The sequence below is a fragment of the Paracoccus tibetensis genome, assembly GCF_900102505.1.
Classification (GTDB): domain Bacteria; phylum Pseudomonadota; class Alphaproteobacteria; order Rhodobacterales; family Rhodobacteraceae; genus Paracoccus; species Paracoccus tibetensis.
Map to the genome: position 1 here is coordinate 1 of NZ_FMVT01000003.1, position 223,517 is coordinate 223,517.

The window sequence follows — 223,517 nt, forward strand, 5'->3', positions numbered from 1 at the left end:
GATCATCCGTTCATCGTTCCACTCGCGTGAACCGACAAACAGTGAAGCTGACACCCTCATCATCGCTTGCGCTAGAGGGCCGACATGCAAGCTTCAAGGTCGAAAACCGACCAAACCGCCCGCATATCTCTTCAGATATCCATCAATGTCAAAAAGCAGAGGAAACAAAATCGCGGATCAAGCGCCAATCTCTCGACGCCCAGCCCGGTCATCCATTCCCAAAATCTCTTCCGGTCCAGACCCGCGCCTCGCAGCGCTCCCCTTCCCGGCCCCTCCAGCGTTCCCGCCTTCGGTGAAGCGGTATTTACGGAGACACGCACCCACCCGCAAGTCCAAAACGACAGAAAAATGACGGCGATCAGGACTTTTTCAACAAGCCATTGATCAGGCTTGCTTCTTGCTACCCCGAAACAGCGTCTGCAGGTTCAGGCGACGGCGGACCACCAGCCTCAGGCCCAGCAGCGACAGAATCGCGACCAGCCAGAACAGGGGGGCAGGCTCGTTCACCTTGACCGCCCAGAGCCAGTGCAGGGCCGCGAGGGGCGCGGCGACATAGACCGCCTTGTGCAGGTTGCGCCACGCCTTCCCGCCAAGCGACCGGATCGACCAGTCGTTCGAGCTGAGCGCCAGCGGCAGAAGCAGCACGAAGGACAGCATCCCGAAGAGAAGGTAGGGGCGCTTCACGATGTCCCGCGCCATCTGTCCCCAGAGAAGGCCCATATCCATGACCACCCAGGCCAACACATGCGGCACCGCATAGGCAAAGCACAGAACGCCCAGCGCCCGACGGAAACGCATCAGCGAGATTCCGGTCAGCCGCAGCAGCGGCGTTACCCCGATGCTTGCGACGAGGAAGTAGAGCGCGGTGCGGCCGAGGCGATGCTCGATCTCTCGGATCGGCTCGACACCGAGGCCGCCGGTCAGCGTGTCCCACAAGAGCAGCGCGAAGGGGATGGCGCCGGCCAGCCAGACCAGCGGCACCGGGATGCGGCGCAGCGCTTCGTTCAGACTGCGGATCAATAGTTCACCCTCAGGTCCATCCCGGCGTAGAGCGAGGCGACCTGATCGCCGTAGCCGTTGAACATCTGCGTCTGCTCGCGCCCGGCAAACAGGCCCGCGCCGATGCGCCGCTCGGTCGCCTGGCTCCAGCGGGGGTGATCGACCTCGGGGTTCACATTGGCGAAGAAGCCGTATTCGCTCGACTGCATCTGCTTCCAGGTGTTCACCGGCTGATCCGAGACCAGGTTGATGCGCACGATCGACTTGATCGACTTGAAGCCATATTTCCACGGCACCACCAGCCGGATCGGCGCGCCGTTCTGGTTGGGCATCGGATCGCCGTAGAGGCCGGTCGCCAGGATCGTCAGCGGGTGCATCGCCTCATCCAGCCGCAGCCCCTCGCGATAGGGCCAGTCCAGGATGGCGCGGCGCTGGCCCGGCATCTCCTCGGGGCGCAGCAAGGTTTCGAACTCGACATATTTGGCCGAGGGCTGAACGCCGACCTTCTGCAGCACGCCGGCCAGCGGAACGCCGATCCAGGGGATGACCATGGACCAGGCCTCGACGCAGCGGAGGCGGTAGATGCGCTCTTCCAAGGCGTTGTCGGGCGCAAGGTCGTCGACGCCGTAGCTGCCGGGGCGGTCCACGAGACCGCCGATCTCGACGGCCCAGGGGTCGGTGGTCAGTGCTCCGGCGTAGCGGGCGGGATCCTCCTTGCCGGTGCCGAACTCGTAGAAGTTGTTGTAGTTGGTGATTTCCTCGAGCGTGTTCGGCGTCTCGTCCGTCGAGAGGGGCGAGGGCTGCGCGCTGCGCGCGGCGGCCGGCAGCAGGACGGCGGCCGCGCCGGCCGCCATGAAGCTGCGGCGGTTCAGCCAGTTTGCTTTCGGGGTGACGTCGGACCAGTTGAGTTTCATCGCGCGCTCCGCATGGGCCGGGCTGGCCGGCTTCATCATGCCACGAGTAACGCGCGGCCACGCAATTTGCGTGCATCACGAAGGGGTGACGCGTCAGGCCGCCGCGATTTCCTCGAGGAAGGCATCCGCGAAGCGGTCCATCCGCGCCTCGTCCAGATGGCGCGAAAGCGCGTCGCGGCTGGCGGGGCGCGCCTCGGCAATGCGGCGCAGCTGCGCGGTCGAGCAGGAGAGCGGCTTTTCCGTTCCGTCCTCGCCCCGCGCCAGCCGCAGCTGCGCCTCGGCCAGCCGGTCCAACAGCGCGCCCTCGGGGCGACCGGCCAAGGCGCGGCGCGCCGGGTGCATCGGGGCCGGGGCGCCGGCAATCACCTCGAGGAAAGCGGCGCCGAAGCTCTCCAGCTTCTTGGCGCCGACACCGCTGACACGCGCCATCGCGTCCAGGTCCTGCGGCCGCTTCTCGGCCATTTCGATCAGCGTGCGGTCGGGGAAGATGACATAGGCCGGCACCCGCGCCGCCTCGGCCAGTGCGCGGCGCTTGGCCTTCAGGGCGGACAGCAGCGGCTCGTCCTCCTCGGCCACTTGGGCGCGCAGGACGTTGGCGGGCTTGGCAGCCTTGGTCGTGTCCTCGCGCAGAGTGACGCTTTCCTCGCCGCGCAGGACGGGATGGGCGGCGTCGGTCAGGTGCAGCGCGCCGTGACGCTCAGGGTCGGGGCGGCAGAGGTCGAGCCCCATCATCTGCCGGAAGATCGCCTGCCACTGGCCGCGCCCATGCTCGCGCCCGACGCCGAAGGTCGGCAGCTGGTCATGGCCGCGCTCGCGCACCTTGTCGGTGGTGGTGCCGGTCAGGATGTCGATCAGATGGCCGCTGCCGAACCATTCGCCCGTCCGCACGATGGCCGACAAGGCCTTGCGGACCGCCATGGTGCCGTCGAACAGCTTCGGCGGCGCCTGGCAGAGGTCGCAATTTCCGCAATCCGCGGCCAGCTCCTCGCCGAAATACGAGAGCAGCCGCTTGCGGCGGCAGCCGGTCGCCTCAGCCAGGCCCAGAAGCGCATTCAGCCGGGCATGATCGCCGGCCTTGCGCGCCGCGTCGCCCAGCCCCTCGTCGATCTGGGTGCGGCGCAGGCGGATGTCGTCGGGGCCGTAGAGCGTCAGCGTGTCCGCCGGATCACCGTCGCGGCCGGCGCGGCCGATTTCCTGATAGTACCCCTCGATCGACTTCGGCAGGTCCGCGTGCAGCACCCAGCGGATGTCGGGCTTGTCGATGCCCATGCCGAAGGCGACCGTCGCCACCACGATCAGCCCGTCCTCGCGCTGGAACCGCGCCTCGGCCTCGCGCCGGGCATCGGGCTCGAGGCCGGCGTGGTAGGCGATGGCCGGATGGCCCGCCTCGCGCAAGGCCTGCGCCAAGGTCTCGGTGCGCGCGCGGGCGCCGCAATAGATGATGCCCGACTGGCCGCGCCGTGCGGCGACATAGGTCAGCACCTGCGCGCGCGGGCTGTTCTTGGGCTGGAAGGCGAGGCGGATGTTCGGCCGGTCGAAGCCGCGCAGGAAGGTGACCGGCTCGGCGCCGTCGAAGAGGCGCGTGACGATCTCGGCCCGCGTCTCGACATCGGCGGTCGCGGTAAAGGCGGCAAGCGGCACATCCAGCGTCCGGCGCAGATCGCCGATCCGCAGGTAGTCGGGCCGGAAGTCATGGCCCCACTGGCTGACGCAATGCGCCTCATCGACCGCAATGGCGGTGACGCCGGCGCGGCGCAAGAGGTTCACCGTCCCGCCCGAGGCCAGCCGCTCGGGCGCCATGTAGAGCAGCTTCAGCCTTCGCTCCGAGATGGCGCGGAAGACCTCGTCCGTCTCGTCCTCGGTATTGCCGCTGGTCAGGGCGCCGGCCTCGACCCCGGCCTCGCGCAGGGCGCGGACCTGGTCGCGCATGAGCGCGATCAGCGGCGAGATGACGACCGTCACCCCGTCCCGCATCAGCGCGGGCAGCTGGTAGCACAGCGACTTGCCCCCGCCCGTCGGCATGATCGCCAGCACGTTCCGGCCGTCCGCGACGGCCTCCACGATCTCCTGCTGGCCGGGGCGGAAGCCGTCGAAGCCCCAGACCTGGCGCAGAAGATCGCCCGCTGGCAGATCGCGCGCCATCAATAGCCGTAGAAGAAGCCTGCGTTGTTCGCCAGCGCGGACCTCAGGATGATGATGATGATGAAGACGACCAGCGGCGCCAGGTCCAGCCCGCCGGTGTTCGGCAGAATGCGGCGGACAGGGGCGTAGATCGGCTCGAGCAGGCGGTTCAGGCCGTCCCAGATCTGCGCGACCAGCGGCTGGCGCAGGTTCAGGACCTGGAAGTTGATCAGCCACGACATGATGATGTGGACGATCATGATGAACCACACCACCTGAAGGATCAGTTGCAGTGCCTGATAGAGCGTAACCATCCGTCCCTCGTCCTGTTCGCGGTCCGCCCTTGTATGGCGACGCCCACCGTCCCGCGCAAGGTGATGCGGCCACCTGCCGCCGCGTCCCGGTTGACGCTGCCGTGAGTGCCGGTCACGCAAGGCGCAACGAAAGGACCGCCATGTATCCGCTGATGCGTTTTGCCAAGGAGATGTTGAAATTCCGTAAAGCGCCGCGCCTGGCGCCGACCGGAACCCATGTCTCGACCCATATCTGCTGGCCTTGGGACCTCGATCCCTGGATCGAGCTGAACAACGGTCGCACGCTGACGCTGTTCGATCTGGGCCGCATCCCGCTGGCGCAGCGCACGGGGCTGATCCCGGTGCTGCGCGCCAACAGGTGGGGCATCACCGTCGCGGGCAGCTCGACCCGCTACCGCCGCCGCATCCGCGCCTTCGACCGATTCACGATGATCTCGCGCATGGTCGGGTGGGACCACCGCTTCGTCTACATGGACCAGTCGATGTGGACCCGCGCGGGCTGCTGCAACCAGGTGCTGATCCGCTCGGCCATCACCTCGGCGCAGGGGATCGTGCCGCCGGCCGAGGTGATGGCGGCGCTTGGCCACGACCCGGTCAGCCCGCCCCTGCCCGACTGGATCGCTGCCTGGGTTCAGGCCGACGCCCTGCGCCCCTGGCCGCCCCGGCTGCCCGAGGACGGGAAAGACAGCTTGCCAGCCTGACCCCTGCGCGGCCTTATGCGCGCAAGAGCCATGAGGCCAAGGCAGGGGGGACGGCATGAACCGCAAGCGGATCTGGGGGTGGTGGTTCTTCGATTGGGCGAGCCAGCCCTATCACACGCTGCTCCTGACCTTCATCTTCTCGATCTACTTTGCCGAGGTCGCCAAGCGCCACTACATCGCCCTCGGGGAAAGCAGCACGCTGGCCGGCGCCCATGCGCAGGCGCTGTGGGGCTACGGGCTCTCGGCCGCCGGGATCATCATCGCCGTCTTCGCCCCGATCCTCGGCGCCATCGCCGACAGCTCGGGGCGGCGGATGCCCTGGGTGTGGTTCTTCTCGGGGCTCTACGTTATCGGCGCTGCGGGCCTTTGGTGGCTGATGCCGACGCAGCCGGCCCTGCTGCAAGCGGTGGTCCTGTTCGGCATCGGCCTGATCGGGGTCGAGTTCGCGACCATCTTCACCAACGCCCAACTTCCCGGCCTCGCGCCGCGGGACGAGATCGGCCGCGTCTCAGGCTCGGGCTACGCCTTCGGCTATCTGGGCGGCGTCGTCGCGCTGGCCCTCATGCTGGCGCTGTTCGCCGAGACGCCGAGCGGCCGGACCCTCATCGGCATCCCGCCGCTCTTCGGCCTCGATCCGGCCCTGCGCGAGGGGACCCGCTTCGTCGGTCCCTTCACCGCGATCTGGTATGTCGTCTTCATGATCCCCTTCTTCCTCTGGGTGAAGGAAACCGGCCCCCGCCGTCCCATCCGCATCCGGCCCGCGCTGTCCGAGCTTTGGGCGCTGATCCGCAGCCTCCGCCATCGCCGCAGCCTTGCGGCATGGCTGCTGTCCTCGATGTTCTCGCGCGACGCGCTGAACGCGCTCTACGGCTTCGGCGGGGTCTATGCCGGCACGGTGCTGGGCTGGCCGGTCTTCCTGGCCGGGGTCTTCGGCGTCGTCAGCGCGATCAGCGCGGCGATCATCAGCTGGCTCGGCGGGCGCGCCGACCGCGCCTTCGGCCCGCGCAGCGTCATCATCGCCTGCATCCTTGCGCTGACCGCCGTCTGCACGCTGCTGGTCGGCATGGACCGCAACTCCGTCTTCGGCATGCCCGCCCCGGCCGAGCCGCTCTTCGCCGGCCTGCGCCTGCCCGACCTCATCTTCTTCGCCTGCGGCGCCGTCATCGGCGGGGCGGGCGGCGCGCTTCAGGCCGCCAGCCGCACCATGATGGTCCGCCACACGACCAAGGCCCGCGCGACCGAAGGATTTGGCCTCTACGCCCTCTCCGGCAAGGTCACGGCCTTCCTCGCGCCGTTCCTGATCGCGGTGACGACCGATCTCAGCGGCAATCAGCGGGTCGGCTTCGTTCCGCTGATCGTGATCTTTCTGCTCGCGCTCGTTCTGCTACGGTGGGTCAATGCCGAAGGAGAAAGCGAGGGCCCGACGTGATCAAGAGAACCCTGACCGCCGCCGCGGTGATGCTGGGGCTGGCGCTGCCGGCCGCTGCGGACCCGCTGGCCAAGGACGTCTTCGGCAGCTTCCGCTCGCCCTCGCAGGGGCCGGCGGTGTCGATCGGCTACTACTCGCAGGGCTGCGCGCAGGGCATGGTGCAGATGCCGGAAAGCGGGCCGTCCTGGCAGTCGATGCGCCTGTCGCGCGACCGGCACTGGGGCCATCCGGTGATGATCGACTTCCTGCAGGGCCTTTCGCGTGCGGCGCAGCAGGCGGGCTGGCAGGGGCTCTATATCGGTGACATCAGCCAGCCGCGGGGCGGGCCGATGACCTCGGGCCATGCCAGCCACCAGATCGGGCTGGATGCCGACATCTGGATGCTGCCGCCCTCGTCGCTGAACCTCTCGCGCCAGCAGCGCGAGAACCTGTCCTCGGTCTCGGTCGTGGCGCGGAACGGGCTCGGCCTGTCCTCGGCCTGGAACCAGGGCCATTTCCTCATCATGCGCGCCGCCGCCCGCGATCCGCGGGTCGAGCGCATCCTGGTCGATCCCGTCGCCAAGGTCGCGATGTGCCAGATGGAGACGGGCGACCGGTCCTGGCTGCGCAAGGTCCGGCCGATCAACGCCCACGACTTCCACTTCCACGTGCGCCTCTCCTGCCCCGCCGGCTCGATCTGCCGCACGCAGGACCCGCCGCCTGCGGGCGATGGCTGTGCCGAGGCGCAGCAGTGGATCAACAACCGCGCCAATCCTTCGCGTGCGCCGGCAACGCCCGCCGATCCGGATTACCGTCACCCCCGAACATACCGGATGAGCGAGCTTCCCCAGCAATGCAACATCGTCGCCTCTTCGCCCTGACGGCGACCTGCCTGACCCTCTCCTGCGCGGCCCCCGCCGCGCCGGAGGCCGGGACACCCACCGCGACCCATGCCGGCACCCATATCTGGCAGCACGAGGATCCGCATTTCGGCGGCTTCTCGGCCATCGAGGTGACGGAGGGCGGCGCGCGCTTCCTCGCGCTGACCGACCGCGCCCATCTCTTCTGGGGCAGCATCCGGCGCGGCGAGCGCGGCCAGATCCGCGAGATGCAGATCGAGGGCAGCACGCCCCTGCGCGGCACGGACGGCGCGCCGCTGGATCAGGAGAAGCTGACCGACAGCGAGGGGATGGCGCTGGACGCCGAGGGCAACATCTGGGTCAGCTTCGAGCGCGATCACCGCGTCGCCCGCCATGCCGGGCCCGAGGCTCCGGCCAGCGAGGTGCTGCGCCCGCCGCGGCTGCCCGGCATGGGCGGGAATTCCGGCTACGAGGCGCTGGCGATCGATCCCGAGGGTCGGATCGTGATAGTGCCCGAACGCTCTGCCGGCGCCGGCCTCCCCTTCGCCGCGCAGGTCTACGAAGAAGGCGCCTGGCGCCGGCTGGCGCTGATCCCGCGCGACGGCCGCTGGCTGCCGGTGGGCGCAGATTTCGGTCCCGACGGCCGCTTCTACCTGCTCGAGCGCGACTTTCTCGGCCCCTTCGGCTTCGCCTCGCGGGTGCGCAGCATGGTCCTGACCGAGGACGGGCCCGAGGACGTGGCCGTCGTAGTGCGCAGCCTGCCCCTGCAATACGACAATCTCGAGGGGATCTCGGTCTGGGCCGACGGGCCGCAGATCCGCATGACGATGATCTCGGACGACAATTTCCTCTTCGTGCAGCGGACCGAGCTGGTGGAATACGTGCTCTCCGCCGACGGCCGCCACGCGCGCCGCGACTGAGCCGGCGCCCGGCGGCCTGCCGCCGCGAGGCGCGGGCCCCCTCGATGGGGGCCCGCGCCTCGAGCTGCTTTCGGCGGTTATGCCGTGGACCGCCCGCGCTCCGATCCGCGCGCATGCAAGGACCCAAGCGTTGACAGGGCGGCGTGCAGGGCGTAACCGCCCCGCTGTCCCGCGCCAAGCCGGGGCCGAGTTCTCCGCCACCTTGTAAAACGGAACCAACCCCTGATGACCCGCTTCCTGCCCGGCATCCTTGCCATGGCCGCCATCGTCGTGGCCTCCAACATCCTCGTGCAATTCCCGATCGGCAACTGGCTGACCTGGGGCGCGATCAGCTATCCCTTCGCCTTCCTCGTCACCGATGTCATGAACAAGGTCTACGGCCCCGCCGCGGCGCGCCGGGTGGTGCTGGCGGGCTTCCTCATCGGCGTGCTCTGCTCGGTCATCGCCGCCGGGCTCGACGCCACCACGCTGCGCATCGCCATCGGCTCGGGCACCGCCTTCCTCATCGCGCAGCTGCTCGACGTGTCGATCTTCGACGCCCTGCGCGACGGGCGCTGGTGGCGCGCCCCCCTGGCCTCCAGCGTCATCTGCTCGGCCATCGACACCGCACTCTTCTTCGGCATCGCCTTCTCGGCGGCCCTGCCCGCGGACATGAACACCGGCTGGTCCAACGAGGCCGTTCCGCTGCTTGGTCAGGGACCGGTCACCGCGCTGTGGGTTTCGCTGGCAGTTGCCGACTGGCTGTTCAAACTCTGTCTCGCCGTACTTGCCCTTGTACCCTTTCGTATAATCGTCCGCAATTTGTTGCGGGTGCGGAACGAAAGCTGATTGACAGAGCTTGGTTCTGTGGCAGGCTGAGCTTGCAACGGCAACGTTTTGAAAGGAGGTGGTCCAGTGTCTAGAGTGATATTGGAGAGAGGTGTCGGAACAGTCAGGGGGGCCGTGACCTAAGGGCAACCCCAAGGGTCGTAAACCCTGATTGGGACCGGGCGGATATCTTCCATCCCTAACCGGACCATCTCCGTGGAACTCGCGGGCCGTCTGTTTCAGGCGGCCCGTTTCTGTTTCCGGCCCCGCGGCCCTGCCCGCGCCGGCGCAGGAAGGGCGGCCCCCAGGGGCCGCCCTTCGCCGTTCGTCACGCCGCCCGGGTGCGGGCCCGGTTCGCGCCCATGCCGCCGATGACGACCAGCGCCCAGACCAGCGCCGCGGCCCACCACAGACCACCATTGATCAGCCCCATCCCGACCAGCCCGGCCTGCACCACGTAGTAGACCATGGTGATGAGCGTCTTGCGGATCAGGTCCCCTTCGCGGTCCGTCAGCCCGACGGTCGCCGAGGCGGCCACGACGTTGTGCACGCAGATCATGTTGCCGGCGGCCCCGCCGACCGCCTGCAGGACGACGACGGTGGTGATCCCGGCCAGGTTCAGCCCGATCCCCTCGGCGGTCGAGAACTGGAACAGCGCGAACATCATGTTCGACACCGTGTTCGAGCCGGCGATGAAGGCGCCGAGCGCGCCCACGATCGGCGCGAACAGCGGCCATGCGGCACCCGTCGCCGCGGCCATGCCCTCGGCCAGGGTGATGGGCATCGATGCCATGCCCTCCGAGCCCGAGTTGATGAAGACCTGCACCATCGGCACCGCCAGCAGCAGCGCGGGCGCCGCCGCCAGCATCGTCCGCCCCGAGATGCCCCAGGCCCGACCATAGGCTGCCACCGGCATCCGGAACAGCGCGACCGAGATCAGCGAGGCGATGATCATCACCGTCCCCGGCGAATAGAGGAACTGCGCCGAGGCGTTGATCCCCGACCCGAAGATGTCGGTCAGCGCCAGCGTCGCGTCCGGTCCAGTCAGCCAGGCCTTCAGCGGCGCGATGGTGCGCGTCAGCACCAGCAGGACCGCGACGATGACATAGGGCATCCAGGCCGCGACCAGCCCGATGCGTCGCGTGTCGGGGCCAAGCTCGGCCTCGGCCTCGTCCGGCTCGACGCTGCCCTGCCAGCCCGCGCCCCAGTTTGCCCGCGCAGGAAAGTCGAAGCGGTCCTGCGGCAGGAACAGCCCGGCCCGCGCCGCCGGCACCACGATCATCAGCCCGATCAGCCCGCCCAGCAGCGACGGGAACTCGGGCCCCAGGAAGCGCGCGACCAGGAAGTAGGGAACGGTGAAGGCAAGGCCCGCGAAGATCGCGAACTTCCAGGCACGGAAACCCTCGGCGAAGCTGCGGGACTGGCCGAAGAAGCGCGTCAGCATCCCGACCATCAGCAGCGGGACGAGGACGCCGACGATGGCATGGACCAGCGCCACCTGCGCGGCGACCACCGGCACGTAGTCGGCGACGGTCATCGGCGCGATGGCGGCCTCGACCTCGGGGCTGTTCGACAGGCCGTTCTGGATGCCGACCAGCATCGGCGTACCGACCGCGCCGAACGAGACCGGCGTCGACTGGATGATCAATGCCACCATTACCGCGGCCATGGCCGGAAACCCGATCGCGACCAGCAGGGGCGCGGCCACGGCGGCAGGCGTGCCGAATCCCGAGGCGCCCTCGATCAGCGAGCCGAACATCCAGGCGATGATGATGGCCTGGATGCGCCGGTCGGGCGAGATGTCGGTGAAGCCGCGCCGGATCGTGCGGATCGCGCCCGATTCCTGCACCGTGAACAGCAGTAGGATGGCGCCGAAGACGATGTAGAGCAGCGTGATGGCCGTCACCAGGCCGTTCACCGTCGCCCCCGCGACCCGCGCGGGCGCCGCCCCCCACAGCACCAGCGCCAGAAGCACCGTCACGACATATGCCGCGAGCATCGCGACCTTGGCAGAGCGCCGCATCACCACCAGCAGCAGGAAAACCACCAGGACGGGCAGCGCCGCCGCAAGCAAAAGGACCGGACCGGGCATCATTTCTCCTCCTCAGGATCAGTTCGTGCCGCATCCGGCAACGGACGATCCCGCGAATCAAGGGAAATCGGTCAGGGATACGAACCCTTTGCGCGAAGGCAGGCGAAAACGTCGCGTCCGGTGTGCTGCACCCGCCCCCCGCTTAGGCCTTGGCTCAGATGCGCTCGATGGCGATGGCGATGCCCTGGCCGCCGCCGATGCACATGGTGACAAGGCCGCGCCGCCCGCCGGTCCGCTCCAGCTCGTGGATCGCCTTGACCATCAGGATCGCGCCGGTCGCGCCGACCGGGTGGCCGAGTGCGATGGCGCCGCCGTTCGGGTTCACCCGTGCCGGATCGAGGCCAAGCCCCTTGTTCACCGCCAAGGCCTGCGCCGCGAAGGCCTCGTTCGATTCGACCACGTCGAAATCGCCGGCCTTCAGCCCCGTCCGCGCCATCACCTGCTCGACCGCCGGGATGGGTCCGATCCCCATCACCTCGGGCCGCACGCCGGCGACGGCATAACCGAGGATCCGCGCGCGCGGCGAAAGCCCCGCCGCCTCGGCCGCCTCGGCCCGCGCCAGCACCAGCGCCGCCGCCCCGTCGTTGATGCCGCTGGCATTGCCGGCAGTGACGCTGCCGCCCTTCTGGAAGACCGCCTTCAGGCCGGCCAGCTTCTCGAGCGTCGATTCCTTGGGATGCTCGTCCGTGTCGAAGGCGGCGGGGCCCTTCCGGGTCTTCACCTCGATCGGGACGATCTGCTCGCGGAAATGGCCGGCCGCGATGGCCGCCGCCGCACGGCGCTGCGATTCCATCGCAAACTCGTCCTGCGCCTCGCGGCTGATGTCATGCTCGGCCGCGACGTTCTCGGCCGTGACCCCCATGTGGCCGGTGCCCATCGGGCAGGTCAGCGCGCCGGTCATCATGTCCATCATGACCTGATCGCCCATCTTCGCCCCGAAGCGGGCCGAGCTGACCGCATAGGGCGAGCGGCTCATGCTTTCCGCGCCGCCGGCCAGCGCGAACTCGGCATCGCCCAGCATCAGCGCCTGCGCCGCCGAGACAATGGCCTGCGCCCCCGACCCGCAGAGCCGGTTCACGTTCATCGCCGGGACCGTGTGCGGAATTCCCGCCTCCAGCATCGCCACGCGGCTGAGATACATGTCGCGCGGCTCGGTGTTGATCACATGGCCGAAGACGACCTGCCCGATCTTCTCGGGCGCGATGCCGGCGCGTGCCATCGCCTCGCGGGTGACGGTGGTGGCCAGCTGCGTCGGCGGGATCGCGGCCAGGCTGCCGCCGAAGGTGCCGATGGCGGTGCGAACGCCGGACAGGATGACGATGTCGGTTGCAGTCATGTGACCCTCCTCTGATCGCAGGCAGCATAATCCCGTGCTGCAATGCCGCAAGATCTGTGCGCGCTACCATCCGGCCCTTTCACCGCAGGCGGCCAAGCGGTATGCTCTGCCGGAATAACGGCAGGACACCCGCATGAGCCAGACCGAAGGCGGCCCGAGGCTGCGCATCAAGCTGCGGCTCGAATATGATTCGCCCCTGATCCTCGGCCCCGGCAAGGCCGAGCTGCTCAGCCGCATCGACCGCCTCGGCTCAATCTCGGCCGCCGCGCGCGAAATGGGGATGAGCTACAAGCGCGCCTGGACCTTGGTCGAGGAGATGAACATCGCCTTCGCCGAGCCGGTCATCGACAGCGCCCGCGGCGGGGCGGGCGGCGGCGGCGCGCGGGTGACCGAGACAGGGCGGCAGGTCCTGCACCACTACCGCACGCTGGAAAAGCTGCTGCGCGAGGCCGGGGCCGAGGACCTGCAGGCGCTGAACGCGCTGCTGCGTCCCGAGGGCAGCGGCAGCTGACAGCGGCCCTCGGCCGGACGGACCTGCGGCATTGTGATTTCATCTCACGCCGAATTGCCCTAATACTGCGGAAAAAGACGAACGAGCAGCACGAGGGCAGAGATGAACAGGCTATTGAAGCTCGCCATTGTCGGGCTCGTCGCCTCTTGCGGCGGCGGCAACTTCAGCGCACCGCGCCAGCTGGACAATGCCTGCGCCATCGCCGGAGAGCGGCCGGCCTACCTGCGCGCCATGCGCGCGACCGAGCGCAAATGGGGCGTGCCGGTCCATGTGCAGATGGCGACGATGTACCAGGAATCGAAGTTCATCGGCGACGCCCGCACGCCGCACCAATATGCGCTCGGCGTCATCCCCGTCGGCCGCCAGTCCAGCGCCTTCGGCTATTCGCAGGCGCTCGACGGCACCTGGGAGGAATATCAGCGCGCCAGCGGCAACCGCCGCGCCCGCCGCGACAACATCCGCGATGCCACGGATTTCATGGGCTGGTACATGGATGGCAGCCAGCGGCAGCTGGGCCTGTCCAAGCGCGACGCGGCCTCGCAATACCTCGCCTATCACGAGGGGCGCGGCGGCTTCTCGCGCGGCAGCCACAACTCGAAGCCCTGGCTGATGCGGGTGGCCGGCCAGGTCGGCCAGCGCTCCGAGATGTACCGCCAGCAGCTCGCCTCCTGCCGCAGGGCCTGAGGCGGCTTGCGCCTCCCGCGCCTTTCGCGCCAGATGCGCGCGACGCGCAGGAGGCATGCATGGACCATCCCCTTCCCGAAGTGGCCCGAAACCAGCCGGCATTCGCCGGCCATCTGGGGATGCGCGTCGTGGCGGCCCGCCCGGACCGGGTGGAGTTCGAACTGCCGGTGACGCCGGAGCTGGCCAACCGCAACGGTGTGCTGCATGGCGGCGCGATCATGGCGCTGGCGGACAATGCCGGCGGGACGGCGACCTTCCTGAACCTGCCCGAAGGGCGCAGCACCACCACAATCGAGAGCAAGACTAACTTCCTGCGCCCCATCCGGATCGGGGACACGGCGCGCGCCGTCGCCGTGCCGCTGCACCTGGGGCGGACGACGCAGATCTGGCAGACGACGGTGACGCGCGGCGACGGCAAGACGGTCGCGATCGTCACACAGACGCAGATGGTGCTCGACTGGACCGAGCCCGGCTCAGGCCGCGGCTGAGACCGCCGGCGTCGGCGCGGCAGGCTCGGGCCGCGCGGCCTTCAGAAGCATCTCCAGCCGGGCGCGCAGGTCCGGCGTGATCGGCGCGATGTGATGTGCCATGAAGAACCTCAACGATTAACAATTGCCTCCTGCCTTGCTGATGCCGCGGATTCGCCCCCGCGTCACGCGCCGGCACCCGCAGCGGCGCTAGAGTCCGGCCAGGCGGCACGCGGCTGCCCGCCCGGCGCGCAGCCCGGTCGAAAAACAGCCAGTCAACAGATAGCCGCCGGTCGGAGCCTCCCAGTCCAGCATCTCGCCGCAGGCGAAGACGCCGGGCAGGGCGCGCAGCTCCAGATCGGCGGTCAGCGCAGCATCCGTGATCCCCCCGGCGGACGAGATCGCCCGGTAGAGCCCCATCGGCCCCTCATGGCGCAGCGGCAGCGCCTTCGCCAGCCGCGCCAGCGCCTCGGGGTCCTCGGGCAGCGGGCGCCCCCATTCCATCAGCAGCGCGACCTTGACGGGATCGCCCAGCACCCGGCGCAACCAGTTGCCCACCGACAGCTTCCCCCGCGGCCGCGCGAAGCGCGCCGCCAGGACCCCGGCCTCCAGATCCGGCGCCAGATCGACCGACGCCGCCGCCCCGTCCCGGATCGCGGCCGCCAGCTCGTAGATCCCGCCGCCCTCGATCCCCGCGGCCGAGATGACCCACTCGCCGCGCCGCGCCGCGCCACCCACCAAGAGCGCCGCGCCCTTCACCGGCGCCCCGAAATGCCGCGCCATCTGCCCGGACCAGGACACGCGGAACCCCATGTTCGCCGGCCGGAAAGGCGCCAGCTCGACCCCCGCCGCGCGCAGCATCGGCACCCATCCCGCATCCGAGCCGAGCCGCGGCCAACTCGCCCCGCCCAGCGCCAGCACCGCCACCTTCGGCCTGAGCACCTGCCCGCCCTCGAACCGGAACCCGCCCTCCAGCCCGCACCAGCGCCAGCGCGTGCGCAGCTCGACCCCGCCCGCGCCCAGCCGCGCCAGCCAGGCCCGCAGCAGCGGCGAGGCCTTCATCCCGACCGGAAACACCCGCCCCGTCGAGCCGGTGAACAGCGCCACCCCCAGCCCCTCGGCCCAGGCCTTCACCTCCGACGGCCCCATATCTTCTGTGCTGAAATATCCCGGGGTTGGCCGACGAGTCCGCCACCGGTCCAAGGACCGTTGGCCAACGGGCAGAGCCCCGGTTCCTGCCGTGAACCTCGCGCGGAACTCGGGCAGGGGCTCGTCCTTCGTCAGGTTCAGCCCCGACTTCCCCGCCATCAGGAACTTGCGCGCCGGCGACGGCATCGCCTCGGCCAGCACGACCCGCCGCCCCGGCGCCATCAGCGCCTCGGCCGCCATCAGCCCCGCCGGCCCCGCGCCGATCACCAGCGCGTCGACCGTCTCGGCGCTCACCGCCGCCTCATGGCGAGGCGCAGCAGGGCGCGCTCCACAAGCGGCATCTGCGGCGCCTTGGTCGAGGAGCGCAGCGTCAGGTCCGTCTCCAGAAGGTCCGAGACCGCCTCCTCCAGCGGTCCCGCGCCCCAACCCTGCGCCTGCCGCGCCATGCGGTCGCGACGCGGGCCGAAGACCGGCGGGCGCGCCCGCGCCAGCGCCACCGCAGGCCCGGCCGGATCGACCGCCGCCAGGTAGAGCGTGCGGAAATGGCGCAGCGCGCCGATGCAGATGGTCACCGGCGACAGGCCCTGCGCGTCGATCCGGCGCATCAGCACGCCGAAGGCCGCCTGGTCGCGCTCGGCCACCGCGTGCAGCAGCTCGTCGAGATCCGCCTCGATCGTGGCGGGCGCCAGCAGCGCGATCTCCTCCGGCGTCAGCGGGTCGGGGTCTGCGTGCTTGTAGAGCCCGATCTTCTCGATGGTCTGGCGCAGATCGCCCGGATCCAGCGCGCGGGCCAGCACCATCAGCTCGCGCATCGCATCGCGCGGCACCTCGCGCAGCCCGGCCTCCGTCAGCCAGCGCGCGATCTCCTCCTCGCCGGGCGGGTCGTCGTAGACCGGGGCGCAGACCGCCTGCCCATGCGCCTCGAAGAGCTTGCGCAGCGCCGAGGATTTCGCCAGCGCCCCCGCCGCCACCACGATCACCGCATCGCCGGCCCGCCAGCCCTCCAGCGCCGCGCGCACCGCGTCCGCCGCGGTGTCGGGTGCATCGTCGACCAGCACCACGCGCGGGCCGGGGAAGAACCCCACCTCGCGCACCGCGTCGATCAGCTGCGCCGGGTCCTTCTTCAGCCCGCCGCCGGACATGCGCGTCAGGCGCATCTCCTCGTCGGCCTTCTCGCCGACCAGCGCCTTGATCGCCTCGGCGCGCTTCATGGCAACGCGCATCGCGTCCTGCCCGTAGATCAGCAGCCCCGGCCGCGAGGGGTCGGGCCGCGCCAGGTAGCGCGCGATCTCGTTCCCCTTCAGCAGCACCCGCTCAACCCGGCAGGCTGGCCGAAGCCGCCAGCAGCCGCGTCACCACCTGGTCGGCCAGCATCACCGCCAGCCGCTCGCGCGCGTCGCCTTCGGCCGCCAGCGTCGCGATGGTCGTCCCGGTGGTCGAGTAAGAGGTGAAGCTGCTCACACGCCCCTGCGTCACCAGCGCGCCGCCCGGCCCGCGCAGCGCGAAATCGGCAGTGCCGTTCAGCGAGTAGCGCGTCGTCACCCCGTCCGTGGTGATCGCCTGGCTGACGACGCCGGCGCTGATGCGGTAGTCGAGCACGTAGTCCGCCGCCTCGTCCGGCCCCAGCCGCTCGGCGATGCGCCGGTTGAAGGCGAAGTCGATGGGCGTGTCCGGATCGCGCGGCCTGATCCGGCCGAAGAGGCGCCCCGCCCCGCCGCCCGGTCCGTAGACCGGGCTGAGCCCGCAGCCCGCCACGGCCAGAAGCCCCAGCAGCACCGCGCGACGGGACAGGGCCTCAGGCGACCACATTGACGATCCGCCCCGGCACCACGATCAGCTTCTTGGGCGCGGCCCCGTTCAGGAAGCGCTGCACGGCCTCGTCGGCCAGGACCAGCGCCTCGACCTGGTCCTTGGGCATGTCCTTCGGCACCGAGATCTCGCCGCGGCGCTTGCCGTTCACCTGGATCGGCAGCACGACATTGTCGTCCTGAAGCAGCGCCGGATCGGCTTCGGGCCAGGGCGCGTCCACGACCATCCCCTGCCCGCCCGAGATCGCCCAGACCTCCTCGGCCAGATGCGGCACCATCGGCGCCATCAGCTGCGCCATGATCCGCAGCACCGCCCGCCGCGCCTCGCAACCCGCCGGCGAGCGGCCGACGGCGTTCGCCAGCTCGTAGAGCTTGGCGACGGCCTTGTTGAAGGCGAAGCCCTCGATGGCGCGCGTCACGTCCGCGGTGGCGCGATGCGCCGCGCGGGTCAGGTCGGGATCGTCCGCGCCCTCGGCCGGCGCCTCCTCGGCCAGGCGGAACACGCGGGCCAGGAACTTCGCGGCGGCCTCGGCCCCGGCGGCGGTCCATTCCACGTCCCGCTCGGGCGGGCTGTCGGACAGCATGAACCAGCGCGCGGTATCGGCGCCGAAGCTCTCGACGATGTTGACCGGGTCGACGACGTTCTTCTTGGACTTCGACATCTTGGCCGAGGGGACCACCTCGACCTCGGTGCCGTCGGCCAGCTTGCCGTCTGTCACGTCCTCGGGCAGGTGGTAGACCGGCCGCCCCCGCGCGTCGCGGGTCATGTAGATCTCGTGCGTGACCATGCCTTGCGTGAAGAGCGCGTCGAACGGCTCCTTCGCGGCCTCGGGCAGGTGGCCGGTCTTCACCATCGCGCGGGCGAAGAAGCGGGAATAGAGAAGGTGCAGGATCGCGTGCTCGATCCCGCCGATATACTGGTCCACGTTCATCCAGTAGTCGGCATCCGCCCGTTCGGTCGGCGTCGCCGCATGAGGCGAGGTGAAGCGGGCGTAATACCAGCTGCTGTCCACGAAGGTGTCCATCGTGTCCGTCTCGCGGCGGGCCGCGCCGCCGCATTTGGGACAGGTCGCCTGCCGCCAGGTCGGGTGGCGGTCCAGAGGGTTGCCGGGCACATCGAAACTCACGTCCTGCGGCAGCAGCACGGGCAGGTTGCTCTTCGCCTCCGGCACAGTGCCGCAGCTGTCGCAATGGACGACCGGGATCGGGCAGCCCCAGTAGCGCTGGCGCGAGATGCCCCAGTCCCGCAGGCGGAACTTGGTGACGCCCTCGCCATAGCCCTGCGTTTCGGCATGGGCGATGGCGGCGTCCACGGCGGCCTCGCCGGTCTGGTCGGCCGGGCCCGCAAAGCCGCGGACATAGGTGACGGTCTCGGTCTTTGCCGGAACGAAGGGCGCCTTTGCCACCAACGCGTCGGCCTGCGCCAGGTCCATGCCCTGCTGCCCGAAGGTCGCGCGGATCGGCAGGCCGTATTTCGTGGCGAACTCGTGGTCGCGCTCGTCATGGGCGGGCGAGCCGAAGATGGCGCCGGTGCCGTAGTCCATCAGCACGAAATTGGCGATCCAGATCGGCAGGCGCCAATCCGGGTCCAGCGGATGGCGCACCGTCAGCCCGGTGTCGAAGCCCAGCTTCGGCGCCGTCTCAATGGCCTCTTCGGTGGTGCCGATGCGGCGGCACTCGTCGCGGAAGGCCTCGATCTCGGGGCGGCTGGCTGCCAGCTCCTTGACCAGAGGGTGGTCCGGCGACAGCGCGACAAAGGAGGCGCCGCGCAGCGTATCGGGGCGGGTCGTGTAGACTTCGATGGCGTCATGGCCGGCTGGGGCATCGACGGTCTGGAAGCGGAACTGAAGGCCCCGCGACCTGCCGATCCAGTTGGCCTGCATCAGCCGCACCTTCTCGGGCCAGCCCTTCAGCCCGTCCAGCGCCTCCAGCAGCTCGTCCGAGTAGTCGCTGATCTTGAAGAACCACTGCGTCAGCTCGCGCCGCTCGACCGTCGCGCCCGAGCGCCAGCCCTTGCCGTCGATCACCTGCTCGTTCGCCAGCACGGTCATGTCGACCGGGTCCCAGTTCACCTGCGCCGACTTGCGCGTGATCAGCCCCGCCTCCAGCATGTCGAGGAACAGCGCCTGCTGCTGGGCAACATAAGCGTCGTCGCAGGTCGCGAACTCGCGGCTCCAGTCGATCGACAGGCCGAGCGGCTTCAGCTGCTCGCGCATCGTGGCGATGTTGGCATAGGTCCAGTCGCGCGGATGGCCGCCCTGCTCCATCGCGGCATTCTCGGCCGGCATGCCGAAGGCGTCCCAGCCCATCGGGTGCAGCACGCTGAACCCCTGCGCGCGCTTGAACCGCGCCACCACGTCGCCCATCGTGTAGTTGCGCACGTGCCCCATGTGGATGCGCCCCGAGGGATAGGGGAACATCTCCAGCACGTAGTATTTCGGCCGTTCGTCGCGGGTGGCGGTGAAGCTGCCGGCCTCGGCCCAGGCCTTCTGCCATCGGGCTTCGCTGGTGGCGGGATCATAGGGCATGGGGAACCTCGGGCCTCGTCGTTGCCCGCAGGGTTTACATGCCCACCTCTGGCGGGTCTAGAGCCGCCCGTCGCGCAGGCGCAGCTGCCGGGCGCGGGTCAGGATCGCATCCTCGACGGCGCGGACGGTGCCCGGCTCGACCGCGCCGCCGCCGGGGCCCTGCAGCGACAGGCGCAGGCTGCGCGCGTCCAGCGCCGGGTCGGTGATCTGGATCGTGGCGCGGTAGGAGCGCCCGCCGCCCGGAGGCGTGCCGTAGCCGGTCTGGATCACCCCGGTGAAGGGATCGACCGCCTGCACCGGCAGGAAGTTCAGCACCTCGAGGCTGGCGTTCCACAGGTAGCGGTTCACGCCCACGGTGTTGTTGGGGTTCTCGCGGCTGATGAACAGGTCCTGGATGCGCGTCGTGCGCTGGCCCTGCCACGAGCCGCGGTCGATCGGCACGCCGTCCCTGCCGACCGCCTGGCCCTGCCCGGAGGCGCCGCCCCCGCCTCCGCCGCAGGCCGCGAGCCCGGCGCAAAGCGTCGTGACGATCATCAGGCGCGCGGCGCTCGCAGGTGTCATGCCATCCCCCGGGGTCTTGTCTCTGCGCCAGCTTTAGCCCGGATCGCTGCGCGGAAACAAGCAGCTTGCCGGGCATGCCCTTGCCCGGACGCCCCCCTCGCGTTAGCGCCGTCATCCGGTGCCGGGAACGCGAGAAGGCGCGAGCACCAGCGACCGCAGGACGCACTGTGGCCCTTGTGCATCACAAAAAGGCGCAAAGAAATCAGGCCCGGTTCGATTCCGTTGCATCACAAGATCGAAAGGGCGAAACAATTTGGCATACCCAGGGCGGGTCCCCGGCTTGGGCATCAGAGAGACAAGAGGGAACTGATCATGAAAAAGGCTCTTATCGCCTCCACCGCCCTGGTCCTTTCGGCCGGCGTGGCTGCTGCCGACGTGACCGTCTCGGGCTACGGCCGGACCGGCATCATCTATTACGAAGACAACGCGGGCCTGCCGGGCAACGACACGCAAGTGATCTCGCGCCTGCGGATGAACCTCGACGCCACCACCTCGACCGATGCGGGCGTGGACTTCGGCGGCCGTGTGCGCCTGCAGTGGGACCAGAACAACGCCACCCGTGGCGAGCAGGCGACCCTGAACGCCGGCAAGCTGTTCGTGACCGCCAGCGGCCTGACCGTTGAAGTCGGCAACGTCGACACCGCCTTCGACGGCGCCGGCCTGCTCTACGCGGAAGAACTGGGTTCGTACGATCGTTCGGTCGGCGTCCGCCGCGGCTCGTTCTTCTCGTACAACACCGGCCCGAACCCGAGCGCGACCTACCAAGGTCTGGCCGTTCGCTACTCGATCGAAGGTCTGACGGCGCGCCTGTCCTACGTCGATCCCGACCAGACCGGCCTGGTTGCCGACGACGAAGAGCTGAGCCTCTCGGTCGACTACACCTGGAACGACGCGCTTGAGCTGTCGGGTGCCTATGTCACCAACGGCGCCGGCATCGACGGCAACGACGCCTTCTTCCTCGGCGCCCGCTACGCCGTGGCCGAGAACGCCCGCGTCGGCCTGAACTACCTGGACTCGGACCTGGACGCCGCTGGCCGCACCGTGTGGCTCTATGGCGACTACACGCTGGCTGATGGCGCGACCAACTTCGAAGCCTACATCGCCAACAACAACTCGGACTTGAACGAGACCGACAACGCGTTCGGTATCGGCGTGAACTACGATCTCGGCGGTGCGCGTCTCGGCGCCTCGATCCACCGCGACAACGCCGAGCGCGTGACGGCCGACGCCGGCGTTCGCTTCAACTTCTGATCCTTCCGGATCACGCATGATCGGAAAGAGCGGGCCTTGCGCCCGCTCTTTTCTTTTTGTCTTGTCGCCGCATGGCACTGGACGACATCACCCGCCGCATCCGTGCGGCAGAAGACGCCGCGGGGCGGACGCCCGGCTCGGTCACGCTGATCGCCGTCAGCAAGGTGCAGCCGCCCGCGCGGGTGGAGGCGGTGCTGGAGGCCGGGCAGCGCGTCTTCGGCGAGAACTACGTGCAGGAGGCGCAGGGAAAGTGGCCCGGTTGGCGGGCGCGGTTCGCGGGCGTCGAGCTGCACATGATCGGGCCGCTGCAGACGAACAAGGCCAAGGCCGCCGTCAGCCTCTTCGACGCGATCCACACGCTGGACCGCAGCAGCCTTGCCCGCAAGCTCGCGCAGCAGATGGACGAGCAGAACCGCCGCCCGCAGGTCTTCGTGCAGGTGAACACCGGGGACGAGCCGCAGAAGGCCGGCATCCTGGCCGACGAGCTGCCGGGCTTCCTGCGCCAATGTGCCGAGCTGGGCCTCGCGCCCGAGGGGCTGATGTGCATCCCGCCCGAGGCCGAGGACCCTGCCCCGCATTTCCGCCTGCTGCGGCGGCTGGCCGAGGATCACGGCCTTGCGGGCCTGTCGATGGGGATGAGCGCGAATTTCGAGACAGCCATCGCCGAAGGGGCGACGCATGTGCGGGTGGGCTCCGCGATCTTCGGGGCGCGGTCCTACGACTAGGCCGGGTTCGGGTATTTGGGCAACGAAGAAGCCCGCACGATGAGCCTCGTGCCCGGCGCGGCGCGGGACGCGAGCCAGAGGAGGTCGCGGCGGGCGAAGGCGATGCAGCCCTCGGTGCCGAAGCGGGGGCGACGCCACTGGTGCAGGAAGATGGCCGAGCCGGCGCCCGGCACGCCTGCCGCGTTCCAGTCGGTCACCAGGATCAGGTCGTAGAGCGGGTCGGCGCGGCGCAGCTTCTCGTGGCTGGCGGCGAGGGGCGCGCGGGCGTGGCGGTTGTAGGCCGGATCATCCGGCGCGTCGCACCACAGGTCGGCCGGGCCGATGGGACGCGCCCAGGGCGCCAGCCGGGGCAGGCGGTCGGGGCGGTACCAGAGGCCGGTGATGCGGTGAAGGCCGGCGGGCGTGGCGCCGTCGCCCTCGCGCTTGCGGGCCGTCACGCCGGTCTTGCCGATGGCGCAGGGGATCAGGCGGCCGGCGAAGCGCAGGCCCTGCGGGGTCAGGACCATGTCCGAGGCGGTCACAGGATGTGCCCCGATTTCTGCGCCTTCACGTCCAGATAGCCCTCGTTGAAGGGGTTGCGCGGGACGATCAGCGGGACCCGCTCAGTCACCGTTACCCCCTGCGCCTCCATCATCGCGACCTTGCGCGGGTTGTTCGTCATCAGCCGTACCGCGCCGAAGCCGAGCCGCTTCAGGAGCGCCGCGCCGAGGCGGAAGTCGCGCTCGTCATCCTCGAAGCCGAGGCGGTGGTTCGCCTCGACAGTGTCGAAGCCCTGGTCCTGCAGGTCGTAGGCGCGCATCTTGTTCGCGAGCCCGATGCCGCGCCCCTCCTGGTTGAGGTAAAGGAGAACGCCCGCCCCCGCCTGCCCCATCGCGGTCAGCGCCGATTGCAATTGCGGGCCGCAGTCGCATTTCAGGCTGCCCAGCACGTCGCCCGTGAAGCAGGCCGAGTGGAGCCGCGCGAGGACCGGCGTGTTTCGGGGCGGGTCGCCGATCTCGATGGCGTAATGCTCGGTGCCGCCGTCATCGGGGCGGAAGATGTGCAGGCGCGAGCGCTCGGCCGCCAGCAACGGCACGCGGGCGGCGGCGACGGGGGCCAGCACGGCCTCCTGCGCCAGCTGCGCCAGCAGCGGGCCGGGCGAAAGGCGCGTCAAGCCGGCGACGGGATCGGCCGCCACCATCAGCACCGCCGGCAGGAGCTGCGCCGACTTTGCCAGCGCCAGCGCCGCGCAATGGGCGGTCACGTCGCCGTCCCGGTCGGTGAACAAGGGCCCCTTCATCGGCACGCGCAGATCGTCCGCCGGGTCCGCCAGCGCCCGCAGCCAGCCGAGGTCCGCGTCGTCTGGTACCTTCACCCGCGCCAGCCCCTCGTCATAGGCGCGCGCCTTCAGCGTCTCGGCCCGGCGCGCGGTCAGGGCCAGGACCGGGCGGCCGAGGCGGCGCAGGTCGTCCAGCCGGCCCGGCGTCAGCGTCTCGACGGCGGCGGCCAAGTGGTCGCCGATCACCACCGGCAGGCCCATGCGCAGGTCGGCGCGGGCGCGGGCAATGGTCTCGGCAAGGGTCGGAACGAGGCTCATCGGGCCGGCTTTCCTGTAACAATCTGAAACAGAAGCGCGCCTGGCGACAACTCGGTGTGAGAATCGCGGCAAGGCTCTGGACGCGCGGCCGTTCCGACCCCTCATTTGCGCCAGCAAGCGATAGGAGGCAACATGCCCGGACTGAAAAAGATCCTGCTCGTCGACGACGAGGACGACCTGCGCGAGGCCCTGGCCGAGCAGCTGGTGGCCACCGACGATTTCGACGTCAGCGAGGCCGGCAGCGGCGCCGAGGCGGTGGAAGCCGTCAAGCACGCCATCTTCGACCTGGTGGTTCTGGACGTGGGCCTTCCGGACACGGACGGGCGCGAGCTGTGCAAGAAGCTGCGCAAGCTGAACGTGAAATGCCCGATCGTGATGCTGACCGGCCATGACACGGATGCGGACACGATCCTCGGCCTCGACGCGGGCGCGAACGACTATGTCACGAAGCCCTTCAAGTTCCCGGTCCTGCTGGCGCGCCTGCGCGCGCAGCTTCGCACGCATGAGCAGTCCGAGGACGCGATCTTCCAGCTTGGGCCCTACACGTTCAAGCCGTCGATGAAGCTGCTGGTGGACGTCAAGGACCGGAAGATCCGCCTGACCGAGAAGGAGACGAACATCCTGAAGTTCCTCTACCGGGCGCAGGATGGCGTGGTGCCGAGGGACGTGCTGCTGCACGAGGTCTGGGGCTACAATGCCGGGGTCACCACCCACACGCTGGAGACGCACATCTACCGCCTGCGCCAGAAGATCGAGCCCGATCCCTCGAACGCGCGGCTGTTGGTGACGGAATCGGGCGGCTATCGTCTGGTCGCCTGAAGCCGTCGCGGAACCCGGGCGGGGGCGGGGCGTTATGGAACCGAAGCCCAGTGGTCGGTGGATGCGGCCACACTCCCCTCCCCTCTCTCTGATGCCCCGGCGTTCCCGCGCCGGGGCTTTTTTCTGCGTGCCGCCGCCTCAGCCGCGCGTGTGGGGCGCGGTCCAGTCGGTGTCGGGGCCGATCGGGACGATGCGGTGCGGGTTCACCATGTCATGGCTGTAGTAGTAGTGCCGCGTGATGTGGTCGAAATGCACCGTGTCGGCGACGCCTGGCCACTGGTACAGCTCGCGCGCCCAGTCCCACAGGTTCGGGTAGTCGACGATCCGGCGGCGGTTGCACTTGAAGTGGGTGTGATAGACCGCGTCGAAGCGCAGGATGGTGGTGAAGAGGCGCCAGTCGGCCTCGGTCAGCCATTGGCCCGTCAGGTAGCGGTTCTCGGCCAGGATGCCCTCGATCCAGTCCAGGCTCTCGAACAGCGGCACCACGGCCTTGTCATAGGCCTCCTGCGTGGTGGCGAAGCCCGCCTTGTAGACGCCGTTGTTCACGGTGTCGTAGACGCGGGCGTTCACGGCGTCGATCTGCTCCAAGAGGTCGGGCGGGCAGAAGTCGTCGTCGTTCCCCGTCACCGCGTTGAAGGCGCTGTTGAACATGCGGATGATGTCCGCGCTCTCGTTCGAGACGATGGTGCCCGAGGTCTTATCCCAGAGCACCGGCACCGTGACCCGGCCCGAGGCGTCGGGCTTGGCCTTCAGGTAGATCTCGCGCAGGTATTTCAGGCCAAACTGCTTGTCGCCGGTGGCGCCGGGGAAGTCGTCCTTCAGCTCCCACCCGTCCTTCAGCATCTCGGGATGGACGACGGACACGTCGATATGGTCCTCGAGCCCCTTGATGCTGCGGAAGATCAGGGTGCGATGCGCCCAGGGGCAGGCATGGCTGACATAGAGGTGGTAGCGGCCGCCCTCGGCCATGAAGCCGCCGCCGCCGGTCGGGCCGGCGCTGCCGTCCACCGTCACCCAGTTGCGGAACTTGGACGTGTCGCGCTTGAACTCGCCCCCGGTGCTGTCCGTGTCGTACCACTCGTCCTTCCAGACGCCTTCGACCAATTGGCCCATAGTTCTCTCCTGTGTGAGCTTTCGCCAGCCAACGGGCGGCAGCCGGCCATGTTCCCGCACAGCTGCCCTGCGCGCATGCGCAGGAGCCGATCAGCCGATGGCCTGCGCCCGCGTCTCGGTCCGCACCAGCATCAGGGCAGCGGCGGCCAGCAGAAGCAGCACCGCGAAGCTGCCGATGGCGAGGCCGAAGCCCTGCGCGAAGACCACCGCCAGCAGGCTGGGCGCCAGGATGCCGCCAAGCCGGGCCATGGCGCTGGCCGTGCCCATGCCGGTGCCGCGCAGATGGGTCGGGTACAGCTCGGGCGTGAAGGCGTAAAGTGCGCCCCAGGTGCCCAGAAGCGCGAAGCTCATCAGGATCAGCGCGCCGGCGACCACGGCGGTGCCGGTCGCGAAGGCGAAGAGGCCGCAGCCCGCCGCCGACAGGATCAGGAAGCCCGCCAGCGTGGCGCGGCGGCCGATGGCCTCGACGCCCCAAGCCGCCAGCGCAAAGCCCGGCACCTGCGCAAGGGCCAGGATCACGAGGAAGCCGTAGCCGCGCACGAAGCCGAACCCCTCGGTCGCCAGCTGGCCCGGCACCCAGACAAAGACGCCGTAATAGGACAGCGAGACCAGGAACCACACGGCCATCAGGCCAAGCGTCGCCTGCCGCAGCATCGGCGCCATGATCGAGGTCGCCGCCCCCGCCGGCACCCGCGCCGGCACCAGATGCGTCTGCGCCGGCAGCGGCGCCGCGCGGTTGACGGCCAGGACCTTGTTGATGACGGCCCGCGCCTCGGCCTGCCGGCCCTTGCGGACGAGATACATGGGCGATTCCGGGATCCAGAAGCGCAGGAAGAAGCCGATCAGCGCGGGCGCGGCGGCGACCAGGAAGATCCAGCGCCAGGGCGCCTCGGCGCCCCAGCTGGCCGCGGCCCAGGCCGTCAGGGCGATGACGATGGTGCCGACGGCCCAGAACCCCTCCAGCCAGACCAGCCAGCGGCCGCGGTTCTTCGGCGGCAGGAACTCGGCCATCATCGCGTAATCCACGGGCAGCGTGCCGCCCACCGCGACGCCGGTCAGGAAACGCAGGACCAGCAGCAAGGTGAAATCCCCCGCCGCGGCCGAGGCGAGGCCGAAGACCGCGTCCATCGCCACCGTGCCGATCAGCACCCATTTCCGGCCCACCCGGTCAGCCACGCGGCCGAAGAGGAACGCGCCTGCGAACATGCCCAGAAAGAAGACCGTCCCGATCTGCAGCGCCGTCACCCGCTCCAGCCCGAAGCTGGCCGCGACCGAGGGGGCGGCGAAGCCGACCGCGATGACCTGCATCGCGTCGGCCGCCCAGACCAGCCCGAAGATGCCCAAGAGCCGCCACTGGAAGCGCCCGGTGCCCCCCTGCGTCAGCGCCTCGTCGATGGTCATCTGCCGCATGCCGCGCCTCCCCCGGAACCTTGCCCCTTGCATAGCGTGCGACCCGCGGCCGGGAAAGCCCGCGGCTCGACAGCCCGCGCGCCCGCCGCTAGGGTCCGCGCCCAAAGGAGAGGCCCATGTTCACCATCGCCACCTGGAACATCAACTCGGTCCGCCTGCGCGAGGGCCTCGTCGCGCGCTTCCTCGAGGAGGAGCAGCCGGACGTCCTCTGCTTGCAGGAATGCAAGTCGCCGGTCGATAAGATCCCGCTGACGCGCTTCGCCGATCTCGGCTATCGCCACATCGTCGCCCGCGGGCAGAAGGGCTATAACGGCGTCGCCATCCTGTCGAAGCTGCCGCTGGAGGATGCCGGGGATCGCGACTACGCCCGGCTCGGCCATGCCCGCCATGTCTCGGCCCGGCTGCCGAACGGGGTGGTGATCCACAACATGTACGTCCCCGCCGGCGGCGACGTGCCCGACCGCGAGGTGAACGAGAAATTCGGCCAGAAGCTCGACTTCGTGGCCGAGATGCGCGACGTCTTCCACGCCGACCGGCCCGAGAAGTCGATCCTCGTCGGCGACCTGAACATCGCACCGGGCGAGGACGACGTCTGGTCCCACAAGCAGCTTCTGAAGATCGTCAGCCACACCCCGATCGAGGTCGAGCATCTGCTGGCCGCGCAGGATGCCGGCAACTGGGTGGACGTGACGCGGCGGGACATCCCGCAGGGCAAGCTCTACAGCTGGTGGTCCTATCGCGCGCGGGACTGGGACGCGGCCGACAAGGGACGGCGGCTCGACCACATCTGGGCCAGCCCCGACATCGCGAACGCCGCGCATGGCAGCCGCATCCTGCGCCCCTGCCGGGGCTGGGAGAGCCCGAGCGACCACGTCCCGGTGCTGGCCAGCTTCGACCTGTAGCCTTCGCCGGCCCGCACGACGGAACGGCAGCAGTGGCGTGCGCTTGCGCAAGAACCCGCCGACAGTCGCAAAAGCACTCACCCAGAACGTGTATCCCTCTGTTTTCCATCGACTCCGCTCCGGAGCCAGCGGAAGCTTCATCTGCGGGCTGACGACCTGCGGCGTCGTGAAACGGCAGCGGAAGGAGCAGAAGCGATGACACCCTTGACGGGCCTTCAGCGGCTTGAAGCCCCCTCTCCCCTTCCGCCCGGCGGGGCGCTGCTTGCCGCCTGCGGCGAGATGATGGTCATCAATCTGCCCGAGCGCCGCGACCGGCGCGCCGAGTTCGAGCGGCAGTTGCGCACGATCGGGCTGTCGCTCGGCCATCCGCAGGTGCGTCTATGCGCCGCGATCCGGCCGCCCGACGCGGGCGACTTCCCCTCCATCGGCGCCCATGGCTGCTTCATGAGCCACCTGTCGGTCCTGCGGCAGGCGCGCGACGACGGCAAGGCAAGGATCATGATCTGCGAGGACGACCTGAACTTCTCGCGCAGCCTGTCCCGGCGCGCATCGCTGCTGGCGACCGAGCTGTCCGAACAGCCATGGGACATCTTCTACGGCTTCACGAATGGCGGCGTGCGCGGCACCCAGCTGCGGCCTGGCGGCCAACTGGTGCGGCTGGCGCCGGATCAGCGATTCGAGTGCAGCCACATCATGGCCTTCAGCGGCCGCGCCATCGCGCGTCTCGTGCCCTATCTCGAGGCGATGCTGGCTCGGCGCGGCGGCGATCCCGACGGCGGGCCGATGCATGTCGATGGCGCCTATGCCTGGTTCCGGCATGCACATCCGCAGCTGACGGCCATCGCCGCCCATCCGGACATGGGCTACCAGCGCGCCTCGCTGACCAATGTGTCGCATCCGGGAGCAAAGGACCGCACGCCCGGCGTGCGCAGCGTCGCCGCGCTGGCGCGGAAGGTGAAGAACCTCGTGACGGCCAGATAGAAGGGCCGGAATGACGAAGCATCTCATCATGGGCTTTGCAACCAACCAGAAGCCCGAGTCTCTCAAGGTCTTCCTCCGGTCCGCGCGCGAGGTCTATCCGACATCGGAGTGCGACATCGCGCTCATCACCAACTCGGTTGCGGGGATCGAGGAGATCCTGGACGACGCGGGCGCCATCGCGATCAACACGCCCAGCACCTACTCGATCCGTGTCTCGCGGCGCACGAAGCTCTACAACCGGGCCTTCCTGCACGCGCTGCGCGGACTGGCCGGCACCGGGGCTTTGTCCGGCTCGCCCGAGATTGTCGCGGGCTACCACCAGCTGATCGAGACCTGGCACCATCCGCATTTCGCCCGCTGGTTCGCCTATATGCGCGTGATGCGTACCCTGCATGGCTATGACCGCATCCTGCTGGCCGACACGAAGGACGTCGTCTTCCAGCGCCCCTTCTTCGACCGCGTCGACCCGCACAAGGTCGCGGTCTTCCAGGATGGCGAGGATTTCGCGGCCGAAGGCTGGAACGGCCGCTGGATCATCGAGGCCTACGGCCGCAAGCGCCACGCCGCCATCGCGCACCACCAGCCGATCTGCATCGGCGTCGTCGCCGGCGGCGCGGCTCCGCTGGCGGCGTTCGTGACCCAGCTCTGCACGGCGATCGCGCGCCACCCCTTCGGCCGGATCGAGCAGGCGATCTTCAACAAGATGTACTTCGCCGGCGAGTTCGACGTGCCCTTCCAGGAGTTCGACAACCGCGACGGCCCCGTCCTCACGATGGCGGGCGACGGCGTCGCAGCGCGCACCGAATGCCTCGACGGCCTGATCGCCGCGTCCGGCGGCGGGCGCGTCTTTCCGGTCGTCCACATGTACGACCGGCACGAGCACACGGACCGGCCCGTGCAAGCCCGCTACGGCGCCTGACGCGGCCGCCCGATGCGCCCGCGGCCTTTCGGGGCTTCCGCTCGGCCCGGACCGCCCCCATATTGCGGGCCAGACCGCCACTTCCGGCTGAGAGACGGGGACAGGATACCATGCTTTTCGACGGCGCCGCAGCTTCGAAGACCGACGACTTCATCAAGGACGTGACCGAGGCCGACTTCATGGCCGAGGTGGTCGAGGCCTCCATGCAGGTGCCGGTGATCGTGGACTTCTGGGCGCCCTGGTGCGGCCCCTGCAAGACGCTCGGCCCCATGCTCGAGGCCGAGGTGGCGCGCCACAAGGGCCGCGTGCGCATGGCCAAGGTGGACGTCGACCAGAACCAGATGATCGCGGGCCAGCTGCGCGTGCAGTCTGTGCCGACCGTCTATGCCTTCTTCCAGGGCCGCCCGGTCGACGCCTTCCAGGGCGCCCTGCCCGCCAGCCAGATCAAGCAGTTCGTCGAGAAGCTGGTCGCGCTTGGCGGTGACGACGGCGGGCTGGCCGAGGCGCTTGCCGCGGCCGAGCAGATGATCGCCGACGGCGAGGCGGCCGACGCCATCGAGACCTTCACTGCCATCATCGGCGAGCTGCCCGACAGCCCCGAGGCCTGGTCCGGCCTCGTGCGCGCCCAGTTGGCCGCGGGCGATGCCGCCGCGGCCTCGGCGACCCTGACCCAGGTTCCCCCCGCCATCGCGGGCACCGCCCCCATAGAGGCCGCGCGCGCCCAGCTTGAGCTGGCGCGCCAGGCCGAGAGCGCCGGCCCCCTGACCGAGCTTCAGGCGAGGGTCGAGGCCGATCCGGCCGACCAGCAGGCGCGGCTGGAATACGCGCAGGCGCTGCACGCGGCGGGCCGGGTCGAGGAGGCCGTGGACGTGCTGCTCGACAGCTTCCGCCGCGACCGCGAGTGGAACGACGGCGCGGCCAAGGCGCAGCTCTTCACCATCTTCGACAGCCTGAAGCCGAACGATCCGGTCGCGCAGAAGGGGCGGCGCCGCCTCTCTTCGCTGATCTTCGCCTGAGCCGCCGGCCATGCCCAAGCGCTTCGATCTGCCGGACCGCATCCCGATCTTCCCGCTGCCGGGCGCCGTGCTCATGCCCCGCGCCCGCATGCCCCTGCACATCTTCGAGCCGCGCTACCTGCAGATGCTCGAGGACACGCTGAAGACCGGCCACCGGATGATCGGCATGATCCAGCCCGAGGGCGAGGGGCTGGCGGCCATCGGCTGCGCGGGCCGGGTCGTTGCCTTCTCCGAGACCGATGACGGGCGGATGATGATCTCGCTCGGGGCCATCTCGCGCTTCCGGCTGGTGCAGGTGGACGAGGGGTTCTCGCCCTATCTCAACGCCCGCATCGACTGGTCCTCCTTCGCCCGCGACATGGCCGGCCCCGAGGAGGATCCCGGCCTCGACCGGCAGGCGCTGTTCGGGCTGCTCGGCCGCTTCATGGAAAGCGAGGGCCTCGCCACCGATTGGGACGCGGCCGCCCAGGCCGAGGACGAGCTGCTCATCAACTCGCTCTCGATGATGCTGCCCTTCTCCCCCGGCGACAAGCAGGCCCTGCTGGAATCGCCCACCCTCGCTGACCGGCGCGAGCTGCTCGTGGGCCTGATCGAATTCGCGCTCCACGGCGGCGAGAACGAGGAACGACTGCAATGACCGACCATCCCGCCGATCCCGCGCCCGCGGCTGCCTTCGACCGGCACATGCTCGAGGCGCTGGTCTGCCCGGCGACCCACAGCACGCTGCACTACGACGCCGCCCGGCAAGAGTTGGTCTCGCGCGCGGCGGGCCTCGCCTTCCCGATCCGCGCTGGCATCCCGATCATGCTGGTGGGCGAGGCGCGCCAGATCCGCGCCGATGACTGACCGGGACGGCGCGGGCAACCCCGTCGCCCTGCCCCATGTCTCGGCGCGCAGCCTCGGCCCGGTGCGCCTGCCGGGTTGGGTCCGCGCCGTCATCATCGCCTGCTGCCTGATCGAGGCGCTGCTCCTCGGGGCGGCGCTTCTCGGCTATCCGGCCCTGCGCTTCGGCGCCTTCGCCCTCGGCGCCTTCTGGTCGCCCGTGCTCGCCGAGGGGGTCGGCATCTATCCCGGCCAGCCGGTTCTCATGTTCGCGACACACGGCTTCCTGCATGCGGGCCTTCTCCATCTTGCGATGAACATGATCTCGCTCGCGGCCTTGGCGCCGCAGCTCGCCCGCCTCATCGGCGCCGGCCGCATGGCCCTTGTCTACGCCGCCGCCCAGGTCGCGGGGGCCGCCCTCTTCGGGGTGATGCAGCCGCAGGCCGGGCCGATGATCGGGGCGTCCGGCGCGGTCTTCGGCGTCGCCGGGGCCTTGGTGGTGACGACGGCCGCGACGCTCCGCCGCCGCAACCGCCCGACCGGCCCCTTACTGCGCGCGGTCCTCTTGATCCTCGGCCTCAACCTCGCGCTGACCGTCCTCATGCCCTCGATCGCGTGGGAGGCCCATCTCGGCGGCGCCCTCGCCGGCAGCCTCCTCGGCCTTCTCTTCCTCCGCCGCGCCGGCTGAAGGCAACTCGCGCGCCTCATCTTCTGTGCTTAAATATCCCGGGGGCTCCGGGGGGCTGGCCCCCCGGTCGTCGCGGGACGCCTCCGCCCCGGCCTCCGCCAAAACCAGCGCCGCCTCTTCCTCTTCGGTCAGCTCCACCCCATCGGCCGCCATCAGCCGCCGCAAGGCCGCGCGGAAGGCATCGGCCGGGGCATGGACCAGCGCCGCCGCCGTCTCGCCCTCGGCCATGTGCTCGGCGACGATCCGGTGGCCGAGCCCGTAGCCGGTCCACTTCCGCATCTTTCCGCGCCCGAAGAACCACGCGCCGTGATCGTAATCCGGCCGCGCCCAGAGGCTCGCCGCCTGCTTCAGCACGCCGGCGCCGGGACGCACCTGGTCCCAGGGATCGGCCGGCCCGCCCAGGATCTCGGTTACGAAATGCCCGGCCAGCCCCTCGCTCACCAGCGCCTCGCCGAGCGAGCGGCCATAGCCCGGCCCCTCCCACCGCGCGAGGTGATGCAGCTCATGGACCAGGGTGCGGCGGAAATGCTCGGGCGCAAGGCGCGCCGGATCGACGACCAGCTCGATCACGCCCCGCGCCGGCGCGCGTCCGCCGATGCCCCATTCCGGGATCACGTCGTCGCCCACGCGAACCACCAGGTCGAAGCGCGGCACGTCCAGCCGCGCCTCGACCAGCGCCAGCACCTCACGGGCATGGGCGCGGATCTCGGCCATGATCACGGTCAGATCGCCGCGCGCGTTCAGAAGATGCAGCTGCCAGATCGTCATGGCTTGGTTCTACCCCCGGCCCGCCCGTGGCGCCAGAGGCTCAGACCTCGGGCACCAGGACCTCGCGCTTGCCGACATGGTTGGCGGGGCTGACGACGCCCTGCTCCTCCATCTGCTCGACCAGCCGCGCAGCCTTGTTGTAGCCGATGGCGAGCTTGCGCTGGATGTAGGAGGTCGAGCACTTGCGGTCCCGCGCCACGATCATCACCGCCTGGTCGTAGAGCGCGTCGTCCCCGCTCTCGCCGGTGCCGAGGCCGAGCACGGCGTCGATGTCGTCCGCCTTCTCCTCGTCCACGCCTTCGATGACGCCCGACTTGTAGCTGGGCGGGCCGAAGGATTTCAGGTGCGTCACCACCTCCTCGACCTCCTCGTCCGAGACGAAGGGCCCGTGGATGCGGGTGATGCGCGCGCCGTTGCCCATGTAGAGCATGTCGCCCTGCCCCAGCAGTTGCTCGGCGCCCTGCTCGCCCAGGATGGTGCGGCTGTCGATCTTGGAGGTGACCTGGAAGCTGATCCGGGTCGGGAAGTTCGCCTTGATCGTGCCGGTGATCACGTCGACCGAGGGGCGCTGCGTCGCCATGATCAGGTGGATGCCCGAGGCCCGCGCCATCTGCGCAAGGCGCTGGATGCAGGCCTCGATCTCTTTCCCCGCGACCATCATCAGGTCGGCCATCTCGTCCACGATCACGACGATGTAGGGGAAGGTCTCGGGCTGGAACTCCTCGGTCTCGAAGATCGGCTCGCCGGTGTCCTCGTCAAAGCCCGTCTGGACGGTGCGCTTGAACAGCTCGCCCTTCTTCAGCGCCTCGCTGACGCGGCCGTTGTAGCCCTCGATGTTCCTGACGCCCATCTTGGACATCTTGCGATAGCGATCCTCCATCTCGCCCACGACCCATTTCAGCGCGACGACGGCCTTCTTGGGATCGGTGACGACCGGCGACAGCAGGTGCGGAATGCCGTCATAGACCGACAGCTCCAGCATCTTGGGGTCGATCATGATCAGCCGGCACTCGTCCGGCGTCAGCTTGTAGAGGAGGCTCAGGATCATCGTGTTGATCGCGACCGACTTGCCCGAGCCGGTGGTCCCCGCGATCAAGAGGTGGGGCATCTTGGCAAGGTTGGCCACGACCGGATCGCCCCCGATGTCCTTGCCAAGCGCCAGGGGCAGCGGCTGCGTGCCGTCGCCGAAGGCGCGCGAGGCGAGGATCTCGCGCAGCAGCACCTTCTCGCGCCGGGCGTTCGGCAGCTCGATCCCGATCACCGTGCGGCCGGGCACCGTCGAGACGCGCGCCGACAGCGCGGACATGGACCGCGCGATGTCGTCCGACAGGCCGATCACGCGGCTGGCCTTAAGGCCCGGCGCCGGCTCCAGCTCGTAGAGCGTGACGACGGGGCCGGGGCGGACCTCGGTGATCTGGCCCTTCACGCCGTAATCGTCCAGCACCGCCTCCAGCATGCGGGCGTTCTCCATCAGCGCCTCCTGCGGGATGGCGTGATGGTCATCCGCGCTCGGCGCGCTCAGCAGCGCCAGCGGCGGGCGCTCGTAGCCGGGGCCGTCCTCCTCGAAGCGCAAGGCGGGCTCGGCTTCCGCGAGGGCGCTGCGCGAGGGCTGGGGCTTCTTCGCGGACGTCACGATCTGGCGCGGGGTGTCGGCGCCAAAGGGATGGGGCTCGTCCTCTTCCTCATCACGGCCGAGCGGGGACTCGATGCGCGGCTCGATCCGCGGCGGGGGGTTGCCTTCGCGCGCCAAGCGCGCCGCGACCGAGGCCAGGACCGAAGGCTTGGCCGAGCGCTTGCTGATCGCGTCCGAGATGCGGCCGCGCAGCTCGTCGGCGGTCGGCGCGGCGCCGTCATAGTCGGAATCGCGCTCGATCAGCTCGGGCTCGGGCATCTCCTCCTCCAGCTCGAAGGCGGACGGCTCGGCCGCGGCCCGGCGGCGCGAGAAGACGCCCGCGGCGGCAGGCGCCGGCACATCCTCGGCCGCCTCCCCGCGCTGGCGCGAGCGGGCGGCCGCGATGCGGGACGAGACCGCGCGGCCCGCGGCCAGCGTCAGGTGTAGCGCCAGCGCCAACCCGCCGAGGAAGCGCCGCCAGAGCCCGCGCAGCTCGGTCCGGTCGAAGCCCAGCACGAAGGCGGCCATGGCCACCGCGCCGGCCGCGACCAGAAGCCCTGCGACGCGGATGCCGATCTGGGCCTTCATGGGCAGCACGTTCAGCAGCGCGCCCATCACCATGTCGCCGAAATGCCCGCCAAGCCCGTAGTTCTGCTGCCAGTTCTCGCCCGGCACCAGCGTGCTGCAATAGACCGAGGTCAGCGCCACGGCGAGCGGGGTGAAGATGCCCCGCATCAGCCGGTCCTCGCCCAGATGCAGCATCAGCCGCAGGCCCCAGACGATGCCGGCCAGCACCAGCACCCATGCGCCATAGCCCGCGATCATCATCAGCGGCGAGGCGACATAGGCGCCGAAGCTGCCCAGGATGTTCTGCGCGGGCTGGTCGGTCGCGGACAGGAAGCTGGGATCGTCCGCCGACCAGCTGCCCAGCATCAGCGCGACCATCGCCGCGATGACGATGAACAGCGCGCCGACCGCCTCGCGCCCGCGCCGTTCCAGCGCGGCGCGGGTTGTCTGGTCGAACAGCGGATCGCGGTGTTTCGCCTGCCAGCTTGCCATGCGCCTAAGCCCTTCCGTCATAAAGGACCGAGGCGAGGCGCGTCAGCGCCGCCTCGGTCTGGTCCGCATCCGCCACCAGCGCCACCCGAATGAAGCCGCGCCCGGGGTTCTGCCCCTCCACCTCGCGCGAGAGATAGGCGCCCGGCAGCACCTGGATGCCCGCCTCGGCCCAGAGCCGCCGCGCCGCCGCCTCGCCATCCTCGACCGGCAGCCACAGGAAGAACCCACCCTCCAGCGGCCGGTAGCCGGGCACGTTGCCCAGCACCCGGTCCGCAACGGCGTATTTCTGCTGATAGAGCGCGCGCGAGGCGTCCACATGCGCCTCATCCGCCCAGGCCGCCGCACTGACGCGCTGGACGGGCAGGGGCAGGGGCGCGCCGGAATACGCGCGCAGCCGCCGGATCTCGCGGATCTGCGCCGCGCCACCCGCCACGAAGCCCGAGCGCAGCCCCGGCAGGTTCGATCGCTTGGAGAGCGAGTTGAACATCACCACCCGGTCCGGCAGGCCCATCGCCGTCGCAACCTCCAGCGCGCCCGGAGGCGGCGTGTCGCGCCAGATCTCGGAATAGCACTCGTCGGCGAAGATCAGGAAATCATGTCGCTCGGCCAGCGCGACCAGCGTTTCCAGATAGGTCCGATCCGCAACTGCGCCCTGCGGATTGGCGGGCGAGCAAAGGTAGGCCACCGCCACCCGGTCCAGCAGCGCAGGATCCAGACTGGCGTAATCGGGCAGGTTCCCCGTATCGGGCGCCGCAGGCACGAAGATGGGCTCGGCCTGAACGGCGGCGGTCGCGACCGCGTAGACCTGATAGAAGGGGTTCGGGATCAGGATCGCCGGGCGCTGGCCGTTCTTCTGCTCGGGGCAGAGTGCGAGGGCCGCGTTGAACAGCCCCTCGCGCGTGCCATTCAGCACCATCAGCCGCTCGGGCGCGACATCCAGCCCATAGCGCCGCCCCAGCCAGCCCGAGATCGCGCCAAGCAACTCGGGCGTGCCCTCGTTCGGCGGGTATTTCGCGAACTCGGCGATGCTGGCGGCCATCACCTCGGGCACGAAGCCGGGCATGGGGTGGCGCGGCTCACCGATGGTCAGAATCGTCGGGCTCTCGCCCGGGGCCAGCCCCGGCGACAGGTCCGCCAGCAGCGCCCGCAGGCGCGGGAACGCGTAGTCCGGCAGGTTCGAGAACCGCTCGGGGAATGCCATACTGCCTCGCTTTCGGGGTCTTCGCCCCGTTCCTTGGCAGAAACATTAGCGTGAACGCGGCTTTGCGTCCAGCGCCGACAGGCTCAGCCCGCCAGCGCCGCCTCGGCCCCGGCCGCGACGCGCAGAAGGTGCCGGTCGCGTCCCGCATGGCCCAGAAGCGAGATGCCGCAGGCCGGATGGCCCGTCGGCAGCGTGACCGCCGGCAGGTTCAAGAGGTTGGCGATGCGGGTGTTCCTGAGGGTCAGCAGGTTGGCGCGCACGAACTCGGCCTCGTCGGCCATCAGCCTGGCGGCGTTCGGCGGCATGATCGGCACGGTCGGGATCAGGATGGCGTCGACGCCGGCCGCGATGTCCTTCACCCACCGGCGGCGGATGCGGCTGAGGCTTTCCCAGGCCGAGACGTAGTCCGGCGCGCTGACCTCGGCGCCGCCGCGGAAGCGGTCGAGCATGGGCTTCCACATCAGCTCGGGCGCGTCCTCGATCTGCGCGCGCCAGATGCCGTAGGCTTCGGGGGCGAACAGCAGCGGCGAAAGGGCCATCGCCTTTTCCACCCAGTCCGTCGTCACATGCCGGATTTCGGCGCCCGCCGCATCCAGCCGCGCCAGCGCATCCTCGAAGGCGGCGACGGGGCCGGCCTCGGCGCCCTCGAAGGGCAGGCCGTCCAGCACCAGGAAGCGCCGGCCGCGCACATCGGCGTCCGTCAGGTCCGGCGCGCGCTGGTCGGCCATGAGCGCGAACAACTCGGCGCAGTCCTCGACCGTGCGCGCGATGGGACCGGCCACGTCGAAGCGGCGGCAGAGGGGGACGACCCCCTTCTCGGGAACCGCGCCGCTGGTCGGCTTGAAGCCCACCAGGCCGTTCCACGCCGCCGGCACCCGGACCGAGCCGCCGGTATCCGTGCCGATCGCCGCCGCCGCCAGCCCGAGCGCCACCGCCACGGCCGAGCCCGAGGACGAGCCGCCCGGCGCCAGCTGCGGGTCCAGCGCGTTCGGCGGGGTCGCGGTCACCGGGTTCAGCCCCAGCCCGCTGAACGCGAGTTCGGTCAGGTGGGTTTTGCCGAGGCAGATCATCCCCCGCCGCGCCAGCCGGGCCAGCACGATGGCGTCCTTGCGCGGCACGCGCCCCTCGAGCAGCTTCGAGCCCGCCTCGGTCACCGTCCCGCCGCTGTCGATATTGTCCTTCCAGGCGATGGCGACGCCGTCCAGCAGGCTGTGACGCCGTTCCTCCTTGGCACGGTCATGGGCGGCGACGGATTCCGATCGCGCCCGCGCCTCGGTCAGGCGCGCATAGATGCGGGCGCAGTCGGGATGCGCCTTGGCGGCGGCGAGATAGGCCTCGGTCTGGTCCAGCGGGTCGAGAATGCCCGCCATGATGGCGCGCCCCTGCTGCATGGCGGGCGCCTTGAGCCAGTCCATGCTCAGAAATCCACCGCGATTCCGTTCTTCTCGTAATCGCCGTAGCGCACGGGCTCGGGGCCCTCGCGGCCGCCATATTCCTTGGGCAGGATCGTCTCTTCCACGGCGCGGCGGCGCTCGGCGGCCTCGGCCAGGGCGCGCTGCGCGGCGGGCGGCAGCTCGGCCGGGGTTTCCTCAGGGCGGTCCGCGCTGGTGTCATTGCTCATGGAAACATCCCCCGTATGGGCGTATGGGTGCCAATCTTAGGCAACATCTAGGGTAAGGAAAGCGTTTTGGCAAAGCCGGGCGGCGATATGGCGCGACAGGGCGCGTTGCGGTTGATCCAGAATGTGCGCGAGGGCCGGTCGCTCGCCGACCAGCCGGGCGCCCTGCGCGGCCTTCCCGCGCCCGAGCAGGCCCGCGCCGCGCGGCTGGCCGCCGAGACGCTGCGCCACCAGGGACGCGCCGACGCGGTGATCGCGAGCCTCGTCAGCCGCAAGCCCGTGCCGCAGGTGCTGGACGTCCTGCGCCTTGGCGTGGTCGAGATGCTGGAGCTGGGTGCGCCGGCCCATGGCGTCGTCGGCGCCGCGGTCGACCTGACGAAGACCCTGGGCAAGCGCGGACAGGCGGCGGCCGGGATGGTGAACGCCGTGCTCCGCAAGGCGGGCGGGTTTCAGGGCTGGGCCGCCTTGCCCCCGCAGGAACTGCCGGAATGGCTGCGCGGCCCCCTGGTCGAGGCCTACGGCGCGGACGTGATGCGCGCCATCGAGGCCGCGCATCAGCAGGGCGCGCCGCTGGACCTGACCCCAAGTCCGGGCGCCGCGCCCGTGCCGGACGCCGAGGCACTGCCCACCGGCTCGTGGCGCCTGACCGGCCCGGTGCAGGTCTCGGCGCTGCCGGGCTTCGATGCCGGCGCGTGGTGGGTGCAGGACGCCGCCGCCGCCCTGCCCGCGCGGCTTCTGGACCCGCAGCCCGGCGAGCGCATCGCCGATCTCTGCGCCGCGCCCGGCGGCAAGACGCTGCAATTGGCGGCCGCCGGGGCCGAGGTCACCGCGGTCGACATCAGCGAGCCGCGCCTGCGCCGCCTGCGCGAGAACCTTCAGCGCTGCAAGCTGGCCGCCCGGATCGTCGCCGCCGACGTGCTGGACTGGCGCCCCGAGGCGCCGCTGGACGCCGTGCTGCTGGACGCCCCCTGCAGCGCCACCGGCACGATCCGCCGCCATCCCGACCTGCCCTTCATCCGCGACGGCCACGGCATCGCCGAGCTGATCGAGCTGCAGGCCACGATGATCGACCACGCGCTGTCGATCCTGCGCCCCGGCGGCCGGCTGGTCTTCGCCACCTGCTCGCTGATCCCCGACGAGGGCGAGGTGCAGGTCGAGGAGGCCCTTGCCCGCCACCCCGGCCTCGCCGTCGAGCGGCCGGACCTGACAGGCATCGAGCCCGGCTGGATCACCGAGGAAGGCGGCCTGCGCCTGCGCCCCGACTTCTGGGCCGACCGCGGCGGGATGGACGGCTTTTACATGGCCCGGCTGAGAAAGCCGTCCTGACCGGCGGAACCGCCCTTCTTGGCGCGCGGTTCGTTATCGCTACACAGGAAAGGAGATGGACATGAAGCTTGCCTATATCGCCATGGGACTGAAGGTCGCCTCAGCCCTGATGAAGACGAGAGGCGCCATGACGCTGGCGCGCGGCGGCGGCGGGATTGCTTCAGGGATCGGCACGGCGGTCGCGCTGGTGGCGGTCGGGCGGCTGGCGCGGAACCTCCTGATCCGCCGGTAGCTGCGGGCCGTGCTGGACTGTCGCGCCCGGCTTCGCTAATCGGGCGCAAACCAGACACGAGGCCCCGATGACCGCTTCCGCCCCGTCCGCCCACCAGGCCGCCCCGCTGAAACGGGCGCTGATCTCGGTCTCCGACAAGACGGGCCTGATCGACTTCGCCAAGGCGCTGGATGCGCGCGGGGTCGAGATCCTCTCGACCGGCGGCAGCGCCAAGGCGCTGCGCGACGCGGGGCTGACGGTGACCGACGTGGCGGATGTGACGGGCTTTCCCGAGATGATGGACGGCCGCGTAAAGACCCTGCACCCCAAGGTCCATGGCGGCCTGCTGGCGCTGCGCGACAACCCGGGCCATGTCGCGGCGATGGAGGAGCACGGCATCGGCGCCATCGACCTTCTGGTCGTGAACCTCTACCCGTTCGAGGAGACGGTCGCGAAGGGCGCCGATTACGACGACTGCATCGAGAACATCGACATCGGCGGGCCGGCGATGATCCGCGCGGCGGCCAAGAACCACGGCTTCGTCACCGTGATCGTGGACGTGCAGGATTACGACGCGGTCCTGGCCGAGCTGGACGCGAACGGCGGCACCACCCTGCCCTTCCGCCAGCGCCAGGCGCAGATCGCCTATGCCCGCACCGCCGCCTATGACGCGGCGGTGTCCGCGTGGATGGCCGATGCCATCGGCGAGGCCACGCCGCGCCGCCGCGCCTTCGCCGGCACGCTGGCGCAGGGCCTGCGCTATGGCGAAAACCCGCACCAGCAGGCGGCCTTCTACGTCACCGGCGAGGCCCGCCCCGGCGTCGCCACCGCCCGGCAGCATCAGGGCAAGGAGCTGTCCTACAACAACATCAACGACACGGACGCCGCCTTCGAGCTGGTGGCCGAGTTCGATCCCGCGCAAGGCCCCGCCTGCGCCATCATCAAGCACGCCAATCCCTGCGGCGTGGCACAGGGCGAGACGGCGCTCGAGGCCTACAAGCGCGCCTTCGACTGCGACCGCACCTCGGCCTTCGGGGGGATCATCGCGCTGAACCAGCCTCTGGACGGGGCGACGGCCGAGGAGATCGTGAAGATCTTCACCGAGGTCGTGATCGCCCCCGATGCCGACGAGGATGCACGCCGCATCTTCGCCGCCAAGAAGAACCTGCGCCTCTTGACCACGGGCGGGCTGCCCGATCCGCGCGCGGGGGGCCTCGCCTACCGTCAGGTCGCAGGCGGGCTGCTGGTTCAGGGCCGCGACAACGGCCATGTCGCCCGCGCGGACCTGAAGATCGTGACCAAGCGGCAGCCGAGCGAGGACGAGCTGGCCGACCTCATGTTCGCCTGGACCGTCGCCAAGCACGTCAAGTCGAACGCCATCGTCTATGCCAAGGATCGCGCGACGGTCGGCATCGGCGCGGGGCAAATGAGCCGCGTGGACAGCACCCGTATCGGCCGCCGCAAGTCCGAGGACATGGCCGAGGCGCTCGGCCTGCCGCAGCCGCTGACGAACGGCGCCGCCGTCGCCTCGGACGCCTTCTTCCCCTTCGCCGACGGGATCGAGGCGCTGGCCGAGGCCGGCGCGAAAGCCGTCATCCAGCCCGGCGGCTCGATGCGCGACGACGAGGTGATCGCGGCGGCGAACCGGCTTGGTCTGGCGATGGTGCTGACCGGCCAGCGGCACTTCCGTCACTGATGGCCAGCGCGCCCAAAGCCGACCGCGCGACCCCGGCCCGCAAGGCGCCGGCGCCGCGTGCACGCCGCGCCAGGCCGCCCGCCGGCCCCGTCCGCGCCGACATGCGGCTGGTCTTCTGGGTCGCGGCGGCGATCTTCCTCATCGACCAGGCGCTGAAATACTGGGTCGTCCACGTCATGCAGCTGGACCGCCTGCGCGAGATCGACGTGATCCCGCCCTGGCTGAACCTCAGGATGGCCTGGAACCAGGGGGTCAACTTCGGCCTCTTCGCCTCGGACCAGGACGTGATGCGGTGGGTGCTGGTGGGCATCGCGCTGGTCATCTGCACCTGGGTCTGGGTCTGGACATGGCGCAGCGCCGCGGGCCGCCTGCAGCGCATCGCGGCGGGGCTTCTGATCGGCGGCGCGCTCGGCAACGTGGTGGACCGGGTGATCTACGGCGCGGTGGCCGATTTCCTGAACATGTCGCTGCCGAACTGGCAGAACCCCTACAGCTTCAACGTGGCCGACATCTCGATCTTCGCGGGCGCCATCGGGCTGGTCCTGATCCCGCAGAAGACGCCCGAGCCGCAGAAGCCGGCGCGCAAGCCGCGCAGCCGGCCCGCCGCGCCGCGTCCGGCAGCAGCCGCGCCCAGGCCCGAGCCGGAGCAGGCCAGCCTGCCCCTGGACGAGCCGCGTGACGGCGACGGAAAACCCCGCTAGAACGGGCGAAAGCGACGAGGGGGGCAGGGACATGCGCGCACATGGGCTGATGATCGGACTGGCGGCGGCACTGGCCCTGACGGCCTGCGCAAGCGAATCCGGGCTGATGAACCTCGACGCGGGGCGCAGCACCCCGGACGAGTTCGCGATCCTGCCGACGCGCCCGCTGTCCATGCCGCCCGACCTTGCCGTGCTGCCCAGCCCGACGCCCGGCGGGGCGAACATCACCGACCCGACGCCGCTGCCCGACGCTGTCGCCGCGCTCGGCGGCAATCCCGGCGCGCTGGTCAACCAGGGGATCGGCGCCGCGGACCAGGCGCTGGTCGCCCATGCCGCGCGCAACGGCACCGACCCGCAGATCCGCGAGACGCTGGCCGAGGCGGATGCCCGCTTCCGCCAGCGCAACAGCCGCCGCCCGCTGGAGGCGCTGATCGGCACCTCGGTCTACTACCGCGCCTATCGCAGCCAGTCGCTGGACGCCGATGCCGAGCTGCTGCGCTGGCGCCGCGCCGGGGCGATCACGCCGACCTCGCCGCCGCCCGCCGCGCGCTAGGGCCGCATGACCGCGATCTTCGACCCTTCGGCGCCCGGCTTCGGCGCCGATCCCTGGCCGGCCTATGCGGCGCTTCGGGCGCAGCCCGGCCTGCCCTTCTGGCCTGCTTTCGGCGGCCACCTGGCCTCGCGGATGGAAGATGTCCGCGCCCTCGCGCTGGACCGGCGGCTGGTGCGCGGCACCGACTTCCTGCCGCCCGAGGAGGTGCGCCGCCTTCAGGTGGCCGCGAACTTCCACGACATGCCGTTCCACGAGCGCTACGTGCAGACCTCGATGCTGGAACTGGACGGCCCGCCGCATGACCGCCTGCGCCGCGCGGTCTTCCCCTTCTTCACCAAGACCCGGCTGGAGAGCCTGCGCCCCTGGGTGACGGATTGGGTCGAGGCCGCGCTGGACCGGCTGATCCCGCAGGGGCGCATCGACTTCACGCGCGACCTGGCGGCCGAGCTGCCGGGGCAAGTCATCGGACACCTGATCGGCACCGCGCCCGAGCTGGCGCGGCAGATGACCGAATGGTCCGAGCATGTGGTCAGCTATTTCGACATCGACCGCACGGCGGAAAAGAAGGCGCGGGCCGAGGCGGCGACGCAGGCCTTCGCCGGTCTGCTGGAGGCGCTGCATGCCGAACGCAGCCGCGCCCCGCAGGACGATCTGATGAGCGCGATGATCGGGGCCGAGCGGGCGGGGCTGATGAGCCATGACGAGGTCATCGGCACGATCATGCAGATCCTCCATGCCGGGCACGGCTCGACCATCGACGTGCTGGGCTCGGGGCTGAAGGCGCTGCTGGATCACCCGGAGCAGATGGCGCGGCTGCGGGCCGAGCCGGCGCTGATGCCGCAGGCGGTGCAGGAGATGTTCCGCCATGCCGCGCCGCTGCCCTTCTTCCACCGCTTCGCCAGCGAGGATCTGGAGATCTGCGGGCAGCACTGGCCGAAGGGAACGAAGTTCGGCCTGCTCTATGCCAGCGCGAACCGCGACCCGGCGGCCTTCGCGGACCCCGACGGCTTCGACATCGCCCGCCGGCCGAACCTGCACCTCGCTTTCGGGGCGGGGGTGCATGTCTGCCTCGGCAACAACCTTGCCCGGCTGAACATGGAGATCCTGTTCACCCGGCTTCTGGCGCGCGTCGCCCGGATCGAGCCGGATGGCGAGGTCCTGTGGAAGAGCGGCCTTCAGGCGCATGGGCCGCGCCGCCTGCCGGTGCGGCTGATCCCGTAAGCGCCCTCGGCCCGTCCCCCCATCGAGGGGGGCCGCGCCTCGCGGGGGCTGAGCCCCCGGGGCCCCATGCCGCAGGCCGCGCCGACACATTCGCTTGAGGCCCGCTTGCGCCGCCAGCCGCGGAGCGTCACGTTCAGCTGCAGAACGAGGAGGCCGCACCACCCATGTCATGGATCGCCCATTCCCCCGCATCCGCGCAGCGCGCCGTGCCGCTGGCCGCCGCGCTCGGCCTCCTGGCGCTGCCGGCGCTGGCCGAGATGCCCGAGGGGGTCACGCATTTCACCCTGCCGAACGGCCTCGAGACCGTGGTGATCGAGGACCCGCGCGCCCCGGTCGTCGTGCAGATGGTCTGGTACAAGATCGGCGCCGCCGACGAAGTGCCGGGCAAGTCGGGCATCGCCCATTACCTCGAGCACCTGATGTTCAAGGGCACCGACAGGCTGGAGGCGGGCGAGTTCTCGCGCACCGTCACCGCCAACGGGGGCACGGACAACGCCTTCACCTCGTGGGACTTCACCGCCTATTTCCAGCGCATCGCTTCCGACCGCCTGCCGCTGGTCATGGACATGGAAGCGGACCGGATGGCGAACCTGTCCATCTCGGACGAGGACTGGATGGCCGAGCGGCAGGTCGTGCTGGAGGAGCGGGCGCAGCGCGTCGACAGCGACCCCCGCGCCATCTTCGCAGAAGAGCTGAACGCGACGCTCTACTACAACCACCCCTACGGCCGCCCCATCATCGGCTGGCGCGACGAGATCGCGGCGCTGACGCGCGAGGACGCGATCGCGTGGTACGACACGCATTACTCGCCCCATGACGCCATCCTCGTCGTCGCCGGCGACGTGACCGCGGACGAGGTCCGCGCGCTGGCCGAGGAATATTACGGCCCCATCCCGGCCAAGGGCGAGGCCGCCCCGCGCCTGCGCCCGCAGGAGCCCCAGCAGCGCACCGCGCGCCGGCTGGAGATGTCGGACCCGCGCGTGGCGCAGCCGCAGATGACGCGGCGCGTCCTGGCTCCCGCCCGCCAGCCCGGCGATCAGCGGCAGGCGGCGGCGCTGACGGTGCTGGCGGACCTTCTGGGCGGCTCGACCCAGACCTCGGTCCTGGGGCGCGACCTGGTGCTGGGCGGCACCGCCCTGTGGGTCAGCGCCAGCTACAGCGGGCTGTCGGTGGACCAGACGGATTTCGGCCTGGCGCTGGTGCCGGCCGAGGGCACGACGCCCGAGGCGGCCGAGGCGGCGCTGGAAGCCGCCCTCGCCCGCTTCCTCGAGAACGGCCCGGACCCCGCGGATCTCGAACGGGTCAAGACGCGCATCCGCGCCTCTGAGATCTATGCCCGCGACTCGGCGCATGGGCGCGCCTATGAGTACGGCCAGGGCCTCGCGACCGGACTGTCGGTCGAGGACGTGAACGACTGGCCCGAGATCCTGACCGAGGTTACGGCCGAGGATGTGGCCGCGGCCGCGCGCCTGGTGCTGGACCAGCCGGCGCATGTCACCGGCTGGCTGCTGCCGGCCGAGCCGGACGAGACGGACGCGCCGCTGGCGGCGGATGACGCAGGGACGGCCGCGCCCCAGCCCGCCTCCGCCCCGCCACCCGACCGCCCGGCCCCCGAGGCCGCGCCTTCCACGGCGGGACAGGAGGTGCAGGGATGATCGGCAAGGCACTGACACTGGTTCTCACGCTGCTCGGCGCCCCCGCCCTGGCCGCGACGGCCGAGATCGAGGAGGTCACCTCGCCCGGCGGCATCAAGGCGTGGCTGGTCGAGGATGACAGCATCCCCTTCGTCGCGCTGGACATCCAGTTCAAGGGCGGCGCCAGCCTGGACCCGGACGGCAAGCGCGGCGCGATCAACCTGATGACCGCCCTGCTGGAAGAGGGCGCCGGCACCCGCGACGCCACCCAGTTCGCGCAGGCGGTCGAGGATCTGGGCGCGCGCATCGGCTTCTCGGTCAACGACGATTCGCTCTCGGTCAGTTTCCGCGCGCTCAGCGAGAACCGGGCAGAGGCGGCCGCGCTGCTGGCGCAGGCGCTGACGCAGCCCCGCTTCGACGACGCCGCCATCGAGCGGGTGCGCGCGCAGGTCCAGGCGGTGATCCGCGCCGACGACACCAACCCGCGCAGCATCGCCTCGCGCGAGGTGGCGCGCTTGGCCTGGGGCGAGCATCCCTACGGAACCTCGCTGAACGGGACGGCGCAGAGCGTCGCCGCGCTGAGCCGGCAGGACCTTGTCGCCGCGAAGAACCGCGTCCTGGCGCGCGACCGCGTCGTCGTGGGTGCGGCGGGCGACATCGGCGCCGAAGAGCTGGGGCTGCTGCTCGACCGCATCCTCGGCGGGCTTCCGGCCGAGGCGACGGCGCCCCTGCCCGAGCCGGCCGAGCTGCAACTGGAAGGCGGGCTGACGGTGCTGGACTGGGACAGCCCGCAGACCATCGTCTCGTTCGCCGGACCGGGCATCGCCATCGACGATCCGGACTACTTCGCCGCCTTCGTGGCGAACCACATTCTGGGCGGCGGCGGCTTCTCGTCGCGGCTGATGGAGGAGATCCGCGAGAGGCGCGGGCTGACCTACGGGATCGGCACGGGCCTCGCCTCGGGCGTCTTCGGGCAGATGTGGCAGGGCAGCATGGCCGGCTCGAACGCGACGGTGGCCGAGGCGGTGTCGCTGATCCGGCAGGAATGGGCGCGCATGTCCGAGGGCGTGACCGAGCAGGAGCTGGCCGATGCCAAGACCTACCTGACGGGCGAGTATCCGCTGCGCTTCGACGGCAATGGCCGGATCGCGGCGATCCTGTCGGGGATGCAGCTGATCGGCCTGCCGATCGACTACATCGCCGGGCGCAACGCCAAGGTCGAGGCCGTCACCGCCGAGGACGTGGCCCGCGTCGCCGCGCAGCTTCTGGACGAGGACCGGCTGAGCTTCGTCCTGGTCGGCCGGCCCGAGGGGCTGGAGAACGGCGTCCCCGCGGCCCCTGCCGAAGGCGCGGAGGTCGAGACGAATCCGCTGGCGCCGTCGCAGTAGCGTCGAATCTCTGGCAGCTTGGCTGCGTTTTTGCTAGATCTGGGGGCATGAACACCCATGCCCCCAAGATGCGGCCCGTTATCCGGCAGCTGGACGAGACCGCCGCCAACCGCATCGCGGCGGGCGAGGTGGTCGAGCGGCCGGCCTCGGCGGTGAAAGAGCTGGTCGAGAACGCGCTCGATGCCGGGGCGAGCCGCATCGAGGTCGCGATCGAGGACGGCGGGCGCCGCCTGATCCGAGTCTGCGACGACGGCTGCGGGATGACGGCCGATGACCTGCCGCTGGCCCTGTCGCGCCATGCGACCAGCAAGATCGACGGCAGCGACCTGCTGGCGATCACCTCCTTCGGCTTTCGCGGCGAGGCGCTGCCCTCGCTTGGCGCGGTCGGGCGGCTGACCATCACCTCGCGCGCGGCGGGCGCTGATGCGGCGCAGATCGCGGTGACGGGCGGGCGCGTCGCGCCGGTCCGCCCCGCCGCCGGCAATCCCGGCACCATCGTCGAGCTGCGCGATCTGTTCTTCGCCGCGCCCGCCCGGCTGAAATTCCTGCGCAGCGACCGCGCCGAGACGCAGGCCGTGGCCGAGGTCCTGCGCCGCCTCGCCATGGCCGAGCCTTATGTCGGCTTCTGCCTCTCGGCCGACGGGCGCGAGATCTTCCGCGCCGATGCCGAGCAGGGCGAGCTGTTCGGCGCCCTCTCGGCCCGGCTGATGCGGATCATGGGCCGCGACTTCATCGACAACGCCATCCCGCTGGACGCGGCGCGAGACGGGCTGACCCTGACCGGCTTCGCGGCGCTGCCGACCTATTCGCGCGGGGCGGCGGTGGCGCAGCATGTCCTCGTCAACGGCCGCCCGGTGCGCGACAAGCTGCTGACCGGCGCGCTGAGGGCCGGCTACATGGACGTGCTCGCCTCGGGCCGGCACCCGGCGGCGGTGCTGTTTCTCGGCTGCGATCCGCAGCTGGTGGACGTGAACGTGCACCCCGCCAAGGCCGAGGTGCGCTTCCGCCAGCCCGACATCGCGCGCGGGCTGGTCGTCAGCGCGCTGCGCCACGCGATGGCGGGCACGCAGCGGGCATCCTCGACCCTCGGCGCGGCCACGGCCGAGGCCTTCCGCCCCGAGCCGCAGGCGCGCAGCTACCAGATGTTCGCCCGGCCCGGCGCCGGCGCCCGCGCGGCGTCCCTCGAGGCGCAGGCGCCGCTGGATGGGGGCTTCGCGGAAGCCGCCTCGGCCCGGTTCGAGCCGCAGGCCGAGGTTGCTCCGGTCGCCCCGCTCGGCGCAGCGCGGGCGCAGCTTCACGAGAACTACATCATCGCCCAGACCGCCGACGGGATGGTCATCGTGGACCAGCACGCCGCCCATGAGCGTCTCGTCTACGAGCGGCTGAAGGCGCAGGCCGAGGCCGCCGCCATTCCCGCGCAGGCGCTGCTGATCCCCGAGATCGTGGAACTGCCCGAGGCGGATGCCGCGCGCATCCTGTCGCTGGCGGACGAGCTGGCGGCGCTCGGCCTGACCATCGAGCCCTTCGGCCCCGGCGCCATCGCCATCCGCGAGGTGCCGGCGCTGCTGGCGCGGCTGGACGGGCCGGCGCTGATCCGCGACATCCTGGACGATCTGGCCGATCAGGGCGCCTCGGACCGGCTGCGCGGGCGGATCGACGCGGTGCTGTCCTCGATGGCCTGCCACGGCTCGGTCCGCTCGGGGCGGCGGATGAGCGCGGACGAGATGAACGCCCTGCTGCGCGAGATGGAGCGCACGCCGCGATCCGGCCAGTGCAACCACGGCCGCCCGACCTGGGTGAAGCTGGACCTTGCCGACATCGAGCGCCTGTTCGGGCGGAGCTGAAGGCAAGACGCCCGGCCCTTGCGGGTCGGGGCGCTGCAATAAAGCGGGGCGGGCGATCAGGCGTCGCCGTCCTCTTCGGCCAGGCTGACGCGGACGAGGGCGCCCTCCTCTTCGTCGGTGATCAGCATCAGCGCACCGTCGCTGGCGACCTGGACCTGGCGCACGCGGCCGACACCCTGCACGTGGCGCGCCTCGCCGACGACCTGCCCGTCCTCCATCCGCAGCCGGATGATGTCGTTGCTCTGAAGGCCGCCGATCAGGGCATCGCCCTGCCAGTCGGCGAACATCTCGCCGTCATAGAAGGTCATGCCGCTGATCGCGGGCGAGGGGTCCCAGTAGTAGACGGGCTGCTCCATCCCCTCCTGCGCGGTCAGGCCCTCGTTCACCTCGCCGCCGGCATATTCCAGCCCGTAGGTGATGACCGGCCAGCCGTAGTTCAGCCCGGCCTCGATCCGGTTCAGCTCGTCGCCGCCGCGCGGGCCGTGCTCGTTCATCCACAGCACCCCGTCCGGCCCCATCGCGGCGCCCTGGATGTTGCGGTGGCCCATCGACCAGATCTCGGGCAGCGCGCCCTCGATCCCGGCGCCTGCCGCCTCTCCTGTCAAGGCGTTGATGCGGATGATCTTGCCAAGCGTCGATTGCGGGTCTTGCGCGTATTCGCGCGGCTCGGGGTCCGAGCGCTCGCCCAGGCCGACGAAGATGTGCTCGCCGTCCTCGTCGAAGACAATGCGGGCGCCGAAATGCTTGGTCGAGGCCCAGGCCGGCTGCTGCTGCCAGATCCGCTCGACCTCCTCCAACGAGGTCTCGTCCTCGGAGAGAACGCCGGTCGCCACAGCGGTGCCGTTCTCATCGTTGCCGCGCGGCTCGGCATAGGTCCACCAGATGCGGCGGCTTTCTTCGAAGTCGGGGGCGACGACGATCTCGTGCAGGCCGCCCTGGTCGCGGGCATCCACCTCGGGCAGGCCCTCGATCGGCTCGGACATCTCGCCCTCGGTGGTGATGATGCGCAGGCGGCCGGGCCGCTCGCTGACCAGCCAGCGGCCGTCGGGCAGCTCGGCAAGGCCCCAGGGATGCTCCAGCCCCTCGACGATGATCTCCTGCGCCAGGTCGACATCGCCCTCCAGCACCGGGGCGCGGGTCTGGCCCTCGAAGGCGGGGGTCTGGCCGACTTCCGCCCCGTGGGGCGCGACCTCGTTGAAGTCCTGCGCGACGGCCGCGCCGGCAAGGCCGAGAGAGGCGGCAAGCGCGATGGCCGAGGAAATCGTGCGGGGCTTGGGCAGGGGGCGCGCGGTGCGCGTCATGGCGTCCTCCGTGGCTTTGACAAATGTTGCATGGAAAGCAAACACCACGCGGCGCCCTGCGTTCCGCGCCGCGCGACTATGCCGCATCAACTTGCCGTCAGGCGGGGCGGTCGTCCCTGTGCTGCCGGAACAGCCGGGCCGCGCGCGCCCAGACAGCGGCGTCCGGCTGGTCGAGCGTCTCCAGCACCGGCAGCAGCTGCGCCGCGTAATCCTCCGAGCTTTCCAGCGGCAGCATCGAGGGCAGGTTGTCGATCGCCATCACGTCCAGCGGCGGATGCTCGGCCACGCGCAGCACCGGCGCCTGCCAGCTGGTCGCGCGGTCATAGACCTTGATGGGGGAGAAGTCGCTGGTCGGGTCGCAGGCCACGTCGCCGATGACGGCCAGCCGGCGCGCCGCGCCCGTCGCCTCGGCCAGCACGAAGACCGGCGCGCCGGGCTGGGCGAGGATCGCGTTCACCAGGATGTCGTGCAGCAGCACCTCGGGGAAGGGGCCGCCATGCGCCGTCTCGGCCATGTCCCAGGCCGTGACCGGCACGCCCAGGTCGGTCAGCAGCGCGCTGGCGCCGCGCCCGACGCGGCCCTTCGCGCCGATGACCAGGGCGTGCGGCCGCGGCCGGGCCGTGCCGTCCAGCCGAGCGCGCAGGCTCTCCACCCAGGCCGCGCGCTCGGGCCAGGCCTGCATCGGGCCGCAGATGCCGCCGCGCACTTGCGCCGCCCATGCCTCCAGCGAGACGGCGGCGCCGGCATAGCCGGCCCAGTAGCCGAAGGCCGCGAGGCGCCTGCCCTCGTCGTCCGTCAGGTATTCGAGGTCCAGAAGCGTGCCGCCGCCCGCCCGGAACCGCTCCAGCAGGACGCGGCCGGCGGGCTGGCCCTTGAAGGCATGCCCGAACATGATGTGGCGGTGGGTCAGGGGCGTGCCGTCCTCGGGCAGCTCCTTGAGGCCGAAGATGATCGCATCAGTCTGGGCGTTCGGCCAGCTTCCCTCGGGCATCATGGCCGCGCCGGCCTTGGCATAGGCGGCGTCCGGGATGATGCGGGTGGCGCTTTCCTCGACCGTGACGCGGAAGCCGCGGGCCAGCAGCGCGGCCACGCCCTGCGGCGTGATGCCGACGCGCGCCTCGTTCGGACGGCTCTCGGCCCGGACCCACAGATGCGTCATGTTCACCCCCCTTGTCGCGTGCCGCAAGCACTAGGCCAGCCGCCTTGCGGCGACAAGTCGCGGAACCCGGCGCCGCGGCCAGAGGTTCCCGCCCGGTGCAGCGGGCCGCCGCAGCCGACATCATGCAAGGAGATCAACATGCCGCAGTTCAGAACCCTGTCCGCATCCGTGGCCGCGCTGGCCCTTGCCGCCGGCGCCGCCGCCGCGCAGGAGGCCCATCGCCACGCCGTCGAGGGCGGCGAGGTCGTGATCCATCCGATCCAGCACGCCAGCATGGTGCTGGAGACGCCGGCCGGCGTGATCTACGTCGATCCGGTCGAGGGCGCCGACCGCTACGCCGATCTGCCCGCGCCGGACGCGATCCTGCTGACGCATGAGCATGGCGACCATTTCGACACGGACACGCTGAACGATCTGGCCGAGGCGCCGATGATCGTGAACCAGGCGGTCTTCGACCAGCTGCCCGAGGAGATGCAGGCCCGCGCCACCGTCATGGCCAACGGCGACAGCGGCGACATCCTCGGCGCCGAGATCGAGGCGATCCCGGCCTACAACACGACCGAGGACCGGCTGCAGTTCCATCCCGAGGGGCGCGACAACGGCTATGTCCTGACGGTTGGCGGGATGCGGTTCCTCATCGCCGGCGACACCGAGGACACGCCCGAGCTGCGCGCGCTGACGGACATCCACGTCGCCTTCCTGCCGATGAACCTGCCCTACACGATGACGGTCGAGCAGGCGGCCGAGGCCGTGGCGGCGTTCCAGCCCGACATCGTCTACCCCTACCATTTCGGCGACAGCGACCTTGAAGAATTCGCCCGGCTGGTCGAAGCTTCCGGCGCAGGCACCGAGGTGGTGATCGCCGAGTGGTATCCCGACGCAGACAGCTGATCCGGCAGGCCCGGATGCGCCGGCTCGCCCTGCGCGGGGGGCTGGCGCTTCTGGCGCTGGCGGGCCTGGGCATCCTCGGCTTCGTCCTCTGGCCCTCGATCACCGAGCTGCAATCGGACCTGACGCGGCTGCACGAGATCATCGAGGATGCCCGCGACTGGCGCGACGACAACACGCTGCTGGCGGTCGGGCTGTTCCTGACGGTCTTCAGCCTCGGCAGCGTGCTGCCCCTGCCGGTGGTCGCGGGCCTGACGCTGGTCGGCGGCGCCGCCTTCGGCTTCTGGGCCGGGTTCCTGCTGTCGGTGTTGGCGACGGTGGCGGGCGCGTCGCTGTCCTTCCTGATCGCGCAGCACCTGCTGAACCGCCCGATCCGCCGCTGGCTCGGCCCGCGCGCCGTGCAGATCGACACGGCCGTGGCCCGGAACGGCACGCTGGCGCTGCTCAGCCTGCGGCTGACGCCCGGCCTGCCCTTCGTCCTTCTGAACATGGGCGCCGGCGTCAGCGCCATGCGGCTGGCCACCTTCGCCGCCGTGACCGGCATCGGCGTGATCCCGAACAAGGCCATCCTCGCCGCCGCCGGCACCCAGCTGGCCGAGATCGACCAGGTCAGCGACATCTTCAGCCCGCGGATCATCCTTCTGCTGATCGCGCTGGCCCTGACGCCGTGGGTGCTGCGCTGGATCGCGCGCCGCCTTGCGGGCGAGGCGCCGGCCTAGAACGGCACCGGCGCCGAGAAGCTCATCGTCACGCCGCTGTCCGGGTGGCGCAGGCGCAGGCTCTCGGCATGCAGCATCAGCCGCGGATGCGCGGCGGCCGCACCGGCGGCATAGAGCGGATCGCCGAGGATCGGGTGGCCCGTCTCGGCCATGTGGACGCGCAGCTGGTGGCTGCGCCCCGTGACGGGCATCAGCCGCACCCGCGTCTCGGCATCCGAGGCGCGCATTACGCGCCAGTCGGTCTGCGCGGGCCGCCCCTCGAGGTGATCCACCTTCTGCCGCGGGCGGTTCGGCCAGTCGACAATTAGCGGCAGGTCTACGCGGCCGGTCTTCGGCTCCAGCCGTCCGGCGAGGCGGGCAACATAGACCTTCTTCACCTGCCGCGTCTCGAACTGCTTGCCCAGGGTCCGTTGCGCGTGGGGCGTCAGCGCGAAGACCATAACGCCCGAGGTGTCGAGGTCCAGCCGATGCACCAGCAGCACCGTCGGAAAGGCGCCGCGCAGCCGCGCGATCAGGCAGTCGGCCCGGTCCTCGCCGCGCCCCGGCACGGACAGAAGGCCCGCCTGCTTGTCCACCACGAGGATCTCGTGATCGGCATGCAGCACCACGGGCGCGCCCGGCGGGGGCGCGTAGACGAAGCCGGTCATCGCGCGATCAGGCGCAGCGCGAGGCCCGCAAACATCACCGCGGCGATCCGGTTCACCAGCCCGAGCCGCCGGCCGATCACGTGCCCGGCCAGCCCACCGACGATGCCGTAGCCCATCGTGACCAGCGTGCCGGTGAAGGCGAAGATCAGCCCGAGGCCGAGGATCTGCTGCCAGACCGGCCCCCAGGCCGGGTTGGTGAATTGCGGCAGGAAGGCCAGCAGGAACAGCACCGGCTTGGGGTTCAGCGCGTTGGACAGGAAGCCGCGGCGGATAATGTTCCACACCCGGACGCTGCCGCGCGCCGCAGGATCGACATCGCCGCTGCGCCAGCTTTTCCAAGCGAGCCACAGCAGATAGGCCGCGCCGACATACTTGATCGCCCGCAGCGCCTCGGGATGGGCGGCCACCACCGCGCCTAGGCCCACCGTCGCCAGCGTCACATGCATCAGGACCCCGAGGCCGACGCCGAAGCCTGCCCAGGCCCCCGCGCGCGGCCCGCCCTGGATGCCGCAGGCGCTGGCGAAGAACACGTCCTGGCCCGGCGCGAAGTTCAGGACCAGCCCGCCCAGGATGAAGGCGATCAGCTGGCTGGTGGGGATGGCGGCCAGCGTCTCCCAGATCACGCCTCGGCCTCCTGCGGCCATTGCGGCAGCCCGTCCGCGATCGGGTAGTAGTCGCCCTTGTCGGCGACGAAGATATGCCCCTCCAGCACCATGCCGGTGGGCGCGTCGAGGCAGCCGGCCGAGATGTCGGTCTCGTCCCCGCCGATCTTCCGCCAAGCCAGCGCGCTGCCGCATTCGGTGCAAAAGGCCCGCTCGGCCGTCTCCGACGAGCGGAACCAGCGCAGCGGGCCGTTGACGTCCAGATCCAGCACGCCGACGGCGGCCCAGACATGGCCCGACCAGCGCCGGCACTGGCCGCAATGGCAGGCCCGCAGCACGTCGCTGCCGCGCCTCGCCCGGAGGGTCACGGCGCCGCAGAGGCAGCGCCCGCTCAGGTCATAGCTTTCCAAAGACATCCTCCAGGATTTGCGCCAGCGCGTCCGCATCCGCCTGCCGGAACGCGTCCGGGCGGTCGCTGTCGATGTCCAGAACCCCGATCAGCCGCCCGCCCGCGCTGAAGACGGGCAGCACGATCTCGGACCGGGTGCTGCTGGAACAGGCGATGTGGCCGGGAAAGGCCTCCACGTCGGGAACGATCTGCACCTCTCCCGTGCGCGCCGCCGCCCCGCAGACCCCGCGCGAGAAGGGGATGACCAGGCAGCCATGCCCGCCCTGGTAGGGGCCGATCTTCAGCAGCTCGGGCGCCACGACCCGGTAGAAGCCCGTCCAGTCGAAGCGGTCGTCCGAATGGTGCAGCTCGCAGGCCACGGTGGCCATCAGCGCGACCTCGTCGGTCTCGCCCTCGCAGAGGGCCCGGATGCGGGCCGCGATGTCGTCATACTGGCTCATGGGGTCTTCTTACGCCGCAATAAGCGCCGCGAGAAGATGGCGCCTGCACTTGCCGGATGCCGGCCCGCGGGCCAATGTCGCGCCATGCGCCCGCCCTCGCTGACCGCCCGCATCCTCGCGCTGATCCTCCTCGTGCAGCTGGCCCTGATCGGGCTTCTGGGCGCGGGCAGCCTCGACCGCCTGCGCCGCGACATCGCCGCCGAGACGCGGATGGCCGCTGCCACGGCGCGGGACCTGGTGCTGGCGACGATCGGCACGATGGCCGGCGCGGTGCCGCCCGACCGGCTGATGGCCCTCTTGCCCGAGCGCCTGACCGAGCCGCGCCACGCCCGCATCGGCGTACGCGACGCGCTGGACGGCAGCCTCCGCCAGCCGCGGGGGCCGGCCGACCCGACGCAGCCTGCGCCGGACTGGTTCGCCCGCGCGGTGGCGCCCGAGCCGCTGGAGACGCGGCTTCCCGTGGTGATCGCCGGCCGCCCGCGCGGCCATGTCCTGATCACCGGCGATCCCGCCCAGCTGATCGCCCGCGCCTGGCGCGACATGCGGGCGCTGATGGCCCTGGCCCTCGTCGCGGCGGGGCTTCAGGCCGGGCTGATCCTGCTGGCGGTGCGGCACGCGCTGCGGCCCGTGGGCACCATCGGCGCGCGGCTGTCGGACCTCGCACGGGGCGATCTGACCGCCCGCGTGGGTCCGGTGGCCGGTCCCGACCTCGCCCCGCTGGCGCGCCACACCGACCGCCTGGCCGAGGTGCTGGAGCAGGCGCGGGACGAGCGGCGGCGCCTGCAGGCGCAGATCGTCCTGCGCGCCGATGCCGAGCGCAAGGCCATCGCCCGCGACCTGCATGACGAGATGGGCCCCTGCCTCTTCGGCCTGAGGGTCGAGGCCGATGCCCTGCGCGGCGCGACCGATCCCGCCGTCGCGGAATCCGCCGCCCAGATCGCCGCCATCGCCGAGCAGATCGGCGCGATCAACCGCGCCCTGCTGAACGACCTGCGCCCGATGGCTATCGGCCAGCTGCCGCTGGCGGCGGTGCTGCGCGACTATGCCGAGGACCTCGCGCGCCGCTTCCCCGACACCCGCGTAGACATCGACATCGCCGCCGGCCTTCCCGAACCCGACGAGGCGACCGCGCTCACGCTGTTCCGCATCCTGCAAGAGGGCACGACCAATGCGCTGCGCCATGCCGGCGCGGGCGCCATCCGCGTCCGGCTGTGGACCGATCCCGCCCATTGGCGCATCCGCGTCGCCGACGACGGCACCGGCATCGCGGAAGGCCGACCCGAGGGGGCGGGCCTGACTGGGATGCGCGAGCGGATCACCCTGCTCGGCGGCGATCTGCGGTTGTCATCCAGCCCCGCCGGCACCACAGTCGAGGCCAGCCTGCCGCGCCGGGGCGAATGGCAGGCGGCATGACGGACAGGGCAGCGGAAGGCGTGGACAGATGAAACGGGCCCTCGTGATCGACGATCACCCGATCACCCATCTCGGAGCCAGCCGCCTGCTGCGCGAGCTGGGCTATGACGAGGTCGGGCAGGCCATGTCCGGCGAGGCAGCGCTGGCGCAGCTTCAGGACGGCCCCGCGCCCGACCTCATCGTGCTCGACATCAGCCTGCCGGGCGCGGGCGGTCTGGACCTGGTCGCGCCGCTCCGCGCGCAGGCGGCCGGGGCGCGGGTGCTGATCTTCTCGATGAACGACCAGACCGCCTTCGCCGCCCGCGCCCTGCAGGCCGGGGCGCAAGGCTTCCTGTCGAAGAACGCCCCCCCGTCCGAGTTCCGCGACGCGGTGCGGACGCTGGAGGCGGGCGAGTTCTACCTTGCGCCGAAACAGGCGATGGCGCTGGCGACGCTGCGGGCGGGCGCGGCGGCCGATCCTCTGGCCGCACTGTCCGACCGGGAACGGCAGGTCCTGGCGCTGATCGGCCAGGGCGCCAGCCTGCAGGCCATCGCGGACGCGCTTCAGGTCAGCTACAAGACCGCCGCCAATACCTCGTCGGCGCTGAAGAAGAAGCTGGGCGTGGACGGGATCAACGGGCTGATGAAATTCGCGCTGGACAGCGGTATCTGAAGGGGGAGGGCGCGATGCTGGCCTGGTTCGGACTGGACGAGACGGCCCCGCCCGGCGCGGCGGACCGGATGCTGGCGGCGCTGGCCGCGGATCTCGCGCAGGCAGGCTGGCGGCTGGCCGGCGCGGTGCAGCACAACCTCGACCATGGCGCTGACTGCGCCTGCGACATGGAGCTGGTGCTGCTGGCCGAGCCGGAAGCCCCGCCGATCCGCATCTCGCAATCGCTCGGAACCCTGTCCTCGGGCTGCCGCCTCGACAGCGGCGCGCTGCAGATGGCGGCGGGACGCGTCGCCGCCCGCCTGGACGGCGCCGAGCTGCTGATCCTGCCGAAATTCGGCCAGCAGGAGGCCCATGGCCGCGGCTTCCGCGAGGTCATCGGCGCGGCCCTGCTGCGCGATCTGCCGGTGCTGCTGCACGTCCCGCGCCAGCAGCGGGCCGCCTTCGCCGAATTCGCGGGCGATCTGGCGCAGGAAGTTCCGGCCGCCGCGCTAGCGGGCTGGGTGCGGGCGCAGCGGGCGGCGTGATGGCGCCTAGGCCGCGCAAGGCGCTGGCGCAACGCAGGTTTCTGCGGCGGTGGTCGATGTGACGCATTTCTGCGGACCTGCCGCCCGTGCCATTGTCGCGCCCGAAGCCGGTCGAGCCGCACGCTCTGCCCTGCCCGGCCGCGCCCCCTTTGACCTTTGAGTGCTGACGATGACCCTGGCCTTCCCGATGAGCCGCAAGCGATTCGCCGACCTCTCCGAGCAGGAGGTGATGGCGCTGGCCATCTCCTCCGAGGAGGACGACGCGCGCATCTACCGCAACTGGGCCCAGCACCTGCGCGACGACTATCCGGCGACCGCCGCCATCTTCGAGGCGATGGGCGCCGAGGAGGACGGCCACCGCCGCCAGCTGCTGGACGCCTACGAGGCGCGGTGGGGCCGCGCGATCCCGGTGATCCGGCGCGAGCATGTCGCCGGCTACTACAGCCGCCGTCCCGCCTGGATGATGGACAACCTCTCGCTGGAGACGATCCGCGCCGAGGCCGCCGGGATGGAACGCGAGGCGGCCGAGTTCTACGCCCGCGCCGCGCAGGGCAGCGGCGATGCGGGCATCCGCAAGCTGCTGGGCGACCTGGCCGCCGCCGAGCGGGGGCATGAGGGGCTGGCGGGCGATCTGGCCGAGGCGCATCTGGACCCCGAGGCGCGCGCCTCCGAGGATGCGGCGAACCATCGCAGCTTCGTGCTGACCTGGGTGCAGCCGGGCCTGGCGGGGCTGATGGACGGCAGCGTCTCGACCCTGGCGCCGATCTTCGCGACCGCCTTCGCGACGCAGGACCCCTGGACGACCTTCCTCGTGGGCCTCGCCGCCAGCCTCGGCGCGGGCATCAGCATGGGCTTCACCGAGGCCGCCTCGGATGACGGGATCGTCTCGGGGCGCGGCTCGCCCATCAAGCGCGGGATCGCCTCGGGCGTGATGACGGCGGTCGGCGGCCTCGGGCACGCGCTGCCCTACCTCATCCCCGACTTCTGGACCGCCACGACCATCGCCATCGCCGTGGTCTTCGTCGAGCTGTGGGCCATCGCCTGGATCCAGAACCGCTGGATGCAGACCCCGTTCTGGCGCGCGACCTTGCAAGTCGTGGTGGGCGGTGGTTTGGTGCTGGCCGTGGGGGTGCTGATCGGGTCCGGCTGACGCGCCACGGCAAGCGAGGACGCGTGAGAGAACCGCATCGGGCAGCGCATGGCTGAGGTCTTCCTGCGGACCCTGCCCTTCTTCGGGCTGATCGGCCTCGGCTGGCTGGCCGCCGCACTGCGCTTCTTCCCCGACGAGGCCGCGGCCTGGCTGACCCGCTTCGTCTTCTACTTCGCGCTGTCCGCGATGCTGTTCCGCTTCTCGTCCGGCCTCGACCTCGGCGAGCTGTTCGAACTGCGCTTCGCGCTGGCCTATCTGGTCGGCTCCACGGCGGTCTGGGCGATCGGCATGGCGGTCGGGCGCCTGCGCGGCCTGTCCGTGCCGGAGGCCGCGATGGAGGCGCATTGCTGCATGATCGGCAATACCGGCTTTCTCGGCGTGCCGCTGCTGATCGCCCTGATGGGGCCCGTCGCCGTCGGCCCGGTCCTGATGGTGCTGACCATCGACATGCTGGTCTTCTCGACGCTGATCACGCTGATCATCCATGCCGCGCGCCACGGCGGCCTGCGCCTCGCCGCGCTGGTCCCGGTGCTGCGCGGCATCGCGGCGAACCCGATGGTCCTGTCGATGGTCGCGGGCCTCGGCTGGTCGGTCGCCGGCTGGCCGATGCCGGCCCCGCTGGACGAGTTCCTGGCGCTGCTCGGCGCGGCCGCGACGCCCGGCGCGCTGTTCGCCATCGGCGCGGGTCTCGCGGCGCGGCGGCTGGTGCGGGTGGCGGCGGCGGGCTGGCTCAGCGGCGCGAAGCTGGTGCTGCATCCGCTGGCGGTGGGCCTTGCGGCCTGGGGCGTCGGCGTGGACGCCGGGCCGGCCTCGGTGATGGTCGCCGCGGCGGCGCTGCCGGTGGCGGGCAACACCTACATGCTGGCGCGGCATTTCGGCGTCGCGCCGCAGCGCGTCTCGGCCACGATCCTGATCTCGACCGCGCTGAGCATCGTGACCATTCCCGTCATCATGAACCTGGTCTCGCCCAGCTGACCGCCCGCGCCGCCCGCCGGGGTCGCGGCGCCGCGGCTCAGTGGATCGCGCCGTTCACGAACCAGAAGGCGCCGCTGCCGACCCCCGCCATCGCAAGGAACCCCGCCAGCACGAACAGCCCGTCGCGCGCCAGCATCCCGAAAGCGAACAGGGACACGGTCGCGCCCAGGATCGACGAGGTGAAGGGCACCAGCTCAAGGAACGGCATCGCCAGCCCGCAGAGCAGGCAGGCCAGCTGCACCAGCCAGATGATCGGGCGGCGCACCAGCACGCGCAGCCGCTCCTTCGTGACCTTGTCCAGCCAGCGCGCGGGCCGCTTCATCTTCTCCAGCGCGCGGGTCAGCTTGCCGCTGTCCAGCGTCTTGTCCAGAAGCTTCGAGGGCAGCCAGATCCGCTCGCGCCGCGCCAGCATCTGCGCCGAGACCAGCGCGATGGTGATCCCGCAGAGCGAGGAGAACAGCGGCACGCCTGACAGGGGCGAGACCACCGCCAGCGCCGGGACCATCAGGTTGGGGATGAAGCTGTCCGCGCCCAAGGCATCGACGACCTTGCGGAGGCTCGTGCGATCTTCCTCGGCGGCACCCTGGACCTGATCCAAGAGGTCCTCGATACCGTCACCATCGCTCATGCTCGTCTCCGCCAGCGCCTGTGCATCAACGCCGCAATGTGGCGAAGGTTCAGCGCCGCGCAAGCCCCAGCACGCGGTCCAGCGCCTGCAGGAATCGCGCCCGGTCCGCCTTGCCGAAGGCCGCGCCGCCGCCCTGCCGAAAGGGATCGGCCGATCGCAGATCGGCCATCAGGTCCCGCGTCGCCAGCCGCGGGCCGATATTGGCCGGCGTCAGCTCTTCCCCGGCATGCGTCAGCACCCGCGCCCCGGCCTTGAGGCAGCGATCCGCCAGCGGCAGATCGCCCGTCACCACCACATCCCCCGGCCCGCAATTGTCGGCGATCCAGATGTCGGCCACGTCCGGCCCCTCGGGCACGATCTGCAGCCGGACCAGCGGATGGGTCGGCATCCTCAGCCCGCCATTGCAGACCAGCACCATCGGCACGCCGAGGCGCACCGCCACCCGCTCGGCCTCGGCCTTCACCGGGCAGGCATCGGCGTCGATGTAGAGCGTGGTCACCTCAGTCGCGCAGCAGCTCGTTGATCGAGGTCTTCGAGCGCGTCTGCGCGTCCACCCGCTTCACGATCACCGCGCAGTAGAGGTTCAACCCGTTCTTCGAGGGCATCGAGCCCGAGACGACCACGGACCCCGCCGGCACCTCGCCATAGCTGACGCTGCCCGTCTCGCGGTCCACGATCTTCGTCGATTGCCCGATATAGACGCCCATCCCCAGAACCGAGCCTTCGCGGATGATGCAGCCCTCGACGACTTCCGAGCGGGCGCCGATGAAGCAGTCGTCCTCGATGATCGTCGGGCCGGCCTGCAGCGGCTCGAGGACGCCGCCGATGCCGACGCCGCCCGAAAGATGCACGTTCGCGCCGATCTGCGCGCAGGAGCCGACCGTGGCCCAGGTGTCCACCATCGTCCCCTCGCCCACATGCGCCCCGAGATTCACGAAGGAGGGCATCAGGATCGCGTTCCGCCCGATGAAGGCGCTGCGGCGGACGATGGCGCCCGGCACGGCGCGGAAACCGGCCTCGCGCCACTGGTTCGCGCCCCAGCCATGGAACTTCGAGGGCACCTTGTCCCACCAGTTGCTGCCCTGCGGGCCGCCCGACATCTCTTCCATGTCGTTGAGGCGGAAGGACAGCAGCACCGCCTTCTTGGCCCACTGGTTCACGTGCCAGTCGCTGCCCTGCTTCTCGGCCACCCGCAGCGCGCCGCTGTCAAGCTGCGCCAGCACCGCATCCACCGCCTCGCGGACCTCGCCGGTGGTCGCGCTGCTGATCTGGTCGCGCGTCTCCCACGCGGCTTCGATGGCGGTCTCAAGGGCGGCGCGGTCGGCATGGGTCATGGCGGGTGTTCCTCGGATTGTCGCTGCGGGTGGAAACTCGTCTCGGGGCGCTATAAGCCGGGGGAACAGGCCGCGCAATGCGCCGATCCTTGAGGGCATCGATGACCGACCAGACCGCCGACGACGACCGCGCCCATCCCCTGCCCGACAGCGAGGAGGACGCCGCCCGCGTCAGGCAGGTCCCCGACACGCCCCAGACCCGCGCGCCCTCCTACCGCCTCGCCTTCACCGACCAGGATTTCCTGCTGCGTGAGGAGCTGCGCCCCGTCCGCCTGCAGCTGGAACTCTTGAAGCCGCAGATGGTGATGGACGAATACGGGATCGAGTCGACCGTCGTGATGTTCGGCGGCGCCCGCATCCCCGCGCCCGAGGACGCGGCCACCGCCCGCACGCCCACGCTGGCCGGCCTCGCGCGCCATTACGAGGAAGCCCGCATCTTCGCCCGCATGATGACCGAGCGCTGCATCGCTTCGCAAGGCCGCGAGTTCGTCATCTGCACCGGCGGCGGTCCCGGCGTCATGGAGGCCGGCAACCTTGGCGCCAAGGAGGCCGGGGGCGTCTCGATCGGCCTTGGCATCGTCCTGCCGCACGAGCAGGCACCGAACGTCCATGTGACGCCGGATCTCTGCTTCAACTTCCACTATTTTGCGATCCGGAAGATGCATTTCCTGATGCGTGCCCGCGTGATCACCGTTTTCCCCGGCGGCTTCGGCACGCTGGACGAGCTGTTCGAGACGCTGACCCTGATCCAGACCGGCCGCATGGCGCGCATCCCGATCCTGCTTTTCGGCAAGGACTTCTGGACCAGCATCATCAACTGGGACGCGCTGGCCGAGGCCGGCACGATCAGCCCCGAGGATCTGGAGCTGATCACCTATGTGGAAACGGCCGCCGAGGCCGTCGCCCTGATCGACGACTGGCCGGCGGCCTGCTGAGGCTCAGCCCGCCGCCTCGGCCGCGATCTGGGCGCGGGATTTCCGGCCGCGCTCGGTCTCGGACTTCAGCTGGCCGCAGGCGGCCATGATGTCCTCGCCGCGCGGTGTGCGGATGGGGCTGGCATAGCCGGCCTTGTAGATGATGTCCGCAAAGGCACGGATCCGCTCCCAGCTCGAGCGCTTGTAGGGCGCGCCAGGCCATTCGTTGAACGGGATCAGGTTGATCTTGGCCGGGATGCCGCGGATCAGCTTGACCAGCCGGCGCGCATCCTCGTCGCTGTCGTTCACCCCGTCCAGCATCACGTATTCGAAGGTGATCCGCTCGCTGTTCGACAGCCGCGGATAGTCGCGCAGCGCCTCCAGCAGCACCTCGATGTTCCAGCGCTTGTTGATCGGCACCAGCCGGTCGCGGACCTCGTTGGTCGTCGCGTGGAAGCTGACCGCCAGCAGGCAGCCGATCTCTTCGGCCGTGCGCGCGATCTCGGGGACGACGCCGCTGGTCGACAGGGTGATGCGCCGGCGCGACAGGCTCAGCCCCTCGCCGTCCATCACGACATGCATCGCGTCCCGCACCGCCTCGAAATTGTATAGTGGCTCGCCCATGCCCATCAGCACGACATTGCTGATCAGCCGCGTCTCGTCCTTGGGCGCGCCGGGCTTCGGCCATTCGCCCAGATCGTCGCGCGCCAGCATCAGCTGGCCGACGATCTCGCCCGCGGTGAGGTTCCGCACCAGCTTCTGCGTGCCGGTATGGCAGAAGGAACAGGTCAGCGTGCAGCCCACCTGGCTCGAGACACACAGCGTGCCGCGCCCTTCCTCGGGGATGTAGACCGCCTCGACCTCGTGCCCCCCGGCGATGCGCAGCAGGTACTTCCGCGTCCCGTCCTCGCTGACCTGACGCGTCACGACCTCGGGCAGCACGATCTCGAACCGCTCGGCCAGCAGGGCGCGGTAATCCTTGGCCAGGTTCGTCATCTGCGCGAAGTCGCGCACGCCCCAGTGATAGACCCACTGCCAGACCTGCCCGACGCGCATCTTGGCCTGCTTCTCGGGCGTGCCTGCCGCGATCAGCGCGTCGCGCAGCTGCGTGCGGGTCAGCCCGACGATGTTCACGCGGCCCCCTCGCGGAAGCTTGCGCGGGATCGTCAGCACGTCCTGCGTGATCGGCGCCGCGCCAGCGGCCTGCGGAGGAAGGGCGGTCATGGGGACCCCGTCGGTTTTGCGGAAGACACGCAGATAAGCGAAACGGCGGCCGAAATCAACCGCCCGCCGCCCCATCTTCTGTGCCCAAATATCCCGGGGGAGTCGCGCCTCGCGCGACGGGGGCAGCGCCCCCTGCCCCGCTTACTGGCAGCGCTGCCGCGCGGTGTTCGTCGCGGCGGTGATCCCGGACAGGCTGAACGTGTCCTTCGTCGTCGTCCCGCGGGCCGAGCGGCCGGTCACGACCGCGCTGGAACCGGCGCGCAGCGCGCCCACCAGCGCCTCGTCGTCCGAGGGGCTGCCGGTCCAGGCGCTCTCGCCTTCGGTGAACAGGTTGAACTTGCGCCCGCCCACATCGACCTCGACCGTCGAATCCGGCGCGAAGGGATAGCCGCCGGTGAAGCTGACCTCGCCGTTCTGGCCGGGGCGATAGGCGACATAAAGGCGGATGTCGCCGCGCGCGACCTCGACCTGCTGGCCGCCGCGGGTGTTGATGGTCGAGCGCGGGGGCGAGACCGCCCAGCACTCGCGCGGGTTGTCGGCCGCGAAGACGGTCCAGTCTCCCTCGGTGGCGACGACATTGTTCGATTGCTGTGCCGCGGCTGTCCCGAGCCCGGCGATCAGGACGAGGCTTGCGCCAATTCCGCGCAGCGTGGTGGTCATCATGCTCTGGCCTCCTGCCATTCACTTTCGCCGTTCCGCCCGGCGTTCTTCCCGATTGCTGTGGTCTTTTCAACCGTCTCTCGTCAGGATAGCGAAAATCGCCCGGCACGGAAGGTGGCGCGCGCACAATCGCGCAAATGTCAGCCCCGCGCAGGGGCCGGCCGGGCAGCGGAGGGACCAGATGCGATCGGCAGCCATGATCGAGCTGTGGCGCGGCGGAATGCGCGAGAGCCTGCATTGCGGCCACGCCGTCATCTGCGACCGGCAAGGCGTCGTCGAGGCCTGGGGCGTTCCCGGCACCGTCATCTTCCCGCGCTCCTCGGCCAAGATGATCCAAGCGCTGCCCCTGGTGGAGAGCGGGGCGGCGGACGCGGCCGGGCTGACCGACCGCCAGTTGGCGCTGGCCTGCGCCAGCCATTCCGGCGCCCGCATCCATGTCGAGACGGTGGGGCGCTGGCTGGACGGGCTGGGCCTGTCCGAGGCCGACCTGCGCTGCGGCACGCACATGCCGCAGGACCGGGACGAGAACCGCCGCCTGACCTGCGGCGGGGAGAGCCCCTGCCAGATCCACAACAACTGCTCGGGCAAGCATGCGGGTTTCCTGACGCTGAACCGCCATCTGAACGGCGGGCCGGAATACGAGCAGCCCGACCATCCCGTGCAGCAGGCCGCCAAGGCCGCCTTCGAGGACGTCACCGGCGAGACGAGCCCCGGCTTCGGCGTCGACGGCTGCTCGGCCCCCAACTGGGCCTGCACACTCGAGGGGCTGGGCCGGGCAATGGCATGTTTCGCCGCGCCCGGCGCGGGGCGGCGCGGTCAGGCGATGCGGCGCCTCACCGATGCGATGCGCGCCCATCCCGACCTCGTCGCGGGCGAGGGGCGCGCCTGCACGCGGCTGATGCGCGCCGCGCCCGAGGCCGCCCTGAAGACGGGGGCCGAGGCAGTCTTCGTCGGCATCCTGCCGGCGCGCGGCCTCGGGATCGCGCTGAAGATCGCGGATGGCGCCACGCGAGCCAGCGAGGCGGCAGTGACGGCGCTGCTGGTCCATCTGGGCGTCCTGCAGCCGGGCGATCCGGTCGTCGGCCAGTTCCTGCCCGACCCTATCCGCAACTGGCGCGGCCTCGCGACGGGCCGGCTCGGCGCTGCACCCGGCTTTCCGCGCTAGGCGCGCCTCAGCCGCCCTGCAGCATCTGCCAGATGAGCCGCAGCGCCAGCGCCGTCGAGGTCACGACCAGAAGCGGCTTGATCAGCCGCGCCCCGATCCTCGAGGCAAGCCGCGCGCCCAGCATCGCGCCCAGCACCTGCGCCAGCCCCATGCCGATCCCGATCAGCCAGAGCGGCTTGCCGATCAGCGCGAAGGCCAGAAGGCCCCCGATGTTCGAGGCGAAGTTCAGCAGCTTGGTATGCGCCGTCGCCTTGAGGACCCCGTAGCCGGCAAGACTCACGAAGGCGATCATGTAGAAGGCCCCTGCCCCCGGCCCGATGAGCCCGTCGTAAAAGCCGATGAGCGGCACCGCCGTCGCCGCGAAGACGAGCGGCGAGAAGCGGCGCGTCCGGTCCAGATCGTCGAGGCCGGGCTTGACGGCGAAGAAGACCGCGATGGCGATCAGGACCACCGGCAGGACCAGCCGCAGCCCATCGGTCGGGATGCTGCTGACCAGCACCGCGCCGGCCGCCCCCGCCAGCCCCGCCACCAGCGCCGGCCGCCACTGGCTGCGCAGATCCACGAGGCCGCGCGCGGCATAGCTGATCGCCGCCGTCGCCGCCCCGAAAGCGCCCTGCACCTTGTTCGTGGCCAGCGCCTGCGCGGGCGGGATGCCGGCCAGCATCAGCGCCGGCACGGTGATCAGCCCGCCGCCGCCGGCGATGGCATCGACGAAGCCGGCGGCAAAGGCCGCGCCAAGCAGGAGAAGCGCGAGATCGAAGGTCAGCTCGAACATGTGGGGGTTGCCTTTCCGGGGCCGTCGCCGTGGGGGTTTCACACCCCCACACCCCCGTGAGATATTTTTGCACAGAAGATGGGAACGGTCAGGCGGCGAATTCCTCGGCGCGATAGCCTTGCAGGTAGAGAAGCGCGGTCAGATCGCCGTGGTTGATGCGGATAGGGGCCTGCGCGGCGACGGCCGGTTTGGCGTGCAGCGCGACGCCGGTGCCGGCGAGTTGGATCATGCCCAGATCGTTCGCGCCGTCGCCCACCGCGATCGCATCGGCCGGCGTGGTGCCGAGGCGGGCGGCGATCTCCTCCAGCGCCTCGATCTTGGCCTCGCGGCCGAGGATGGGCGGGATGACATGGCCGGTCAGCGTGTCTTCGACGATCTCGAGGCTGTTGGCGCGGTGCTCGTGAAAGCCGAGCTGGTCCGAGACCATCTGCGTGAAGGCGGTGAAGCCGCCCGAGACAAGCGCCGTATGGGCGCCATGGGCGCGCATGGTGGCCAGAAGCGCGCGGCCGCCGGGGGCGAGGGTGATGCGGTGGGCCATCACCTCGGCGATGGTGCTGGCGGGCAGGCCGGCCAGCAGGGTGACGCGCTCGATCAGGGCCTCGCGGAAGTTCAGCTCTCCGTTCATGGCGCGGGCGGTGATGGATGCGACGCGGGGGCCGACGCCGGCGAGGTCCGCCAGCTCGTCGATACATTCCTGCTGGATCATGGTCGAATCCATGTCCGCGATCAGGATGCGCTTGCGGCGGTTCCCGCTCGGCTGGAGGGCGAGGTCGATGTTCTGGCGCTGGAGACTGACCCAGAGGGCCTCCTCGCCGTCCGGGCGGGCTGGCAGGTCGAACTCGGCGGCGCGGCCGGGGGCGAGCCAGCGGAAGGCGGTGCCGCCCAGCTGCTGCGCCAGCGCGGCCGGCAGGTCCCGGGGCAGGTCGGCGGCGGCGATGAGGGTGGCGGTGAACATGGCGGCTCCTGCGGCGGGTCCGGCTCGGTCTAGGCCAAAGATTTTTCTTGCGCCAGAGGCGGCGGGGCATTACCTCCGGCGGCGGGACACCCCTCCCCAACGAGGGGCTTTTGGCTGGAAGGCTGAGCACATGACTGATCCGACGATCCCGGCCGCGCGGCCGGTCAACCCGCGTTTCTCCTCGGGCCCCTGCGCCAAGATCCCCCATTATTCGCTGGACATGCTGTCGGACGCGCCGCTTGGCCGTTCGCATCGCGCGGCCGTCGGCAAGGCGAAGCTCGCCGAGGCGATCGAGCTGACGCGCGAGGTGCTGGCTGTTCCCGCGGACTACCGCATCGGCATCGTTCCCGGCTCGGACACGGGCGCGGTCGAGATGGCGATGTGGTCGCTGCTGGGCGCCCGCCCGGTCGAGATGCTGGCCTGGGAAAGCTTCGGCGAGGGCTGGGTCACCGACGCGGTCAAGCAGCTGAAGCTGGATGCGGTGGTCCGCAAGGCCGATTACGGCCGGATCGTGGACCTGGCCGAGGTCGATTTCGACAAGGACGTGGTCTTCACCTGGAACGGCACCACCAGCGGCGTGCGGGTGCCGAGTGGCGACGCGATCCCGGCGGACCGCGCCGGCCTGACCATCTGCGACGCGACCAGCGCGGCCTTCGCGATGGACCTGCCCTGGGACAAGCTGGATGTGGTCACCTTCTCCTGGCAGAAGGTGCTGGGCGGCGAGGGCGCGCATGGCGTCCTGATCCTGTCGCCGCGCGCCGTGGAGCGGCTGGAAAGCTACACCCCCGCCTGGCCGCTGCCGAAAATCTTCCGCATGACCAAGGGCGGCAAGCTGATCGAGGGCATCTTCAAGGGCGAGACGATCAACACGCCCTCGATGCTGGCGGTAGAGGATTACCTCGTCGCGCTGAAATGGGCGCAGTCGCTCGGCGGGCTGCCGGCGCTGATCGCGCGGGCGGATGCCAATGCGGGCGCGGTGCGCGACTTCATCGCCGGCAAGGACTGGATCGCGGACCTGGCGGAGGACGCGGCAACGGCCTCGACCACCTCGGTCTGCCTGAAGTTCACCGACCCCGCGATCAAGGACGGCGCGGCCTTCGCCAAGGCGGTCGCCAAGCGGCTGGAGAAGGAGGGCGTCGCGCTGGATGCGGGCGCCTATCGCGACGCGCCGGCGGGCTTGCGGATCTGGTGCGGCTCGACGGTCGAGACCTCGGACGTCGCGGCGCTGATGCCGTGGATCGAATGGGCCTACCGGGCCGAGCTGGCCGCTCAGTGATCGGCGTTGCCGGGGGCCAGCCCCCGGACCCCCGGGATATTTGACGACCAAAGCAGGAGATGCGTTCCGCGTGGCCACGGGCCCGGACGCTTTGCACAAGGATGAATGACATGCCGAAGGTTCTCGTCTCCGACAAGCTGTCGGAAACCGCCGTCCAGATCTTCCGCGATCGCGGGGTCGAGGTGGACTACATGCCCGATCTGGGCAAGGACAAGGAGAAGCTGGCCGAGATCATCGGGCAGTATGACGGGCTGGCCATCCGGTCCGCGACCAAGGTGACCGAGAAGCTGCTGGAGCGCGCGGGTAACCTGAAGGTCATCGGCCGGGCCGGGATCGGGGTCGACAACGTGGACATCCCGGCGGCCAGCAAGAAGGGCGTCATCGTGATGAACACGCCCTTCGGCAACAGCGTGACCACGGCCGAGCACGCCATCGCGATGATGTTCGCGGTCGCGCGCCAGCTGCCCGAGGCGAGCGTCTCGACCCATGCCGGGAAGTGGGAGAAGAACCGCTTCATGGGCGTGGAGCTGTTCAACAAGACCCTCGGCGTGATCGGGGCGGGCAATATCGGCTCGATCGTGATCGACCGCGCGCTCGGGCTGCACATGAAGGTGCTGGCCTATGACCCCTTCCTCTCCGAGGAGCGGGCGAAGGAGCTGGGCGTCACTAAGGTCGAGTTGGACGACCTGCTGGGCCGCGCGGACTTCATCACCTTCCACGTGCCGCTGACCGAGAAGACCCGCAACCTGCTGTCCCGCGAGGCGATCGCCCGGCTGAAGCCGGGCGTCCGGATCATCAACTGCGCCCGCGGCGGGCTGGTCGACGAGGAGGCGCTGGCCGAGGCGCTGAAGGACGGGCGCGTCGCCGGCGCGGCCTTCGACGTCTTCGCGGTCGAGCCGGCGACGGAGAGCCCGCTCTTCAACCTGCCGAACGTGGTGGTGACGCCGCACCTTGGCGCCGCGACGACGGAGGCGCAGGAGAACGTCGCCCTGCAGGTGGCCGAGCAGATGTCGGACTACCTGCTGACGGGGGCGGTGCAGAACGCGCTGAACATGCCCTCGGTCACGGCCGAGGAGGCCGCGGTCATGGGCCCGTGGATCAAGCTGGCCGGGCATCTGGGCGCCTTCGTGGGGCAGATGACGGACGAGCCGATCAAGGCGATCAACGTCCTCTATGACGGGGTCGTCGCCGAGATGAACCTGAACGCGCTGAACGCGGCGGTCATCGCCGGGGTGATGAAGGCCAGCAACCCGGATGTGAACATGGTCTCGGCGCCCGTCATGGCCAAGGAGCGGGGCGTGCAGATCTCGACCACGACGCAGGACAAGGCCGGCGTCTTCGAGGGCTACATCAAGCTGACCGTGGTCACCGAAAAGCGCGAGCGGTCGATCGCCGGCACGGTCTTCAGCGACGGCAAGCCGCGCTTCATCCAGATCCGGGGCATCAATGTCGATGCCGAGGTGGGCCAGCACATGCTCTATACCCGCAACAAGGACGTGCCGGGGGTGATCGGCGCGCTCGGGATGACGCTTGGCGACCTGGGGGTGAACATCGCGAACTTCACGCTCGGCCGCTCGGCCAATGGCGGGGACGCGATCGCCATCCTCTATCTGGACGAGGCGCTGGACGAGGCGGCGCTCGAGGCGCTGCGGGCGACGCAGAAGTTCCTGCAGATCCGCCCGCTTCAGTTCGAGATGTGACCCAGAGGGCTGGGCGCCGCTGGTGGCGCCCGGCTGCGGGTGGGGAAGGACAGGGGCGGCGCATGACCCTTTACGCGATCGGTGACATCCACGGCCATCTCGAGCAGCTGCGCGCGGCACATGAGCGGGTCTTCCGCGACGGCGGGCGGGACGCGCTGATCGTCCATGTCGGCGATCTCATCGACCGGGGGCCCGATTCGCGCGGGGTGGTGGAGCATCTTCTGCGCGGCCAGACCGAGGGGCGGCCCTGGATCGTCGTGCGCGGCAACCATGACCGCTTTCTTCCCGCGCTGGCGGCGCGGCCGGACTGGACCGATCCCGGCCTCAGCTCGGCCCGGCACTGGCTGGACCATCCCGGGCTCGGCGCGGCCGAGACGCTGCGCTCCTACGGGATCGACCCATCGCGGCCGCGTCACACCGTGGCCGACGAGGTCCGTCGCCGCGTGCCGGACGATCACCTGCGCTTTCTGGCCGGGCTGCCGGCGTGGTTCCTGCATCCGCTGGCGCTGGTCGTGCATGCGGGGGTGCGGCCCGGCATCGACCTTCAGCGACAGGCCGAGGACGACCTCGTCTGGATCCGCGGCCCGTTCCTCGACCACGCGGGGTCGTTCGGGCCGCTTGTCGTGCACGGGCACACCGCGCTGGAGGGTGTCTGCCATCACGGCAACCGCGTGAACATCGATGGCGGGGCGGGCCACGGCCGCCCGCTCTGCGCCGTCGCGATCGAGGCCGGGGGCGTCCACCTGCTGACGGATGCGGGCCGGGTGCCGGTGACGCCGGGCGGCGGCCTCGTCTCGATGTGGACAGGGCCGTGGCAGGAGGCTAGAAGCCCTGCTGTATCCGGAAAGGGCACGAGGTCTTGACGAGTTTGACAGCCATGCAGGTCCAGAACCGCATCGCGAAATACTGCCTGGGTCAGGTGGTCCGCCATCGCAACCGTCCCTTCCGGGGCGTGATCTTCGATGTCGATCCCGAATTCGCCAATACCGAGGAATGGTACGAATCGATTCCCGAGGACGCGCGGCCGGCGAAGGACCAGCCGTTCTACCATCTCTTCGCCGAGACCGAGGCGACCTATTACGTGGCCTATGTCTCGGAGCAGAATCTCGAGCTGGACCTGTCGGGCGAGCCGCTGGACCATCCCGATGTGGGCGACATGTTCGGCGAGTTCGATAACGGCCGCTATCCTCTGGCCGCGCTGGTCAACTAAGGCGCTAGCCGGCGTCGCGCATCAGCGGGATGCGGAAGGCCAGGAAGTTGCGGCGATCCTCGCGGTAGTAGCACAGCTCCTGCGTGAGATCCTGGATCAGGTACCAGCCGAAGCCGCCCTCGGGCAGGTCCTCGCCGGTCAGCTGCGGCAGGCCGCGCGGCAGCAGGCAGTCGACCGGCAGCCGGCGGCCGTCATCGGTCAGCGCGCAGGCGAGGCCGCAGTCGTGGCTGACGATGCACAGATGGATCACCGGCGCCGCCCGAGGCCGGTCGCCCGCGCCGTGTTCCGTGACGTTGTTCATCACCTCGGCCAGAACCAGCTCCAGCCGGCCGATGGCGTCGGTGCCGACCTCGGCCTGGAAGCGCGCGCGGACCGCGGCCAGCGTCTCGCGCACATGGCCGGGCTCGGCGGTCAGGACGCGGTGGAACATGGGGCGCGGCCGGCCCAAGGCGCAGCCTTGCCTGCCGGGATGGGGGTTCACCTCGGGGGTCATGCGGCGCCGCCCTCGGCCGCGGGGGCGCAGCGCAGGTCGAAGACGCTGTCCATGCGGGTCAGGCGGAACACCCGCTCGACATTCGGGGTGACGGAAAGCAGCACCAGCGGCATCCCCTCGGGCAGGCTCTTGCGGACGGCGATCATCGCGCCGAGGCCCGAGCTGTCCATGAAGTCCACCAGCCGCATGTCCAGATGCACCGGCTTCTTGCTCTTCATCACGAGGGGTCGCAGCTTGTCCTTGAATTGTGTGGCGATGGCCGCGTCGATGCGGCGCTCAGGCACGACGATCTTCAGATGCTGGTCCCCTTCCTCGACATCGAAATGCATGGTCTCTTCCTGTTGCGTCCAGCCGCGACACTAGACGCCAAAGGTTAGCATCCGGTAAGCGGGACCGGGGAGACGAGGGAGATCCGCAAAATGCACGACATCCACATCCTGGGCGCGGCCCGCACGCCGATGGGCGGGTTGCAGGGGGCGCTGGCCGGGCTTGCCGCGCCGCAACTGGGCGGCGCCGCGATCCGCGCGGCACTGGAACGTTCGGGCCGGGCGGCGGGCGAGGTCGAGGCGCTGCTGATGGGCTGCGTGCTGCCGGCGGGCCAGGGCCAGGCGCCGGCGCGGCAGGCGGGCTTCGCAGCGGGACTGCCGCAGGGCGTGCCCGCGACGACGCTGAACAAGATGTGCGGCTCGGGCATGCAGGCGCTGATGATGGCGGCCGATTCCATCGCCGCCGGCAGCGCCGAGCTGGTCATCGCGGGCGGCATGGAGAGCATGACGAACGCCCCCTACCTGCTGCCGAAGATGCGCGGCGGGGCGCGGCTCGGGCATGGTCAGGTGATCGACCACATGTTCCTCGACGGGCTGGAGGACGCCTATGACCGCGGCCGCCTGATGGGCACCTTCGCCGAGGATTGCGCGTCCGAGTTCGCCTTCACCCGGCAGGCGCAGGACGATTACGCGCTGGCCAGCCTGACGCGCGCGCAGGAGGCCATCGCCTCGGGCGCCTTCGCGGCCGAGATCGCGCCTGTGACCGTCCCCGGCCGCGGCGGCGAGACGGTGGTGGACACGGACGAGCAGCCGGGCCTCGCGCGCCCGGACAAGATCCCGCATCTGAAGCCCGCCTTCCGCAAGGACGGCACGGTGACGGCGGCGAACAGCTCGTCGATCTCGGACGGGGCGGCGGCGCTGGTCGTCGGCGCCAGCGCCGAGGGCGCCATCGCCCGCATCGTCGGCCATGCGAGCCATGCGCAGGCGCCGGGCGCCTTCCCCACCGCGCCCGTCCCGGCCGCCGAGAAGCTGCTGGCGAAGATCGGCTGGAGCGCCGGCGACGTGGACCTGTGGGAGGTGAACGAGGCTTTCGCGGTCGTCCCCATGGCCTTCATGGCCCGGATGGGGCTGGACCACGCCCGCGTCAACGTCAACGGGGGCGCCTGCGCGCTCGGCCATCCCATCGGCGCCTCGGGCGCGCGGAGCGTGGTGACGCTGATCCACGCGCTTCAGGCGCGGGGCCTGCGCCGCGGCATCGCCGCCATCTGCATCGGCGGCGGCGAGGGCACGGCGCTGGCGGTCGAGCTGGCCTGATGCCTGCGGGCTGGGCAGCGGGACATGGAAACGCCCGCTGCCGCAGCCGTCCCCGCGGGCAGATGCGGAACTTTCGGGCATTGCCCTGCCTTCCTTTGTGGACTTCGCGACCGGGCTCTCTGATCATTGCCTGAAGAACCCGCAGGGGCAGCGAGGTCACGGGGGACGGATGAGCTACAACGAGATGTTCGAAGGCGAGGCGGTCCGCGAACCCTATGCCCGGCTGCGGGACTGGGTGCAGACGATGCCCGACGATTTCCGGCAGATGAAGCAGGCTGAGGCCGAGGCGCTGTTCCGCCGCATCGGCATCACCTTCGCCGTCTACGGCGAGGGCGGCGATCCCGACCGGCTGATCCCCTTCGACATGATGCCCCGCGTCTTCGAGCAGGCCGAGTGGCGGCGGCTGGAGCGCGGCATCAAGCAGCGCGCCCGCGCCCTCAACGCCTTCCTGCGCGACGTCTACGGCCGGGGCGAGATCATCCGCGCGGGCCGCATCCCGGCGCGGCTCGTCTACCAGAACGACGCCTACGAGAAGTCGGTGGTCGGCTTCGTGCCCCCGCGCGGGGTCTATTCCCACATCATCGGCATCGACCTCGTGCGCACGGCCAAGGACGAGTTCTACGTGCTCGAGGACAATTGCCGCACGCCCTCGGGGGTCAGCTACATGCTGGAGAACCGCGAGATCATGATGCGGATGTTCCCGCAGCTGTTCCGTGGCAGCCGGATCGAGCCGGTGGACCAGTATCCCGAGTTGCTGCGCCGCACGCTGGAATCGGTGGCGCCGGCCAAGTGCCGCGAGCGGCCGACCTGCGTGATCCTGACGCCGGGCCATTACAACAGCGCCTATTATGAGCACAGCTTTCTGGCGAACCTGATGGGGGTCGAGCTGGTCGAGGGGCAGGACCTCTTCGTCGACGGCGAGTTCGTCTACATGCGCACCACGACCGGGCCGCGCCGGGTGGATGTGATCTACCGCCGGATCGACGACCTCTTCCTGGACCCGCTCTGCTTCCGGCCGGATTCGATGCTGGGCATTCCCGGGCTGATGGACGTCTACCGCTCGGGCGGGGTCTCGATCTGCTCGGCGCCCGGCGCGGGCGTGGCCGACGACAAGGCGATCTACACCTTCGTGCCCGAGATGGTCCGCTTCTACCTCGGCGAAGAGCCGATCCTGAACAACGTGCAGACCTGGACGCTGTGGAAGGAGGATGACCGCCGCTACGTGCTGGAGCATCTGCCGGAACTCGTCGTCAAGGAGGTCCACGGCTCGGGCGGCTACGGCATGCTGGTCGGCCCCAAGTCCACCAGCGCCGAGATCGAGGCCTTCCGCGCCAAGATCATCGCCGATCCCTGCAACTACATCGCCCAGCCCACGCTGGCCTTGTCCACCTGCCCGACCTTCGTCGACGAGGGAATCGCGCCGCGCCACGTGGACCTGCGCCCTTTCTGCCTCTGCGGCGACCGGATCGAGCTGGTGCCGGGCGGGCTGACCCGCGTCGCCCTGCGCGAGGGATCGCTGGTCGTGAACTCGTCGCAGGGCGGCGGGGTCAAGGACACCTGGGTCCTGTCCGAGTGAGGGGGAACAACACGATGCTCAGCCGCACCGCCTCGAACCTCTTCTGGATGGGCCGCCACCTCGAACGCGCCGAGACGGCGGCGCGGCTGCTGGACGTGGGCCAGCGCATCACGCTCTTGCCGAACACCGAGGCCGGCTACCGCAACGAATGGAATTCGCTGCTGCGCGCCTCGGGCTCGGCCGACATCTTCGCGTCCCGCTACGGCGAGGCGACGCAGGAGAAGATCGAGGAGTTCATCTTCTTCGACCGCGACAACCCCTCCTCGGTCGTCTCCTGCATGGAGAAGGCGCGCGAGGCAGGGCGCATCGTCCGCACCGCGCTGACGAGCCAGGTCTGGGACGCGCTGAACGTCGGCTACCAAGAGCTGCGCAAGATCGAGAAGATGCCGCGCGCGCAGGTGGACACCGCGTCGCTGACCGACTTCACCACCGCCCACACCTCGACCGTGCGCGGCGCGATCAACGCCACGCAGCTTCGCAACGACGGCTGGCACTTCATGCATCTGGGCTACAGCCTGGAACGCGCCGACGCGACGGCGCGGCTCCTGGACGTGAAGTATTTCGTGCTGCTGCCCCGGATCGAGTTCGTCGGCTCGGGCCTCGACAGCTACCAGTGGCAGGTGATCCTGCGCGCGCTCTCGGCGCACCGGTCCTATCACTGGGCCTATGGCGGCGACATCACGGCCGCGCAGGTGGCCGACTTCCTGATCCTGAACGGCGAAAGCCCCCGCTCGCTGATCACCTCGCTCTACGAGGCGGTCTGGCACCTCGAGGGCCTCGCCCGGCGCTACGGCGAGCAGGTGCCGACCGAGGCGCGCGACAAGGCCCGCGAGGTGCTGAACGCGCTGCAGGGCCGCAACATCGACATGATCTTCGACGAGGGCCTGCACGAGTTCCTCAGCTGGTTCATCCGCGAGCTCTCCACCGTGTCGAACCTCGTCCACCACGACTACCTGCTGGGAGGCGCCTGAGCGATGAAGCTCCAGATCAGCCACGAGACCGTCTACCGCTACGAGCAGCCGATCCGGAACCTCGTCCAGAGCCTGCGGCTGACCCCGTCCGTGTTCGAGGGGCAGAAGACGCATGACTGGCAGATCCAGGTCTCGGGCGGCGTCCGGGGACCGGGCTTCCGCGACGGCGCCGGGGACTGGATCGAGGGCTGGACCGTGCGCGGCCCGGTGGCCGAGGTGACGGTGCGGATCGAGGGGCGCGTGGACACGCGCGACCTGGCCGGCGTGCTGCGCGGCCACCGCGAGGCGATCCACCCGATGAGCTACCTGCGCGACACCGCCCCGACCGAGCCGGACGCGGCGCTGCAGGATCTCTCGCGCACGGCCGGCACCGGCGCGCGCGACCCGCTGGACCTCGCGCACCGCCTCTCGGCCGCGGTCAGCGAGGCCATCGCCTTCCGCCCCGGCGCCACCGAGGCCCGCACCACCGCGGCCGAGGCGCTGGCGCTCGGCGAAGGGGTCTGCCAGGACCACAGCCACGCGCTGATCAGCGTGGCCCGCATTGCCGGGCTGCCGGCGCGCTACGTCTCGGGCTACCTGCACTCGACCCGCGACGGCGAGGCGCATGACGCGGCCCATGCCTGGGCCGAATTGCATGTCGAGGGTCTGGGCTGGGTCGGCTTCGATCCCGCGAACCGCTGCTGCCCGGACGAACGCTATGTCCGGCTCGGCTCGGGCCTCGACGCGCCCGACGCGGCCCCGATCCGGGGCGTCGCGATGGGCAGCAGCGCCGAGCGGCTGGATGTCGCCGTCCATGTGCAGGAACTGACGCAATAGCCGCGCCCCGCGCCTGCCTGCTTCGGTCCTCAAATATCCTCAGGGGGTCCGGGGGCGCGAGCGCCCCCGGCTTGGTCACAAGGTGATCCGGAACCGCCTGAAGCCCCCTTCGCCCTCCCCGGCCTCCTCGATCTGCAGCCCCTCCACCTCGGACAGGCGCTGCGTGGCGCCCGGTCCGCTGTCGAACAGCACCGTCGCCCCGTCCAGCGGCGCGAAGGACCAGTTCCCGTCCGCCTTGGGATCGATGGTCCCCTGCTCGACGATGTAGCGCACGATCACGTCGCGGTTGGTGTCCGGCCCCTCGAAGACGATGGTGCTGCCGTCATTGCCCGGAAAACTGCCGCCGCCCTCTGCGCGGTAGTTGTTGGTGGCGACGATATATTCGGCGTCCAGATCCAGCGGCGCGCCGTCCAGCATCAGATCCGTGATGCGGCTGGCGCTCTCGTCCACGACGGCGCCGTCGCGGTCGAAGCGGGCCGGCTGGCTGAGGTCGATCCGGTAGGTCACCCCGTCGATCACGTCGAAATTGTAGGACGGGAAGTCTGTGTTGATCAGCATCTGGTCGGCCTCGCCCGGCTCGATCCGGTTGAAGGCGCCGGCGCTGCGCTCCAGCCAGTCCTTGACCTCCTGGCCGCTCACCCGCACCGCCCGGATCGTGTTGGGATAAAGGTAAAGGTCAGCCACGTTCCGGATCGCGATGTCGCCCGCCGGCACGTCGGTGTAATAGTCGGGCCCGCCGCGCCCGCCCGCCTTGAAGGGCGCCGCCGCCGACAGGACCGGCAGGCCCTCATGCTCGGTCCCCTGCATCATCTGGGCGACGTACCACATCTGCGCGTTGGCGACGATCTGCACCGAGGGATCGTCCGCCACCATCGCGAAATAGCTGTAAAGCGGCGCGGCGGTCTGGCCCACGGGCCGGCGGACGTAATCCAGCGTCGCCTGATGCTCCTCGGCGACGCTCTGCTCGACCGCCGCCACGCTCTCGACCAGCGGCACGACGTTGCGGTCCGCGTCCCGCTCGTAGATCGGGCGCGCCTCCGAGACGTGGCTGGCGACGCGCCAGCCCTCGCCCTCGCGCTCGAGCAGCAGATCGACCAGCCCCAGATGCGAGCCCCAGAAGCCGGCCATCACGCCCGGCTTGCCGCCGATGGTGCCGGCCGCGACATCCACGCCCTCGGTGCCCTCGTGATCGGGGCCGGGGAAGACCAGGTGCGAATGCCCGGTCAGGATCACGTCGACCCCCTCGACGCCGGCCAGCGGGATGGCGGCATTCTCCATCCCCGGCTCGTGCGCGGCCGCGCCGATGCCCGAATGGCAGAGCGCGATGACCAGCTGGGCGCCCGCCTCGCGCAGGGCCGGCACATGCTCCTCGGCCGCCTCGACGATGTCGCGGGCGGTGACGTTGCCCTCCAGATGCGCCCGGTCCCATTGCATGATCTGCGGGGGCACGAAGCCGATCACGCCGATGCGGATCGGATGCGTCTCGCCGGCGCCGTCCGTCAGCTCGCGCTCGATGATCGTCCAGCGCTCGACCAGCGGGCTGCCGTCCATCCGGTCCACGTTGGCGCAGACGACGGGGAAGCCGGCCCCGGCGATGGTGTTCTCCAGGAACTCCAGCCCGTAGTTGAACTCGTGGTTGCCGAGCGTGCCGCCCTCGACCCCGACCTCGTTCATCGCGGTGACGATGGGGTGCTCCTGCCCCTCGGCCATGCCGCGCTCATAGGCGATGTAATCGCCCATCGGGTTGCCCTGCAGGAAATCGCCGTTGTCCAGCAGCAGGCTGTTCGTCGACTCGGACCGGATTTCGGCCACCCGCGCCGCGGTGCGCGCAAGGCCCATCGTGTCCGCCTCGCGGTCGGCATAGTAGTCCCAAGGCCAGACATGCACATGCAGGTCCGTCAGCTCCATGATCCGCAGATGGGCCTGCCCCGCCGCCGCGCGGGCCGAGAACGGATGCAGCACCGCAAGGCCGAGGCCGGCCATCCCGGTCCCCAGAAGACGGCGGCGGCTGAGCGTGAAGGGTCGGGTCATGGCATGCCTCGCTAGTTTCGGAACTTGCATCATGCGCCATTTCACGCGGCGCGCGAGGCAAAGTTTCACGACACAGCCGATTGCACCCCCCGCGGCGCGGGCCTAACGTCGGGCGTCGAAGGAACACGGGACGGCGATGACCTATTGCGTGGGATTGAAGCTGAATGCGGGGCTGGTGATGCTGTCCGACACCCGCACCAACGCGGGGCTCGACAACATCTCGTGCTATCGCAAGATGTTCTTCTTCGAGAATCCGGGCGAGCGGGTGATCGTGGTGATGACCGCCGGCTCGCTCTCGGTCACGCAGACGACGCTGGCGCGGCTGCAGGAGGCGATCGCCGACGACATGGCGGACGAGACGACATCGGTCCTGCTCGCCCCGACGCTGCTGCGCGCCGCGACCATCATCGGCGACACGCTCAGCCGCACCCGGCGCGAGATCGCCGAGCAGTGCCGCGACCTGCGCCAGCAGGCCTCGGCCAGCATGATCGTCGCCGGCCAGCGCAAGGGCGGCGAGCAGCGCCTGTTCCTCATCTACCCCGAGGGCAACTTCATCGAGGCGACCGAGGACACGCCCTTCCTGCAGATCGGCGAGCATAAATACGGCAAGCCCATCCTCGACCGGGTCGTGACCCCCGCGACCAGCCTCGCCGACGCGCAGAAGGCGGTGCTGCTGTCGATGGATTCGACGCTGCGCTCGAACCTCTCGGTCGGCATGCCGCTGGACCTCGCGGTGATCGAGCGGGACGCCTGCCGGATCAGCCAGCACCGCCGCATCCGCGAAGGCGATCCCGACTTCATGCAGATGAGCGCCGCCTGGTCCGCCGCCCTGCGCGACAGCTTCGGCAAGGTCACGATCTGACCCATCTTCTGTGCCCAAATATCCCGGGGGACGTCCCGCAGGGACGGGGGGCGGAGCCCCCTCCTCAGCCCTCCAGCCCCGCCCCGTCCCCGCATGGGATGCCCCGGCAAGATTGATGCCGCCGCCCCGGCAGGCTAAGCATCCGGGAACGTGACCCGGGGGAAGCCATGACCGACAGGACCAGCCGAAGCAGCCGCATCACGCCCGAAGAGGCGCTGGCCTACCACATGGAGCCGCGGCCGGGGAAGTTCGACATCACCCCCTCGACTCCGATGACGACGCAGCGCGACCTGTCGCTGGCCTACTCGCCCGGCGTCGCGGTGCCGGTCCAGGCCATCGCCGAACGGCCCGAGACCGCCTATGACTACACCACCAAGGGCAACTTGGTCGCCGTCATCTCGAACGGCACCGCGATCCTGGGGCTCGGCAACCTCGGCGCGCTGGCCTCGAAGCCGGTGATGGAGGGCAAGGCGGTCCTCTTCAAGCGCTTCGCCGACGTCAACGCCATCGACATCGAGCTGGACACCGAGGACCCGGACGAGATCATCAACGCGGTCCGCCTGATGGGCCCGACCTTCGGCGGCATCAACCTCGAGGACATCAAGGCGCCCGAGTGCTTCATCATCGAGAGCCGGCTGAAGGAGATCATGGACATCCCGGTGTTCCATGACGACCAGCACGGCACGGCCGTCATCTGCGCCGCCGGCCTTCTGAACGCGTTGGAACTGTCGGGCAAGCGGATCGAGGATGTGCGGATCGTCCTCAACGGCGCCGGCGCGGCGGGCATCGCCTGCCTCGAGCTGCTGAAGTCGATGGGGGCCAAGCACGACAACTGCCTCATGTGCGACACCAAGGGCGTCATCTACCAGGGCCGGACCGAGGGGATGAACCAGTGGAAGACCGCCCATGCGGCCGTCACCGACGCCCGTTCGCTCGAGGATGCGATGCGCGGGGCCGACGTGTTCCTCGGCGTCTCGGCCAAGGGCGCGGTGACGCCCGAGATGGTCGAGAGCATGGCCGACAACCCGGTCATCTTCGCGATGGCGAACCCCGACCCCGAGATCACGCCCGAAGAGGCCCATGCCGTCCGTCCCGACGCCATCGTGGCCACCGGGCGCAGCGACTATCCGAACCAGGTGAACAACGTCCTCGGCTTCCCCTACCTGTTCCGCGGCGCGCTGGACATCCACGCCCGCGCGATCAACGACGAGATGAAGATCGCCTGCGCCCGCGCCCTGGCGGAGCTGGCGCGCGAGGACGTGCCGGACGAGGTCGCCGCCGCCTATGGCCGCAAGCTGCAATTCGGGCGCGACTACATCATCCCGACGCCCTTCGATCCGCGCCTGATCCACGTCATCCCGCCCGCCGTCGCGAAGGCGGGCATGGAGACGGGCGTCGCCCGACGGCCCATCGTGGACATGGAGGGCTATGTGCAGACGCTGAAGTCGCGCATGGACCCGACCGCCGCGATCCTGCAGGGCATCCATGCCCGCGCCCGCCAGAAGCAGGCCCGCATGATCTTCGCCGAGGGGGACGATCCGCGCGTGCTGCGCGCCGCCGTCGCCTGGCAGCGCACCGGCATGGGCGAGGCGCTGGTCGTCGGCCGTGAGACCGAGGTCAAGGCCGAGCTGGAGGCGCTCGGCCTCGGGGACGCGCATCGCGAGATCCAGGTGGTGAACGCGGCGAACAGCCGGCACATGGAGGCCTATCACCAGTTCCTCTACCAGCGCCTCCAGCGGCAGGGGGTGGACCGCGAGGATGCGGCCAAGCTGGCCAACCGCGACCGCCACATCTTCGGCTCGCTGATGCTGGCGCACGGGCATGGCGACGCGCTGGTCACGGGGGCCACGCGCAAAAGCGCGCCGGTGCTGGCGCAGATCGGCCATGTCTTCAACGTCCGCCCGCAGGATGGCAGCGTCGGCATCACCGCGGTGCTGCATCGCGGCCGGATCGTGCTGATCGGCGACACGCTGGTCCATGAATGGCCCGATGCCGAGGACCTGGCGGACATCGCCACGCGCGGCGCGCAGGTCGCCCGCAGCCTGGGGCTGGAGCCGCGCGTCGCGTTTCTGTCCTTCTCGAACTTCGGCTACCCGGTCAGCGAGCGGGCGACGAAGATGGCCGAGGCGCCGCGGGTGCTGGACGCGCGCAGGGTCGATTTCGAATACGAGGGCGAGATGACCGTGGATGTCGCGCTGAACCGCGAGGCCGCGGCACGCTACCCCTTCAGCCGCCTGACCGGCCCCGCGAACGTGCTGGTGGTGCCGGCGCGGCATTCGGCCTCGATCTCGGTCAAGCTAATGCAAGAGATGGCGGGCGCGACGGTGCTGGGACCGATCCTGACCGGGGCGCCGAAGCCGATCCAGATCTGCTCGATGAACTCGACCGTCAGCGACATCCTGAACATGGCGGCCATCGCGGCGGGCAGCATCGGGGCGGGAAGCATGGGGCCGGGGCGCTAGCGGCACCCGCGGGGGCGCTGCCCCCGCACCCCCGGGATACTTGCGTGAAGAAGAAGGTCAGGCACGGCCTTGGCGGGCGACCTGGCGCTGGCGCTCGCGGAAGCGGGCGCGGTCGGCCTCGGTGAAGTTTTCCGCGCAGCGGTGGCAGCTGACGCCCTCCTCGAACTCGGGGCGGGCGCGGTCCTCGGGAAGAAGCGGGTGGCGGCAGGCATGGCAGAGGCTGGCGCGTCCCGGCGCCAAGCCATGGGTCAGGCTGACGCGCTGGTCGAAGACGAAGCACTCGCCCTGCCAGAGGCTGTCGGCCTCGGGCACGTCCTCGAGATATTTCAGGATGCCGCCTTGCAGGTGGAAGACCTCGGGCACGCCCTGTCCGAGGAGGTAGTTCGTCGATTTCTCGCAGCGGATGCCGCCGGTGCAGAACATGGCAATGCGCTTGCCCTCGAAGCGGTGCGCGTTCTGCTGCCACCAGGCCGGAAAGTCGCGGAAGCTGGCGGTGCCGGGCTCGACGGCGCCCTGGAAGGTGCCGATCCGCGTCTCGTAGTCGTTGCGCGTGTCGATGACCGCGACATCGGGGGCCGAGATCAGCGCGTTCCAGTCGCGCGGCGCCACGTAGCGGCCGACGGCGGCCCTTGGGTCCACGTCGGGCTGGCCCATCGACACGATCTCGCGCTTCAGGCGGACCTTCATGCGGCCGAAGGGCATCGCCTCTGCGCGGCTCTCCTTCCAGACGAGATCGGCGCAGCCCGGCAGCGCGCGCAGATGGGCGAGGACCGCGTCGATCCCCTGCCGGCTGCCGGCGATGGTGCCGTTGATCCCCTCGGCAGCCAGAAGCAGCGTGCCCTTGACCTTCTGCGCCTCGCAGAGCGCCAGAAGCGGGGCGCGCAGGGCGGCCGGGTCGGGGAACCTGGTGAAGTGGTAGAGGGCGGCGACGGTCAGGGACATGGGCGCGGGCGATAGCCCCCCGCGCCCGCCCTTGCAAGGGATCAGAAGGTCAGACCAAGCGCGAGGCCGCCCAGCAGGTAGGTCGCCGCCGTGATCAAAAGGATGCCGATGATGTTCAGCACCACCCCGCCGCGGGCCATCTGGGCGATGGTGACCGTGCCGGTGCCGAAGACGATGGCGTTCGGCGGCGTGCCGACCGGCAGCATGAAGGCGCAGGTCGCCGCCAGCGCGGCCGGGATCAAGAGGCTCATCGCGTCCGTGCCGAGGCCGAGCGCCACCCCGCCGAGGATCGGGATGAAGGTTGCGGCGGTCGCCGTGTTCGAGGTGACTTCGGTCAGGAACAGGATGATCGTCACCACCGCGGCGATCAGCGCGATGATCGGCAGCGCGCCCAGCCCCGTCACCTGCTGGCCGAACCAGCCGTCGAGACCCGAAGCCGCCACCGCCGAGGCCAGGCTGAGACCGCCCCCGAAGAGCAGCAGCACCCCCCAAGGCAGGCCCCGCTCGGCGTCGCGCCAGTCGAGGACCATGCGCCCCTGCCGGTCGCCGGGCAGCAGGAACATGACGAGCCCTGCCGCGATGGCGATGGCGGTGTCGTCGAAGCCGCCGAGCCAGGGCGCGGCCTCCTCGACGCCGGGCAGCGAGGTCAGAAGGCCCGGCACCACCCAGAAGAAGGCGGCGCCCAGGAAGACCGCCAGCACCATCCTCTCGCCCTGGCCGAGGGGGCCGAGGGCGCGGACCTGGTCCTCGATCATCTCGCGCCCGCCGGGGATCTCGGGCAGGTCGAAGCGGTAGAGGACGCGGGTCATCAGCAGCCAGGCGATCAGGATGAAGACCAGCGCCAGCGGCACGCCGAGGATCATCCATTCCAGAAAGCCGATGTTGCGGCCCAGCTCGTCCGCGGCATAGCCGGCGACGATGGCGTTGGGCGGGCTGCCCAGCAGCGTGCCCAGCCCGCCCATCGAGGCCGACCAGGCGATCGCCAGCACGAGGCAGACGCCGAAGGCGCTGATGTTCGGATCGCGCACCACGTCAGTGATCGTGCCCTCGCCCGAGGCCAGCGCGTCGCCCGCCGCCGCGCCGTCCTGGCGCGAGCCGCGCTCGATCACCAGGGACAGGACCGACAGGCCGATGGGCAGCATCATCAGCGTTGTCGCCGTGTTCGACACCCACATGGACAGAAAACCCGTTGCCAGCATCATCCCCAGCACGATCCGGCGCGGCGCGACGCCCACGCGGCGCAGCGTCAGAAGGGCGATGCGCTTGTGCAGCTGCCACTTCTCCATCGCGATGGCGATCAGGAAACCGCCCAGGAACAGGAACACGATGGGGCTGGCATAGGGCTGCGTGGCCTCGGCCACCGTCCGCGCGGTCAGGGCCGGGATCAGGACGATGGGCAGAAGCGCCGTCGCCGACAGCGGGATCGCCTCGGTCATCCACCAGATCGCCATCAGCGAGCCGATGGCGGCGACGATGCGCGCGTCCTCGGACAGGCCCTCCTGCCCGCCGAGGAGCAGCCAGACCACGCCGGCGACGACAAGGCCGAGGGCGCGCAGGCCCCAGGTCATCGCGGGGCTGCGGACGGGATGCTCGGTCACGCCATCCTGCGGCTGCGATTGATTCATGTTACATTACCTCCGCGTTGCCCAAGCCTGCGTTGACCGCGGCGGTTGTGCCGGGCATTGCACATACAAGCTGCTTGACCATAGCCTGTGGATGATGCAGCGGACAGATCGCACAATTGGACTGCCGGAGCCACCCATGCCGCACGCCCTCGTCGTCGTCGACATCCAGAACGACTTCTGCCCCGGCGGCGCCCTGGCCGTTCCGGGCGGCGACGAGGTGATCCCCACGATCAACGCGATGATCCCGAACTATGACGTGGTCGTCTTCACCCAGGACTGGCACCCGGCCGACCACAACAGCTTCTACGACAATCATGAGGGCGCCGAGCCCTACAGCGTGATCGAGGTCGAATACGGCCAGCAGATCCTCTGGCCGCGGCATTGCGTGCAGGGCACGGAAGGGGCCGCGCTGCACGCCGATCTGGACACCAGCCGGACGGACCTGATCCTGCGCAAGGGCTTTCGGCGCCACATCGACAGCTACTCGGCCTTCTTCGAGAACGACCGCGCGACGCCCACCGGGCTTGCCGGCTACCTGCGCGGGCGCGGCGTCGGGCGCCTGACCATCGTGGGCCTTGCCCATGACTACTGCGTCGCCTGGAGCGCGGTGGACGCCGCCAAGCTGGGCTACGAGGTGGGAGTCGTGGAATCCGCCTGCCGCGCCATCGACCTGAACGGCAGCCTCGCCGCGGCGCGCCGGCGGATGACCCAGGCCGGGGTCGCGCTGCTCTAGACGGGGTTGCAGGCGGCGGCGCATCCGGGGCACCAAGGGCTTCTGGGACAGGAAGGGCCGGCCATGGTCGATATCGCCACGCGCGTCTACAACCACAAATGGAAGATCGACCCGATCGTCCGCTCGCTGCTGGACACGGACTTCTACAAGCTGCTGATGTGCCAGTCGGTGTTCCGCAACCGCCCCGACACGCGCGTCACCTTCAGCCTCATCAACCGCAGCGCCGAGGTGCGCCTGGCCGAGCTGATCGACGAGGGCGAGCTGCGCGAGCAGCTGGACCATGTCCGCGGCCTGTCGCTGACGCGCGGCGAAAGCACCTGGCTGCGCGGCAACACCTTCTACGGCAAGCGCCAGATGTTCCGTTCGGACTTCATGGAGTTCCTCGAGGGGATGCGCCTGCCGGCCTACCACCTGACGACCCGCGACGGCCAGTTCGAGCTGACCTTCGAAGGCCGCTGGCCCGAGGTGATGCTGTGGGAGATCCCCGCCCTGACCATCCTGATGGAGCTGCGCACCCGCGCCGTGCTGCGCGATCTCGGCCGGTTCGAGCTGCAGGTCCTCTACGCCCGCGCGATGACGCGGCTGTGGGAGAAGATCGAGCGGCTGCGCGAGTTGCCCGACCTCAGGATCGCGGATTTCGGGACGCGCCGGCGGCACGGCTTCCTGTGGCAGGACTGGGCCGTGCAGGCGATGATGGAGGGGCTGGGCGAGCGCTTCACCGGCACCTCGAACTGCCTCATCGCCATGCGCCGCGACATCGAGGCCATCGGCACGAACGCCCATGAGCTGCCGATGGTCTATGCCGCGCTGGCCGACGACGATGCGGCCCTGCGCCGCGCGCCCTACGAGGTGCTGGCCGACTGGCACGAGGAGCACGAGGGCAACCTGCGCATCATCCTGCCCGACACTTATGGCACGCAGAGCTTTCTCGACGGCGCGCCGGACTGGCTGGCCGGCTGGACGGGGATGCGGATCGACAGCGGCGATCCGGTGGTCGGCGCCGAGACCGCGATCCGCTGGTGGCAGAGCCGCGGCGAGGACCCGCGCGGCAAGCTGGTGATCTTCTCGGACGGGCTGGACGTGGACAAGATCGCCGAGCTGCACGCCCGCTTCCACGGCCGGGTGAAGGTCAGCTTCGGGTGGGGCACGCTGCTGACGAACGATTTCCGCGGCCTCGTGCAGGGCGACCGGCTGGCGCCGTTCAGCCTCGTGTGCAAGGCGGCCGCGGCCGATGGCCGCCCGACGGTCAAGCTGTCGGACAATCCGGCCAAGGCCACCGGGCCGGCCGAGCAGATCCAGCGCTACAAGCGCGTCTTCGGCGTCGGCGCGCAGACGCACCAGCCGGTCCTGGTCTAGCCGGCGGCAAGGCCGCCGGTGCGGGTCTAACCTGCGGCAAGGCCCAGGATCAGCCAGCAGGCCAGCGCGCCCACCCCCGCCGTCGTCGGCAGCGTCACCATCCAGGCCGCCATGATCGTCGCGACATGGCTGCGGCGGATGAGGCGGCGGCGGCGGACCTCCTCCTCGGGCAGGTCCGGGTCCTCGGCGCGCTTGCGGCTGCGGCGGCGCTCCAGCCACTCGCGGGCGAAGCCGACGCCGAAGACGCCGCCGACCGCGACATGCGTGGTCGAGACGGGCAGCCCGAAGCTGGACGCCACCAGCACCGTCGCCGCCGTGGCCAGCGACACGCAGAGCGCGCGGCCCGCGTTCAGCCGCGTGATGCCCGAGCCGACCATGTTGACGAGCCGCCCTCCGAAGAGCAGCGTGCCGAGCGAGATCATGACGCCCGCCCCGACCAGCGCGATCAGCGGCACCTGCCCGAACTGCGCCGCGCCGCGGGCCGTGCCGATGATGACCGACAGCGGGCCGGCGACGTTGCCGACATCGTTCGCCCCATGGGCGAAGCCGAGGATGGTGACGGCCACCACCAGCGCCGGGGCCAGAAGGCGCTTGGCGCTCGGCTTGCGCGGCGCGAGGGCGATCTCGCGCACGACGCCGCGCGCGGTCGAAATCCATCCCGCCGCCCCTGCCAGCGCGGCTGCCAGCAACAGGATGCCCCAGGGCACCGATGGCCGGGTGATCAGCAGGACGACATAGGCGCTGAAAAGCGCGCAGAGCAGCGCGACCATCGGCGGCAGCCAGGTGCGGGCGGCGGCGCCGCGGTCCTCGGCCTCGACGACCTTCAGGCGCAGGACGATGACCAGTGCGCCGGCCAGCGCCCCCGCCGCCACCGGCGAGGCGATCCAGACCAGCGCCAGCATCCCGACCGTGGGCCAGGCGACCCCGCCCAGCCCCACCGCCGCCGCGCCCGCGCCCGCGATGCCGCCGACGATGGAATGCGAGGTGCTGACCGGCAGGCCGATGCCGGTCGCCAGCGTGATCCAGGTGGCAGCCCCGATCAGCGCCGCCAGCATCACCAGCGGCCCCAGCCCCGCATCCGCCAGAAGCGCCGGATCGACGATGCCCGCCGCCAGCCGCTGCGAGACCGCCGCGCCCGCCAGCACCGCTCCGGCGACCCCCGCCACGGCCACCAGCGCAAGCCCCGGCACCAGACGAATCGCGCCCGCCCCCACGGCCGGCCCCAGCGAGTTGGCGACATCGTTCGATCCGATCGCCAGCCCCAGCCACGCCGCCACCACAAGCCCGGCCCCGATCCCGACCAGGCGGCTGTCGCCGCCCACGGCCAGAACGAGGACCAGCAGCGCGACGAAGCCCAGTACGGCAAGGCCGAGCCTCCAGACCGGGCGGAAGGCGTGAAGCTGCGCGGCCTCGGCATTCGAGATGCGGCCCAGGTCCTTGTCCAGCGTGCGGAACTGCCCCGCCGCCATCAGGACCGCCTCGCGCCGTCAGGCATCGGCGCGCGGCAGCGAGAGGCCGCCAAGGATGCGGCTGAGGCCCGGCTCGGCCACGAGCTTCGCCGCCTCGGCAGGGGCGAACCACCGGGCGCGGCGCTCGCGCGCCTCGGGGAAATCGCGGCTCTGGCCGGTCGCCTCCAGCAGGAAGACGCGGACCTCGACGGACACGGCGAAGCCCTCGTCCTGGTCCTTGTCATAGGTGAAGCGGCCGATCTCGTCCTCGCCGATCGTGCCGCGGATGCCGGCCTCTTCCCAAGCCTCCTGCGCGGCGGCGCCGGCGAGGCTGCGGCCGGCCATGGGCCAGCCCTTGGGAATGACCCAACGGCCGGTGCCGCGGCTGGTGATCAGCAGGACCTCGCCCGCGGCGTTCCGGCAAATCGCCGCGACCTGAAGCGCCGACGGACGCCGCCCCAGCAGAAACCGCAGAGAGTTGCGCAGCGCGTTCATTCCTCGCCGTCCACCTTGCCCCGAAGCGTCTTGACCTCGCCCCGCACCGCCTTCGCCTTCAGCCGCCGCTTCTGGCTGCCGAGCGTGGGCCGCGTGGCGATCCGTCTTTTAGGTGCAACCGAGGCCTCGCGGATGAGTTCCGCCAGCCGCTCGCGCGCCAGCTCGCGGTTGCGCGCCTGGCTGCGGGTTTCCTGCGCGAAGATCACCACCGCGCCGTCCTGCGTCCAGCGCCGACCCGCCAGCCGCTTGAGCCGGCGCTTCACCGGGTCCGGCAGATGGGGCGAGCGCTCGGCTTCGAAGCGCAGCTCGACCGCGGTCTCGACCTTGTTCACGTTCTGCCCGCCCGGACCCTGCGCGCGGGCGAATTGCTCGGACAGCTCCCATTCCTGGATCGTGATGGCGTCGGTGACATGCAGCATGCCTCAAGATATGGAGGTATCGCCTCCGACTTAAAGCAGAATAAGGTTAACGGGCTGTGAAAAGCGGCAGGTGCTGCGTCAGAGCATCCGGCTGGCCGCCTGCTCGGGCCAATGAGCGAAGGGCAGGACGGCGCCGTCCTTGCGGCTTTGCCGGACGCGGGCCAGATCGACCTCGACCGTGACCCATCCCGGCGCGTCCATCGGCCCTTCGGCAATGATCCCGGTCTCGGGCCAGAAGCCGTCGGGCGGGCCATAGATGGCGGCGCGGCCGCGGTTCTCGTCCAGCGCCGGCATCCACTCGCAGGGGCCGACCGTGGGCGCCTGCACGACGACGCACTGGCTCTCCAGCGCCCGCGCCATCGCGCCGATGCGGACGCGGTTGAAGCCGGCGACGGTGTCTGTGCAGGACGGCACCAGCAGCAGCTCGGCCCCGGCCTCTGCCAGTTGCCGGCCCAGCAGGGGAAACTCGCTGTCATAGCAGATCAGGACGCCGATGCGCCCGAGCGCGGTGTCGAAGAGCCTGAGGCCCGGCGCGCCGGTCACGTCCCAGTCCTCGCGCTCGAAGCGGGTCATGATCTGCTTGTCCTGATGGCCGATCCGCCCTTCCGGCCCGTAAAGCACCGCCCGGTTCACCGGGCGCGCGCCCTCGAAGACCGGACCCGAGGCGCCGAGGATGTGGCAGCCCGCCCCGGCCGCAAGCCGCAGGTGCAGCGCCTCGACCGCGGGCCAGTGCCGCGCGACCTCGTGAAGGCTCGCCTCCAGATCACCTGCGACCTCGCGCCCGCCAAGCGAGGCCAGCTCCATCGCGGCATATTCGGGGAATACCAGCAGGTCGGCATCCGTTTCCCGGACCCACCGGCTCAGCTTCGCCTCATAAGCGGCGAAATCCTCCAGCCAGTCGATGGGATAGGCGGCGGCGGCGATCTTCACAGGGCGCGCATCCAGAACTGCAGCTCCTTCTCGGTCTCGGCCGGCTCGCCGAGATCCTTCCAGCCGAAATGCGCGACCACGCCCGGCAGCTTCTCGTAGCCGCGCTTATGCCAGAAGGCGTCGAGCGGGCGGTAATCCGCGGGCCGCGCCGGATGGTCCGCGGGCCGGATGACGCTGCAAAAGGCGCACCAGCGGGCGCCCAGATCGCGGGCATGGGCCTCGCGGTGGTCGAAGAAGGCATGGCCGAGGCCGCGGCCGCGATATTCCGGCAGCAGCACCGACTCGGCGCAGTAGAAGACCTGGTCCAGCGGCTCGGGGCGGGTCGCGAACGCAGCGCCGAAATCGGCAGCATGATCGGTCATCGGCGCCCCGGTCGCCGCCCCCACGACGCGTGTGCCGTCCAGCGCCGCCACCACGACCGCGCCGGGCGACTGGTAGGCGCGTAGATAGTCGCGCTCGTAATCGGCGTCGCCGTCGTAGAGATAGGGGAAGTCCCGGAAGACCGAGATGCGGAGACGCGCGACATCTTCCAGCGCCGCGGCCAGCGCCTCGCCGGTCAGGACGCGCGTCTCGACGCTCATTGGCTGACCTGCCGCGTCCAGTCGGCCAGGTTGTAATAGGTCGTCACGCGCGCGATCTTGCCGTCGCGCAGCGTGAAGAAGGCGCCGGCGGGCAGGCGATAGGACTGGCCCTTCGCCGGCGGCAGGCCCTCGTCGGTCTGAAGATAGGTGCCGTTCACCACGAACTCGGCGGCGGCGCGCTCGCCATCCGCAAAGATCACCATGTCGGTCAGGTGCTCCTTGTAGGAGCGGGTCATGTGGTCGTTGAACTGCGCGAAGAGATCCTTGCCGCGGCGGATCTGGCCCTCGTTCACGTGGTGCTCGATCTCGTCATGGACCAGCGCCAGCATGGCCTCGGTATCGCCCGCGTTGAAGGCGTCGTAATAGGTCTTGATCAGGGTCTTGCTGTCCATCGGCCTCTCCTTCTTGCCGCGCCTTCCTAGCAGCCGTGGCGCCCGCGTCACCTCAGCCTTGGGTCTGAGACGGCGCTTGTAATCCCGGTCCGACCTGTTAGCGCTTTGCGCAAAAGCCATCGGAGGACCCGAATGACCGGAAAAGACCTGGGCAGGCGCGAGATCACCTGCTTCAAAGCCTATGACGTGCGCGGCGAGCTTGGCAAGAATCTGGATGCCGACGTCGCCTATCGGATCGGCCGCGCCTTTGCCGAAGTCCGCAACGCGGGCCGCGTGGTCGTCGGCCGCGACAGCCGCGAATCCTCGCCCGAGCTGGCGAAGGCGCTGATCGAGGGGCTGACGGATGGCGGCGCGGACGTGCTGGACCTGGGCCTCGCCGGGACCGAAGAGGTCTATTACCATACCGGCGCCCTCGGCACGGATGGCGGGATCGAGGTAACGGCCTCGCACAACCCCATCAACTACAACGGCATGAAGATTGTCGGGCAGGGCTCGGCCCCGCTGGACCCGGCGACCGAGCTGCCGCCGATCGTCGAGCTGGCAAGCTCGGGTGCCTTCGCGGCGCGCGAGAAGGGCAGCGTCAGCGACTACGGCCATGCCCGCGCCGACTATGCCCGGGCCATGGCGGATTTCGTGGACGTCGCCGCGCTGAAGCCGATGAAGATCGTGGTGAACGCGGGCAACGGCACCGCCGGCCCGACCTTCGACGCCATCGCCGCCGAGCTGGAACGCCGCGGCGCGCCGCTGACCTTCGTGCGGATGCACCACGACGTGGACAGCAGCTTTCCGAACGGCATCCCGAACCCGCTTCTGGACGAGAACCAGCCGCCGACGGTTGCCAAGGTGAAGGCCGAGGACGCCGATCTGGGCGTGGCCTGGGACGGCGACTTCGACCGCTGCTTCTTCTTCGACGAGAACGGCCGCTTCATCCCCGGCGAATACATCGTCGGCCTGCTGGGCGCGGCCTTCCTGGAAAAGTCGCCTGGCGAGAAGATCGTCCACGACCCGCGCGTCATCATGAACACGCGCGCCATGATCGGCGAGGCGGGTGGCGAGGCGGTCGTCAGCAAGACCGGCCACGCCTTCATCAAGCGCAAGATGCGTGACGTGGGGGCGATCTATGGCGGCGAGATGTCGGCGCATCACTACTTCCGCGACTTCTACTATTGCGACAGCGGCATGATCCCGTGGCTGCTGATGATCGAGCTGCTGTCCCGCAAGGGCAAGACGTTGGCCGAGCTGCTGGAGGAGCGGATGCGCCTCTACCCCTCCTCGGGCGAGACGAACTACACGATCACCGATCCCGACGCCGCCATCGCGCGCCTGATCCGGGCCTACGAGCCGCAGGCGCAGGGGCGCGACGATCTGGACGGGGTGTCGCTGGATTTCGGCGCCTGGCGCTTCAACCTCAGGAAGTCGAACACCGAGCCGGTGGTGCGCCTGAACGTCGAGGCCGACGGCGATGCCGCGCTGGTGGCCGAGAAGCAGGCCGAGCTGGCGGCGATCCTGAAGGGCTGAGGCCTCTAGACGCCGAAGGTCACGCGGCCTTCGGCGTCGATGCTCCAGCTCGGGTTCCAGGCGATTTCCCAGGCATGGCCGTCGGGATCGGCGACATAGCCGCGAAAGCCGCCATGAACCGGCGCATCCGCCGCGCGCAGCAACGTGCCGCCGGCAGCGACCAGGCGCTCCATCAGCGGCGCCACGTCCTCTTGCCGCGGCAAGTTGTGGGCCAGCGCCATCGCGCCGCCGCCTGCGCCGGGGCGCTGCATGTCCGCGGCCAGCGCCGCGCTGTCCCAGATGCCCAGCATCAGCCCGTTCATCTGGAAGAACATGATCTCGTCATTATCGAAGACCGGGCTCCAGCCGAAGCCGTCCAGGTAGAAGCGTCGCGCCGCCTGCCTGTCCGTGGTGCCAAGCGTGACGACGGCGATCTGCTGCACGGGTTAGTCCTCGAAGCCGAAGGCGATGTAGTCGCGAAGATAGGCCTGCCGCGCCGCCTGCCGCAACGGCTTGATCGCCAGAAGGTCCGGCTGCCGCTCTGCCTGGGGCAGCGGGACGTTGGCGGGGTCGATCCCGGCGGCCGACAGAAGGGGCAGCAGGTCCTCGGCCAGGCGATCCTCGCGCAGGATCATGTCGGGGGCGACGAAGCGGGCAAAGCCGGCCACGACCTCGGACTGGCTGGCCCAGGAGGCGTGGGTCGGCAGCGTCGTCTGCGCGTTCAGGTTCCGGCGCAGGAAGTCGAGGAAAGCCTCGAACAGCGCGATCTGCCGGTCCTCGGGCAGCGCCGGCAGCTCGGCATCGGGCGGCAGCGGTACCCGGTGGACCTGACGCATCAGCACCCGCAGCTCGGGCGAGGCCTCGGTCAGCAGGCGGCGGAAGGCCGACCAGGCGCGGCGCAGGGGATGGCGCAGGACCGTGAAGCTGCGATGGCCGGGATGCTGGCGCTTCCACTGGCGCAGCGTCGTCTGCGTGAAGCCGCTTTGCCCGGCGCCCAGCCCGGCGAGCCAGGGCGCGATTCCGTCCGGGCCGCCCTGCACCGGCATGAACAGCAGCCCCCGCCCCGCCTCGGAGGCGCGGAAGCCGGGCACCGAGGGACCGCGGCGCGGCTCGAAATTCGGGACGCGGCGCAGCATGAACGGGTCGAGCGTCGTCAGGTCGGCCTGCATCTCGTCGAAGTTCGCGACCTTCTCGGCCAGCTCGCGCGGGTTCTGCGGAACCTGGTCGCTGGCCGGCTCGACCCGCGCAAGGTCGGTGCGGCCCAGCCAGTGCATTAGGCCGGTCATCACCTCGGCGTCGCGCAGATCCTCGTAGCCCAGCCAGAAGGCCGCCTGCCCCGAGACCTGAAGCCGGTGCAGGATGCGGCGCTGGAAGCGCTCGGTCGCGGTGACCATCTGGCGGAACTCGGCCCCGTCATAGGCGATGGTGGCGGGGATCGGGGTTTCGGTCTCGTTCAGCTTCCACTGGTTCGTGGCCCAGGCAAGGCGGGTCGAGACATAGCTGTCCAGGGGGTTGCGCGTCAGCACGATCTTGGCACAGCTGCGGTCCTCGATCATCGTGTCGAAGACGCGCGGGTCGTGGTCGTGGAAATAGCGGAAGCCCGGCAGGTGGCCAGGCCGGTCGGTCAGCTTGCGATAGAGGACCAGCGGGTCGGCCTCGCGCTCCTCTCGCGTGATGCCCTGCAGCTCGTCCTTGTCGGGCCAGCCCATCATGTAAGGGTTGAAGGCCTCGCCGAAGCAGGTCACGCCCTTGATCGCGTTCAGCGTCGCCTCGAGGAGGTTCGAGCCCGTGCGCATCTCGGCAAAAATCACGAAGCTGCGGAAGGCGGTGGTCATTCGGCAGCGGTCCTCTCGGGCATCATCTCGTCGATCGGCCGCGGCTCCACCTGCGGCAGCCCCTCGCCGGTCAGGCGGGGACGCAGCCCGGAATTGCGCAACTGCCGCAGCAGCTCGGCCAGACCCGTCATATCGCGCATCGGAGGCAGATCGTCCACCGGCTGCGTCGGAACCTGAAGCTGTTGCAGCGCGGCCTGCATGATCGCCTGCGGACGCGCGAGGAAGTCGGTCAGCTCGTGCACCTGCACCCGCGCCTTCACCCAGACCGAGTTCAGGATGTCCAGCTGCGCCAGCTCGGCCCGCTGCAGTTGCGCAGCGACGCGGCGCACGTCGTCGAAGGGCATCTCGCTGCCGAGAAGCGGCAGCATCCATGCGCCGGTGACCACGTGGAACTGCGCGTTCGGATCGGTCGCCATGAACCAGTTCATCGCCTGGTTGTCGCGCGGGCTGAACTGGAACACCTGCATCCGTGGCGTGATGCGGATCAGCCCGGTCAGGAAACCATGCGGGTCACGGTCGCGCAGCGCGGTGCTGGACGAGATCGCGCCCGGCCCGATCTCGGGGCGGCCGGCGAACTCGACCTCGTCCGGGCCGAGGAGGTGGCCGTGCACATCCGCCTCGACATGGCCGCCGAGCCAGGTCTCGAAATCGGGGAAGATGTCGGCGAAGCCCTGGAAGACGGCGTAGGGAGCCGAGGTCTTGCCGTTCTCGCAGTCCTTGCGCGGAAAGCGGCTCTGCATGTAGAGGCCCGGCCTGCCCAGCAGGCGGCGGCGGACGGTGCGGTTGATCAGCCGCTCGAAGCGCTGCGGCTGCGGCAGGGCGTGGCTGCCGTTCCCGGGGGCCGCCTTCGGGAACTGCGCCATCAGCCCCGCCGCGCCGTGCCAGACCTTGCGAGCCACGAAGCAGCGCGATTCCTCCAGCAGCAGGGCGTGGTCGTCGTAGAGCTGGTAGGGCTTGCCGTCATGGTCGAACTTGGCCAGCGTCAGCGACTGGCTCTCGATGCGGATGGCGTGGCGGCGGGCGAGGGTCTGGAAGTAGCTTTCGTCCGGGATCCAGGTGCTGCGGAAGTAGCGGTCGAACTCAGCCCGTCTCGGGTCCTCGAGGATCGCCCGCAGCGTCGTCGCCGTCAGGCACCACCATTGCGAGCCGAGATGCGGCGTGATGCCCTTCGGCACCCGGCGGCGGATGCCGAGCGCGCGCTGAAGGTTGGTGAGCCGGTCGAACATCCAGCGCTGGCGCCGCCAGTCGAGCGGGTAGTAGAAGGTGAACCGCTCCTCGTTCAGCCCGCCGACGGTCCAGCCCACGTCCAAAGCGTTCACGCTTTCGATGTGGTCGCGATGGGGGTCGAGCGCGAGGTGGTCCAAGAGGTCCCCGACCGGGCGCAGCGGCAGGCACGAGCCCGAGGCGAGGTAGACATGCGTCAGGTCGGGATGCGCCGCCAGCAGCGCCTCGGCCGCGTCCTGCGTGGCGCGCACCAGGCTGAAGCGCCCCCATCCGCAGCGGTGGCGGCGCGAATAGAGGATGCCGTCCAGATCCCCGAGGCTTGCCTTCAGGCCCGCGACCGCGTCGGCCGGCGCCTTGGCATCGACATGGATGACCACCCGCGCCCCGCCCGCGGCCCAGATCCGCGCCATCCGCGCCGCCATGTCCAGCTGCGTGTGGCACAGCAGCACCACGCCGAGGCGCACGGCCCCCGTCACGCCCAGTTCCCCCGCGAGATCAGGCCCAGATCCTCGAGTTGCCGCCAGTCGCGGAATTCCCGCGATTCGGAGCACCAGAGGTTGGTGCCCTTGCGCAGCCCCGCGTGATAGGCCTGGTATTCCTGGCTGTCGGCGTAGTGCTGGCGGCGGTCCAGCTCTTCCTCGGACTTTCGGGCGAAGGTCGACAGGAACTTGGCGTGCAGAAGGCAGCCCGATGCCTGCTCGCCGCCGTCCTCGTCGTAGACGAGGTTCACCTGCCGCGGCAGCAGCATGTGGGTCGAGCTGACATAGGCATAGCGCCAGTGCCACTTCACCAGCGGGATCTTGTTCAGCGCCGGCCCGGCCAGCGGGTCCGCGCGGAAGAACTCTCGCGTGCGGGGGCCGCCCTGGATCCACAGGTTGCCGTAATAGCTGTTCTTGCTGATCGTGTAGTTGGCCGGGTCGAACCAGCTGGCGATGGCGAAAGGATCGCCGCCTTCCTCGTAGGGCGTGTCCTCGATGTCGCCCTGCGGATACATGTCGAGCAGCATGGCGGGGAAGGACGTCCGCCCCGAGCCGTCCAGCCAGCTGGTCAGCGCCTGAAGCGGGCGGCTGTCGCAATGCGGGTAGGTCAGGAATTCGTCCGGATCGACCGTCAGGCACCAGTGCCCGGTCCCGTAGCGCAGCAGCAGCCAGTTGATCCAGTCCATGCCGAAGCGGGACTTCTTGTAGCTTGCCCGCGTCCACCACAGCGAGACGTCGGGCTGGTCGCGCAGATAGGCGCCGCTGCCGTCGTCGCTGTCGTTGTTGACGAAGAGGAAATGGTCGATCCCGAGCCGGCGGTAGTAGTCGAGGAAATAGGGCAGCCGCTCGCGCTCGTTGCGCAGGGTCACGAAGGCCAGGATCGCGCCCTTGCCGATCCGGGCGGTGCGGTCCACCACCGGCTTCAGCGCCCTGCGGCGGTTGACAGCGCGGGCGATCAGGTACTGCCGCTCGGCCCGACGGCGCAGGCGCTCGGGGATCAGCGAGTGGCGCTTCAACGCCATGGGAACCTGCATCCGCGGCAGGATTTGCGGCAGTCGCTCATGCCTCAAGCAATGATGCAGGCGCAGCAGTCTTGGCAAGGAAAAATCGCGTTCAGCGTGTATTCGGCTCGGCGCCTGCGCTCATCAGGCCCAGGTCCACAAGCTGCTGCCAGCCAGTGAAGCGGCGCGAATCCGGGCCGCGCAGCACCGGGCGGGCGGTGATGGCGCGGTGGTAGCCCACATAGGCCTCAGGACGGGCGAAGTGCTGGCGGCGCTGCAGCTCCTCCTCGGACTTGGCGACGATCTCGGGCAGGAATTTTCCGTGCAAAAGTATGCCCGAAAGCCGCGGATCGCCCGGCCCGTCCCAGCAGAGGTTCAGCTTCGGCGGCAGCAGCGAATGGGTCGAATTGACATGCACCATCCCGCGGCGCCAGTTCACCAGCGGCAGCTTGTTGAGCGTCGGTGCAAGGCGCGGACGATCGGCGAAGAAGGCCCGCTGGCGCACGCCGCCCTGCACCCACAGATTGTGCCGCGGCTGCATCCTCTGGGCGCGGTAGGGGCCGGCGTCGAACCAGGGCAGCCGCTCGGTCAGGGGCGCCTCGGGCGGCGCGTCCGCCGTGCCGAGCCGGCCCGAGGGGTAGAGGTCCAGCATCAGCGCCCCCATTGCAGGAATGCGGGCGGCGGCGAGGCGGGCGGTCAGCTGCGGCAGGGATGTCCGGTCATATCCGGGATAGATCAGCAGCTCGTCCGCATCGACCGTCAGGCACCAGTGGCCGTGGCCGAAGCGCCGCTGCAGCGCCCCCGTCCAGTCCAGCCCGAAGCGCGCATCGCGGTAGCTGCCCCCGCAGCGCCACAGCGACACGTCCTCCTGCCCGGCCAGCAGATCGGCGGCCCCGTCGCTGCTGTCATTGTCGACGATCAGGAAATGCGCCACGCCAAGGTCGCGATAATGAGCCAGGAACTCGGGCAGGCGCGGCGCCTCGTTGCGGATCACGCAGAAGGCCAAGACGTCGCCCGACCGAATCGCGGCTGTGCGGTCCGCGACCGGCGTCAGCAGCCGGCCGGCGCGGATGCAGCGCCAGAGCAGCTCGCGCCGCTTCCAGCGCAGGCGATAGGCGGCGAAGGCCCGCCGAAGCAGGCCCGGCCGCCTGGTCATTCGGCGTAGGCGCCGTTCTGGTGCCAGCGCCAGGCGTCGGCGATCATCTGCCGCATGGTCGAGCGGTCGGGCGACCAGCCGAGCTCCGACCGGGCGCGGGTGCTGCCGCAGACAAGCTTGACCGCGTCGCCGCCGCGGCGCGGCCCGTCCAGCATCGGCACCTCGCGGTTGGTGACATGGCGCGTCGCCTCCACGACCTCGCGGACGGAAAAGCCCGCGCCGGTCCCCAGGCAGAAGACGCGGCTGCCCTTGCCCGCGCGCAGCCATTCCAGGCCGCGCACATGGGCATCGACCAGGTCCATCACATGGACATAGTCGCGGATGCAGGTGCCGTCCTCGGTCGGGTAGTCGGTGCCGTGGATGGTCAGCGCGGCCCGCTTGCCGTCCACCGCGTCGAGGATCAGGGGAATCAGGTGGGTCTCGGGCCGGTGGAACTCGCCCACCTCGCCCTCCGGGTCGGCGCCCGCCACGTTGAAGTAGCGGAAGATGACGTGACGCAGTCCATGCGAGGCGCCGAAATCCACCAGCATGTCCTCGATCGCGCGCTTGCTGGCGCCATAGGCGTTCAGCGGCGCCTGCGGCGTCGTCTCGTCCAGCACCTCGCCGTCGCAGTCGCCATAGGTCGCGCAGGTCGAGGAGAAGACGAAGTCGAGGCAGCCCGCCGCCACCGCCGCCTCGATGAGGTTCAGCGAGCCGGCGACGTTGTTGCGCCAGTACTTGCCCGGCTCGGCCATCGCCTCGCCGACCTGGCTGAGGGCGGCGAAATGCAGGACCGCGACGGGGCGATGCTCGGCGAAGGCCGCGTCAAGCGCGGCGCGGTCCATCAGGTCGGCCTGCACCAGCGGGCCGAACTTCACTGCGTCGCGCCAGCCGGTGGACAGGTTGTCCAGCGTCACCGGAAGGTAGCCGGCCGCCCCCAGCGCCTTGCAGGCATGCGAGCCGATGTAACCGGCACCGCCGGTCACCAGGACGACGGGTTTCATGCGTTACTCGGCCGCCTTGCGCATCGCCATGGCCTGATGGAGGTAGTCCGCGAACTCATCCTTCAGCTCGTCGCGCTCGAGGCCGAAGGCCACGGTCGCCTGCAGGAAACCCGCCTTGGAGCCGCAGTCGAAGCGCTGGCCGCGGAAGCGCAGGCCGAAGACGTCGCGGCCTTCCGCGATCTCGTCGGCGATGGCGTCGGTCAGCTGGATCTCGCCGCCCGCGCCCTGCTTCAGCTTGTTGAGGTTCCGCATGACGCTCGGCGCCAGGATGTAGCGGCCGATCACGGCGAGGTTCGAGGGCTCGGTGCCGGCCTTCGGCTTCTCGACCATGCCCTTGGCGCGCACGATGGCGCCCATGTCCTCGGCCACGTCCAGAACGCCGTAGGAGGACACCTTGTCCGGCGCGACCTCCATCGTGGCGACCATGCTGCCGCCGGTCTCGCCATAGGCTTCGACCATCTGCTGCAGGCAGGGCGGCTCGCCCTGGATGACGTCGTCGGTCAGCACGACCGCGAAAGGCTCGTCGTCCGACAGCAGGCGCCGGGCGCACCAGACGGCATGGCCGAGGCCCAGAGCCTTGTGCTGGCGGATATAGGCGATGGCGCCCGATTCCATGTAGGTCGAGCGCAGGGTTTCCAGAAGCGCGTCCTTGCCGGACTTCTTCAGGTTCGCCTCAAGCTCGTGGCTGTGGTCGAAGTAATCCTCGAGGGCGCCCTTGCCGCGCGAGGTCACGAAGATGAACTCTTCGATGCCTGCCGCACGCGCCTCGTCGATGGCGTACTGGATGAGCGGCCGGTCGACGAGGGTCAGGATTTCCTTCGGAATGCTCTTGGTGGCCGGCAAGAAGCGCGTTCCTAGCCCTGCGACCGGAAAGATCGCCTTCGTCACCTTGCGAGTCATGTTTACACTACCTTCAGTTGATCCAGCGCAAGATCGCGCTACTGCACCGCGAACTCAGCATGGGCTTGGCGGGCTACGGCCGCAAGATTAAAGCTGGCGCGCACCTTAGCCAAGCGTCTACGCAAACAAAACGTGCATAAAGCTCAAGAAGCGTAAATCGGCCGGCCTGCCCTTGATCGAGGTCAATCCTGGCCCATCTGCGCCAGCATTTCCTCGATGCGGGGCACGTCTTCGGGGTTGTTCAGCTCCCAGAACAGGCGGCCGCGGGCCTCGACCTCGACGCAGAGGATGCGCCGCCCCTGCTCGAGAAAGCGCAGCTGCTCCAGCCCCTCGAGCCGCTCGAGAACGCCCTCGGGACAGCTTTCGTAGTCGGTCAGGGCTTCAGGGCGGTAGGCGTAGACGCCGACGTGATGGTAGACGGGGCTGGCCTCGTCGTCCCCGACCTGGTGGGGCACGAAGGGAATGACCTCCTTCGAGAAATAGAGCGCCTGCCGCCGGTCCCCGAAGACCGCGGTCGTGCCGCCGACCCGGCCCGCGTGGCGGTCGGCGATCAGGTCCGCGCGCATCCGCCCCGAGCAGCGCAGGACCGGCGTCGCCACATCGGCATCGGGCGCGGCGTCGAGCCCCGCGACAAGGTCCTCGATGAACCAGGCCGGCGTCAGCGGCGCGTCGCCCTGGAGGTTCACCACGATCCGCGGCGAGACGCCCAGGCGCGCGACGGCGTCCGAGCAGCGTTCGGTCCCGTTCCGGCAGGCCTCGCTGGTCATCACGACCTCGGCGCCGAAGGCCTCGGCATGCTCGCGGATGCGGTCGTCGTCGGTGGCGATGACGACGCGGTCCGCGCCCTGCACGGCCATCGCGGCCTCCCAGCTGCGGCGGATGAGGCTGCGGGCGGCACCGCTTGCGCCGCGCAGCTCGACCAGCGGCTTGCCGGGGTAGCGGCTCGAGGCGTATCGGGCGGGAATGACGATCAGGACCGACATCTCAGCCCTTCACCAGCAGGACGCCGGGGGCATAGGCGATGAAGAAGGGATTCGCGAAGCCTGGCTTGCCATAGGCCAGGGGCTGGTGGTCCTCGAATCGCACCACCTGCCCGCCCGCGCCGCGCAGCACCGCGTCCCCTGCGGCCGTGTCCCATTCCATCGTCCGCCCAAGCCGCGGATAGAGGTCCGCCTCGCCCGTCGCCACCAGGCAGAACTTCAGCGACGAGCCCGCGCTGGTCATGTCCCGCACCCCGTAGCGCGAGATGTAGTCGTCCGTGGCCGCATCCCGGTGCGATTTCGAGGCGACGACCATAAGCGCGCGGTTGTCGGGCGTCGGGTTGACCCCGATCGGGTCGATCTGGCCGGGCGTCTCGCCGAACGGCCCCCGCTCCTCGACCGAGCCGCCCTCGGCCGTCGTGTAGAACAGCCGGCCCTTCGCGGGTGCATAGACGACGCCGCGCACCGGCACCCCATTCTCGACATAGGCGATGTTCACGGTGAAATCGCCGCGGCGCTGCACGAACTCCTTCGTGCCGTCCAGCGGATCGACGATCAGGAAGGTGCCGAGGGACTGGCCATGCGTCTCGGCCTGCTCCTCGGTGACCAGCGCGATCTCCGGGAAGGCCGCGCGCAGCCCATCCGAGATGATCGCGTCCGCCGCCTCGTCCGCGGCCGTGACCGGAGAATCGTCCGACTTTGCCCGCACGTCGAAATCGTCGGCCTGGTAGATCTCCATGATCTTCTCGCCGGCCAGCAGCGCGAGACGGCGCATTTCGGCGGTCAGTCGGTCGAATGTCATTCACTTTCCTCTCGGATCGGGCGCGTGTTCGCTTCATGATTGTGCGGACTGTCGGTGAACCTTATGATGCCCCGGACCCCGCTCGGCAAGCATCGCGCCGCTTGACCCGCCGCCCGCCCGCACCCCGAGGAGTGCCTGCACCTTGTTCCAGCGACGCCAGACCCGCACCATGGCCGAGGCGGCGTTCACCACGCTGTCGCTGATCTACCACCAGACCGTGTTCAAGCTGCGCAACGCCCATCGCAGCGCGCTGATGGGCATCTTGATGAGCATCTCGCAGACGCTGATCATGATCGCCATCTTCATGGCGGTCTACTACCTCATCGGGATCAGGTCGGCGCCGCTGCGCGGGGACTACGTGCTGTTCATCATCAGCGGCGTTCTTTGCTTCATGACGCTGCGCGGCGCGGTCAGCGCGGTCTCGGGCAGCTATTCGATCAACACCGGCCTTCTGAAGCACGAGCCGCTGAACCCGGCGGTGATGATCTGCGCGGCGGCGCTGTCCATCCTCTACCAGAAGGTCATCACCTGCATCGTCGTCCTGGGCGGCTACTACCTGTTCTTCGAGAACTACACGATCTACCAGCCGCTCGGCGTGGCGAAGATGCTGCTGATGTCCTGGATCGTGGGATGCAGCATCGGATTCGTCTTCCTGGGGATCCAGCCCTGGGCCCCGGACCTGTCGAAGATGCTGGTCCTCGGCTACACGCGGATCAGCATCATCACCTCGGGCAAGGCGTTCCTCGCGAACGTGATGCCGAACTTCCTGCTGCCGTGGTTCATCTGGAACCCGCTCTTCCACCTGGTCGACCAGTCGCGCGGCTACATGTTCATCAACTACACGCCGCACCGCACAAGTTTGGATTATCCGATCAAGGTCGCCATCGGGCTGTTCGGGGTCGGTCTTCTGATCAACTTCGCGACCCGCAAGTACGAATCCCTCAGCTGGACCGCCGGACGCTGAAAAACTGCTGCTTCTGGCCGGTGCACAGCGCTTGCGGGCAATGAAACCCTCCCTATATACAGCCCCGAAGACGTCCGGGAGACCGGGCAAAATCGAGCAAAGGGATCGGGCCGCGGGGGCCGTAACGGACCCGAGGCCCCAACATCGCCGCAAGAAAGGTTAGACACACATGTCCAAAGTCATCGGCATCGACCTCGGCACGACGAACAGCTGCGTCGCGATCATGGACGGCAGCCAGCCCAAGGTCATCGAGAACAGCGAAGGCGCCCGCACCACGCCCTCGATCGTGGGCTTCACGGATGGCGAGCGTCTGGTCGGCCAGCCCGCCAAACGGCAGGCCGTGACCAACCCCACCAACACCGTCTTCGCGGTCAAGCGCCTGATCGGCCGCCGCATGGGCGACGACGCGGTCGAGAAGGACCGCAAGCTGGTTCCCTACGCCATCGTGGACGGCGGCAACGGCGATGCCTGGGTCGAGGTGAAGGGCGAGAAGTACTCTCCGGCGCAGGTCAGCGCGATGATCCTGCAAAAGATGAAGGAAACCGCCGAATCCTACCTGGGCGAGGAAGTGACGCAGGCCGTCATCACCGTTCCGGCCTATTTCAACGACGCGCAGCGCCAAGCGACCAAGGACGCCGGCAAGATCGCGGGCCTCGAAGTCCTGCGCATCATCAACGAGCCGACCGCCGCCGCGCTGGCCTATGGCCTCGACAAGAAGGAAACCAAGACGATCGCGGTCTATGACCTCGGCGGCGGGACCTTCGACATCACCATTCTGGAAATCGACGACGGCCTCTTTGAGGTGAAATCGACCAACGGGGACACGTTCCTCGGCGGCGAGGACTTCGACATGCGGATCGTCAGCTACCTGGCCGACGAGTTCAAGAAAGAGCACGGCGTCGACCTGACCAAGGACAAGATGGCCCTCCAGCGCCTGAAAGAGGCGGCGGAGAAGGCCAAGATCGAGCTGTCCAGCTCGTCCCAGACCGAGATCAACCAGCCGTTCATCTCGATGGACAAGAACTCGGGCACGCCGCTGCACCTGGTCGTCAAGCTGACCCGCGCCAAGCTGGAAAGCCTGGTCGCCGACCTGATCAAGCGCACCATGAAGCCGGTTGCGGACGCGCTGAAGGATGCCGGCTGCTCGAAGTCGGACATCGACGAGGTCGTCCTGGTCGGCGGCATGACGCGGATGCCGAAGGTCGTGCAGGAAGTCACCGACTTCTTCGGGAAAGAGCCGCACAAGGGCGTCAACCCCGATGAGGTCGTGGCGCTCGGCGCGGCGATCCAGGCCGGCGTGCTGCAGGGCGACGTCAAGGACGTGGTGCTGCTGGACGTGACGCCGCTGTCGCTCGGGATCGAGACGCTTGGCGGCGTCTTTACCCGCCTGATCGACCGCAACACCACCATTCCGACCAAGAAGAGCCAGATCTTCTCGACCGCCGAGGACAACCAGAACGCGGTGACGATCCGGGTCTTCCAAGGCGAGCGCGAGATGGCGGCCGACAACAAGATGCTGGCGCAGTTCAACCTGGAGGACATCCCTCCGGCGCCGCGCGGCATGCCCCAGATCGAGGTGACCTTCGACATCGACGCGAACGGCATCGTGTCCGTCAGCGCGCGCGACAAGGGCACCAACAAGGAGCAGAAGATCACCATCCAGGCCTCGGGCGGTCTGACCGACGACGAGATCCAGCGGATGGTCAAGGACGCCGAGCAGAACGCCGAGGCCGACAAGGGCCGCCGCGAGCTGGTCGAGGCGCGCAACCAGGCCGAAAGCCTGATCCACTCGACCAAGAAGTCGCTCGACGAGCATGGCGACAAGGTCGACAGCTCGACCGTCGAGGCGATCGAGCTGGCGGTGGGCGCGCTGGAGGAATCACTGAAGTCCGACGATGCCGGCAAGATCCGCTCGGGCATCCAGAACGTCATGGACGCCTCCATGCGTCTCGGCGAGGCGATCTACAAGGCGCAGCAGGGCGATGGCGACAGCGGCGACAGCGACGGGGACAACCCGCGCAACGTCGATGACGACATCGTGGATGCCGACTTCGAGGATCTCGGCGAAGGCAAGAAGCGCGGCTGATCGGGGCCGCCTCCCGCTTGGGCCGGTCCGGACGTTGTCGCGGGCCGGCCTGTTTGTTGGGATAGGGAACAGGACGACAGATGGGCAAGCGTTGCTACTACGAGGTGCTGGGGCTGACCCGCGGCGCGGCACCCGACGAGATCAAGAAGGCCTACCGCAGCAAGGCCAAGGAACTGCACCCCGACCGCAACAAGGACGATGCCAGCTGCGAGGCCCGCTTCAAGGAAGTGAACGAGGCCTATGACTGCCTGAAGGACGACCAGAAGAAGGCCGCCTATGACCGTTTCGGCCATGCGGCCTTCGAGGGCGGCATGGGCGGCGGCGGCTTCGGCGGCCAGCGCGGCGGCCATCCGGGCGATTTCGGCTCGGCCTTCGCGGATGTGTTCGAGGACCTCTTCGGCGACATGATGGGCCGGCGCGGAGCCGGCGGGGGCGGCGGGGGCCGTTCGCGCGCGCAGCGGGGCCAGGACCTGCGCTACAACCTGCGCGTCTCGCTGGAAGAGGCCTACGCGGGCCTGCAGAAGACGATCAGCGTGCCCGGCTCGGCAGCCTGCGAGGAATGCAACGGCACTGGCGCCGAGGGCGCGACTCAGCCCGCCACCTGCCCCACCTGCGCCGGCATGGGCAAGGTCCGTGCGCAGCAGGGCTTCTTCACGGTCGAGCGCACCTGCCCCACCTGCGGCGGCGCCGGGCAGATCGTCAAGAATCCCTGCAAGGCCTGCCACGGCGCCGGTCGCACCGAGCGCGAGCGCACGCTTGCCGTGAACATCCCGGCCGGCGTTGAGACCGGCACCCGCATCCGCCTGGCCGGAGAGGGCGAGGCCGGGTTGCGGGGCGGACCTGCGGGCGATCTCTACATCTTCGTCGAGGTCAGCGAGCACGCGATCTTCCTGCGCGACGGCCGGATGCTGGCCTGCCAGGTGCCCGTCAGCATGGCGACCGCCGCGCTTGGCGGCGAGGTCGAGGTGCCGACGATCGACGGCGGCCGGGCGCGGGTGAAGGTGCCGGCCGGCAGCCAGTCGGGCCGGCAGATGCGCCTGCGCGGCAAGGGCATGCCGCCGCTGCGGCACGGCGCGGGCGCCTCGGGCGAGTTCGGCGACATGCTGATCGAGCTGACGGTCGAGACGCCGGTGAACCTGACCGCCCGCCAGCGCGAGCTCTTGCGCGAGTTCGAGCTGGAGGCCGAGCGGACCGAGAACAGCCCGCAATCCGACAGCTTCTTCAACAAGGTGAAGAGCTTCTGGGACGGGATGACCCGCTGAGGCGCGCTTAGGGATTTCTTTACCAGGTTCGGCGCAAGCTGGCCGCATGGAAAAGAATCGCGCCTTCGCTGAAATGCCCCTGCCGCTCTTCGCGCCGGCGCCGGACGATGTGCTGGCGCGATCGGCGCAGGCCCGCTCGGCGCCGGCGCCGTCCTATCTGGCGGACCACCGCGCGCGGCTGCGCGAGCGCTTCGTGCAGGGCGGCGCGGCGGCGATGCCGGATTACGAGCTCTTGGAACTGGTGCTGTTCCGCGCCATCCCGCGGCAGGACGTGAAGCCTCTGGCCCGCCGGCTGATCGAGACCTTCGGCGACTTCAACCGCGTTCTCGCCGCCACGCCCGCGCGCCTGCAGGACGTGGACGGGGTCGGCCCCTCGGTGGTGACCGAGCTGAAGATCGTCCAGGCCGCGGCACAGCGGATGGCGCGGGCGCGGGTGATGCACCGGCCGGTGCTGTCGGGCTGGCAGGCGCTGCTGGACTATTGCCAAACGGCAATGGCCCATGCCGAGATCGAGGAGTTCCGCGTCCTCTTCCTCGACCGCAAGAACGTGCTGATCGCGGACGAGGCGCAGGCCCGTGGCACGGTGGATCACGTCCCGGTCTACCCGCGCGAGGTGGTCCGCCGGGCGCTGGAGTTAAACGCCTCGGCGCTCATCCTGGTCCACAACCACCCCTCGGGCGATCCCACCCCCTCGGAGGCCGACATCGCGATGACGGCGCAGATCGCGCAGGCGGCCGGCAGCATGGGAATCACCGTCCACGACCATCTCATCATCGGGAAGTCGCGCGAGTTGAGCTTCAGGTCGCAGGGTTTGCTCTAGTCCCGGCGCGGGATCTTGTGTCCCGCGGCCGCCGGGGGCGCTTCGCCCCGTCGCCGGCCGGTGCTTGCACCGATGGCGCACCGTCCGGCGACCCCCCCGAGGATATTTCGGCACAGAAGATGCGGCGCGGCGGTGCGGTAACCCGTGGGATGATCCGCAGCGCGGTGAGTCGCCGGAGGCTTGCGGTCCGGCCGCGCGGGCAGGGCTGCGGCGACAGGTCGCAAGGCCGCACCCCTTGACGCGTGCGATGCCGACGTTCTGCGGCGAAATGCGCCGGAAGCGGCAGGCTTATCATCTGGACTGACACGGATTTGAAGGCTAGAACCGCCCCCGCGAAGGCTGCGTAGGACGCGGCCCGGAATGTCGTATGGCCGTCCCTGCGGCCCGAATTGGAGTATGACCCGTGTCCCACGCAGATGACCACGTAGGCACCCGGAGGGATTTCCTCTACTATGCCACGGCGGGCGCAGGCACGGTGGCCGCCGGTGCCGCCGCCTGGACGCTTGTGAACCAGATGAACCCCTCGGCCGACGTGCAGGCGCTGGCTTCGATCCAGGTGGATGTCAGCGGCGTGGCGCCCGGGTCCCAGATCACCGTCCTCTTCCTCGGCAAGCCCGTTTTCGTGCGGCGCCGCACCCCCGAGGAGATCGAGGCGGGTCGCGCGGTCGAGCTGAACCAGCTTCCCGACCAGAACGCGCAGAACCCGAACCTCGGCGACAGCGAACCGGCGACCGACCAGAACCGCACGCTGGACGAGGCCGGCGAGTGGCTGGTCCAGATCGGCGTCTGCACCCATCTGGGCTGCGTGCCGATCGGGGACGGCGCGGGCGACTTCGGCGGCTGGTTCTGCCCCTGCCACGGCAGCCACTACGACACCGCCGGCCGCATTCGTCGCGGCCCGGCGCCTGAAAACATGCACATTCCGGTGGCGTCGTTCCTGAACGAAACCACCATCCAGCTGGGCTGAGGAGGGTTCTCATGGCCGGAATACCGCACGACCACTACGAGCCCAAATCGGGCTTCGAACGCTGGTTGCACCGCCGCCTGCCGGTGGCCGGGCTCATCTACGACACGCTGATGATCCCGACGCCGAAGAACCTCAACTGGATGTGGATCTGGGGCATCGTCCTGGTCTTCAGCCTGATGCTGCAGATCATCACCGGCATCGTCCTGGTGATGCATTACACGCCGCATGTCGACATGGCCTTCGCCAGCGTCGAGCACATCATGCGCAACGTGAACGGCGGCTACATGCTGCGCTACATCCACATGAACGGCGCCTCGCTGTTCTTCGTGGCGGTCTACCTGCACATCTTCCGCAACCTCTACTACGGCAGCTACAAGGCGCCGCGCGAGGTCACGTGGATCATCGGCATGCTGATCTACATCCTGATGATGGCGACTGCCTTCATGGGCTACGTGCTGCCCTGGGGCCAGATGTCCTTCTGGGGCGCGACCGTGATCACCGGCCTCTTCGGCGCGGTTCCGGGCGCGGGCGAGACGCTGCAGACCTGGCTGCTGGGCGGGCCGGCGGTGGACAACGCGACGCTCAACCGCTTCTTCTCGCTGCACTACCTGCTGCCCTTCGTGATCCTGGGCCTGGTGATCGTGCACATCTGGGCCTTCCACACCACGGGCAACAACAACCCGACCGGCGTCGAGGTCCGTCGCGGCAGCAAGGAAGAGGCGCAGAAGGACACCCTGCCCTTCTGGCCCTACTTCGTGATGAAGGACCTCTTCGCCCTGGCGCTGATCCTGGTGGTGTTCTTCGCCATCACCGCGTTCATGCCGAACTATCTGGGGCACCCGGACAACTACATCCCGGCCAACGCGTTGGCGACGCCCGCGCACATCGTGCCGGAATGGTACTTCCTGCCCTTCTACGCCATCCTGCGCGCCTTCGACGGCGACGTCTGGCTGGTGCAGCTGGTGCAGTTCGTGACCTTCGGCATCGTCGACGCCAAGTTCTTCGGCGTACTGGCGATGTTCGGGGCGATCGTGGTCATGGCGCTGGTGCCCTGGCTCGACACCTCGCGCGTGCGCTCGGGCCGCTACCGCCCGATGTTCAAGTGGTGGTTCTGGCTTCTGGCCGTGGACTTCATGGTCCTGATGTGGGTCGGCGCCATGCCGGCCGAGGGGATCTATCCCTACATCGCCCTCGTCGCCTCGGCCTACTGGTTCGCCTATTTCCTCGTGATCCTTCCGATCCTCGGCGTGATCGAGAAGCCGGACCCCGTGCCGGCGACGATCGAGGAAGACCACTTGGCGCATTACGACGCGCCCACGCGCATGGCCGAGTAAGGAGAGCCGAAGAATGACCTTGAGAACCAAGACGCTCACGGCCGCTCTGGCCCTGACGGTGGCTGCCGGCGGCCTGACCTATGCGCAGGAAACGACGACGACGGTTCCGCTGACCCAGCCCGACGCGGCCACGCAGGAGGCTCCGGGCCAGGGGACGACCTTCGTCGCCACCCCGGCCGAGACGGACGCCGCCGCGGCGCCGGCGGAGGGCACGGCCGAGGCCGCTGCCCCCGCCGCCGAGGCAGGGGCCGACGCCGAAGCGCAGGCCGAGGCGGCCACCGAGCCCGGAACCGAGGCCGCTGCCGGTCCCGACACGGCTGATTCCGGCTCGCAGACCGAGCCCGAGGCTCCCTCGACGGATGGCGAGGGCGTCGATGCCGTGGCGATCAGCCCGGGCGGCGAGGCGGTCGTTCCCGCCGAAACCCACACCGACGTTCCGCAGGTCGAAGAGCATTTCCAGGCCGAGCAGGGCGTCGTCGAGGCCGTCGCCGGCCACGGCGAGGAGCCGCATGAAGACGACCACGGCACGGATCACGGCTACGGCCATGTCGAGGACGTGCATTTCAGCTTCGAGGGGCCGTTCGGCCGCTTCGACCAGTTCCAGCTGCAGCGCGGGCTTCAGGTCTATACCGAGGTCTGCTCGGCCTGCCACGGGCTGGAATACGTCCCGATCCGCACCCTGTCCGATCCGGCAGGGCCGGGTTTGCCCGAGGACCAGGTCCGCGCCTACGCGGCCGAACTGCTACCGATTCTCGATCCGGCCCTGGGTGAAGAGCGGTCGCGCCTGCCGACCGACAACTTCCCCTCGATGGACGGCGACGGCATGGGGCCTGACCTCTCGCTCATGGCGAAGGCGCGCGCGGGCTTCCACGGCCCCTACGGCCTAGGTCTGAACCAGCTGTTCCGCGGCATCGGCGGGCCGGAATACATCCACGCCCTGCTGACCGGCTATACCGGCGAGGACTTGGAGCAGGCCGGCACGCTGCTGCACGCCAACACCGCCTTTCCGGGCGGCTGGATCAGCATGGCGCCGCCCCTGTCGGACGACCGCGTGACCTACGAGGACGGCACCCCGGCCACGGTCGACCAGATGTCGATGGACGTCGCGGCCTTCCTGATGTGGACTGCCGAGCCGCAGCTGATGAACCGCAAGCAGGTGGGCCTCGTCTCGGTGCTGTTCCTCGTGCTGCTGACGGTGCTGCTGTACCTGACCAACAAGCGCCTCTGGGCGCCCCACAAGGTCAAGCGCAAGCACTGATCCTGACCGGATCGCCACGCTGCCGGACGCGCCCCGTTAGGGGCGCGTTTTCCATTTGTGCAGACGCTGGCTGGACAAGCGCCGCCGCCTTGCCACAGATGACCGCAAGTGAAGGAGACGGCGCATGGCTATCTGGAACCTCGGTTCGATCAACATCGATCACGTCTACCGCCTCGACAGCCTGCCCCGGCCCGGCGAGACGCTGGCCTCGCGCGGCTATGCGGTGGGCCTTGGCGGCAAGGGCGCCAACCAGTCGGTCGCCGCCGCGCAGGCCGGGGCGCGGACGCGGCATCTCGGCGCGATGGGGATGCGCGACCGGTGGGTCCGCGAGCGGCTGCGGGACGCCGGCGTCGACATCGCGGGCGTGCAGCGCCTGCCGGACCATGTCACCGGCCATGCGATCATCATGGTGGACGCGACCGGCGAGAATTCGATCATCATCGACCCTGCCGCCAACCGCTCGCTGGACGAGGCGCAGCTTCTTGAGGACATGGCCGAGATGGCGGCAGGCGACCTGTTGCTGATCCAGAACGAGACCAGCTGCCAGCTCGCCGCCGCCAAGGCCGCGCGGGCACGCGGTGCGCGGGTGCTCTACTCGGCCGCGCCCTTCGATCTGGCGGCGGTGCGCGCCGTCCTGCCCGAGGTGTCGATCCTCGCCATGAACGAAGTCGAGGCGGCGCAGCTTTTCGACGCCATGCCGGGGGATCTGCCGGTCGAGGGGCTGCTGATCACCAAGGGCAGCAAGGGCGCGGAATACCGCGACCTGAAGACGGGCCAGGTGCACCACCAGCCGGCCTTCCCCGTCACCGCCGCCGACACGACGGCCGCGGGCGACAGCTTCGCGGGCTACTTCGCGGCGGCGCTGGACGAGGGCGCCGCGATCCCGGCGGCGCTGCGGCTGGCCGCCGCTGCGGCGGCACTCAAGGTCACGCGGCAGGGGGCGGGCGACGCCATCCCCACGCGCGCCGAGGTCGAGGCCTTCCTCGCCGATCAGCCGAACTGACCGTTCCCGATCTTGCCGCGCACGCCGCCGGTCTGCGCCCGGTCCATCAGCAGGTGGTCCAGGATCACGCAGGCCGCCATCGCCTCGGCCACCGGGACCGCGCGGATGCCGACGCAGGGATCGTGACGACCCTTGGTGATCACCTCGATCTCCTCCCCCCGCGCGTTGATCGAGCGGCGGGGCGTGGTGATCGAGCTGGTCGGCTTGATCGCGAAGCGCACGACGATGTCCTGCCCGGTCGAAATACCGCCGAGGATGCCGCCCGCATGATTCGACAGGTATTCCGGCCCGGCCTCGCCCATACGGATCTCGTCGGCATTCGCGACGCCCGTCAGCGCGGCCGAGGCCATCCCCTCGCCGATCTCCACCGCCTTCACCGCGTTGATCGACATCATCGCCGCCGCCAGGTCGGTGTCGAGCTTGGCATAGACCGGCGCGCCGAGGCCGGGCGGGCAGCCCTGCACGCAAACCTCCAGCGCCGCGCCGACGCTGTTCTGGTCCTTGCGGATGCCGTCGAGATAGTCCGACCAGGCCTCGACCGCTTCGGCGTCCGGCAGGAAGAACGGGTTGCTGTCCACCGCCGACAGGTCCAGCCGCGCCCGGTCCAGCCGCATCTCGCCCATCTGAACCATGTAGCCGGTGATCCTGAGCTGCGGCACCAGCGCGCCCAGCACCGCCTGCGCGACCGCGCCCGCCGCCACCCGCGCCGCCGTCTCGCGCGCGCTGGACCTGCCGCCGCCGCGATAGTCGCGCACGCCGTATTTCAGGTGATAGGTGATGTCGGCATGTCCGGGGCGGAAGCTGGTCGCGATGTCGCCATAATCCTTAGACCGCTGGTCCGTGTTCTCGATCATCAACTGGATCGAGGTGCCGGTGGTCACTCCCTCGAAGACGCCCGAGAGGATGCGGACCTGGTCCGGCTCGCGCCGCTGCGTCGTGTGCTTGGAGGTCCCCGGCCGGCGGCGGTTGAGGAAGCGCTGGATATAGGCCTCGTCCAGCGGCACGCCCGGGGGCACGCCGTCGACGGTGGCGCCGAGCGCGGGCCCGTGGCTTTCGCCCCAGGTGGTGAAGCGGAACAGTCGTCCGAAGGTGTTGAAGCTCATGGGGCTGTCTCCTCGGACAGTGCTTTCAGCTCGTAGATCAGGTCCAGCGCCTCGCGCGGGCTGAGGGCGTCGGGATGGACCGCCTTCAGCTTGGCGTCCAGCGGGCGGCTCTTGGGCGCGGGCGGCGGAGGCGCTGCGCGGAACAGCGGCAGGTCGTCGATCAGCGCCGCCGGCCGCGCCGCCCCCTCGCGCTCGCCCGACTCGAGTGCGTCGAGCACCGCGCGGGCGCGTTCAACGACCAAGGCCGGCAGGCCCGCCAGCCGCGCGACCTGCACGCCATAGCTGCGATCGGCCGCGCCCTTGCGGACCTCGTGGAGGAAGATCACCTCGCCCTCCCATTCCCGGACGGCAACGGTGGCGTTCTCGACCCCGTCAAGCTTGGCCGAAAGCGCCGTCATCTCGTGGTAATGCGTGGCGAAAAGCGCGCGGCAGCGATTGACCGCCTGCAGATGCTCCATCACCGCCCAGGCAATCGAGAGCCCGTCCCAGGTCGCCGTGCCCCGCCCGATCTCGTCGAGGATCACCAGCGCCCGGTCGTCGGCCTGGTTGAGGATCGCCGCCGTCTCGACCATCTCGACCATGAAGGTGGACCGGCCGCGCGCCAGATCGTCCGCCGCCCCAACGCGGCTGAAAAGCTGGCTGACGAGGCCGACATGCGCCGCCCGCGCCGGCACGAAGGCCCCGGCCTGCGCCAGGACAGCGATCAGCGCGTTCTGGCGCAGGAAGGTCGATTTGCCCGCCATGTTCGGGCCGGTCAGCAGCCAGATGGCCGGGGTCGCGCCGCTCGTCAGCGCGCAGTCGTTTGCGACGAAGCTGCCCGCCTTGCGCTTCAGCGCGCGTTCGACGACCGGGTGCCGGCCGCCCTCGATGCTGAAGGCGCGGCTGTCGTCCACGCGCGGGCGCACCCAGCCCTCGCCCGAGGCGAGGTCGGCGAAGGCGCCGGCGAGGTCGATCTCGGCCAGCGCCCGCGCCGCCTGCCCGATGGGCGCCGCCTGCTCGAGGATCGCGGCGCGGAGCCGCTCGAAGATGCCACGCTCGATCTCCAGCGCGCGGTCGCGGGCGTTGAGGATGCGGGTCTCCAGCTCCGACAGCTCGACCGTCGTGAAGCGGATCTGATTGGCGGTGGTCTGGCGGTGGATGAAGCGCTCGGGCCGGGCCAGCATCCGCTCGGCATGGGTGGTCGTCGTCTCGATGAAGTAGCCCAGCACGTTGTTATGCTTGATCTTCAGGCTGGGGATGCCGGCCTCCGTGGCGTAGTCGGCCTGCATCCCGGCGATGACGCCGCGCCCCTCGTCCCGCAGGCGGCGGGTCTGATCGAGGTCGTGGTCATAGCCCTCCGCCACGAAGCCGCCGTCGCGGGCCAGAAGTGGCGGCTCGGCGACCAGCGCCTGGTCCAGCAGGTCGGTCAGCGCGTCATGGCCGACCAGATCGCGCGCGGACGCGGCCAGCACCTGCGGCGCGTCCTCCGGCAGGCGTGCGGCGATCTGCGCGCCCTGCGCCAACCCGTTGCGGATCGCGGCCAGATCGCGCGGCCCGCCCCGCTCCAGCGCCAGCCGCGACAGCGCCCGGTCCATGTCCGGCACCCGCGCCAGCGCCGCGCGCAGGTCCGACAGCAGCCGGGCGTCGGCGGCCAGCGCCTCCACCGCATCGTGGCGCGCATGGATCAGCGGCAGGTCGCGGGACGGCGCGCTGATGCGCCGCTCCAGCAGCCGCGCACCGGCCGCCGTCACCGTGCGGTCGATGGCCGACAGAAGCGAGCCCTCGCGCCCTCCCGACAGCGCCTGCGTCAGCTCCAGATTGCGCCGGGTCGCGGCGTCGATCTGCATCGCGCCGCCCGCCCGTTCCCGGACAGGCGGGCGCAGCAGCGGCAGCTTGCCCTTCTGCGTCAGCTCCAGATAGTCGACGATCGCGCCCATGGCCGACAGCTCGGCCCGCCCGAACGTCCCGAAGCCGTCCAGCGTCTCGACCCCGTAGAGCGCACAGAGCCGCCGCGCCCCCGCTGCGCTGTCGAAGGCGCTGGCGTGAAGATCGGTCAGCGCCGCCCCGGCCTCGGCCACCAGATCATCGAGGCCGGGGGCGCAGGTCACCACCTCGCGCGCGGTCAGCCGCGCCAGCTCGGGCGCGAGGCGCGGCAGGGGGCAGTCCATCACCGAAAAGGCGCCGGTCGAGATGTCGACCCAGGCCAAAGCGCCCTCGTCCCGGATCAGCGCGTAGGCGGCGAGGTAGTTGTGCCGCCGCGCCTCCAGGAGCGATTCCTCGGTCAGCGTGCCGGGCGTCACCAGCCGCACCACGTCGCGGGCCACGACCGACTTGCTGCCGCGCTTCCTGGCCTCGGCCGGGTCCTCCATTTGCTCGGCGATGGCGACGCGGAAGCCCTTGCGGATCAGCGTCAAGAGGTAGCTCTCGGCGGCATGGACCGGCACGCCGCACATCGGGATCGGCTCGCCCAGATGCGTGCCGCGCTTGGTCAGCGCGATGTCCAGCGCGGCCGCCGCCGCCACCGCGTCGTCGAAGAACATCTCGTAGAAATCGCCCATCCGGTAGAACAGCAGCGCGCCGGGATTGGCGTCCCGGATCGCGAGATACTGCGCCATCATCGGCGTTGGCTGGTCGGTCATGTCCTTCGTCATGGCCGCGTTCTAGCGGCTTGCACGCGACCGGGAAACCTCTACATTCATGGCCTACCTCGGGGTGCCCTTATGGCTGAGACGCGCAAGCGGACCCGTTGAACCTGATCCGGCTCACACCGGCGGAGGGAAGGTCGCGCACTCCTTCTTTTCGATCACCCAAAAGAGGAGGCGCCCATGCGTACCGCCCTTGCCTTGCTGCTTCTGGCGACCCCCGCCGCCGCGCAGGACCGCGTGCTGACCATCTATGCCGAGGATTACGTCGCCAGCGAATGGGGCCCCGGCCCCGCCATCAAGTCCGGCTTCGAGGCCTTCTGCGACTGCGAGCTGCGCTTCGTCACCGGCGACATCCTGCCCCGCCTGCTGATGGAGGGCGAGGGGACCGAGGCCGACGTGGTCTTCGGGCTGAACACCGACGTTCTGGCCCGCGCCCGCGCCTCGGGGCTGTTCGCGCCGCACGGGCAGGACACGTCCGACATGTCGCTGCCGATCGAATGGACCGACGAGATCTTCCTGCCCTACAACTGGGGCGAGACGGCCTTCGTCTATGACGAGACGCGGCTGGATAACCCGCCCGCCAGCTTCGACGAGCTGCTGGACGCGGATGTCCGCATCGTGATCCAGGACCCGCGCAGCTCGATCTCGGGCCTCGCGCTGCTTCTGTGGGTCAAGCAGGTCTATGGGGATGAGGCGCCCGAGGCTTGGGCGAAGCTTGCGCCCAAGGTGCTGACGGTGACGCGCGGCTGGTCGGAAAGCTACGGCATGTTCACCAGCGGCGAGGCGGACATGGTGCTGTCCTACACGACCTCGCCCGCCTATCACATCGCCGCCGAGGACGACCTGACGAAGAAGGCCGCGATCTTCCCCGAGGGGCATTACTTCATGACCGAGGTCGCCGCCCAGCTGGCCGGCACCGACCAGCCCGAGCTGGCGCAGCAGTTCATGGACTGGATCCTGACGCCCGAGTTCCAGGCCGAGATCCCGCTGGCCAACTGGTCCCTTCCCGCGAAACTTCCCGAGGCGGACTGGCCCGAGGTGATGCGCGATCTGCCCCGTCCCGAAGTGACGCTGTTCTATTCCGAGGACGAGGCCGAGGCGCTGCGCCAGCCTGCGCTGGACGAATGGCTGCGCGCCTTCAACTAGGCCATCTGGTCGCCGCCTTCCTCGCCGCCGGCATCCTCGGGACGCTGGCGGCGGTCGCATGGTTCGCGGGCGGCCTTGGCGGCCTGACCGAGTGGGACTGGCGCGCCGTGCGCTTCACCCTGTGGCAGGCGGCGCTGTCGGCAACCCTGTCCGCGCTGCTGGCGGTCCCGGTCGCCCGCGCGCTGGCCCGCCGCCGCTTCCGCGGCCGCGGGTTGCTGGTCACGCTGCTGGGCGCCCCCTTCATCCTGCCGGTCATCGTCGCGATCATGGGCCTCATTGCCATCTTCGGCCGCAACGGCGCCCTGAACGAGGGGCTGCGCGCGCTCGGCCTGCCCGAGATCGGCATCTACGGCTGGCAGGGCGTGATCCTGGCGCATGTCTTCTTCAATCTGCCGCTTTCGGTGCGCCTGATCCTGCAGGGCTGGCAGGCGATCCCGGCCGAGCGCTTCCGCCTGGCCGCCAGCCTCGGCTTCGCCCCCCGCGACATCGCCCGGCACCTCGAGCGCCCGATGCTGCGCGAGGTGCTGCCGGGCGTCTGGCTGGCCGTGTTCCTCGTCTGCCTGACCTCGTTCACGGTGGCGCTCGCCCTCGGCGGCGGTCCGCGCGCCACCACGGTCGAGCTGGCCATCTACCAGGCCTTCCGCTTCGACTTCGACCTCGGTCGGGCGGCGACGCTTGGGCTCGTGCAGATCGCGCTCTGCATCGGCGCGCTGCTGGCCGCGCGATGGATCGCGGTACCCGCGGGCTTCGGGGCCGGGATGGACACGGCGCATGCGCCGCCTGCGCCGGCCGGTTGGCGGCGTTGGGCGGACGTTGTTGTGATCACGGCGGCCGCGGCCTTCCTGCTGCTGCCGCTGAGCGCCGTGATCGCCAGCGGCCTGCCGCGGATCGCCCAGCTGCCGGCCGAGGTCTGGGACGCCGCCTGGCGCTCGGTCATCATGGCGGTGATCTCGGCGCTGCTGTCGATGGCCGCTTGCCTCGCGCTGGCCCTGACCGTCGCCCGCAGCGGCGCGCGGTGGGTCGAGACGGCGGGCATGGCGCCTCTGATCGCCTCGCCGCTGGTTCTGGGAACGGGCCTCTTCATTCTCCTGCGCGGGATTGCCAGCCCGCAGCAGATGGCGCTGCCGGTGACCGTGGCGATCAACGCGGCGATGGCGCTGCCCTTCGGTCTGCGCGCCCTGATCCCGGCGGCGCGGACGCTTCAGGCGGACTACGGGCGGCTCGCGGCCTCGCTGGACCTGCGCGGATGGGCGCGGCTGCGGCACCTGACCCTGCCGCGCCTCGCCCGGCCGCTCGGCTTTGCCGGAGGGCTGGCGGCCGCGCTGGCGATGGGCGATCTGGGTGTGATCACGCTGTTCGCGACGGACCAGCCGACGCTGCCCCTGAAGCTCTACCAGCTGATGAACAGCTACCGGATGGCGGATGCGGCGGCGGCCTCGGTCCTGCTGATGGCGCTCAGCTTCGCCCTCTTCTGGGCCTTCGACCGCGGAGGGCGCCTTGAGCCTGACCCTTGAGAGCATCCTGATCCGGCAGGGCGAGTTCGCGCTGGCGGCCGACCTGACCCTGCCCGCCGGCGGCCGCTTCGCGGTGATCGGTGCCTCTGGCTCGGGGAAGTCGACGCTCCTGTCGCTGATCGGCGGCTTCCTTGCGCCCGAGGCCGGGCGCGTCCTGTGGTCCGGGCGTGACATCACGGCGCTGCCGCCGGGCCAGCGGCCGGTCTCGACCCTTTTCCAGAGCCACAACCTCTTCCCGCACCTGACGGTGGCGCAGAATGTCGGGATGGGCCTGCGCGCCGATCTTCGTCTCGACGCTGCGCAGAAGGCCCGCGTCACCGCGAGCCTGGCCGAGGTCGGGCTGGAGGGGATGGAGGCCCGCCGCCCCGCCGCCCTGTCGGGTGGCCAGCAGAGCCGCGTCGCCCTAGCCCGCGTCCTGCTGCGCGACCGCGACATCCTGCTGCTGGACGAGCCGTTTTCGGCGCTTGGGCCGGCGCTGAAGTCCGAGATGCTGGCCCTGCTGGCGCGCATCGCCGAGCGCACCGGCGCGACGGTGCTGATGGTCACCCACGATCCGGCCGACGCCCGCGCCTTCGCCCCCGAGACGCTGCTGGTCGAGGCCGGTCGCGTCCACCCGCCGCAGCCGACCGCGGCCCTGCTGGACAACCCGCCACCGGGCCTGCGCGCCTATCTCGGCTGACGGCGGCTTGACATTGCCGCGCCGGTTTGTATGGATCGCCGCGTTGGGGTCGTAGCTCAGTTGGTAGAGCGCGTCGTTCGCAATGACGAGGTCAGGGGTTCGATTCCCCTCGGCTCCACCAGTTTCTCCAAGCTGATGATCACAGGGCGCAAGGCTTTCGCCTGCCGCGCCCGGCAAAAGTTCAACGAAGCATTACACCACCTGCAGCCTGTTCGCGTGTAGTTTCGCCCTGTTCTTTAACTTGGGTGTACATGATGGCAGTGGTTAAGGCCTACAGCGGCGTCGACAGCTTCAACGTCGATCTGAACTTCTTTTTCCGGCACTTCTACGACGACTACTTCTACGACAACATAAACCTCAGCTACCAGGAGCGGACCTACCAAGATGTCTACGCCGTCAACGGGTATGATGGCTGGAACGATCTGATGCTGTTCCTCGGCGGCACCGGGCTCTCCTTCGATCCGGCGACGCAGCGGGCCTCGGGGACGGTGACGGGGATGTTCGAGGAAACCTACTATGGCGAGTCGATCATCGACATTCTGGGGATTTCCGTCTCGGCTGCACAGGTCTATCAGGCCGCGTCGACCGCCAGCAACGCGGACGACAGGGCGCTGATGGCAAACATCTTCCGCGGCAACGACACGATCAACCTCAGCAACTTTGCCGACAGGTTCGAGGGATTGGGCGGCAACGACCTGATGTCCGGACACGGCGGCAACGACACCCTCTATGGGAACGAGGGCAACGACACCCTGCGGGGCGGCGAGGGGCGCGACCGGCTGTACGGCGGTTCGGGGAACGACCGGCTGGAAGGCGGGAGCGGGAACGACCGGCTTGACGGAAGCTCGGGCGCGGACACGCTGGAGGGCGGGTCCGGCAACGACACCATGCTCGGTGGGGACGGCAACGACGTGCTGCGCGGCGGCTCGGGCATCGACCTGATCACCGGCGGCCTCGGGCGCGACGTGATGACCGGGGGGCTTGGGGCGGACCGCTTCATCTTCACCAGCCCGGCCCAGTCGGTCATCAGCGCCACGACGCGCGACGTGATCACCGACTTCAGCCGAGCCGACGGCGACCGGATCGACCTGTCGGGGATCGACGCGAACCTCCGGGCCTCGGGCGATCAGGCCTTCCGCTTCGTCGGCACCTCGGGCTTCTCGGGCACGGCGGGTGAGCTGCGCTACCAGCACGTCAACGGGGTGACCGTGGTCTCGGCCGACCTGGACGGCGACAGGCGTGCGGACTTCACGCTGGAGCTGACCGGGCAGGTGCGGCTCGGCGGGCAGGACTTCCTGCTCTAGCGGCACCCGCCCGGGCGCGCTAGGCTGGCTCCGTCCTTCGGAGCCTGCCATGCGCGCCACCCTCGCCCTTCTCGCCGCCCTGCTCGTCGCCTCGCCCGCGGCGGCGACGCAGGAATACATCCTGCCGACGCTGTTCGACGTGACCGGCGTCGCCGCAAACGACGTGCTGAACCTGCGCGCCGAGCCGAATGCCGGCAGCCAGATCCTCGGCGCGCTGCCGCCGGACGCGACCGGGGTGGAGGTCGTCGAGGAGCGGCGGGGCTGGGCGCGAGTCAACCTGCGCGAAGCGTCGGGCTGGGTTTCGATGCGCTATCTCGCGTACCGCGTGGATGTCTGGGAGGAGGGGCGACTGCCCGCCGCCTTCTCGTGCTACGGGACCGAGCCCTTCTGGTCCGTGACCGCGCGGGACGGCGCGCTGGCCCTGTCGACGCCCGAGACGCCCGAGACGCCCGAGACGCTGTTCCCGGTGACGGCGATTTTGGGAACCGGGGTCTTCCGCGATCCGACCCGCGTCGTGCTGGGCGAGGGCGCGGTGCTGACCGCAGTCCCGCAGCAATGCTCGGACGGGATGTCCGACCGGCGCTTCGGCCTGGCGGCCCTGCTGACGCTGACCCAAGGCGAGCCGCGGCTGCTGAGCGGCTGCTGCTCGATCGAGGCGCGCCCGCGATAGCGGCTTGCAATGAAGCCCGCGCGGCGCTACCAGCTTGAGCGAGCGCGGGTGTAGCTCAATGGTAGAGCAGAAGCCTTCCAAGCTTACGACGTGGGTTCGATTCCCATCACCCGCTCCAACCCCTCCTGATGCCTGCCGCCAGGTTGCGGCCGGGAACAATCGCCCGCCGATGCGGTTGTCCACCGCAATGCAGCGGCTGCGGCCGCAGCGGCTTCAAGGAGAGCATGACATGGCGACCAAGAACCTGGAAAAACTGTTCCACGAAACGCTCCGCGACATCTACTACGCCGAGCGCAAGATCCTGAAGAACCTGCCCAAGATGGCCCGTGCCGCCCAGGCCGACGAAGTCCGCGCCGCCTTCGAGCAGCATCGCGAGGAGACCGAGGGCCAGATCGAGCGCCTGCAGAAGGTCTTTGAGCTGCTGGGCAAGCCGGCCCGCGGCAAGACCTGCGACGCGATCGAGGGGATCATTTCGGAAGCCGAGGAGATCATGGACGAGTTCAAGGGCTCCACGGCGCTGGACGCGGGCCTTGTGGCCGCGGCGCAGGCGGTCGAGCATTACGAGATCTCGCGCTACGGCACGCTGAAGCGGTGGGCCGAGGTGCTGGGCATGGACGAGGCCGCCAAGCTGCTGGACGAGACGCTGCAGGAAGAAACCGCCACCGACGAGAAGCTGACCCAGGTGGCCGACAGCACCGCCAACAAGAACGCGATGGAAGCGGCCTGACCGGCCGCGACGCCGTCGATGAAAGGCCCCGCCGCGGCGGGGCCTTTTTCGTGCTGTGGCACGGCACGCCAAAGATGCGGCCGCGCGATCCGCGGGAAAGAGCTTGGCGGGGCGCAGGAACAATGCGCTCGGCCCGGTGTTGCACGACCGTCACGCCCTGAAGGGAAACCCCATGCCCACCAACAACGATTCCATCGAGAGGCTCCGCCGCGAGCATGGCACGACCGACGCCCCGGACCAGCCGGCGACGGTCGAGGCGTTGCGGCGCGACATCGACAGCGGCGCAACGGGCGACAAGGTCAACTATCCCGATCCCGCGGCGGCCCCGCTCGGGGCGGATGACGAGGCCGGCGGCCATTCTCCCAACCGCGAAGAAATGCGCATGGCGCGCGAGGCCGGTGCCGCAGCCGCGTCCGACTATGTCGCACCGGTGCCGGGGGTGGACCACTCCGCCTCGGAGGCCGGACAGCCCGCGGACATGGATTACTACCGCGAGGACAACGCCACCGGCTCGTCGCTGGCGCTGACTGCGGTCGCGATGCCGATCGTGCTGCTGCTGCTGATCGTCTTCGGCGCGCTGTGGTACTGGATGTGACGCCGGCGCGGCGTACTGATTTAAGTTAATGCGCTCAAGATCCCTGGCTCGCAACCGCCTGACGAGGCAGCCTGTTTTTCGGGCAGTTTGAGGATCTTCATGTCGCCGCCTGCAACCTGCTCGGGAACAATTCAGGCAGCGTGATCGTTTCGTGATCATAGCCAGCCGGAGCAGAACGATGACCTTCCAGCGCCTCCCTGCCTCTTCGTCCGTCCTGCCCCTCACCTCTGATGCCAGCGCCGTCGCGGTGCCCGTGCAGCCGGTGGAGGCCGATCCCGACGTTCCCGATGTCCCGGGACTTGGCCACAACCGCCGCCGCAGCATCAAGCGCCGCACCAGCGTCACGCTGCATCTGGAGTTGCATGAGGACGGAGAGATCCACATCCATTCGCCGGACATGCCCTACCTGATCCTGTCCGACCGGAACCCGCGCAACCTGATCGGCGATGTCGGCGGCGCGCTCTGCTACGAGATCCGCCGCCGCTTCTCGGACTGACCCACCACGCCATGCGACAGACGGCCCGATGCATCCGCGTCGGGCCGTTCTTGCATGCGCTGCCGCGTCGCGGCGCCACATCCGGTGCAAAATGACGCGCTGCGGCGCCATGCGCCCTTGCGACCCTGCCCCGATGCGCTAGCCTTCTTCTACCCCTAGCCTCTGATCCCGGTGGCAGCGCAGCGCGAAAGGCAGTCCGATGTTCGACCAGGCCGACGCCATCCTCCTGGCCCGCATCCAGTTCGCCTTCACGGTCAGCTTCCACTTCCTGTTTCCGGCCTTCACAATCGGGCTGGCCAGCTATCTCGCGGTGCTGAATGGCCTCTGGCTGTGGAAGAAGGACCACAAGTATCTCGACCTCTTCCGCTACTGGGTTAAGATCTTCGCGCTGGCCTTCGCGATGGGCGTCGTCTCGGGCATCGTCATGTCCTACCAGTTCGGCACCAACTGGTCGGTCTTCTCGGACCGCGCGGGCCCCGTGATCGGCGCGCCCATGGCCTACGAGGTGCTGTCCGCCTTCTTCCTCGAGGCGGGCTTTCTCGGGATCATGCTCTTCGGGCGCGAGCGGGTCGGCCCGGTGCTGCACATGATGGCCTGCCTCGCCGTGGCGGGCGGCACCGCGATGTCGGCATTCTGGATCCTGTCGGTGAACAGCTGGATGCACACCCCGGCCGGGTTCGAGCTGGACCTGCAGACCGGCCAGTTCCTGCCCACCAATTTCTGGGAGGTGATCTTCAACCCCTCCTTCCCCTATCGCCTGATGCACACGGTGACGGCCGCCTACCTGACCACCGCCTTCATCGTCGGCGGCGTCGCGGCGCTGCACCTTCTGCGGCACCGGCACCGCCCCGACCAGGTCAGCCCGGCCACGCGGACCATGTTCTCGATGGCGATGTGGATGGCGGCGATCTTCGCGCCGGTGCAGATCTTCCTCGGCGACATCCACGGGCTGAACACGCTGGAGCATCAGCCCGCCAAGGTCATGGCGATGGAGGGCCATTTCGAGAGCCACCCCGAGGGCGCGCCGCTCTATCTCTTCGGCATCCCGAACCAGGCCGAGCAGCGGCTGGACTATGCCGTCGGCATCCCCAAGCTCAGCTCGCTGATCCTCAAGCACGACCTGAACGCGCCGCTGGACGGGCTGGACACGATCCCGCTGGAGGATCAGCCCCCCGTCGGCATCGTCTTCTTCGCCTTCCGCATCATGGTCGCGATCGGCTTTGCCATGCTGGGCCTCGGGCTCTGGTCGCTGTTCGCGCGCTGGCGGGGGCGGCTCTATGACTGGCCGATGCTGCACCGCGCCGCCGTCCTGATGGCGCCATCGGGGCTGATCGCCGTCCTCGCCGGCTGGATCACGACCGAGGTCGGCCGCCAGCCCTTCACCGTCTACGGCCATCTGCGGACCGCGGACAGCGTCTCGCCGCTGGACGCCGCGGCGGTGGGCTCGTCGCTGATCGCCTTCGTCATCGTGTATTTCGCCGTCTTCGGCGCGGGCACCTGGTACATCCTGCGCCTGATGTCGCGCCCGCCGCATGTGGCCGAGCCGAACATGGACGAAGACATGGACGGCCCGATCCGCACCGCCGGCACCACCCCGGTCCAGCAGACCCATCGCACCACCCCGATAGGAGAGTGAGCCATGATGCCCATCGCCGACGGCGTGAACCTGGACCTCACCCTCATCTGGGCCTTCCTCATCGCCTTCGCGGTGCTGGTCTATGTGGTGCTGGACGGGTTCGACCTGGGCCTCGGGATGCTGTTCGTGGCCGAGCCGGTCGAGAAGGACCGCGACGTCATGATGAACTCGGTCGCGCCGGTCTGGGACGGCAACGAGACCTGGCTGGTCCTGGGCGGAGGGGGCCTCTTTGCTGCCTTCCCGCTGGCCTATGCGCTGATCCTGCCCGCGCTCTACGTTCCGCTGATCGTGATGCTGCTGGCCCTGATCTTTCGCGGCGTCGCCTTCGAGTTCCGCTGGCGGACCAAGCGCTGGCGAGGGGTCTGGGACATCGCCTTCATCGGCGGCTCGGCCGCGGCGGCGCTGTCGCAGGGCATCGCGCTTGGCGGGCTTCTGCAGGGCATCGACATCGACAAGGCCGCACGCAGCTATGCCGGGGGCTGGTGGGACTGGCTGACGCCCTTCAGCGTCATGGTCGGGATCGCGGTGATGGTCGGCTACATGCTGCTGGGCGCGACCTGGCTGGTCCTGAAGACGACCGGCCCCTTGCAAGAGCGGATGCGCCGCCGCGCATGGCTGCTGGGCGTCGCGACCGTCGCCTTCATCGGCATCGTCAGCCTGTGGACGCCCTTCCTGCAGGACGGCTATTACACGCGCTGGTTCGGCGGGCTGAACATCGTCCTCGCCGCCGGGGTGGCCGCCGCGGTCCTCGCCCTCGCCTTCGGCATGTTCCGCACGCTGATGGTGCGCCACCACGACTACTGGCCGTTCCTCTTCGCGCTCGGGATGTTCGTCCTGGGCTTCGGCGGGCTCGGCTACTCGATGTTCCCCTATATCGTCCCGGTCGAGGTCACCATCTGGGAGGCCGCCGCCCCGGAGAACAGCCAGCTCTTCATGCTGGTGGGCGCTGCCTTCCTGATCCCGATCATCCTGGCCTACACCGCCTATGCCTACTGGGTGTTCCGCGGCAAGATCGACCCCGACGCGGGCTATCACTGATGCCCACGCTGCGCCGGCTCGGCTGGTTCGTGCTGATCTGGGGCGCCAGCGTGGGCGCCGTGGGGCTGCTGGCATGGCTGATCCGGCTGTGGATCGTCTGATGCGCGTTCTGGACGGCCTCGCCCTGCCGCTGCTGCAGGCGCCCATGGCGGGCGTCGCCACCCCGGCGCTGGCGGCGGCGGTGTCCGAGGCAGGGGCGCTCGGGGCGCTCGGCCTCGGCGCGGCGGGCGCCGAGGGGGCGGCCTTGATGATCCGCCAGACGCAGGCGCTGACCGGGCGGCCGTTCAACGTGAACCTCTTCTGCCACGCGCCCGCCGCCCGCGATTCCGCGCGTGAGGCCGCCTGGATCGCCCGCGCCGCGCCGCTCTTTGCCAAGTTCGGCGCCACCCCGCCCCAGACCCTGTCCGAGATCTATCTCAGCTTCCGCCAGGACGACGCGATGCTGCGCGTGCTGATGGAAACCCGCCCCGCCGTCATCAGCTTCCACTTCGGCCTGCCGCGTCAGGACCAGCTCGCTGCCCTGCGCGAGATCGGCGCCACCCTCATCGCCACCGCCACCTCCCAGGCCGAAGCCGAGGCGATCGCGACCGCCGGCCTCGACGGCATCGTCGCGCAGGGCTGGGAGGCGGGCGGCCATCGCGGCATTTTCGAGCCTGCCGCCCCCGACGAGCGGCTGACGACCGAAGCGCTGGTCCGCCGCCTCGGCCGCGTTACCCGCCTACCGCTGATCGCCGCCGGCGGGCTGATGGAGGGCACTGACATCCGCCGCGCGCTGAACTGGGGCGCGGCCGCCGCGCAGTTGGGCACGGCCTTCATCCCCTGCACGGAAAGCGCCGCCGATGCCGACTATCGCGCCCGGCTGGCGGGCGGCGAGACGGTGATGACCCCCGCCATCTCCGGCCGCCCGGCGCGCTGCCTGAGGAACCGCTTCACCGATTGGACCGAGGGCGCCGCGCCCGGGGAGGTGGCGCCTTATCCCTGCGCCTACGACCTCGGCAAGGCGCTGAACTCCGCTGCCCGCGCCAAGGGCGAGACCGGCTTCGGCGCCCATTGGTCCGGCACCGGCGCCGCCCGCGCGCGCCCTATGCCCGCCGCCGACCTGGTCGCCCGCCTTGCGGCCGAATATGCCGCCGCCTGAGCCGCTTTCCCCCGCCCCGGCGAGCGTCTAGAACAGCGCCATGACGCAGCGCCTGATCGCCGACGAGACCCTGACTGCCGCCTTGGCGCGGATGCTCGCGGCCGAGCTGCGGCCGGGCCAGGCGGTGCTGCTGGACGGCCCTGTCGGCGCCGGCAAGACCCATTTCGCCCGCGCCTTCATCCGTGCCCGCCAGGGCGAGGCCGCCGAGGACGTGCCCAGCCCGACCTTCACTCTGGTCCAGACCTATGGCGACCCGATGGGGACCGAGATCTGGCACGCCGACCTCTACCGCCTGACCGATCCTTCCGAGCTGCACGAGCTGGGCCTCGACGAGGCGCTCGAGACCGGCATCTGCCTGATCGAATGGCCCGACCGGCTGGAGACCATGCCCGCGAACGCCCTCACCATCGCGCTGACCCCCCTGCCCGACCCGGACCTGCGCCAGATCGCCCTGCCGAAGGCGCTGGCCCGCACCGCCGGGCGCGCCGCCTTCGTCCACCAGGCGCATTGGGGCGAGGCGCGGGTGACCCCGCTCGCCGGCGACGCCTCGGCCCGCCGCTATTTCCGGCTTGAGGGTGCGGGAAGCGCGGTCCTCATGGACGATCCGGGCGGCAGCATGCCCGCCTTCCTCAAGATGACCCACTGGCTGCGCGGCCACGGCTTCGGCGCGCCGCAGATCATCGCCGCGGACGAGCCGCAGGGCCTCGCGCTGGTCGAGGATCTGGGCGACGCGCTGCTGGCCCGCGTGCTGGACGAGGACCCGGCGCTGGCGCCCGTCGCCTATGACCGCATCGCCGACCTGCTGGCGGATCTGCACCGGCACCCGGTCCCCGAACTGCCCGCGCTGGACGGCCCCGCGCTGGCCGACCAAGTGGGGCTTTTCGCCGAGTGGTATCTGCCCGCCATGGGCGCCTCGGGCGGCGAGGAGGTGGCCCCCGCCATCGCAGCGCTTCACGCCCGGCTGGCGGCGGATGTCCCTCCGGTTACGGCGCTCCGGGACTTTCACGCCGAGAACCTGATCTGGCGCGGCCCGGCGCCGCTCGGCCTTATCGACTATCAGGACGCGGTGGCGGCGCATCCGGCCTATGACCTCGTCTCGGCCCTGCAGGACGCCCGCCGCGACGTTCCGCGCAAGATCGAGGCGCGCGCCATCGCCCGCTACCTCGCCGCGACCGGACTGGACGAGGGCCGCTTCCGCGCCGCCTACGCCCTGCTGGGCGCGCAGCGCAGCCTGCGGATACTCGGCATCTTCGCCCGCTTGTGCCTGCGCGACGGCAAGCCGCGTTACCTGGACTTCATGCCGCGGGTCTGGGCGCATGTGCAGGCGAACCTTGCCCATCCGGCGCTGGCGCCCCTAGCCGAGGCGCTGGCCGGTGCCCCCGCCCCCACTTCCGAGCTGATCGAAGGATTGCGCGCCCGATGCCCCTGCCGCTGATGATCTTCGCCGCGGGTCTGGGCACCCGGATGCGGCCCCTGACCGACATGCGCCCCAAGCCCCTGATCGAGGTCGGCGGCACGGCCCTACTGGACCGTGCGCTGACGCTTGGACGCGCGGCCGGAGCGGGGCCGGTGGTGGTGAACACGCACTATCTCGGCGCGCAGATCCGCCGGCATCTGGCGGGGCAGGACGTCCTGATCAGCAGCGAGGCGGGGGCGATCCTCGACACCGGCGGCGGGCTGAAAAAGGCGCTGCCGCTGCTGGGCAGGGGGCCGGTGATGACGCTGAACCCCGACGTCGTCTGGACCGGGCCGAACCCGCTGGCGGCGCTTCAGGCGGCCTGGGACGATAGCCGGATGGACGCGCTGCTGGCGCTGGTGCCGCTGGCGCAGGCGACCGCCCGCAAGGGCGCCGGGGATTTCAGTCTCGATCCCGAGGGCCGCATCGCGCGGCAGGGCGATCTGGTCTATGGCGGCGCGCAGATCATCCGCCCGGACCTGCTGGCCAGCATCCCCGAGCGCGCCTTTTCGCTGAACCGCCTCTGGGACCTGATGATCGCGGAAGGTCGCGCCTTTGGCATCGTCCATCCCGGCGGCTGGTGCGATGTCGGCTATCCGCAGGCGATCCCGCTGGCCGAGGCGCTGCTGGATGGCTGACTTCCGCGGCCTCTACGCGCTGCCGCCCGGCGTCGATTTCGCGGCCGAGTTTGCGGCGGGTCTTCTGGCGCGGATGAAGGACCAGCCGCCCGAGGCGCTGGCCCGCGTCACCGTCTATGTCAACGCGACCAACACCCTGACCGAGATCCGCCGCGCCTTCGACGCCCACGGCCCGCTGCTGCTGCCGCGCCTGCGTTCGGTCACCGCGCTGGACCCCGGCCCGCTGGTCATGCCCGAGCCGCCCGAGGCGCCGCTGGCCCGGCGGCTGCAACTCGGGCGCCTGATCGCCGCGCTGATCCGCCAGCGGCCGGACCTCGGCGCAGCGCATTCCATCCCGGTCCTCGCGCAGTCGCTTTCCGAGCTGATGGCCGAGATGCAGCGCGAGGGGCGCGGTCCCGAGGCGCTGGACCTGATCGACGCGGGCGATCACGCGCGACACTGGCAGAACACGCTGGCCTTCCTGCGCATCGCGACCGGCTTCCACCTGACCGAGCCATGGCGCGACCGCCCCGCCCGCCAGTTCGCCGCCGCCGAGACCGCCGCCCGCGACTGGCCCTTGGGGACGAACCTGCCGGACGGGCCGGTGATCGTCGCCGGCTCGACCGGCTCGCACGGGGCGACGCGGCTTTTCATGCAGGCGGTGGCCGCGCTGCCGCAGGGGGCCGTGGTGCTGCCGGGCTTCGACTTCGACCAGCCGCAATCGGTCTGGGACCGGCTGGACGAGAAGGCCGAGGACCACCCGCAGGCCCGCTTCGCGCCGCTGATCAACGCCTCGGGCGCCGTGCGGCGCTGGACCGAGGCGCGCCCGCCGTCCGAGGCGCGCAACCGCCTCGTCTCGCTGGCGCTGCGGCCCGCGCCGGTGACGGACCAGTGGATCGCGGACGGCCCCTCGCTGCCCGACCTCCTGCCTGCCACCGAGGCGCTGACCCTGATCGAAGCCGACCAGCCCGGCGCCGAGGCCGAGGCGATCGCGATGGTCATGCGCGAGGCGGCCGAGCGCGGCGAGGAGATCACGCTGATCGCCGCCGACAGCGGCCTCATCCGCCGCGTCTCGGGTGCGCTCGACCGCTGGCACATCCGCCCCGACGACAGCGCCGGCCGGCCGGTGCCGCTGACCCCGCCGGGCCTCTTCCTGCGGCAGGTGGCCTCGCTCTTCGGCGAGGCGCTGACCATCGACCGGCTGCTGATTCTGCTGAAGCACCCGCTGACCGCCACCGGCTCGTCCCTGATCGGCCGCAACGAGATCCTGCGCCAGACCCGCGATCTGGAGCTGCACCTGCGCGCCCATGGCCCCGCCTTCCCCGATGGCGCCTTCCTGCGGGACTGGGGCAGCCGCAAGGGCGAGGAGCGCAAGCTCTGGGCCGACTGGCTGGCGGAGATGCTGGACCGGATCGCGCCCTTCGCCACGGATCGCGGCCCGCGCCCGCTGCCGGACCGGCTGGCCGACCTGATCGCCTTGGCCGAGGCGCTGGCGGCGGGGCCGGGCGGCGATCCGGAAGCCTCGAAGCTGTGGAAGGAAAAGGCCGGGCAGATGGCCCGCGGCATCATCGAGCATCTGCGCGAGCACGCCCCGCAGGGCCCGGACATGGCGCCCGGCGACTTCATCGCCTTGCTGATCGCCGAACTTCAGCGCAAGGCCGAGCGCGAGGATGTCGCCAGCTACCACACGCTGCGCATCCGCGGCCCGCGCGAGGCGCGGCTGTTCGGGCATGGCAGCGTGATCCTGTCCGGGCTGAACGAGGGTGGCTGGCCGCAGCCGCTGTCGCCCGACCCCTGGCTCTCGCGCCAGATGCGGCTGGCGGCGGGGCTGCCGCTGCCGGAACGCCAGATCGGCCTCGCCGCGCATGACTTCCAGCAGGCCATCGGCGCTGACCGGGTGATCCTGACCCGCGCCCGCCGGGATGCCGAGGCCGAGACGATCCCCTCGCGCTGGCTGAACCGCCTCATCAACCTGATGAGCGGCCTGCCCGAGCGGAACGGGCCAGCGGCGCTGACGGCGATGCGGAACCGCGGCCAGCACTGGCTCCAGCTCGCCGAGGCGCTCTCCCGGCCCGCGCAGCGCAGCCACTCCGCCGCGCGCCCCGCGCCGGTCCCGCCCGCCCCGGCGCTGCGCGAGATGCCGGTGACCGATGTCTCGCTGCTGATCCGCGACCCCTATGCGGTCTATGCCAAGCGCGTCCTGAACCTGCGCCCCCTGAACACGCTGCGCCCCCAGCCCGACGCGGCCCTGCGCGGCCAGACGCTGCACCTCATCGTCGAGGCGCTGCTGCGCACGGATTTCGACGCGGCCACCCCGCCGGCCGAGCTGAAGGCGCGCTTCCTGACACTGGCGGACGAGGTGCTGGCCCGCGAGGTGCCCTGGCCTGCCGCCCGCGCCTTCTGGTCCGCCCGCATCCACCGCATCGCGGACCGGCTGGTCCTAGATGAGCTGGCGCGGCGCCGCACCGGCCGCCCGGTGGTGATCGAGAACCGCGGCCGGGTCAGCGTGGCGGGCTTCGACTTCATCCTGACCGCGCGGCCCGACCGGATCGACCTGCTGAAGGACGGGCAGGTGATGATCTACGACTACAAGTCCGGCAAGCCGCCCTCGAACGACCAGATCAAGCATTTCGACAAGCAGCTGATGCTGGAGGCCGCGATGGCCCGGCGCGGGGGCTTCGACGCGCTCGGCCCGGTGGAGGTCGCCGGGATCAGCTACATCCAGCTGGGCGACGAGGGGCTGACCCATCCCCGCGCGCATGATCCGCAGGTCGAGGCCGAGACGTGGGACGGTTTCGTGCGCCTGCTGGCCGCCTATCTGCACGAGGAGGCCGGCTTCACCTCGATGCGCGCGCCCGAGAAGATGGGCTTTTCGGGCGATTACGATCATCTGGCGCGCTACGGCGAATGGGGGCTGTCGGACAAAGCCATGCGCGAGAGGGTCGGGGACGTCCATGCTGATGAATGACGCCAGTCTCAACCAGATCGCGGCGGCCGATCCGCTGCGCTCGACCTGGCTGACCGCGAATGCCGGCTCGGGCAAGACGCGGGTGCTGACGGACCGCGTGGCGCGGCTGCTGCTGGCCGGCACGCCGCCCGAGCGCATCCTGTGCCTGACCTACACCAAGGCCGCCGCGACCGAGATGCAGAACCGCCTCTTGGGCCGCCTCGGCGCATGGGCGATGCTGCCCGAGCCGCAGCTGCGGGCCGAGCTGGCCGCCTTGGGCGAGGCGGGCGAGCCGGACCTGGCCGAGGCGCGGCGCCTTTTCGCGCGCGCCATCGAGACGCCGGGCGGGCTGAAGGTCCAGACGATCCACAGCTTCTGCGCCGCCCTGCTGCGCCGCTTCCCGCTGGAGGCCGGCGTGCCCATGGGCTTTGCCGAGCTGGACGACCGCAGCGCCGGCGCCCTCCGCGCGCGCGTGCTGGAGGAGATGGCCGAGGCGGGCAATCCGGTCATCGCGGACCTCACCCGCCTGCATTCCGGCGAGGGCATCGACGGCTTCCTCGCCTCGCTTTCCGAGGCCGACTTCCCTGCGCCGGCCGACCCCGCCGCCATCTGGGCGGCGCTGGACCTGCCCCCGGGCCTCAGCGAAGACGCGCTTCTGGCGCAGGTCTTCCAGGGCGCCGAGAGCGATCTCTGCGACGCGCTGATCCCGCTGATGCGCGCCGGCAAGTCCACCGACGCCAAGCTGGCCGAGGTCCTCGCCGGCCGCGACTGGCGAATGCCGGACATGGCCTGCCTCAAGCTGCTCTGCAGCGCGCTGCTCTACGGCAAGGACGCCAAGTCGCCCTTCGGCGCCAAGCTCGGCAAGATCCCGACGAAGGACCTCTACAACGGCCCCTGCGCGCGCTTCGTCGCCGATCTCGAGGCGCTGATGGAGCGGGTCGAGCTGGCGCGCCCTCTGATGAACGCGCTGGAGGCGGCGCAGAAGACGCTGGCGCTGCACCGCTTCGGCCATGCCTTCACCCGGCGCATGGCGCAAGAGAAGGCCGCGCATGGCTGGCTGGATTTCGACGACCTGATCCGCAAGACGGCTGCGCTTTTGGAGGAATCCTCCATGGCGCAATGGGTGCTGTGGCGGCTGGACGGGGGGATCGACCACATCCTCGTGGACGAGGCGCAGGACACCTCGCCCGAGCAATGGCGCGTCATCCGCCGCCTGACGGACGAGTTCACCAGCGGCGCCGGCGCCCATGACCGGCCGCGCACGCTGTTCGTGGTGGGCGATCCCAAGCAGTCGATCTACAGCTTCCAGGGCGCCGACATCGCCGTCTTCGACGAGATGCGGACGCGCTTTTCCGACGGTTTTCAGGCCGTCCAGCAGCCCATGCAGCAGCGCGGGCTGGCGCACAGCTTCCGCTCGTCCCCTGCCATCCTGCGGCTGGTGGATGCGGTGTTCCAGGGCGAGGCCGCGCGGGGCCTCGGGGACGCGCCGCGGCACATCGCCTTCCGCGAGGGGCTGCCCGGCCGCGTGGACATCTGGCCGGCGCTGCCAAAGCCCGAAAAGCCCGAGCGCGCCGACTGGACGCAGCCGGTGGATGCCCCGGCCGAGAACGATGCCGATGTGGAACTGGCGCGCGCCATCGCCCGGCAGATCAGGGGGATGCTGGGCACGCCGATCCTGGACGCGAAGAACGGCACGCCGCGCCCGCTTGGGGCGGGGGACATCCAGATCCTCGTGCAGCGCCGGGCGGACCTGTTCGAGGCGCTGATCGCGCAGCTCAAGGCGGCGGGGCTGCCGGTGGCGGGCGCCGACCGGCTGAAGCTGGCGGCCGAGCTGGCGGTGCGCGACATCACCGCCACGCTGGCGGTGCTGGCGACGCCCGAGGATGACCTCTGCCTCGCCGCGGCCCTGCGCTCGCCGCTCTTCGGGCTTAGCGAGGACGACCTTTACCGGCTGGCGGCGGGGCGGGGGCGCGAGTTCCTCTGGGCGCGGCTGCGCCATTCGGATCACCGGGCGGCCTGGGCCGTGCTGAACGATCTGGCCGATCACGCCGACTACCTGCGCCCGCACGACCTGATCGCACGCCTTCTGACCCGTCACGGCGGCCGCGCGGCGCTGCTGGCCCGCCTTGGCCCCGAGGCCGAGGACGGCATCGACGAGCTGCTCTCGCAGGCGCTGGCTTATGAGCAGGTCGAGACGCCCTCGCTGACGGGCTTTCTGGTCTGGCTGCAATCGGACGAGGTCGAGGTGAAGCGCCAGCTGCCCGGCGGCGCGGGCGGGCTGATCCGGGTGATGACGGTTCATGGCTCGAAGGGGCTGGAGAGCCCGGTGGTGATCCTGCCCGAGACGCAGAAGCGCCGTGCCCCCAATGGCGCGCGAACGGTGCGGGTCGAGGGGATGCCGGTCTGGCGCGGCAGCGCGGACGAGCGCTGCGATGCGGTCGCGCTGGCGGTCGGAGACTGGGAGCAGCGGCAGGAGGAGGAGCGGCGGCGGCTACTTTACGTCGCGATGACGCGGGCCGAGAGCTGGCTGATCGTGGCGGCGGCGGGCGAGACGGGCGAGGAACAGGACAGCTGGCACGCCATGATCGCCGAGGGCGCGGGCCGGGCGGGGCTTGAGGCCGCGCCGCTGGAGATCGAGGGGATCGGCACCGGCCAGCGCCTCGGCTTCGGCGACTGGCCGCAGGCGGCGCAGGCGGCCAAGGCGGCACCGACCGCCCGGACCGTCCTGCCCGACTGGACGCAGCGGATGCCGCCGAACCCGCCCGATTACGTGGCGCCGGTCACCGCCACGGGGCTCGGCGGGGCCAAGGTGCTGGGCGCGGTTTCGGAAGGGGATCGCGAGGCGGCGATGCTGCGCGGCACGCGCGTTCACCTGCTGCTGGAGCATCTGCCCCATCATGCCCCGGCCGACTGGCCGCGCCTTGCCCGCGCCGTGCTGGCCGGGGGCGAGGGCGGGCTGCCCGAGCCGGATGAGCTGGCCGATCTTCTGGCCGAGGCCGAGGCGATCCTCTCGGCCCCGGCCCTCGCCGAGATCATGCAGCCCGAGCCGGGCATGGCGGTGCTGGAGGAGGTGGCGCTGACCGCGCCCATCGCCGGCCTCGGCACGCTGAACGGGGTGGTGGACCGGCTCATCGTCGGCGAGGCGCGCGTGCTGGCGGTGGACTACAAGACGAACAGCGAGGTCCCGGCCCGGCCCGAGGACACGCCCGAGGGCATCCTGCGCCAGATGGCCGCCTATCGCGCGGCGCTGCGAGCGATCTATCCCGGCCGCCGGGTCGAGGTCGCGGTGCTGTGGACGGCGGCGCGGGCGCTGATGATCCTGCCGGATGCGGTGCTGGACGGGGCGCTTCCTGCCCTTGATTCACCCGGCCTGCCTTCATAGCTTTGTAAGGCAAATCAGCCGGCCTGCCCGGCCCTCAGAAAAGGAGCTGCGCATGGCCACCGTGCATGTGAACGACGCCGAATTTGATGCCGAAGTCCGCCAGGCGGACACCCCCGTCATCGTCGATTTCTGGGCCGAATGGTGCGGCCCGTGCAAGCAGATCGGCCCCGCGCTGGAAGAGCTGTCGGACGAGTATGCCGGCCGGGTGAAGATCGTGAAGATCAACGTGGACGAGAACCCCGAGCAGGCCGCCGCCCTTGGCGTGCGCGGCATCCCGGCGCTGTTCATGTTCAAGGACGGCGAGATCGTTTCGAACCGCATGGGCGCCGCGCCGAAGGCCGCGCTGAAAAGCTGGATCGACGAGTCGGTCTGATCCTTCGCGGATCGCGCACGGGGCGGTTGGTCAGACGGGCCAGCCGCCCTTTGTCATGGCCGCCAGCAGCCGGGCATCCGCATCCGCCGCCATCATGTCGAGGCTGGTCCGGCGCAGAAACCAGTCGAGGAACCTCTCGGTCGGGGGCTGGTGCGCCGCGGCCTGCGCCAGCGCCTCGGCTGCGCCGAGCTGCGCGACGTTCAGCGCGACATGGTGATAGTCGGACTGCGCAAAAAGGACGACGGGCTTGCCGAGGATCAGCGCGTCGAAGCCCGCGCCGCTGTTCTGGGTGACGACGAAGGCGCAAGATGGAAGCAGCGTGGCGGTATCGCCTCCGATGGTCAGGTTCGGATGGATGCGCGCGAGCGTATCCAGCGCGGCGAGGTCCTCGGCATTGTAGCGCTCCTTCGGGTGAAGCGTGGCGATGCAGGGGCTGCCGGTTGCGGCGGCGACGCGGATCATCGCAAGTGGGCTAGCGGATTGGAAGCTGCGGTGGCGGCGGATTTGGCCCTGAAGCGGGATCAGGATGTGATCGCCAGCGCTTGGCGTCACGCCCGGCAGGACGCGGGCGCGCAGGCGGGCGGCGAAGCGGTGGGCGGCGTCCTCTTCGATGCTGCCCGGGTCGAAGGGGGTGGTCGCGATGGGCCAGCGCCAGCGCTCGGCCACCTTCTCGAGCCGCCAATAGGGGTAGTGATAGGCGAGGCGGAAGGTCAGGGCGCGGTCGTGGGTCGGCCGCTCCATGTTGAAGAGGGCGTAGCCGGGACGGTGGGGCGCATCCCGGCGCGCCTCGGGGCCGGAGCGGAGGACTTGGATCTGCCAGCCCCGCGGCTCGAGCAGGGCGCGCATCCGGTTCAGGAAGCCGAGCTTGCCGGCGAGGGCCGTCTGCAGGATCGGCGGGTGCAGATAGACGGACAGCAGCAGATCGGCGCTCATGGCGGGCAGGCTAGGGTGGGGCCGCGCGCTTTTCAACGGGTTGCGGACGAGGCGGCGCGTCCATATCTGGACCCCGACAAAGGAGAAGAGGCCCAGCATGGCAGATGACAGATTTCCCGGCTGGCACGGCACCACGATCCTGGCGGTGCGGCGCGGCGGCAAGGTCGTTGTGGCGGGCGACGGGCAGGTCAGCGTCGGGCAGACGGTGATGAAGGGCACGGCGCGCAAGGTGCGCCGCCTCTCGCTCGGCGGGCGCGACGTGGTGGTGGGCTTTGCCGGCTCGACCGCCGACGCCTTCACGCTGCTGGAGCGGCTGGAGAAAAAGCTGGAGGCGAGCCCCGGCCAGCTGCAGCGCGCCTGCGTCGATCTGGCCAAGGACTGGCGGATGGACAAGTACCTGCGCAACCTCGAGGCGATGCTGATCGTGACGGACGGGACCGACCTCTTGGTCGTCACCGGCGCCGGCGACGTGCTGGAGCCCGAGCATGACGTGGCGGCCATCGGCTCGGGCGGGAACTTCGCGCTGGCCGCGGCGCGGGGGCTCTTGCAGAGCGATCTGGATGCCGAGGCCGTGGCGCGGCAGGCGATGCAGATCGCGGCCGATATCTGCGTCTACACCAACGGGCGGCTGACGGTGGAGGTGCTGGAGGCGTGAGGGGCTCTGCCCCTCGGGCCTGCGGCCCTCACCCCAGGATATTTCTGCACAGAAGATGAAGGCGTAACATGACCGACCTGACCCCTCGCGAGATCGTGTCCGAACTGGACCGGTTCATCATCGGCCAGAAGGACGCCAAGCGCGCCGTCGCCGTGGCCCTGCGCAACCGCTGGCGCCGCAAGCAGCTGGGCGAGGACCTGCGCGACGAGGTCTATCCCAAGAACATCCTGATGATCGGGCCGACCGGCGTCGGCAAGACCGAGATCAGCCGGCGGCTGGCCAAGCTGGCGAACGCGCCTTTCATCAAGGTCGAGGCGACGAAGTTCACCGAAGTCGGCTATGTCGGCCGCGACGTCGAGCAGATCATCCGCGACCTGGCCGAGGCGGCGATGACCGACACGCGAGAGCGGATGCGCGAGGCGGTGAAGGCCAAGGCCCACAAGGCCGCGGAGGAGCGGGTGGTCAGCGCGCTGGCCGGCGATCAGGCGCGCGAGGGCACGCGGCAGATGTTCCGCGACAAGCTGAAGCGGGGCGAGCTGGACGACACGGTGATCGAGCTCGAGATGCAGGACCATTCCTCGCCCTTCGGGATGGAGGTCCCGGGTCAGCCGGGCATGGCCGGCGCGATGGACCTGGGCGCGCTGATGAAGGCCTTCGGCGGCCGGCGCGTGCGGCGCAAGGTGACGGTGTCGGAAAGCTACGAGCTGCTGATCGCCGAGGAGGCCGACAAGCTGCTGGACGACGATGCGGTCAAGGCGGCCGCCCTGGAGGCGGTGCAGGAGGCCGGCATCGTCTTCATCGACGAGATCGACAAGGTCTGCGCGCGGACCGAGGCGCGGGGCGGAGACGTCAGCCGCGAGGGGGTGCAGCGCGATCTGCTGCCGCTGATCGAGGGAACCACCGTCAGCACGAAATACGGGCCGGTGAAGACCGACCACATCCTGTTCATCGCCTCGGGCGCCTTCCATGTCGCCAAGCCCTCGGACCTGCTGCCCGAGTTGCAGGGCCGCCTGCCGATCCGGGTGGAGCTGCGGGCGCTGACGGAAGAGGATTTCGTCCGCATCCTGACCGAGACGGACAACGCCTTGACGCGGCAGTACACGGCGCTGATGGCGACCGAGGGGGTCGAGGTCGGCTTCACCGAGGACGGCATCGCGGCCCTCGCGCGCATCGCCGCCGAGGTGAACGGCGCGGTCGAGAATATCGGCGCGCGGCGGCTCTACACGGTGATCGAGCGGGTCTTCGAAGAGCTGTCCTTCAGCGCCCCGGACCGCGGCGGCGATGTCGTCAGCGTGGATGCCGCCTTCGTCGAGAAGCACCTGGGCGATCTGGCGCGCTCGACCGACCTGTCGCGCTACGTGCTCTAGGCCCGGAACCCTGTGGCGCATCCGCGGGTTTGGACGCGGACGCGCCACATGCAGGGGGACATCATGGGCTGGCTCTTCGGAATCATCATCTTCGCTCTGGATGTCTGGGCCATCGCCTCGATCATCAACACCAATGCCAGCAACGGCACCAAGATCATGTGGATCCTGCTGATCCTGATCCTGCCGGTCGTCGGGCTGATCATCTGGTGGTTCGCCGGCCCCAAGGCCAACTACCGCGTCTAGACCCTCGGGCGGCGGAGGTAGACGTAATAGGCGCCCTCGCCGCCGTGACGGTCATGGGCGGCCGTCACCTGCTGGACGAGCGGCGCCAGCGGCGCCCCGTGCAGCCAGAAGGGGACGTGGTGACGCAGCGCGCCCGGCCGCGTCGGCAGCGGCCCATGCTCGCCCCGGCCCTTGCCGGTGATGACCAGCACCAGCCGCAGCCCTGCGGCATGGCAGGACGCGACGAACTGGATCAGCTGAGGATGGGCGACCGCGAGGGTCATGCCGTGAAGGTCCAGCCGTGCCTCGGGGCGCAGCTTGCCGCGCGTCATGCGGCGGTGGGTCTTGGGGTCCATGTTCAGCGGGCCGGCCGCCAGGCGCTGCGCCGGGCTGGGGCTTGGGCCGGGCGACGCTATACGCGTCTGCGCGGCCTCGCCCACCCGGAACCGCGGCAGCGGCTGCCGGTTTGCCCGCTCGGGCGTGGGGGCTGCAGCGGTGGGTTCCGGCGCGGCAAGTTCGTTGGGGTCGGCGCGCTTGGGATGCAGGGGCGCGACGGTCGCGGCGACGCGGGCCCAGATTTCGGCATCCTCGGCCGACGGGCCGCGACGACGACTCATCAGCTGGTCGCGACGAGCTGCCAGTTCGGGTCGTCCTGACCCATGCGACGCGCGAAGGTCCAGATGTCCTTCTGCTTCCGCGCAACCTTCGGATCGCCCTCGACGACATTGCCGTCGCGGTCGCGCGTGGCGGCGATCAACTCGCCGACGAAGCGGACCGAGATCTCGGCCGTGCCGGTGACCGGATCGAACTCGGCCGCATGCAGCGCGGTCTCGCGCGTGCCGAGATACTGGGCTTGGACCGTGTGGCCGTTCGCCTCGCGCAGGTCGATGACGCCCTGGAACGCCTCGGCCACGGGCTCGGCCAGGAAGGCGCGCACCTCGGACAGATCGCCGCGCTCGAAGGCCATCAGGATCATCTCGTAGGCCGCCTTGGAGCCCTGCAGGAAGTCGCGCACGCCGAAGCTCGGCTCGACGCGCTTCATCGCCAGCAGCGCCTCGGCCACGGGGCCTCCGGCCTCGGCATGGTCCAGCACGTCGTGGTCGATCTCGTCCGCCGTGCCCTCGATCACCTCGAAGCGGCGTTGCACGGGGGCGCCTTCCTCGACCTGGGGAGGTTCGAAGCCGTCGCGTGTCCCCAGCACGTTGCGAAGCCGGAGGATCAGGAAGATGGCGATCCCGGCCAGGACAAGCAGCTGGAGCAGGGGGTTGGACATGCGCGGAAAACCTTTGTGCGATGGAGACTGGTTGGTAACATCGGGCTCGGCCATTATGTAGGCATGGGCGGGGTGCAAGTCCAGTTTCCGCGCTGGAGAAGGTAAAGTGAGCATGTGGTTGTTCGTAGCGTTTCTGGCGGTTCCGATCATCGAGATCGCCCTTTTCATCCAGGTCGGCGGCTGGATCGGCCTGTGGCCGACGCTGGCGATCGTGATCCTGACCGCCATCGCCGGCACCGCGCTGATGCGCAGCCAGGGTGCCCACGCCTGGCTGGAGATCCAGCGCAGCTTCGCGGAATTGCGCGATCCGACGCGGCCCCTGGCGCATGGCGTCATGATCCTCGTGGCCGGGATGCTGCTGCTGACCCCGGGCTTCTTCACGGACAGCGTGGGCCTTCTGCTGCTGATCCCGGCCGTTCGCGACAGCGTGATGCGGCAGGTCGGCCGCCGCATCCAGATCAGCCGGGTCGAGATGCAGACTGCGACGATGCGCCGCGAGCCGCATCGCGCGCCCTACGGCGATGGCGTCATCGACGGCGAGTACTTCGTCCCCGGCGAGGGGCCCGAGCCTGACCGGGGCGCGCCGCCGGACCTGCCGCCGGTGACCGACGACGAGCCGCCCGTCCGCCGCGGCGGGTCGGGCTGGACGCGGCATTGAGGCCCTGCGCCCCCGCTGCTAGAACCGTCAGCGACCCAAGATCCGAGGAATGAGCATGGCAGACGAGACGAACACCAACGGCGCCGCCCCGCAGGCACAGCCGCAGCAGCCGCAGCCGCAGCTTCGCATGCAGGTGCTGGCGCAATACATCCGCGATCTGTCCTTCGAGAACGCGGTCGCGCAGAAGGGCGCTCCCACGGGGGACGTCCAGCCCGAGATCACCGTGCAGGTCAGCCTGGACGCGCGCCGCCGCGGCGAGGGCAACCAGTACGAGGTCATCACCAAGTTCCGCGTCACCTCGAAGAACCGCGCCGACGGCGCGACGCTGTTCCTGGCCGAGCTGGACTACGCCGGCGTCTTCCAGATCGAGGGCGTGCCGGAAGAGCAGATGCATCCCTTCCTGATGATCGAATGCCCGCGGATGCTGTTCCCCTTCGTGCGCCGCATCATCGGCGATCTGACGCGGGACAGCGGCTTCCCGGCCTTCAACATGGACCCGGTGGATTTCGTCGCGCTCTACCGGCAGGAGCTGGCGCGCCGGGCGCAGGCGCAGCAGGTCCAGGCCGGGCAGGCCGAGGCTCCGACCAAGCTGTCCTGACCGGGAATGGCCGCCCGAACCCCGCGCGCCTGGCAGCGGATGCTGTCTGGCCGGCGCCTGGACCTGCTGGACCCGACGCCGCTCGACATCGAGATCGCGGACATCGCGCACGGGCTGGCCTTCGTCGCCCGCTGGAACGGCCAGACCCTCGGGGACTGGCCGTATTCCGTTGCCGAGCATTCGCTGCTGGTCGAGGAGATCTTCTCGCGGCTCGACCCGCAGGCCGAGCCGCGCTGGCGCCTTGCCGCGCTGCTGCACGACGCGCCCGAATATGTCATCGGCGACATGATCTCGCCGGTGAAGGCGGCGCTTGGGCCTGACTACAAGGCGATGGACGAGCGGCTGGCGGCAGCGGTGCATCGCCGCTTCGGCCTGCCCGCGCAGCTTCCCCGGATCATCAAGACGCGCATCAAGACGGCCGACCGGATTTCTGCCCGGCTCGAGGCCCTGGCGATCGCCGGCTTCTCGGAAGCCGAGGCGCGGCGGCTGTTCCCGGTGCCGACCGAGCATCTGCTGGCTAAACTTTCGATCCGGCTGCGCCCCCCGGCTGAGACGCGCAGCGCCTATCTGGAGCGGTTTGCCCTGTTGATGGCGCAGATCGACGCGGCAGGACGTGCCAGCGGCCCCTGAGGGCCGCCGCTGCGTTCAGATCCCGAGATCCTCGAGCGACTTGCCCTGGTCGAGCGCATCCTGCACCCATTTGGGCTTGCGCCCGCGGCCGGTCCAGGTCTGGTTCGGGTCCTCTGGATGGACGTATTTCGGCGCGACCGTGCCGCCGCGGCGCGATTTCGCGCTGGTCAGTTCCGACAGGTTGAAGCCATGCGCCTTTGCGGCTTCCTCGACGGCGGACATCGCCTCGCGGCGACGCCGGTCCTCGTAAGAGTTGATTGCGCGGTCCAGTTTCGTCCGCAGATCGCGCAATTCCTTCAGCGACATCTTCTCGAAATCCAAGGTATCAATCTCCTTATTCACGCTTCTCTTTATTCACTAATAGCGCAAATATCGGATGTTTCAACCTATCACATTATCTATCTCGGTATCTATCTCGGTCCGCGCTTGGCGAGAATGCGCTGCAGTGTTCGCCGATGCATATGAAGCCGGCGCGCCGTTTCACTGACATTTCGGTCGCATTGCTCGTAAACGCGCTGAATATGCTCCCATCGCACGCGGTCGGCAGACATGGGATTCTCAGGCGGCGGGGGCAGGCCCTCGCTGCTCGACAATAGGGCGAGCGTGACGTCATTCGCGTCAGCCGGCTTTGCAAGATAATCTGTCGCGCCCATCTTTACCGCGGCAACGGCAGTCGCGATGGCGCCGTACCCGGTCAAGACGATGATCCGCGCGTCCGCGCGCCGCTCGCGCAGCGCCTCCACCACATCCAGCCCGTTGCCATCCTCGAGCCGCAGGTCGATGACGGCGTAGGCCGGCGCGCTGCGCTCGATCTGGCGCTTGGCCTGCGCGACGCTGGTGGATGTCTCGGCGCGAAAACCCCGCTTTTCCATGGCGCGGGCGAGACGGGTGACGAAAACCTCGTCATCATCCACCAGAAGCAAGCTTGGGTCCGGGCCGATCTGCTGTGTCAGGTTTTCCATCGCGCGCCTTTTTTGCTTTGCACGGGATGTAGTGCGCCTTTCGCGCCGACGCAAATAGATGCGACATATCGCCCTAGGAAAGGGCCTCGACGAAACATTGCGTCCGGTCCGCGATCGCCTCTGGTGCGGCGTCTCGCGGGAAAAACTCAACCGTGCGGTTTCCCGGCATCACGAGATATGTATGGGTCATGTGATCGACCAGGTAATATTCCTGATCTTCCTCGTCATTCAGCTTGTAATATCCGCGCCAGCCACGATTAACGGCGGCAATCTCGTCCTCGGTTCCGGTCAGACCGACCATGTCGTCGGAAAATACGCCGGTAAATTGCGCCAGAACCTCGGGCGTGTCGCGGCGCGGATCGACGGTGACGAAGACGTTTTGGACGTCGAGGCCGCGCTCGGCCAGAAGCTCCTCCACCTCGGCATTGCGCGCAGCGTCCAGCGGGCAGACATCCGGGCAGAAGGTATAGCCGAAATAAAGAAGGGTCGGCCGCGTGAAGACCTCATCTGCCGTCACCCGCGCGCCGTCCTGGCGCGTCAGCTCGAAATCGGTGCCGAAGGCGTCCATGCCGCCCGCCACGGCGCTGCCGCGACATTGCGCCAGATCGTCCGCGCCCCGCTGCTGTGTCAGGAAGACGGCGCCGCCCACCAGGACCGCGGCGGCGGCGGCCGTCCCGATCAGCAGGATGTTTCGATCAGCCATGATGGACCTCCGCTTCGGAAATGCCGGCATTGATCGCGCATAGGGGCGGGGGTATCAAGGTGCGCACTGTCGCATGGGGCCGAGGATGACCGAATTGAGCGACGCGCAGGGCCGGATGTGGGATCACGACCTGGCCAATCCGCCTCCGCCCGAGCCGATCCGCATCCGCACGCTTGTCCTGCTGCGCTGGTTCGCCATCGGCGGCCAGTTGGCGGCCGTGGTCGTCGCCTGGTTCATGGGCATCGGCTTCGTGAAGACGCCCGTGCTACTGCTGATCGCGGCCTCGGTGGCGATGAACCTGTGGCTGTTCCTGCGCCCGCCCAAGCGGACCTCGCCGGGGCGGGCGGTGGCGCAGCTCAGCTTCGACCTGGTGCAGATCTCTACGCTGATGGCGCTGACCGGCGGCATGGCGAACCCCTTTGCGCTGCTGGTGCTGGCGCCCGTGACGATCGCCGCGGCCTCGCTGAACGCGCGGCAGACCCTGGCCCTGGGCCTTGCGACGGTGGCGCTGATCACGCTGGCGGCCATGCTGGCCCTGCCCCTGCGCGAGCCGGACGGCACGGTGCTGCGGATGGCGCCGATCCTGGCGCTCGGGCATTGGGTGGCGCTGGTCATCGGCGTCGTCTTCTTCGCCGGCTATGCCCACCGCGTCACGGCCGAGCTGTCGGCGACCTCGAACGCACTCTTCGCCACGCAGATGGCCCTCTCGCGCGAGCAGCGGCTGCAACATCTGGGCGGCGTGGTCGCGGCGGCGGCGCACGAGATGGGCACGCCCCTGGCGACGATCAAGCTGATCGCGGCCGAGCTGGCGGACGAGCTTCAGGACCGCCCCGACCTGCGCGAAGATGCGATCGCGCTGCGCCACGCCGCCGACCGCTGCGCCCAGATCCTGCGAAGCATGGGCCGTGCCGGCAAGGACGACCTGCACATGCGCGCGGCGCCGCTTCAGGCGGTGCTCGAGGACGCGGCCGCGCCTCATGCCGCGCGTGGACCCGAGGTCGAGATCGCGGCGGACGACCTGGTGATCCGCCGCGATCCGGCGATCATCCACGCGTTGCGGAACCTCATCCAGAACGCGGTGGATTTCGCCGCCAGCCGCGTGGTCATCGACACGGATCTGACCGCCAGCAGCCTGACCGTCACGGTGCGCGACGACGGGCCGGGCTTTCCCTCGGCGCTGCTGTCGCGGATCGGCGTGCCCTATCTCAGCCGGCGGACCGAGGCGCAGCGCGGCAGTTACGAGGGGATGGGCCTCGGCCTCTTCATCGCCAAGACGCTGCTGGAGCGTTCGGGGGCGCGGCTCTCCTTCGCCAATGGCGGGCCGGGCGCCATCGTCTCGGTGCGCTGGCCGATTGAGCGGATCGAGGCCGAGGATCGGCTGGCGCTGTCGCAAAATCCCACCATCTCAGGTTGATTTTCTTTACCCCTTATTAAGCAGGGTTGAGTTAACCTCGTTTCCGAAGACAGGATGGAGACCTGCGGCCGTGGAACTCGAGGGACTGAGACTTGTGGGTGCAGCGCTGGCGTCGGGGACGGCATCGGTCGTCCTGGCGCTTGCGGCGATGCGGGCATGGAACGGGGCGCGGCGGGGGCGGCAGCGGCCGCCGGCCGCACGGGCGGATCTGGACGCCTCGGTCCAGCCCATCACCTACCTCTTCCGCGCCGGCAGGCTGGTGGACGCGACGGCGCCGGCGCGCTCGCTTCTGGACCGCATCGGGGCGGCGGGGGACGACTGGACGCGGCTGATGCAGTGGCTCGGCCCGCGCCTGCCCGAGGCGCCCGAGCGGTTGGCGGAACTGGCCCGGCTCGGCCGGGTCGAGATGACGCGCCCGGCGGCGACGGGCCTCGGGTTGAAGCTGACGGCCGAGGACCTGGGCGACCGCCTCTGCCGCATCACCATTGCCGATCCCGAGGCCGAGCATAGCGGCATCGTGGTGGACGCGATGTCCCTGCAGGCGATGGAGGACGAGCTGACGCTGCTGCGCCGCGCGCTTGACCAGACGCCGATGCTGGTCTGGCGCCAGGACGCGGACGAGCGCATCACCTGGGCGAATGCCGCCTATCTGCGCCGGGCCGAGGCGCGGGGCGACGGCGCGCTCGGCTGGCCCCTGCCCCGGCTTCTGGACGCGCCGAAGCCCGTACCGGGCGCCGGCACCGCCACCCGCCGCGCCGCGCTCGAGGATCACGGCATCGTCTCGTGGTACGACTGCCACAGCCACCGCATGGGCGACGAGACGATGATGTTCGCCCTGCCCGCCGACGCCGCCGTGCGGGCCGAGCGGAGCTTGCGCGAATTCGTGCAGACGCTGACCAAGACCTTTGCCGACCTTCCGATCGGCCTCGCGATCTTCGACCGGCAGCGGAACCTGCAACTGTTCAACCCGGCGCTGATCGACCTGACCGGCCTACCGACGGGCTTCCTGACCGCCCGCCCGACGCTGTTCGACTTTCTCGACCAACTGCGCGAGCAGCGCATGGTGCCCGAACCCAAGGACTATCGCAGCTGGCGCCAGCACATGGCCAATCTGGAAAGCGCGGCCGCCACCGGACATCACTCCGAGACCTGGTCCCTGCCGAACGGGCAGACCTATCGCGTGACGGGCCGGCCGCATCCCGATGGCGCCGTCGCCTTCCTCTTCGAGAACATCACCTCGGAGATCACGCTGACCCGCAACTTCCGGGCCGAGCTGATGCTCAGCTCGCAGGTGCTGGACGGGATCGAGGACGCGCTCGCCGTCTTCGGCGAGAATGGGGCGACGGTGCTGACGAACACCGCCTACCGCGCGATCTGGGGCGCAGGCCCGGCCGATGTTCCCGCCGCGCTGACGCAGTGGGAGGGCGGCTCGGGCGTCAGCGGACCCGGCCTTGCGGCCCTGCGCGCGGCCCTGGCCGGCGGCGAGGGGGTCGGCGGTGCGACCGGGGCCATGGCGGGGCCGGACGGGCGGCTGCTCGGCTGGACGGTCACCCGCATCTCGGGCGGGCACGTGATGCTACGCTTCCGCCAGCACGCCCTCGGCAAGATGGCGCTGCCCGACATCGCGGCGACCGTGCCCCGCGCCGCGCAGGTCGGCGCAGGCGGCCTCTCCAAGGCGGTGGGCGCCGAGTGATTGCGCCCGCCTCCGGGCGTCAGTAGTCCCGCTCGTAATAGACGCCGATCGAGCTGCCGCCGTCGCTGCCGACCGAGCCGCGCGCGCGCAGGCTCTGGGTGATGTCGAGGTTCAGGTTGATGGTGCTGCGCCCGCCCTCGCCCACGGTGACGTCGGTGTAGAGGTTCTCGCTGAGATAGCGCCCCGCGCGCAGCTGGACGTTGCCGTCGTCATCCGTCGTCAGGTCCAGATCGTCCAGCCCGGCCCGGTCGCGCAGGTTGCCGATGATCCCCTCACCGCCGCGCCCCGCCAGAACGGCGATCGCATTGGCCAGCTGCGCCGCCTGAAGCGGGCTGATCGCGTCCAGCCCCCGCCCGAAGAGCAGCTGCGACAGCACCTCCTCCTGCGGCAGTTCGGGCGAGGATTCGAAGGTGATCTCGGGCTCGCGGACGTCGCCGTCGATGATGATGCGGGTCGTGATGCTGTCGCGCTGCGTCTCGGCGACCAGGCGCAGGATGGGGATGAACTCTCCCTGCAGCTCGATCAGACCCTCGGTCAGGGTGAAGCGGTTGCCCAGCAGGTCCACCCGGCCCCGGATCAGGTCCAGATTGCCGATCGGCACGACCGCGCGCGTCGTTCCCGTCACGCGCAGGCTGCCGCCGAGCTCTGCGTCGATGCCGCGGCCGCGCACGAAGACGCGGTTCGGCGCGTCGATGATCAGGTCCAACCGCGGCGGATTGACGGCCGGTGTGGCGGGCGGACCGGAAAGACCCGCAGCGCTGGCGGCGGGGCTGGGATAGCCCTCGAGACCGGCGCGGGCGCGCGTGGCGCGGACCGGCGGGCGCTGGCTGCCGACATGGGTGATGTCGGGAATGCGCCGCGCGCCGCCGAGCCCGGTCGAGGGGATGCGGATCTCGGTCTCTTCCAGCAGGATGCGCCCCGACACCAGCGGCCCGGCCGCGCCGGCCCCGGAGATGCGGACCTGCCCGCTGACCCGCGTCTCGTAGAGGTTCGGATCGCGCACCACCGCGCTTTGCAGCGCGACCCCGATGTCTAGCGTGCCGGCCGCTAGGTCGACCGGGCCCGACAGGACGATGCGCCCGCCGGCGGCGACATCGGCCGCGCCATCGACCTGCACGCGGCCGTTCTGGAAGCCGGCGGTGATCCCGACGCCCTCCAGCCGGATGCCGAGGCCCGGATCCGACAGCTGTCCATTACTCAGCGTCACCGTGCCGCCGAGCGCCTGCAGCGAGGGCTGTCCCGCCAGCCGCAGGTTGATCGCCAGCGGCCCGGTGATGCTGCGCGTGCGCAGCGTCGTGTTCGCCAGCGCCGAATCGGCGCTGCCCGTGATGCCGAGATCGACGGTCGAGCCATCGCGCGCCGCCGTGCCCGCGATCTGCAGGTTCACGCTGCCCGGGGCGGCCACGTCCAGATCGACCGCGAAATTCGCGCCCTGCTCGCGCAGCGTGCCGGTGACGCTGGCCGGACCCGGAAACTCGGGGACGAGGACCCCTAGATTCGCCAGCCGCGCATCCAGCGAAATGCCGCTGGCGGGATCGCCGCTGCCCGTGACGGTCAGCTGCGGGTTGCGGACGGAAAGGTTCTGCACCGTGAGGCCCGCGTCGCTCTGCACGGCCGCGACGTCGAAGGCGGTCTGGCCGGCCAAGAGTGGATCGATACGCGGCTGCCCCAGCCCGAGGCCGCTGGCGGTGCCCGTCGCCGTCAGGCGGCGCTGCTGGCCGTCATCGACCAGCCGCCCCTCGGCCTCGACCGCGCCGCGGATGCCGTTGCCGAGAAAGCGCAGGTCCGCGGCCGCAAGCTGGGCCGTGACGTCGGTCGCGCCCGGTCCGACGCTGCCGGTGGCGGTGGCGTTCAGCCGCGGGTTCTGGACGCGCGCGGTCTCGATCGTGAAGACGCCGCCCGCCTCGGTGCCGGTCAGCTGGATCTGCGTCTCGCCGGCCAGGGCGCCATCGACCTGCGCCTGCCCGAAGGAGAGGTCGCGACCGGTGCCCGTCAGCTCCAGCCGGCGCTGGCCGTCCTCGGCCTCGCGGAAGCTGGCCTGAGCCTGAAGCGCGCCGCGCCAGCCGGGCCCGAAAGGCGCCAGCGTGTCCAGCGACAGGTCGGCGCGCAGGTCGGTCACCCCCTCGCCGAGCGTGCCCTCGGCCACGGCCTGCACCCGCTCGCCCGTGACGCGCACGTCCTGCAGCGTCACCCGGCCGTCCTGCTCCTCGGCCAAGACGCGCAGGACCGTGCGGCCTGTCAGCGCCTCGCCGACACCGGCCTGCCCGAAGTCGAGGTTCGTCCCCTCGCCCGTCAGGTCGATCACGCGGCGGCCGTCCTCTTCGGTCACCTGCGCCTCGGCCTGAAGGCTGCCCGACCATTCCGGGCGCAGCACGGCAAGATCCGGCACGGCCAGCTGCGCCACCGCGTCGATGGCGCCCTCGACGAAGGCGCCCTGCCCCTGCGCGGTCAGCTGCGGGTTCGCCAGGCGGAAGGTCTCGAGCTGGTAGCCGTCCGCGCTTTCGCCGAGGATCGCCGTCAACGTGGTCATTCCGTCCAGCGCGCGGTCCAGCGCCTCGATCCCGACGCGCAGATCCTCGGCCTCGCCGTCCAGCGTCAGGCGGCGCAGGCCCGCGGGGCCGGTCAGCCGCGCCTCGGCCTCGAAGCTGCCGCCGAAATCGGGATCGGCGTCGGCCAGCGACGGCATCGACACCTGCGCCACCAGATCGCTGGAGAGGCTGGAGACGAGGCCCCGCGCCTCGGCCGTCAGGCGCGCGGCGTTCAGCGTCAGCTCCTCGATCTCGATCCCGGTCTCGTCGCGGCGCACGTCCAGCGTGATGCGCGACTCGCCGCCCAGAAGCCGGTCGGCCTGCTCCTGCCCGAGGGTCAGGTCCGTCGCCAGCACCGTCGCGTCCAGGTCGAAGCTGCGGTTCAGAAGGATGTAGTAGCCGACAAGGTCCACATCGGCCGCGCCGGTCAACGGACGCCCCGCCGCGCCCGACAGGCGCGACAGGTCGCTGTAGCGCGCGTTCGCATCGACCGAGAGCGTTATGCCGCTGCCGAGACCCGACACGAGGAAATCGCCGGACAGCCCGTAATCGGCCCCCGCCACCTCCAGCCCCGAGATATCGACGGCGTTGCCGGGGGTGAAGTTGAAATCCGCCGCGCCGGTGATCGCCTGCCCCACGGCCGCGGCCAGGTTCGGATCGTCGAAGGCCAGCTGGTCGGCGCCGAAGCCGAGCCTGCCGGTCACCTCACTCAGCGCGTCGCCGTCGAGGACGACCTCGCCCTGCCCGTCCAGCGTCAGCGCGCCGATCCGGGCCTCGCCCAGATCCAGCTCGCCCACACGGCCGGCCAGGGTCCAGCCCTGCCCCTCGGCCGCGTCATAGGACAGCTCCAGCCGGCCGCTGTCGACGGTGGTGCCGTCCTCGGCGAAGGGCAATTGCACCGGAAGCTGCGTCGCCTCCGCGTCGCGGCCGAGCGCGATCAGCAGCTCGGCCTGCTGCGGCGCGTTCTGGTCGTTGGTCGAGAGCGAGCCGGACAGGCGCAGGGCCTCGGTCTGCACGCTCAGCTGCGGGATTTCCAGCCGGCCCGTCTCGGCGCGGAAGCCCTCGGCCAGAAGCTGGGTCTGGCGGCCGAAGAAGGCGCGGTCCTCGGGGCGCAGCAGGGTGGCGATGTCGCCGCCCAGCTCGAAGCGGAAGGCGGTTCCCGCGGTGCCGTCGGCATCGGCCCGTTCGTTCGCCGCGATCTGGCCCGCGATGCGCGGCTGCCCGTTCGTCGCCAGCCGGATGTCGGCGGCGAAGTCGCTGAGCACGCCGTCGCCGCTGATCTGCGCCGTCAGGGCCGGCCGCTCGTAGATCCCAGCAAGGTTGGCCAGCACCCCGTCCGCCGCCTCGTCGAGGCCGAGGTTGAGGCGCAGGACCTGCGTCTCGTTCGAGAAGGCGCTGTCGAGCACGAACTGCCCGCGCGGCCCGTCGATGCGGTCGATGGTCAGCTGCGTCTCGCCCTCGCCGCCCTCGAGGCTGAGGGCGCCCTGCACGCGCAGCGCGGCCTCGATGCCGATGACCGGCTCGCCCAGGGCCACGCGGTCGGCGCGGATCTGCTCGATGTTGATGGCGACGGGCAGTTCGGGAAGCGCGAAGACGGGCACCTCGGCCTGGACCTGCGCCTGCTCGCCGACGGGCATCCGGGGCAGCAGGATCTCGCGCGCCGACAGCTCGGCGATCTCGATCCGCCGGCGCAGCAGGGCGCTGCGGTTCCACTGGATCGCGCCATCCCGCAGGGTCAGCCAGACCCCCTCGGTGTCGGCGATGCGGATCTCCGAGAAGGTCGCGCGCGAGGACAGCGCGCCCTCGAAGCCGTCGATGATCACGGTGCGCCCGGCGCCCGAGAGGTTCCGTTCCAGCAGGCCGGTCAGGAAGCCGCGGTCGTCGGCATATTGCTCGGAGAGTTCGGCGGCCGTCTGCGCCAGCACCGCCAGCGGGAAGAAGAACGCGAAGGCGAGGACCCAGAAACGTCTCATCAGAAGGCCTGCCCCAATCCAAGGTAAAGCTGCACGCCGTCGCCGGTATCGCCGCTGACCGGACCGGCCACGTCGAAGCGCAGCGGCCCGACGGGCGTGTCATAGCGCACGCCGACCCCTGCCCCGGCCTGATCGCCGCTGTCGCCGCCGAAGCTGCTGTCGGTCCAGACCCGGCCGTAATCGGCGAAGGCGACGATGCCGATCCGCTCGCGCACCTGGAAACGGAACTCGGCGCTGGCATTGGCGACGCTCATGCCGCCGGTCTTGATCGGCCCATCGGGGCCGGGGATCACCTCGGCGCCGAGGCTGCGGAAGGGATGGCCGCGGACGCTGCCGCCGCCGCCCGAGTAGAACAGATAGCCGCGCGGCGTCGTGTCGATCTCGCTGCCGAGAATGGTGCCGAGGCGGCCGCGCCCGGCCAGCGTGAAGCGGTCCCCTTCCCCGAACGAGGCGAAGGCCCTGCCCTCGCCGGTGGCCTGCGCGCCCGAGCCGGTGTCCCCGAAGCCGCGGAAGGGCATCAGGCCGCCCGACAGGTAGTAGCCGCGCTTGGCGTTGTTCGGCTCGTCCCGCTGGTCCCAGAGCACGTTCATCGGCAGGGCCAGCACCCGGAAATCGGTGCGGCCATTGGCGTCGAACACGCGCGAGGCGCGGTATTGCAGCGCCGCATCCGCCGTCAGCCGGTCGCTGAAAATGTGGTTGAAGCCAAGCGCGACGCTGGCGCTGTCCTCGTCGTAATCCTCCTCGCGGGTGCGGGCGATGCGGGTCTCGAAATAGGCGGTGGTGTCCGGCGTCACGGTGGCGGGTCGGTCGATCCGCAGCGACAGCTCGTCGTTGCGGTCCGTCGTCTGCGAGCCGATGTTGCTGACGCGCCCCTCGATCCGCAGCCGCTCGGCCCCGCCCAGCAGGTTGCGGTGCATCCAGTAGGCCGAGACCTGCGCGCCTTCGGTGTTCGAGATCTCGAAGCCCGCGCCGACCCGCCGCGGCCGCTGCTCGACCACGGTCAGGTCCACGTCAAGCACGTTGCCGGGCGAGAGCTGCTCGGCCTCGGTCAGGGTCACGGCCGAGAAGACGCCGGTGCGGCGCAGGCGCTGGCGCACCGTGTCGAGATCCTCGGGATCGAAGCGCTGGCCCTCGGGGAAACCGGCGATCTTGCGCAGGCGCCGCTCGTTCAAGCGCTGGTTGCCGCTGACGCGCATCTGCCCGAAGGTGACGGCGGGTCCGGGCGCCAGGGCGATGCGGCTGTCGACCTGCGCCGCGTTGTGGTCGGCGGTGATCTGCTCGGCGGCCAGGTCGGCCTTGGCGTGACCGGCCGCGCGCCAGCCATCGACGCCCGCGATCGCCGCGCGGCGCATGACGCCGGTGCCGGCGACTTCTCCGGCGCGGTAGCCGTCGGGGATCTCGCTGCCGGGCGCGACCGGCGCGATCTGCGCGCGCGAGAAACGGAAGCGCGGGCCGGGCTCGACGACGACGATGGCGTTCCGGATGAACTCGGGCGCGTCCAGCGGCGCCACCTCGGCGGCCTCGATCCCGTCCAGCTGGATGCTGACGCTGCTGGAATAGTAGCCCTCGTCATAAAGAACGCCTAGGATGCGGGCATAGTCGCCCCGCGCCGCGGCCAGCACGTCCTGTCCGGTGACGCGGTCCTCGGCCAGCGCGCCGGCGATGAGCGAGGTGTTGCGGAAGGCCCGTTCCAGATCGTCGTCGCCGCCCGAGACGCGGAACTCCAGCCGCACGGGGCCGTCGTCCGCGCGACCGCCGAACAGGCCCGAGAAGGGGTTGGTGGACTGCGCCCCGGCCCCGACCGGCGCCAGAAGCACGCCGCCGAGCGCCGTCGTCACCGCCAGAACCGCGCCAATGATCGCCCGCATCCTCTCGCCCCGCTCACCTTTTTGTTGGGGCAATTGAAGCAGGATCGGGCCGGGGAATCCAGTCAATCCGGGTCGGCGGTCCCTCTAATGTCTGACCTTTACGTGAGGCGGGTGGGCCCGGCGCCAAGCGCGCCAAGGCATCCGTGCAGGGCCGCCATGTCGTCGCGGATCAGGAATATCGGCGTGTTCCCGGGGATGTGGCGCATATGCGCCTCGCTCAGGAAGGCCCGCTCGAACAGGGGCATCCGGTCGGCGATGCTGCGCCCGACGCTGCCGGCAAGGAACATCCCCTCCAGCGGCATGAAGCGCAGCGCCAGCTCGCGGCACAGAAGGCCGGTCAGCTCGGCGAAGAAGTCATAGGTGCGGACGGCGGCGGCATCGCCGGCCTCGGCGGCCTTCGCGACCTCCTCGCTGCGGACGGAGTCGCTGCCGGTCAGGGCCGCGTGAAGCCGCGAAAGGCCGCGGCCCGCGAACGTCTCCTCGGTCGAGAAGAAGCCTGCCGCCGCATCCGGGCCGACGGCGTCCACGAGCCGCGCCATGATGTTGGCCGGCAGGTGGGTGTGTCCCTCCTCGGCCTCGAGCGCGGTGATGGCGCCGCCGGGCAGCGCGCGGACGGCGCAGACGTTGAAGCCGGTGCCGAGGCCGACGACCATCGCCTGCCCGTTGCGCGCCCGGTCCGCCGGGGCCTCGCGCAGGACCGCGAGGCTGTCGCCGCGCAGGGCCGGCGTCGCGAAGCCGAGCGCGGTCAGGTCGTTGATCAGCCGGACCTGGTCCGCATCCGTCAGCCGCGCCAGGTTCGTCTCGTCGAAGGACCAGTCGCGGTTGGTCAGCTGGGCGGTGCCGCCGCTGACCGGCCCGGCCACCGCGATGCAGACCGAGGCGACATGCGGCTGCCCCTGCTCGGCCAGGAAGCGGCGCACCACGTCGTCGAAGCTGGCGAAGTCGTCGCCGCGAAAGCGCGTCACCGTCTGCGGGTCGATCGTCCCGTTGCGCGCGATGGCCAGCCGCGCGTTGGTCCCGCCCACATCCCCCAGAAGCATCGCCATCGGTCGTTCCTCACCCTCATGCGGTTGGGCCCATGCTTTAGGGCAGATCGCGGCATGTTTCGAGCGGCTCGGCACGTCGAACCGCGTGCGCGTGCAAAAAACATCCGGCGCCCGGGAGCGCGGCTATTTTGCCACGATGTCAGCGACTTGTTGCATCCCTGCATCTATGAGCGGGTGAAATGTGACCTGACGTTAGGGGAACCAGTGCCAGAACCCCGGGTTTTGCTGGTGTCAAGACCGAATGACAGAAAAAGGAAGGACCCGCCATGAACCGCCCCGCATCCAGCCTGACCCGTCTTGGGATGGCCGGCAGCGTAGCGCTGCTGATGGCACTCCCGGCTTTCGGCGCGACGCGCGCGGATCAGCCGGTCCAGTCCTGGTCGGCCATGGCCGGCGTCGAGGTCGCCGCGCTTCTCGCGCAGGTGAACGACCTGCCGCTGTCCGAGGTCGCGGTGGACGATCAACCCTACTGCGCCCAGGACACCGAGATCGCGCATACACTGGCGCATGATTTCGCCGAGGAGCCCGTCGTCACCGCCGGCGCGGGCGGCACCGAGCTTTGGGCGTCGGACCTCTTGGGCACATGGACCGTCGTCGCGCCGCGTGCCGACGACACCAGCTGCATCATCGCCTCGGGCATCGGCTACAGCAACGAGCGTGACGCCGAAATCTACTACAGCAGCGCCGGGCTCTGAGGGGCTTCGACCCGCGCCTTGAGGGCCGCGACGTGCCCCTCGGCCGCCGCGAGAGGGGGCTCCGCCAGCGCGCATGCGGCGGCGATCAGCTCGGCCGCCGGGGCCAGACGGTCCACCAGACCCCAAGCCAGCGCCTCCTCCGCGCCAATCCTTGCGCCGGCCAGCAGGATCATCTTGGCGCGCGCGGGACCGACCAGCCGCACCAGCCGCTCGGGATCGCCCTGGGGCGGCTGGTAGCCCAGCTTCATCACCGGATAGAAGAACTGCGCCTCGGGCACCGCCAGCCGCAGGTCGCAGGCCAGCACCATGCCGAAGGCGCCGCCTGCCAGCGTTCCGTTCAGCGCCGCGATGGTGAGGCAGGGCATCGTCGCCATGCGGCTGGACAGCGCGCGCCAGGCATCCGAGCGGGCCAGCCCCCGCTGCGCCTCGTCCAGATCCGCACCCGCCGAGAAGACCTTGCCGGCCCCGGTCAGCACGACCGCACGCGTGCCGTCGCCCGCAAGCCCCTCGAGCCGCGTCGTCAGGTCGCGCAGCATCGCCTCGGTCAGGGCGTTGGCCTTGCCCGCGCGGTCCAGCGTCAGCAGGGTCAGCGCGCCGCGGCGCTCTTGCCCGATCATGCGGTGATGGCTTTCACTTTTCCCCCTGCTGTGTCAGAAATCCCACAGACACACGATTTCCGGAAGGTATCCGCATGTTTCGTCCGCTTGCAACCTCGGCGCTCGCGCTGATTCTCGGCGCCGGCACGGCGCTGGCCGACGTCACCCCGGCTGAAGTCTGGGAGAGCCTCGAGCGCACCTATACGGACATGGGCTACCAGGTCGGTGTCGGCGCCCGCAGCGAGGACGGCGACACGCTGCGGTTGGAGAATGTCGTCCTCGGCGCGGCTCAGGACGCGCCCGGCCAGTTCAGCGCGACCTTCCCGGCCATCGTCCTGACGGATGCCGGCGACGGCACCGTGCGCTCGGTAATCGAGGGCGACATCGCGCTGACCTCGCGCGCGCCAGACCGGATGGGCCGCGAAGGCGGCTTCGACGCGGTCATGCAGATGCCAGGCAATGAGACGCTGTCCTCGGGCACGCCCGAGGAGATGCAGCACCGCTACACCGTGCCCGAGCTGCGCCTGACCGGCACCGCGCTTGACTCCGAGGGCGAGTCGCCGCTGACGATGGTGCTGACCGATTTCCAAGGCAACCAGGGCATCCGTCAGGCGACGGGCGGCGGCAACACGCAGAGCTACGACCTGCGCGCGGCGCGGATGCAGGTGCAGCTGTCGGGGCAGGGGCCGGCACTGGACGCCGAGGGCGAGCCGGACACGGGCGAGGCCGCGGCGGCCGAGAGCTTCACCGCCGATATCACCGCTGAGCAGCTGGCGCTTGTCGGCACCGGCACCACCCCCGGCGGCGAACTGGACTTCGAGAACAACCCGGCCGAGGCGCTGCGGCAGGGGCTGACGATGGACGGCCGCCTCTCGGTCGGCCCCTTCAGCGCGACGATGCAGTCCTCGCGCCGGTCGGTCGAGGGCGAGGAAACCTCGGGCACCGGCACCGCCGCGGCCGAGGCGGGCGAGATCGGCTTCGCGCTGTCAGAGGCCGGGCTGACCTTCGAGGGCACGACGCGCAACATGCAGGTCGAGGGGGCGGGCGACGAGATGCCGATGCCCCTCAGCTACGGCGTCGCCACGGGCACCGCACGGCTCGTCATGCCGATCCTCCGGGCGGAGGCGCCGCAGCCCTTCTCGCTAACCTATGCGCTGGAGGGGATCACCCTCGACGAGTCGCTCTGGGCCAGCTTCGATCCCGAAAGCCAGCTGCCCCGCGATCCGGCGAACCTGAACATCGACCTGTCGGGCGAGGCGGTCATCGCGACCGATCTCATCAACGCCGACGGGATGGAGCAGACCGAAGAGCTGCCGATCCAGCCCCGCAGCCTGTCGGTGAACCGGATGGCGCTGAACGCGCTTGGGGCGACGGCCGAGTTTGGTGGCCAGCTGACCTTCGGCGAGGACCCCTCGCAGCCGGTCGGCACGCTGTCGGGCGACATTACGGGCATCAACCAGCTGCTCGACACTATGGTCGCCATGGGCGTTCTGCCGCAGGAGCAGCTGATGGGCACCCGGATGATGCTGGCGATGTTCGCCCGCCCCGTCGAGGGCGAGCCGGACCGCCTGCGGACCGAGCTGGAATTCCGCGACGACGGCTCGATCTTCGCGAACGGGCAGCAGGTGCAGTAACGGCAGCTGCGCCGTGCCGGCCGGCGATCGTCGCCGGCCTGCGACTTCCGCGATGTTCGCAAGCCCGAGGACCAGATGAACCACCACTTGCCAAGCCGGGACCGCCTGAAGCAGCTGTCCGAGATGATGGTCGATCTGGCGCTGAAGGCCGGCGCCCAGCAGGCCGACGCGATGGCGGTCGAGGGCCGATCGGTCAGCATCGACGTGCGGGCCGGCGCGCTGGAGCAGGCCGAGCGGGCCGAGGGCAGCGAGATCGGGCTGCGCGTCCTGATCGGCGGGCGCCAGGCGGCGGTCTCGTCCTCGGATCACAGTCCCGAAGCCATTGCGGCCATGGCCGAGCGCGCCGTTGCGATGGCGCGCGAGGCGCCGGTGGACGACACGCTCGGCCTTGCCAACCCCGGACAGCTGTCGGTGCGCCGCGACGCCGAGGGGCTGGAACTGGCCGAGGACGCGCCCGAGCCCGCGCCGGCCGCCTTGCAGGACATCGCGCTGCGGGCCGAGGCCGCGGCCCTTGCCGTCAGCGGCATCAGCCAGGTCGAAAGCGCTCATGCCAGCCACAGCCAGCGCCGGATGTGGCTGGCCGCCTCGAACGGCTTCTCGGGGGGATACGGGCGCAGCGGGCACAACATCTCGGTCGTCGCCATCACGGGCGAGGGGCTCGGGATGGAGCGCGACTACGCCGCCGAATCCCGTGCCTTCGCCAGCGACCTGCCGCCGCCGGAAGAGATCGGCCGCCTCGCCGCCGCGCGCACGCTGGAGCGGGCAGGGGCGCGCAAGCCGCCGACCGGCGCCTTCCCCATCCTCTATGACCGGCGCGTCGCGGCGACGCTGGTCTCGCACCTACTGTCGGCCGTCAACGGCAGCGCGGTGGCGCGCGGGGCCAGCTGGCTGCGCCGCGACCTCGGCGCGCAGGTGCTGCCCGCGGGCATGGACCTGATCGAGGACCCGCTGCGCCCGCGCTACACCTCGTCCCGGCCCTTCGACGCCGAGGGGCTGCCGACGCGGCGTCGGGCCATCGTGACGGACGGCGTGCTTCAGGGCTGGACGCTGGACCTCGCAACGGCGCGCAAGCTGGGCATGGAGAGCACCGGCTCGGCCGCGCGCGGGCTGGCTTCGGCCCCCGCGCCCAGCCACAGCAACGTCATCCTGACGCCCGGCGCGGGCAGCGCCGAGACGCTGATGCGCGAGATGGGGCGGGGACTTGTCGTCACCTCGATGCTGGGCGCCTCGATCAACGGCACCACGGGCGACTACTCGCGCGGGGCGGCCGGCTTCTGGGTCGAGAACGGCCAGATCGTCCACGCCGTCAACGAATGCACCATCGCCGGCAACCTGCGCGAGATGCTGATGACCCTGGTCGCCGCCGACGACGCGCTGGCCTGGCGCGGCGCCGAGGTGCCCAGCCTGCTGGTCGAGGGGATGACCGTTGCCGGCGCCTGAGGACGACCTGAAGCTGCTGACCGAGGCCGCCGAGGATGCCGGCGCCATCGCCATGCGCTACTGGCGGCGCGATCCGAAGGCCTGGGACAAGGGCGGCGACGCCGGCCCGGTGACCGAGGCGGACCTTGCCGTCAACGACGCCCTGCAGGCGCGGCTTGCGGCGGCCCGGCCGGATTACGGCTGGCTGTCGGAGGAGAGCGAGGCCGACGCGGCGCGGCTCGACGCCTATCGCTGCTTCATCATCGACCCGATCGACGGCACCCGAGCCTTCATCGACGGGCAGGACAGCTTCTCGCATTCGCTGGCCGTGGCCGAGGGCGACCGGATCGTGGCCGCCGTGGTACATCTTCCCGCGCGCAAGCTGACCTATACCGCCACCGCAGGCGGCCCGGCGCTGCTGAACGGCCGGCCCATCGCGCCGACGGACGCCCCGCTCGGCGGGGCGCGCGTTCTGACCTATCGCGCAGCCTTCGAGCCGCATCACTGGAAGGGCGGCCACGTGCCGCCGATCCGGCGCGAGTTCCGGTCCTCGCTGGCCTGGCGGCTCTGCCTCGTGGCCGAGGGGCAGTTCGACGCCGCCCTGTCGCTGCGCGCGGCCTGGGAATGGGACATCGCGGCGGGAAGCCTGATCGCCGAACGCGCAGGCGCGCTGGCGACCGAGCGCGGCGGCGGGCGCATGCGCTTCAACAGCGCGCGCGCCATGGTCGAGGGGATGCTGGTCGCCGGGCCTCGGCTGCACGGCCAGCTTCTGGACGCGCTGGCGCGCTGATCAGAAGATCGGGTCCAGCGAGAAGCTGTCGATGGGCGCGGGGCTCTGGGTCGCGATGGTCGTGCCCGGCCCGGACAGGGTCGCGATCTGCTGCGCGAGGATCGAGATCGCCTGGCTGAGGGCGGCCGCCGTCGCCGCCGGGGTCTGCGCGGCCATCGGCACGCGAATGTCGAAGCTGCGGGCATGGTTCGTCCCGCCGCCGGTCAGCCGCTCGTCGGCAACGAAATAGCGCCCGCCAAGCCGGTAGACGCCCGAGGCCTGCGCCAGGGCATGCTCAACCCGAACCTCGATCACGCGCTGCGGCGGCTCGGCCAGCGGCCAGGGCGTGCCGATGACGGTGGCGCCCGAGACGTCGCTGATGGCGCGGGCGAGGGTGGTGGTGAAGGCGCGGCTCGGGTTGTCCGCCCACAGATTGTCCGGCGTCGCCCGCACCGCCCCGTCCGGCGTCTGGAACGCCACCTCCTGGTCCGAGGCGTATTCCGGCAGCGACACGTCCTTCAGCTCGGCCGTCCCGATCCGGTTGGCGACCTGGATGCCGGCGGTCGGCGGGTCGATCAGGTGGCGCGCCGTCTTTTCCGGGTTCGAGCAGCCTGCGACCGCGAGAGCGGCGATCAGGGCGGTCAGGGGCAGGCGAGAGAGGCGGTGCATGATGAAGGTCCCTGTCATCGTCCCAGAATGAAGGCGCGCGGATTGCGCTCGATCAGGCGAGCCAGCGAGCCGAAGGCCTCGGTCGCGCGCCTGAGTTCGCGCAGCGCCGCGACGGCTTCGTTGTTGAAGGCCGAGCGGGTGCCATAGCTGGACAGGACCCCGTCGGCCCGCGCGGCCGTCGCCTGCAGGCGCTGGATCAGGGCCGGAAGCTGCTGGACCGAGGCCGCGATCTGGTCGGCCGCGCTGCTGGCCGAGCTGAGCGCGTTGTTGAGATTGCCCGCCGCGTCGCCGTCGCGCAGATCGTTCAGCAGCCCGGTCGCCGCCTCCAGCGTGTTCGACAGGTTGCGCGGCAGCTGCTCGGCATCCTCGCTGCCCAGCATGGCGCGCAGGTCGGCCAGGATCCCCTCGACCTGGGTGCTGACGGCGGCGAAGCCGAACTCCTCGACCGCGGCGGCGGCGGCCTCGATGCGCTCGACCATCTCGGGCACGTCCGCGGCGGCGTCGGTGACGGCCTGGAAGGCGGCAGAGGCTTCCTCGAGGACCTGCGCCAGCGTCTCTCCGCTGTTGCTCTCGCGCAGCTCGGCGGTTATGGCGCTGATGTCGGCCAGCGCCAGCCGCCCGTCCTCGATGGCGGCGCGCAACGCGCCCGGAAGCGCCCGCGTGTCCTGCGAGGCCGCGATCGAGGTGATGCTGTCCAGCATGTCGCGCGCCGAATTCAGAAGATCCTCGATCGGCAGGCTGCCGAGCCGGTCCAGAAAGCCCTGCGCGCTGGCCGAGAAGTCGTCCAGATCGCCCTCGACCGAGGGAAGGAGCGGCACGGGCTGGCCCTCGGTCACGATGGCGGCGGGGGCGGCGCCGGGGATGTCCACCAGCTCGACCATCAGCGAGGTGCCGAAGAAGCCCGAGCTGGCGACGCGCGCGCGCAGGCCGTCCTCGACCGCCGCGGCCAGAAAAGCCAGCGCGTCCTCGGCCGTCGACTCCTCGGGCAGGCCGAGGCGCGAGGGCAAGATGGACAGCTGCACCAGCTGGCGCACCTGCGGACGGCCGGTCTCGTCCTCGCTCATGGTGACCGAGAGGTCGGTGACCTGGCCGACGCGCAGGCCCTGGAACTGCACGTCCGCGCCCCGTGCCAGGCCGCGCAGCGAGTCGTCGATGACCATCGCCACGCGCAACCGGGTCGATTCCTCCTCGGCGAAGACCAGGTTGCGGGCGGTGTCCTCGTCGGGCTGGACGGTGAAGACATGGCTGCGTTCGACCGGGCGCCCGCCGCTGACGACCGTGTCGAAGGCGATGCCGCCCTGCAGGATCGAGGAGAGCGAGTTCACCCCGAAGGACAGCCCCTGCGCCCCGAGCGAGATGCGGAAGCCCGACGTGTCCCAGAAGACGCTGGCCGTGGTGAGCCGCCCGTCATGGGGCGCCTCGATGAAGGCGTCCGCGAGCACCCGGTCCGAGGCGTCGTCGAGGCGCACGTTCTCCATCCGCCCCACGGCGACGCCGCGGAAGAGGATCGGCGCGCCCTCGGTCAGGCCCTCGGCGCTTTCCATCGCCAAGGTGATCCAGGTGCCCGGCTGATCGCTGCGCACCAGGGGCGGACGGTCGAGGCCGACGAAACGCTCGGCCGGCTCGCCGACCTCGGAATCCCAGTAGCCCTCGATGAAGGCGCCGGTCAGCACGGTGTCGAGCCGCGTCACCCCCTGCGCCGTCACCTGCGGCCGGACGATCCAGAAGCTGGCATCCGCGTCGATGTAGGAGGCGAGGTCCTGATCCACGCGCAGGCCCACGACGACTCGCGTCAGGTCCGCGGTGAAGCGCACCGATTCAACGCGGCCGACGGTAATTTCGCGAAAGCGCAGCGTGGTCTCGCCGGGGGTGATGCCGGTGGCGTCCGCGAACTCGACCTCGATCAGGCTGCCGCGGTCGCGGAAGCTGGTCCAGGCGATGGCAAGCGTGACGACCAGCGCCAGGATGGGCACGATCCAGATCACGTTGACCCCCGCCCGGGCGGCACGTGCAGCCGTCTTGCGCACCGGGCTTGCCGGCCTGAGGGGTTCGGGAGTGTCGCTCATCTTGCCTTGCTGTCCCTGCCGCGGCCCGGTTCTAGGTGCTGCGGCTGCGAAGCGGCAGGCCGCGCCAGATGAGCCTTGCATCGAAGCTTTGCGCGGAAAGCATTGTGAATGCAACGGACAAGGCGAAGCACACGGCCGCCGGGCCGGGGTGGATCGAGGCGACGAAGCCCAGCTGCACCAGCGCCGACAGGATCGCCACGACGAAGACGTCGATCATCGACCAGCGGCCGATGAACTCGACCACCTCGTAGACCTTCAGCCGTGTATGCGCCTGCTCGACGGTGGCGGGACGGCCGGCGACGATGGCGAGCCAGGCGATGGCGATGAACTTGCCGATCGGGACGACGAGCGAGGCGACGAAGACGATGATGGCGATGTCGTAGCTGCCGTAATGCATCAGCTCGATGATGCCGCCGACGATGGTCGCCTCGGAATTGCCGGCAAGGCCGGCGAAGGTCTGCGTGCGCATCATTGGAAAGAGGTTGGCGGGGATGTAGGCGATCATGCCCGCGATCAGCCAGGCCCAGACCGCCTGCAACCCGCGGCGGTCCGGCGGCACGAGCTGCGCGCCGCAGCGGTGGCAGTGACTTTCCGTCACCGGCCAGACCCGGCCGCAGCTGCTGCAGCCGATCAGCCCCGCGCGGTGGGCGGTCAGGACCGGTGCGGCGCGATCCTCGGGCAGGGCGCTCATGACCGGGGTCCGGGGGCAGGGGCCGGGATGGCCTCGGCGGGCGGCCCGGTGGGCGCGCGGTCGTCGGTGGCCAAGCCCGCATCCTCGATCGCGTCCCAGATCGAGGTCTGGCACATGAAAGCGCGGCTGGCGAGGTTCACGAAGATCAACGCGCAGAAGGCCCAGAAGGCAGGGCCGAGATGGACCGATGCGAGCCCGGCGACCTTGACCAGCGCGACGGCGGTGCCGATCACGAAGATCTCGGCCATGGACCAGGGGCGCAGCATCTCGGCCCATCGGAAGGCGGTCGCGGCGTAGCGGTAGGGCGGCCGCTCCTGCGCCAGCGGCACGAGCGTGTAGAGCAGCAGGAACGAGCGCAGGATGGGCAGGCCGATGATCATCGCCAGCACCGCCAGCACCAGGGGCAGCAGCACCCCGGACGAAAAGGCCAGCGCCACGTCGAAGAGCGAGCTGGCATTGCCGAAGCCGAAGGTCGAGACCTCGAGGAAGGGAAAGAAGATCGCCCCGATCAGCAGCACCATCGAGGTGAAGGACAGCGCGATCAGCTGCGCGAAGGCGCCGGCCCGGGGCTTGGCCAGCACGTTGCCGCAGCGGATGCAGCGCGCCGTCTCGCCGGGCGACAGGTCCTCCTCCAGGTGCAGCGCGTCGCAGCGGGGGCAGGCGACGAGGCCGCGGCCGGTGGCCAGATCGTAGCGCGGAGGATGTTCCATCATCTGAAGATAGACGCCGCGCCGCATAGCGCAAGTGCGCCGCTAGTGCCGCGCCCCGGCCCGCGCGGCGGAGGTCAGCACGACCTTGCGGCCCTCGGCGCCATGAGCGCCGGCATTGTGCATCATCTCGAAATCGACCGAGAGCCGGTGCATCCCCTGCACCGTCTCCTCGTGCACGCGGCCGTCGAGCTGCATGGCGAAGGCCTCGATCAGCTGCGTGCCCAGTCCGCGCGTCGCCCCCGGCCGCGGCTCCTGCGCCACGGTGTTGTCGATGACCAGCCGCGCCCGGCCCGGCTCGGTCACGCAGAGCCGGACGCGGACCAGCGGCGGCTCGGTCGCCGAGGAGGTGTCGGCATATTTCACCGCGTTGGTGAAGGCCTCGGTCGCCAGAAGGGTCAGCGGCACGGCTTGGTCGGGCAGCATGGTAATCGGCACCAGATCGGTCTCGATACGCAGCGGGCGATCCGGCGAGGTCGAGACGCTGCTGAGCTGGCTGACGATCTCGGTGAGGAGGTGATCGACCTCGACCGAATCCAGCTGCTCGGCCTGGTAGAGCGCGCGGTAGATCGTCGCCAGCGCCGCCACGCGATCCTGGATCGAGCGCAGCACGCGCTTGGCGTCCTTGTCGTCGATGAGCCGGCTCTGCATGTTGATGATCGACGCGATGAGCTGGAGGTTGTTCTTCACGCGGTGGTGCACTTCCTTCAGCAGGACCGTCTTCTCGGCCACGGCCTGCTCCATCGCCTCCTCGTCGCGGATCAGGATGCGTGCCATGTTGTGGAAGGTCTGGCTGACATCCATGATCTCGGTCGGCGCGCCCTCGAGGACGGGCGGGGCGGTGTCGCGGTTGCCGATGGCGAAGCGCCGCATCTGGCCCCGCAAGACGCCGATATGGCGCAGGACCAGCCGGAACACGGCCAGGTAGGCCACGGCCAGCGACACCGCCCACAGCGCGACCGGCAGGATGATGGCGCCAAAGCGCGACAGCTGGAAGCCGCCGATCCCGATCGCCCGGGGATTCCAGCTGCCCAAGGCATAGACGAGGCCCGGCACCACGCTCACGACGCTGAAGACGCGCCGCTCGTCGTTGTTTGCCATCGCGCGGAAGGTGGTTTCGGTCTGCGCCGCGAGGTCGGCCAAGGCGACCCCCTGGGGCAGGAGATCGGTTCCCTCCAGCCCCAGCTGGCTGTCGGCCGTCAGCACTTCGCCAAGATGGTTGAAGGTCAGGATGCGCGCGCCCTCGGTCCCGAAGCTGAGGGAATGGGTGGAACGCAGCAGTTCCTGCGTCAGCGACACGCCGGTATAGCCCAGAAGCTCGCGGTCGCGGTAGAGCGGCTGCATGACCACGACCACCGCCCGGCCGCTGAGGGGGCCTTGCGACATCGACAGGACCTGCGTCGTCGGGCTGGCCAGGAAGGTCTTGAAGGCGTCGAAGCCGCGCATGTCCACGGTGCCGCCCTCGCCCGACGTGCAGTCGGCAAGGCCGTTCAGAGGCACGAAGCCGGCGGCGACATAGGTGGCGCTGCGCTCGACGAAGTTGCGCAGAAGGTCCGAGCAGGCCTCGGGCCGGTCGAGGTTCTCGAGGATGGCAGGCCCGAGCGCGTCGGCCGAGCCGAGGGCGCTTTGCAGCAGCGCCCGCTCGCCCGAGGCTGCAGAGGCGGTGCGGCCCAGAAGGGCGATCTCGGCGCTGCGCTCGGCCTCTCGCGATAGGTGAAGGTTTTGGACCAGCGAGATGAGGCCGATGGGCAGGATGGCGACCGACAACAGCGCGATCAGCCGGAAGCCGAGCCTCCGGGTGAAATCCATTCGTTCGGATATGCGCCGCAGCACTGTCAGCGCCGCATTAACGCGACGTCGACTGGCTCTGTGCCATGACGGCGAGCGTCGCCTGATCGGTCATCTCCAGTTCCTCTCCGCTTTCCAGATGCAGCAGTTCCGCCAGCTTGCGGCGGCCGCGATTGGCGCGCGACTTGACCGTGCCCACGGCGACGCCGGTCATGCCGGCCGCTTCCTCGTAGGAAAAGCCCGAGGCGCCGACCAGGATCAGCGCCTCGCGCTGCTCGTCGGGAAGCCGCGAGAAGGCCGCCCGGAAATCCTTCAGCGCCAGCCGGCCGTCATGGTCCGGGCGAGTGGCCTGGCGGGCGGCATGAATGCCGTCGCTGTCGCTCACCTCGCGCTTGGTCTTGCGCCGGGCCGAGTAGAAGGTGTTGCGCAGGATGGTGAAGAGCCATGCCCGCAGGTTCGTGCCGGCCTGGAACTTCTCCATGTTCGTCCACGCCTTCACGATGGTGTCCTGCACCAGGTCGTCGGCGGCCGAGCCCTCGCGCGTCAGCGACAGCGCAAACGCCCGCAGCGCAGGGAGATGGTCAACCAGCTGATCGCGCGGGTCAGAAGAGGCACCGGAAGTCGTCATGTTCTTTAATATCGCTCGAAGCTGGTATCTGCGGGGAACTTCACTTCTGCTCTTTCAGCTTCTGCAGCAGTTCGAGGAACCGGTCCGGAACATCGATGGTGGCGTCCTGGTCGTATACACGTTTGAGATTCTCGTCGATCTGTTGTTCCACGGCCGCTCTCCGACGGTCCTCTCTCTTGGTCGTCATCGTTGTTATAAGTCCCGAAAAACTTGTGCGCACCTGATGCAACCGATAGGTCGTCAAAATGGTTCCTTGCAAGACGCGAATTAAGAGGACTGTGTAAATGAACTCTGCCGACCTGGCCCAATCCATCGGGCGCGAGCTTCCCTACCTGCGCCGCTACGCCCGCGCCCTGACGGGAAGCCAGAGTGCTGGCGACAATTATGCCGCCGCCACGCTGGAGGCGATCCTCACCGACCGATCGGTTCTGGATGGCGAGGATGACGTGCGCATCGGCCTGTTCAAGACGTTCCACGTGATCTGGCAAAGCTCGGGCCAACCCATCGAGGAGGCCGACCTGTCCGCGCGCGAGCGCCGGGCGCAGGACCATCTGCGCGGGCTGACCGCAAACTCGCGCGAGGCGCTGCTGCTGCGCACGATCGAGGAACTGCGGCCCGACCAGATCGCCCGCGTGATGCAGATCGAGCCGTCCGAGGCCGAGGAGCTGGTGCAGATCGCCCTGAACGAGATGAGCAGCGCGCTGCGCGGCCGCGTCATGGTGATCGAGGACGAGATGATCATCGCGATGGACCTCAAGGGCATCGTGCAGTCGATGGGCCACGAGGTCACCGGCGTCGCCCGCACCCACACCGCCGCCATCGACCTGGCCGGCAAGCACCGCCCGGACCTGATCCTGGCGGACATCCAGCTGGCCGACGGCTCGTCGGGGGTGGACGCGGTGAACGAGCTGCTGCGCGACATGGGCGAGATCCCGGTGATCTTCATCACCGCCTTCCCCGAGCGCCTGCTGACCGGCGAGCGCCCCGAGCCCGCCTTCCTGATCTCGAAACCCTACAGCGAGGAGCAGGTGCGTTCGGCCGTGAGCCAGGCGATGTTCTTCGCTTCGACCGAGGGCCTTGAGGCCTGATCCCGCCGGCGAGGGCGCGCCCGGCGCGCCCTCAGCCCTTGCGGCTGGCCTTGGCCTCGGCGCGCAGCTCGCGCGCCGCCCGCATCCGCCGCCGCCGCGCCATCTCGACATTGATCAGCGCGCCCAGCAGCACCGAAAAGCCCGCAAGGTAGAACCACATCAGCAGCGCGACGACCGTGCCGATCGAGCCGTAGATCCGGTTGTAGCTGTTGAAGCTGCTCAGATAGGCCGAGAAGGCGATCGAGCCTGCCGACCACAGCACCGCCGCGAAGAAGGCCCCGAGCGTCAGGATCGGCGTCCGGGGCGTCTTCACGTTCGGCCCGTAGCGGTAGAGGATGCCGATGGTCAGGATCACCAGCACGAACATGCCGGCCCAAGGCAGGGCGCTGACCAGAACCGGGCGCACCGGCTCGAACACCATGTAGTTCAGCGCCAGCGGCACGATGAGGATCGTGGCAAGACCCGCCAGCGAGATGCCGACGATCACCAGCGTCAGCAGGTAGGCCAGCAGGAAGCCGAAGACGGTCGAATGCGCGCGCACCCCGTAGGCCGCGTTCAGCCCCCGGATCAGCGCGTCCACCCCGGCCCGCGCCGCCACGGTCGCGATCAGGAAGGACAGGAACGAGGTCCAGCCGACCGTCGTGTCCTGCGCCGTCGTCAGGGTGAGCACCTGGTCGTCGACGATCTCGGCCGCGCCCTCGGGCATAAACTCATGCGCGACGTCCAGGTAGGTCATGATCACGGCCGGGTCGAACCATAGGCTCCAGAGCGAGATAATGGCGCCAAGGCCGGGAAAGACCGCGAACATGGCGTAGAACGCGACCCCGGCCGCGATCAGCGTCATGTGGGTCTTGTCCATCCTTTCAAAGACGGCGGCCCAGAACGAGCCGAATTCGCGCAGGGCCTCGAGCATCCGACCTCACCAGCTTTGGATGCAGAATGATCGGCGACAGGCGCGCGCGCAAGGGCGGCTAGGCCGGCAGGTAGCGCGTCCAGATCGCCGTGTCGCCCAGCTTGGCGACGAAAGCGGCATGTGCCTCGGCCTCGGCCGGCGTGAGGCGGGGCGGCAGGGCGCGCGGCCGGGGCGGGCGCGGCTGATGGGACGACCCTCCCTCGGCGCCGGCGGCGACCGCGCCCGGCTGGTCCAGCACCAGGTCCGGCTGCCGGCCGCCCACAAGCTCCAGATAGACCTCGGCCAGCAGCTCGGAGTCCAAGAGCGCGCCGTGCAGCTCGCGGCTGCCGTTGTCGACGCCGAACCGGCGGCAGAGCGCGTCGAGCGAGGCCGGAGAGCCGGGGAAGCGGCGCTTGGCCAGATCCAGCGTGTCGAGCGCGCGGCTCATGGGCAGCGCGGGCAGGCCGCAGCGCCGCAGCTCGGCGTTCAGGAAGCGCATGTCGAAGGTGGCGTTGTGGATCACCAGCCGCGAGTCGGTGCCGATGAATTGCATGAAGTCCTGCGCGACCTGCGCAAAACGGGGCTTGTCGCGCAGGAAGTCGTCGCCGAGGCCATGGACCTCGAAGGCGTCGGCGGGCATCGACCGTTCGGGGTTGATGTAGACGTGGAAGGTCCGCCCGGTCGGCAGGTGGTTCAGCAGTTCCAGCGCCCCGATCTCGACGATGCGGTCGGCGCCCTCGGCGTCGAAACCCGTCGTCTCGGTGTCCAGCACGATCTCACGCATCGGGCGCAATCTCCTTCACGATGGCCGCGACCGCGGCGCGCGCGGCCTCCCGGGTGTCGGTCGGGATCACCCAATCCGCCCGCGCCCGCTTTTCGGCGTCCGGCAGCTGGCGTGCAAGGATCATTTCCAGCATCTGCGGCGTCATGCCGGGCCGGGCCAGCACCCGCGCCCGCTGCGTGGCCGCATCTGCCGAGACGACGGCGATGCCGTCCATCCGCGGACGGGTGCGGCTTTCAAAGAGCAGCGGGATGTCGAGGACGATCAGCGGCGCGTGGCGATGGGCCGCAACGAAGGCGTCGCGATCGGCAGCCACGAGCGGATGGACGATCTCCTCCAGGCGGGCCAGGGCCTCCGGCTCGGCTGCCAGAGCCTCCTTCAGCGCGCCGCGATCGATGGCGCCGTCCTGCAGCGCCGCGGGGAAGGCGGTCGCGACCGGCGCGACAGCCGCGCCGCCGGCGCCATAGAGGCGGTGGACCGCCTCGTCGGCATCCCAGACCGGGTGGCCCAGCTCGCGGAACATCGCGGCCGTCGTCGACTTGCCCATGCCGATGCTGCCGGTCAGGCCCAGCAGGAAGCTCATCCGAGGACGATCCGCCGCGTCTCGTCATCGACCTCAGGGCGGTGGCCGAACCAGCGCTCGAATCCCGGCGCAGCCTGGTGCAGGAGCATGCCGAGCCCGTCCACGACCCGGCAGCCGCGGGCCTGCGCCTCGACGAGGAAAGGGGTCATCAGCGGGGTGTAGACGAGATCCGTGACCAGCGCCCCCGGCAGCAGCGCGTCCAGCGGAACCCGCAGCGGCTGCTTTCCCTCCATCCCGAGCGAGGTGGCGTTGACGACGGTCGCGGCGCCTTCCAGCATGTTGCCGACCTGCGCCCATTCATAGACGACGACGCGCGCGCCGAACTCGGCCTTGATCTGCTCGGCCCTGAGGCGGGTGCGGTTGGCGATCCTAAGCTCGCGCACGCCGGTTTCCAGGAGCGAGGCGACGACAGCCCGGGCCGCGCCGCCCGCGCCGATCACGGCAGCGGGCGCCGTGTCGGGCTGCCAGTCGGGCGCCGCCTGCCGCAGGTTGGCGATGAAGCCGTAACCGTCGGTATTGTCGGCATGGATCTTGCCGTCCGGCCGGAAGATCAGCGTGTTGGCCGCGCCGATCAGCGCGGCGCGGTCCGTCACCGTGTCCGCCAGCGTCAGCACCGCCTCCTTGTGGGGGATGGTGACGTTGACCCCGACGAAGCCGGCGCGCGGCAGGATGCGCAGCACCTCGGCCAGATGCTCGGGCTGAACGGGCAGGGGCACGTAATGTCCCGGCAAGTTGTAGCGGGCGAGCCAATGGCCATGCAGGCGGGGCGAGCGCGAATGCGCGATGGGCATCCCGATCACGCCGGCAAGCGGCGCATGACGGATCTGGCTGGGGGGCTGGTCGTCGTTCATGGGGCGATCTGGGTCCTGTTTCGTTTAGCCTAAGCCGCCGCACGCGATGAAAAAAGGGCGGAATGAGAGGCCTTTGCCCGGATGTGGCCGCAGGGGCGCAAGCCGCTGTGGAGGAATCGGCGGAGGAATCGGGTCGAATCGTGTTCACAGGCCGCAGGTGGATGCGGTGTGGCCGATTTTCGTCTTGAACGGAGCATGAACGCCGCTCGGCTGTCCACATGGGCAGAACCGGCGCCTCGGTTGCCGCAGCCTTGTGGACAGCCTTGCGCCCGATGGCATATCTACAGATTTATCCACATTTCATATAATTGAAATTGCTTAGAAATACGAGTTTCCGATGTGTTTCCACCGAATTTGTCCACAGCGCCGCAGAATGAGGATGAATCCGCCTGAGCATCTTCAATCCCGCTGCCCACAGCCCCTACTTCAACAACATTCCTTTTCTTATCTTTCTTATTTAAGAGAAGGCCAACGCAGGGTTCGCGATGTCCGACTGGCTTTTCCTGATCTACCCGTATGCCAAGGCGTTCCACGTCATGGCGGTCATCTCGTGGATGGCGGCCCTGTTCTACCTGCCGCGTCTCTACGTCTATCATGCCGAACGGGGACAGAGCGGGGTCGAGCCGGCTGCGAGCCTCGGCATCATGGAGGACAAGCTGGCGCGGCTGATCATGCGTCCGGCGATGATCGCCACCTGGATCAGCGGGCTGACGCTGGTGATGACGCCGGGGATCGTGAACTGGGGCGACGTCTGGCCCTGGGTCAAGGCAGCCGGCGTGATCGGCATGACCGGCTTTCACCACTGGTGCGTGCGGGAACGGCGGCAGCTGGCGGGCGGGGCGGCACGACCGGGGCGCAGCTACCGCATGATGAACGAGGTTCCGACGCTGCTGATGGTCGCCATCGTCAGCGCCGTCATCATCAAGTTCTGATCGCAAAGATTGACTCTGGAAGCCGCGCGGCTTATCTGCGCCGCAACCCCGGCCGTCCGGTACGGGATTCTCCGAAGACATGACACTTGCCGTGGGACCGTCCCGCGCCGCTGAAAGTTGCCGTCGCATGAGCGAAGAACGCCTGAACCTTTCTGATCTGAAAGCCAAAAGCCCGGCCGACCTGCTGTCGATGGCCGAGGAATGGGAGATCGAGAACGCCTCGACCATGCGCAAGGGCGAGATGATGTTCTCGATCCTGAAGGAGCATGCCGAAGAGGGCTGGGAAATCGGCGGCGGCGGCGTGCTGGAAGTGGTGCAGGACGGCTTCGGCTTCCTGCGCTCGACCGAGGCGAACTACCTGCCGGGCCCGGACGACATCTATCTGAGCCCCGACATGATCCGGCAGCACTCGCTGCGCACAGGCGACACGGTCGATGGGGTAATCCGCGCACCGGGCGAGAACGAGCGCTACTTCGCGCTGACGAAGGTGGAGCGGATCAACTTCGAGGATCCCGAGAAGGCGCGCCACAAGGTCGCCTTCGACAACCTGACGCCGCTTTATCCCGACGAGCGGCTGAAGATGGAGATCGAGGACCCGACGATCCGCGACCGCAGCGCGCGGATCATCGACCTGGTCGCGCCTATCGGCAAAGGCCAGCGCTCGCTGATCGTGGCGCCGCCCAGGACCGGCAAGACCGTCCTTCTGCAGAACATCGCGCACTCGATCGAGAAGAACCACCCGGAATGCTACCTGATCGTTCTTCTGATCGACGAGCGGCCGGAAGAAGTCACGGACATGCAGCGCTCGGTTCGGGGCGAGGTGATCTCTTCGACCTTCGATGAACCTGCCAGCCGCCACGTCGCCGTTTCGGAGATGGTGATCGAGAAAGCCAAGCGCTTAGTCGAGCACAAACGAGATGTTGTCATCCTTCTCGACTCGATCACAAGACTTGGTAGGGCCTTCAACACAGTCGTGCCGAGTTCCGGTAAGGTTCTGACCGGCGGCGTCGATGCGAACGCGCTTCAACGGCCGAAGCGCTTCTTTGGCGCGGCCCGGAACATCGAAGAGGGCGGAAGCCTGACCATCATCGCGACGGCGCTCATCGACACGGGCTCGCGCATGGATGAGGTGATTTTCGAGGAGTTCAAGGGCACCGGCAACAGCGAGATCGTGCTCGACCGGAAGGTTGCGGACAAGCGCGTCTTCCCGGCGATGGACATCCTCAAGTCCGGCACTCGGAAAGAGGAGCTGCTGGTCGATGCCAAGGACTTGCAGAAGACCTACCTGCTGCGCCGCATCCTGAACCCGATGGGCACGACCGACGCTGTCGAGTTCCTGATCTCGAAGTTGAAGCAGACGAAGTCGAACGCGGACTTCTTCGACTCCATGAACGCCTGACGGGGATCTGATGGACCTGATATTCGCAGAAGCCACCCCGCCCGGGCGGGGGGGCGTTTCGGTCATCAGGCTCAGCGGAGACGGCGCACGCGCGGCCGCAGAGGCGCTTGCGGGCCATCTGCCGCGTGCGCGCCATGCCTATTATCGCAGCCTACACGAGGGCGATGAGCTTCTGGACCAGGCCTTGGTGCTCCGCTTCGACGAGAGGCAAAGCTTTACGGGAGAGGAGAGCAGCGAAATCCACCTCCACGGCGCGCCGGTGATCGTCCGGCGGGTGGGCTTGGCGCTGGTGCATCTTGGCGCGCGGCCAGCCGAAGCTGGGGAGTTCACGCGCCGGGCGTTCTTGAACGGACGGATGGACCTGGCCGAGATCGAGGGGCTGGGGGATCTGCTGGCGGCGGAAACCGAACTGCAGCGCCGGCAGGCCATGCGGACAGCTTCGGGCGAGGTGGCCCGGAAGACGGCGGAATGGCGCGAGCTTCTGCTTCGCGCGGGCGGATTGACGGAATCGAGCATCGACTTTGCCGACGAGGAAGTTCCCGAGGAGGTTCCTGCCGAAGTCTACGAAATCGGGGCCCGGCTGCGGGATGCGATGGAAGCGGAGATCGCGGGTTTTTCGGCGGCCGAGCAGATCCGCAGGGGGTTCGAAGTGGCTATCGTCGGGCCGCCCAACGCTGGAAAGTCCAGCCTCCTCAACGCTTTGGCGCGCCGTGAAGTCGCTATCGTGTCTGATGTCGCAGGCACGACAAGGGACGTCTTGGAGGCACGGCTGGATCTCGGCGGGCTTGCGGTGACGCTGCTTGATACGGCCGGGCTGCGTGAGGCCGAGGATGCTGTTGAACGGGTGGGTGTGACGCGGGCGCTGGACCGGGCGCGGCAGGCCGATCTTCGGATTCATCTGAGTGAGGATGGGGCTGTTGTAGCCGAGCTGTGGCAGCCGGACGATCTTCAGGTGGCGTCGAAGGCCGATCATTCCTCTGATGCGGCAGGGATGAAGGTTTCGGTGGTCAACGCGCTTGGCCTTGAACAATTGACGGAAGAACTTCGGAAGAGGCTGGAGCAACGTGTGGCGGGTGCGGGTCTGGTGACGCGGGAGCGTCAGGTCTTCGAGCTTGAACAGGCGGTGCGTGCGCTTGGGGCGCTGTCGGCGGAAGGGCGCTCTGAAGTCGTGGCAGAGCATCTACGTGCGGCTTCGTCTTCCCTTGATCGACTGGTTGGAAAGATCAGCGCGGACGACTATCTTGACGTTGTCTTCTCGTCCTTCTGCATCGGAAAATAGGACTGCTTCACGTGAAACATTATGATGTCGTCGTGATCGGTGGTGGGCATGCTGGCTTGGAGGCTGCGTCTGCTGCCGCTCGCATGCGGGTTTCCGTCGCCTTGATCACGATGTCCCCGAACGACATCGGCGCCCTTTCATGTAATCCGGCAATCGGAGGCCTTGGCAAAGGTCATCTCGTCCGGGAAGTTGATGCTCTGGACGGCGCAATGGGTCGGCTTGCGGATGCTGCAGGGATCCAGTTCAGGCTGCTGAACCGCAGCAAGGGGCCGGCTGTTCAAGGTCCTCGGGCGCAGATGGATCGAGCATTGTATCGTGCTGCGGCGATGCAGGAGGTCTCTGCTGAACCAGGTATCGAGACGATCTACGACGAGGCCGTGGCACTTCTTCTTCATGGCGATGCCATTGCGGGTGTCGAGTGTAGCTCGGTTGGACAGATCAAGGCATCGTCTGTCATTTTGACCACCGGCACGTTCCTCGGGGGGACGATCCACATCGGCAACAAGAGCAAGGCTGCAGGTCGCATCGGAAGCGGTTCCGCGCAAAGCCTTGGGCAGTCGGTGCGAAATCTGGACCTCCCCATGGGGCGCCTGAAAACTGGGACGCCGCCTAGGCTTGATGGTCGCACAGTCGACTGGTCGCGGGTGGAATTGCAACCCGGTGATGAGGTTCCGGTCATGTTCTCCTACATGAACCGTGCGCCGGCGGCGAGGCAGGTCCCATGTGGCATCACGCATACGAATGAGCGGACGCACCAGATCATCCGCGACAACATCCTTTCGTCTGCGATGTATGGTGGCGCCATTTCCGGGCGAGGACCTCGATATTGCCCGTCTATTGAAGACAAGGTGGTCCGATTCGCCGACAAGACGTCGCACCAGGTTTTCCTGGAGCCGGAGGGTCTGGAGGATGACACGGTGTACCCCAACGGCATCTCGACGTCGCTGCCTGAGGATGTCCAGCAGGCCTATGTCCGCACGATCAGCGGCCTGGAAGGGGCGGAGCTGCTTCAGCCAGGTTACGCGGTGGAGTATGACTACCTTGATCCTCGCGCGCTAGATGAAACGCTTCAGGTGAAACGCTTGTCAGGTCTTTACTGTGCGGGGCAGATCAACGGGACGACGGGTTACGAAGAAGCGGCAGCGCAGGGGCTGGTCGCCGGCGCGAACGCTGCGGCAGCCGCGCGAAGCCTGCCGCCGCTCCGCTTCAGCAGGTCCGAAAGCTACATTGGCGTGATGATCGACGACCTCATCTCCCGGGGCGTCACCGAGCCCTACAGGATGTTCACGTCACGGGCAGAGTTCAGGTTGACGCTGCGCGCCGACAATGCCGATCAGCGGCTGACGCCGCTCGGTATAGAGCGTGGTCTGGTACGCGAAGCGCGTAATGATGATTTCTTGCGTAGGCAGGAGGCTTATTTGGCTGCACGAAAGAGGTTGGAAGACGAGCGGTTCAGCCCAAACCAGCTGCGGGCTGAGGGGGTAGATGTACGCCTCGATGGGCAGCGTCGTTCGGTATTTCAATTGTTGGGGATGGCTGATCTTGCTGAGGATGTTGTGGAACGCATCTCCGACAGCTACCGGCAGGTACCGCAAGAGACGCGAACGCAACTCAGAAACGACGCGACTTACGCGCAGTTTACCGATCGCCAGTCGCGCGATGTTGCGGAGTTACAACGGAGCGAAGCCGAGGAACTTCATCCGGAAGTCGACTTCGAAGGCGTAAGCGGCTTGTCAAAGGAATTGGCAGGGAAGTTAAGGTTGGCCCGCCCTCGGACTCTGGCAGACGCTGCCAAGATCGAGGGTATGACGCCGGCCGCATTGGCGCTGGTCCTCGCGATATCACGGCGGCAGGCGTTGGCGCGATGACTACTGTTTCACGTGAAACAGAAGTGCGGCTCCAGCACTACAAGGCGTTGCTCCAGAAATGGAACGCCAGGATAAACTTGGTATCCGCAAAGTCGCTGGACGGTATCGACAGCCGCCATATCGCGGACTCGCTGCAACTAATGGATCTCGCGAGTCCTCCCGCTAAATGGGTCGATCTAGGCAGCGGCGGAGGCCTGCCTGGGCTGGTCATTGCGATCGCTCTCCAAGACACAGAAACTGACTTCACGCTGATCGAAAGCGACCAACGTAAAGCTGCATTCCTGCGCACCGTCATCCGCGAGCTCGGCTTGCAGAATGTCGACGTTTTGCCTGCACGCATCGAAGAGGCGCAGCCGCAGCGCGCACAAATCATATCGGCTCGGGCACTTGCCGCGCTGGATGTGCTGATGCCGTGGATCAACCGCCACATAGCTGAAGACGGTCTAGCCTTGCTGCTGAAAGGCCGCGGCTGGCGTGCGGAAATAGAAGCTGCTCAAGAGCATTGGCAGTTCCAATATACCGCCGTTCCAAGTAAAACAGATCCAGAGGCCGTCGTCCTGAAGATCAGCGGAGTGTCGGATGCCTGAAAAGCATATCATCGCCATAGCCAACCAGAAGGGTGGTGTCGGCAAGACGACGACTACCGTCAATCTCGGTGCGGCGCTGGCCGAGCAGGGCCATGCGGTGACGCTGATCGATCTCGATCCCCAGGGGAATGCGTCAACCGGGCTGGGCATCGATCAGGACCGGCGTGGGCGCACGGTCTATGACCTTCTCGCGGCCGAGGCAGCGTTCGACGAGGTGGCGCTGGCCACGGACATCCCCAACCTTCGCATTGTCTCCTCGACACCTGACCTGGCCTCGGCCGACGTCGAGTTGGCAGGCACTGCCGACCGCACGCGGCGTCTCGCACGGCAGCTGGAAGCCGCACCGGCCGGCAGCATCGTCCTGATCGACTGCCCACCGGCGCTTGGCCTGTTGACGCTGAACGCGATGGTGGCGGCGCAGGGCGTTTTGGTCCCGCTTCAAGCCGAATTCTATGCTCTTGAAGGGCTTTCCCAGTTGCTCGCGACGGTTCAGCAGGTTCGCCAGTCGGCCAACCCCAACCTGCGCATCAACGGCATCCTCCTCACGATGTCGGACTATCGCAACAACCTGTCGCAGCAGGTCGAGGCCGATGCGCGGGCGACCTTGGGCGAGCTTGTCTACCCGACCGTGATCCCCCGGAACGTGCGCGTTTCCGAGGCGCCTTCGCACGCAATGCCGGTTCTTGCCTACGATCCGTCCTCGAAGGGCAGTGTCGCCTACCGCCAGTTCGCCAAGGAATTCGCAAGCCGCCTCAACCTCGTAGCGGAGACTGCCTGATGACCGAGTTGAAGACAGCCAAGCGCGGCCTGGGCCGAGGTCTCTCGGCGCTGATGGCCGAGATCGAGGTAGAGCCGTCGCCGCAGGCCGACATCGCCAAGCCCGGCCGCACGATGCTGCCGATCGAGCAGATCACCGCAAATCCCAACCAGCCGCGGCGCAGCTTCGATCCCGATGCCCTGCAGGAGCTGGCTGCATCGCTCAAGGCGCGCGGGGTTCTTCAGCCGCTGATCGTCCGGCCGCATCCCGAAGATCCGGCGCTGTTCCAGATCGTCGCGGGCGAGCGGCGCTGGCGCGCGGCCCAGATGGCGCAACTCCACGAGCTTCCCGTCATCATTCGGGAATTCTCGGACACCGAGATGCTGGAAGTCGCGATCATCGAGAACATCCAGCGTGCCGACCTGAACGCCATCGAGGAGGCGGCCTCGTTCAAGCAGCTCATGGAGCGCTTCGGCCATACGCAGGAGAAGCTGGCCGAGGCGCTGAACAAGAGCCGCAGCCATATCGCCAACCTTCTGCGTCTTCTGAACCTGCCGGATCAGGTGCAGGACCTGGTCAAGGAAGGGAAGCTTACCGCGGGCCACGCGCGCGCGCTTGTGACGGCTGAGAACCCCGGACAGCTGGCGCGGCGGGTGATCGAGAAGGGGCTCTCGGTCCGCGAGACCGAAAGCATGGTGCGGAACCTGTCCGAGCCTGCGGCAGCGCCGGCGCGTCGTCGCAGCACGTCCGACGCCAAGGACAGCGACACCCGCGCCTTAGAGGCCGATCTTGCGGCGCAGCTGCGGATGGGTGTGGAGATCCGGCACCTCGGACAGGATGGCGGTCAGCTGATCCTCACCTACCGGTCACTTGACCAGCTCGACCAGCTCTGCCAGTTGTTGTCTGGCCAGAACTAACCACAATATGTAGCGTCAGCTGGAGGGACGTGTCAGCAGGAAGACACCGACTGCTGCGCAGATCGCGGCCTGCACCCCCACCACGACCGGCGGCATTCCAACATAGGCCGAGAGGCCGACTCCGCCGGTCATCGCGATGATCGCCCAAGCCTTGGCCAGCGGCCCGACGGCTCCCCGCTCTTGCCATGCGCGCACATGCGGACCGTAGCTTGGATGGTCCAAGATGCGCTTCTGCAAGGCGGGCGAGGACCGGGCGAAGGCCCAGGCCGCCACGAGCAGGAAGGGCACGGTCGGCATGATCGGCAGGGCGATGCCCACCACGCCCAGTGCCGCAAAGGTCCACCCCACCGCCAGCCAAAGATGCCGCATCGGATCAGGCCGCCAGTTCGCGCAGGATGGCGTTCAGGACCGGCCGACCGTCCTGCGTGGCCCGGACGCGACCATCCTGCCGCTGGATCATGCCCATGTCCTGAAGACGCGCGAGGCTCGCCTCGTCCAGTGGACGGCCGGCAAGGCGCGCCAGCCGTTCCTCGTCGATTCCCTCGGCCAATCGCATCCCCATCAGCAGGTATTCGGTGCCCTGTTCGTCCCGGGGAACCAACGTCCGCAGGGTTTCCCCTGTTCCACGATTCTCGACCGCGGCCAGCCAGGCCCCGGGTGCGCGCAGGGCCTCGGTCGCGACGCGGCCCTCAGGCAGGGTGATGCGCCCATGCGCGCCGGGACCCACGGCCGCCCAGTCCCCCTGGCGCCAGTAGACAAGGTTGTGGCGGCTCTCAGCGCCCGGCCGAGCGTGGTTCGAGATCTCGTAGAGCGGCAGCCCGGCCTCGGCGCAGATGTCGTGCGTCTCGGCGTAGAGATCGGCGGCCAGGTCATCGTCCGGTAGTCCGCGCAGCAGGCCCTTCTCGGCGCGCCGCCCGAAGGCCGTGCCCGGCTCGACCGTCAGCTGGTAGAGCGACAGGTGGTCCACCGCCATCGCCAGCGCTTCGCCAAGCTCGGCCCGCCAGGCGGCGCGATCCTGACCCTGCCGGGCATAGATCAGATCGAAGCTGACGCGCGCGAAGACGGTGCGGGCGACGTCGAAGGCGGCCATGGCCTCGGCGGCCGAGTGCTGGCGGCCGAGCCGACGCAGGTCGTCGTCGCGCAGGGACTGCACGCCCATCGACAGCCGGTTCACGCCCGCCTCGGCAAAGCCCCGGAAGCGGCCCATCTCGACGCTGGTGGGGTTCGCCTCGAGCGTGATCTCGATGTCGTTGACAAAGCCCCAGGCCGCCCGCGCCGCCCGCAGCACGCTGTCGACGGTCTCGGGCGCCATGAGCGACGGCGTGCCGCCGCCGAAGAAGATGCTGGTCAGATGGCGGTCGGGAAGTTCGCCGGCCAGGCGGGCGATCTCGGCGCCGAGGGCACGCGCCCAGCGCGCTTGATCCACATGGGCCGAGACATGGCTGTTGAAGTCGCAATAGGGGCATTTCGCCGCGCAGAACGGCCAGTGGACGTAGAGGCCGAAGCCGCCTGCGCGCCAGTCCTCGGATAGCTCCGCCAGGGGTGCGTGTTCAGCCAAGGACCTTCTCGACAAGTTGCTGCATGGCCCGGCTTCTGTGGCTCAGGCTGTTCTTCATCTCGGCGCTCATCTCGCCTAGGGTCACGTCATGGCCGTCCGGCTGGAAGATCGGGTCATAGCCGTGCCCCTCGGCGCCACGCGGCGGCCAGACGACCTGACCGGGCAGGACGCCCTCGAAGGTCTCGTCATGCCCGTCCGGCCACATCAGGACCAGCGTGCAGCGGAACTGCGCGTGGAAGGGGGCCGCCCTGCCGGTCGCCAGCAGCTCGGACCAGGTGCGGGCCATCGCCATGGGGAAATCGCGGCCATGTCCGGTCTCGGCCCAATCGGCCGTGTAGACGCCCGGCGCGCCATCCAGCGCGTCCACGGTGATGCCGCTGTCATCGGCCAGGGCGGGCAGGCCGGTCGCCTCCACCGCTGCGCGGGCTTTGATGCGGGCGTTGCCGATGAAGCTGTCCTCGGTCTCGACCGGCTCGGCCAAGCTCATCTCCGCGGCGCCCGAGACCTCGACGCCGTAGGGCGCCAGCAGCGCGCGCATCTCGTCCAGCTTGCCGGCGTTATGCGTCGCGACCAGCAGGCGCTTCTCGGTGAAGCGCCTCATGCCAGCGCCGCTTTCTGCGCCGCCACCAGCTCGGCCATGCCGGCCTCGGCCAGGTCCAGAAGCTGCCCCATCTCGCCGCGCGAGAAGGTGGCGCCTTCGGCCGACATCTGCACCTCGATCAGCCGGCCCGCGCCGGTCATCACGAAGTTGCCGTCGGTGCCCGCCTCGCTGTCCTCGGCGTAATCCAGATCCAGCAGGGGCTGGCCGGCATAGATCCCGCAGCTGACGGCCGCGACGTGGTCGACGATCGGATCGCTGACGATGGCGCCCGCCTTCAGCAGCTTGTTCACCGCCAGGCGCAGCGCCACCCAGCCCCCGGTGATCGAGGCGCAGCGCGTGCCGCCATCGGCCTGGATCACGTCGCAGTCGATGGTGATCTGCCGCTCGCCCAGGGCGCTGCGATCGACGCCCGCGCGCAGGCTGCGGCCAATGAGGCGCTGGATCTCCTGCGTCCGCCCTGATTGCTTGCCCTGCGCCGCCTCGCGGCGGTTGCGCGTGTTGGTCGCGCGCGGCAGCATCCCGTATTCGGCGGTCACCCATCCAAGGCCCGTTCCCTTCAGGAAGCGCGGCGGCGTTTCCTCAATCGAGGCGGTGCAGAGGACATGAGTTTCGCCGCAGCGGATCAGGCACGAGCCCTCGGCATGCCGCATCACCCCGGTTTCGATTGAAATCGGACGCATTTGGCTTAGATTCCGGCCTGAAGGGCGCATGACTCATCCTTTTCGTGAAGACAGCTGCCCCATAGCGTCCGAGGGCACCGATCCGCAACCCCGCGAGGCCAATGAGCCAAGAAACGCTGCTGCACGAGCTGAACGAACGCTCTCGCGAGGTGTTCCGCCGCGTCGTCGAAACCTATCTGGAAACCGGCGAGCCGGTCGGCTCGCGGACCCTGACACGGGCGCTTTCCGAAAAGCTTAGCGCGGCGACCGTGCGCAACGTCATGCAGGACCTCGAATTCATGGGGCTTCTGGACAGCCCGCATGTCTCGGCCGGGCGGCTGCCGTCCCAGCAGGGGCTGCGGCTGTTCGTGGACGGCATGATGGAGGTCGACCGGCTGGACCCGACCGACCGCGCCGCCATCGACCAGACGCTCGGCAATGACGATCCGGACACGGGCGTGCTGCTGGACCGCGTCTCGACCGCGCTCAGCTTGATCACGCGCGGCGCCTCGCTGGTGCTGATGCCCAAGCACGAGGCGCCGATCCGGCATATCGAGTTCGTCAGCCTCGGCGCCGACCGCGCGCTGGTCGTCCTGGTCTTCGCGGACGGGCATGTCGAGAACCGCATCTTCACGCCGCCGGCCGGGCAGACGCCGTCCTCGATGCGCGAGGCGGGCAACTTCCTCAACGCGATGGCCGAGGGCCGGACCCTGGCCGAGCTGCGCGCGCAGATCGGCCATCAGATCGCGCAGCGCCGGGCCGAGCTGGACGTGATGGCGGCCGAGCTGGTGGAATCGGGGATCGCCCTCTGGGGCAACGAAAGCTCGGATCCGCGCCTGATCGTGCGGGGCCGGTCGAACCTTCTGGACAGCGAGATCGCCGATCTCGACCGCATCCGCGTCCTCTTCGACGATCTCGAGCGAAAGCGCGACATCGTCGAGTTTCTCGAGCTGACCGAGCGGGGGGACGGCGTCCGCATCTTCATCGGCTCGGAGAACAAGCTTTTTTCACTTTCGGGTTCCGCTCTGGTGGTTTCGCCCTATATGAATGCCGACCGTAAGATCGTGGGTGCGGTGGGGGTGATCGGCCCGACCCGGCTGAACTATGGCCGCATCGTCCCGATCGTGGACTATACCGCGCAGCTGGTCGGGCGTGTGCTGTCCGGCCGGAAAGGATGAAGTGAAGATGAACGAGCCAAACGAGCAGCCCCTGGACGAGATGCTGGACGAGCCGCAGGCCGAGGCCGATGCCGAACTGGCGCGCCTGTCGGCCGAGCGCGACGAGCTGCGCGACAAGTGGATGCGCGCCCTCGCCGATGCCGAGAACTCGCGCAAGCGGGCCGACAAGGATCGCCGCGACGCCGAGCAATATGGCGGCTCGCGCCTCGCCCGCGACCTGCTGCCGGTCCATGACGCGCTGACCCGCGCCCTCGACGCCGCCAGCGACGAGCAGCGCGCCGCGGCCGCCGCCCTGATCGAGGGGGTCGAGCTGACGCTGCGCGAGCTGGACAACGTCTTCACCAAGCACGGCATCACGGTGATCCGCCCGCAGCCGGGCGACCGCTTCGATCCGACCGAGCACGAGGCCATGTTCGAGGCGCCGGTCCCCGGCACCGTCGCCGGCAACATCATCCAGGTGATGGACAATGGCTTCCGCCTGCACGACCGCCTGCTGCGGCCCGCGAAGGTCGGCGTCTCCTCCATGCCGGCCAGCTGATCCGTCCGGCAGGGCACCTCGTCTGATCCCCGGCCGGTCCCCGTCGGGGCCGATCGCTACCACCTTCCTCCGACTTGCCGTCCGCGCGGCGCGGCGCGACGCTGCACCTGCGTCCGGTCGTTTGGAGGAGGGGACCATGACCAGCACAGAGACAAGCACCGGCGGGGTAGGCATCCACCCCGCTGTCGATCACGGGATACCTGCCGCCGCCGCGGACTTCGCCGGCGGCGTTTTGTCGTGCCATTGCGCCAGCAACCCGGTGAAGGTCCGGGTCTCGGCGCAGACCGCGCACAACCATGTCTGCGGCTGCACGAAGTGCTGGAAGCCCGACGGGGCCACCTTCAGCCAGATTGCCGTCGTCTCGCGCGATGCCGTCGAGGTCATCGAACATCCCGAGAAGCTCGAGGTGGTCGATGCGAACGCGGCGATCCAGCGCTACCGCTGCCGCGACTGCGGCGTGCATCTCTACGGCCGGATCGAGAACAAGGACCACCCCTTCTACGGGCTGGACTTTGTGCATACCGAGCTGTCGGACGAGGCGGGCTGGGCAAGGCCGGAATTTGCGGCCTTCGTCAGCTCGGTTATCGAATCGGGGGTCGATCCGTCGCGGATGGACGGCATCAGGTCGCGCCTGCGCGAGCTTGGGCTCGAGCCATACGATGCCTTGTCTCCACCGCTGATGGATGCCATCGCCACGCATGTCGCCCGCCGATCGGGTGCGCTGCCGGCGTGAGTGCCGCGGCATCGAGTTGACCGAAGGGGCCGCATGACGGCCCCTTCGGGCTGAAAGACCAACAAACGACCGAAGGAGACAGGACAATGAGAACCCGTGCCGCCGTGGCCCTCGAGGCCGGCAAGCCGCTCGAAGTGATGGAGGTCAATCTCGAAGGCCCCAAGGCGGGCGAGGTCATGGTCGAGATCAAGGCCACCGGCATCTGCCACACCGACGAATTCACCCGCTCCGGCGCCGACCCGGAAGGCATCTTCCCCGCCATCCTCGGCCATGAGGGCGCGGGCGTGGTGGTCGAGGTCGGCCCCGGCGTCACCTCGGTCAAGCCGGGCGATCACGTCATCCCGCTCTACACCCCCGAATGCCGGCAATGCGCGGCCTGCCTGTCGGGCAAGACGAACCTCTGCGTTGCGATCCGCGCGACACAGGGCCAGGGGCTGATGCCGGACGGGACCAGCCGTTTCTCGATGCTGGATGGCACGCCCATCCATCATTACATGGGCTGCTCGACCTTCTCGAACTACACCGTCCTGCCCGAGATCGCCGTGGCGAAGGTCCGCGAGGACGCGCCCTTCGACAAGATCTGCTACATCGGCTGCGGCGTGACGACCGGCATCGGCGCCGTGATCAACACCGCCAAGGTCGAGATCGGCGCGAAGGCCGTGGTCTTCGGCCTCGGCGGGATCGGCCTGAACGTGATCCAGGGCCTGCGCCTGGCAGGTGCGGACATGATCATCGGCGTTGATCTGAACGACGACAAGAAGGTGATGGCCGAGCGCTTCGGCATGACCCATTTCGTCAACCCCAAGAACGTCGAGAACGTCGTGCAGGAGATCGTCAACATGACGAAGACCCCGTTCGACCAGATCGGCGGCGCCGATTACAGCTTCGACGCGACAGGCAGCACCAAGGTGATGCGCGACGCGCTGGAATGCACCCACCGGGGCTGGGGCGTGTCCGTCATCATCGGCGTGGCCGCGGCCGGTGCCGAAATCAGCACCCGCCCGTTCCAGCTTGTCACGGGTCGCGTCTGGAAGGGTACGGCCTTCGGCGGGGCGCGCGGGCGCACCGACGTGCCGCGGATCGTCGACTGGTACATGGACGGCAAGATCGAGATCGACCCGATGATCACCCACACGATGCCGCTCGACGACATCAACAAGGGCTTCGATCTGATGCATCACGGCGAGTCGATCCGCTCGGTCGTCCTTTACTGATCCTTAAGGGCTGCTTAGGTATCTGTGCGGCGGGGCTGCGGCTCCGCCGTCGCCATGAGAATGACAAGGAGCAGGCTGATGCGCCACCAGTGGCTGGACGATGACGACGAACCCGAAGAGGACGACCGCCGCCACCAGGGCGACAAGGACGGCGGCCTGGGCCTTCCCGAAGGCGACAAGATCGGCAAGCTCTACTTCAAGTCCCGCACGGTGATCGTCGCCGGCGGGATCAACGACAAGCTGGCGCAGCGCACCGTCGCGCATCTTCTGGCCCTTGCCGAGGACAGCGACGCGCCCATCAACATGCTGATCTCCTCGCCCGGCGGGCATGTGGAATCGGGCGACATGATCCATGACGTGATCAAGTTCATCCGTCCGACCGTGCGCACCATCGGCTCGGGCTGGGTGGCCTCGGCCGGCGCGCTGATCTTCGTCGCGGCGAAGAAGGAAAACCGCTACTGCCTGCCGAACACGCGCTTCCTGATCCACCAGCCCTCGGGCGGGATCGGCGGGACCTCCTCGGACATGATGATCCAGGCCGAGCAGGTGCGCCTGATGCGCGACCGCCTGAACCAGATCTTCGCCGAGGCCACCGGCCAGAGCGTCGAGCGGATCGAGAAGGACACGCAGCGCGACTTCTGGCTGAACACGCAAGAGGCGCTGGACTACGGCCTTCTGGGCCAGGTCATCCGCAGCGTGGACGAGCTGAAATGACCGCGCGGGCGGGCGTCACCGTCCGCCCCGCGACCCCGGCCGACGAGGACGCGATCTGGCGGGTGCTGGAGCCCGTCTACCGCGCGGGCGAGACCTACTGCATCCCCCGCGACATCACCCGCACCGAGGCGCTGGCCGACTGGTTCGCCGCGCCCTTTACCGTCTTCGTCGCCGAGGCGGGTGGCGAGGTGCTCGGCACAAGCCATGTCGGCGCCAACCGGCCCGCCGGCGGATCGCATGTCGCCAATGCCTCCTTCGCGACGGCGCCCGAGGCACGCGGCCGCGGCGTCGCCCGCGCGCTGGTCGAGCATGCCAAGGCCTGGGCCACCGCGCAGGGCTTTGCCGCCATGCAGTTCAACTTCGTCGTCTCGACCAATGCCGATGCCGTCCATTTGTGGCAGAAGGCCGGTTTTTCGGTTGTGGGCCGCCTGCCGGGCGCGTTTCTTCACCCCCACGAAGGACCAGTCGACGCGCTGGTCATGTTCCAGACCCTGAAGGGAGAGACGCATGGAATTTGAGACCCTGTCCGAGAACCGCAGCTTCCACGGCATGCAGGGCGTCTATCGCCACCGCTCGCAGGCGACCGGGACCGACATGACCTTCGCCGTCTACCTGCCCGAGGCCGCGCAATACGGGAAGGTGCCGGTCCTGTGGTATCTCTCGGGCCTGACCTGCACCCATGAGAACGCGATGACCAAGGCGGCGGCGCAGCAGTGGTGCGACGAGGCCGGCATCGCGATGGTCTTCCCCGACACCTCGCCCCGCGGCGAAGGCGTGGCCAATGACGAGGCCTACGACCTAGGTCAGGGCGCCGGCTTCTACGTCAACGCCACCCAGGACCCCTGGAAGCCGCATTTCCAGATGTGGCAGTATGTGGTGCACGAACTGCCCGAGCTTGTCTGCCACAACTTCGCGGTGGACGAGGACGCGATGGGGATCACCGGCCACTCGATGGGCGGCCACGGCGCCCTGACCATCGCCATGACCCATCCCGAGCGCTTCCGCAGCGTCTCGGCCTTCGCACCAATTTCGAACCCGTCCGATTCGGATTGGGGCCGCAAGCAGCTGACGGCCTATCTGGGCGAGGACCGGGACAGCTGGCGGGCGCATGACGCCTCGATCCTGATGGCCGAGCGCGGCTATCCGGGCGAGGTGCTGATCGATCAGGGCGCGAGCGACCAGTTCCTCGACCTGCTCAAGCCGGAAACGCTGGCCGAGGCGATGATGAAGCGCCGCCAGCCCGGGCAGTTCCGCATGCAGCCCGGCTTCGATCACAGCTACTGGTTCGTGCAGTCCTTCATCGCCGACCACGTCTTCTGGCACGCTGAACGCCTCGGCTGAGGCAATTGCCGATCATTCCCGGGCGCCTTGCCATTACCTCGTAAGACTTTAGGGGCAAGTGGTGGGGCGCTCGATTGACGTTGGAGGGGGTGCATCCAACAGTTGGGCATGGATCGAAGCCGGGGGAGGAGAACCGCGGCCGGATGTCCAAGCGGAGGAGCACTTCAATGAAACATCTGCTGAACAGTGCGGCGGTCGCACTGCTTCTGACGGGCGTATCGGCTCACGCCAACGAAAGCGTCCTGACCGAGACTGCCAAGCCCGAGCAATGGGCGATCCAGACGGGCGACTACGCCAACACGCGCTATTCGGAACTGGACCAGATCAACCGCGAGAACGTCGGCGACCTGCGCGTCGCCTGGACCTTCTCGACCGGCGTGCTGCGCGGGCACGAGGGCGGGCCGCTCGTGGTCGGCAACATGATGTATGTCCACACGCCGTTCCCGAACAACATCTTTGCGCTGGATCTCAGCGACAACGGGCGGATCGTCTGGCGCCACACGCCGCAGCAGGATCCCGAAGTCATCGCCGTGATGTGCTGCGACACGGTCTATCGCGGCGTCGCCTATGCCGACGGCATGATCCTGTCGCACCAGGCCGACACCACGCTGGTGGCGCTGGACGCGATGACGGGCGAAGAGAAATGGTCCGTGCAGACGGGCGACCCGGCGATCGGCGAGACGAACACCGCCACCGTGATGCCGGTGGGCGACAAGGTGCTGGTCGGCGTCTCGGGCGGCGAATACGGCGTGCGCGGCCGGATCACGGCCTACAACCTCTCGGACGGGTCCGAGGCGTGGAAGGCCTACTCCACCGGGCCCGACGACGAGATGCTGGTGAACCCGGAAACCACCATGCACCTCGGCCAGCCGATCGGCGCCGACAGCTCGCTGAACAGCTGGGAAGGCGATCAGTGGAAGATCGGCGGCGGCACGACCTGGGGCTGGTTCAGCTATGACCCGGACCTGAACCTCGTCTATTACGGCACCGGCAACCCCTCGACCTGGAACCCCAGCCAGCGTCCCGGCGACAACCGCTGGTCCATGACCATCATGGCTCGCGACGTCGACACGGGCGAGGCGAAGTGGTTCTACCAGAAGACCCCGCATGACGAGTGGGACTATGACGGCGTCAACGAGAACATCCTCGTGGACAAGGAAATCGACGGGCAGGAGCGCAAGCTTCTGGTGAACTTCGACCGCAACGGCTTCGCCTACACGCTGGACCGCGAGACGGGCGAGCTGCTGGTGGCCGAGAAGTTCGATCCGGCGGTCAACTGGGCGACCCATGTCGAGATGGACCCGAACTCGGACCAGTACGGCCGCCCGCAAGTCGTGGCCGAGTACTCGACCGCCCAGAACGGCGAGGACACCAACACGGAAGGCGTCTGCCCGGCCGCCCTTGGCAGCAAGGACCAGCAGCCGGCCGCCTATTCGCCGAAGACGGGCCTCTTCTACGTGCCGACCAACCACGTCTGCATGGACTACGAGCCGTTCCGCGTCAGCTACACCGCCGGCCAGCCCTATGTCGGGGCGACGCTGTCGATGTATCCGGCTCCGGACAGCCACGGCGGCATGGGCAACTTCATTGCCTGGGACGCGGTCGAGGGCGAGATCAAGTGGTCGCTGCCCGAGAAGTTCTCGGTCTGGTCGGGCGCCCTGGCGACCGCGGGCGACGTGGTCTTCTACGGCACGCTGGAAGGCTTCCTGAAGGCGGTCGATGCCGAGACGGGCGAGGAGCTCTACAGCTTCAAGACTCCGTCGGGCATCATCGGCAACACCATGACCTACGAGCATGACGGCAAGCAGTACATCGCCGTCCTGTCCGGGGTCGGGGGCTGGGCCGGGATCGGTCTGGCGGCCGGTCTGACCAACCCGAACGACGGTCTGGGCGCCGTGGGCGGCTATGCCGCGCTCAGCGACTACACCGAACTCGGCGGTCAGCTGACCGTGTTCGAGCTGCCGGGCTGAGGCCGGGACCCGCGGAACCTCATACCTTAGTTCCGCACGCGTCAAGTTGATCTGGAGAGGAGCCGCCCCGGGGATAAACTGGGGCGGTTCTGTCTGAGGAGAGCAGGCAGACCAACCCCTTGGGAGGAATCACGATGAAATCCATCACCAGTCTGAGCGCGCTGCTTCTGGGCGTCTCGCTGGCCGGCGCCGCGCTGGCTCAGGCCACCGGGGAAGCTCCGCCCGCCGAGGCTGGCGCCGGCGCAGCGGCCGCCGTGTCGGGCGCCGCCGAGGCACCGGCGGCGACGGAGACGGAGACGGCCGAAGGCGAAGGCATGGCCGACGAGGAAGAGGTCGAGGTGGCCGAGGGCCAGACCCTCATGCCGAGCGGGCATGACATCCGTGCGGTCGAGATGGTCGACGGCCGGTGGGTCAACGACGAGGGCATCCCGACCTTCAACGTCGAGGACGACGGCACCGTCGACTTCGCGACCTTCAACGGCTTCCGCCGCTATCATGCCGAATGCCATGTCTGCCACGGTCCCGACGGCGAGGGCTCGACCTATGCGCCGGCCCTGAAGAACTCGGTGCTCCGCATGGACTATTACGACTTCATGCAGGTGGTGGCGTCGGGCAAGCAGTCCTCGAACTCGGTGATGCCGGCCTTCGGGACGAACAAGAACGTCTGGTGCTACATCGACGACATCTACACCTACCTCGTGGCTCATGGCACCGAGACGATCCCGCGGGGACGCCCCGCGCAGCGCGCCGACAAGCCCGAGGAGTATACGGCGATCGAAGACGCCTGCATGTCGAGCTGACGGCATGACCCTCACGCGCATCCTTGCCGGCGCGGCCCTGGCGCTGTCGGTGCTGCTGCCCGCGGCGGCGCCGGCGCAGGTCGCCGATCTCAGGTCGACGACGCAGCTGCGGGTCTGCGCCGACCCGGCCAACAAGCCAATGTCGGCCGAGGATCTCAGCGGGTTCGAGAACAAGCTGGCGGACTACGTGGGCGAGCAGCTCGGCCTGCCCGTGACCTATGCCTGGTTCCCCTCGGGCATGGGCTTCATCACCCGAACCCTCAGGGCCGGCACCTGCGACGTGGTGATGGGCTATGCCCAGGGCGACGAGCTGGTGCAGAACACGAACCACTACTACACCTCGGTCTACGGCATCGTGACGCGGCGCGACGGGCCACTGGCCGCCGTGGACCGCCTGACCGATCCCGCCTTGCAGGATCAGGACATCGGCGTCGTCGCGGGCACGCCGCCCGCCTCGCACCTGGCGCGGGCGGGGCTGGCGGCCCGGATGCGGGGGGCGGACCTTTTCGTCGACCGCCGCGTCGAGGACCCGGTCGGTACCATGCTGGCGCAGGTCAAGGACGGCACGCTCGGCGCCGCCGTGCTGTGGGGGCCGCTGGCCGGCCCGCGCGTCAAGGACGATCCGGAGCTGCAGTTCACCCCGCTTCTGAAGGAGGAGGGAGGGCCGCGGCTCTTCTACCGCATCACGATGGGGGTGCGGCTGGAAGAGCAGGAATGGAAGCGCGAGCTGAACAGCCTGATCCGCCGCAACCAAGACCAGATCAACGCCATCCTGCACGAGGCCGGCGTGCCGCTCGTCGACGACTATGGCCGCGAGGTGCTGCCGTGAACTGGCGCCTCGCCGCCGCCAGCTTGCTGGTCGCCCTCGGCACCGGCACGATGGCGCGGCCGCAGCCCGTGGCCGAGCCGGACGGCTACCGGGGCGAGCCCTACCGCGCCCCGGTCCCGGCCACGCTGGCGGGCGCGCGGGTGATCGACGCGTCCGAGGCGATCCGCCTCCATGCCGCGGGCGCCGCCGTCTTCCTGGACATCCTGCCCCGGAAGGCGCGACCCGAGGGTTTGCCCGCGGACACCGTCTGGCGCGAGCCTCGGCACGAATCGATCCCCGGCGCGCTGTGGCTGTGGAACACCGGCTACCAGCGCCTCGCGCCCGAGGAGGAGGCGCGGCTGCGCGCCGGCCTGCGCCAGGTCCGCCGCGACTTCCCCGGCCTGCCGGTGATCTTCTTCTGCCGCAGCGACTGCTGGATGAGTTGGAACGCCGCCAAGCGCGCCGTCGAATGGGGCGAGCTGGACGTGATCTGGTTTCCCGGCGGCATCGAGGCTTGGGAAGAGGCCGACGGCCCGCCCCTCGTCACCGTGACTGCCTTCGACCCGTGAACTGCCCGAACGCGCGCGGCCCCGCCGGCATCGCCAGCTCGGCCCTCGGCTCCAGCGTCACGGCGTCGATGATCGTGAGCGTGTCGCTGTCCCAGTTGGCCACCGCCACGCCGCTGTCGTCGGGCAGGGCGGCGATACCCTCGGGGTAACCGCCAAGATCGACCTCGCCCAACAGGTCAAGACTTGCCGCATCGAAGATGGTGACGCTGCCGCCATACTGGTTGGTCACGAAGCCCTTTCCGCCGGCGAAGGCCACGGCATAGGGATGGCTGCCGGTCGGCAGGCTGCCCGTCAGCGTGCCGAGTGCCGGATCGATGCGAGAGACGCGGTTGCCCTGCACATCCGCCGTCCACAGCGCCCCTGCCGCAAAGGTGATCCCGAAGGGATGCGCGCCGGCCGTCGCCACGCGGTGCAGAAGACGCCCGCCCGCCATGTCGAAGATGCTGACCGCATCGGAGTCTCGGTCGGCGGTGGCGACCAGCCCTGCCGCCGCATCCACCGCCACGCCGGCCGGGGCCGCGCCGGTCTCGGCCTGCCAGACCTCGCTCAGGTCCGGTGCCAGCCGCAGCAGCCGGCCGCCGAACCAGTCGGTGACGAACACGCCGCCATCCCCGGTCGCGGCCAGACCGAAGGCACCTTCGCCCAAGGCACGCTCGGCCAGCGGCGCGAGGTCTTCCCCCAAGACATGCAGATGCCCGGTATCGGCCGCGATCACGAAGATGCGCCCATGCCCTGGGTCATAGGCGACCGGGGCCGGAGCGCCGGGAATATCCGCCTCCGCGATCACCTCGAGCGTCGAGAGGTCCACGAGGCTCAGGCGGTCGGCCGTCTGCGAGGTCACTGCCGCAAGATCCTGCGCCAGGGCCGGGGCCGCCAGCAGCAGCAAGCCGGCCGAGGCGCCGCGGAACAGCTTACTCCACGCGACCAAATCGTTCGGCCAGCGCGTCGATCCCCGCTTGGTAGATGCCGTTCACCGCCGCCACCGCGGCGTCGTCGTTCAGCTCGGCCGGGGGGTCGTTGTTCGGAAAGCCCCGATAGAAGCCGCCGCGCCAGACGAACTCGGCCCGGCCGTCATTGTCCTTGACCTGCATGGTCGAGGAGTAGTTCGTGACCGGGATCACCGCCACGTCGACCTCGGTGATCATGTAGCGCAGGGTCATCTTCTCGTCGTCGCGGCCGAGGAGAACCTCGGTGATGGTCGGATCGCCCTCTGCGGCCAGGGTCAGCACGCGGGTGGATTCCTCAGGAACGTCCGCCGGCGCGCCTTCGGGCTCCATCCGGGTGGCGGCGATGGCGGGGTGCCAGCTCATGTCGTCGAAGCGGCCGACGACCTCCCAGACCTCGGCCGGCGTCGCGTCGAGGATCACCGACATCTCGGCCTTCTGGCGCGAGGGGCCATGCGCCATCGCGGCACCGGCCAGCAACACCGTCGCGCCGAGCGCCGCGGCTAGAACCTGTCTCATCATACTGTGTCAGTCCTCCCGGAAGATAATGTTGCGCAGCAGGTAGCTGTAGCCGCGCTGGTAGGCCTCGTCGGTGTTGCCCCGCACGTCCACGGCCCCGGCGCGCAGCTGCCGCCCCGTTTCGGCCTCGCGGATGTAGAGGTTCACCGACTGGATCAGGTTTGACACCTTCTGCACCTCGCCCGAGATGGCGTAGTCGCTGCCCATCTCGGCCGCGATCTTGCTGTCGGCGCCGTTGGAATGCACCGGGTTCCTGATCCGCGCGACCCGCTCTGCGTCGGGCTCGCGCAGATCGAAGCCGCGTTCGGTCAGGGCAGCGGCGATGTACTCCTCGATCATCTCGATCCGCGCCGTCTCGTCCGCGCGCAGGCCGTTGATCGCGCCCTCGGTCGAGGTGTCGATGTAGTGGATGCCGAACCATGTCGCGCTGCCGGGCGGGGGCGGGGCGTCCGCCCCTGCGGGGCCGGCCAGTGCGGAACCGACGAGCAGGGCGATGGCGATCAGGTTGCGTCTCATGGCTCGACCATGCGCCGGTGCGGCAGGGTCGTCTATCAGACAAAGGGTTTAGCCAAATCTTCCCGCCCGCACCGGGAACAAAAACAGGCTTTACGGCGCGGCGGCCAGCGCCTCAAAATGCAGCAGGGAGATGAGGACATGCGGTTGAAATTCATCCAGCTTCTGGCAGGCGCGGCGCTTCTGGCCCTTCCCGCCCACGCCCAGCAGCCCGAGCCGGTGCAGATCCCGGCCGCCGTGCTGCGCGTGGACGAGACGCGCCTGCCGCCCCTGTCGCGCCTTGACCTGCCGCCGCCCGATCTGGGCTTCGCCGGCGCGCGGCTGGCCATGGACGACAACGACACGACCGGGCGCTTCATGGGCCAGGACTTCGAGGCGATCGAGGTTACCGCCACCCCGGACACCGCCGCCGCCGAGATGCAGGCGATCCTCGATCAGGGGATCGAGTTCATCGTGCTGCTGGCCGACGACGCGACGACGCTGGCCCTGTCCGATCAGGCCGGGGCCGGGGTGATGGTCTTCAACGCCGGCGCACGGGGCGACAACCTGCGCGGCGCCGACTGCCGCTTCAACATGATCCATGTCGCGCCCAGCCACGCGATGCTGACCGACGCGATGGCGCAGTTCCTGATGTGGAAGAGCTGGCCGCGCTGGTTCCTGATCCATGGCAGCCACCCCGAGGACCAAGCGCTGGCCGACGCCTGGCGCCGCGCCGCCGCCAAGTTCGGCGCCCGCATCGTGGAAGAGCGCGAGTTCGAGGATACCGGCGGCGCCCGCCGCACCGATTCGGGCCATGTGCAGGTGCAGGCGCAGATGCCGGTCTTCACGCAGCGCGCGTCCGAGCATGACGTGGTCATCGCCGCCGACGAGGCGGACGTCTTCGCCAACCATCTGCCCTACCTGACCTGGGATCCGCGCCCCGTCGCGGGCTCGGCCGGGCTGGTGCCGCGCAGCTGGCACCCGGCGATGGAGGCCTGGGGCGGCACGCAGTTTCAGAACCGCTTCGAGCGCCTGGCGAACCGGCAGATGCGCGAGGAGGACTACCAGGTCTGGCTGTCCCTGCGCATGGTGGGCGAGGCCGCGACCCGCACCCAGTCCGGCGATCCCGAGGTGCTGAAAGAGTTCATCCTCTCGCCCGAGTTCGACGTCGCCGGCTTCAAGGGCCAGGCGCTGACGGTGCGGGACTGGGACCACCAGCTGCGCCAGCCGATCCTGCTGACGACGGGGGCGCTGACCACTTCGGTCAGCCCGCAGGACCAGTATCTGCACCAGACCAGCGCGCTCGACACCCTGGGCTTCGACCGCCCCGAGACCCAGTGCCGGTTCTGACGAGCCATATTTTCAAGAGGACGCCATGAAGCACCTGTTCTGTTCCGCCGCCCTTGCGCTGACGCTTCTGCCCGGCGTCGCCCTGGCCAACCGCGTCTTCATCACCAACGAGCGCAGCAACGACGTGACCGTGCTGGACGGCGAAAGCTTCGAGGTCATCGGCACCTATCCCGTCGGCAACCGCCCCCGCGGCATCACCATCAGCCCCGACGGCTCCGAGCTTTACGTCTGCGCCTCGGACGACGACATCGTGCGCGTCTTCGACCCCGAGACCATGCAGGAGATGCACACGCTGCCCTCCGGCCCCGATCCCGAGCTGTTCGTCCTGCACCCGTCGGGCAACCCGCTCTACATCGCGAACGAGGACGACAACCTTGTGACCGTGGTGGACGTGCAGACGCGGCAGGTGCTGGCAGAGATCCCCGTGGGCGTCGAGCCCGAGGGGATGGGCGTCAGCCCCGACGGCCGCTACGTCGTCAACACCTCCGAGACGACGAACATGGCGCATTTCATCGACACCGAGACTTACGAGATCGTCGCCAACGTCCTCGTGGACAGCCGCCCGCGCTTCGCGCAGTTCACGGCCGATGGCAGCAAGCTCTACGTCACCTCCGAGATCGGCGGCACGGTCAGCGTGATCGACCCCGAGACCTACGAGATCACCAAGAAGATCAGCTTCGAGATCCCCGGCGTGCTGCCCGAGGCGATCCAGCCCGTCGGCGCGCGCGTGACCTCGGACGGCAAGAAGCTCTACGTCGCGCTCGGGCCGTCGAACCGCGTGGCGGTGGTGGATGCCGAGACGGACGAGGTGATCGATTACCTGCTGGTCGGCCAGCGGGTCTGGCAGCTCGCCTTCACGCCCGATGAGCGGTATCTCTACACCACGAACGGCAATTCGAACGACGTTTCAATCATCGACGTCCAGCGGGACGAGGTGATCCGCTCGGTGCCGGTCGGCCAGCAGCCTTGGGGCGTCGTCGTCGCGCCGGACTGAGCAGAACTTCAAGGGAGGACAAGATGAACATTCTGGCGAGACTGATGACCGGGGCCGCGCTGGGCCTGATCCTGGCGGCACCCGTCGCCGCCCCCGCCGCCGCGCAGGACGCGCCTGCGGCCGAGACGCCCGAAGCCGGCGCCGCCGACAGCACCGCGCCCGACGCCGCGGCTCCGACGACCGAAGAGGACGAGGATGGCGGCGACGACGAGGCCGAGGAGGGTGCGGCCGAAGGCGAGGGCGGCACCTACCAGGCCTCGGGCATGTTCGACTACGGCTTTCCCGGCATCATGAACCGCGAGAACCGCACCGACCTGGCGCCCCTGCGCCTCTCGTCGGGTCAGCCGGTGGCGGGCGGCGAATACACGCTGAAATCGGGCGGCTACTATCGGATCGAGATCGAGGCCGACGGCACGCAGGAGCTGTCGCTGTCGGGCGGCGACTTCTTCCGCGCCGTCTGGATCAACGAGATCGTCATCAACGACATCGAGATCCGCCCGATGGGCGTGCACAGCATCGAGTTCGACGCCGCCGGCAGCGCCCGCATCAGCTTCGTTGCAATCCTGCCGGGGCGCTATACGCTGTCGGTGCCCGGCTCGACCGGAGAGACCATGCAGGCAGTGTTCAACATCCAATGACCGACGACTCCGCCGCGCTGGCCATCTCGGGTGTCAGCCACGACTTCGGCAGCGTCAGGGCGCTGGACGATGTCTCGCTGACCGTGCCGCGCGGCGGGTTCACGGCGCTTCTGGGCGTGAACGGGGCGGGCAAGACCACGCTCTTCTCGCTGATCACGCGGCTCTACAACAACCGCTCGGGGACGATTCGCGTCGGCGGCTTCGACCTGCGCCGGCAGCCCTCCGAGGCGCTGGCCAGGCTGGGCGTCGTCTTCCAGAGCCGCGCGATGGATGCCGACCTGACCATCCGCCAGAACCTCGAATACCATGCCAGCCTGCACGGCATCGCCCGCCGCGCCGCCAAGCTGCGGATCGCGCAGGTGCTGGAGGATGTCGACCTGGCCGACCGGGCCGAGGCGCGCGTTTCGGCCCTGTCGGGCGGGCAGTCCCGCCGTGCCGAGATCGCGCGGGCGCTGATCCACAGCCCCGAGCTGCTGCTGCTGGACGAGGCGACGGTGGGCCTCGACGTGAAGTCCCGCGCCGAGGTGCTGGCGCTGACGCGGCGGCTGATCGCGGGGCACGGCGTCTCGGCACTCTGGGCGACGCATATCATGGACGAGATCGAGCCGGTCGACGATCTGGTGATCCTGCATCGCGGCCGCGTCCTGCGGGCCGGCCGCGCGGCCGAGATCGCCGGCGGGGCGGGGCTGACGCAGTCCTTCCTCGACATGACCGGGCTCGCCGCATGAGCGCTCCCCTGGCCGCTGCCCCCACCACCCGCGCGCGGGGCTGGCTGATCGCCTTTTCCGGCATCGCCCGGCGCGAGACGCTGCGCTTTGTTCATCAGCGCGGGCGCTTCCTTGCCGCGCTGGTCCGCCCGCTGGTCTGGCTGTTCATCTTCGCGGCGGGGTTCCGTGCGGTGCTGGGCCTGTCGATCACGCCGCCCTACCAGACCTATGTCCTCTACGAGGTCTATGTCACGCCCGGCCTTGTCGCGATGATCCAGCTCTTCAACGGGATGCAGTCCTCGCTGTCGATGGTCTACGACCGCGAGACAGGGGCGATGCGGACGCTGCTGGTCAGCCCCTTCCCGCGCTGGTTCCTGCTGGGATCGAAGCTGATCGCGGGGGTGATCGTGTCGATCATCCAAGTCTACACCTTCCTCGCCATCGCCTGGTTCTGGGGCATCCGGCCGCCCGTGTGGGGCTATGTCACCGTGATCCCCGCGCTGGTCCTGTCGGGGCTGATGTTGGGCGCGATGGGGCTGTTTCTCTCCAGCGCCATCCGGCAGCTCGAGAACTTCGCCGGGGTCATGAACTTCGTCATCTTCCCGATGTTCTTCGCCTCTTCCGCGCTCTATCCGCTGTGGCGGATGCGCGAAAGCTCGCCCCTGCTCTACGACATCTGCCGCTTCAACCCCTTCACCCACGCCGTCGAGCTGATCCGCTTCGCCCTCTACATGCAGATGAACTGGGGGGCGCTGGTCGTGGTGATTGGCTGCCTCGCGGCCTTCTTCGGCGCGGCGGTCTTCATGTACGATCCCCAGAAGGGCCTCTGGGCCCGCCGCAAAGGAGGCCCCGCATGATCCGTGCCGCAGTTCTGGCGCTTGCGATGGCCGGTCCCGCCTTCGGCGCGGCCGGCACCGATCCGGACTGGCCCTGCATCCAGCGCCAGCAGCCGAACCTGTCGCTTGGGCAGGTCTGGTCCGGCCCACCGCCCGACGAGGCCGCCGAGAGCCTGTCGCGCGATCGCGCCATCACCCTTCTGGCCGAGCGGATCGAGCAGCGGCGGATGCCGATGGACGAGGCCGAGGCCGAGATCGCGGCCTTCGCCGCCGAGGCCGAGCCCGCGCAGCTGGTCGCGCTGATGCTGGCGACCTTCCGCCGGATCGAGCAGGACCGCAGCGCCCTGATGGGCGGCATCTCGCGCTACGGCCGCTCGCAGGTGGCGCTGGCCACGCGGATCGAGGAGCGCCGGGCGCGGATGGAGGAGATGGAGGCCGCCGAGGCCCCCGATTTCGAAGCCATCGACGCCGAGGAGGCGGCGCTGGACTGGGACCAGCGCATCTTCACCGAGCGCCAGCAGCAGCTGACCTATGTCTGCGAGACGCCGGTGATCCTCGAGCAGCGCATCTTCGCCCTGGGCCGCGCCATCCAGGCGCATCTCGACTAGGGCTGCGCGAGGCGAACGATCTCGGGATGGGGCCGGTCCAGCCGCTCGGCCATGCCATCCGCGATGGCCATCTCCAGCAGCCGGCCGAAGACCGGCGCATCGCCGCCATAGTCGGGCGCCTTGCGCCGCCACTTGCGCAGCAGCACGGGCACCAGCAGCCGGAACCACGGGCCCGCCGCGACGCGATAGGCGATCAGCGCATTGCGATACATGTAATAGACCTTCCAGAGCGGGCGCAGCACGACGCCCTTCCGGCCCTGCAGCGCCGTCGTCTCATGCTCGAACCGGATCTGCGGCGCGAAACCGATGCGCAGGCCGGCCAGCCGCATCCGCAGCGTGTAGAGCTGGTCGTCCCCGTAGATGAAGAGCCGCGGGTCGGGCAGCCCGGCCCTGATCAAGGCCGCGCGCGACAGGAACAGGCCGACGAAGCTGCTCATGTCCACCTCGCGCACCGGCGCGTGGCCCGCATAGGCGCGGTCGGCGAGGTGGAAGCCCTTGCGGCCCTGGCCGAGGGGCATCCGCGCCAGCGTCGACAGGAACTCGGGCAGGCGCCAGAACGGGTTGCGGTAGGGGCGGTTCATCTCGCAGATCCGGCCGTCGGGGTGGAAGACTGCGGCGCCGATGGCGTCCCAGCCCTGCGGGTCCATCCTGCGGAAGGCGGACAGCGCCCCTTCGGCGGGCCGGCCGTCATCATCCATGACGACGATCCAGTCGGCGTCCGTCAGATCGCGCGCAAGCTGCATCCCGAGCGAGAAGCCGCCGGCGCCCCCGACATTCGCCCGCGTGCGATGCACCAGCAGCCGGGGATCGTCCAGCGTTGCCAGCCAGCCGGCCGTCATGTCGCGCGTCGCGTTGTCGATCACGATCAGGGTCGCGATCGGCTCGGCCAGAAGCCGCTCGACCGTCAGGCGCAGCTGCGCGACCCGGTCATGGGTGACGACGACCGCCGTGATCTTCGGAGGTTTCCTCGGCATTCCGTCGCCTTCACAAGCTGCCGCTGCGGCCGTCGCTGTTAACATGTTGCCCAAAGCGAAGGCAACCGGCGCACGGCCTTCTGCGCGACGGGCTGACAAGCCCCGCGCCGCGACCTACAAGACAAGGGAATTGTGGCGAGGATGGTTCATGCAGATCGAGACGACTAGGCTTCCGGGTGTGCTGGTCCTGACACCGGCCCGCTTCGGCGACGCGCGCGGCTTCTTTTCGGAAAGCTGGAACCGGCGCACGCTGGAGAAGGCGGGGCTGGACCTGCCGGAATTCGTGCAGGACAACCACTCGATTTCGCACAAGACCGGCACGCTGAGGGGGCTGCACTACCAGTCGCCGCCCCATGCGCAGGGCAAGCTTGTGCGCTGCGGGCGCGGCAGTCTGTTCGACGTCGCGGTGGATGCGCGCCTCGGCAGCCCGACCTACGGCCAGTGGTTCGGCACCGAGCTGAGCTTCGAGAACGGCCGCCAGCTCTGGGTGCCCGCCGGCTGCCTGCACGGCTTCGTCACGCGCGAGCCGGACACCGAGGTGGTCTACAAGTGCACGGACTTCTTCGACGCAGGCTCGGACGGGGCGGTCCGGTGGGACAGCCTGGGGATCGAATGGGGCGTGGACGAGCCCGTCCTGTCGGACAAGGACAGCCGCGCTCCGGCCTTCGCCGACTGGACCTCGCCCTTCCGGTGGGAGAGCGCATGACCTTCCCCTTCGGCGGGGCAGGGGCCACGGCCGCGCCGCAGGACATCCCACCCGTCGAAGCCGATATCCGCGAGCTGCGCGCCATCTACGAGCGCATCTTCCCGACCCGGCACCTGCGCTACGTCCTCAGGATCGGGACGCAGCACCACGGGCCGAAGGTCCAGCTCCACGAGGGCGAGGTGGATCTTGCGCCGGGCGATCTGGGGCCGGACTTCCTCGGCGTGATCGAGCGGCCGGCATTCGGCAGCGATCCGCGCATCGTGACGATCATCGCCGCGCTTCCCCGTCCGCCCCGGCCCGGACAGCCGGGGCCGGCCGAACGCCCCTGGAAGCCCATCGCTCGCCTCGGCTGGCTGTTCCGCGCCAGCCCGATGGCCTACGAGACGCTGCGCTACCACGCCGAGATGCTGCGCAAGCGCCGTCTCGAGCGCCGCGACCGCCGGAGGGCGCTGCCCTTCGGGCGCCGCGCGGCCCTGCCCGCCGCGGCAGCGCCCGCCACGCGGGACACGCGGCCCGCGATCCTCGTCGGGATGCACTGGCTGGAACTGGGCGGGGCCGAGCGGCTCGGCCTCGACTGCATCCATTGGGCGCATCGCGCGGGGCTGCGCGTCTTCGTCGTCGCCTCGGTGCCGGCGCCGCAGAGCCTCGCCGACCGGCTGCCGCAGCATCCGGGCGTCACCTTCATCCGGCTGGACCGGCACCTGCCGCACCGGCACTGGACCCGCTACGTGACCGCCCTGGCGCTGGCCGAGGACATCCGACTCGTCCACATCCATCACTGCACGCCGCTTTACGTGGCGCTGCCGACACTGCGGGCGCGGCTGCCGCATCTGCAGGTGATCGACAGCACCCATATCGTCGAATACGCGAACGGCGGCTTTCCCTGGATCTCGGGCGTCTGGACGCAGTTCATCGACCGCCACCACGTGATCAGCGCGGGCCTCGCCCGCCACCTCTCGGGCCGGTTCGGCGTCCCGCTGGAGAAGGTGCTGCTGGGCCGGATGCTGGACCGGGACGGCCCGCCGCCGCTGCCGCTACGCTTCCGGGCCGGGCAGCCCAGCCTGCATGTCGCCTTTGTCGGCCGGCTCAGCTACCAAAAGCGGCCGGTCGTCCTGGCCCATGCGCTGCGCGAGCTTGCGGCCTGGGCGCGCCGCCGGCAGGTGGCGTTCACCGCCACGGTCATCGGCGACGGCCCCTTCAACCCAGCATTCGAGACGCTCCTGGACCGCCTCGGTCTGCGCGGGCAGGTGAACCTGCTGCCACCCGAGGCCGACGTGCCCGCCATCTTGCGGCAGGCCGACATGCTGCTGCTGCCCTCGAACAACGAGGGCCTGGCGCTGGTCTGCTACGAGGCGGTGGCGCAGGGCTGCATTCCCGTCTCGACCCGTGTCGGGGCGCAGGACGAGCTGCTGCCGGACGGGCTGCTGGTCCCCCTCGCGCCGCGCGCCACCGTCCGCGGCATCACCGCCGTCATCGACCGGCTGTGGCGCGACGCGGCCTTCCTGGCCGCGCAGTCTGAAGCCCTCGCCCGCCGCCACGCGGCCCTGCGCGCCGAGCCGACCGCGGAAGAGGTGCTGATGCCGATCTATCGCCGGATCGCGGCGGCGCCGGCGACGACATGAGCGGCGCGATTGGCACGGCCGCCGTCATCGTCACCTTCAACCGCTCGGCCAAGCTGATGAAGGTGCTGGACGCGCTGGCCGTCCAGACGATGCCGCCGGACGTGATCCTGGTGGTGGACAACGCCTCGACCGACGACACGGCGGCGCTGCTGACGGCGCGGGCGGAGGGCGATCCGCGGCTGCGCCACATCCGCCTGCCGGTGAACGCGGGCGGCGCGGGCGGCTTTCACGCCGGGATGCGCGTCGCCTGCCAGATGGGGGCCGCGCATCTGTGGCTGTCGGACGACGACGCCTATCCCAGGCCGGACGCCCTCGAGCGGCTGCACGAGGCCCTTTCCCGGTTCGAGGGGGAGACCGGCCGCCGCCCCAGCTTCGCTTGCTCGCGCGTCGAATGGATCGACGGCTCGCTCTGCGAGATGAACTGCCCGCGCCCGGTCTGGGACTGGGCACGCTTCGTGCAGCCGCGGGGGGGCTGGGCGATGGTCGACAGCTGCTCGTTCGTCTCGGCGCTGGTGCCGGCCTGGGCGGTCCGCAAGCACGGCCTGCCGATCGCCGAGTATTTCATCTGGTTCGACGATGCCGAGTTCACCCGGCGCATCTCGCGCAGCCATCCCGGCATCTTCGTGCCCGAAAGCGTGGTCGTGCATGACACGCCGGAGAATCGCGGGGTGAATTACGGCCTCGTCGACGACGCGAGCCTGTGGAAGTTCGTCTACGGGGCGCGCAACGAGGCCTCGTTTCGGCGGCGCGAGGCGGGGCTGATCAGCGTGCTGGCCTTCGCCTATGGCGCGCGCGGCCAGATGCGCCGCCACCGCGTGCCGGCGCGACTGCGCCGCAGGATCTACGGCGCCATCCTGCGCGGCTTGTGGTTCCGACCGAAGATCGTGCGGCTCTGATGTCTGCTCGCCCTGTTCGGCAGAACCCGCCGGGTCAGTCGATCAGGGCCGAGGGCGCGGTCCAGGGGCGCAGCTCCGCCTCGATCCAGGTGCCGTGGGCGGCGTTCGGAAAGACGATCCAGTCCTGCCCGAAGCGCCCGGCATGTTCCTCGGCCAGGCTGTGCTGGTCCTCCAGCGCGGCGCCGGCGAAGGCGCCGTGGAAGTCGTGCAGCGTGTCGCCTAGGTGCAGGATGATGCGGTGATCCCGCTCGACGGCGGCGCGGCGCTCGGCCTTGGGCGGGCCGAAGAGCAGCACCTGCGCGGCCGCCACCTGCGGCAGGCCGAGGCGCGAGAGCGTGGCGATGGTCGCCAGCTTGTTCTCCTCGAATCTGTCCGAGACGTAGAAGATCGTGACGCCAAGCCGGTCGGCCAGCGCGAAGAACTCGGCCGCGCCGGGGATGAGGTGGGGATCGCCCTCGCGCTCCCACAGCTTCCAGGTCTCGAGGCTGTCGGTCCCGTGGCCGTTATGGACGGCGAAGGCCATCACCGCGCTGTTGTCGAGGATCGTCTCGTCGATGTCGCTGACGACGGCCAGCCCTGCGCCGCCGCCCGCCTCGCGCACCGCCGCCTCCAGCCGCAGGGTCGCCAGCGCGTAGCATTGCCGCTGCAGCGCGCGCACCTCGGCCGAGGCCTGCTGGTAGCGCACGGCGATGGTGTGGTCGTGTGGGGTTCTTGCGGGGGTGCGGGTCATGAAGCCTCCTGTCGCGCGGCCGGCAGGCTAGGCCGGCCGCGCGGGAAGGTCAAATCACGCGGCGGCGGCGGCGGCCGGCGCGGGCATCCGCAGCGGCGCCTCGCGCACGGGCAGGTGGATCAGCGCGCTGAAGGCGCCGACGCCGACCCCGATCCACCAGACCAGCAGGTAGTCGCCCGACACGTCATAGAGCCAGCCGCCCAGCCAGACGCCGAGGAAGCTGCCGATCTGGTGGCTCAGGAACACGAAGCCATAGAGCGTGCCCATGTAGCGCAGCCCGTAGATATAGGCGACGAGGCCCGAGGTCAGCGGCACCGTCGCCAGCCACAGCGCGCCCATGACCAGCGAGAACACGATGACGCTCGCCGGGGTGATCGGGTTCAGGATGAAGGCCGCGGCGGCGATGGTCCGCAGCGTGTAGATCCCCGCAAGCAGGTATTTCTTGGTATAGCGCTTGCCCAGCCAGCCGGCAAAGATCGCCCCGCCGATGTTCGCCAGCCCGATCAGCGAGATCGCGACCGCCCCAAGCGCCGAGGTCGTGGTGATCCCGAGGCCTGCCAGCATCCCGCCCGGCTCGATCGGGCCGCACATCTCGGTGATCATGGCGGGGAAGTGGGCGGTGATGAAGCCGAGCTGATAGCCGCAGGAGAAGAAGCCCGCGAAGATCATCAGGTAGGACGGATCGCGGAAGGCGCGCTTCAGCACCGTGCCCATGCTGGCCTCCAGCGTCGCGGGGCTGGCGGGACGGCCGCTGCCCAGCATCGGCAGGAAGAACATCGTGCTCAGCACGATCACGCCGAAGATGATGAAGACCGACTGCCAGTGATAGAAGGCCAAGAGGATCTCGGCCAGCGGCGCGCCGAAGACCTGGCCCGCCGAGCCCGCGGCGGTGGCGATTCCGAGCGCGAGCGAGCGGTTCTCGTCGCTCGCGGCGCGGCCCACGACGGCCAGGATCACCCCGAAGCCGGTGCCGGCGATGCCGAAGCCGACCATGATCTCCAGCAGCTGGACGCCCGCCGGTGTCGTCGCGAAGGCCGTCAGGATCAGCCCCGCGCTGTAGAGCAGCGCGCCGAGGATGATCGCCCACCGGTCGCCCCACCGTTCGGCCAGCGCGCCGAAGATCGGCTGGCCGATGCCCCAGGCCAGGTTCTGGATCGCGATGGCCAGCGAGAACTCGGCCCGCGGCCAGCCGAAATCCTCGGCCACCGGGATCTGGAAGACGCCGAAACTGGCGCGGAGCGCGAAGTTGATCAGCAGGATGAGAGAGCCCCCGATCAGGACGGGGGTGAAGAGGCGCGCGTTGGCGGACATGGAAAGAGGCTCCGGATGGCTCGGAGCCTCAGCCTTGGCGCGTCGGATGCGGCCGGTCAATCACGCAATTGTATGGCCGCAATCAGCCTCAGCGGTTCAGCGCGTTCTGGATCGAGAAGCGCGAGGCCGGGATCGAGCCGCCCTTCTGCATCTCGCCCAGGATCACCGTGGTCTTCTGGCCGCTGTCGTCGGTGACGATCCACTGGCGCAGCTCGGTCGGGGCGCTGAAGACCATCTGGATGTTGCCGTTCTGCGGCCGCTGCGGGTCCTGCGCGGTGACGATGGTGGCGTTGTTCTGCTCGGTATGGTTGGTCACCATGCCGGGACGGCCGAGATTCACGTTGGCGTCCAGGATGATCGACAGCGGCGTCTGCGACAACGGGTATTGCTGCGGCCCACTGTTCGACTTGCCGTCGAAGATCGCCACGTTCCCGCCCGAGGCGAGGACCAGCGTGTTGTCGTTGTTGTACTCGAACCGCACGCGGCCCGGGCGCTGGATGTAGACCGTCCCGGTCGAGATGGTCCCGTCGGGATTCACCTGCGTGAAGGGCGAGGTGACCGTCGTCAGGCTGTTCAGGTAGCGCGAGATCTCGTTGAGTGAAATTCTCTCGGCCATTGCCGGGAAGGCCATGGCGAGGGTGAGGACGGGCGCAAGAGCGAGGGAGCGTATGTTCATGGCGCCATTCTTATCCTTCTCGGGTTTTCATGCACATCACGTCTCGAGGACGGTTGCACGGGGGAATGATCGCGCCGCCGTGACGGTTCCGACGCCATTGTTTCAGCACCGGCGCCTTGCATGGAACGTATAGGGAACCTATGTTCCGAAAATGGCGCAGCGCACCCTTCAAGAGAAGCTCGCGATCCTGTCGGACGCGGCAAAATACGACGCCTCCTGCGCCTCCAGCGGGACCACGCGGCGCGATTCGCGCTCGGGCGGGATCGGCTCGGCGGGCGGCACCGGGATCTGCCACGCCTACACGCCGGACGGGCGCTGCATCAGCCTGCTGAAGATCCTGATGACGAACTTCTGCATCTACGACTGCGCCTATTGCATCAACCGCGTCAGCAGCAACGTCGAGCGCGCGCGCTTCTCTCCCGAAGAGGTCGTGAAGCTGACGTTGGAGTTCTACCGCCGCAACATGATCGAGGGGCTGTTCCTCAGCTCGGGCATCATCAAGAGCCCCGACCAGACGATGGGCGACATGGTCCGCATCGCGCGGATGCTGCGCGTCGATCACGGCTTCAAGGGCTACATCCACCTCAAGACCATCCCCGACGCCGCCCCCGAGCTGGTGGCCGAGGCAGGGCTGCTGGCCGACCGCCTGTCGGTGAACATCGAGCTGCCGCGGGACGACTCGATCCGCCGCCTCGCGCCGGAGAAGCGCCCCGAGACGATCCGCGCCGCCATGGCCGACGTGCGTCTGGCGCAGGAGGCGTCGAAGGAGAAAACCCATACCGGCAAGCGTCCGCCGCGCTTCGCCCCCGCCGGCCAGTCCACGCAGATGATCGTCGGCGCGGACGCGACGACCGACCGGCAGATCCTGAAGACCTCGGCCAATCTCTATACCGGCTACCGGCTGCGGCGGGTTTATTACTCGGCCTTCTCGCCCATCCCCGACAGCACCGCCGCCCTGCCGCTGGTCAAGCCGCCCCTGATGCGCGAGCACCGGCTCTACCAGGCCGACTGGCTGATGCGCTTCTACGGCTTCGAGGCGGACGAGATCGGCGCCGCCCACCCCTCGGGCAATCTCGACCTCGCCATCGACCCGAAGCTTGCCTGGGCGTTGGCCAACCGCGCGCAGTTCCCGGTGGACGTGACCCGCGCCACCCGCGAGGCGCTGCTGCGCGTGCCGGGCTTCGGCACCAAGACCGTGGACCGCATCCTCGCCGCCCGCCGCAACGGCCCGGTGCGCTACGCGGACCTCCTGCGGATGGGCGCGATCATGTCCAAGGCCCAGCCCTTCGTCACGCTGCCCGACTGGCGCCCCGGCGCATTGACCGACAGCGACAGCCTGCGCGCCCGCTTCGCCCCGGCGCCCGAGCAGCTGAGTCTTTTCTGATGATCCGCGTCCCGCTGCCCCGCTTCGGCCGCTTCGACGCCTGGCGATCGGCGGCGCGGCAACTCGCCTCCTCCCGCACCGCGCCCGAAGTCGTGGCATGGCAGACGGACGACTCGGCTCCCGATCTCTTCGGCGCCGAGCCGATGCCTGCGGCCGGCGATGCGCCGGTGACGGCGACCAAGGACTTCCTCGACCTCGCCCGCCAGGTTGCCAGCCACTCCGACCCCGAGCGGTTCGCGCTGCTCTACACCGCGCTCATCCGCCTGCAGGACCAGCGCGGCTTTCTGGCCAACCCCGCCGATCCGCTCACCGACCGCCTGTCGAAGATGGCGAAGTCGGTCCGCCGCGACATCCACAAGATGCACGCCTTCGTGCGCTTCCACGAACTGCCCTCGGACGGCCTGCGCCGCAGCTTCGGCGCCTGGTTCGAGCCAGAGCACCCGATCCTCGAGGCCGGCACGCCCTTCTTCGCCAAGCGCTTCGCGGACATGGACTGGCTGATCGCCACGCCCGAGGGCATTGCCCGCTTCACCGGCGAGGCGATCAGCTACGACCCGCCGGCGCCCCGCCCGGACCTGCCGGCGGATGCCAGCCACGGCCTCTGGGCGACCTATTTCGCCAACATCTTCAACCCGGCCCGGATCAAGACCGACGCGATGCGGTCCGAGATGCCGAAGAAATACTGGAAGAACCTGCCCGAAACGCAGCTGATCCCCGACATGCTGTCGGACGCCCCTCGCCGCGTGCAGGCCATGGCCGATGCCGGCGCCTCGACCGCCCCCGCCCGCGCCGCCCGCATTACCGCCAAGATCCGTCCCATGCCCGACGACGCCACGCCCGAGACGCTGGAGCAGGCCGCCGCCCAGGCCAGCCACTGCACCCGCTGCGAGCTGTGCCATGCCGCCACCCAGACCGTCTGGGGCCAAGGCAACCCCCGGACCCCCCTGATGATCGTGGGCGAAGCCCCGGGCGATCAGGAGGACCTGCAGGGCAAGCCCTTCGTCGGCCCTGCTGGCCAGCTCCTCCGCCAGTCGATGGAGAAGGCCGGCATCGACCCGTCCCGCGCCTGGCTGACCAACGCGGTCAAGCACTTCCGCTTTACCCCGCGTGGCAAGCGCCGCATCCACCAGACGCCCGATGCCGGCCATGTCGAGGCCTGCAAGTGGTGGCTGACCCAAGAGCGCGGCTTCATCCAGCCGCGCCTCACCCTCGCCCTAGGCGCCACCGCCGCCCGCGCGCTGACCGGCAACGCCAAGCCTCTCACCCCCCGCCGCGGCGGCATCGAGCCCGCGTTCGACGGCGGCGACACCCTCATCTCCTGGCACCCCAGCCTCATCCTGCGCCTGCGCGACGATGCCAAGGAGCAGGCGCTCCACGAGCTGCAATCGGACCTTGCCCGCGCCGCCGAGATGATATCACCTATGTGAAAATATCCTGCGGGGGGAGTTGCCGCAGGCAACGGGGGGCGCAAAGCCCCCTGCGGCGTCTCAGCCGAAGACCGACCAGCCGGTGACTTCGGCCAGCCGCTCGGCCGCCAGCGTCCCCGCCAGAGAGTTGCCCCAGCCATCCAGCCCCGGCGACCAGATCCCGATCGAGGCCTTGCCCGGCGCGATCACCAGCAGCCCGCCGCCCACCCCGGACTTCGCCGGCATCCCCACCCGGAAGGCGAAATTGCCCGAGCCGTCATACTGCCCGCAGGTCATCATTAGCGCGTTGATCCGCCGCACCTTGCGCGGCGCGATCATCCGCGGCGCATCGGGCAGGCCTGCCAGGAACCGGCCGGCGCGGGCCAGCTGCACGCAGCTCATCTCGATGGCGCAGTGGTGGATATAGGTGCCGAGCGCGTGATCGGGCGGGTTCCTCAGATTGCCGTAGCTGCGCAGGTAATGGACCAGCGCGGCGTTCCGGTGTCCCGTCTCGGCCTCGGACCTTGCCACCGCCTTGTCGATATGGATCGCGTCATCCTCGGCGGCGGCGCGGATGAAGCCCAGAAGCTCGGACAGGGCCTGGCGCGGCGTGCGGCCGGTCAGCAGCTCGTCGGTGACCACCAGCGCGCCGGCATTGATGAAGGGATTGCGCGGGCGGCCCTTCTCCTGCTCCAGCAGCAGGATGGAATCGAACCGGTCGCCCGAGGGCTCGCGCCCGACGCGCAGCCACAGCTGCTCGCCGATCCGGCCGAGGACGGCGGCCAGCGAGAAGACCTTGCTGACCGACTGGATCGAGAAGCCGGTTTCCGCGTCCCCCGCCGTCAGCAGCCGCCCATCGGGCAGCGCCACGGCGATTCCGAATTGCGCCGGATCGACACGCGCCAGCTCGGGGATGTAGTCGGCCACGCTGCCCCAGTCACCGGCAAGGCGGATCTCGTGGTTCAGGCGGTCGAGGAAGTCGGCCAGCGTCTCGGTCATCATCGCCCCCGGGCTTTGCCGCCTGATGCCGCAGCGGCGCCGCTTTGGCTAGAGCGGTTGGCCCGCCAGCAGCCGCGGCATCGGCTGAACCGCAAGACCCGCCGCCTGCCGCATGAAGCCGCGGCGCAGCGCAGGCACGGCCGAAACGAGACCCATCCCCAGCCCGCGCAGCCCCGCGACCAGCGGGTTGTCCGTGCCGAAGAGCCGGTTCACCCCGTCCATCCCAAGCGCCAGCGCGGTGGCGTCGAAGCGGCGCCAGCCCTGGTAGCGCTCCAGCACCAGGCTCGTTCCGATGTCCTCGCCGCGCCGCGAGGCCTCGACCACCGCCTCGGCCAGGGCGGCGACGTCGCGCAGCCCCAGGTTCAGACCCTGGCCCGCGATGGGATGCACCCCATGCGCCGCGTCCCCGACCAGCGCGACGCGCGGGGCGGCGTAGCGGTCGGCCAGCGACAGCGACAACGGATAGGAGAAGCGCGGCCCCGCCAGCGACAGATCACCGAGGAAGTCGCCGATGCGCGGGCGAAGGACGCGCAGGAAATCCGCGTCCGGCAGCGCGGCGATGGCGGCGGCATTTGCGCGCGTCTCGGACCAGACGATGCTGCTGCGGTTGCCCGGCAGGGGCAGGATCGCCAGCGGGCCGGTGGCCATGAAATACTGATGCGCGGTGGCCTCGTGCGGCAGCGTGTGATCGATCGCCGCGACCAGCGCCGTCTGGCCGTAGTCCCAGCCCTGCCGCGTGATCCCCGCCCGCCGCGCCACGCCCGAGCCGCGCCCGTCCGCCCCCACCAGCAGCGCCGCACGCAGGCTGCGCCCGTCCGACAGGTGCACGTCAATCCCCGCCTCGTCTGGCACCTGGCCCGTGACCGCGATGCCCGGCAGATGCGTTACCGCTCCCTCCATCGCCGCCAGCAGGGCGCGATAGAGGAAGCGGTCCTCGAGCATGTGGCCGACGGGGCCTTCCTCGATCTCGGCGCTGTCGAAATGCAGGAACAGCGGGCCTGCGCCCTCGCCGGGCTGGCCCTGGCTCGCCTTGACCTGCCGGATCGGCTGCGCCTTGGGCGCCAGCCCCGGCCAGAGGTCCAGCGCCGCGAGCAGCCGCGTCGAGGCGACGGCCAGCGCATAGGCCCGCCCGTCGAAGCCGTCCTCGGCACGCGCCTCGGCGGGGCGGGGGTCCACCACGGCGATGCGCAGCCCCGCGCCGGCCAGCGCAAGCGCCAGAACCGGGCCGTTCAGCCCGCCTCCCGCGATGACGACGTCGAAATCCTGGCTCATGCGTCCGTTCCATCATGCGCCGCCGCCGGAGTCCATGCGGCACCGTCGCCCTCGGCCGCCAGAACGCCGGCGAGGCCGGTGCGATAGTCGGGGTAGAGCAGGCTCACGCCCAGCTCGGTCTTGATCCGGTCGTTCCGCACGCGCTTGCTGTCGGCGTAGAAGGACCGCGCCATGGGCGACATCTTCGGCGCCGCGTCCTCGAAGGGCACGGCCGGCGGGACCGGCAGGCCCAGAAGATGCGCGGCGTGCTCGAGCACGTCCTGCGGCGGGGCGGGATCGTCGTCGCAGAGGTTGTAGATCCCGAGCGGCTGCGGCTGGTCGATCGAGGCCTTCAGCACCTGCGCGATGTCCTCGACGTGGATGCGCGAGAACACCTGGCCGGGCTTGACGATCCGCCGCGCGGTGCCGGCGCGCAGCTTTGCGAAGGGGCCGCGGCCCGGCCCGTAGATGCCGGCGAGGCGGAAGATGTGCAGCGGCAGGCCATGCGCCTTTGCCAGAGCCTGCCACGCCGCCTCGGCCCGGACGCGGGCCTGCCCGCGGGGGCCCGAGCCGTCCAGCTCGCTCTCCTCGTCCACCCAGCCCCCCTGCCGGTCGCCATAGACGCCGGTGGTGGAGAGATAGCCGAGCCAACGCAGCTTGGCCTGCGGCAGATCCTCGGCAAAGGCGGCCAGAACCGGATCACCCGCCTCGGTCGGGGCGGCCGAGACAAGCACGGCCTCCGCGCGGGCCAGCGCCGCGCGCACCTCGTCCTCCTGCCCGGGCCAGAGCAGGGGTGTGGCGCCGGTGGCGGCGACGCGGGCCGTGTCCTCGCGCGTGGTGCCGGTGACGCGCCAGCCGGCCGCGGTCAGCAGCGGGGTGAGATGGCCGGCCGAATAGCCGTGACCGAAAACAAGCATTTCCATGACGGCAACCTAGCCGCGCCCCCGGCCGGGCGCCAGACGCTTGCCTGCCGCAGGCCGGGCTGGCAGTTTCGCGGCAACGAGAAGGACATCGCCATGACAACCGACCCCCGTTTCCTGCCCGTCCGCACGCCCGAGCCCGCCGAGCGCAGCCAGTTCACCGATGCCAAGGCCGCCGTCGCCCGCTTGCGCGAGCTTTACGAGCACGCGACCACCTTCCTGCTCGACCGCTTCAAGGAAACGCTCGGCGGCGCCGAGCCGACCGCCCGCTTCCGCGCCTTCTACCCCGAGGTGCGGCTGACCGTGCCCAGCCACACCAAGTTCGATTCGCGCCTGTCCTTCGGCCATGTCGTCGCGCCCGGCAGCTACGCGGCCACGATCACGCGGCCGGACCTGTTCGGCAACTACCTGACCGAGCAGCTGGGCCTGCTGATCCGCAACCACGGCGTGCCGATCACCATCGGCAGCAGCGACACGCCGATGCCGGTCCATTTCGCCGTGGCGGCGCAGAGCGATCTGGCCGTCCCGCAGGAGGGCGTGCTGGGCTTCTCGCTGCGCGACGTCTTCGACGTGCCGGACCTCAACACGGTGAACGACGACATCGTCAACGGCGTGGCAGGGGCGATGCCCGACGGCAGCCACCACCTTGCGCCCTTCACGGCGCAGCGGATCGACTATTCGCTGGCGCGGCTCGCCCATTACACCGCCACGGCGGCCGAGCATTTCCAGAACTTCGTCCTTTTCACCAACTACCAGTTCTACGTGGACGAGTTCGAGGCCTATGCCCGCCGCGCCCTGGCCGACCCGGCCTTGGGCTACACGGGCTTCGTGGCGCCCGGCAACCAGGAGATCACCGACCCCGAGGCGCCGGTCGCCGTGCTGCCCAAGATGCCGCAGATGCCGACCTACCACCTCAAGCGGCCGAACGGGCAGGGGATCACGCTGGTCAATATCGGCGTCGGTCCCTCGAACGCGAAGACGGCGACCGACCACATCGCGGTGCTGCGCCCCCATGCCTGGCTGATGGTCGGGCATTGCGCGGGCCTGAGGAACAGCCAGTCGCTCGGCGATTTCGTCCTGGCCCATGCCTACCTGCGCGAGGATCACGTCCTCGACGACGACCTGCCGGTCTGGGTGCCCATCCCGGCCCTGGCCGAGGTGCAGGTGGCGCTGCAAGAGGCCGTGGCCGAGGTCACGCAGCTCGAGGGATTCGAGCTGAAGCGCATCATGCGGACTGGGACCGTCGCCACCATCGACAACCGCAACTGGGAGTTGCGCGACCAGTCCGGCCCCGTCCACCGCCTGTCGCTGTCGCGCGCGGTGGCGCTGGACATGGAAAGCGCGACGATTGCCGCCAACGGCTTCCGCTTCCGCGTCCCCTACGGCACGCTGCTCTGCGTCAGCGACAAGCCGCTGCACGGAGAGCTGAAGCTGCCCGGCATGGCGACGGATTTCTACCGCACCCAGGTGGCCAGCCACCTGCTGATCGGAATCCGTGCGATGGAGAAGCTGCGCGACATGCCGCTGGAAAGGATTCACTCGCGCAAGTTGCGTTCGTTCACGGAAACTGCCTTCCTGTGACCACTGCCGCACGGACGCGCAGCTTTTCGCGTCTTCCGCGAAAAATGCTTGATCTGCCCGTCAAAACCGTGTGTAGCAGGCGATATGCCGCAAAAGGCGCTAAGTTTGGGCCCCGGTGAACGGGGCAAGAGGAGACAGACCATGGCTACGGCTTCTGCCAAACCGATGACCAAGACCCAGCTCGTCGCGACGCTGGCCGAGGAAATGGGATCGGACAAGAAATCGGCTGCGGCCGCTCTGGACGCGCTGGTGTCGGTCGTGACCCGCGAAGTCGCCGGCGGCGGTGCCGTCACGCTGCCGGGCATCGGCAAGATCGCCTGCCGCGCGCGTCCCGAGCGTCAGGTCCGCAACCCGCAGACGCAGGAAATGATGACCAAACCGGCCGACAAGCAGGTCAAGGTCACCATCGCCAAGGCGCTGAAGGACAGCGTCAACAGCTGATCCGTCCGCCAGCGATGCCGGAACAGGCCGCACCCTCGGGTGCGGCCTTTCTCTTTGCGCTTCACCCTCCCGTGAGGCTCTGCTAGCCCTTCCTGCATCATCTGCAACGGGGGCAGGCACATGGACATCCGCGCGATCCTGATGGGGCTGGCCTTCGCGGTGATGTGGGCCTCGGCCTTCACCTCGACCCGGATGATCGTGACCGAAGCGCCGCCGCTGCTGTCGCTGGCCTTGCGCTTCGCCCTGTCGGGGGCGGTCGGCATCCTCATCGCGCTGATCATGGGCGAGACCTGGCGCGCCCTGACGCGCGGGCAGTGGCGGGCGGTCGTGATCCTGGGCCTGTGCCAGAACGCGCTCTATCTTGGCCTCAACTGGATGGCGATGCAGTGGATCGAGGCCGGGCTCGCCTCGATCATCGCCGCGACGATGCCGCTTCTGGTGGCGCTTCTGGGCTGGATGCTGATGGGCGAGCGGCTGCGGCGGATGGGGGTCATCGGCCTTCTTCTGGGCGTCACCGGCGTCGCCGTCATCATGGGCGCGCGGCTGCAGGGCGGCAGCGACCTGACGGGCGTTCTCATGTGCTTCGCGGCCGCCCTCGCGCTGGCCGTCGCCACGCTGACCGTGCGCGGCGCCAGTTCGGGCGGCAACGTGATGATGGTCGTCGGCCTGCAGATGCTGGTGGGCGCGCTGACGCTCGGCCTCATCGCGCCCTTCTTCGAGACTTGGGACGTGATCTACACGCCGCGCCTCGTCGGCGCCTTCCTCTATACGGTTATCGTGCCGGGGCTGGCCGCCACCTGGGTCTGGTTCCTGCTGGTCGGGCGCATCGGCGCGGTGCGGGCGGCGACGTTCCACTTCCTGACGCCCTTCTTCGGCGTCGCGGTCGCCGCCCTCCTGCTGAACGAGTCGATCGGCCTTGGCGACGTGATCGGCGTCGCGATCATCATGGCGGGCATCCTGATGGTGCAGCTGTCCAAGGCCCCGCCGGTCAAGCGCCCGCCGCCCAGCTGATCCGGGCCAGCTAGGCCATCTTCTCGGCGCAGCGGGCGCACCAGTCGCGGATCGCCGGCGTGTTGGGCGCCTGGTCCCCGAACCACAGGAACGGCCCCGCGCAGAGGATGTCGGCGGCCGAGAACCCGTCGCCCAGCAGGAACGGCCCCTCGGCCAGCGCCGCGTCCAGCTGCGCCAGCATCGTCGGCGTGTCGCGCAGGCTGGCCTCGATCGCCGGATGCGCCAGCTTCGCCCAATCGAGGATCATCACCGGCTCCATGACGCCCTGATAGTAGAACAGCCACGACAGATAGCGCCCCCGCTGCGGATGCCCGACCGGCCGCCCAAGAGCCGAGCCATGCCGGTCCGTCAGCCACAGCATGATGGCCCCGCGCTCGCGGATATGGTCCTCGCGATCGACGAGATAGGGCACCTTGCCCTCGGGATGCGGGTTCTGCGCATCGCGCCCGCCGCTGCCGTCCTGGCGCGGGATCGACACCTCGCGGATGTCGTAGTGATCGGTGACGCCCATCATCCGGATCAGCGTCAACACGCTGTCCGAGCGGCTGTTGGGAGCGTGGTAGAGTGTCGGCATCTCTTGCCTCCTGTGTTCGACCGGATCAGCATGCACCCACCCTGCTGACAGAATGAGGCAGCATGTCCCGCACCGACCGGCTGATGCGCCTGATGGACAGCCTGCGCCGCCTGCCGCCCCCCGTGACCGCCGCCCGGCTGGCCGAGGACAGCGGCGTCTCGCGCCGGCAACTCTATCGCGACATCGCAACGCTCCGCGCGGGCGGGGCGCTGATCGATGGCGAGGCCGGGGTCGGCTACCGCCTGACCGAGGACCCGGCGCTGCCGCCGCAAAGCTTCTCGCGCCTCGAGATCGAGGCTCTGCGCCTGTCGATCGAGGCGCTGGCCGGCATCGGCGACGCGGCGCTGGTGGCGGCGGGGCAGGGCGCGCTGGCCCGCATCGTCGCGACCCTGCCCGAGCGGCAGGCCCAGCAGGCCCATCACGCGATCCTGCGCGCCTTCACCCTGCCGCCCGTCCGCGAGGCGCCGCAGGTCGATCTGGCGACGCTGCGTGCCGCCTGCTGGGACGAGGCCGAGCTGCGCATCGGATATCTGGACTTGCAGGACCGCCGCACCACCCGCACGATCTGGCCGCTCGCCCTCTCCTACACCGAGCGCAGCCTGATGCTGCTGGCCCATTGCCGCCTCAGGATGGACTTCCGAGTGTTTCACGTGACACGTCTGATCGGGGCCGAGCGGACCGGCGCCAGCTTCCGCCCCCGCCGCGTGCCCCTGGTGCGCGATTACGCCGAGGCGCGGCAGCGGGAACGACAACCTGCGGGCTGCGTTGATTTTCGCTGATTGTTCACCATCTTCAGAGCCATGCGCGCCGACCAGATCCTGCACCCGACCGAGGCCGGCCTCTATTGCCCGCCCGGCGACTTCTTCATCGACCCGGTGCGCCCGGTCCCGCGCGCTCTGATCACGCATGGCCACGGCGATCACGCCCGCTCGGGCCACGGCGCGGTCATGGCGACGCGCCAGACGCTGGAGATCATGGCGATCCGCTACGGCGAGGACTTCACCGACACGCGTCAGGTGGCCGAGGGCGTGATCCGCGTCGGTGATGTGGATGTCAGCTTCCACCCGGCGGGCCACATCCTCGGCTCGGCGCAGATCGCGGTGATGCCGCAGGCGGGCCCGAAGATCGTTGTCTCGGGCGACTATTGCCGCGCGCCGAACCCCGTCTGCGCCCCCTACGAGCCGGTCCCCTGCGACATCTTCGTGACCGAGGCGACCTTCGGCCTGCCCGTCTTCCGCCACCCCGATCCGCTATTGGAGATGGAGCGCCTGAAGGCCAGCATGGCCGAGTTCCCCGAGCGTCACCACCTGATCGGCGCTTACGCCCTCGGCAAGGCGCAGCGTGTGATCGCCCTGGCGCGGCAGGCCGGCATCGACGGCCCCATCGCCATCCACGGCGCGCTTCAGCGGCTCTGCCAGTATCACGTCGACCAGGGCATCGACCTCGGAGAGCTGGTCCCCGCCACCGCCGACAAGGTCGAGGCGCAGCTGGTCATAGCGCCTCCTTCGGCGTTCGCGAGCGCGTGGGTGCAGCGCTTCCGCGACCCGGTGATTGGCTTCGCCTCGGGCTGGATGACCGTGCGCGCCCGCGCCCGCCAGCGCGGGGTCGAGCTGCCGCTGGTCATCAGCGACCATGTGGACTGGCCGCAGGTGACCCAGACCATCCGCGAGCTGGCCCCCGAGGAGGTCTGGATCACTCACGGCACCGAGGACGGGCTGATGCGCTGGTGCGAGCTGGAGGGCTTCCCGTCTCGCCCCCTGCGCCTTGTCGGCTACGAGGACGAGCCGGAATGAGGGCTTTCGCAAACCTCTTGGAACGGCTGGCCTTCACCCCGGCGCGAAATGCCAAGCTGCGGCTTCTGCGCCATTACCTCGAGGCGACGCCCGACCCGGATCGCGGCTATGCCTTGGCCGCGCTGACTGGCGATCTGAAGCTGCGCGCGGTCACGCCCGGACTTCTGCGCGGGCTCATGGCCGAGCGGGTGGACGAGCAGCTCTTTGCCATGAGCTACGACTTCGTCGGCGATCTGGCCGAGACGATCGCGCTCCTTTGGGACACCGACCGTGACGACGATGTGCCCCTGCGCGAGGCACTGGAGCTGCTGTCCAAGACCGGCAAGGCGGGCCTGCCGCCGGCCATCGCCGGGATGCTGGACCGGCTCGGCGCCTCGCAGCGGCTGGCCTTCCTGAAGCTGGCGACCGGCAACATGCGGGTGGGCCTCTCGGCCCGGATGGCACGGATTGCGCTGGCCGAGATGGGCACGCCCGAGGTCGCCGATATCGAGGAGATCTGGCATGGCCTGACCCCGCCCTATGCGCCGCTCTTCCAGTGGATCGCAGGTGGCGAACGGCCCGAACATGCCGCCCGCGCGCCCTTCCGCCCTGTCATGCTCTCCACCCCCGTCGATCTGGACCAGCTGCGCGCCTTCGATCCGGCCGACTATACGGCGGAATGGAAATGGGACGGCATCCGGGTGCAGGCGGTCAGCGACGGCGGCACCCGCCGCCTCTACAGTCGCACCGGCGAGGATGTCTCGGGCGCCTTTCCCGACCTCCTTGAGGCGCTGGATTTCGACGGCGCGGTGGATGGCGAGCTGCTGGTCCGGCGCGGCGATCAGGTCGCGCCCTTCGGCGATCTGCAGCAGCGCCTAAACCGCAAGCAAGTGACGAAGGCGATGCTGGACAGCCACCCCGCCGGCCTGCGCGTCTACGACCTGATGATCTGGAACGGCGAGGATGTCCGCACCCTGCCGCACCAGCACCGCCGCGCCCTGCTGGAGGCCGCCGCCTTCTCCAGCCCCCGCATCGACATCTCGCCCCTGCTGCCCTTCAAAACCTGGGACGAGCTGGCCGCGCTGCGGGACAGCCTGCCCGACCCGGTGATCGAAGGCGTGATGATCAAGCGCCGCGACAGCGCCTATGTCGGCGGGCGCCCGCGCGGGCCGTGGTTCAAGTGGAAGCGCGATCCGATGGTGGTGGACGCGGTGATGCTTTATGCGCAGCGGGGGCACGGCAAGCGGTCGGGCTTTTACAGCGACTTCACCTTCGGCCTCTGGGACGGCGAGCAGCTGGTGCCGGTCGGCAAGGCCTATTTCGGCTTCACCGACGAGGAGCTGCGCGAGCTGGACCGCTTCGTGAGGAACAACACCACCGAGCGCTTCGGCCCCGTCCGCTCGGTCGCGCCCAAGCTGGTGCTAGAGGTCGCGTTCGAGGGGCTGAACGCCTCGGCCCGCCACAAGTCGGGCGTCGCCATGCGCTTCCCCCGCATCAGCCGCATCCGCTGGGACAAGCCCGCGGCCGAGGCCGACCGGCTGGAAACGCTGAAAGACATGATCCCGTGACCCTGCCCCCCGCGTTCCAAGCGTGGTTCGCCCGGCAGGGCTGGCAGCCGCATCCGCACCAGATCGCGCTCTTGCAGGCCCAGGGCGACAGCCTGCTGATCGCGCCGACCGGCGGCGGCAAGACGCTGGCGGGCTTCCTGCCGAGCCTCGTCGATCTGGTGGACGCGCAGCCGGGGCTGCACACTCTCTACGTCTCGCCCCTGAAGGCGCTGACGGCGGACATCGCGCGCAACCTCGCGCGGCCGGTGGCTGATCTTGGGCTGAGGGTGAGGGTCGAGGACCGGACCGGCGACACCCGCTCGTCGCAGCGCGCCCGCCAGCGCACCGACCCCCCGCATATCCTCCTCACGACGCCAGAATCGCTGGCGCTGATGTTATCCTACGAGCAGGCGCCGCAGATCTTCGGCAGCCTCCGCCGCGTGGTGCTGGACGAGCTGCACGCCCTGGCCGAGAACAAGCGCGGCGATCAGCTGATGCTGGGTCTCTCGCGCTTGCGTGCGTTGGCGCCGCAACTGGTCGTCACCGGCCTCTCGGCGACGGTCGAGGACCCGGATGCGCTGGCCGATTTCATGGGCGGCGCTGAGGTGATCCATGCCGATCCCGGCCCCGATCCCGACATCGCGATGCTGCCGACCACCGCGCCCTCGCCTTGGGCCGGGGGCAATGGCCACTATTCGGCGCCCGACGTGCTAAAGGCGATCAAGGAAGCCGGCACCACCATCGTCTTCATCAACACCCGCGCGCAGGCCGAGCTGTTCTTCCAGGCGCTCTGGGCGATCAACGACGAGAACCTGCCCATCGGCCTGCACCACGGCAGCCTCGCCCGCGAGGCGCGCCAGCGGGTCGAGGCGGCGATGGCGGCAGGCGCGCTGCGGGCGGTGGTGGCGACGGGCAGCTTGGACCTTGGCATAGACTGGGGCGCGGTGGATCTGGTCATCCAGGTCGGCGCGCCGCGCAACGTCAAGCGGCTGGTGCAGCGGATCGGGCGGGCGAACCACCGCTACAACGCGCCCTCCAAGGCGCGGATCGTGCCCGCCAACCGCTTCGAGGTGATCGAATGCGTCGCCGCGCTGGAGGCGGTGCGCGAGCGCGATCTGGACGGCGATCCGCGCGGTCCCGGCCCGCTGGACGTCCTCTGCCAGCACATCCTGCTGACCGCCTGCGCCGGGCCGTTCGACGCCGGTGCGCTCTACCACGAAATTCGCCGCGCCGGCCCCTATGCCGCCCTCAGCCGCGCCGCCTTCGACGATTGCCTGCATTTCGCGGCGACGGGCGGCTATGCGCTGCGCGCCTATGACCGCTGGCAGCGGCTGATGGAGCGGGACGGCCTCTGGCGCCTGCGCGATCCGCGAGCAGCGCGTGATCTGCGCATGAATGTCGGCACCATCGTCGAGGCCGAGATGCTCAAGGTCCGCTTCCGCGGCCGCGGCGGCGCGCCCTTGGGCGAGGTCGAGGAGGGCTTCGCCGCGACCCTCCGCCCCGGCGACACCTTCCTGATCGGCGGGCAGACCGTCCGCTATGACGCGCTGCGCGAGATGGTGGTCGAGGTCACGAAGCAGCCGACGAAAGAGCCGCGCATCGCCACCTATTCGGGGATGAAGCTGGCGACCTCGACGCAGCTCTCCCACCGGGTGCTGGCGCTGATCGGCGATCCCGCGCACCACCCCGCGCTGCCGAAGGACACGCAGGGCTGGCTGGCGCTTCAGGCCAAGGTCAGCACCCTGCCGCGTCCGGGCGTACTAGTCAGCGAGAGCTTCCCGCATCAGGGCCGCTGGCACTTCGCCCTCTACGGTTTTGCTGGGAGGAACGCGCTGCAGACGCTCGGCCTTCTGATGACGCGGATCATGGAGGAGGCGGGGCAGGGGCCGCTTGGCTTCCTGTCCACCGACTACGCCCTGCTGATCTGGTCGCTGGACCCGGTGACGGACCCGGCGCCGCTCTTGGACCGCGAGGCGCTGCGCGAGGGGCTGGGCGACTGGCTGGCCGGCAACGCGGTGATGAAGCGGACCTTCCGCAACGTGGCCATCATTTCGGGGCTGATCCAGCGCAACATGCCGGGCGGCCGGCGGACGGGAAAGCAGGCGACATTCTCCAGCGACATCCTCTATGACACGCTCAGGAAATACGACCCGGACCATCTGCTGCTGCGGATCACGGCCGACGAGGCGCGGCGGGGGCTTGTGGATTTCGGCCGGATCGAGGAAATGCTGGACCGCTCGGACCGGCTTGAGCATCGGATGCTGGACCGGGTGACCCCCTTGGCCGCGCCGCTGATGCTGGAGTTCGGGCGCGTCCCCATCGCGGGGGCAGGGCGGGAGAGACTGGCCGAGGCCGAGGCCGCGGCCTTGATGGCAGAGGCAGGACTGGCGTGACATCCTACACCTTCGACTTCGCGGGCCAGCGGCTCGAGGCGCGGGCGGCCGGGACGCTCTACTGGCCTGCGCGCGGCTGGCTGATCGTGGCCGACATGCATCTGGGCAAATCCGAGCGGATGGCCCGCCGCGGCGGGGCGCTGCTGCCCCCCTACGAGACCGAGGCGACCTTGGAGCGGCTGGAGGCCGAGATCGCCGCCACCCTGCCGTCGGTCGTCGTCAGCCTGGGCGATGCCTTCGACGACGACGCGGCCGGGCGGGGGCTGGATGACGCCGTCTGCGCACGCATCTCGGCGCTGGCGCAGGGGCGGCGGTGGGTCTGGGTCAGCGGCAACCACGATCCGGGCGCCATCTGCCCGCGCCTGCCCGGAACCGATGTCGCCGAGCTGCGCGACGGGCTGGTCCTGCGCCACGAGGCGGGGCAGGGGCCGGACGTGTCGGGGCATTACCACCCCTGCCTGCACCTGGCCGGCCAGCGCCGCCGCTGCTTCATGGTCGGCCGCGACCACCTGATCCTGCCGGCCTTCGGCGCCTATACTGGCGGGCTGGAGACGACCAGCCCGACGCTGGCGGCGCTTGTGCCGCACGGCATCGCCATCGCCTGCGGCCAGCGGGCGCTGGCGGTGCCGATAGGCGCCACGCCCCGCCGGCGGCTGGCCTGACCGCAGGAAAAAGGGCCGGCGCGCATGGCGGCCGGCCCTTCCTGCGTCAGATCCTTGCGCTTCAGAAGCGGAAGTTCATGCCCAGCTGGATGTTGCTGTGCTGCGGCGTCGCCACGGTCGTGACCTCGCCCTCGGTGGTGTCGTAGGTCAGGCTGGTGCTGCCGAAGTTGCGGAACTGGTACTCGGCGAAGACCGAGGTGCGGGCCGACACGGCGCGCTCGGCGCCAATGCCGAACACGGCGCCGGTCTGGCGGTAGCCCTGCGTCTCGGACGTCTCGCCATCGGACAGCGTGTAGTCGAAGCTGCCACGGGCCGCGCCGAGGGTGCCGTAGACCAGGGTCTGCGGGTTCACGACATAGCCGGTCTTCAGCACCAGCGAGACGATGTTCTTGACCGAGCTTTCGACGTCCAGCGCTGCGTCACCGAAATCGCCAATGTCCGAGGCATCGACCGAGCCGCCCTCGACCGCCAGTTCCGGGCCGAAGACCCAGTTGCCGCGCTGCAGGCGGTAGCCCGCACGGACGCCGGCGGTGGCGCCCTTCACATCCACGCTGCCGACGCCGAAGCCGTCGTCGTCGGTGGCGTTGAAGCCGATCGTGTCGTCGCCGCCGAAGGAGTAGCCGATCGAGCCGCCGACATAGGCGCCGGCCCAATCGCCGGTCGTCGCGACCGGTGCCGCGACGATGGGTTCGACCTCGACCGAGGGGGCGACGAAGCCGCCGGCCAGCGCCGCGGACGCGCCCGAGATCAGCGCGCCCGAGGCTACGCAGGCTGCAAGGATGGATTTCATGCTCATGAGGAGGCTCCTAAATTCAACTCGTTGCCAGAGATTTTCGTTCGTCGCGACCGCGTAGCTTGTTCTCCACGCCCATTGCAAACGAAAGTTACTCAATCCGGGATTGCACTGCACATATAAATACCCGCGATGTTGCACCGGCGCAACGTCGCCTGTTCCCGGTGTCAGGTGTCAGGTGTCGAGGTTCTCGACGTTCAGGGCGTTCTGCTGGATGAACTCGCGCCGCGGCTCGACCACGTCGCCCATGAGCTTCGTGAACAGATCCTCGGCCTCGGCCACATCCTCGATCCGCACCTGCAGCATCGTCCGCGCGCCAGGGTCCAGCGTGGTCTCCCACAGCTGCTCGGGGTTCATCTCGCCGAGGCCCTTGTAGCGTTGCAGCGACAGACCCTTCTCGCCCTCCAGGAAGATCGCCTGCAGCAGCGCCAAGGGGCCGTGGATCGCCTGCTCGCGGTCCTTGCGGACAAGGCGTGCGGGCTGGCCGTAGACCTCTTGCAGCGCCTGCGTCATCTCGCCAAGGCGACGGCTCTCGGCGCTGCGCAGCATCTGGCCGTCGAGGCTGCGCGTCTCCTCGACGCCGCGCAGGGTGCGGGACAGCCGGATGCCGGCATCCTGCGTCGGCCGGCCGAGCCAGCCGCGCTCGTACTCTTCGGCGATGATGTCCAGCCGCTTGGCGACGACATCCGCGACGCCCTGCGCGTCGTTGTCCAGCCGCCCCGACACGAGCGCGCCGGCGACGGCGGCCTGTTCGGTGATGTGCGGCGGGTAATGCGTGGGATAGGCGCGCAGGATGCGGCGGGCGGTGCGGGCTTCCTCGACCACCCGGGCAAGATCGCGGCCGGTAATCTCCTCGCCCGAGCCGAGCCGCAGGCTGGCGCCCTCGACCCCCTGCTGGATGAGGTAATCCTCGAGTGCGGCCTCGTTCTTCAGGTAGACCTCGGACCGGCCGCGCCCCACCTTGTAGAGCGGCGGCTGCGCGATGTAGAGGTGCCCGGCCTCGATCAGATCGGGCATCTGCCGGAAGAAGAACGTCAGCAGCAGCGTGCGGATATGCGCGCCGTCAACGTCGGCGTCCGTCATGATGACGATCTTGTGGTAGCGCAACTTGTTCAGGTTGAACTCGTCCCGGCCGATGCCGGTGCCGAGCGCGGTGATCAGCGTGCCGATCTGGTCGCTGCTCAGCATCCGGTCGAAGCGGGCGCGTTCGACGTTCAGGATCTTGCCGCGCAGGGGCAGCACCGCCTGGTTCTGGCGCGAGCGGCCCTGCTTGGCGGACCCGCCCGCGGAGTCACCCTCGACGATGAACAGCTCGGAGAGCGCGGGGTCCTTCTCCTGGCAGTCGGCCAGCTTGCCGGGCAGTGAGGCGACATCCATCGCCGTCTTGCGCCGCGTCAGTTCGCGCGCGCGCCGCGCAGCCTCGCGGGCCAGCGCCGCCTCGATGATCTTGCCGACGATCTGGCGCGCCTCGGCTGGGTTCTCCTCGAACCACTCGGCCAGCTTCTCGCCCACCAGCCCCTCGACCGCGGGGCGGACCTCGGACGAGACCAGCTTGTCCTTGGTCTGGCTGGAGAACTTGGGATCGGGCACCTTCACCGACAGCACGCAGGTCAGCCCCTCGCGCGCGTCGTCGCCGGTGAAATCGACCTTCTCCTTCTTCGCGATGCCGCTGTCCTGCGCGTATTTGCCGATCACGCGGGTCAGCGCGCCGCGGAAGCCGGCGAGATGCGTGCCGCCGTCGCGCTGCGGGATGTTGTTGGTGAAGGGCAGCACCGTCTCGTGGTAGCTGTCGTTCCACCACATCGCGACCTCGACGCCGATGCCGCTCTTCTCGCCGGTGATGAAGATCGGCTCGGGCATGACCGAGGTCTTCGAACGGTCGAGATATTTCACGAACTCGCGCACGCCGCCCTCGTAGAAGAGCTCGGTCTTCTGGATCTCGGCGTGACGCTCATCTTCCAGGATGATGCGGACGCCGCTGTTCAGGAAGGCCAGCTCGCGCAGGCGGTTTTCCAGCGTCTTGAACACGTAGTCGAGGTTGCTGAAGGTCCCGTTCGGGTCCGTCTGCTTGTTCGAGGCAAGAAACCGCACCTCGGTCCCCTTCTGGTCGGGGGCATCGCCGACCACGCGCAGGTGCTCGACCGTGTCGCCGCGCTCGAAGCGGGCGTAGTGTTCCTTGCCGTTGCGCCAGATGCGCAGCTCCAGCCAGTCGGAGAGCGCGTTCACCACCGAGACCCCGACGCCGTGCAGCCCGCCCGAGACCTTGTAGCTGTTCTGGTCGAACTTCCCGCCCGCATGCAACTGGGTCATGATGAC

Annotated in this window: 215 protein-coding genes, 2 tRNA genes, 2 pseudogenes and 1 riboswitch (1 of these 220 running past the window's edge); of the genes and pseudogenes, 126 read left to right on the top strand and 93 right to left on the bottom strand. The window is 69.6% G+C overall.

All coding sequences use genetic code 11. From position 1 onward, the window contains the following. Positions 1–384: 384 nt before the first annotated feature. The 4 genes from BLP73_RS04465 to BLP73_RS04480 all read right to left on the bottom strand — a co-directional run bounded on the left by BLP73_RS04465 (position 385) and on the right by BLP73_RS04480 (position 4,348). Positions 385–1,020, bottom strand: coding sequence for a protein-methionine-sulfoxide reductase heme-binding subunit MsrQ (locus BLP73_RS04465; RefSeq protein ID WP_090740750.1), 636 nt, complete (start codon positions 1,018–1,020; stop codon positions 385–387). Next, positions 1,017–1,913: a protein-methionine-sulfoxide reductase catalytic subunit MsrP gene (msrP, locus tag BLP73_RS04470; RefSeq protein WP_090741386.1), complete on the bottom strand. Its 897-nt coding sequence runs from the start codon at positions 1,911–1,913 to the stop codon at positions 1,017–1,019. Before msrP ends, BLP73_RS04465 begins: the two co-directional genes overlap by 4 nt. 93 nt (positions 1,914–2,006) lie before the next feature. Continuing rightward, a complete protein-coding gene (recQ, locus tag BLP73_RS04475) occupies positions 2,007–4,055 on the bottom strand; it encodes a DNA helicase RecQ (protein ID WP_090740753.1) in 2,049 nt (682 codons plus the stop codon). Further along, positions 4,055–4,348: a YggT family protein gene (locus BLP73_RS04480; protein WP_090740756.1), complete on the bottom strand. Its 294-nt coding sequence runs from the start codon at positions 4,346–4,348 to the stop codon at positions 4,055–4,057. Before BLP73_RS04480 ends, recQ begins: the two co-directional genes overlap by 1 nt. Before the next feature lie 140 nt (positions 4,349–4,488). Here BLP73_RS04480 and BLP73_RS04485 point away from each other — a divergent pair, with 140 nt between their 5' ends. The 5 genes from BLP73_RS04485 to BLP73_RS04505 all read left to right on the top strand — a co-directional run bounded on the left by BLP73_RS04485 (position 4,489) and on the right by BLP73_RS04505 (position 9,065). After that, positions 4,489–5,049, top strand: a complete 561-nt coding sequence (locus BLP73_RS04485; RefSeq protein WP_090740758.1) for an acyl-CoA thioesterase — start codon at positions 4,489–4,491, stop codon at positions 5,047–5,049. A 55-nt stretch (positions 5,050–5,104) separates the two neighbouring features. Further along, entirely contained in the window at positions 5,105–6,478 is a 1,374-nt protein-coding gene (locus tag BLP73_RS04490; protein ID WP_090740760.1) for an MFS transporter, read from the top strand. Beyond that, positions 6,475–7,338: a penicillin-insensitive murein endopeptidase gene (gene mepA, locus BLP73_RS04495; RefSeq protein ID WP_090740762.1), complete on the top strand. Its 864-nt coding sequence runs from the start codon at positions 6,475–6,477 to the stop codon at positions 7,336–7,338. The genes BLP73_RS04490 and mepA overlap by 4 nt, the downstream gene beginning before the upstream one ends. Then, positions 7,311–8,237, top strand: a complete 927-nt coding sequence (locus BLP73_RS04500) for an esterase-like activity of phytase family protein (protein ID WP_090740764.1) — start codon at positions 7,311–7,313, stop codon at positions 8,235–8,237. The genes mepA and BLP73_RS04500 overlap by 28 nt, the downstream gene beginning before the upstream one ends. 225 nt (positions 8,238–8,462) lie before the next feature. Further along, positions 8,463–9,065: a VUT family protein gene (locus BLP73_RS04505; RefSeq protein ID WP_090740766.1), complete on the top strand. Its 603-nt coding sequence runs from the start codon at positions 8,463–8,465 to the stop codon at positions 9,063–9,065. Between the two features lie 307 nt (positions 9,066–9,372). Here the strand turns inward: BLP73_RS04505 and BLP73_RS04510 are convergent, their stop codons facing one another. After that, positions 9,373–11,136 (bottom strand): L-lactate permease, encoded by a 1,764-nt coding sequence (locus BLP73_RS04510; RefSeq protein WP_090741388.1) that lies wholly within the window; start codon positions 11,134–11,136, stop codon positions 9,373–9,375. Between the two features lie 154 nt (positions 11,137–11,290). Continuing rightward, positions 11,291–12,472, bottom strand: a complete 1,182-nt coding sequence (locus tag BLP73_RS04515; protein WP_090740769.1) for an acetyl-CoA C-acyltransferase family protein — start codon at positions 12,470–12,472, stop codon at positions 11,291–11,293. 133 nt (positions 12,473–12,605) lie between these two features. On the opposite strand from BLP73_RS04515, the gene BLP73_RS04520 reads away from it, so the two are divergent. From BLP73_RS04520 to BLP73_RS04530, 3 genes are all read left to right on the top strand, one after another. Further along, positions 12,606–12,983 (top strand): winged helix-turn-helix domain-containing protein, encoded by a 378-nt coding sequence (locus BLP73_RS04520; protein WP_090740771.1) that lies wholly within the window; start codon positions 12,606–12,608, stop codon positions 12,981–12,983. Between the two features lie 102 nt (positions 12,984–13,085). Further along, positions 13,086–13,667, top strand: a complete 582-nt coding sequence (locus BLP73_RS04525) for a transglycosylase SLT domain-containing protein (RefSeq protein ID WP_090740773.1) — start codon at positions 13,086–13,088, stop codon at positions 13,665–13,667. A 59-nt stretch (positions 13,668–13,726) separates the two neighbouring features. Further along, positions 13,727–14,155: a PaaI family thioesterase gene (locus BLP73_RS04530; RefSeq protein ID WP_090740775.1), complete on the top strand. Its 429-nt coding sequence runs from the start codon at positions 13,727–13,729 to the stop codon at positions 14,153–14,155. A gap of 189 nt (positions 14,156–14,344) precedes the next feature. On the opposite strand, the gene BLP73_RS04535 is transcribed toward BLP73_RS04530, so the two are convergent. From BLP73_RS04535 to BLP73_RS04555, 5 genes are read right to left on the bottom strand one after another with little or no spacing between them, the layout of a single operon-like run. Beyond that, the gene (locus BLP73_RS04535) at positions 14,345–15,523 is read right to left on the bottom strand and encodes a TIGR03862 family flavoprotein (protein ID WP_090741391.1); all 1,179 of its coding nucleotides are present in this window, start codon (positions 15,521–15,523) and stop codon (positions 14,345–14,347) included. Between the two features lie 50 nt (positions 15,524–15,573). Beyond that, on the bottom strand, positions 15,574–16,593 hold the full coding sequence (gene holA, locus BLP73_RS04540) for a DNA polymerase III subunit delta (protein ID WP_090740776.1): 1,020 nt from the start codon (positions 16,591–16,593) through the stop codon (positions 15,574–15,576). 4 nt (positions 16,594–16,597) lie between these two features. Continuing rightward, a complete protein-coding gene (gene lptE, locus BLP73_RS04545; protein ID WP_090740778.1) occupies positions 16,598–17,092 on the bottom strand; it encodes an LPS assembly lipoprotein LptE in 495 nt (164 codons plus the stop codon). Then, a complete protein-coding gene (gene leuS / locus BLP73_RS04550) occupies positions 17,079–19,619 on the bottom strand; it encodes a leucine--tRNA ligase (protein WP_090740780.1) in 2,541 nt (846 codons plus the stop codon). Before leuS ends, lptE begins: the two co-directional genes overlap by 14 nt. A 57-nt stretch (positions 19,620–19,676) precedes the next feature. Further along, positions 19,677–20,180, bottom strand: coding sequence for a DUF3576 domain-containing protein (locus BLP73_RS04555; RefSeq protein WP_090740782.1), 504 nt, complete (start codon positions 20,178–20,180; stop codon positions 19,677–19,679). A gap of 312 nt (positions 20,181–20,492) precedes the next feature. Here BLP73_RS04555 and BLP73_RS04560 point away from each other — a divergent pair, with 312 nt between their 5' ends. Beyond that, positions 20,493–21,431 (top strand): porin, encoded by a 939-nt coding sequence (locus BLP73_RS04560; protein WP_090740784.1) that lies wholly within the window; start codon positions 20,493–20,495, stop codon positions 21,429–21,431. 71 nt (positions 21,432–21,502) lie between these two features. Further along, positions 21,503–22,156 (top strand): YggS family pyridoxal phosphate-dependent enzyme, encoded by a 654-nt coding sequence (locus BLP73_RS04565; protein ID WP_090740786.1) that lies wholly within the window; start codon positions 21,503–21,505, stop codon positions 22,154–22,156. Here the strand turns inward: BLP73_RS04565 and BLP73_RS04570 are convergent. Further along, positions 22,153–22,677: a L,D-transpeptidase family protein gene (locus tag BLP73_RS04570; protein WP_245686550.1), complete on the bottom strand. Its 525-nt coding sequence runs from the start codon at positions 22,675–22,677 to the stop codon at positions 22,153–22,155. The two genes, BLP73_RS04565 and BLP73_RS04570, sit on opposite strands and share 4 nt — an antisense overlap. Further along, positions 22,674–23,732: a GTP cyclohydrolase II gene (ribA, locus tag BLP73_RS04575; RefSeq protein ID WP_090740788.1), complete on the bottom strand. Its 1,059-nt coding sequence runs from the start codon at positions 23,730–23,732 to the stop codon at positions 22,674–22,676. The genes BLP73_RS04570 and ribA overlap by 4 nt, the downstream gene beginning before the upstream one ends. A gap of 132 nt (positions 23,733–23,864) precedes the next feature. Between ribA and BLP73_RS04580 the strand changes: the two genes are divergently transcribed. Further along, complete coding sequence (locus tag BLP73_RS04580; RefSeq protein ID WP_090740790.1) at positions 23,865–24,551, top strand: response regulator transcription factor; 687 nt, start codon at positions 23,865–23,867, stop codon at positions 24,549–24,551. Between the two features lie 138 nt (positions 24,552–24,689). Here BLP73_RS04580 and BLP73_RS04585 read toward each other — a convergent pair whose 3' ends face one another. Next, positions 24,690–25,664 (bottom strand): glutathione S-transferase family protein, encoded by a 975-nt coding sequence (locus tag BLP73_RS04585; RefSeq protein WP_090740792.1) that lies wholly within the window; start codon positions 25,662–25,664, stop codon positions 24,690–24,692. Positions 25,665–25,754: 90 nt separating this feature from the next. Then, positions 25,755–27,074 (bottom strand): MFS transporter, encoded by a 1,320-nt coding sequence (locus tag BLP73_RS04590; RefSeq protein ID WP_090740794.1) that lies wholly within the window; start codon positions 27,072–27,074, stop codon positions 25,755–25,757. Between the two features lie 116 nt (positions 27,075–27,190). On the opposite strand from BLP73_RS04590, the gene BLP73_RS04595 reads away from it, so the two are divergent. The 7 genes from BLP73_RS04595 to BLP73_RS19715 all read left to right on the top strand — a co-directional run bounded on the left by BLP73_RS04595 (position 27,191) and on the right by BLP73_RS19715 (position 32,402). Further along, entirely contained in the window at positions 27,191–27,976 is a 786-nt protein-coding gene (locus tag BLP73_RS04595; RefSeq protein ID WP_090740796.1) for an exodeoxyribonuclease III, read from the top strand. A 195-nt stretch (positions 27,977–28,171) separates the two neighbouring features. After that, on the top strand, positions 28,172–28,957 hold the full coding sequence (locus BLP73_RS04600; RefSeq protein ID WP_090740798.1) for a glycosyltransferase family 25 protein: 786 nt from the start codon (positions 28,172–28,174) through the stop codon (positions 28,955–28,957). Between the two features lie 10 nt (positions 28,958–28,967). Continuing rightward, a complete protein-coding gene (locus tag BLP73_RS04605) occupies positions 28,968–29,876 on the top strand; it encodes a hypothetical protein (protein ID WP_090740800.1) in 909 nt (302 codons plus the stop codon). A 110-nt stretch (positions 29,877–29,986) separates the two neighbouring features. Beyond that, the gene (locus tag BLP73_RS04610; protein WP_090740802.1) at positions 29,987–30,892 is read left to right on the top strand and encodes a thioredoxin family protein; all 906 of its coding nucleotides are present in this window, start codon (positions 29,987–29,989) and stop codon (positions 30,890–30,892) included. Between the two features lie 10 nt (positions 30,893–30,902). Further along, positions 30,903–31,529: an LON peptidase substrate-binding domain-containing protein gene (locus BLP73_RS04615; protein ID WP_090740805.1), complete on the top strand. Its 627-nt coding sequence runs from the start codon at positions 30,903–30,905 to the stop codon at positions 31,527–31,529. Continuing rightward, positions 31,526–31,738, top strand: a complete 213-nt coding sequence (locus BLP73_RS04620) for a Trm112 family protein (protein ID WP_090740807.1) — start codon at positions 31,526–31,528, stop codon at positions 31,736–31,738. The genes BLP73_RS04615 and BLP73_RS04620 overlap by 4 nt, the downstream gene beginning before the upstream one ends. Continuing rightward, positions 31,731–32,402: a rhomboid family intramembrane serine protease gene (locus BLP73_RS19715; protein ID WP_090740809.1), complete on the top strand. Its 672-nt coding sequence runs from the start codon at positions 31,731–31,733 to the stop codon at positions 32,400–32,402. The genes BLP73_RS04620 and BLP73_RS19715 overlap by 8 nt, the downstream gene beginning before the upstream one ends. 186 nt (positions 32,403–32,588) lie before the next feature. Here the strand turns inward: BLP73_RS19715 and BLP73_RS19720 are convergent. The 5 genes and pseudogenes from BLP73_RS19720 to BLP73_RS04650 form a co-directional block, all read right to left on the bottom strand. Further along, positions 32,589–33,170, bottom strand: a pseudogene (locus BLP73_RS19720) (DUF2268 domain-containing putative Zn-dependent protease); the annotation flags it as partial. 40 nt (positions 33,171–33,210) lie between these two features. Beyond that, a complete protein-coding gene (locus BLP73_RS04635) occupies positions 33,211–35,841 on the bottom strand; it encodes a DNA translocase FtsK (RefSeq protein ID WP_090740813.1) in 2,631 nt (876 codons plus the stop codon). A gap of 4 nt (positions 35,842–35,845) precedes the next feature. Continuing rightward, a complete protein-coding gene (locus BLP73_RS04640; RefSeq protein WP_090740815.1) occupies positions 35,846–37,042 on the bottom strand; it encodes an aminotransferase class I/II-fold pyridoxal phosphate-dependent enzyme in 1,197 nt (398 codons plus the stop codon). 83 nt (positions 37,043–37,125) lie between these two features. Next, positions 37,126–38,457: an amidase gene (locus tag BLP73_RS04645; RefSeq protein WP_090740817.1), complete on the bottom strand. Its 1,332-nt coding sequence runs from the start codon at positions 38,455–38,457 to the stop codon at positions 37,126–37,128. 2 nt (positions 38,458–38,459) lie between these two features. Next, positions 38,460–38,663 (bottom strand): DUF1674 domain-containing protein, encoded by a 204-nt coding sequence (locus tag BLP73_RS04650; protein ID WP_090740819.1) that lies wholly within the window; start codon positions 38,661–38,663, stop codon positions 38,460–38,462. An 87-nt stretch (positions 38,664–38,750) separates the two neighbouring features. Between BLP73_RS04650 and BLP73_RS04655 the strand changes: the two genes are divergently transcribed. The 9 genes from BLP73_RS04655 to mutL all read left to right on the top strand — a co-directional run bounded on the left by BLP73_RS04655 (position 38,751) and on the right by mutL (position 49,234). Further along, positions 38,751–39,986, top strand: coding sequence for an RsmB/NOP family class I SAM-dependent RNA methyltransferase (locus tag BLP73_RS04655; protein ID WP_090740821.1), 1,236 nt, complete (start codon positions 38,751–38,753; stop codon positions 39,984–39,986). A gap of 61 nt (positions 39,987–40,047) precedes the next feature. Continuing rightward, a complete protein-coding gene (locus BLP73_RS19320) occupies positions 40,048–40,218 on the top strand; it encodes a hypothetical protein (RefSeq protein ID WP_175453239.1) in 171 nt (56 codons plus the stop codon). Between the two features lie 67 nt (positions 40,219–40,285). After that, positions 40,286–41,893 carry a bifunctional phosphoribosylaminoimidazolecarboxamide formyltransferase/IMP cyclohydrolase gene (gene purH, locus BLP73_RS04660; protein WP_090740823.1) on the top strand — a complete coding sequence of 536 codons (1,608 nt, stop codon included), beginning with the start codon at positions 40,286–40,288 and terminating at the stop codon, positions 41,891–41,893. Then, positions 41,893–42,594, top strand: a complete 702-nt coding sequence (gene lspA / locus BLP73_RS04665) for a signal peptidase II (protein ID WP_245686551.1) — start codon at positions 41,893–41,895, stop codon at positions 42,592–42,594. The genes purH and lspA overlap by 1 nt, the downstream gene beginning before the upstream one ends. 31 nt (positions 42,595–42,625) lie before the next feature. Then, positions 42,626–43,147 (top strand): DUF3035 domain-containing protein, encoded by a 522-nt coding sequence (locus tag BLP73_RS04670; protein ID WP_090740825.1) that lies wholly within the window; start codon positions 42,626–42,628, stop codon positions 43,145–43,147. Positions 43,148–43,153: 6 nt separating this feature from the next. Beyond that, the gene (locus BLP73_RS04675) at positions 43,154–44,368 is read left to right on the top strand and encodes a cytochrome P450 (RefSeq protein ID WP_090740827.1); all 1,215 of its coding nucleotides are present in this window, start codon (positions 43,154–43,156) and stop codon (positions 44,366–44,368) included. Positions 44,369–44,532: 164 nt separating this feature from the next. Then, positions 44,533–46,023, top strand: coding sequence for a M16 family metallopeptidase (locus tag BLP73_RS04680; protein WP_090740829.1), 1,491 nt, complete (start codon positions 44,533–44,535; stop codon positions 46,021–46,023). Continuing rightward, positions 46,020–47,390 (top strand): M16 family metallopeptidase, encoded by a 1,371-nt coding sequence (locus tag BLP73_RS04685; RefSeq protein WP_090740831.1) that lies wholly within the window; start codon positions 46,020–46,022, stop codon positions 47,388–47,390. The genes BLP73_RS04680 and BLP73_RS04685 overlap by 4 nt, the downstream gene beginning before the upstream one ends. A 47-nt stretch (positions 47,391–47,437) precedes the next feature. Further along, positions 47,438–49,234, top strand: coding sequence for a DNA mismatch repair endonuclease MutL (mutL, locus tag BLP73_RS04690; protein WP_090740833.1), 1,797 nt, complete (start codon positions 47,438–47,440; stop codon positions 49,232–49,234). A 56-nt stretch (positions 49,235–49,290) separates the two neighbouring features. Here the strand turns inward: mutL and BLP73_RS04695 are convergent, their stop codons facing one another. Then, positions 49,291–50,535 carry a PQQ-dependent sugar dehydrogenase gene (locus BLP73_RS04695; RefSeq protein ID WP_090740835.1) on the bottom strand — a complete coding sequence of 415 codons (1,245 nt, stop codon included), beginning with the start codon at positions 50,533–50,535 and terminating at the stop codon, positions 49,291–49,293. 97 nt (positions 50,536–50,632) lie between these two features. After that, positions 50,633–51,694, bottom strand: coding sequence for a saccharopine dehydrogenase (locus tag BLP73_RS04700; RefSeq protein WP_090740837.1), 1,062 nt, complete (start codon positions 51,692–51,694; stop codon positions 50,633–50,635). A gap of 138 nt (positions 51,695–51,832) precedes the next feature. Here BLP73_RS04700 and BLP73_RS04705 point away from each other — a divergent pair, with 138 nt between their 5' ends. Continuing rightward, positions 51,833–52,585 carry an MBL fold metallo-hydrolase gene (locus BLP73_RS04705; protein WP_090740839.1) on the top strand — a complete coding sequence of 251 codons (753 nt, stop codon included), beginning with the start codon at positions 51,833–51,835 and terminating at the stop codon, positions 52,583–52,585. Between the two features lie 14 nt (positions 52,586–52,599). Next, positions 52,600–53,301, top strand: a complete 702-nt coding sequence (locus tag BLP73_RS04710; protein WP_090740841.1) for a TVP38/TMEM64 family protein — start codon at positions 52,600–52,602, stop codon at positions 53,299–53,301. Here the strand turns inward: BLP73_RS04710 and BLP73_RS04715 are convergent. From BLP73_RS04715 to BLP73_RS04730, 4 genes are read right to left on the bottom strand one after another with little or no spacing between them, the layout of a single operon-like run. After that, entirely contained in the window at positions 53,298–53,948 is a 651-nt protein-coding gene (locus BLP73_RS04715) for a pseudouridine synthase (RefSeq protein ID WP_090740843.1), read from the bottom strand. The two genes, BLP73_RS04710 and BLP73_RS04715, sit on opposite strands and share 4 nt — an antisense overlap. Continuing rightward, on the bottom strand, positions 53,945–54,571 hold the full coding sequence (locus BLP73_RS04720) for a LysE family translocator (protein WP_090740845.1): 627 nt from the start codon (positions 54,569–54,571) through the stop codon (positions 53,945–53,947). Before BLP73_RS04720 ends, BLP73_RS04715 begins: the two co-directional genes overlap by 4 nt. Continuing rightward, positions 54,568–54,966 (bottom strand): GFA family protein, encoded by a 399-nt coding sequence (locus tag BLP73_RS04725; RefSeq protein WP_090740847.1) that lies wholly within the window; start codon positions 54,964–54,966, stop codon positions 54,568–54,570. The genes BLP73_RS04720 and BLP73_RS04725 overlap by 4 nt, the downstream gene beginning before the upstream one ends. Beyond that, complete coding sequence (locus BLP73_RS04730; RefSeq protein ID WP_090740849.1) at positions 54,947–55,399, bottom strand: GAF domain-containing protein; 453 nt, start codon at positions 55,397–55,399, stop codon at positions 54,947–54,949. The genes BLP73_RS04725 and BLP73_RS04730 overlap by 20 nt, the downstream gene beginning before the upstream one ends. 84 nt (positions 55,400–55,483) lie before the next feature. Here BLP73_RS04730 and BLP73_RS04735 point away from each other — a divergent pair, with 84 nt between their 5' ends. The 5 genes from BLP73_RS04735 (at position 55,484) to BLP73_RS04755 (ending at position 60,113) form a co-directional block, all read left to right on the top strand. Continuing rightward, positions 55,484–56,812: an ATP-binding protein gene (locus BLP73_RS04735; protein ID WP_175453240.1), complete on the top strand. Its 1,329-nt coding sequence runs from the start codon at positions 55,484–55,486 to the stop codon at positions 56,810–56,812. 28 nt (positions 56,813–56,840) lie between these two features. Beyond that, positions 56,841–57,464, top strand: a complete 624-nt coding sequence (locus BLP73_RS04740; RefSeq protein WP_090740854.1) for a response regulator transcription factor — start codon at positions 56,841–56,843, stop codon at positions 57,462–57,464. Positions 57,465–57,478: 14 nt separating this feature from the next. Next, on the top strand, positions 57,479–57,988 hold the full coding sequence (locus BLP73_RS04745) for a DUF2478 domain-containing protein (RefSeq protein ID WP_090740856.1): 510 nt from the start codon (positions 57,479–57,481) through the stop codon (positions 57,986–57,988). Between the two features lie 169 nt (positions 57,989–58,157). Next, positions 58,158–59,138, top strand: a complete 981-nt coding sequence (gene mbfA, locus BLP73_RS04750; protein ID WP_090740858.1) for an iron exporter MbfA — start codon at positions 58,158–58,160, stop codon at positions 59,136–59,138. Positions 59,139–59,186: 48 nt separating this feature from the next. Then, positions 59,187–60,113: an AEC family transporter gene (locus BLP73_RS04755; protein ID WP_090740860.1), complete on the top strand. Its 927-nt coding sequence runs from the start codon at positions 59,187–59,189 to the stop codon at positions 60,111–60,113. 37 nt (positions 60,114–60,150) lie between these two features. Here the strand turns inward: BLP73_RS04755 and BLP73_RS04760 are convergent, their stop codons facing one another. The 3 genes from BLP73_RS04760 to dapD are packed head-to-tail and all read right to left on the bottom strand — an operon-like array spanning position 60,151 to position 62,075. Further along, on the bottom strand, positions 60,151–60,741 hold the full coding sequence (locus tag BLP73_RS04760) for an exopolysaccharide biosynthesis protein (protein ID WP_090740862.1): 591 nt from the start codon (positions 60,739–60,741) through the stop codon (positions 60,151–60,153). A 49-nt stretch (positions 60,742–60,790) separates the two neighbouring features. After that, positions 60,791–61,240: a YaiI/YqxD family protein gene (locus tag BLP73_RS04765; RefSeq protein WP_090740864.1), complete on the bottom strand. Its 450-nt coding sequence runs from the start codon at positions 61,238–61,240 to the stop codon at positions 60,791–60,793. A 1-nt stretch (position 61,241) separates the two neighbouring features. Beyond that, complete coding sequence (dapD, locus tag BLP73_RS04770) at positions 61,242–62,075, bottom strand: 2,3,4,5-tetrahydropyridine-2,6-dicarboxylate N-succinyltransferase (RefSeq protein WP_090740866.1); 834 nt, start codon at positions 62,073–62,075, stop codon at positions 61,242–61,244. 101 nt (positions 62,076–62,176) lie between these two features. Between dapD and BLP73_RS04775 the strand changes: the two genes are divergently transcribed. Then, a complete protein-coding gene (locus BLP73_RS04775; protein WP_090740868.1) occupies positions 62,177–63,010 on the top strand; it encodes an LOG family protein in 834 nt (277 codons plus the stop codon). Between the two features lie 3 nt (positions 63,011–63,013). On the opposite strand, the gene rlmN is transcribed toward BLP73_RS04775, so the two are convergent. Both rlmN and BLP73_RS04785 read right to left on the bottom strand, forming a co-directional pair. Further along, entirely contained in the window at positions 63,014–64,213 is a 1,200-nt protein-coding gene (gene rlmN, locus BLP73_RS04780) for a dual-specificity RNA methyltransferase RlmN (protein ID WP_090741397.1), read from the bottom strand. Positions 64,214–64,354: 141 nt separating this feature from the next. Further along, the gene (locus BLP73_RS04785; RefSeq protein ID WP_090740870.1) at positions 64,355–64,876 is read right to left on the bottom strand and encodes an invasion associated locus B family protein; all 522 of its coding nucleotides are present in this window, start codon (positions 64,874–64,876) and stop codon (positions 64,355–64,357) included. A gap of 178 nt (positions 64,877–65,054) precedes the next feature. Between BLP73_RS04785 and BLP73_RS04790 the strand changes: the two genes are divergently transcribed. Next, positions 65,055–66,038, top strand: coding sequence for an asparaginase (locus tag BLP73_RS04790; protein WP_090740872.1), 984 nt, complete (start codon positions 65,055–65,057; stop codon positions 66,036–66,038). Between the two features lie 7 nt (positions 66,039–66,045). Here BLP73_RS04790 and BLP73_RS04795 read toward each other — a convergent pair whose 3' ends face one another. Together BLP73_RS04795 and serB are read right to left on the bottom strand one after the other, a co-directional pair. Next, the gene (locus BLP73_RS04795; protein WP_090740874.1) at positions 66,046–66,813 is read right to left on the bottom strand and encodes a TSUP family transporter; all 768 of its coding nucleotides are present in this window, start codon (positions 66,811–66,813) and stop codon (positions 66,046–66,048) included. Between the two features lie 88 nt (positions 66,814–66,901). Then, the gene (serB, locus tag BLP73_RS04800) at positions 66,902–67,768 is read right to left on the bottom strand and encodes a phosphoserine phosphatase SerB (RefSeq protein ID WP_090740876.1); all 867 of its coding nucleotides are present in this window, start codon (positions 67,766–67,768) and stop codon (positions 66,902–66,904) included. 130 nt (positions 67,769–67,898) lie between these two features. Between serB and BLP73_RS04805 the strand changes: the two genes are divergently transcribed. The 4 genes from BLP73_RS04805 (at position 67,899) to hspQ (ending at position 71,954) form a co-directional block, all read left to right on the top strand. After that, the gene (locus BLP73_RS04805; protein ID WP_090740878.1) at positions 67,899–69,044 is read left to right on the top strand and encodes a phosphoserine transaminase; all 1,146 of its coding nucleotides are present in this window, start codon (positions 67,899–67,901) and stop codon (positions 69,042–69,044) included. Between the two features lie 110 nt (positions 69,045–69,154). Next, entirely contained in the window at positions 69,155–70,744 is a 1,590-nt protein-coding gene (gene serA / locus BLP73_RS04810) for a phosphoglycerate dehydrogenase (protein ID WP_175453241.1), read from the top strand. Between the two features lie 62 nt (positions 70,745–70,806). Then, positions 70,807–71,607 (top strand): metallophosphoesterase, encoded by an 801-nt coding sequence (locus tag BLP73_RS04815; RefSeq protein WP_090740883.1) that lies wholly within the window; start codon positions 70,807–70,809, stop codon positions 71,605–71,607. A gap of 14 nt (positions 71,608–71,621) precedes the next feature. Continuing rightward, complete coding sequence (gene hspQ, locus BLP73_RS04820) at positions 71,622–71,954, top strand: heat shock protein HspQ (RefSeq protein ID WP_090740885.1); 333 nt, start codon at positions 71,622–71,624, stop codon at positions 71,952–71,954. 4 nt (positions 71,955–71,958) lie between these two features. Here hspQ and BLP73_RS04825 read toward each other — a convergent pair whose 3' ends face one another. Beyond that, positions 71,959–72,447: an ATP-binding protein gene (locus BLP73_RS04825; protein WP_090740887.1), complete on the bottom strand. Its 489-nt coding sequence runs from the start codon at positions 72,445–72,447 to the stop codon at positions 71,959–71,961. Continuing rightward, positions 72,444–72,776, bottom strand: a complete 333-nt coding sequence (locus BLP73_RS04830) for an STAS domain-containing protein (RefSeq protein ID WP_090740889.1) — start codon at positions 72,774–72,776, stop codon at positions 72,444–72,446. The genes BLP73_RS04825 and BLP73_RS04830 overlap by 4 nt, the downstream gene beginning before the upstream one ends. A 90-nt stretch (positions 72,777–72,866) precedes the next feature. Here BLP73_RS04830 and BLP73_RS04835 point away from each other — a divergent pair, with 90 nt between their 5' ends. From BLP73_RS04835 to BLP73_RS04850, 4 genes are all read left to right on the top strand, one after another. Next, positions 72,867–74,027, top strand: coding sequence for an acetyl-CoA C-acyltransferase (locus tag BLP73_RS04835; RefSeq protein WP_090740892.1), 1,161 nt, complete (start codon positions 72,867–72,869; stop codon positions 74,025–74,027). 169 nt (positions 74,028–74,196) lie between these two features. Next, entirely contained in the window at positions 74,197–75,603 is a 1,407-nt protein-coding gene (locus BLP73_RS04840; RefSeq protein ID WP_090740894.1) for a circularly permuted type 2 ATP-grasp protein, read from the top strand. Positions 75,604–75,617: 14 nt separating this feature from the next. Continuing rightward, a complete protein-coding gene (locus tag BLP73_RS04845; RefSeq protein ID WP_090741399.1) occupies positions 75,618–76,574 on the top strand; it encodes an alpha-E domain-containing protein in 957 nt (318 codons plus the stop codon). A gap of 3 nt (positions 76,575–76,577) precedes the next feature. Continuing rightward, entirely contained in the window at positions 76,578–77,390 is an 813-nt protein-coding gene (locus BLP73_RS04850; protein ID WP_090740896.1) for a transglutaminase family protein, read from the top strand. Positions 77,391–77,465: 75 nt separating this feature from the next. Here BLP73_RS04850 and BLP73_RS04855 read toward each other — a convergent pair whose 3' ends face one another. Beyond that, on the bottom strand, positions 77,466–79,421 hold the full coding sequence (locus tag BLP73_RS04855; RefSeq protein WP_090740898.1) for a bifunctional 2',3'-cyclic-nucleotide 2'-phosphodiesterase/3'-nucleotidase: 1,956 nt from the start codon (positions 79,419–79,421) through the stop codon (positions 77,466–77,468). A 136-nt stretch (positions 79,422–79,557) separates the two neighbouring features. Here BLP73_RS04855 and BLP73_RS04860 point away from each other — a divergent pair, with 136 nt between their 5' ends. Next, positions 79,558–80,283, top strand: a complete 726-nt coding sequence (locus BLP73_RS04860; RefSeq protein ID WP_090740900.1) for a proteasome-type protease — start codon at positions 79,558–79,560, stop codon at positions 80,281–80,283. Between the two features lie 167 nt (positions 80,284–80,450). After that, on the top strand, positions 80,451–82,745 hold the full coding sequence (locus tag BLP73_RS04865; protein WP_090740902.1) for an NADP-dependent malic enzyme: 2,295 nt from the start codon (positions 80,451–80,453) through the stop codon (positions 82,743–82,745). 57 nt (positions 82,746–82,802) lie between these two features. Here BLP73_RS04865 and trhO read toward each other — a convergent pair whose 3' ends face one another. Beyond that, a complete protein-coding gene (trhO, locus tag BLP73_RS04870) occupies positions 82,803–83,687 on the bottom strand; it encodes an oxygen-dependent tRNA uridine(34) hydroxylase TrhO (protein ID WP_090740904.1) in 885 nt (294 codons plus the stop codon). A 41-nt stretch (positions 83,688–83,728) separates the two neighbouring features. After that, complete coding sequence (locus BLP73_RS04875; protein ID WP_217630637.1) at positions 83,729–85,312, bottom strand: SLC13 family permease; 1,584 nt, start codon at positions 85,310–85,312, stop codon at positions 83,729–83,731. A gap of 136 nt (positions 85,313–85,448) precedes the next feature. On the opposite strand from BLP73_RS04875, the gene pncA reads away from it, so the two are divergent. Together pncA and pncB are read left to right on the top strand one after the other, a co-directional pair. After that, positions 85,449–86,045 (top strand): bifunctional nicotinamidase/pyrazinamidase, encoded by a 597-nt coding sequence (gene pncA / locus BLP73_RS04880; protein WP_090740906.1) that lies wholly within the window; start codon positions 85,449–85,451, stop codon positions 86,043–86,045. Positions 86,046–86,108: 63 nt separating this feature from the next. Next, entirely contained in the window at positions 86,109–87,401 is a 1,293-nt protein-coding gene (gene pncB / locus BLP73_RS04885; protein WP_090740908.1) for a nicotinate phosphoribosyltransferase, read from the top strand. A gap of 26 nt (positions 87,402–87,427) precedes the next feature. Here the strand turns inward: pncB and BLP73_RS04890 are convergent, their stop codons facing one another. From BLP73_RS04890 to BLP73_RS04915, 6 genes are all read right to left on the bottom strand, one after another. Continuing rightward, the gene (locus BLP73_RS04890; protein WP_090740910.1) at positions 87,428–88,870 is read right to left on the bottom strand and encodes an inorganic phosphate transporter; all 1,443 of its coding nucleotides are present in this window, start codon (positions 88,868–88,870) and stop codon (positions 87,428–87,430) included. An 18-nt stretch (positions 88,871–88,888) separates the two neighbouring features. Beyond that, the gene (locus tag BLP73_RS04895; RefSeq protein ID WP_090740911.1) at positions 88,889–89,344 is read right to left on the bottom strand and encodes an NUDIX hydrolase; all 456 of its coding nucleotides are present in this window, start codon (positions 89,342–89,344) and stop codon (positions 88,889–88,891) included. Beyond that, positions 89,341–89,763 (bottom strand): alternative ribosome rescue aminoacyl-tRNA hydrolase ArfB, encoded by a 423-nt coding sequence (gene arfB, locus BLP73_RS04900; RefSeq protein WP_090740912.1) that lies wholly within the window; start codon positions 89,761–89,763, stop codon positions 89,341–89,343. The genes BLP73_RS04895 and arfB overlap by 4 nt, the downstream gene beginning before the upstream one ends. Before the next feature lie 78 nt (positions 89,764–89,841). Beyond that, the gene (locus tag BLP73_RS04905) at positions 89,842–90,693 is read right to left on the bottom strand and encodes a carbon-nitrogen hydrolase family protein (RefSeq protein ID WP_090740914.1); all 852 of its coding nucleotides are present in this window, start codon (positions 90,691–90,693) and stop codon (positions 89,842–89,844) included. Further along, complete coding sequence (locus BLP73_RS04910) at positions 90,690–91,274, bottom strand: GNAT family N-acetyltransferase (RefSeq protein ID WP_090740916.1); 585 nt, start codon at positions 91,272–91,274, stop codon at positions 90,690–90,692. The genes BLP73_RS04905 and BLP73_RS04910 overlap by 4 nt, the downstream gene beginning before the upstream one ends. Further along, the gene (locus BLP73_RS04915) at positions 91,271–91,666 is read right to left on the bottom strand and encodes a ketosteroid isomerase-related protein (RefSeq protein ID WP_090740918.1); all 396 of its coding nucleotides are present in this window, start codon (positions 91,664–91,666) and stop codon (positions 91,271–91,273) included. Before BLP73_RS04915 ends, BLP73_RS04910 begins: the two co-directional genes overlap by 4 nt. A 132-nt stretch (positions 91,667–91,798) precedes the next feature. On the opposite strand from BLP73_RS04915, the gene BLP73_RS04920 reads away from it, so the two are divergent. Then, positions 91,799–93,184, top strand: a complete 1,386-nt coding sequence (locus BLP73_RS04920; protein WP_090740920.1) for a phosphohexomutase domain-containing protein — start codon at positions 91,799–91,801, stop codon at positions 93,182–93,184. Between the two features lie 5 nt (positions 93,185–93,189). Here the strand turns inward: BLP73_RS04920 and BLP73_RS04925 are convergent, their stop codons facing one another. From BLP73_RS04925 to cysQ, 9 genes are all read right to left on the bottom strand, one after another. Then, the gene (locus BLP73_RS04925; RefSeq protein ID WP_090740922.1) at positions 93,190–93,606 is read right to left on the bottom strand and encodes a VOC family protein; all 417 of its coding nucleotides are present in this window, start codon (positions 93,604–93,606) and stop codon (positions 93,190–93,192) included. 3 nt (positions 93,607–93,609) lie between these two features. Beyond that, positions 93,610–94,998, bottom strand: coding sequence for a sulfotransferase family 2 domain-containing protein (locus tag BLP73_RS04930; RefSeq protein WP_090740925.1), 1,389 nt, complete (start codon positions 94,996–94,998; stop codon positions 93,610–93,612). After that, positions 94,995–96,644 carry a DUF5927 domain-containing protein gene (locus BLP73_RS04935; protein WP_175453255.1) on the bottom strand — a complete coding sequence of 550 codons (1,650 nt, stop codon included), beginning with the start codon at positions 96,642–96,644 and terminating at the stop codon, positions 94,995–94,997. Before BLP73_RS04935 ends, BLP73_RS04930 begins: the two co-directional genes overlap by 4 nt. A gap of 50 nt (positions 96,645–96,694) precedes the next feature. Continuing rightward, entirely contained in the window at positions 96,695–97,735 is a 1,041-nt protein-coding gene (locus BLP73_RS04940; RefSeq protein ID WP_245686552.1) for a glycosyltransferase family 2 protein, read from the bottom strand. 79 nt (positions 97,736–97,814) lie between these two features. Continuing rightward, positions 97,815–98,858, bottom strand: coding sequence for a glycosyltransferase family 2 protein (locus tag BLP73_RS04945; RefSeq protein WP_090740928.1), 1,044 nt, complete (start codon positions 98,856–98,858; stop codon positions 97,815–97,817). Continuing rightward, a complete protein-coding gene (gene galE, locus BLP73_RS04950) occupies positions 98,855–99,841 on the bottom strand; it encodes a UDP-glucose 4-epimerase GalE (RefSeq protein ID WP_090740930.1) in 987 nt (328 codons plus the stop codon). The genes BLP73_RS04945 and galE overlap by 4 nt, the downstream gene beginning before the upstream one ends. Positions 99,842–99,844: 3 nt before the next feature. Further along, complete coding sequence (locus BLP73_RS04955; protein ID WP_090740932.1) at positions 99,845–100,741, bottom strand: UTP--glucose-1-phosphate uridylyltransferase; 897 nt, start codon at positions 100,739–100,741, stop codon at positions 99,845–99,847. Between the two features lie 182 nt (positions 100,742–100,923). After that, complete coding sequence (locus BLP73_RS04960; protein ID WP_090740934.1) at positions 100,924–101,724, bottom strand: 3-deoxy-manno-octulosonate cytidylyltransferase; 801 nt, start codon at positions 101,722–101,724, stop codon at positions 100,924–100,926. Position 101,725: 1 nt separating this feature from the next. Continuing rightward, positions 101,726–102,523, bottom strand: a complete 798-nt coding sequence (gene cysQ, locus BLP73_RS04965) for a 3'(2'),5'-bisphosphate nucleotidase CysQ (RefSeq protein ID WP_090740936.1) — start codon at positions 102,521–102,523, stop codon at positions 101,726–101,728. Between the two features lie 142 nt (positions 102,524–102,665). Here cysQ and BLP73_RS04970 point away from each other — a divergent pair, with 142 nt between their 5' ends. The 8 genes and pseudogenes from BLP73_RS04970 to BLP73_RS05005 all read left to right on the top strand — a co-directional run bounded on the left by BLP73_RS04970 (position 102,666) and on the right by BLP73_RS05005 (position 112,217). Then, the gene (locus BLP73_RS04970) at positions 102,666–103,487 is read left to right on the top strand and encodes an ABC transporter permease (RefSeq protein WP_139165898.1); all 822 of its coding nucleotides are present in this window, start codon (positions 102,666–102,668) and stop codon (positions 103,485–103,487) included. Positions 103,488–103,656: 169 nt separating this feature from the next. Then, on the top strand, positions 103,657–105,573 hold the full coding sequence (gene dnaK / locus BLP73_RS04975) for a molecular chaperone DnaK (RefSeq protein ID WP_090740940.1): 1,917 nt from the start codon (positions 103,657–103,659) through the stop codon (positions 105,571–105,573). An 80-nt stretch (positions 105,574–105,653) separates the two neighbouring features. Next, positions 105,654–106,835, top strand: coding sequence for a molecular chaperone DnaJ (dnaJ, locus tag BLP73_RS04980; RefSeq protein WP_090740942.1), 1,182 nt, complete (start codon positions 105,654–105,656; stop codon positions 106,833–106,835). Positions 106,836–106,881: 46 nt separating this feature from the next. Next, the gene (gene radC / locus BLP73_RS04985) at positions 106,882–107,655 is read left to right on the top strand and encodes a RadC family protein (protein WP_090740944.1); all 774 of its coding nucleotides are present in this window, start codon (positions 106,882–106,884) and stop codon (positions 107,653–107,655) included. 403 nt (positions 107,656–108,058) lie between these two features. Next, positions 108,059–108,622: a ubiquinol-cytochrome c reductase iron-sulfur subunit gene (petA, locus tag BLP73_RS04990; protein WP_090740946.1), complete on the top strand. Its 564-nt coding sequence runs from the start codon at positions 108,059–108,061 to the stop codon at positions 108,620–108,622. An 11-nt stretch (positions 108,623–108,633) separates the two neighbouring features. Then, positions 108,634–109,956 (top strand): cytochrome b, encoded by a 1,323-nt coding sequence (gene petB, locus BLP73_RS04995; protein ID WP_090740949.1) that lies wholly within the window; start codon positions 108,634–108,636, stop codon positions 109,954–109,956. A gap of 535 nt (positions 109,957–110,491) precedes the next feature. After that, positions 110,492–111,214 (top strand): annotated as a pseudogene (locus BLP73_RS19960) (cytochrome c1); the annotation flags it as partial. Positions 111,215–111,338: 124 nt separating this feature from the next. Further along, positions 111,339–112,217, top strand: a complete 879-nt coding sequence (locus BLP73_RS05005; protein WP_090740954.1) for a ribokinase — start codon at positions 111,339–111,341, stop codon at positions 112,215–112,217. On the opposite strand, the gene aroC is transcribed toward BLP73_RS05005, so the two are convergent. Both aroC and mutS read right to left on the bottom strand, forming a co-directional pair. Then, positions 112,205–113,320, bottom strand: coding sequence for a chorismate synthase (aroC, locus tag BLP73_RS05010; protein WP_090740956.1), 1,116 nt, complete (start codon positions 113,318–113,320; stop codon positions 112,205–112,207). The genes BLP73_RS05005 and aroC overlap by 13 nt on opposite strands. After that, positions 113,317–115,938, bottom strand: a complete 2,622-nt coding sequence (mutS, locus tag BLP73_RS05015) for a DNA mismatch repair protein MutS (protein ID WP_090741406.1) — start codon at positions 115,936–115,938, stop codon at positions 113,317–113,319. The genes aroC and mutS overlap by 4 nt, the downstream gene beginning before the upstream one ends. 59 nt (positions 115,939–115,997) lie before the next feature. Continuing rightward, positions 115,998–116,095, top strand: a riboswitch (TPP riboswitch). 29 nt (positions 116,096–116,124) lie between these two features. Between mutS and BLP73_RS05020 the strand changes: the two genes are divergently transcribed. The 19 genes from BLP73_RS05020 (at position 116,125) to trxA (ending at position 135,662) form a co-directional block, all read left to right on the top strand. Beyond that, positions 116,125–117,090, top strand: coding sequence for a thiamine ABC transporter substrate-binding protein (locus tag BLP73_RS05020; protein WP_090740958.1), 966 nt, complete (start codon positions 116,125–116,127; stop codon positions 117,088–117,090). Continuing rightward, a complete protein-coding gene (locus tag BLP73_RS05025; RefSeq protein WP_090740960.1) occupies positions 117,069–118,604 on the top strand; it encodes a thiamine/thiamine pyrophosphate ABC transporter permease ThiP in 1,536 nt (511 codons plus the stop codon). The genes BLP73_RS05020 and BLP73_RS05025 overlap by 22 nt, the downstream gene beginning before the upstream one ends. After that, complete coding sequence (locus BLP73_RS05030) at positions 118,588–119,283, top strand: thiamine ABC transporter ATP-binding protein (RefSeq protein WP_245686553.1); 696 nt, start codon at positions 118,588–118,590, stop codon at positions 119,281–119,283. The genes BLP73_RS05025 and BLP73_RS05030 overlap by 17 nt, the downstream gene beginning before the upstream one ends. 45 nt (positions 119,284–119,328) lie before the next feature. After that, positions 119,329–119,404, top strand: a tRNA-Ala gene (locus BLP73_RS05035). Positions 119,405–119,534: 130 nt separating this feature from the next. Then, entirely contained in the window at positions 119,535–120,587 is a 1,053-nt protein-coding gene (locus BLP73_RS05040) for a calcium-binding protein (RefSeq protein WP_090740962.1), read from the top strand. A 49-nt stretch (positions 120,588–120,636) separates the two neighbouring features. Beyond that, a complete protein-coding gene (locus tag BLP73_RS05045) occupies positions 120,637–121,257 on the top strand; it encodes an SH3 domain-containing protein (RefSeq protein ID WP_090740964.1) in 621 nt (206 codons plus the stop codon). Positions 121,258–121,301: 44 nt separating this feature from the next. Then, a tRNA-Gly gene (locus BLP73_RS05050) sits at positions 121,302–121,375 on the top strand. A 111-nt stretch (positions 121,376–121,486) separates the two neighbouring features. Further along, positions 121,487–121,984: a YciE/YciF ferroxidase family protein gene (locus BLP73_RS05055; protein ID WP_175453242.1), complete on the top strand. Its 498-nt coding sequence runs from the start codon at positions 121,487–121,489 to the stop codon at positions 121,982–121,984. Between the two features lie 172 nt (positions 121,985–122,156). After that, positions 122,157–122,579 (top strand): hypothetical protein, encoded by a 423-nt coding sequence (locus tag BLP73_RS18970; RefSeq protein WP_139165899.1) that lies wholly within the window; start codon positions 122,157–122,159, stop codon positions 122,577–122,579. A gap of 178 nt (positions 122,580–122,757) precedes the next feature. Beyond that, entirely contained in the window at positions 122,758–123,075 is a 318-nt protein-coding gene (locus tag BLP73_RS05065) for a hypothetical protein (RefSeq protein WP_090740968.1), read from the top strand. 199 nt (positions 123,076–123,274) lie between these two features. Then, the gene (locus BLP73_RS05070; RefSeq protein WP_090740970.1) at positions 123,275–124,711 is read left to right on the top strand and encodes a cytochrome ubiquinol oxidase subunit I; all 1,437 of its coding nucleotides are present in this window, start codon (positions 123,275–123,277) and stop codon (positions 124,709–124,711) included. Between the two features lie 3 nt (positions 124,712–124,714). Next, a complete protein-coding gene (gene cydB / locus BLP73_RS05075; protein WP_425415685.1) occupies positions 124,715–125,749 on the top strand; it encodes a cytochrome d ubiquinol oxidase subunit II in 1,035 nt (344 codons plus the stop codon). Next, positions 125,749–125,850 (top strand): DUF2474 family protein, encoded by a 102-nt coding sequence (locus tag BLP73_RS18975; protein ID WP_139165900.1) that lies wholly within the window; start codon positions 125,749–125,751, stop codon positions 125,848–125,850. The genes cydB and BLP73_RS18975 overlap by 1 nt, the downstream gene beginning before the upstream one ends. Beyond that, entirely contained in the window at positions 125,850–126,887 is a 1,038-nt protein-coding gene (locus tag BLP73_RS05080; protein ID WP_090740972.1) for an NAD(P)H-dependent flavin oxidoreductase, read from the top strand. Before BLP73_RS18975 ends, BLP73_RS05080 begins: the two co-directional genes overlap by 1 nt. 40 nt (positions 126,888–126,927) lie before the next feature. After that, on the top strand, positions 126,928–128,322 hold the full coding sequence (gene tsaE, locus BLP73_RS05085) for a tRNA (adenosine(37)-N6)-threonylcarbamoyltransferase complex ATPase subunit type 1 TsaE (RefSeq protein ID WP_090740974.1): 1,395 nt from the start codon (positions 126,928–126,930) through the stop codon (positions 128,320–128,322). After that, a complete protein-coding gene (locus BLP73_RS05090; RefSeq protein ID WP_090740976.1) occupies positions 128,307–128,981 on the top strand; it encodes a nucleotidyltransferase family protein in 675 nt (224 codons plus the stop codon). The genes tsaE and BLP73_RS05090 overlap by 16 nt, the downstream gene beginning before the upstream one ends. Beyond that, on the top strand, positions 128,974–131,928 hold the full coding sequence (gene addB, locus BLP73_RS05095; protein WP_090740978.1) for a double-strand break repair protein AddB: 2,955 nt from the start codon (positions 128,974–128,976) through the stop codon (positions 131,926–131,928). Before BLP73_RS05090 ends, addB begins: the two co-directional genes overlap by 8 nt. Continuing rightward, the gene (gene addA, locus BLP73_RS05100) at positions 131,915–135,289 is read left to right on the top strand and encodes a double-strand break repair helicase AddA (RefSeq protein ID WP_090741412.1); all 3,375 of its coding nucleotides are present in this window, start codon (positions 131,915–131,917) and stop codon (positions 135,287–135,289) included. Before addB ends, addA begins: the two co-directional genes overlap by 14 nt. Before the next feature lie 52 nt (positions 135,290–135,341). Continuing rightward, a complete protein-coding gene (gene trxA / locus BLP73_RS05105; protein ID WP_090740980.1) occupies positions 135,342–135,662 on the top strand; it encodes a thioredoxin in 321 nt (106 codons plus the stop codon). Positions 135,663–135,692: 30 nt separating this feature from the next. Here the strand turns inward: trxA and BLP73_RS05110 are convergent, their stop codons facing one another. Then, the gene (locus BLP73_RS05110) at positions 135,693–136,595 is read right to left on the bottom strand and encodes a capsular polysaccharide export protein, LipB/KpsS family (protein ID WP_090740982.1); all 903 of its coding nucleotides are present in this window, start codon (positions 136,593–136,595) and stop codon (positions 135,693–135,695) included. A 97-nt stretch (positions 136,596–136,692) separates the two neighbouring features. Between BLP73_RS05110 and hslV the strand changes: the two genes are divergently transcribed. From hslV to BLP73_RS05125, 3 genes are all read left to right on the top strand, one after another. Then, a complete protein-coding gene (gene hslV / locus BLP73_RS05115; RefSeq protein ID WP_090740984.1) occupies positions 136,693–137,250 on the top strand; it encodes an ATP-dependent protease subunit HslV in 558 nt (185 codons plus the stop codon). Between the two features lie 68 nt (positions 137,251–137,318). Continuing rightward, positions 137,319–138,617, top strand: a complete 1,299-nt coding sequence (gene hslU, locus BLP73_RS05120) for an ATP-dependent protease ATPase subunit HslU (protein WP_090740986.1) — start codon at positions 137,319–137,321, stop codon at positions 138,615–138,617. Between the two features lie 63 nt (positions 138,618–138,680). Then, positions 138,681–138,860 (top strand): PLDc N-terminal domain-containing protein, encoded by a 180-nt coding sequence (locus tag BLP73_RS05125; RefSeq protein WP_175453256.1) that lies wholly within the window; start codon positions 138,681–138,683, stop codon positions 138,858–138,860. Here BLP73_RS05125 and BLP73_RS05130 read toward each other — a convergent pair. Both BLP73_RS05130 and BLP73_RS05135 read right to left on the bottom strand, forming a co-directional pair. Further along, positions 138,857–139,456 carry a Smr/MutS family protein gene (locus BLP73_RS05130; RefSeq protein WP_090740990.1) on the bottom strand — a complete coding sequence of 200 codons (600 nt, stop codon included), beginning with the start codon at positions 139,454–139,456 and terminating at the stop codon, positions 138,857–138,859. The two genes, BLP73_RS05125 and BLP73_RS05130, sit on opposite strands and share 4 nt — an antisense overlap. Then, positions 139,456–140,112, bottom strand: a complete 657-nt coding sequence (locus BLP73_RS05135; RefSeq protein WP_090740992.1) for a Tim44/TimA family putative adaptor protein — start codon at positions 140,110–140,112, stop codon at positions 139,456–139,458. The genes BLP73_RS05130 and BLP73_RS05135 overlap by 1 nt, the downstream gene beginning before the upstream one ends. Positions 140,113–140,224: 112 nt before the next feature. Here BLP73_RS05135 and BLP73_RS05140 point away from each other — a divergent pair, with 112 nt between their 5' ends. From BLP73_RS05140 to BLP73_RS05150, 3 genes are read left to right on the top strand one after another with little or no spacing between them, the layout of a single operon-like run. Beyond that, positions 140,225–140,770: an FxsA family protein gene (locus tag BLP73_RS05140; RefSeq protein WP_090740994.1), complete on the top strand. Its 546-nt coding sequence runs from the start codon at positions 140,225–140,227 to the stop codon at positions 140,768–140,770. Between the two features lie 55 nt (positions 140,771–140,825). Continuing rightward, positions 140,826–141,368: a protein-export chaperone SecB gene (gene secB / locus BLP73_RS05145; protein WP_090741414.1), complete on the top strand. Its 543-nt coding sequence runs from the start codon at positions 140,826–140,828 to the stop codon at positions 141,366–141,368. A gap of 6 nt (positions 141,369–141,374) precedes the next feature. Continuing rightward, positions 141,375–141,998, top strand: a complete 624-nt coding sequence (locus tag BLP73_RS05150; protein WP_090740997.1) for an HD domain-containing protein — start codon at positions 141,375–141,377, stop codon at positions 141,996–141,998. 15 nt (positions 141,999–142,013) lie between these two features. Here the strand turns inward: BLP73_RS05150 and BLP73_RS05155 are convergent, their stop codons facing one another. The 3 genes from BLP73_RS05155 to BLP73_RS05165 form a co-directional block, all read right to left on the bottom strand. Next, positions 142,014–142,319 (bottom strand): H-NS histone family protein, encoded by a 306-nt coding sequence (locus BLP73_RS05155; RefSeq protein WP_342672080.1) that lies wholly within the window; start codon positions 142,317–142,319, stop codon positions 142,014–142,016. Positions 142,320–142,408: 89 nt separating this feature from the next. Further along, positions 142,409–142,960 (bottom strand): ActR/PrrA/RegA family redox response regulator transcription factor, encoded by a 552-nt coding sequence (locus BLP73_RS05160; protein ID WP_090740999.1) that lies wholly within the window; start codon positions 142,958–142,960, stop codon positions 142,409–142,411. A gap of 73 nt (positions 142,961–143,033) precedes the next feature. Then, the gene (locus BLP73_RS05165) at positions 143,034–143,663 is read right to left on the bottom strand and encodes an SCO family protein (RefSeq protein WP_090741001.1); all 630 of its coding nucleotides are present in this window, start codon (positions 143,661–143,663) and stop codon (positions 143,034–143,036) included. A 115-nt stretch (positions 143,664–143,778) separates the two neighbouring features. On the opposite strand from BLP73_RS05165, the gene BLP73_RS05170 reads away from it, so the two are divergent. Then, entirely contained in the window at positions 143,779–145,077 is a 1,299-nt protein-coding gene (locus tag BLP73_RS05170; protein ID WP_090741419.1) for an ActS/PrrB/RegB family redox-sensitive histidine kinase, read from the top strand. Between the two features lie 70 nt (positions 145,078–145,147). Continuing rightward, on the top strand, positions 145,148–146,770 hold the full coding sequence (locus BLP73_RS05175; protein ID WP_175453243.1) for a PAS domain-containing protein: 1,623 nt from the start codon (positions 145,148–145,150) through the stop codon (positions 146,768–146,770). A 19-nt stretch (positions 146,771–146,789) separates the two neighbouring features. On the opposite strand, the gene BLP73_RS05180 is transcribed toward BLP73_RS05175, so the two are convergent. The 3 genes from BLP73_RS05180 to BLP73_RS05190 all read right to left on the bottom strand — a co-directional run bounded on the left by BLP73_RS05180 (position 146,790) and on the right by BLP73_RS05190 (position 154,185). Further along, positions 146,790–151,271: a translocation/assembly module TamB domain-containing protein gene (locus tag BLP73_RS05180; RefSeq protein ID WP_090741003.1), complete on the bottom strand. Its 4,482-nt coding sequence runs from the start codon at positions 151,269–151,271 to the stop codon at positions 146,790–146,792. Continuing rightward, positions 151,271–153,139, bottom strand: a complete 1,869-nt coding sequence (locus tag BLP73_RS05185; protein WP_090741006.1) for an autotransporter assembly complex protein TamA — start codon at positions 153,137–153,139, stop codon at positions 151,271–151,273. The genes BLP73_RS05180 and BLP73_RS05185 overlap by 1 nt, the downstream gene beginning before the upstream one ends. A gap of 98 nt (positions 153,140–153,237) precedes the next feature. Beyond that, positions 153,238–154,185 (bottom strand): glucokinase, encoded by a 948-nt coding sequence (locus BLP73_RS05190; protein WP_090741008.1) that lies wholly within the window; start codon positions 154,183–154,185, stop codon positions 153,238–153,240. Between the two features lie 266 nt (positions 154,186–154,451). Here BLP73_RS05190 and BLP73_RS05195 point away from each other — a divergent pair, with 266 nt between their 5' ends. After that, positions 154,452–154,880: a hypothetical protein gene (locus BLP73_RS05195; protein WP_090741010.1), complete on the top strand. Its 429-nt coding sequence runs from the start codon at positions 154,452–154,454 to the stop codon at positions 154,878–154,880. Here BLP73_RS05195 and BLP73_RS05200 read toward each other — a convergent pair. Next, positions 154,859–155,497, bottom strand: coding sequence for an enoyl-CoA hydratase/isomerase family protein (locus tag BLP73_RS05200; protein WP_090741012.1), 639 nt, complete (start codon positions 155,495–155,497; stop codon positions 154,859–154,861). The genes BLP73_RS05195 and BLP73_RS05200 overlap by 22 nt on opposite strands. Before the next feature lie 74 nt (positions 155,498–155,571). Here BLP73_RS05200 and BLP73_RS05205 point away from each other — a divergent pair, with 74 nt between their 5' ends. The 3 genes from BLP73_RS05205 to BLP73_RS05215 all read left to right on the top strand — a co-directional run bounded on the left by BLP73_RS05205 (position 155,572) and on the right by BLP73_RS05215 (position 159,319). Further along, positions 155,572–157,110 carry a DUF2125 domain-containing protein gene (locus BLP73_RS05205; protein ID WP_090741014.1) on the top strand — a complete coding sequence of 513 codons (1,539 nt, stop codon included), beginning with the start codon at positions 155,572–155,574 and terminating at the stop codon, positions 157,108–157,110. Between the two features lie 75 nt (positions 157,111–157,185). Beyond that, positions 157,186–158,550, top strand: a complete 1,365-nt coding sequence (locus BLP73_RS05210; RefSeq protein ID WP_090741016.1) for a TldD/PmbA family protein — start codon at positions 157,186–157,188, stop codon at positions 158,548–158,550. Beyond that, positions 158,537–159,319: an inositol monophosphatase family protein gene (locus BLP73_RS05215; RefSeq protein WP_090741019.1), complete on the top strand. Its 783-nt coding sequence runs from the start codon at positions 158,537–158,539 to the stop codon at positions 159,317–159,319. Before BLP73_RS05210 ends, BLP73_RS05215 begins: the two co-directional genes overlap by 14 nt. On the opposite strand, the gene BLP73_RS05220 is transcribed toward BLP73_RS05215, so the two are convergent. Genes BLP73_RS05220 through BLP73_RS05250 form a run of 7 tightly spaced genes read right to left on the bottom strand, consistent with a single transcriptional unit; the run spans position 159,320 to position 165,998 of the window. Further along, on the bottom strand, positions 159,320–159,967 hold the full coding sequence (locus BLP73_RS05220; RefSeq protein ID WP_090741424.1) for a PqiC family protein: 648 nt from the start codon (positions 159,965–159,967) through the stop codon (positions 159,320–159,322). It abuts the gene before it with no gap. Between the two features lie 14 nt (positions 159,968–159,981). Then, positions 159,982–162,033 carry a PqiB family protein gene (locus tag BLP73_RS05225; protein ID WP_090741021.1) on the bottom strand — a complete coding sequence of 684 codons (2,052 nt, stop codon included), beginning with the start codon at positions 162,031–162,033 and terminating at the stop codon, positions 159,982–159,984. Between the two features lie 31 nt (positions 162,034–162,064). Further along, the gene (locus tag BLP73_RS05230) at positions 162,065–162,724 is read right to left on the bottom strand and encodes a paraquat-inducible protein A (protein WP_090741023.1); all 660 of its coding nucleotides are present in this window, start codon (positions 162,722–162,724) and stop codon (positions 162,065–162,067) included. Continuing rightward, entirely contained in the window at positions 162,721–163,437 is a 717-nt protein-coding gene (locus tag BLP73_RS05235) for a paraquat-inducible protein A (RefSeq protein WP_342672081.1), read from the bottom strand. The genes BLP73_RS05230 and BLP73_RS05235 overlap by 4 nt, the downstream gene beginning before the upstream one ends. A 39-nt stretch (positions 163,438–163,476) precedes the next feature. Beyond that, the gene (locus BLP73_RS05240; RefSeq protein ID WP_245686555.1) at positions 163,477–165,240 is read right to left on the bottom strand and encodes a sensor histidine kinase; all 1,764 of its coding nucleotides are present in this window, start codon (positions 165,238–165,240) and stop codon (positions 163,477–163,479) included. A gap of 37 nt (positions 165,241–165,277) precedes the next feature. Then, entirely contained in the window at positions 165,278–165,847 is a 570-nt protein-coding gene (locus BLP73_RS05245) for an RNA polymerase sigma factor (RefSeq protein ID WP_090741027.1), read from the bottom strand. A 40-nt stretch (positions 165,848–165,887) separates the two neighbouring features. After that, on the bottom strand, positions 165,888–165,998 hold the full coding sequence (locus BLP73_RS05250; protein ID WP_245686556.1) for a NepR family anti-sigma factor: 111 nt from the start codon (positions 165,996–165,998) through the stop codon (positions 165,888–165,890). 133 nt (positions 165,999–166,131) lie between these two features. Between BLP73_RS05250 and BLP73_RS05255 the strand changes: the two genes are divergently transcribed. Next, complete coding sequence (locus tag BLP73_RS05255; RefSeq protein ID WP_090741029.1) at positions 166,132–166,935, top strand: response regulator; 804 nt, start codon at positions 166,132–166,134, stop codon at positions 166,933–166,935. Positions 166,936–166,966: 31 nt separating this feature from the next. On the opposite strand, the gene BLP73_RS05260 is transcribed toward BLP73_RS05255, so the two are convergent. Genes BLP73_RS05260 through BLP73_RS05275 form a run of 4 tightly spaced genes read right to left on the bottom strand, consistent with a single transcriptional unit; the run spans position 166,967 to position 170,042 of the window. After that, the gene (locus tag BLP73_RS05260; protein ID WP_090741031.1) at positions 166,967–167,848 is read right to left on the bottom strand and encodes a YihY/virulence factor BrkB family protein; all 882 of its coding nucleotides are present in this window, start codon (positions 167,846–167,848) and stop codon (positions 166,967–166,969) included. Between the two features lie 58 nt (positions 167,849–167,906). Further along, positions 167,907–168,611, bottom strand: coding sequence for a DNA polymerase III subunit epsilon (dnaQ, locus tag BLP73_RS05265; protein WP_090741033.1), 705 nt, complete (start codon positions 168,609–168,611; stop codon positions 167,907–167,909). Then, positions 168,604–169,191, bottom strand: a complete 588-nt coding sequence (gene coaE, locus BLP73_RS05270; RefSeq protein WP_090741035.1) for a dephospho-CoA kinase — start codon at positions 169,189–169,191, stop codon at positions 168,604–168,606. Before coaE ends, dnaQ begins: the two co-directional genes overlap by 8 nt. Beyond that, positions 169,188–170,042 carry a shikimate dehydrogenase gene (locus tag BLP73_RS05275; protein ID WP_090741037.1) on the bottom strand — a complete coding sequence of 285 codons (855 nt, stop codon included), beginning with the start codon at positions 170,040–170,042 and terminating at the stop codon, positions 169,188–169,190. The genes coaE and BLP73_RS05275 overlap by 4 nt, the downstream gene beginning before the upstream one ends. 485 nt (positions 170,043–170,527) lie before the next feature. Here BLP73_RS05275 and BLP73_RS05280 point away from each other — a divergent pair, with 485 nt between their 5' ends. The 7 genes from BLP73_RS05280 to BLP73_RS05310 all read left to right on the top strand — a co-directional run bounded on the left by BLP73_RS05280 (position 170,528) and on the right by BLP73_RS05310 (position 177,781). Further along, entirely contained in the window at positions 170,528–170,974 is a 447-nt protein-coding gene (locus tag BLP73_RS05280) for a CopD family protein (protein WP_090741039.1), read from the top strand. 127 nt (positions 170,975–171,101) lie between these two features. Further along, positions 171,102–172,373, top strand: coding sequence for a transcription termination factor Rho (rho, locus tag BLP73_RS05285; RefSeq protein WP_090741041.1), 1,272 nt, complete (start codon positions 171,102–171,104; stop codon positions 172,371–172,373). Between the two features lie 10 nt (positions 172,374–172,383). Next, positions 172,384–173,652, top strand: a complete 1,269-nt coding sequence (mnmE, locus tag BLP73_RS05290; RefSeq protein ID WP_090741043.1) for a tRNA uridine-5-carboxymethylaminomethyl(34) synthesis GTPase MnmE — start codon at positions 172,384–172,386, stop codon at positions 173,650–173,652. A gap of 11 nt (positions 173,653–173,663) precedes the next feature. After that, on the top strand, positions 173,664–175,520 hold the full coding sequence (gene mnmG / locus BLP73_RS05295) for a tRNA uridine-5-carboxymethylaminomethyl(34) synthesis enzyme MnmG (protein WP_175453244.1): 1,857 nt from the start codon (positions 173,664–173,666) through the stop codon (positions 175,518–175,520). Next, the gene (gene rsmG, locus BLP73_RS05300) at positions 175,517–176,107 is read left to right on the top strand and encodes a 16S rRNA (guanine(527)-N(7))-methyltransferase RsmG (RefSeq protein WP_090741047.1); all 591 of its coding nucleotides are present in this window, start codon (positions 175,517–175,519) and stop codon (positions 176,105–176,107) included. The genes mnmG and rsmG overlap by 4 nt, the downstream gene beginning before the upstream one ends. Beyond that, the gene (locus BLP73_RS05305; RefSeq protein ID WP_090741049.1) at positions 176,100–176,885 is read left to right on the top strand and encodes a ParA family protein; all 786 of its coding nucleotides are present in this window, start codon (positions 176,100–176,102) and stop codon (positions 176,883–176,885) included. The genes rsmG and BLP73_RS05305 overlap by 8 nt, the downstream gene beginning before the upstream one ends. Further along, a complete protein-coding gene (locus BLP73_RS05310; protein ID WP_090741051.1) occupies positions 176,885–177,781 on the top strand; it encodes a ParB/RepB/Spo0J family partition protein in 897 nt (298 codons plus the stop codon). The genes BLP73_RS05305 and BLP73_RS05310 overlap by 1 nt, the downstream gene beginning before the upstream one ends. A gap of 15 nt (positions 177,782–177,796) precedes the next feature. On the opposite strand, the gene BLP73_RS05315 is transcribed toward BLP73_RS05310, so the two are convergent. Genes BLP73_RS05315 through rph form a run of 4 tightly spaced genes read right to left on the bottom strand, consistent with a single transcriptional unit; the run spans position 177,797 to position 180,650 of the window. Continuing rightward, positions 177,797–178,150, bottom strand: a complete 354-nt coding sequence (locus tag BLP73_RS05315) for a YbaN family protein (RefSeq protein ID WP_090741053.1) — start codon at positions 178,148–178,150, stop codon at positions 177,797–177,799. Positions 178,151–178,154: 4 nt separating this feature from the next. Beyond that, entirely contained in the window at positions 178,155–179,339 is a 1,185-nt protein-coding gene (gene hemW, locus BLP73_RS05320) for a radical SAM family heme chaperone HemW (RefSeq protein ID WP_090741055.1), read from the bottom strand. Beyond that, positions 179,332–179,940 (bottom strand): non-canonical purine NTP pyrophosphatase, encoded by a 609-nt coding sequence (locus BLP73_RS05325; protein WP_090741057.1) that lies wholly within the window; start codon positions 179,938–179,940, stop codon positions 179,332–179,334. The genes hemW and BLP73_RS05325 overlap by 8 nt, the downstream gene beginning before the upstream one ends. After that, positions 179,937–180,650, bottom strand: a complete 714-nt coding sequence (gene rph, locus BLP73_RS05330) for a ribonuclease PH (protein WP_090741060.1) — start codon at positions 180,648–180,650, stop codon at positions 179,937–179,939. Before rph ends, BLP73_RS05325 begins: the two co-directional genes overlap by 4 nt. Before the next feature lie 71 nt (positions 180,651–180,721). Here rph and hrcA point away from each other — a divergent pair, with 71 nt between their 5' ends. The 11 genes from hrcA to BLP73_RS05385 all read left to right on the top strand — a co-directional run bounded on the left by hrcA (position 180,722) and on the right by BLP73_RS05385 (position 190,464). Next, positions 180,722–181,777: a heat-inducible transcriptional repressor HrcA gene (gene hrcA / locus BLP73_RS05335; protein ID WP_090741062.1), complete on the top strand. Its 1,056-nt coding sequence runs from the start codon at positions 180,722–180,724 to the stop codon at positions 181,775–181,777. A gap of 7 nt (positions 181,778–181,784) precedes the next feature. Continuing rightward, the gene (locus BLP73_RS05340; RefSeq protein ID WP_090741430.1) at positions 181,785–182,315 is read left to right on the top strand and encodes a nucleotide exchange factor GrpE; all 531 of its coding nucleotides are present in this window, start codon (positions 181,785–181,787) and stop codon (positions 182,313–182,315) included. Between the two features lie 136 nt (positions 182,316–182,451). Further along, on the top strand, positions 182,452–183,048 hold the full coding sequence (gene gfa / locus BLP73_RS05345; RefSeq protein ID WP_090741063.1) for an S-(hydroxymethyl)glutathione synthase: 597 nt from the start codon (positions 182,452–182,454) through the stop codon (positions 183,046–183,048). Between the two features lie 86 nt (positions 183,049–183,134). Beyond that, positions 183,135–184,262 carry an S-(hydroxymethyl)glutathione dehydrogenase/class III alcohol dehydrogenase gene (locus tag BLP73_RS05350; protein ID WP_090741065.1) on the top strand — a complete coding sequence of 376 codons (1,128 nt, stop codon included), beginning with the start codon at positions 183,135–183,137 and terminating at the stop codon, positions 184,260–184,262. Positions 184,263–184,340: 78 nt separating this feature from the next. Continuing rightward, on the top strand, positions 184,341–184,976 hold the full coding sequence (locus BLP73_RS05355) for an ATP-dependent Clp protease proteolytic subunit (protein WP_245686557.1): 636 nt from the start codon (positions 184,341–184,343) through the stop codon (positions 184,974–184,976). Next, a complete protein-coding gene (locus BLP73_RS05360; RefSeq protein WP_090741067.1) occupies positions 184,973–185,494 on the top strand; it encodes a GNAT family N-acetyltransferase in 522 nt (173 codons plus the stop codon). Before BLP73_RS05355 ends, BLP73_RS05360 begins: the two co-directional genes overlap by 4 nt. Next, on the top strand, positions 185,484–186,317 hold the full coding sequence (gene fghA / locus BLP73_RS05365; RefSeq protein WP_090741069.1) for an S-formylglutathione hydrolase: 834 nt from the start codon (positions 185,484–185,486) through the stop codon (positions 186,315–186,317). The genes BLP73_RS05360 and fghA overlap by 11 nt, the downstream gene beginning before the upstream one ends. Positions 186,318–186,484: 167 nt before the next feature. Then, the gene (locus BLP73_RS05370; RefSeq protein ID WP_090741071.1) at positions 186,485–188,287 is read left to right on the top strand and encodes a methanol/ethanol family PQQ-dependent dehydrogenase; all 1,803 of its coding nucleotides are present in this window, start codon (positions 186,485–186,487) and stop codon (positions 188,285–188,287) included. A gap of 134 nt (positions 188,288–188,421) precedes the next feature. Continuing rightward, a complete protein-coding gene (locus tag BLP73_RS05375; protein WP_090741073.1) occupies positions 188,422–189,087 on the top strand; it encodes a c-type cytochrome, methanol metabolism-related in 666 nt (221 codons plus the stop codon). A 4-nt stretch (positions 189,088–189,091) separates the two neighbouring features. Then, the gene (locus BLP73_RS05380) at positions 189,092–189,916 is read left to right on the top strand and encodes a quinoprotein dehydrogenase-associated putative ABC transporter substrate-binding protein (protein WP_090741075.1); all 825 of its coding nucleotides are present in this window, start codon (positions 189,092–189,094) and stop codon (positions 189,914–189,916) included. Between the two features lie 50 nt (positions 189,917–189,966). Then, positions 189,967–190,464, top strand: coding sequence for a rhodanese-like domain-containing protein (locus BLP73_RS05385; RefSeq protein ID WP_090741434.1), 498 nt, complete (start codon positions 189,967–189,969; stop codon positions 190,462–190,464). On the opposite strand, the gene BLP73_RS05390 is transcribed toward BLP73_RS05385, so the two are convergent. The 3 genes from BLP73_RS05390 to BLP73_RS05400 are packed head-to-tail and all read right to left on the bottom strand — an operon-like array spanning position 190,439 to position 192,443. Then, entirely contained in the window at positions 190,439–191,392 is a 954-nt protein-coding gene (locus tag BLP73_RS05390) for a YncE family protein (RefSeq protein ID WP_090741077.1), read from the bottom strand. The two genes, BLP73_RS05385 and BLP73_RS05390, sit on opposite strands and share 26 nt — an antisense overlap. Beyond that, positions 191,376–191,927: an SRPBCC family protein gene (locus BLP73_RS05395; RefSeq protein WP_090741436.1), complete on the bottom strand. Its 552-nt coding sequence runs from the start codon at positions 191,925–191,927 to the stop codon at positions 191,376–191,378. The genes BLP73_RS05390 and BLP73_RS05395 overlap by 17 nt, the downstream gene beginning before the upstream one ends. A gap of 9 nt (positions 191,928–191,936) precedes the next feature. After that, positions 191,937–192,443, bottom strand: coding sequence for a DUF3280 domain-containing protein (locus BLP73_RS05400; protein ID WP_090741079.1), 507 nt, complete (start codon positions 192,441–192,443; stop codon positions 191,937–191,939). A 138-nt stretch (positions 192,444–192,581) separates the two neighbouring features. Between BLP73_RS05400 and BLP73_RS05405 the strand changes: the two genes are divergently transcribed. The 6 genes from BLP73_RS05405 to BLP73_RS05430 are packed head-to-tail and all read left to right on the top strand — an operon-like array spanning position 192,582 to position 197,552. Next, complete coding sequence (locus BLP73_RS05405) at positions 192,582–193,769, top strand: ABC transporter substrate-binding protein (RefSeq protein ID WP_090741081.1); 1,188 nt, start codon at positions 192,582–192,584, stop codon at positions 193,767–193,769. 25 nt (positions 193,770–193,794) lie between these two features. Continuing rightward, on the top strand, positions 193,795–194,763 hold the full coding sequence (locus BLP73_RS05410; RefSeq protein ID WP_090741083.1) for a YVTN family beta-propeller repeat protein: 969 nt from the start codon (positions 193,795–193,797) through the stop codon (positions 194,761–194,763). Between the two features lie 23 nt (positions 194,764–194,786). Beyond that, positions 194,787–195,401 (top strand): cupredoxin domain-containing protein, encoded by a 615-nt coding sequence (locus tag BLP73_RS05415; protein WP_245686558.1) that lies wholly within the window; start codon positions 194,787–194,789, stop codon positions 195,399–195,401. After that, positions 195,398–196,129, top strand: coding sequence for an ABC transporter ATP-binding protein (locus BLP73_RS05420; RefSeq protein WP_090741085.1), 732 nt, complete (start codon positions 195,398–195,400; stop codon positions 196,127–196,129). The genes BLP73_RS05415 and BLP73_RS05420 overlap by 4 nt, the downstream gene beginning before the upstream one ends. Then, positions 196,126–196,965 carry an ABC transporter permease gene (locus tag BLP73_RS05425; RefSeq protein WP_090741087.1) on the top strand — a complete coding sequence of 280 codons (840 nt, stop codon included), beginning with the start codon at positions 196,126–196,128 and terminating at the stop codon, positions 196,963–196,965. The genes BLP73_RS05420 and BLP73_RS05425 overlap by 4 nt, the downstream gene beginning before the upstream one ends. Continuing rightward, a complete protein-coding gene (locus BLP73_RS05430; protein ID WP_090741089.1) occupies positions 196,962–197,552 on the top strand; it encodes a hypothetical protein in 591 nt (196 codons plus the stop codon). The genes BLP73_RS05425 and BLP73_RS05430 overlap by 4 nt, the downstream gene beginning before the upstream one ends. On the opposite strand, the gene BLP73_RS05435 is transcribed toward BLP73_RS05430, so the two are convergent. Then, on the bottom strand, positions 197,549–198,526 hold the full coding sequence (locus BLP73_RS05435) for a glycosyltransferase (RefSeq protein ID WP_090741090.1): 978 nt from the start codon (positions 198,524–198,526) through the stop codon (positions 197,549–197,551). The genes BLP73_RS05430 and BLP73_RS05435 overlap by 4 nt on opposite strands. 148 nt (positions 198,527–198,674) lie before the next feature. Between BLP73_RS05435 and rfbC the strand changes: the two genes are divergently transcribed. The 3 genes from rfbC to BLP73_RS05450 are packed head-to-tail and all read left to right on the top strand — an operon-like array spanning position 198,675 to position 201,750. Beyond that, on the top strand, positions 198,675–199,232 hold the full coding sequence (gene rfbC / locus BLP73_RS05440) for a dTDP-4-dehydrorhamnose 3,5-epimerase (RefSeq protein ID WP_090741091.1): 558 nt from the start codon (positions 198,675–198,677) through the stop codon (positions 199,230–199,232). Next, entirely contained in the window at positions 199,229–200,854 is a 1,626-nt protein-coding gene (locus BLP73_RS05445; RefSeq protein ID WP_175453246.1) for a glycosyltransferase, read from the top strand. Before rfbC ends, BLP73_RS05445 begins: the two co-directional genes overlap by 4 nt. Further along, positions 200,851–201,750: a glycosyltransferase family 2 protein gene (locus BLP73_RS05450; RefSeq protein ID WP_090741094.1), complete on the top strand. Its 900-nt coding sequence runs from the start codon at positions 200,851–200,853 to the stop codon at positions 201,748–201,750. Before BLP73_RS05445 ends, BLP73_RS05450 begins: the two co-directional genes overlap by 4 nt. Positions 201,751–201,784: 34 nt before the next feature. Here the strand turns inward: BLP73_RS05450 and BLP73_RS05455 are convergent, their stop codons facing one another. The 3 genes from BLP73_RS05455 to BLP73_RS05465 form a co-directional block, all read right to left on the bottom strand. Further along, entirely contained in the window at positions 201,785–202,480 is a 696-nt protein-coding gene (locus BLP73_RS05455; RefSeq protein ID WP_090741096.1) for a 5'-nucleotidase, lipoprotein e(P4) family, read from the bottom strand. 54 nt (positions 202,481–202,534) lie between these two features. Beyond that, the gene (locus tag BLP73_RS05460; RefSeq protein ID WP_090741098.1) at positions 202,535–203,791 is read right to left on the bottom strand and encodes an MFS transporter; all 1,257 of its coding nucleotides are present in this window, start codon (positions 203,789–203,791) and stop codon (positions 202,535–202,537) included. Between the two features lie 88 nt (positions 203,792–203,879). After that, positions 203,880–204,467: a LolA family protein gene (locus BLP73_RS05465; RefSeq protein WP_090741101.1), complete on the bottom strand. Its 588-nt coding sequence runs from the start codon at positions 204,465–204,467 to the stop codon at positions 203,880–203,882. A gap of 151 nt (positions 204,468–204,618) precedes the next feature. Here BLP73_RS05465 and BLP73_RS05470 point away from each other — a divergent pair, with 151 nt between their 5' ends. Beyond that, positions 204,619–205,851 carry a putative DNA modification/repair radical SAM protein gene (locus BLP73_RS05470; RefSeq protein WP_090741103.1) on the top strand — a complete coding sequence of 411 codons (1,233 nt, stop codon included), beginning with the start codon at positions 204,619–204,621 and terminating at the stop codon, positions 205,849–205,851. Next, positions 205,851–207,278, top strand: coding sequence for a UdgX family uracil-DNA binding protein (locus BLP73_RS05475; RefSeq protein ID WP_090741106.1), 1,428 nt, complete (start codon positions 205,851–205,853; stop codon positions 207,276–207,278). The genes BLP73_RS05470 and BLP73_RS05475 overlap by 1 nt, the downstream gene beginning before the upstream one ends. A 60-nt stretch (positions 207,279–207,338) precedes the next feature. On the opposite strand, the gene BLP73_RS05480 is transcribed toward BLP73_RS05475, so the two are convergent. From BLP73_RS05480 to BLP73_RS05490, 3 genes are read right to left on the bottom strand one after another with little or no spacing between them, the layout of a single operon-like run. Next, the gene (locus BLP73_RS05480) at positions 207,339–208,256 is read right to left on the bottom strand and encodes a glutaminase (protein WP_090741440.1); all 918 of its coding nucleotides are present in this window, start codon (positions 208,254–208,256) and stop codon (positions 207,339–207,341) included. Positions 208,257–208,304: 48 nt separating this feature from the next. After that, positions 208,305–209,528 carry an FAD-dependent monooxygenase gene (locus tag BLP73_RS05485; protein ID WP_090741108.1) on the bottom strand — a complete coding sequence of 408 codons (1,224 nt, stop codon included), beginning with the start codon at positions 209,526–209,528 and terminating at the stop codon, positions 208,305–208,307. Continuing rightward, a complete protein-coding gene (locus BLP73_RS05490; RefSeq protein WP_090741110.1) occupies positions 209,525–210,430 on the bottom strand; it encodes an SDR family oxidoreductase in 906 nt (301 codons plus the stop codon). Before BLP73_RS05490 ends, BLP73_RS05485 begins: the two co-directional genes overlap by 4 nt. Before the next feature lie 93 nt (positions 210,431–210,523). Here BLP73_RS05490 and BLP73_RS05495 point away from each other — a divergent pair, with 93 nt between their 5' ends. The 3 genes from BLP73_RS05495 to BLP73_RS05505 all read left to right on the top strand — a co-directional run bounded on the left by BLP73_RS05495 (position 210,524) and on the right by BLP73_RS05505 (position 213,460). Continuing rightward, a complete protein-coding gene (locus tag BLP73_RS05495; RefSeq protein WP_090741443.1) occupies positions 210,524–212,008 on the top strand; it encodes an AMP nucleosidase in 1,485 nt (494 codons plus the stop codon). 141 nt (positions 212,009–212,149) lie between these two features. After that, on the top strand, positions 212,150–212,449 hold the full coding sequence (locus BLP73_RS05500; RefSeq protein WP_090741112.1) for an HU family DNA-binding protein: 300 nt from the start codon (positions 212,150–212,152) through the stop codon (positions 212,447–212,449). 120 nt (positions 212,450–212,569) lie between these two features. Then, entirely contained in the window at positions 212,570–213,460 is an 891-nt protein-coding gene (locus BLP73_RS05505; protein WP_090741114.1) for a DMT family transporter, read from the top strand. A 10-nt stretch (positions 213,461–213,470) separates the two neighbouring features. On the opposite strand, the gene BLP73_RS05510 is transcribed toward BLP73_RS05505, so the two are convergent. After that, entirely contained in the window at positions 213,471–214,034 is a 564-nt protein-coding gene (locus BLP73_RS05510; protein WP_090741116.1) for a glutathione S-transferase family protein, read from the bottom strand. Positions 214,035–214,096: 62 nt separating this feature from the next. On the opposite strand from BLP73_RS05510, the gene BLP73_RS05515 reads away from it, so the two are divergent. The 5 genes from BLP73_RS05515 to pdeM are packed head-to-tail and all read left to right on the top strand — an operon-like array spanning position 214,097 to position 220,408. Continuing rightward, the gene (locus tag BLP73_RS05515) at positions 214,097–214,813 is read left to right on the top strand and encodes a helix-turn-helix transcriptional regulator (RefSeq protein WP_090741118.1); all 717 of its coding nucleotides are present in this window, start codon (positions 214,097–214,099) and stop codon (positions 214,811–214,813) included. A 21-nt stretch (positions 214,814–214,834) separates the two neighbouring features. Continuing rightward, entirely contained in the window at positions 214,835–215,827 is a 993-nt protein-coding gene (locus BLP73_RS05520; protein ID WP_090741446.1) for a ligase-associated DNA damage response exonuclease, read from the top strand. Beyond that, positions 215,824–217,374, top strand: coding sequence for a cisplatin damage response ATP-dependent DNA ligase (locus BLP73_RS05525; protein WP_090741120.1), 1,551 nt, complete (start codon positions 215,824–215,826; stop codon positions 217,372–217,374). The genes BLP73_RS05520 and BLP73_RS05525 overlap by 4 nt, the downstream gene beginning before the upstream one ends. Next, positions 217,371–219,746 (top strand): ligase-associated DNA damage response DEXH box helicase, encoded by a 2,376-nt coding sequence (locus tag BLP73_RS05530; RefSeq protein WP_090741122.1) that lies wholly within the window; start codon positions 217,371–217,373, stop codon positions 219,744–219,746. The genes BLP73_RS05525 and BLP73_RS05530 overlap by 4 nt, the downstream gene beginning before the upstream one ends. After that, positions 219,743–220,408: a ligase-associated DNA damage response endonuclease PdeM gene (gene pdeM, locus BLP73_RS05535; protein ID WP_090741124.1), complete on the top strand. Its 666-nt coding sequence runs from the start codon at positions 219,743–219,745 to the stop codon at positions 220,406–220,408. The genes BLP73_RS05530 and pdeM overlap by 4 nt, the downstream gene beginning before the upstream one ends. A gap of 61 nt (positions 220,409–220,469) precedes the next feature. Here pdeM and BLP73_RS05540 read toward each other — a convergent pair whose 3' ends face one another. Further along, positions 220,470–221,204 (bottom strand): outer membrane protein, encoded by a 735-nt coding sequence (locus BLP73_RS05540; RefSeq protein ID WP_090741126.1) that lies wholly within the window; start codon positions 221,202–221,204, stop codon positions 220,470–220,472. A gap of 171 nt (positions 221,205–221,375) precedes the next feature. Next, positions 221,376–223,517, bottom strand: the 3' portion of a protein-coding gene (gene gyrB, locus BLP73_RS05545; protein ID WP_090741129.1) for a DNA topoisomerase (ATP-hydrolyzing) subunit B. 294 nt of this gene lie beyond the right edge of the window; only the last 2,142 of its 2,436 coding nucleotides appear in the window; its start codon lies beyond the right edge, outside the window; its stop codon occupies positions 221,376–221,378.

Coding starts and splice junctions, on each gene's coding strand:
- msrP (WP_090741386.1), bottom strand. CDS start 1,913: ATGAAACTCAACTGGTCCGACGTCACCCCGAAAGCAAACTGGCTGAAC.
- recQ (WP_090740753.1), bottom strand. CDS start 4,055: ATGGCGCGCGATCTGCCAGCGGGCGATCTTCTGCGCCAGGTCTGGGGC.
- BLP73_RS04480 (WP_090740756.1), bottom strand. CDS start 4,348: ATGGTTACGCTCTATCAGGCACTGCAACTGATCCTTCAGGTGGTGTGG.
- BLP73_RS04485 (WP_090740758.1), top strand. CDS start 4,489: ATGTATCCGCTGATGCGTTTTGCCAAGGAGATGTTGAAATTCCGTAAA.
- BLP73_RS04490 (WP_090740760.1), top strand. CDS start 5,105: ATGAACCGCAAGCGGATCTGGGGGTGGTGGTTCTTCGATTGGGCGAGC.
- BLP73_RS04500 (WP_090740764.1), top strand. CDS start 7,311: ATGCAACATCGTCGCCTCTTCGCCCTGACGGCGACCTGCCTGACCCTC.
- BLP73_RS04505 (WP_090740766.1), top strand. CDS start 8,463: ATGACCCGCTTCCTGCCCGGCATCCTTGCCATGGCCGCCATCGTCGTG.
- BLP73_RS04510 (WP_090741388.1), bottom strand. CDS start 11,136: ATGCCCGGTCCGGTCCTTTTGCTTGCGGCGGCGCTGCCCGTCCTGGTG.
- BLP73_RS04515 (WP_090740769.1), bottom strand. CDS start 12,472: ATGACTGCAACCGACATCGTCATCCTGTCCGGCGTTCGCACCGCCATC.
- BLP73_RS04520 (WP_090740771.1), top strand. CDS start 12,606: ATGAGCCAGACCGAAGGCGGCCCGAGGCTGCGCATCAAGCTGCGGCTC.
- BLP73_RS04525 (WP_090740773.1), top strand. CDS start 13,086: ATGAACAGGCTATTGAAGCTCGCCATTGTCGGGCTCGTCGCCTCTTGC.
- BLP73_RS04530 (WP_090740775.1), top strand. CDS start 13,727: ATGGACCATCCCCTTCCCGAAGTGGCCCGAAACCAGCCGGCATTCGCC.
- BLP73_RS04535 (WP_090741391.1), bottom strand. CDS start 15,523: ATGGCGGCCGAGGCGCTGATGGCGCCGGGGCGGCGGGTCGTGCTGGCC.
- lptE (WP_090740778.1), bottom strand. CDS start 17,092: ATGTGGTCGCCTGAGGCCCTGTCCCGTCGCGCGGTGCTGCTGGGGCTT.
- leuS (WP_090740780.1), bottom strand. CDS start 19,619: ATGCCCTATGATCCCGCCACCAGCGAAGCCCGATGGCAGAAGGCCTGG.
- BLP73_RS04555 (WP_090740782.1), bottom strand. CDS start 20,180: ATGACACCTGCGAGCGCCGCGCGCCTGATGATCGTCACGACGCTTTGC.
- BLP73_RS04560 (WP_090740784.1), top strand. CDS start 20,493: ATGAAAAAGGCTCTTATCGCCTCCACCGCCCTGGTCCTTTCGGCCGGC.
- BLP73_RS04565 (WP_090740786.1), top strand. CDS start 21,503: ATGGCACTGGACGACATCACCCGCCGCATCCGTGCGGCAGAAGACGCC.
- ribA (WP_090740788.1), bottom strand. CDS start 23,732: ATGAGCCTCGTTCCGACCCTTGCCGAGACCATTGCCCGCGCCCGCGCC.
- BLP73_RS04580 (WP_090740790.1), top strand. CDS start 23,865: ATGCCCGGACTGAAAAAGATCCTGCTCGTCGACGACGAGGACGACCTG.
- BLP73_RS04585 (WP_090740792.1), bottom strand. CDS start 25,664: ATGGGCCAATTGGTCGAAGGCGTCTGGAAGGACGAGTGGTACGACACG.
- BLP73_RS04590 (WP_090740794.1), bottom strand. CDS start 27,074: ATGCGGCAGATGACCATCGACGAGGCGCTGACGCAGGGGGGCACCGGG.
- BLP73_RS04595 (WP_090740796.1), top strand. CDS start 27,191: ATGTTCACCATCGCCACCTGGAACATCAACTCGGTCCGCCTGCGCGAG.
- BLP73_RS04600 (WP_090740798.1), top strand. CDS start 28,172: ATGACACCCTTGACGGGCCTTCAGCGGCTTGAAGCCCCCTCTCCCCTT.
- BLP73_RS04605 (WP_090740800.1), top strand. CDS start 28,968: ATGACGAAGCATCTCATCATGGGCTTTGCAACCAACCAGAAGCCCGAG.
- BLP73_RS04610 (WP_090740802.1), top strand. CDS start 29,987: ATGCTTTTCGACGGCGCCGCAGCTTCGAAGACCGACGACTTCATCAAG.
- BLP73_RS04615 (WP_090740805.1), top strand. CDS start 30,903: ATGCCCAAGCGCTTCGATCTGCCGGACCGCATCCCGATCTTCCCGCTG.
- BLP73_RS04620 (WP_090740807.1), top strand. CDS start 31,526: ATGACCGACCATCCCGCCGATCCCGCGCCCGCGGCTGCCTTCGACCGG.
- BLP73_RS19715 (WP_090740809.1), top strand. CDS start 31,731: ATGACTGACCGGGACGGCGCGGGCAACCCCGTCGCCCTGCCCCATGTC.
- BLP73_RS04635 (WP_090740813.1), bottom strand. CDS start 35,841: ATGGCAAGCTGGCAGGCGAAACACCGCGATCCGCTGTTCGACCAGACA.
- BLP73_RS04640 (WP_090740815.1), bottom strand. CDS start 37,042: ATGGCATTCCCCGAGCGGTTCTCGAACCTGCCGGACTACGCGTTCCCG.
- BLP73_RS04645 (WP_090740817.1), bottom strand. CDS start 38,457: ATGGACTGGCTCAAGGCGCCCGCCATGCAGCAGGGGCGCGCCATCATG.
- BLP73_RS04650 (WP_090740819.1), bottom strand. CDS start 38,663: ATGAGCAATGACACCAGCGCGGACCGCCCTGAGGAAACCCCGGCCGAG.
- BLP73_RS04655 (WP_090740821.1), top strand. CDS start 38,751: ATGGCGCGACAGGGCGCGTTGCGGTTGATCCAGAATGTGCGCGAGGGC.
- BLP73_RS19320 (WP_175453239.1), top strand. CDS start 40,048: ATGAAGCTTGCCTATATCGCCATGGGACTGAAGGTCGCCTCAGCCCTG.
- purH (WP_090740823.1), top strand. CDS start 40,286: ATGACCGCTTCCGCCCCGTCCGCCCACCAGGCCGCCCCGCTGAAACGG.
- lspA (WP_245686551.1), top strand. CDS start 41,893: ATGGCCAGCGCGCCCAAAGCCGACCGCGCGACCCCGGCCCGCAAGGCG.
- BLP73_RS04670 (WP_090740825.1), top strand. CDS start 42,626: ATGCGCGCACATGGGCTGATGATCGGACTGGCGGCGGCACTGGCCCTG.
- BLP73_RS04675 (WP_090740827.1), top strand. CDS start 43,154: ATGACCGCGATCTTCGACCCTTCGGCGCCCGGCTTCGGCGCCGATCCC.
- BLP73_RS04680 (WP_090740829.1), top strand. CDS start 44,533: ATGTCATGGATCGCCCATTCCCCCGCATCCGCGCAGCGCGCCGTGCCG.
- BLP73_RS04685 (WP_090740831.1), top strand. CDS start 46,020: ATGATCGGCAAGGCACTGACACTGGTTCTCACGCTGCTCGGCGCCCCC.
- mutL (WP_090740833.1), top strand. CDS start 47,438: ATGAACACCCATGCCCCCAAGATGCGGCCCGTTATCCGGCAGCTGGAC.
- BLP73_RS04695 (WP_090740835.1), bottom strand. CDS start 50,535: ATGACGCGCACCGCGCGCCCCCTGCCCAAGCCCCGCACGATTTCCTCG.
- BLP73_RS04700 (WP_090740837.1), bottom strand. CDS start 51,694: ATGACGCATCTGTGGGTCCGGGCCGAGAGCCGTCCGAACGAGGCGCGC.
- BLP73_RS04705 (WP_090740839.1), top strand. CDS start 51,833: ATGCCGCAGTTCAGAACCCTGTCCGCATCCGTGGCCGCGCTGGCCCTT.
- BLP73_RS04710 (WP_090740841.1), top strand. CDS start 52,600: ATGCGCCGGCTCGCCCTGCGCGGGGGGCTGGCGCTTCTGGCGCTGGCG.
- BLP73_RS04715 (WP_090740843.1), bottom strand. CDS start 53,948: ATGACCGGCTTCGTCTACGCGCCCCCGCCGGGCGCGCCCGTGGTGCTG.
- BLP73_RS04725 (WP_090740847.1), bottom strand. CDS start 54,966: ATGTCTTTGGAAAGCTATGACCTGAGCGGGCGCTGCCTCTGCGGCGCC.
- BLP73_RS04730 (WP_090740849.1), bottom strand. CDS start 55,399: ATGAGCCAGTATGACGACATCGCGGCCCGCATCCGGGCCCTCTGCGAG.
- BLP73_RS04735 (WP_175453240.1), top strand. CDS start 55,484: ATGCGCCCGCCCTCGCTGACCGCCCGCATCCTCGCGCTGATCCTCCTC.
- BLP73_RS04740 (WP_090740854.1), top strand. CDS start 56,841: ATGAAACGGGCCCTCGTGATCGACGATCACCCGATCACCCATCTCGGA.
- BLP73_RS04745 (WP_090740856.1), top strand. CDS start 57,479: ATGCTGGCCTGGTTCGGACTGGACGAGACGGCCCCGCCCGGCGCGGCG.
- mbfA (WP_090740858.1), top strand. CDS start 58,158: ATGACCCTGGCCTTCCCGATGAGCCGCAAGCGATTCGCCGACCTCTCC.
- BLP73_RS04755 (WP_090740860.1), top strand. CDS start 59,187: ATGGCTGAGGTCTTCCTGCGGACCCTGCCCTTCTTCGGGCTGATCGGC.
- BLP73_RS04760 (WP_090740862.1), bottom strand. CDS start 60,741: ATGAGCGATGGTGACGGTATCGAGGACCTCTTGGATCAGGTCCAGGGT.
- dapD (WP_090740866.1), bottom strand. CDS start 62,075: ATGACCCATGCCGACCGCGCCGCCCTTGAGACCGCCATCGAAGCCGCG.
- BLP73_RS04775 (WP_090740868.1), top strand. CDS start 62,177: ATGACCGACCAGACCGCCGACGACGACCGCGCCCATCCCCTGCCCGAC.
- rlmN (WP_090741397.1), bottom strand. CDS start 64,213: ATGACCGCCCTTCCTCCGCAGGCCGCTGGCGCGGCGCCGATCACGCAG.
- BLP73_RS04785 (WP_090740870.1), bottom strand. CDS start 64,876: ATGATGACCACCACGCTGCGCGGAATTGGCGCAAGCCTCGTCCTGATC.
- BLP73_RS04790 (WP_090740872.1), top strand. CDS start 65,055: ATGCGATCGGCAGCCATGATCGAGCTGTGGCGCGGCGGAATGCGCGAG.
- BLP73_RS04795 (WP_090740874.1), bottom strand. CDS start 66,813: ATGTTCGAGCTGACCTTCGATCTCGCGCTTCTCCTGCTTGGCGCGGCC.
- serB (WP_090740876.1), bottom strand. CDS start 67,768: ATGTTCACCGCCACCCTCATCGCCGCCGCCGACCTGCCCCGGGACCTG.
- BLP73_RS04805 (WP_090740878.1), top strand. CDS start 67,899: ATGACTGATCCGACGATCCCGGCCGCGCGGCCGGTCAACCCGCGTTTC.
- serA (WP_175453241.1), top strand. CDS start 69,155: ATGCCGAAGGTTCTCGTCTCCGACAAGCTGTCGGAAACCGCCGTCCAG.
- BLP73_RS04815 (WP_090740883.1), top strand. CDS start 70,807: ATGACCCTTTACGCGATCGGTGACATCCACGGCCATCTCGAGCAGCTG.
- hspQ (WP_090740885.1), top strand. CDS start 71,622: ATGCAGGTCCAGAACCGCATCGCGAAATACTGCCTGGGTCAGGTGGTC.
- BLP73_RS04825 (WP_090740887.1), bottom strand. CDS start 72,447: ATGACCCCCGAGGTGAACCCCCATCCCGGCAGGCAAGGCTGCGCCTTG.
- BLP73_RS04830 (WP_090740889.1), bottom strand. CDS start 72,776: ATGCATTTCGATGTCGAGGAAGGGGACCAGCATCTGAAGATCGTCGTG.
- BLP73_RS04835 (WP_090740892.1), top strand. CDS start 72,867: ATGCACGACATCCACATCCTGGGCGCGGCCCGCACGCCGATGGGCGGG.
- BLP73_RS04840 (WP_090740894.1), top strand. CDS start 74,197: ATGAGCTACAACGAGATGTTCGAAGGCGAGGCGGTCCGCGAACCCTAT.
- BLP73_RS04845 (WP_090741399.1), top strand. CDS start 75,618: ATGCTCAGCCGCACCGCCTCGAACCTCTTCTGGATGGGCCGCCACCTC.
- BLP73_RS04850 (WP_090740896.1), top strand. CDS start 76,578: ATGAAGCTCCAGATCAGCCACGAGACCGTCTACCGCTACGAGCAGCCG.
- BLP73_RS04855 (WP_090740898.1), bottom strand. CDS start 79,421: ATGACCCGACCCTTCACGCTCAGCCGCCGCCGTCTTCTGGGGACCGGG.
- BLP73_RS04860 (WP_090740900.1), top strand. CDS start 79,558: ATGACCTATTGCGTGGGATTGAAGCTGAATGCGGGGCTGGTGATGCTG.
- BLP73_RS04865 (WP_090740902.1), top strand. CDS start 80,451: ATGACCGACAGGACCAGCCGAAGCAGCCGCATCACGCCCGAAGAGGCG.
- trhO (WP_090740904.1), bottom strand. CDS start 83,687: ATGTCCCTGACCGTCGCCGCCCTCTACCACTTCACCAGGTTCCCCGAC.
- BLP73_RS04875 (WP_217630637.1), bottom strand. CDS start 85,312: ATGAATCAATCGCAGCCGCAGGATGGCGTGACCGAGCATCCCGTCCGC.
- pncA (WP_090740906.1), top strand. CDS start 85,449: ATGCCGCACGCCCTCGTCGTCGTCGACATCCAGAACGACTTCTGCCCC.
- pncB (WP_090740908.1), top strand. CDS start 86,109: ATGGTCGATATCGCCACGCGCGTCTACAACCACAAATGGAAGATCGAC.
- BLP73_RS04890 (WP_090740910.1), bottom strand. CDS start 88,870: ATGGCGGCGGGGCAGTTCCGCACGCTGGACAAGGACCTGGGCCGCATC.
- BLP73_RS04895 (WP_090740911.1), bottom strand. CDS start 89,344: ATGAACGCGCTGCGCAACTCTCTGCGGTTTCTGCTGGGGCGGCGTCCG.
- arfB (WP_090740912.1), bottom strand. CDS start 89,763: ATGCTGCATGTCACCGACGCCATCACGATCCAGGAATGGGAGCTGTCC.
- BLP73_RS04910 (WP_090740916.1), bottom strand. CDS start 91,274: ATGAGCGTCGAGACGCGCGTCCTGACCGGCGAGGCGCTGGCCGCGGCG.
- BLP73_RS04915 (WP_090740918.1), bottom strand. CDS start 91,666: ATGGACAGCAAGACCCTGATCAAGACCTATTACGACGCCTTCAACGCG.
- BLP73_RS04920 (WP_090740920.1), top strand. CDS start 91,799: ATGACCGGAAAAGACCTGGGCAGGCGCGAGATCACCTGCTTCAAAGCC.
- BLP73_RS04930 (WP_090740925.1), bottom strand. CDS start 94,998: ATGACCACCGCCTTCCGCAGCTTCGTGATTTTTGCCGAGATGCGCACG.
- BLP73_RS04935 (WP_175453255.1), bottom strand. CDS start 96,644: ATGGCGGCGCGGATGGCGCGGATCTGGGCCGCGGGCGGGGCGCGGGTG.
- BLP73_RS04940 (WP_245686552.1), bottom strand. CDS start 97,735: ATGCAGGTTCCCATGGCGTTGAAGCGCCACTCGCTGATCCCCGAGCGC.
- BLP73_RS04945 (WP_090740928.1), bottom strand. CDS start 98,858: ATGACCAGGCGGCCGGGCCTGCTTCGGCGGGCCTTCGCCGCCTATCGC.
- galE (WP_090740930.1), bottom strand. CDS start 99,841: ATGAAACCCGTCGTCCTGGTGACCGGCGGTGCCGGTTACATCGGCTCG.
- BLP73_RS04955 (WP_090740932.1), bottom strand. CDS start 100,741: ATGACTCGCAAGGTGACGAAGGCGATCTTTCCGGTCGCAGGGCTAGGA.
- BLP73_RS04960 (WP_090740934.1), bottom strand. CDS start 101,724: ATGTCGGTCCTGATCGTCATTCCCGCCCGATACGCCTCGAGCCGCTAC.
- cysQ (WP_090740936.1), bottom strand. CDS start 102,523: ATGACATTCGACCGACTGACCGCCGAAATGCGCCGTCTCGCGCTGCTG.
- dnaK (WP_090740940.1), top strand. CDS start 103,657: ATGTCCAAAGTCATCGGCATCGACCTCGGCACGACGAACAGCTGCGTC.
- dnaJ (WP_090740942.1), top strand. CDS start 105,654: ATGGGCAAGCGTTGCTACTACGAGGTGCTGGGGCTGACCCGCGGCGCG.
- radC (WP_090740944.1), top strand. CDS start 106,882: ATGGAAAAGAATCGCGCCTTCGCTGAAATGCCCCTGCCGCTCTTCGCG.
- petB (WP_090740949.1), top strand. CDS start 108,634: ATGGCCGGAATACCGCACGACCACTACGAGCCCAAATCGGGCTTCGAA.
- BLP73_RS05005 (WP_090740954.1), top strand. CDS start 111,339: ATGGCTATCTGGAACCTCGGTTCGATCAACATCGATCACGTCTACCGC.
- aroC (WP_090740956.1), bottom strand. CDS start 113,320: ATGAGCTTCAACACCTTCGGACGACTGTTCCGCTTCACCACCTGGGGC.
- mutS (WP_090741406.1), bottom strand. CDS start 115,938: ATGACCGACCAGCCAACGCCGATGATGGCGCAGTATCTCGCGATCCGG.
- BLP73_RS05020 (WP_090740958.1), top strand. CDS start 116,125: ATGCGTACCGCCCTTGCCTTGCTGCTTCTGGCGACCCCCGCCGCCGCG.
- BLP73_RS05025 (WP_090740960.1), top strand. CDS start 117,069: ATGGCTGCGCGCCTTCAACTAGGCCATCTGGTCGCCGCCTTCCTCGCC.
- BLP73_RS05040 (WP_090740962.1), top strand. CDS start 119,535: ATGATGGCAGTGGTTAAGGCCTACAGCGGCGTCGACAGCTTCAACGTC.
- BLP73_RS05045 (WP_090740964.1), top strand. CDS start 120,637: ATGCGCGCCACCCTCGCCCTTCTCGCCGCCCTGCTCGTCGCCTCGCCC.
- BLP73_RS05055 (WP_175453242.1), top strand. CDS start 121,487: ATGGCGACCAAGAACCTGGAAAAACTGTTCCACGAAACGCTCCGCGAC.
- BLP73_RS18970 (WP_139165899.1), top strand. CDS start 122,157: ATGCCCACCAACAACGATTCCATCGAGAGGCTCCGCCGCGAGCATGGC.
- BLP73_RS05065 (WP_090740968.1), top strand. CDS start 122,758: ATGACCTTCCAGCGCCTCCCTGCCTCTTCGTCCGTCCTGCCCCTCACC.
- BLP73_RS05070 (WP_090740970.1), top strand. CDS start 123,275: ATGTTCGACCAGGCCGACGCCATCCTCCTGGCCCGCATCCAGTTCGCC.
- cydB (WP_425415685.1), top strand. CDS start 124,715: ATGATGCCCATCGCCGACGGCGTGAACCTGGACCTCACCCTCATCTGG.
- BLP73_RS18975 (WP_139165900.1), top strand. CDS start 125,749: ATGCCCACGCTGCGCCGGCTCGGCTGGTTCGTGCTGATCTGGGGCGCC.
- BLP73_RS05080 (WP_090740972.1), top strand. CDS start 125,850: ATGCGCGTTCTGGACGGCCTCGCCCTGCCGCTGCTGCAGGCGCCCATG.
- tsaE (WP_090740974.1), top strand. CDS start 126,928: ATGACGCAGCGCCTGATCGCCGACGAGACCCTGACTGCCGCCTTGGCG.
- BLP73_RS05090 (WP_090740976.1), top strand. CDS start 128,307: ATGCCCCTGCCGCTGATGATCTTCGCCGCGGGTCTGGGCACCCGGATG.
- addB (WP_090740978.1), top strand. CDS start 128,974: ATGGCTGACTTCCGCGGCCTCTACGCGCTGCCGCCCGGCGTCGATTTC.
- addA (WP_090741412.1), top strand. CDS start 131,915: ATGCTGATGAATGACGCCAGTCTCAACCAGATCGCGGCGGCCGATCCG.
- trxA (WP_090740980.1), top strand. CDS start 135,342: ATGGCCACCGTGCATGTGAACGACGCCGAATTTGATGCCGAAGTCCGC.
- BLP73_RS05110 (WP_090740982.1), bottom strand. CDS start 136,595: ATGAGCGCCGATCTGCTGCTGTCCGTCTATCTGCACCCGCCGATCCTG.
- hslV (WP_090740984.1), top strand. CDS start 136,693: ATGGCAGATGACAGATTTCCCGGCTGGCACGGCACCACGATCCTGGCG.
- hslU (WP_090740986.1), top strand. CDS start 137,319: ATGACCGACCTGACCCCTCGCGAGATCGTGTCCGAACTGGACCGGTTC.
- BLP73_RS05125 (WP_175453256.1), top strand. CDS start 138,681: ATGGGCTGGCTCTTCGGAATCATCATCTTCGCTCTGGATGTCTGGGCC.
- BLP73_RS05130 (WP_090740990.1), bottom strand. CDS start 139,456: ATGAGTCGTCGTCGCGGCCCGTCGGCCGAGGATGCCGAAATCTGGGCC.
- BLP73_RS05135 (WP_090740992.1), bottom strand. CDS start 140,112: ATGTCCAACCCCCTGCTCCAGCTGCTTGTCCTGGCCGGGATCGCCATC.
- BLP73_RS05140 (WP_090740994.1), top strand. CDS start 140,225: ATGTGGTTGTTCGTAGCGTTTCTGGCGGTTCCGATCATCGAGATCGCC.
- secB (WP_090741414.1), top strand. CDS start 140,826: ATGGCAGACGAGACGAACACCAACGGCGCCGCCCCGCAGGCACAGCCG.
- BLP73_RS05150 (WP_090740997.1), top strand. CDS start 141,375: ATGGCCGCCCGAACCCCGCGCGCCTGGCAGCGGATGCTGTCTGGCCGG.
- BLP73_RS05160 (WP_090740999.1), bottom strand. CDS start 142,960: ATGGAAAACCTGACACAGCAGATCGGCCCGGACCCAAGCTTGCTTCTG.
- BLP73_RS05165 (WP_090741001.1), bottom strand. CDS start 143,663: ATGGCTGATCGAAACATCCTGCTGATCGGGACGGCCGCCGCCGCCGCG.
- BLP73_RS05170 (WP_090741419.1), top strand. CDS start 143,779: ATGTGGGATCACGACCTGGCCAATCCGCCTCCGCCCGAGCCGATCCGC.
- BLP73_RS05180 (WP_090741003.1), bottom strand. CDS start 151,271: ATGAGACGTTTCTGGGTCCTCGCCTTCGCGTTCTTCTTCCCGCTGGCG.
- BLP73_RS05185 (WP_090741006.1), bottom strand. CDS start 153,139: ATGCGGGCGATCATTGGCGCGGTTCTGGCGGTGACGACGGCGCTCGGC.
- BLP73_RS05190 (WP_090741008.1), bottom strand. CDS start 154,185: ATGGCGATGCTTCTGGGGGATGTGGGCGGGACCAACGCGCGGCTGGCC.
- BLP73_RS05195 (WP_090741010.1), top strand. CDS start 154,452: ATGAACCGCCCCGCATCCAGCCTGACCCGTCTTGGGATGGCCGGCAGC.
- BLP73_RS05200 (WP_090741012.1), bottom strand. CDS start 155,497: ATGATCGGGCAAGAGCGCCGCGGCGCGCTGACCCTGCTGACGCTGGAC.
- BLP73_RS05205 (WP_090741014.1), top strand. CDS start 155,572: ATGTTTCGTCCGCTTGCAACCTCGGCGCTCGCGCTGATTCTCGGCGCC.
- BLP73_RS05210 (WP_090741016.1), top strand. CDS start 157,186: ATGAACCACCACTTGCCAAGCCGGGACCGCCTGAAGCAGCTGTCCGAG.
- BLP73_RS05220 (WP_090741424.1), bottom strand. CDS start 159,967: ATGCACCGCCTCTCTCGCCTGCCCCTGACCGCCCTGATCGCCGCTCTC.
- BLP73_RS05225 (WP_090741021.1), bottom strand. CDS start 162,033: ATGAGCGACACTCCCGAACCCCTCAGGCCGGCAAGCCCGGTGCGCAAG.
- BLP73_RS05230 (WP_090741023.1), bottom strand. CDS start 162,724: ATGAGCGCCCTGCCCGAGGATCGCGCCGCACCGGTCCTGACCGCCCAC.
- BLP73_RS05235 (WP_342672081.1), bottom strand. CDS start 163,437: ATGATGGAACATCCTCCGCGCTACGATCTGGCCACCGGCCGCGGCCTC.
- BLP73_RS05240 (WP_245686555.1), bottom strand. CDS start 165,240: ATGGATTTCACCCGGAGGCTCGGCTTCCGGCTGATCGCGCTGTTGTCG.
- BLP73_RS05245 (WP_090741027.1), bottom strand. CDS start 165,847: ATGACGACTTCCGGTGCCTCTTCTGACCCGCGCGATCAGCTGGTTGAC.
- BLP73_RS05255 (WP_090741029.1), top strand. CDS start 166,132: ATGAACTCTGCCGACCTGGCCCAATCCATCGGGCGCGAGCTTCCCTAC.
- BLP73_RS05260 (WP_090741031.1), bottom strand. CDS start 167,848: ATGCTCGAGGCCCTGCGCGAATTCGGCTCGTTCTGGGCCGCCGTCTTT.
- dnaQ (WP_090741033.1), bottom strand. CDS start 168,611: ATGCGTGAGATCGTGCTGGACACCGAGACGACGGGTTTCGACGCCGAG.
- coaE (WP_090741035.1), bottom strand. CDS start 169,191: ATGAGCTTCCTGCTGGGCCTGACCGGCAGCATCGGCATGGGCAAGTCG.
- BLP73_RS05275 (WP_090741037.1), bottom strand. CDS start 170,042: ATGAACGACGACCAGCCCCCCAGCCAGATCCGTCATGCGCCGCTTGCC.
- BLP73_RS05280 (WP_090741039.1), top strand. CDS start 170,528: ATGTCCGACTGGCTTTTCCTGATCTACCCGTATGCCAAGGCGTTCCAC.
- rho (WP_090741041.1), top strand. CDS start 171,102: ATGAGCGAAGAACGCCTGAACCTTTCTGATCTGAAAGCCAAAAGCCCG.
- mnmE (WP_090741043.1), top strand. CDS start 172,384: ATGGACCTGATATTCGCAGAAGCCACCCCGCCCGGGCGGGGGGGCGTT.
- rsmG (WP_090741047.1), top strand. CDS start 175,517: ATGACTACTGTTTCACGTGAAACAGAAGTGCGGCTCCAGCACTACAAG.
- BLP73_RS05305 (WP_090741049.1), top strand. CDS start 176,100: ATGCCTGAAAAGCATATCATCGCCATAGCCAACCAGAAGGGTGGTGTC.
- BLP73_RS05310 (WP_090741051.1), top strand. CDS start 176,885: ATGACCGAGTTGAAGACAGCCAAGCGCGGCCTGGGCCGAGGTCTCTCG.
- BLP73_RS05315 (WP_090741053.1), bottom strand. CDS start 178,150: ATGCGGCATCTTTGGCTGGCGGTGGGGTGGACCTTTGCGGCACTGGGC.
- BLP73_RS05325 (WP_090741057.1), bottom strand. CDS start 179,940: ATGAGGCGCTTCACCGAGAAGCGCCTGCTGGTCGCGACGCATAACGCC.
- rph (WP_090741060.1), bottom strand. CDS start 180,650: ATGCGCCCTTCAGGCCGGAATCTAAGCCAAATGCGTCCGATTTCAATC.
- hrcA (WP_090741062.1), top strand. CDS start 180,722: ATGAGCCAAGAAACGCTGCTGCACGAGCTGAACGAACGCTCTCGCGAG.
- BLP73_RS05340 (WP_090741430.1), top strand. CDS start 181,785: ATGAACGAGCCAAACGAGCAGCCCCTGGACGAGATGCTGGACGAGCCG.
- gfa (WP_090741063.1), top strand. CDS start 182,452: ATGACCAGCACAGAGACAAGCACCGGCGGGGTAGGCATCCACCCCGCT.
- BLP73_RS05350 (WP_090741065.1), top strand. CDS start 183,135: ATGAGAACCCGTGCCGCCGTGGCCCTCGAGGCCGGCAAGCCGCTCGAA.
- BLP73_RS05355 (WP_245686557.1), top strand. CDS start 184,341: ATGCGCCACCAGTGGCTGGACGATGACGACGAACCCGAAGAGGACGAC.
- BLP73_RS05360 (WP_090741067.1), top strand. CDS start 184,973: ATGACCGCGCGGGCGGGCGTCACCGTCCGCCCCGCGACCCCGGCCGAC.
- fghA (WP_090741069.1), top strand. CDS start 185,484: ATGGAATTTGAGACCCTGTCCGAGAACCGCAGCTTCCACGGCATGCAG.
- BLP73_RS05370 (WP_090741071.1), top strand. CDS start 186,485: ATGAAACATCTGCTGAACAGTGCGGCGGTCGCACTGCTTCTGACGGGC.
- BLP73_RS05375 (WP_090741073.1), top strand. CDS start 188,422: ATGAAATCCATCACCAGTCTGAGCGCGCTGCTTCTGGGCGTCTCGCTG.
- BLP73_RS05380 (WP_090741075.1), top strand. CDS start 189,092: ATGACCCTCACGCGCATCCTTGCCGGCGCGGCCCTGGCGCTGTCGGTG.
- BLP73_RS05385 (WP_090741434.1), top strand. CDS start 189,967: ATGGCGCGGCCGCAGCCCGTGGCCGAGCCGGACGGCTACCGGGGCGAG.
- BLP73_RS05395 (WP_090741436.1), bottom strand. CDS start 191,927: ATGAGACAGGTTCTAGCCGCGGCGCTCGGCGCGACGGTGTTGCTGGCC.
- BLP73_RS05400 (WP_090741079.1), bottom strand. CDS start 192,443: ATGAGACGCAACCTGATCGCCATCGCCCTGCTCGTCGGTTCCGCACTG.
- BLP73_RS05405 (WP_090741081.1), top strand. CDS start 192,582: ATGCGGTTGAAATTCATCCAGCTTCTGGCAGGCGCGGCGCTTCTGGCC.
- BLP73_RS05410 (WP_090741083.1), top strand. CDS start 193,795: ATGAAGCACCTGTTCTGTTCCGCCGCCCTTGCGCTGACGCTTCTGCCC.
- BLP73_RS05415 (WP_245686558.1), top strand. CDS start 194,787: ATGAACATTCTGGCGAGACTGATGACCGGGGCCGCGCTGGGCCTGATC.
- BLP73_RS05420 (WP_090741085.1), top strand. CDS start 195,398: ATGACCGACGACTCCGCCGCGCTGGCCATCTCGGGTGTCAGCCACGAC.
- BLP73_RS05425 (WP_090741087.1), top strand. CDS start 196,126: ATGAGCGCTCCCCTGGCCGCTGCCCCCACCACCCGCGCGCGGGGCTGG.
- BLP73_RS05430 (WP_090741089.1), top strand. CDS start 196,962: ATGATCCGTGCCGCAGTTCTGGCGCTTGCGATGGCCGGTCCCGCCTTC.
- BLP73_RS05435 (WP_090741090.1), bottom strand. CDS start 198,526: ATGCCGAGGAAACCTCCGAAGATCACGGCGGTCGTCGTCACCCATGAC.
- rfbC (WP_090741091.1), top strand. CDS start 198,675: ATGCAGATCGAGACGACTAGGCTTCCGGGTGTGCTGGTCCTGACACCG.
- BLP73_RS05445 (WP_175453246.1), top strand. CDS start 199,229: ATGACCTTCCCCTTCGGCGGGGCAGGGGCCACGGCCGCGCCGCAGGAC.
- BLP73_RS05450 (WP_090741094.1), top strand. CDS start 200,851: ATGAGCGGCGCGATTGGCACGGCCGCCGTCATCGTCACCTTCAACCGC.
- BLP73_RS05455 (WP_090741096.1), bottom strand. CDS start 202,480: ATGACCCGCACCCCCGCAAGAACCCCACACGACCACACCATCGCCGTG.
- BLP73_RS05460 (WP_090741098.1), bottom strand. CDS start 203,791: ATGTCCGCCAACGCGCGCCTCTTCACCCCCGTCCTGATCGGGGGCTCT.
- BLP73_RS05465 (WP_090741101.1), bottom strand. CDS start 204,467: ATGAACATACGCTCCCTCGCTCTTGCGCCCGTCCTCACCCTCGCCATG.
- BLP73_RS05470 (WP_090741103.1), top strand. CDS start 204,619: ATGGCGCAGCGCACCCTTCAAGAGAAGCTCGCGATCCTGTCGGACGCG.
- BLP73_RS05475 (WP_090741106.1), top strand. CDS start 205,851: ATGATCCGCGTCCCGCTGCCCCGCTTCGGCCGCTTCGACGCCTGGCGA.
- BLP73_RS05480 (WP_090741440.1), bottom strand. CDS start 208,256: ATGACCGAGACGCTGGCCGACTTCCTCGACCGCCTGAACCACGAGATC.
- BLP73_RS05485 (WP_090741108.1), bottom strand. CDS start 209,528: ATGAGCCAGGATTTCGACGTCGTCATCGCGGGAGGCGGGCTGAACGGC.
- BLP73_RS05490 (WP_090741110.1), bottom strand. CDS start 210,430: ATGGAAATGCTTGTTTTCGGTCACGGCTATTCGGCCGGCCATCTCACC.
- BLP73_RS05495 (WP_090741443.1), top strand. CDS start 210,524: ATGACAACCGACCCCCGTTTCCTGCCCGTCCGCACGCCCGAGCCCGCC.
- BLP73_RS05500 (WP_090741112.1), top strand. CDS start 212,150: ATGGCTACGGCTTCTGCCAAACCGATGACCAAGACCCAGCTCGTCGCG.
- BLP73_RS05505 (WP_090741114.1), top strand. CDS start 212,570: ATGGACATCCGCGCGATCCTGATGGGGCTGGCCTTCGCGGTGATGTGG.
- BLP73_RS05510 (WP_090741116.1), bottom strand. CDS start 214,034: ATGCCGACACTCTACCACGCTCCCAACAGCCGCTCGGACAGCGTGTTG.
- BLP73_RS05515 (WP_090741118.1), top strand. CDS start 214,097: ATGTCCCGCACCGACCGGCTGATGCGCCTGATGGACAGCCTGCGCCGC.
- BLP73_RS05520 (WP_090741446.1), top strand. CDS start 214,835: ATGCGCGCCGACCAGATCCTGCACCCGACCGAGGCCGGCCTCTATTGC.
- BLP73_RS05525 (WP_090741120.1), top strand. CDS start 215,824: ATGAGGGCTTTCGCAAACCTCTTGGAACGGCTGGCCTTCACCCCGGCG.
- BLP73_RS05540 (WP_090741126.1), bottom strand. CDS start 221,204: ATGAGCATGAAATCCATCCTTGCAGCCTGCGTAGCCTCGGGCGCGCTG.